We start from the raw sequence: 212,100 nt of genomic DNA, 5'->3' as shown, positions 1-212,100 counted from the left end.
TTCTTTACCATCCGCTCCTACTTGGCAACCATGACCAAGCAGAAAAACAATCTGTTTGACTGTTTGGTCAGCGTGTTTAACCGCCAGATAATTCAGCCCAGCTTTGCTCGTTAAGCTGAGTAGTTACGATATTTTATAAAAATTTAGGCTGTAGCCCTTATAAAACAAGCGTAAACAGCTACATATTACATAGCATTTTGGTTGCGCTTTGAATGAACAGATTCGTCATTTCGAACGCAGTGACGAGTCTGTGTTAAAGGCCGTGTGCGGTAACGCGCCAGATTCAGCGGGCTCGTAACGACGACACGCTTGGCGATGAACCGGCCTTGGAGTTTGCCGCGCACAGCCCACACAACGTCATCGCCAACCGCGCCAAGGCTTGCCAGGGCTCGGTCGGCCAGTCGGGTTGTTTCAATCCTTTGACAATGCCATCAACCAGGTGCGCGCTTTGCAGCAGTTGCGCCAGAGCTGCGTCGCTCAGGCGTGGTACCACGCGCTCAAACAAACGCTCCTTGTTGCCCCACACGCGCTGTTCACGCAGCGCCATCGGCAGCGGGCTGCCACGGTTGATGGCGTCTTTAACGCGTTTGAGAGCACGAATGTCTTCTGCCAGCGTGTAGTGCACCAGCACAGCCGCCTCGCCCTCGGCCTGCAAGCCGTCGAGCATGCGTTGCACGCGTTCATGCTGGCCGGCCAGCACAGATTCGCTCAGCTTGAACACGTCGTAACGGGCCACGTTCAGCACGGCGCTCTCGATCTGCTCAAAGCTCAGCTCGCCGGCGGGGTGCAACAGCGCCAATTTCTGGATTTCCTGGTGTGATGCCAGCAGGTTGCCTTCCACCCGATCGGCAAAGAACTGCAGGGTCCGCTGGCCCTCTACGCCCGCCACCACGCGCTGGCCTTGCACGCTCAGGCGCTGGGCAATCCATTGCGGCAGGGCGGCACGCTCCACGGGGGTGACTTCCAGCGTCATGCCAGTTTCCAGCGCCAGGAACCAAGCGGTTGCCTTGGTGGCGCGGTCCAGCCGGGGCAAGATCACCAGCGTCAGGGTGCTGTCGTTGCCGCGCGATTGGTCCACCAGATGCTGCAACGCTGCGCTGCCTTCTTTGCCGGGTTTGCCACTTGGAATGCGCAGCTCAAGGATTTGTTTGTCGGCAAACAGACTCAAACTGCCGCCAGCGGCCAGCACCTCGCTCCAGTCAAAGTGCGCGCCCGACACGGTGTGCGAGGTGCGCTCGGTAAATCCCTGGGCGCGGGCACTGGCGCGAATGACATCAAGCGCCTCCTGAATCAACAAGGGCTCGTCGCCATGCAGGGTGTAGAGACTTTTTAGGCCTTTGGCCAGGTGGGCGCTGAGCTGGGCGGGGTTAAGTTGCATAGCGCTTAAGTGTAGTCAGACCAGGGTTCAGGCCACCCGGAAGGTTTCCAGATGAATGCTGGTTTCGGTGTTGCTGATGCCCTTGAGCAGGCGAATGCGCTCCAGCACTTTGGCCAGCTCCTGCAGGGTCTCGGCGCGCAGCTCGGCCAGCAAATCCCACCGGCCATTGGTGTCATGCAGGGCCGCCACACCGGGCTCCCCCAGCAGATTGGCAATCACGGCGCGGGTCTGGTTGCCGTCAACCGCAATGCTCATCCAGGCAATGATCTGGTTGTGTTGCACGTCCGGGCGCAGCCGCACGGTGTAGCCCACGATGGTGCCACTGTCTTCCAAACGGCGAATGCGGTTGGTGACGGTGCCGCGCGACACCTTCAGCTTGACAGCCAACGCCGCCACCGTCAGGCGGGCATCTTGCCGCAACAGGGCGAGCAAGTGGTGATCCGTTTCGTCCATTTTGATAGTCAAATGTGTCAAAACGGCAATTATGTGACTAATCTTCTACATCTTTGGCGATTGTGCTTGTTGCACTGGCCGGTCAAACTCAAAGCCAAGCTTTTCAACCGCAGCAACGGCTGCAAGACCACACGCCATGAACCACCTCAAACCCACCCAACTCCGCGCCAGCCCCCGCACCCTGTTTTTAAGCCCACAAGATGTTTCCGCCATCGTGGGCCACCAGGGCATTGCCGCCACGCTGCAAGGTTTGGCCCGCACCATTGAAGAAGATTTCCTGCGCTGGCCGAGCTTTGACAAGTCCGCCCGGCTCGCCAGCCACTCCCAGGACGGCGTGATTGAGCTGATGCCGATTGCCGACGCCAGCCACTACAGCTTCAAATACGTCAACGGCCACCCCAAAAACACGACCAAGGGTTTATCCACCGTGATGGCCTTTGGTGTGCTGGCCGAGGTGGCCACCGGCATCCCTTTGTTGGTGAGCGAGTTGACGCTGTGCACCGCCCTGCGCACCGCCGCCACCTCTGCCGTGGCAGCACGCACCCTGGCCCGACCAGGCAGCCGCGTGATGGCGCTGATTGGCAACGGCGCACAAAGCGAGTTCCAGGCGCTGGCCTTTCACCACTTGGTGGGCATTGAAGAAATTCGCTTGTTTGACCTGGACGCGCAAGCCACCGCCAAGGTCATGCGCAACCTGCAACACAACCCGGACGCGGCCAAGCTGCGCCTGGTGGTTTGCACCAGCATTGCAGAGGCCGTTCGCGGGGCCGACATCGTCACCACCATCACCGCCGACAAGACCAACGCCACCATTTTGAGCGCCGACATGCTGACACCCGGCATGCACATCAACGGTGTTGGTGGCGACTGCCCGGGCAAGACCGAGATTGCCCCGGGCGTGTTGCTGGCCGCAAAAGTGTTTGTGGAATATGAGCCGCAAACCCGCATCGAAGGCGATCTGCAACACATGCCTGCTGACTTCGCGGTGACCGAGCTGTGGCAAGTGCTGGCCGGGCAGCAGGCTGGGCGCGACAACGCCGCGCAAGTCACAATGTTCGACTCGGTGGGCTTTGCCATGGAAGACTTCTCTGCCCTGCGCTACGTCTACGCCCAAGCGCTGGCCGCGGGGCTGGGCGCAGACATTGACCTGATCCCACCGCTGGCCGACCCCAAAGATTTGTACCAGCTGATTCGGCCGCTGCCGGCACAATCTATTCTGAACGCAATAAAAGGAGAGCAAGTCGAAATGGCTTGACGGCCCATGTACCCCACCCTGCAGCGCATTTTTGGCTACAGCCAGTTTCGATCTGGCCAGGAATCAGTGATCTCGGCCGTGCTGGCGGGGCGCTCGGCGGCGGCCATTTTCCCCACTGGGGCTGGCAAGTCGCTGTGTTACCAATTGCCTGCAGTCATGTTGCCGCACTTGACGCTGGTGGTGTCGCCGCTGCTGGCTTTGATTCAAGACCAGCTAACGTTCATGCAACGCCTAGGCATCGCCGCTGCCAGCATCGACTCAACCCAAAGCCGCGAACAAACCCAGGCCGTGATGGCCGAGGCCCGCTCGGGTGCGCTGAAAATTTTGATGATCTCGGTGGAGCGGCTCAACAACGAGCGCTTTCGCAACTTCATTGCCCAAGTGCCAATCTCGCTGCTGGTGGTGGATGAGGCGCATTGCATCTCGGAGTGGGGCCACAACTTTCGTCCCGATTACCTCAAACTGCCCAGCTATCAGCGGCAATTGGCGATCCCGCAAACCCTACTGCTCACCGCCACCGCCACGCCCCCGGTGGTGGCCGACATGCAAGCCAGGTTTGCCATTGCTAGCGCCGATGTCGTGTGCACCGGTTTTTACCGGTCCAATTTGGATTTAACCGTTGAGCCGGTCAGCAGCCAGCACAAACAACGCCACGTGTTCGACTGGCTGACCCAGCGCACCGGGCAGCCAACAATTGTCTATGTCACGTTGCAAAAAACCGCCGAGCAGGTGGCTGAGTACTTGAGCCGCCATGGGGTGGCGGCTCAGGCCTACCACGCCGGCCTGGGGCATGAACAACGCGTGGCGATTCAGCAGCAGTTCATGGCTGGCCAGGTGAACTGCGTGGTGGCCACCATCGCGTTTGGTATGGGCATTGACAAAAGCGACATCCGCAACGTGGTGCATTTTGATTTACCCAAATCGATTGAGGGCTACAGCCAGGAAATTGGCCGGGCCGGGCGCGATGGTTTGCCCTCAGAATGTCTGGTGCTGGCGAACCAGGACAGCTTGCAAGTGCTGGAAAATTTTGTCTACGGCGACACGCCCGAGCCGGCTGGCATCCGCAATGTGCTCAACGAGTTATTGGCCGTGCCACCGGGCCAAGCCTGGGAGCTGACGCTGACCCAGTTGTCGAACCACAGCAACATTCGCCTGCTACCCCTGAAAACCCTGCTGGTGCAACTGGAGCTTCGCGGCATCGTTGCCTCGCGCTACGCCTACTTTGCCGAGTACCGCTTCAAATACCTGGTCGAACCGCAAGCGGTGCTGGCCCACTTCAGCGGTGAGCGGCTGCAGTTTTTACAAGCGGTGTTGCGCTGCGCACCGCAGGCTAGGAGCTGGTGCACGCTGGACTTTGAGGCGCTGTTCAAAAGCTACCCTACCGAGCACAGCCGGGTGGTCAAAGCGCTGAACTATTTGGCAGAAAAAGGCTGGATCGCGCTGGAGTCCAAACAAATGACCGAGGTCTATGCGGTACTTCAGCCAGACTTTGATGCGCCAGCGCTCTGCCGCGAACTCAGCGACTATTTTCAGAGCAAGGAAACCAGCGAAGTGGCGCGCATCCAGGCGGTGCTGGACTTGTTTGCCAGTGAGCACTGCTTGAGCCAACGCTTGGCCAGCTACTTTGGCGACAAAGCGGCGCCACTGCACTGCGGGCATTGCTCGGTGTGCCGGGGTGAGGTGGCGCGTTGGCCCGAGCCTGAAAAGCTGCCCGCCCTGGCTGGCTTGAGTTTTTCAGCATTGTGCGGCGAGCTGATGGCACGCCATCAAGCCCACCAAAGTGCTGGAGCCAGCGCTGAATTGTTGACGCGTTTTTTGTGTGGCATCACGGCGCCCCTGCTGACCCGCCTGAAGGCCCGCAACCTCAGTGGATTTGCCGCCCTGGAAAGTTACCCCTATGCCCAGGTGCGGGCTTGGGTGCAACTCGGCCAGGCTTGACCTGGCGTGATCTGGCTGAAAAGCTGACTACGCCGCCAGCTTCACCGCAGCCAAGCGGCGCAGAATCTGCTGAACAATGTCTGATTGCATGTCGCGGAAAAGCAAGGCCATTTCGGCTTCTTTGGCCAACGCAGCCGTTTCGTTGTAGCTAATGTCGCGCTGCTGCAAAATTTCAGCATCCTCGGTGAGTTCCATGCCTTGCGCCGTAGTCAGGTGCAGACGCACGCGCATGCGTAACTGAAATTCACGCACCTGGCCCGAGCCATTGACACCCACCACCACTTTGTCACGCGACTCGTCGCTTACAGTGAGCACCAATTGCGCACTCGAGACGGGCTCATCGGGTGCCAGCACCTGCACGTCCGGACCAAAAGAGCTGCGCAATTGCCGTACGATGGCACCGCCCGGATTGGGCATGATGGCGATGCGTTTGAATGCAAATACCTGGTTGCCACGCAGCTTGAAGCCACATCCTGCCAGAAAACCGGCAGTCAGCACAACAGAGCCCAAGCGGCGTCGCGACCAGCCTGCGGCGTCAACAGGGCCAGCATCACCTGCAGCGCCAGCAGGTTCATGCAGCAAAAAAGACAACCCCTTTGGGACAGACAAGCCAGGTTTCATGAACACTCCTAAAGCACCAAATTCACCAGGCGACCCGGCACCACGATCACCTTCTTGGGTGCGGCACCATCGCTTAATTTCTGGAACATTTCATGGGCGATGGCGGCTTGCTCAATGGTCGCTTTGTCGGCGCTTGCGCTGACCACAATCGAGCCGCGCAACTTGCCATTGACCTGCAGCATGAGCTCAATTTCGTCTTGCACCAAGGCGCTGGGGTCAACCTGGGGCCAGGGCGCGTCCAGCAAGTCACCCAGCACACCGGCATAACCCAACTCAGACCACAAAGCGTGCGCAATGTGCGGCGTGGCTGGGTACAGGCAGCGCAGCAGAACACCAAAGCCCTCGATCAGCGCGACCTGTGCACCGTCAGAATCAGGCGCCTTGAAGTCCTCCAGCGCATTGATCATCTTCATTGCGCCACTCACCACGGTGTTGTACTGCATGCGTTGGTAGTCGTAATCGACCTGCTTGAGCACCGTGTGCAGCTCCAGCCGCAAGGCTTTCGCCTCTTTTCCAAAATTTACATCTTTTAGGCTTGTAGCCCCCGCAGCACTTGCGTGAGCAGCTACAGAATCCATAGTAGTCAATTTGACACCAAAGTTCCACACCCGGCGCAAGAAGCGGTAGCTGCCTTCTACCGCTGCGTCGTTCCACTCCAGCGTAGCCTCAGGCGGGGCAGTGAACATGGTGTACAGGCGCGCGGTGTCGGCACCGTATTTCTCGATCAAATCCTGCGGGTCAACGCCATTGTTTTTCGACTTGGACATGGTGCCAATGCCTTCGTAGTCGATGGCTGTGCCCACTGGCAGCCCATCCACTTCAACCTTGAGCCTGGCCCCGATCACCTTGCCGGCATCGTCAAACACGTGTTCCACATCAGACGGCCAGAAGTAGTCTTTGCCACCCTTCTCGGTGCGGCGGGAATAAATGTGATTCAGCACCATGCCTTGTGTCAGCAACTTGGTGAAGGGCTCGTCCACCTTCACCAGGCCCAGGTCACGCATCACTTTGGTCCAGAAACGTGCGTACAGCAAGTGCAGGATGGCGTGTTCAATGCCGCCAATGTACTGGTCCATCGGCATCCAGTAGTTGGCACCTTCGGCCACCATCTGGTCTGCATTTTTGGGGTCGCAGTAACGCATGAAGTACCACGAGCTGTCGACAAAGGTGTCCATGGTGTCGGTCTCGCGCCGCGCCGCCTTGCCGCAGATCGGGCAGGTCACACCCGCATGAAAGGCGTCGCACTTGTTCAGCGGATTGCCCGAGCCGTCTGGGACCAGGTCAACCGGAAGCACCACTGGCAGGTCTTTTTCTGGCACGGGCACGGCACCGTGCTCGTCGCAATGGATGATCGGAATCGGTGTGCCCCAGTAGCGCTGGCGGCTCACGCCCCAGTCGCGCAGGCGCCAGGTGATTTTTTTCTCACCCAGGCCAAAGGTTGCCAGGTCAGCCGCTACGGCATCGACACAATCCTTGAATGCCAAACCGTCGTATTTGCCGGAATTAATGGCAATGCCAGCACCTTTTTCAGCGTACCAGTCTTGCCAGGCAGCCGTGTCGAACACTTGCGCGCCCACGCTCACCACGGGTTTGATCGGCAATTGGTACTTCAAGGCAAACGCAAAGTCCCGCTCGTCATGCGCAGGCACACCCATCACCGCACCGTCGCCGTAACTCATCAGCACGTAATTGCCCACCCACACCTCAACCTTGTCGCCGGTCAACGGGTGCGTGACAAACAGGCCGGTGGCCATGCCCTTTTTCTCTTGCGTGGCCAACTCTGCCTCAGTCGTGCCGCCTTGTGCGCATTCCTGAATGAACGCCGCCAGCGCGGGATTGGTCAAAGCGGCATGGGTGGCCAGCGGATGCTCAGCCGCCACGGCGCAAAAGGTCACACCCATGATGGTGTCCACCCGCGTGGTGAACACGTACATGCGGCCCAACTCGCCCGCGAGTGAGTCGGCCGTGGCCCCAATCAATGTGCCATCTGCACCCTTGATGTCATGCGTGAAGGCAAAACGCACACCCTCGCTCTTGCCAATCCAGTTCTCCTGCATCAGCTTGACACGCTCGGGCCAGCCCGGCATCTTGTCGCCAGTGACATTGGCCAGCAACTCTTCGGCGTAATCGGTGATCTTCAGGTAATAGCCCGGAATCTCACGCTTTTCAACCACTGCACCGGTACGCCAGCCCTTGCCGTCAATCACCTGCTCGTTGGCCAGCACGGTCATGTCAATCGGGTCCCAGTTCACAACCTGGGTCTTGCGGTAGGCAATGCCTTTTTCGAGCATTTTCAAAAACAGCCACTGGTTCCACTTGTAATACTCGGGCGTGCAGGTGGCGACCTCGCGGCTCCAGTCGACCGCCAGGCCCATGGCTTGCATCTGCTGCTTCATGTAGGCGATGTTCTCAAACGTCCACTTGGCCGGTGGTACACCGTTTTTCAAAGCGGCGTTTTCTGCGGGCAAGCCAAAGGCGTCCCAGCCCATGGGCATCAGCACATTGAAACCCTGCATGCGCAAATTGCGCGTGAGCATGTCGTTGATGGTGTAGTTGCGCACATGGCCCATGTGCAGCTTGCCGCTGGGGTAGGGCAACATGGAGCAGGCGTAAAACTTCTTCTTGGGCTTACCGTTGACATCAAGGGCGTTTTCGCTCACGCGGTAGGCGTCGAGCGCGGTCCAGTGGGCCTGTGCGGCAGGTTCGACGTCGAGGTGGTTATATTTTTCTTGCATGGCAGTCTGAAGATGCGGCGCAAAGGGCCGCTTTTGGCGTGAAATAAGAGAAGATTTTAAGGTTTCGCGGCAGGTGTAGCGGCGGCGGGCACAGCTTGCGCCTGCCCAGGCACATCGGCCACGAAACCAATGCGGCTCAAGCCCGCTTTTTGTGCCGCACCCATGACCTCAACAATGCGACCATAGGGCACAGCCTTATCAGCCCGCAACAGTACTTCGGTTTGCGGGTAAGCCTGGGCTGACAGGGTGAGCTGGCGCGCCAATTCGTCCAGCGCCACGGCCTGGTCCTTCAGGTAGGTTTGGCCCGCAGCATCCATCACCACCGTGACCGACTTGGGCGCGTCGCCCGCTCGTGCCGCATCGGTCGTGGGCAAATCAAGCTTGATGGAACTGGCCAGCAAGGGCGCAGTGATGATGAAAATCACCACCAACACCAGCATCACGTCAATCAACGGGGTCATGTTGATGTCGCTCATGGGCTGTGAGCCCGCGGCACGATCCAGACGACCAAAAGACATGGCTGGTCTGTGCCTTCAGCGAACGCTAACGCGAGGGTCTGGGCCGGCGCTGCCCAGCTCGCGCAGGTCACGGGCAAAACCTTCCAGCTCAGCCTCGATGCGTGCCACCGCACGACCCAGCACATTGAACGCTAGCACCGCTGGAATGGCCACCATCAGGCCAGCAGCGGTCATGATCAGCGACTCGCCCACCGGGCCAGAAATTTTGTCAATGGTGACCTGGCCGGCGCTGGCGATACCAATCAAGGCGTGGTAGATGCCCCATACGGTTCCCAGCAGCCCGACAAACGGCGCCGTGGCTCCCACGGTTGCCAACAACACCTGGCCGTGTTGCAACTTGGTCAGCGCAGCATGCAAGGTGTTACGCAACACGCGGGTCAGTTGATGGGCCCGGTCACCCGCACTGGCCAAGGTGCCATTTACTTCCAATTTTGTAGCTTCAACCATAGGTAGCACAAGGGCTTCACGATCAAAAGCCTTGATTTTTTGGGTGGCTTCATCGAGGCTGGAGGATTGCCAGAACGCGGCCACACAACGCGCCACATCGCTGCTGGCCCGGTGCAACAGCCATGATTTCCACAAGATCACCACCCAGCTCCCGACCGACATGGCCAGCAGCAACAGCGCGACCGAGCGTGCCAGTGCGTCACCCTGCCAGAAAAACTGTGCCAAATTCATTTCAGGTTCAAGACATCGGCCATGTCATACAGCCCGGCCTTGCGGCCCTTCAAAAAACGCACAGCACGCAGGCTGCCTTCGGCGTATGACACCCGGCTGCCTGATTTGTGGCTGATCTCAATGCGCTCGCCAGTGCCCGCGAACAACACGGTGTGGTCACCCACGATGTCGCCACCGCGAATGGTGGCGAAGCCAATGCTGGACGGGTCGCGCTCGCCGGTGACCCCATGGCGCGCGTAGACAGCGCAGTCTTTCAGGTCACGGCCCAAGGCGTCGGCAATGACTTCGCCCATTTTCAAGGCCGTGCCAGATGGCGCGTCCACCTTATGGCGGTGGTGCGCTTCGATAATTTCGATGTCATAGCCGGTGTTGAGGGCCTTGGCCGCCATCTCCAGCAGCTTCAGGGTGACGTTTACACCCACGCTCATGTTCGGGGCCATGACGATGGCCATATCCTTGGCCAGCTCTGCAATTTGCTGCTTTTGCGCATCGCTGAAACCGGTGGTGCCAATCACCGCATTCACACCCAGCGCACGACAGGCCTCCAAGTGCGCCATGGTGCCTTCGGGGCGGGTGAAATCAATCAGGGCGTGGGCGTGGTTCAGGCCCGTGGGCAAATCGGCACTGATGGCAATGCCGCTGCTACGGCCCAAAAAGGCCGCCGGGTCCATGCCAACGGCTGGGCTGGTGGGAACATCCAGGGCGCCGCTGAGCTGGCAGTCGTCGGCATTGGACACAGCTTCAATCAGCATGCGGCCCATGCGCCCGCTAGCACCAGCTACGCAAATGTGGTGAAGAGTAGACACAGTCATGTTCAATTTCAGCGGGTAGCAGCTTCTAGCGGCGGGTAGCTGGCGGGCAGCGGTGGCAGAGGTTTGGTCTCTATGGGCTTGGCGACAGCGGTGGCCTTCAGGCTGTCTTCAGACATTTCAAGCACCGGCACCTTGCTTGCTTTTCGGCCAGAGTCAAGTGAGGCAACAAACTCAGCCTCGGTCGGCAGCGCGTCAGCCTGTACTTTGGCCAGCACGTCGTCCTTGAAAAACACGGTGACCCGACGCGCCTGGGACTCTAGTCCCTGACGCTTGAACGTGAACACGTAGTCCCAACGGTCAGCATGGAAAATACTGGTGAGCAGAGGCGTACCCAAAATGTCGCGCACCTGGGTGCGGCTCATGCCCTCTTTGAGCGCGGCCGCTTGCTCGCGCGAGACAAAGTTGCCCTGGACAATGTCCATCTTGTACGGCGTGACCACACTCACCAAACGGTTGCTGGCACCATCGACACTGCCACAGGCAGACAAGGTGACGAAAAGCCCGCCAAGCGAACTCAACCAGACACAACGAGCCAGAGAATTAAACATGGGCAAATCAAGTGACAATAAGAGCAGAACATTGTACTGGCAGCCTCATGCGGGGCCTGACCAGACCCACCCCGATCGAAACTCCCTGAGCGCCACATGACCAAGATCGATGAACTCAAAAGCACGGGACTCAAAGCCACCCTGCCCAGGCTGAAAATTCTGGAAATTTTCCAGAAAGGCCAGCAGCGTCACATGACCGCTGAAGACGTGTTTCGGGTGCTGCTGCTGGAGCGCTCAGACGTTGGGCTGGCCACGGTGTACCGCGTGCTGGCGCAGTTCGAGCAGGCTGATATTTTGGTGCGCAGCCATTTCGAGAGCGGCAAAGCGGTTTACGAACTCAACGAAGGCCAGCACCATGACCACTTGGTGTGTCTGGACTGTGGCCGGGTAGAAGAGTTTTTTGATGCCGAGATTGAGCAACGCCAACATGCGGTGGCCAAAGCCAAAGGGTTCACCATTGCGGACCATGCGCTGAGCCTTTACGCGCATTGCACGCGTAAAGCCTGCCCCCACCGCACGGCTGCTGATTAGTTTGACGCGTCCATTGCCTTGCGGTGGCGTTCGACAAACTCTTTGTAGGTGTCAACACCGCGAATCTGCAAAATTGTGTTGCGCACTGCGGCCTCCACCAACACGGCAATGTTGCGCCCGGCCACCACCTGAATGACCACTTTTCTGACCGGCACATCCAACACGTCTTGCGTCAGCGGCTCATAAGGGATGCGCTCGTAGTCGCGCTCCATGGTTTCTCGGCGTACCAGATGCACGATGAGTTGCAGCGCTTTTTTGCGGCGCACTGCGGTCTCGCCAAAAATGCAACGAATGTCGAGCAAACCAATGCCGCGCACTTCGAGCAAATTCAAAAGCAGATCGGGGCAGCGCCCTTCAATCGTGTCCTGGTTGATGCGGTACAAATCCACCGCATCATCAGCCACCAGGCCATTGCCACGCGAAATAAGCTCCAGTCCGAGTTCGCTTTTACCTAGGCCGGATTCACCCGTGATCAGCACGCCCAAACCCAAAATATCCATGAACACGCCGTGCATGGTGCAACGGTCAGCAAAGTGCTTGGACAGGTAGGCGCGCAGCACATCGATCACAAACGCGGACGACCCCTCAGAGGCAAACATCGGAATTTGCGCCCGCTCGCACATCGACAGCAGCGCATCCGGGGCGGTTTGGCCGTCTGCCAGGATCAGCACCGGCGGCTCCAGCGTGACGATGCGGGCAATGCGCCGGGCACAGTCCTCAGGCGTGGCGTTGGTTAGATAAGCCACCTCGCGTTCACCCAATATCTGAACGCGGTAGGGATGGATGTAGTTGAGGTAACCCACCAAATCAGCACCAGAGCGCGCCGCGCGCACCGCCACCTCGTCGAAACGTCGCTCGGAGGCGCCAAGCCCGGCCACCCATTCCCAACGCAGGTTGCCCCGAAAAGCCTCAAACAGCACGTCAGCGCTGATGACATTGGGTTTCAATGAATACGCTCCTGCCGTAAAAAATCAGGAAACTTGAGTTCAGGCCACTTGGGCCGATTGCCAATTGACAATCAACTGGTGCAACTCAGCCGCATCGGTGCTGGCGGCCAGTTTGCTGCGCAGCGTTGCATCGCTCAGCATTTCAGCAATCTCGGAAAGAATTTCAAGATGTTTTTGGGTCGCCGCTTCAGGCACCAACAAAAAGATCATCAGGCCCACGGGCAACTCGTCAGGTGCTTCAAAAGCAATAGGGTGTGCCAATTGAAACACCGCCGCCATGGGAGATTTAAGTCCCTTGATGCGGCCATGCGGAATGGCCACGCCATGGCCCAGACCGGTCGAGCCCAAGCGTTCGCGGGAAAACAGGCTGTCAGTCACCAGGGCACGGCTGAGGCCGTGAAGATTTTCAAACAGCAAGCCAGCTTCTTCAAAAGCTCGTTTTTTGCTGGAGACATCAACCTGCACCTGGACCTGTGCAGCAGAAAGGATGGACGCGAGTCGGTTCATAAGTATTCAGAATTATGCGTCCTGAAAATCCAGGCGCAAAAAAAGCCGCTCGCACCAGCGGGCGGCTACACAGAGTTTAAATTACATCAGGCGCTTGGGGGCCGCATGGGCATGTGATTGCATTCGATCTTTGTGGCGAACCACCTGTCGATCAAGTTTGTCCATCAATTCATCCACCGCGGCATACAAGTCTGAGTGAGCACTTTCAGCGAAGAGTTCAATGCCTTTGATGTGAATATTGCACTCGGCTTTCTGCCGCCGTTCTTTCTCCTTGAGATTTTCCAATGTCAACAACACCCGGACATCCACCACTTGGTCAAAATGCCGCTTGATTCGGTCCAGCTTGGTCGTGACATAGGTACGCAAGGCTGGGGTAACTTCCAAATGGTGACCACTGATCGTCAAGTTCATAAAAGCCTCCTAAAGCTCTCGGGATGAAATGGTTGTCAACGCCTCGTTGACAACCGGGAAAAACATTACAAAACACACTCAAGCCCACTATGCCCCCGGTCAACGTTTAATGCAACGGTTTTTTAATGATGCAATGCAACATCATCCGGATTTTGACCTTGGCGGTTTGGCGAACCACCCTGGCAAATGCCATAATCTAAAAGATTTATTAAAGGACAAACCACCTTGGAAACCTGCCCCAGTCGGTAGCTTTCAACGCCCAAAGTTGCATCCCGGGGTTGAAAGCCAGCACCCCCAACCCCCACCGTCAGATGCCACACAACAATTGGGAGAGCGCCTATGCTCAACATCTTCACCCTCGCCAACGGTCGCTTGTTCCAGGAAGAAATTGAATCACTGGAAGAACTGTCAAGATTCCAACCCATCTGGGTTGACTTGGAGTCGCCAACGCTGGAAGAAAAGCGCTGGATCAAGCAATATTACGGCTTGTCCATTCCGGAAGACGCGATGGACGAGGACATTGAGGAGTCCGCCCGCTTTTACAAAGAAGACAACGGTGAATTGCACATTCGCAGTGACTTTTTGGTCGCTGATGAAGATGAGCCACACACCGTTCGCGTCGCTTTTATCCTGAACCTGGTCAATGACGAACTTAAAAGCAAAGGCGTGCTGTTCTCCATCCACGAAGAAGACGTGCCAGTGTTTCGGCTGCTACGCATGCGTGCGCGCCGTGCGCCGGGCTTGATTGAAGACGCCAAGGAAGTGCTGCTCAAGCTGTTTGACGCAGACGCCGAATACTCGGCCGACACCCTGGAAGAAATTTACGACGAGTTGGAAAAGGTCAGCAAAAAAGTGCTGTCTGGCGATGTCACCGATGCGATGGCCGGCGAGGTGCTGGGCGCGATTGCACGCCATGAAGACATGAGCGGTCGTATCCGGCGCAATGTCATGGACACACGGCGCGCCGTGAGCTTCATGATGCGCACCAAAATGCTCAACAGCGAACAATTTGAGGACGCCCGCCAGATTTTGCGAGACATGGATTCGCTGGACTCGCACACCGCTTTTTTGTTTGACAAGATCAACTTCTTGATGGATGCCACGGTCGGTTTCATCAACATCAACCAGAACAAGATCATCAAGATTTTCTCAGTGGCCAGTGTGGCGCTGCTGCCACCCACCCTGATTGCCAGCATTTACGGCATGAACTTCAAGTTCATGCCGGAACTGGACTGGCAAGCGGGTTACCCGTTTGCACTGGGCCTGATGCTGGCCAGTGCACTGGTGCCCATGTGGTACTTCAGAAAGCGCGGCTGGCTTAAGTAAAATTAGCCTCTAGTCCTTATAAATAAATCACCAGTAGCTATATTATTTATAGCATTTTGACAAATTGACTAACAATGGCCAGCGCGTAGGGGCTGGCCACCTGTTTGACGAATGCTGAAAAATCAACGTGTGCGTCGTCATCGGCCCGGTCCGAGATGGTGCGCACGGCGGCAAACGGCACGCCGTAATCGCGACACACCTGCGCCACCGCAGCCCCTTCCATTTCAACGGCCAAGGCCTCAAACCCTGCTGCTTGCAAGCCCTGACGCACCTGCCCTGCATCTTGCGCACTCGACACGAATCTGTCGCCGCTGGCAATCAGGCCACTGTGCACGTTTGGAGATTTCAGCAGTTTCTCATGATGAAAATGACTTCCAACCCCCGCCAAACCTGTGTTAGAAGCTTCCAATAAAATAGCAGTCAAGTGCGCATCGCAAGCCATTGAAGCACAGCCGTAGAGCGGTATTTCATAACGGGCAAAAAGCGGGCTGGCGTCCATGTCGTGCTGAATGAACGCATTGGCCACCACCACGTCACCCACCCCAACGCCTTCGCCAATACCCCCTGCCACGCCAGTGAACACCACCTGGTCTACGCCAAAAGCATCAATCAGCGCCGCAGTGGTGGTGGCCGCAGCCACTTTGCCCACCTTGGTGAGCACCAGCACCACATCATGCCCAGCCCACTGACCACACCAGAACGTACGGCCTGCGCGCTGCACCTGCTTCGGGTGCTTGAGTTGCTCCAGCAGGCCCCTCTGCTCGTCCAGCAGGGCGCTCATGATGGCCAGTGTCATGCGGGAATACCTGTCATCTTCTGATTCCCATCATTTTTTACTTGCCACGCAATTCACGGCGCAAGATTTTTCCCACCGGGGTCTTGGGCAACTCGTCACGAAATTCCACCACCTTGGGCTGCTTGTAACCCGTCAGGTTTTCCCGGCAGTAGGCGCGCACCTGCGCCTCGGTAACCTCGGGATTTTTGCGAACAATCACCAGCTTAACGGCCTCGCCGGATTTGGCATCAGGCACACCAACGCAGGCGCATTCCATGATGCCGTCCATTTGCGACACCACGTCTTCAAGCTCGGTCGGAAAGACATTGAAGCCGTTGACCAGAATCATGTCTTTCTTGCGGTCGACAATTCGGAAATAGCCGTGCTCATCCACCACCCCGATGTCGCCCGACTTGAAGTAGCCGTCTGGCGTCATGACCTTGGCAGTCTCATCCGGCCGCTGCCAATAACCCGCCATCACCTGCGGGCCCTTGATAGCGATTTCGCCCGATTGACCCGGACCGACTTCATTGCCTTCATCGTCCAGCAGCTTGACCCAGGTGCTGGGAAACGGCACCCCTATGGAGCCCGAGTATTCGGTAATCGTTACCGGGTTGCATGTCGCGATGGGCGACGTTTCGCTCAGGCCATAACCTTCGCAAATCGCACACCCGGTTTTCTCCAACCACAGCTTGGCCACAGCACTCTGTACGGCGGTGCCACCACCGGCCGACACCACCAGGTTACGCCAGTCCACCTTGTTGAAATCAGGGTGATTTGCCAAGCCATTGAACAAGGTATTGACGGCAGGAAACACGTGAATTTTGTGCTTGGCCAATTCACCAAGCACGGCAGGGAAGTCACGCGGGTTCGGGATCAGGATCAGTTTGCCCCCCAGACGCATCGACACCATCATGCTCACAGTAAAGGCAAAGATGTGATAAAGCGGCAAGGCACAAACGAAGGTGATCTGGTCAGCCACTGGCACTTTTTTTAGGGCGGGCTGAAACCAGGCATCGGCCTGGAGCAGGTTGGCCACCAGGTTACGCTGCAACAGCACGGCCCCTTTAGAGACACCTGTGGTGCCACCGGTGTACTGCAAAACAGCCACATCATCTGGCTTGAGTACAACCCTTTTTAACGTGCCGCTGCTGCCTTTGGCAATAGCCGCATTGAACCGCACAGCGGTTGGTAGGTTGAAGTCAGGCACCATTTTCTTGACGTTGCGCACCACATAATTCACCAGCGCACCTTTAAGCAGGCCCAACTGGTCACCCAGGGCGCACAAGACCACGTGTTTGACCGGCGTTGCCGCCAGGCACTTTTCAAGCGTGGCAGCAAAATTTTCCAGGATCACGATGGCTTTGGCGCCCGCGTCTTTGAGTTGATGCTCCAGCTCCCGAGCGGTATAAAGCGGATTGACATTCACCAAGGTGAAACCAGCGCGCATGATGCCGGCCACCACAATCGGGTACTGCATCACGTTGGGCATCATCACGGCGACACGGTCGCCCTTGGATAGCCCCAAACTTTGCAGGTAAACGCCAAACGTCTGACTGAGTTCGTCCACCTGCTTATAGCTCAGCTCCGTACCCATAAAGCTGTATGCGCTGCGATTGGCAAAGGCCTTGAAAGACTCTTCCATCATGTCCACCATGGACGCGTAACGGGTCATGTCAATGTCAGCTGGAACGCCTTCAGGGTAGCTGCTCAGCCAGATGCGATCGGTCATTGTCAACACTCCAAATTTCAAGCCAAAAGAAGCATTTTCACCCGGTTGTCAGGTTCTGTAAGCTGTGTTTTCCCTAATTAGAGCGGCCAGCCAAGTGAGCCCGTGCTGCCCCGACAAATCGGCCAGTAAAAAAGGCTCCAACGGAGCCTTTTTTGTGTTTTTTTGGATCAGGCTCTCAGCGCGGTCAACACCTCGTCCAGCATTTTCTTGGCATCACCAAACAACATGCGGTTGTTTTCTTTGTAAAACAGCGGGTTGTCCACGCCGGCGTAGCCAGAGGCCATGCTGCGCTTCATGACGATGGAGGTTTTCGATTTCCAGACTTCCAGCACCGGCATGCCGGCAATTGGGCTGCCTGGGTCATCCTGGGCACTTGGGTTAACAATGTCATTGGCGCCGATCACCATGGTGACATCGGTGCTGGGGAAATCGTCATTGAGCTCGTCCATCTCGAACACGATGTCATAGGGCACCTTGGCCTCAGCCAACAACACGTTCATATGACCGGGCATGCGCCCTGCCACCGGGTGAATGCCAAAACGCACATTCACGCCTTTTTCACGCAGGTGCTTGGTGATTTCATACACGGTGTGCTGGGCTTGCGCCACCGCCATGCCGTAGCCCGGCACAATGATCACGCTCTTGGCTTCGCGTAGCAACTCCGCGGTTTCCAAAGCGGTCACCGGCGTGACTTCACCCACCGGTTGCGCGCCACCCGCTGCAGCCGTCGGTTTGGCGCTGGTGGTGCCAAAGCCCCCGGCAATCACACTGATGAAACTGCGGTTCATGGCGTTGCACATGATGTACGACAGAATCGCACCGCTGGAGCCCACCAGGGCGCCCACCACAATCAACAAGTCATTAGACAACATGAAGCCCGTTGCCGCTGCCGCCCAACCTGAGTAACTGTTGAGCATCGATACCACCACAGGCATGTCAGCACCACCAATTGCCATCACCATGTGCACGCCGAACAGCAGTGCCACCACCGTCATGATGATCAGCGGGGTCATGCCATCGGCAATGCTGTGGGCATTCATGAATTCGCGCCCGAACCAGATCACCACCAGCAGACCGGCCAAATTCATCCAGTGACGACCTGGCAGCAACATGGGGTTGCCACCAATCCGGCCTGACAGCTTGCCAAACGCCACGACAGACCCCGCAAAAGTCACCGCACCAATAAAGATGCCGACGTAGATTTCCATTTCATGAATCGACTTGGCCGCGCCCTCGAAACCCTTGGACGCCTCAGGGTCGATGAACGTGGCAACGCCAACCAGGATGGCAGCCAGGCCCACCATGCTGTGCATCAAGGCCACAAGCTCAGGCATTTGCGTCATTTGCACGGTGCGTGCGGCATACAGGCCAATCGCGCCACCGATCAGCATGGCCCCAATGATCCAGGGCAGGCCGGCGGCCGTCACTTGCGGACCGAACACGGTGGCCAGCACGGCAATCGTCATGCCGACCATGCCGTACAGGTTGCCGCGCAGCGCGGTGGACTGGTTGGACAAGCCGCCCAAGCTCAAAATAAACAGAATGGTTGCGCCAATGTAAGCAACCGTGGCCAAACTGGAAGACATGTTGGGGTCCTTCTTATTTTTATTTGCGGAACATGGCCAGCATGCGCTGGGTCACGGCGAAACCGCCAAACATATTGATGGCTGTAAGCACAATGCCCGCTGCTGCCACCCAGGTGATCAGGCTGTTAGGCCGCTCAAGTGCGCCTGCCAGCGGCGAAATTTGCACCAGTGCACCAATCGCGATGATGCTACTGATGGCATTGGTCACGCTCATCAGCGGCGTGTGCAAGGCAGGCTTGACGTTCCACACCACCATGTAGCCTACAAAACAGGCCAGCACAAACACCGTGAAGTGCGACAGGAACTCTTTTGGCGCACTGGCACCAATCAGCCAAAACAGGGCGGCCGCTACGCCAAACATGATGGCCAGTTTGTTGCCAGCCATGGGCTCGCTGGCTGCGCCGTGGCCTTTTTTGGCTGCCGGCATGGCTGCAGGTTTTGCCGCAACCACAGCCGGTGTGGCCGCCACTTTGGGGGCCGGTGGTGGCCAGGTGATGTTGCCTTCTTTGGTAACAGTCAAGCCGCGGATGGCCTCGTCATCCATGTTGACAAAAATGCGGCCATCTTTGGTCTTGCACAGTTCCTCGGTCAGGCGAAACAGGTTGCTTGCGTACAGCGTGGACGATTGTTTGGACAAGCGCGAGACCAGGTCGGTGAAACCAACAATGGTCACACCGTGGGTCACCACTGCCTGGCCTGGCACAGTCAGCTCGCAGTTGCCGCCCTGTTCAGCCGCCATGTCGACGATCACGCTGCCGGGCTTCATGCTCTTGACCATCTCAGCGGTGATGAGCTTGGGCGCAGGCCGGCCAGGAATCAGCGCCGTGGTGATGATGATGTCAACGTCTTTGGCTTGTTTGGCGTACATCTCACGCTGGGCTTGTTGAAAGCCCTCGCTCATGACCTTGGCGTAACCGCCGCCGCCTGAGCCTTCTTCGACATAGTCGACCTTGACGAATTCACCGCCGAGCGACACCACTTGGTCGGCCACTTCAGCGCGTGTGTCATTAGCGCGAACTATGGCACCCAGGCTGGCTGCCGTGCCAATGGCCGCCAGCCCGGCCACGCCCGCACCCGCAATAAAGACCTTGGCTGGTGGCACCTTGCCCGCGGCCGTGATCTGGCCACTGAAAAAACGACCAAAAGCGTTGGCAGCCTCAATGACGGCGCGGTAGCCGGCGACACCAGCTTGGGAGGTCAACGCATCCATCTTCTGGGCACGGCTAAGTGTGCGCGGCAACGCGTCGATGGCCAGCACGGTCACTTTTTTGGCGGCGAGCTGCTGCATCAATTCTGGGTTTTGCGCTGGCCAGATGAAGCTGACCAAGGCTTGGCCCTCATGCATCAGCCCAACTTCGTCGGGGGTCGGACCCCGCACCTTGAACACAACATCAGACGCAGCCCAAAGTGCGGATGCCCCAGTAATAACTTCTGCGCCCGCAGCACGGTAGGCGTCGTCGCTGAAATTGGCCAGGTCACCCGCACCTGATTCGACCGCCACCGAAAAGCCCAGTTTGATGAGCTTTTCCACCACTTCAGGCACAGTCGCCACCCGCTTTTCACCGGGAAATACTTCGCGCGGAACGCCTATGCGCTGGGGTGTAGGCGCTACACCGGGTGCACCGGCTGCGGCGGTATTGACGGCTACGTCTTGATTGTTTGCACCAGTTGACATGGGGCACTCCTCGTCTAGGTATAGGTATGGGTCAAAAAAACCTTACGAGCTTACCTCAGTTTTTTTGGATTTGACGCGAAAAGACCGATTGCATTGATCTACGTCAGGCGGCTGCCTGTGGCCAAACTTACCGATAATTCGATCATGACAATCCGATGGAAACCCAGCGCCACCGTGGCGGCAATCATTGAGCAAAACGGCAAATTTCTACTGGTGGAAGAGCACACCCCAGAAGGCTTGCGGCTGAACAATCCGGCGGGTCACCTGGACGAGGGCGAAAGCTTGCTGGACGCCTGCGCCCGTGAAGCCCTTGAAGAAACCATGTACCTATTTACCCCGACGCAATTGCTGGGGGTGTACATGTCTCGCTTTCAGCGCCCGGCAAGCGGGCCTCACGCGGCTGAGGATGTGACCTACCTGCGCTTTGCCTTTTGCGGCAGGCTTGGCACACTGCAAGCCGGGCGCAGCCTGGACACGGGCATTGTGCGCACGCTGTGGCTCAGTCCGGACGAGGTTCGCGCCAGTGCAGAGCGCCACCGCAGCCCGCTGGTTCTCCAGTGCATGGAGGACTACCTGGCCGGCCAACGTTTCCCGTTGTCAGTGCTGCACACCGACCCGACCGTGGTCAACGCGCGCGCACTGGTCACTGGCGGCACCGCATGAGCACGCTCGTCAAACACCAACGTGTCGTGGTCGGTCTGAGTGGCGGGGTCGACTCTGCCGTGACCGCCTGGCTGCTGAAACAACAGGGTCATGAGGTCATTGGCATCTTCATGAAAAACTGGGAAGACGATGACAACAGTGAGTTCTGCTCATCCAACATCGACTTTGTGGATGCCGCCGCCGTGGCGGACGTGATTGGCATTGAAATCGAACACGTCAACTTTGCCGTCGAGTACAAAGACCGGGTATTCGCCGAATTTTTACGCGAGTACAGCAGCGGCCGCACACCCAACCCCGACATCTTGTGCAACGCCGAGATCAAGTTCAAGGCCTTTCTGGACCATGCCATGCGCCTGGGGGCAGAGAAAATCGCCACCGGCCACTATGCACGCGTGCGCTTGAACGCACTGACCCAACGACACGAACTGCTCAAAGGCCAAGACCCGGCCAAAGACCAAAGCTATTTTTTGCACCGGCTGAACCAGGCCCAACTGGCCAACACTTTGTTCCCGGTGGGCGAATTATTGAAGACCGAGGTGCGTCGCATCGCTCTGGAGATTGGCCTGCCCAACGCCAGAAAGAAAGACTCCACCGGCATCTGTTTCATTGGCGAGCGACCGTTTCGCGACTTTTTAAACCGCTTTATTGCCAAAGAGCCCGGCCCCATCAAGAACGACAAAGGTCACACCATTGGTGAACATGTGGGCTTGAGTTTTTACACACTTGGCCAACGCCAGGGCTTGGGCATTGGCGGCCTCAAGGTCAAAGGGGCGCAACGTGGCGGCGGCGACCATGCACCCTGGTTTGTGGCGCGCAAGGACATGGAGCGCAATACCTTGTGGGTAGTTCAAGGCCATGACCATCCGTGGCTGCTGTCAACCGAACTCTCGGCCCAAAATGCGAGTTGGGTCGCTGGCCACGCGCCGGCCCCAGGCCTGCTGGCAGCCAAAACCCGCTACCGCCAGGCAGATGCGCCTTGCGCATTGGCCACGCGTGACGAAGGCAGCTTCAGCTTGAGGTTTCCGCAAGCGCAGTGGGCAGTCACACCCGGACAGTCTGCTGTGCTGTACGACGGCGACGTGTGCTTGGGCGGTGGTGTTATCGCCGGTTGACGCTGGCAAAGCGCAGCGCCACAAACGTAGACGCCCATATTAGCTATATTTTTAATAGCTTCTTACGCCTTATTCATAAGGGCTAGAGGCCGATTTCTTATAAATTGACTATCCCATGCGCGCCAACAGGCCTTCCATGTCTTTGAGCATCACATCCATGTTGGCTTTCTGCGCGCCATCGGGTTGAACACAGTTGGTCAGTTCTTGCTCCATGAAGCACATGGTCATTCGCAGGTAAGTGCTGTCAAGCGCTTTGCGAACAGCCGAGAACTGCTGCCCGATCTTCAGGCAGCTCTCCCCTTCTTCGATCATGCGCTGCACACCGCGAATCTGGCCTTCGGCCCGGCGCAGTCGGTTAAGCACCTCGGTGCGGGCGGCTTCATTGGTCAAAGCGGTCATGCAGATCTCCTAAGCTTGAAATGGCTTGATGTTAACTTTCGCAGGGCGGGACGCATCACTCCGAGCGACGACACGAGTCCGTCCCTGCGGATATGACACCCTTGTAGTTTCAGGTTAAAGAATCGACCTTCAAGTCAGTTGGCACAGCCAATCTTTGACTCCGGCACACCCAGTTTTTTCAAAATGATGCCCAATGGACAAAAATTGGTAAAACCAGACTGAAACAAGTTGAACCCCACAAAAGCGGTGAACGCCAGTGCCCATTTACTGACAAAAAGTGGGCTGCCCTCGACGCCCAGCGCCAGAGAAATCATGATGAAAAGACCAGCGAAAACCAAAATATAGCGTTGTACTGTCACAGTGATGACTCCTTAAAAATTACTTATCCAAACGATTGATGCCCAGCATGCCCATGATGTATTTCTCATAAATGGGCTCTGAGGTTCCCTTCTTTAGCTTGCGCATGAAGTACTTTTCATAGGCAATCTTTGCCAAATGCACCCACTTGCCTTTCTTGAACCAGTTCACATTCCGGGGAGGGATTTGCGGCAAGGCGACAAACGCCGCGCCGGTGTCGCCCATGTCGGCCAGACACACCGCATTCCAAGTGCCCTTGGCTGTGGCAGGCCGGCCCGCCAGATCATCGGCAATGTTGTGGCAAATGGCGGTCATCATGCTTTCAATCATGTAGCCGGTTTTGGGGCAACCTGTGGGCACCGGTGTCACTTCAACTGGCGGAATGGCAACACACACGCCCGCCGAATAAATGTTGCGATACGCCTTGCTGCGCTGAAATTCGTCAATGATCACCATACCGCGCGGATTGCACAGATTGGGGACCGCCGCGACAGCGTCCACACCCTTGAAAGCGGGCAACATCATCGACAACTTGAACGGCACCTCATGGTCTTTGAACGGATTGCCCTGCTCATCAAGTTGGGTGGCGAACAATTTGCCCTGTTCTACCTTGGTTGTTTTGGCATTGGTGATCCACTTGACGTCGCGGTTGCGAAATTCAGACTCCAGCATTGACTTGCTGTCACCCACACCACCTAAGCCCAGGTGGCCGATGTAGGGCTCGCTGGTGACGTAAGTGATGGGCACTTTGTTGCGTAATTTGCGGCGGCGCAAGTCCGTGTCGAGGATCATGGTGAACTCATAAGCCGGGCCGAAACAGCTGGCACCCGGCATGGCACCTACCACGATCGGGCCAGGGTTCTTCAAAAATTCTTCATAGTTGGCAAAAAAGGCCTGCGCGTGGTCCACATGGCAAATTGAATGTGTGAACCCGCCGCCACCCGAACTGACCGGGCCAGCACCAGGCACCTCATCAAAGGCCAGCTTGGGACCCGTGGCTATCAACAGGTAGTCGTAATCCAGTGTCTCCCCATCCAGCAGTGTTAACTTGCTGCCAGCGGCATCAATCTGGGTCACGGATTTGGCGATAAAGCCGATCTTTTTACGCGTCAGGTAGGGTGCGATCGGCAAAGTGACGGCTTCTCGTTCGCGCCAGCCCACCGCCACCCAGGGGTTACTGGGTACAAACTGAAAATAATCCGTGGTGTTAACCACTGTGATGCGGTGCTCCGGGAGCAGCATTTCCCGCAATTCGTACGCGGCCGGCATGCCGCCAATGCCTGCACCCATGATGACGATATGAGCCATGTCTTGTCTCCTCAGTATTAAAAGTTAGTGAGCCTTGTCAAGCGAAACCGGCGCATCTGTGCGCGCCTCCATACGACGCCAATACAGCGCGTAATACAACACCGGTATCACCACCAGCGTGAGCAGGGTGGACACCAGAATACCGAAAATCAAGGAAATCGCGAGCCCATTGAAGATGGGGTCATCCAGAATAAAAAAAGCACCAATCATGGCGGCCAGGCCAGTCAGCGCAATCGGCTGCGCCCGCACTGCGGCAGACTGCACCACGGCCTCTTTGAAAGCCATGCCTTGCGACACCTGGAGCTCAATAAAGTCCACCAGCAGGATCGAATTACGCACAATGATGCCGGCCAGCGCAATCATGCCAATCATGCTTGTGGCCGTGAACTGCGCATTCAGCAGCGCGTGGCCCGGCATCACGCCAATGAGGGTGAGCGGAATTGGCGCCATGATCACCAGCGGCGTCAGGTAACTTCTGAACTGCGCGACCACCAGCAAATAAATCAGGATCAAGCCCACGCCGTAAGCGGCACCCATGTCACGGAAAGTGTCATAGGTGATTTGCCACTCGCCGTCCCACTTGATGGAATACTGGCGGTAAGGGTCGCTGGGTTGGTTGATCCAATACTCGCCCAACTCGCCTGTGCCCGGCAACGCCGCGTCTTGGAGCCCCTTGCGGATGGCAAACAAGCCATATAACGGCGAGTCCAGCTTGCCTGCCATGTCACCAAAGACGTAACTGACACCCTGCAGATCCTTGGTGAAAAAAGGTTTGTCAATGACACCTTTTTCGACCCGCACCAGTTCGGACATCGGCACCATCTGACCGTTGGCGGCGCGCAGTGGCATGGCCAAAATGGCATCTAGCCCGACTTGGTCCTTCAAGGGCAACTGCAAACGCACAGGCACCGGGTATTTGGTGTGGCCATCATGTAAAAACGCGGCGTCTACGCCAGTCAGTGCCATGGCGGCAGTTTGCGCCACGGCGGCCACCGAAATACCCAGCGACTCGGCACGCTGACGCCGCACATGAAGGTAAGCACGTGGTGCATCTTCCTCAAGGGAGGTGTCCACGCCCACGATGTCAGGTGTGGCGGCAAAAGCCAGTGCCACCCGCATGGCCAAGGCTTGCCGGCCGGCCTCATCCGGGCCATAAACCTCGGCCACCAAAGGCGACATCACCGGCGGACCCGGGGGTACTTCCACCACCTTGATACGAGCCTGGTGGCGCTTGCCAATACGTTCCAGTTCAGGGCGCAGCCGCTGGGCAATCGCATGGCTTTTATCGCTGCGTTGGTGTTTATCCACCAAATTGACCTGCAAATCGCCCTGCTCGGCATCGCCGCGCAAGTAATACTGACGCACCAGCCCATTGAAGGTAATGGGTGATGCGGTGCCCGCGTAAGCCTGCAGATTCATCACCTCAGGTTGCTTGGCCAGATAAGCGCCCAACTCATGCAGGGTTGCTGCCGTGTTTTCCAACGGCGTGCCCGCCGGCATCTCGACCACCACCTGAAACTCGCTCTTGTTGTCAAAAGGCAGCATCTTCAGCACCACCCATTGCACCATCGCCATGCCGACGGAAAGCAACAACGCCACCAAAATGCCCAACAGCAGCAGCCAGCGTTTTTTGGCGCTGTTCAAAAATGGGGTCAGCGCCCAGGTAAAGAGTCGCTGCAGTTTTGGGCCCAAGCCAGTGGGTTGTGCCCCACTGACTGCACCGTGCGGGTGCTCACGCATGAGCTTGAGCGCCAGCCAGGGTGTCACGGTAAAAGCAATGGCCAGGGAAATGGCCATGCCCAGACTCGCATTGATCGGGATCGGGCTCATGTAGGGGCCCATCAGGCCGGTCACAAAAGCCATCGGCAACAACGCAGCGATCACCGTCAAGGTGGCCAAAATGGTCGGGCCACCCACCTCATCCACCGCCGCCGGAATGATGTCGCGCAGGCTGCGCTCAGGGTATAGATTCTGGTGCCGGTGAATATTTTCCACCACCACAATGGCATCGTCCACCAAAATACCAATCGAGAAAATCAGTGCAAACAGCGACACCCGGTTCAGCGTGAAGCCCCAGGCCCAAGACGCAAACAAAGTAGCCATCAGCGTCAGGATCACCGCCGCGCCGACAATCACCGCCTCGCGTCGGCCCAGCGCAAACCCAACCAACAGAATCACTGAGCCCGTGGCAAAAGCCAGCTTCTGGATCAGCTTATTGGCTTTGTCAGCTGCCGTTTCGCCATAGTCACGAGTGACCGTGGCTTGAATGTTGGCGGGGATGACCGTGTTGCCAAGCTCCTGAATGCGCGCGCGCACCGCCCTTGACACATCGACCGCATTGGTACCGGGTTTTTTAGTCACAGTCAAGGTCAGCGCGGGGTAAACACCGCCTGCGGCAACGCCATGCCCGGTGGCGTCGGGTGCGGCACCCGGAGTGAACCACACATAGCGCTGTGGCAACTGTGCACCGGACTCTATTCGAGCCACTTCACGCAAGTACACCGGGAGGCCTTTGTTCACACCCACCACCACGTCGCCGACATCTTGTGCAGAACGCAAGAATTCACCGGTTTCTACCGCCAGCATCTGCCCGCCCGGGGCGTCAGCGTCAATCACGGCGCCCGAAGGAATACTGGCATTGGCGCCAGCCAATGTGGCCCTAAGCGCCATCACATCAACACCACGCTCACGCAAGCGGACCGGGTCCAGCCACACCTGTACTGCCCGCTTTGGCCCCCCAATGGTTTGCACCTCGCGGGTGCCGGGCACACGCTTCAACTCGGCCTCAACAGTGGTTGCGACACGCTCAATGTCCACCGCAGCCAGGGCATCTTTGCTCCATAGCGTCACGGCCAATACTGGCACATCGTCAATGCCTTTGGGTTTGACGATGGGCGTCAGCGTGCCCAGTTCGCGCGGCAACCAGTCCTGGTTGGCGTTCAGCACGTCATAAAGGCGCACCAAGGCATCGGTGCGCGGCACACCCACCTCAAACTGCACGGTCAGAATGGCAAGCCCTGGGCGCGCCACCGAATAAGTGTGTTCAATACCGGCAATTTGGCTCAGCACCTGCTCGGCCGGGCGCGCCACCATGTTGTGCACATCCACACTGGACGCCCCGGGAAAGGGGATCAGCACATTGGCCATCGTCACATTGATTTGTGGCTCTTCTTCACGCGGTGTCACCATCACCGCAAACACGCCCAATAACAAGGCCACCAAGGCCAATAAGGGCGTGATGGCGTTTAGCTTGAAAGCCAGCGCCAGGCGGCCAGAAATACCCAGTTTGGAGTTATTTGCCATGCCGGGACTCACTTGGCTGCGCTGGTGGCGGGTTTGGCACCGGCCAGACCGGCACGAACAGGGTCCAGCGCCACTTGATCAGTTTCACTCAAGCCGGCCAACACTTCGATACCTTGCGTGCCATGTTCTGCGCCGAGCCGAATGGCCTTCAGGGAAAAACCAGCGTCAGAGGCCACATAAACAGCCGTCAACTCGCCGCGACGCAACACGGCAGCCACCGGAATGACCAGCCGCTGCGACTGCCCCGCAGCAAACCGCACCCGTACCTGCTGCCCCGGCAGAACGCCTTTAACCGCTGAGTCAGGCAAGTCCAGCCGCCACTCAATGGTTTGCGACACCGCATCAGCCGTTGGCAAATGGCTGACCAGGCTGGGGCGCACCCATTGTGGTGAGCCATCTGCGGCGCGGAGCTGCACCTCAACGGCCGCACTCCCCTGCACCAGCGCCGAGCGCGAAACGGGTATCTGCACCACGGCACGCAACGGCAACGGGGCATACAAGGTCAGCAGGGGCTTGCCCGGAAAAGCCAGGTCACCCGCCTCTGCCAGTGTTTGCAACACGAAAGCATCAAAAGGGGCCGTCACACGGGTGAAGCCTTGCGTCAACCCGGATTGCATTTCACCCGCCGTGGCTTGCTCGCGGGCGGCTTGCGCTGACTTGAGTTGCGCGCGGGCGGTGTCCATGGCGGCAGCACTGACGAAGCCTTTGGCCAACAAGTCCCGGGTGCGCTCGAAGTTGGCTTGGGCGTTGCCAAGCTCCGCCTGTGCCTGCGCTGCCTGCGCCCGGCTGCGCTGCACACCTGTTTGGGTTTCGCGGTCATCAATGGTGGCGAGCAGTTGACCGGCACGCACTTTGTCGCCTGCTTTCACCGCAGAAGAGACGATGCGCCCTGAAGCTTGAGCCGACACGGTAATTTGTTTGACAGGTTGCACCACACCATCCATCTCGAAGCCCTGCCCCACAGATTTGAACTGCACTGCGGCCATCGGGACCTGAACCGTCCCTTGCGCCAGCACAGTTGATGTGAATAAAACAGCCGTCAACGCCACCAAGGCGCTGCCAAATAACGAAAACGAGCGCATGGAATATCCTCAGTTTAATACTGCCGGGAGTATATGAGAACTTCCGGATTGCTTGCAAGTGGTTGCATGATGGCATTAAAAAACCCCGGTAGCTATTGGCTTGCCGGGGTTTTGTTTACTTAATTGTTTTTTTGGTCTAGAACGGAATGTCGTCATCCATGTCGTCAAAACCGCTGGCTGGACGCGCCGCAGCTTGGGGCGCAGGCGCCTGACGTGCTGGAGCGGGGGCTGCACGCGGAGCCGGCGGCTGACGGCTGTAGCCGCCGTCATCGTCACCCTGGCTTGGCTCACCACGGCCTTCCCGGCCACCGAGCAACTGCATTTCACTGGCAACGATGTCGGTAGCATATTTTTCGATGCCATCCTTGTCGGTGTACTTGCGGGTTTTGATGCGGCCTTCGACGTAAACCGGATTGCCTTTTTTCAGGTATTGGCTGGCAATTTCAGCCAAGCGGCCAAAAAACGTCACCCGGTGCCATTCGGTTTCTTCGACCATTTCACCGGTCTTGCCTTTGTAGCGACTGCTGGTGGCAATGGTGATGTTGGCCACCGGGTCACCGCTGGGCAGGTAGCGCACTTCAGGGTCGCGCCCCAGGTTGCCCAGCAAAATCACTTTGTTCACAGATGCCATGGTTTGTCCTTCATATCAATTTAAATAGCGAGTATTGGTTGGCGCGCAAAAAGCGTGTGTGTTGATTTTCAGTTTATCCGGCTTTGACTGCCGCCCCATGCCCGATGGGTGCTTGCATTGGCCAGGCCACTACGAGCCAGGCCAGCATGAGCACAGCACATACCGCAAATAGACCACTGGCTCCGCCATGTTTCATCAGCCAACCGCCGCCCATACCCCCGGCAAAAAAACCCAGCGACTGCAACGTGTTGTAGACCCCGATGGCCGCACCCCGGCTGGCGGGTGGTGCCAGACGTGACACGATGCTGGGCTGGCTGGCCTCCAGCACATTGAAGCCGTAAAAAAACACAAACAGCAGCCCGCCCAACAGCGCAATGCTCGGGGTATTACCCACCTGCCACCATAGCCCGGCCTGCACCACCGCCGTCAACCCAATCGAAGTCAGGAACACGGCCCTCAAATAGCCGCGCTTTTCCAGCTGAAACAAACTGCCGCCCATCACCACAAACGAGCCCAGCACGGCAGGCAGATAGACCTGCCAATGGTGATCCCTCGGCAAACCCGCCTGCACCAACATGGCCGGCAGAGCCAACCACATGGCCAATTGCACCGCATGCAGCACAAACACCCCAAAATTCAGCCGAAGCAGCGCTGGCGAATGCAGCACATCGGCCACACTGCCACGCGGCTGGTTTTTATGTTTCAAAGGTTCAGCCGGCACCCACCAGATGACAGCAGCCACGCCCAGCAACGCCAGCACACCGGTCAGGGTAAAAATGCCCACCAAGCCGATCCAGCCGGCCAAAACTGGAGCGGCCACCAGGGACAGCGCAAACATCAAACCAATGCTGGCACCTACCAGCGCCATCGATTTGGTGCGCACCGCGTCACGCGTCTGGTCGGCCAGCAGCGCCGTCACGGCGGCTGACACGGCACCAGCACCCTGCACGGCCCGGCCAATCGCCAACCAGGTCAGGCTGGGCGCCAAGGCCGCCACCACACTGCCCGCGGCAAACACGAACAAGCCAAACACAATCACACGCTTGCGCCCGATCCGGTCCGACGCCAACCCGTATAAAAACTGCAACATGGCCTGCGTCAGCCCGTAAATACCCATCGTGAGCCCAACCATGGTGGCATCGTCGCCACCCGGATAGCGCGCTGCTTCGATGGCGAACACCGGCAAAATCAGAAACAACCCCAGCATGCGCAGGGCAAAAATAGACGCCAACGAAAAACTGGCACGCTTTTCCAGCGCCGTCATGGCGGTCGCAGCCTTGGCACCCCTTGATGCCAGCGGAACATTCGAATCTGACAAAGGCTTCTCCGAAAAACACAAACTCAACCCAGCCGGGCTGAAGATTGCGGATTGTCCCCGATTCTTTTCCGGACCAGGGAAACAGGCAGCGGCGTCGGAAGCTGGCAGAAACCAGCGTGCATTGACTATCATGGCGGGTTTCCCACGGCTCGTTGACCGTCATTTTTGAGCACCCGCACCTTGAACCCTTCCGACACCCACACCCCAAAACTTGCCGAGGGTCGCTACTTGGGCGCGGCATTGCAGCAACAAAACATCAGCATCCGCGGTGCGCGCACGCACAACCTGAAAAACATCGACCTCGATATTCCGCGCAACCAGTTGGTGGTCATCACCGGCCTCTCAGGCTCGGGCAAGTCCAGCCTGGCGTTTGACACGCTTTACGCCGAAGGCCAGCGCCGCTATGTGGAAAGCCTGAGCACCTACGCCAGGCAGTTTTTGCAGTTGATGGACAAGCCCGACGTGGACATGATCGAGGGCCTGAGCCCGGCCATCTCCATTGAACAAAAAGCCACCAGCCACAACCCGCGCTCCACGGTGGGCACGGTGACCGAGATTCACGACTACTTGCGCCTGCTGTTTGCCCGCGCCGGCACGCCCTATTGCCCCGAGCACCAGCTGCCCCTGCAGATGCAGACCGTGAGCCAGATGGTAGACACCACGCTGACCCTGCCGGAAGACACCAGACTGATGATTCTGGCCCCGGTGGCACGTGAAAAAAAGGGCGAGTTTCTGGAACTGTTTGCGGACATGCAGGCCCAGGGCTACGTGCGCTTTCGCGTCAACGGCCAAACCTGTGAGGTTGACCAACTTCCCGCCCTGAAAAAAACCGAGAAACACGACATTGACGTGGTGATTGACCGCATCAAGGTGCGCCATGCCCCCGCCGACCCACACGCTGACCGCAGCGACTTTGACAACCTCAAACAACGCCTGGCAGAAAGCTTTGAGGCGGCCTTGCGGGTTGCCAATGGCCGCGCCATAGTGGTCGAAATACCTGTCGAAATTGATAGTACCTCACGCAATAAATACGAGGGCTACAAGTCAAAAGAGCATTTATTTAATGCCAAGTTTGCTTGCCCGGTGTGCAGCTACTCGATCTCGGAGCTTGAGCCACGCCTGTTCTCGTTCAACTCGCCGGTGGGGGCTTGCCAAAGTTGTGATGGCTTGGGTGCCACCGAGGTGTTTGATACGGCGCGGGTGGTGGCTTTCCCCACGCTGAGCCTAGCCAGCGGCGCCATCAAGGGCTGGGACCGACGCAACGCCTATTACTTTGCCATGCTGGAAAGCCTGGCTGAGCATTACAAATTTGACATTGACCAACCGTTTGAGTCGCTGCCACCAGCCGTGCAACACGCCGTGCTGCACGGCTCCGGGCTGGAAGACATCAAGTTCAGCTACGTGATGGATTCGGGCGCCTCCAGCGGTAAAAAGGTCAGCAAAAAACACCCGTTCGAGGGCATCCTCCCTAACATGCAGCGGCGTTACCGCGAGACCGAATCCAACGTGGTGCGCGAAGACCTGGCTCGCTTGCGCAGCGTGCAGCCCTGCCCGGCCTGCGCGGGTAGCCGCTTGCGCGCAGAAGCGCGCCATGTGCGCATCGGCGAAGGTGCACAAGCCAAAGCCATATTCGAGCTCAGCCACTACACGTTGGCCGAGTGTTTTGCCTACTTCAACACCCTCACCATGCACGGCGCCAAGGGCGACATTGCCGCCAAGGTAGTACGTGAAATCAGCCTGCGCCTGAAATTTTTGAACGATGTCGGCCTGACTTACCTGAGCCTCGATCGCAGCGCCGAAACTTTGAGCGGTGGCGAGTCACAACGCATTCGCCTAGCCAGCCAGATTGGCAGCGGCCTGACGGGCGTGATGTATGTGCTGGACGAACCCAGCATTGGTCTGCACCAGCGCGACAACGACCGCCTGATTGACACCCTGAAACACCTGCGTGACATTGGCAACAGCGTGTTGGTGGTCGAGCATGACGAAGACATGATGCGCGCGGCCGACCAGATCATCGACATGGGCCCGGGTGCCGGCGTACATGGCGGGCGCGTCATGGCGCAGGGCACGTTTGACGAGGTCAAAGCCACTGCAACTTCGCTCACCGGCCAGTATTTAAGCGGCGCGCGCTGCATTGCTGTGCCCCCCCACCGCACCGCCTGGCTGCCCACCGTGGCGCCAAAACCCTTCAATGGCGGCAAGGCCAGCCGTTTTGCACCCAGCCCGGCCGCGCTCAAACGCGCCGAACGCGAGGCGCAACACAACGCCACGCTGGGCGAGCTGCAAGCGCTCAAAGTCATTGGCGCCAGCGGCCACAACCTGAAAGGCGTGGATGTGGCTTTCCCGGTGGGGCTGTTCACCTGCGTCACCGGGGTGTCGGGCTCGGGCAAGTCCACGCTGGTAAACGACACACTCTACAAGGCGGTGGCGCGCACCATTTACCGCGCACATGACGAAGCCGCCGAACACGTCGCCATCGAAGGCATTGAGTACTTCGACAAGGTCATCAATGTCGACCAGTCGCCGATTGGCCGCACACCGCGCTCCAACCCCGCCACCTACACCGGCTTGTTCACCCCGATTCGTGAACTGATGGCCGAGGTGCCCACCGCGCGCGAACGTGGTTACGGCCCGGGGCGCTTCAGCTTCAATGTGGCCGGTGGCCGCTGCGAAGCCTGCGAGGGCGACGGCATGGTCAAGGTCGAGATGCACTTTTTGCCCGACGTGTATGTTCCGTGCGACGTGTGTTTGGGTAAACGCTACAACCGCGAGACGCTGGAGGTGCTCTATAAAGGCAAAAACATCGCGCAAATTCTGGAACTCACGGTAGAGGCGGCGCACGAGTTCTTCAAAGCCGTGCCGACGATTGAGCGCAAGCTGCACACCCTGCTGGACGTGGGCTTGAGCTATATCCGGCTCGGCCAGGCCGCCACCACGCTGTCCGGTGGCGAGGCGCAACGCGTCAAGCTGGCGCTGGAGCTGAGCAAACGCGACACCGGGCGCACGCTCTACATCCTGGACGAGCCCACCACGGGGCTGCACTTTGCTGACATTGACCTGCTGCTCAAGGTGCTGCACCAGTTGCGCGACGCGGGCAACACCATCGTGGTGATTGAGCACAATCTGGATGTGATCAAAACGGCCGACTGGCTGATAGACATGGGCCCAGAAGGCGGCAGTGGCGGCGGCACCGTGGTGGGGGTCGGCACGCCCGAGCAATTGGCCGCCAACCCGGCCAGCCACACCGGGCGTTACCTGGCGCGACTCTTGTGAAAGTTGGCCAAATGCGCGCTCTCCTGGCGCTAAAGTCTTGCTTTCACCCGGTTTACCCTGTGGCTTAGCTGGGGTGCTTGGTAGTAGACTCGTTTCATGAATTCTTTGCTTGTCGACATAGCCAGCTTGAGCGGCCTGCGTGACCGCCAGTCCATTGACTTCGGACTGGCCAAGCTCATGCTCAACACCAATTTATGGCAACTTTCCACAGTCCGCTTGGTGCGGGCAGTGGGACCGTCTGACAACCAGCACTGGCTGACCTTGGCGAGCATGGCGCGCGGTCATGCCGAGCCCGAGCGTGACCACGTTTGGCTGGACCTGAGCCACTTGCCGGCCTTGAGCGACTTCCCGCTGCGTGAAACCGCCATCATGACCGAATCGGTGGCTTGCCAGGGCAGCGGGCCACTGACCACCGTCTTCCCCATCGACACCCAGGCCAGTGTCTGCAGCTTGCTGGAAGTCACATCAGACCAGCCCATCCCGGCTGACACTCAGGGCCATATCGACAGTGTCCTGCACCTGTACGAAAACCTGCAATCCTTGCTGGACTACGGTGAAAAAGACATGCTCACTGAGCTGCTTAACCGCAAGACATTTGACAGTGCATTCTGGCGCGCCGCCCAAACCCAGGAAGCCGCCGCAAATCCAGCGCAAGCGGAGCGTCGGGCCAGCACATCAGACAGCAACTACTGGCTGGCCGTGATCGACATTGACCACTTCAAGCGCGTCAATGACAACTTTGGCCACCTGATTGGCGACGAGGTCTTGCTGCTGCTGGCACGCCACATGCGCGCCAGTTTTCGCTTCCACGACCAGCTGTACCGCTTTGGTGGCGAAGAGTTTGTGGTGCTGATGCGTTGCGCCAGCCATACCGATGCCACCGTCGCGCTGGAGCGCTTCAGGACGCAGATCGCCGAACACGACTTTCCACAAGTCGGTCACGTCACCATCAGCGTTGGGTTCACCCCGCTGAGCGACAACGACACCCCCAGCGGCGCGTTCGACCGCGCTGACAAAGCCGTGTATTTCGCCAAAGGCAACGGTCGCGACCAGGTCTGCAGCTACACCGCCCTGGTGGCATCTGGCGACCTGGTGGCACCTGCAGACGACGCAGAAGAAGTCGATTTCTTTTAGTACACCCAAAAACACTTATTCAAAATCAAAGGACGCCAGTCATGTCACTGTTACACCGCATGAAACTCAGCCAGAAATTCATGGTCCTCGGGCTGGTTGCCTTGGTCATGGTCGGCATCCCCAGCCTGATGTATTTCCAGCGTGCCATGGTGGAAATAGGCGATGCCCAGCGCGAACTACGCGGTGCCCCGCCGCTGCTGGCCATCAACAAAGTCATTCAATACAGTCAAGTCCACCGCGGCATGTCGGCCAGCATGCTCAATGGCAATGTGGCGCTGGAAGCGCGCCGCCCGGCTCTGCGCGACAAGCTCAACACCGCCATGACCGAGCTGGAAGCCCAACTCAAAGCCAGCGACACACCTGCGGCACTACAAACCCGCTGGGCCGACCTTCGGCGCACCTGGGTCGAATTGGAGCAAGGCGTGGCAAGCAAGACGCTAGACACGCCAAAAAGCACAGGCCAGCACACCGCCATGATCACCAAACAGTTGCAATTAAGCGAAGAGCTGCTCGATGAGTTCAAGCTCAGCCAAGACCCGGGCAATGACACCTATGCCCTGATCCGCGCCACCATGGTCGACATGCCCTGGCTGGCCGAAAACATGGGCATCATGCGTGCCATGGGCAGTGGTTTCCTGACCAAGGCCGAAGCCCCACCGGCAGGTCGCGCCACCATGGCCGCCTTGCTTAAAAGGGCCCGTGAGCTGGAAACCAGCATGTTTCGCCAGTTGGACCGCGCCAACACGGCCAACCCGGCGCTGAAAGCCGTTCTGAGCACCGGTGCTGCGGCCAGCCGCAGCGCAGTGGACAAAACCCTGGCACTGGCGGAGAGCGAGGTCATCACCGCACCAGAGCTGAAGTTTGTGGCGGTCGACTATTTTGACGACTTCACCCGCACCATTGACGGCCTGTTTGAGTTCAACACCCTGGCCATGAAATCACTGGTCAGCACCCTGGAAGCCCGTGTGACCCATGCGCGCAACGTCGAATGGCTGGTGGCAGCGGTGATTTTGGGTGGCTTGGCAGCGGCGCTGTGGCTCTCATTGTTGTTCATTCGAAGCATCACCGGCCCTATCCATGAAGCTTTGACAATAGCCCATGCCGTCGCCGAGGGCGACTTGCGCATCAAAGTCAATGTGCAGGGTGACAACGAACTTGGCCAGCTCCTGCAGGCGCTGGCCGCCATGCGCGACCACCTGGCCCGCGTGGTGCAACAAGTGATGACAGGCGCCGAGAGTGTGGCCACGGCCAGCGCCCAAATCGCCCAAGGTGACAACGACCTGAGCGGACGCACCGAGGAACAAGCCAGCGCGCTGCAAGAAACCTCGGCCTCGATGGAAGAACTCGGCAGCACCGTGCAGCAAAACGCCGACAACGCCCACCAGGCCAACCAGCTGGCGCAAAACGCCAGCACGGTGGCCATCAAGGGCGGTGAGGTGGTGGGCCAGGTGGTTCACACCATGAAGGACATCAACGACTCCTCACGCAAAATCGCCGACATCATCAGCGTGATCGACGGCATTGCCTTTCAAACCAACATTCTGGCGCTGAATGCTGCCGTCGAAGCCGCTCGCGCCGGTGAGCAGGGCCGTGGCTTTGCCGTGGTGGCCAGCGAGGTGCGCTCCCTGGCCGGGCGCAGCGCCGAGGCAGCCAAAGAAATCAAGCAACTGATTGACGCGAGCGTGGAGCGCGTGGCACAAGGCACGGTGCTGGTCGACCAAGCGGGCAGCACCATGACCGAAGTGGTGAGCGCCATCCGTCGCGTGACCGACATCGTGGGCGAAATCAGTTCATCCAGCACCGAACAAGCCTCCGGCGTGTCGCAAGTGGTGGAAGCGGTGGCGCAAATGGACCAAACCACCCAACAAAACGCCGCTCTGGTGGAAGAAATTGCTGCTGCCGCCGACAGCTTGCGCAGCCAGGCACAACAGTTAGTGCAAACCGTTTCCGTCTTTAAATTATGAGATAAATTGGCTTCTAGCCCTTATTAATAAAGCGTGAGTAGCTATTTTTTAAATAGCATATAAGAAGAACACCACCAAGTCGTACCGGAACAACCCCATGCAAACCCCGCGATTTTTCGAGCAACTGGGCCTGCGCGCAAAACTGATTGTCATTTTTGTGGCCATCAAGGTGGTGCCGCTGGTGCTGCTGGCCTGGTACGCCTGGCAAGCCGTGCAAGACCTGGGCCACGGCGTGTCCACCCGTGCCGTGCAAATGGCCGATGCGATGCGCATCACGCAGCAGCAAACTGGCAAAACCGCCAACGACGACGCCGTGCGGGCACTGGACGAGCGCTCGCGCGAGGCCATTGAGTCACTGACCACCGATTTGGCCCGTCAAGTGGCCGACTTTTTATACGACCGCGACAAAGACCTGCTGCAAGCCGCTGATCTGGAACCCGCCGACGCCGGCTACCGGCGTTTCATCACCGGCCACACGCGCGAGCTTGTTGGCCACGGCCGCTACGTACCCAGTGAAGACGGCAAATCTTGGGTGCCAGCCGAGCCTTTCAAGCCAGAAAACCAGGTGCGTGCCCCCCTGCCAGACAACGCCAAAGATTTTCATACCCGATTGCCAGAAAACTATGGGCTGGCCACGCAGCGCCCACTGTTTCTGGAAATGAGCTTCATCGGCCTCAATGGGCTTGAAAAAATCAAGGTCACACAAGGCAGTTTGCTGGCTCCTGGCTTGCGCGATGTCAGCGTGCGCGAAAACACCTTTGTCAAGGCAGAAACCTACTGGCCGGCGTTGACCAAGCTCAAGCCCGGTGAGATTTATGTCTCGGAGGTGATCGGCGCCTACGTGCCGACCCAATGGATTGGCCCCTACACCAAGGCCCGCGCCGAAGAACTTAAAAAACCTTTTACCCCCGAGGCCTCAGGCTACGCCGGCCTGGAAAACCCGGTGGGCAAACGCTTTCAAGGCATTGTGCGTTGGGCCACCCCGGTACAAAAAGGTGGCCGTGTGGTGGGCTACGTCACACTGGCGCTGGACCATGCCCACTTGATGGCCTTCACCAATAAAGTGCGCCCCACGCCAGACCGTTTTGCCCCGATTGCCGACCCCGCATCAGGCAATTACGCCTTCATGTGGGACAGCAAGAGCCGCGCCATTGCACACCCGCGCGACTATTTCATCGTGGGTTATGACCCCCAGACCGGACAGCCCGCCGCCCCCTGGATGGACCAGGAGCTGTGGGCCAGTTGGCAAGCCAGCGGCAAGCCCTGGCATGAGTTCCAGCCCGGCGTGCTGGCCTTTCAAGACCAGTCACTCAAACGCAAGCCGGCCCCCGAGTCCAGCAAATCAGGCAGCGTGGCGCTGGACTGCCGCTACCTGAACTTTTCACCCCAATGCCACGGCTGGGATGCGCTCACCGAGCACGGCGACTCGGGCTCGTTTGCGATCTTTTTCTCTGGCCTGTGGAAGCTCACCACGGCTGCCACCATTCCGTATTACACCGGCCCCTATGCCCAAAGCAAACGCGGATTTGGTTATGTCACCATTGGGGCAAATGTGGACGACTTCCATAAAGCCGCCACCGAGTCGGGCAAACGCATCGACGCCTTGATTGCCAAGGCAGATGTCGCCTCCAAGCAAGAGAGAGAAGGTCTGCAAAACACCATCAGCACGCGCTTGCGCAACACCGCACTGGGTTTGACAGCCTCTACGTTGGTGATGATTGCGCTGGTGATTGCGATTGCCATCTGGATGGCCAGCGCACTGACCCGGCGCATCACCGAGATGAGTGCTGGCATCAGCCGTTTTCAAGGCGGCGATTTGTCGCACCGGCTAGAGGTGCGCGGCAAAGACGAAATGGCCGAACTGGCCAAGTCTTTCAACCACATGGCAAGCGAGGTGCAACACTCGTTTGGTCGCCTGGACGACGCACGCCAGGCAGCAGAGCAAGCCAACCGCCTGAAAAGCGAATTTTTGGCCAACATGTCGCATGAGCTACGCACCCCCTTGAATGGCATTTTGGGCTACGCCGAACTGCTGGAGCTGGAGCTGGAAGACCCCGCGCAGCGCGACTATGCCAAAACCATCCGCGCCAGTGGCGAGCATTTGCTGACCCTGGTGACCGACGTGCTGGATTTGGCCAAAATTGAGGCGGGCCGCATGGACTTCAACCTGGCCCAGGTTGACCTGCCGAGCTTGTTGACCGAGGTGGTTGGGTTGGAGTTGGGGCATGCCAAGTCGAAAGACCTGCGCATTGAATTGCAAGCTGACGCCCTGCCCCCGCTGGTATTTGCAGACCCTGTGCGGCTGCGCCAGGTGTTGCTGAACCTGACCAGCAATGCACTCAAATTCACCACGCAGGGCGGCGTTCTGGTGCGTGCGGCGCAAGTGGGCGATCGCGTTCGCATTGAGGTGCAAGACACCGGCGTGGGCATCAAACCGGACGACCTGCAACTTATTTTTGAGAAATTTCGCCAGACTGAAGCCTTCGTCACGCGCAGCCAACAGGGCACCGGCCTGGGCCTGACGCTGGCCAAAGAACTGGTGCAACGCATGGGCGGACAGATTGGCGTAACCTCCAGCCCCGGCGAAGGCTCCACCTTTTATGTGGATTTGCCCGCCGCCAACGACTCCAACATCGCCTGAAAAATGACAAGCATAGAAACTGTAAACGCCTCACGCCGGGTGCTGGTGGTAGACGACGTGATGCTGAACCGCAAGCTGGCCATCGCCTTTTTGTCGCGCATGGGCTGGCAAACCTTTGAGACGGATGGTGGCCTGGCCGCGCTTGAGTGGCTGGCCAACAACCCGCCGGTGGATGTGCTGCTGCTTGACATCAGCATGCCTGACCTGTGCGGCGAGTCGGTATGCGAGCAACTGCGCGCCAACCCTGCCTTTGGCAGCCTGAAAATTGTCGCTTATACCGCGCACGCGGGCTCTGATGACACCCAGCGTTTTTTGGCCAATGGCTTCAACGCCGTGCTGATCAAGCCAATTTCATCGCAGCGCCTGAAAGACGTGCTGGCCGAGCTGGTCGGTAGTGATGGATGAACGCACCTGCGTCACCCATCCACCGGTCTGCCGATCTTTTGTTCCGGTGAACTTTACGCCGCAGCCTTTGCGGCCTGCAACACATCACGCGTTCTGATCGCCTCTTGCCGGGCAGCCGCTGCAAAGTCAGCGCCATGGGAGGCATACAACACCGCCCGCGATGAATTCACGACAATGGGGCCCGCCTCGCGCCAACCTGCACGCACGGTCGCCAGCGCATCACCACCTTGGGCGCCTACGCCCGGAATCAGCAGCGGCAGCGTTGGTGCCAGCGCACGCACCCGCTCGATCTCAGCCGGATAAGTGGCGCCCACCACCAGCCCAAGCTGACCGTTCAGGTTCCACGGCCCCTGCGCCAACTGCGCAATGTGTTCATACAGGCGCGGCTCACCGGGCACCGTGGCGAGGCGCTGGTTCTGGAAATCATCACCACCGGGGTTGGAGGTGCGGCACAGCAAAAACGCCCCTTTGCCGTGGTATTTCAAATACGGCGCAATGGTGTCAAAGCCCATGAATGGCGACAAAGTGACGGCGTCGGCACCATAACGCTCAAACGCCTCTTTTGCGTATTGCTCTGCGGTGCTGCCAATATCGCCGCGCTTGGCATCCAGAATGATCGGCACGCCGGGCGCAGCACGGCGCATGTGGGCCATCAGGCGCTCCAATTGGTCTTCAGCGCGGTTGGCGGCAAAGTAGGCAATTTGTGGCTTGAAGGCGCTCACCAGGTCGGCCGTAGCGTCCACTATGGCTGCACAAAAGTCGTAAATTTTGCTGGCATCGTCTTTGAAAGCGACGGGGAATTTAGCAGGCTCGGGGTCCAGCCCGACGCACAACATGGAAGAGTTTTGGCGCTCTGCCTGGCGCAATAGGTCTAAAAAATTCATGCGCAGATTGTATGAAGCGCAAACGGCACGCCGCAAATTGACAGATGCGCCGGCCCGAACCGCTCGATGCACCTAAAACTGCAGTAAATTAGCTGTGTGTCTGCGGCCCAAATATGCGTTGGAGTTCCCATGAAAGTTGTGATTGTTGATGACGTGCAAATGAACGTCACCCTGCTCAAGCACCTGGTGCTGAAGCTCGCCGAAGCCGAGGCCGTGTGTTTTACCGACCCGCTGGCGGCGCTGGACTGGTGCCTGGCCAACGACCCCGACCTGGTCGTTGTTGATTACATGATGCCTGGGCTCAGCGGCACCGATCTGGTTAAAAGCTTTCGTGTGAAGTACCCCGACACCCCGGTGCTCATGGTCACCGCCAACCACGAATTGGCGCTGCGCCACCAAGCCCTGGACATCGGTGTGACCGATTTTTTAAACAAACCCATCAACAACACCGAGTTTTTGGCCCGCGCAAAAAACATGCTGGCCCTGAACCGCAGCCACAAGCACCTGGCAGAAGAGGTGCGAAAAGCCACAGCCAAACTGGTGGAACAAGAACGTGAAACCATTTTTTGTCTGGCCAAAGCCGCCGAATACCGCGACCCCGAAACCGGTGCCCACATTTTGCGCATGGCGCATTACTCCAAACACATTGCCCGGGTGCTCGGCCTGCCCGAAGACCAACAAGACCTGCTTCTGCAGGCTGCCCCCATGCACGACATCGGCAAGGTCGGCACACCGGACATGATCTTGCTCAAACCTGGAAAACTCACGCCCGAAGAATTTGACGTGATGAAATTGCACGCCGTGATTGGTTACGAAATCCTTGAGGCCAACAGCTCAGCCCTGATGAAAGTGGCCGCTGAAATTGCCCACACACACCACGAAAAATTTGATGGCAGCGGTTACCCGCGTGGCCTCAAGGGCAATGACATTCCCCTGTTTGGCCGCATCGTAGCCGTGGCAGACGTGTTTGACGCCCTCACCTCCGAGCGACCCTACAAAAAGGCCTGGTCGGTGGAAGATGCCTCTAAACTGCTTAAAGAAAGCGCTGGTGGGCATTTTGACCCTGCCTGTGTCGCCGCCTTCTTCACTGACTTTGACGCCATTTTGGCCATCAAGGCCCGCTTCGCGGACGATGACCAGACAAGCCGCCCCATGAACCAGATGTGAAACACAGCGCCTGCGGCAATTGCCAGGGCAGCCAAACGTCACCACCACACTAGGCTTCACTCCCATGCACACACCTTCAAGTTCTCGTCGTTTATTCATGGTCAGCGCGCTGCTGTTTACCCTCCAGGTACAAGCACAACCAGTGCAACAACAACCGTTTCGGCTGGGGATTGCGCCGCACACCAGCGCCCGCGTTATTTTGGAGATGTACCAGCCCCTGCGTCTGCACCTTGAAAAAGCACTGGGCGTGCCGGTGGAAGTGGTCACAGCGCCTGACTTTACCGAGTTTGCCCAGCGTCTGATGCACCAGGACTACGACCTGGCAGTGACCACCGGCCACCAAGCCAGATTGGCGCAGCTTGATGCCAATTACACCCCGCTGCTGACCTACAGCGCTGAATTTCGAGCCGTGGCACTGGTGGCAGGCAACGGACCGATTCGTCGGCCCGAAGACCTCAAAGACAAGCCTGTGCTGGGCTTGTCGCCCACTTCACTCGTCACATTGTGGGGCCAGCACTGGCTCAAGAAAAACAGTTTGAGTCAGCCACTGCGTTACGTCAGTGCCTCAGACAGTGTGGTGCATCTGGTGCTAGAAGGCCAGGCCGCTGCCGGATTTACGTCAATGGCCAATTACCAAAGCCTGCCACGAGATTTGCAGGCGCAGCTGCGCTTTCTGGTCATCAGCGAGCCCATGGCCGGGCGGGTTTATGTCCTCAACCGCCAGCAACTGGCACGCAAACCGGCGCTTGAGGCTGCACTGCAAAGTTTTGCCCAAAGCGAGGCCGGCAAAACTTACTTTGCCAGGTACAAACTCGATGGCTACCGCGCACTCAAACCCAAAGAACTCGACGCCATGGACCCTTACGCGTCTGAAGTTCGCGCAACCCTGAAGTGATCATGTTTCAGCGCTCTGTGCGTGCCCGGCTGCTGCTGGTGGCGCTGTTGATTGAAGCCGTGATGCTGACGGTGCTGGTGTCCAACAGTTCGCGCCTGATGCACAACTACATGACTGAGCAACTGGCACAACATGCAGCGCAAATCACCCCGGTGCTCACAGCAGCGTTGGTGGCGCCGTTGGCCCAGCGCGACTATGCCACCGTGCAGTCTGTGCTGGACGAGAGCCGCAGCGAAAATGGGGTGGGCTACCTGGCCGTGACCAACCTGCAAGGCCACATCATGGCCAGCAGTGGTTTGGCAAGTGGCCAGGCTTTACCCAAACCTGACGATAGCCTGGCACTGATCGGCCAAAACGGCAAGTCCGACTACGCTGTCAGCAAACCGATCGGCATCCACGGACAGCCCCTGGGCACACTCCATTTTGGTCTGGACCTGTCACACATTCTGTTGGCCCAAAAAAGCCTGCTCACGCAAGGTGTGCTCATCGCCCTTGGCGAACTGCTGTTGTCATTTTTGGTGTTGACGGCGTTGGTGTGGTGGATGACGCGCCACCTGGCAGACCTGACGCGCGCCAGCCAGCAAGTGGCTGCAGGCAACCTGAGCCCGGCACCCGTCAAGGAAGGCGATGACGAGCTTGGCAAACTGGGAGCTGCATTTAACGCCATGTCGCGCGCCACCAACGAGCGCGTGCTGGAACTGATGGCAGCCAAAGAGGCGGCCGAACAAATGGCTCGGGTCAAAAGTGATTTTCTGGCCAATATGAGCCATGAAATCCGCACCCCCATGAACGGCATCATTGGCATGACCAACCTGGCGCTTGACACCGACCTGAACGCCGAACAGCGCGAGTACATTGGCTTGGTCAAGACATCCGCCGACGCCTTGCTGACCATCATCAATGACATTCTGGACTTCTCCAAAATCGAGTCCGGAAAGCTGAACGTGGAAGTGATCGAGTTTTCACTGGAAGTGATGCTGCGCGACACCATGAAATCCCAGGCCTTGCGGGCGCATCAAAAAGGGCTTGAGCTGCTGCTACGTGTGGCCCCTGATGTACCCGACCGCGTCTTGGGCGACCCCGGGCGCATTCGCCAGATCATCATCAACCTGGTGGGTAACGCCATCAAGTTCACCGAGCGCGGTGAAATCGAGGTCTCGGTACAAACCCAGGAAGGGGCCCCGCAAGGCCAGGCCCGCTTGCGCTTTGGCGTGCGTGACACCGGTATTGGTATCGCACCCGAAAAGTTTGAAGCCATCTTTGACTCGTTTTCACAGGCCGACACCAGCACCACTCGCAAATATGGCGGCACTGGCCTGGGGTTGACCATCTCCAGCCAACTGGTGAACTTGATGGGCGGGCAAATCCAATTGCAAAGCGCCGTGGGTGCGGGCAGCACGTTTTACTTCACGCTGGACCTGCCCACGCGTTCCGGCAATGCCTTGGCCAGCTACCAAAAAACAGGCCGAATCAAAGGCCTACCAGTGCTGGTAGTGGACGACAACCACACCAACCGACGCCTGCTGTGTGACATGTTGACCAACTGGAAGATGTGCCCAACCACGGTCGCTGATGGTGCATCTGCTCTAGTCGAGTTGCGCCGCGCAACTGACGCCGGCAAGCCCTATGCGCTGGCACTGCTGGACGTGCAAATGCCCGGCATGGACGGCTTTGAGCTGGCCGAGCAGATGCGTGCACAACTGCCCCCAAAAACCACCACCGTCATGATGCTGACCTCGCAAGGCCAACGCGGCGATGGCGAACGCTGCAAACAACTGGGCGTGGCAAGTTACTTGTATAAACCCGTTTCCCAGTCTGATCTGCTGGACGCCATCATGACCGCGCTGGGTGAGCCTCTGCTGGGGCCTGCCCCCCTGATCACCCAACATTCATTGCAGGAAACCCGCCACAAACTCAATCTTCTGGTGGCAGAAGACAACCTCGTCAACCAAAGACTGGCGACGGTTTTGCTACAAAAGCAAGGCCACAGCGTGACTGTAGCCAATGATGGACTGGAGGCGGTGGCGCATTGGCAAACTGGCGCGTTTGATGCCATTTTGATGGACGTGGACATGCCGCAAATGAACGGCTACGAGGCCACCGAACGCATTCGCGCGCTGGAACAGGTCAGCGGCTCACGCATTCCCGTTGTGGCCATGACCGCCCACGCTCTGCAGGGCGCACGCCAAACCTGCCTGGATCACGGCATGGACGGCTACTTGTCCAAGCCAATCGACATCGACGCCCTGTGGCTTGAGTTGGATGCGCTCATGGCACCGCGCGTTGGTACAGCAAGCCACGCGGCCGCCCAGCCCAGTCCGGACGCCCGGCACGACCTCAGCGCGCTGGTGGTGGCAGACTTTGAGCAGCTTCGTGAAACCATCGACAACGACCAGGAACTGTTCAATGAACTGGTCGCGCTCTACCAAACCGACGCACCAGCGAAACGCGCGCAACTGCACGCCGCCCTGGACCAAGGCGATGCGGATACCGTCAAACGCAGCGCCCACGCGCTCAAGGGCATGGTGGGTATATTTTTCGCGCAGCGCGCCCTGGCCGCGGCGCAAGAGGTGGAAAAGCGCGCAGACCAAGCCGACTGTGCCAGCGCGGTGCGGCAACTTGATCAGGCCTTGGATGAATTGACTGCCAAGCTGCATGCGTATGTCTGGTGACGGCGCAAACAAGTCACTACAAGCGGCCACTTCATGGCAATGAATTAGACTTGCAAGCTGCAATTTTCAACACTTTTGCCACTTACTTTTTACATCGAGATCCAATGAAATCTATTGCCCATGTAATGACCCTGTGTGTTGCCTCGTTGGCCTTGCACCTGCCAGCCTTCGCCTTGCAGCCTGCCACCGGCAAAATCATTTTGTCCATCTCGGGCAAAGTTGCTGAAAAAAATACGGCCAACGCTGCAGCGTTTGACCTCGCCATGCTGGAAAAACTGCCACAGCAAACATTTACCACCATGACACCTTGGGACAAAAAACCCATCAAATTTACCGGCCCCTTGTTGCGCGATGTGCTCGCCGCAGCCAAGGCGACTGGCACCATCATCAAGGCCGCTGCGCTGAACGACTACCAAACCAGCATTCCGCTGGATGACGCCCAAAAATTTGATGTCATCGTGGCCCACAAAATGAATGACGAAGTGATTCCGGTCAAGACCAAAGGCCCGTTGTTCATTGTTTACCCGTTTGACACCAAGGCCGAATTGCGTTCCACGGTTTACTACGAGCGATCAGCCTGGCAACTGAAATCCATGACAATCGAGTAAGCCCGCCATGCAAGGTGCCGTCAAGAGTCGGCGCTATCTTTTTTGGTTGGCGCTAGGCACCGCTGCCATGGCTTTGGTCATGGCGGTTTTGATGGTGTTCGCCGTGTCGCAACGCCGTGCCATTGAACAAACTTTTGAGCAACGATCTGACTCCATCACAGCGCTGACGTTTCAGCTTGAAAGAGAGTTCTTACGGTTTCGCCAGGTGCTTGACAGTGCCGCGAACGGGCGCGCAGCACCCGACGCAGATGAGCTCAGCCTGCGCTCTGACCTGTTGAACAGCCGCATCGTCTTGTTGCGTGACAGCCCCAATATTTCAGTGCTGGCCAACCGCACGGAATTCACCGCGGTCATGCCCCGACTGGAGAGTTTGATCAGCCGCACAGAAGCGGTTATGGCCAAAACACCGCTGCAGCAGGCAGAGCTGGCTGGGCTGCTCGATGACTTCAAGGAAATCGGTACTGCCGTACAGGCGCTCAGCATGGCCGCTAACGCCGAGGTTTCACATCTGCTGGAGCACCAGGTTCAAAGCTCACTGAAAAAAAGCGACCTTATCATTTGGCTGACGCTGACCATGCTCATCATGTTGTTGGGGGCTGCCATGGCGTTGGCCTGGCGGCAAAAACGTCAGGAACTGGAGCGCCTGGCACTTCAAAAGCTTTCCCAAGACCTGCGCGAAACCAGCCTTCGCGCCGAGGCTGCCAGTCAGGCCAAAAGTGATTTTCTGGCCAATATGAGCCACGAAATTCGCACCCCCATGAACGGCATCATTGGCATGAGCGACCTGGCGCTTGACACCAACCTGACCGAAGAACAGCGGGAATATGTGGGCCAGGTCAAAGCGTCCGCCGATGCCTTGCTCACCATCATCAACGACGTTCTGGACTTTTCCAAGATCGAATCCGGCAAGATGGGCATCGAGCCGATCGAATTTTCGTTGGAAGCAATGCTGGGCGACACGCTGAAATCAATGGCACTGCGCACCCAACAAAAAGGCTTGAAATCGCTGCTGCAGCTGGCTGGCGATGTGCCCGGGCGCGTGTTGGGCGACCCTGGGCGCCTCCGCCAGGTGCTCATCAACCTGATTGGCAACGCCATCAAATTCACCGAGCGTGGCGAAATTGAGGTGACGGTGGCTTGCCAGGATGGTGCCCCACCCGGCCAGGTTCTTTTGTACTTCAGCGTGCGCGACACCGGTATTGGCATTGCACTCGATAAATTTGAAGCGATTTTTGAGTCGTTTTCACAAGCCGACACCAGCACCACCCGCAAATATGGTGGCACCGGCCTGGGGTTGACCATTTCCACCCAGCTGGTGGCCCTGATGGGTGGAAAGCTTCAAATTCAGAGCGAAGTGGGCACGGGCAGCACCTTTCATTTCACACTGGCGTTGCCGCTGCCCGAGCGTTCTGACACCAGCTTGGCACAGCCCATGGAAAACGGGCAACTCAAAGGCTTGCCCGTGCGGGCAGACGACACGCCTGCAACCCGACGACTGCTCAATCTGCTGCTGGCCGAAGACAATCTCGTGAACCAAAAAGTGGCCACCATCCTGCTGGAAAAACAGGGCCACCGCGTGACCGTGGCCAACAACGGCCTGAAAGCGCTGGCACACTGGCAAGCCGGGGGCTTTGACGCCATTCTGATGGACGTCGACATGCCCGAAATGAATGGTTATGAAGCCACTGAACGCATTCGCACGCTGGAACAAGGCAGCGGCACCCGCATCCCTATCGTGGCCATCACCGCGCACGCCATGCAAGGTGCACGTGAAGAGTGCCTTAGCCATGGCATGGATGGCTACCTGTCCAAGCCGATCAACGTCGACACCTTATGGCTTGAGCTGGACGCGCATTTGCCCGGCCCGCGGACTGAGGCCGCCCCACAAATTCACTTGGCCCAAGCGCCAGAATCCCCACTGACTGTGGCTGACTTTGCCCAGCTACGCCACACCGTAGACAACAACAAGGCGCTGTTTGACGAACTGGTGGCGCTTTATTTGGCCGATGGCCCGGTGCAACGCCAGGCCCTGCACTTGGGTCTGGCACAGGGTGATGCCGAGGCCGTGAAGCACGCCGCCCACGCACTCAAAGGCATGGTGGGCATTTTTGCTGCTGAACGCGCCGTCGCTGCGGCGCAAGCGGTGGAAAACCATGCCGGACACCCCGATTGCGCTGGCTCAGTGGCGCAATTTGATCAGGCGCTGGATGAATTTGATGCCGTTCTCAGGGCCTACCAGTGGTGATGCGTTGCCACCGACCCAACGTTCGCACGTAAGCAATCGTTAAGCATTGGCTAAGTCGGTCTTAAGGCGCAGGCGCGATGATTCATGCCATCGAATCAACACACACCTAAGAGGCCCGCCATGAATTCACACCTGAAACTCTTCATCACCAAGTACCTGACCGTTGTTTTTGCCACCTTGATGGCCGTGAGCTTTTTTGCTTTTCTGGCCATCCCTTACGGCTTGGGCGGTCACCCTGGCGAAGAGCGCGCCGCCCAAGGCCCCACGCTGGTCACTGTGGCTGAACCACAGGTTTAAGCCAAGCTGCCACTGGCCTAAACTTGGGGTTTTCCCTAGACCGATTGACCTATGCGCTCTGACGAATTTCCTGAACACGAAGAAGACAGCGTCTTCACCCCCGCCGAACGTTCAGCCGCCGCGGCGCGCTCCACTTGGGTCAGTGTCGCGGTCAATCTGGTGCTGAGCGTGGCCCAGATCGTGGTGGGTGTCTGGTCCAAATCCCAGGGCCTGATTGCCGACGGCATCCATACCCTGTCAGACTTGGTGGCTGACTTTGTGGTGCTGTTTGCCAACCACCACAGCCAGAAAGATGCAGACGATGACCACCCTTACGGCCATCAACGTTTTGAGACTGCCGCCTCGCTGGTGCTGGGCCTGTTGCTGCTGGCGGTGGGTCTGGGCATGTTGTGGTCGGCAGCCAGCAAGCTGCAAAACCCCGAGTCGATCGCCACGGTGCACATCACCGCCTTGTGGGTGGCGGGTGGCGCATTGATTGCCAAGGAGCTGCTGTTTCGCTATATGCTGGCGGTGGCAAAAAAAGTCAAAAGCAGCATGCTGGTGGCCAACGCCTGGCACGCCCGCTCAGACGCCGCGTCATCCTTGGTGGTGGGTGTGGGCATCATCGGCAACCTGATGGGTTACCCAATACTTGACCCGATTGCCGCTGCACTGGTGGGTTTCATGGTGACCCGCATGGGCTGGAACTTTGGCTGGGACGCGCTTCATGACCTGATGGACCGCGCCGTCGACGAGGCCGAGGTGGCTGCCATTCGACAGACCCTGCTGGACACCCCCGGCATCAGCAACGTGCACGATGTGCGCACACGCAAGATGGGCGACATGATTGTGGTGGACGCCCACCTGGAGGTGCTTGCCACCCTGAGCGTCGAACAGGGTCACGACATTGCGGTAGAGGCCCGCGCCCGTGTCATGCAGCGCCACCGCGTGCTGAACATGATGACGCACGTTGACCCTTACAAACGCCCGGACTTGGACCACGCTGTCGTTTGACCGCAAGCCGCTTCAAGCCGGGCACCGGATTTTGTAGGGCCCACTTCAGTGGGCCAGGTCGACTGAACTCGACCCCACAAGATGCAAAATGCATGTGTTCATGACATCCTGCTGCCTCACCCGCCGGACTCAAGCGGGCAACTTGCCCTGCGCCACATCCATTGCCAGGCACAGGTCGGCCCAGGCCTTGCCTTTGTCCTGTCCTGAACGCAGCAAATAAGACGGCGGATAAGTCACCACCAACGGCACTCCGGCAAATTGCCAAACCTGGCCACGCAGCTTGCCCAGCGGCAGTTTGGCGCTCTCGGGCGGCGTTTCACTCAACAACAGCTGCATGGCAAAGCGGCCCATCGCCAGAATCACTTTGGGCTGGGTCAGGGCAATTTCGCGGCGCAGGTAGCCGGCACACATGGCCAGCTCGGTGGCAGCAGGCGCGCGCACCAGGGCCGGGCGGCACTTGAGCACGTGGGTCAGGTAGGCGCGTGTGGCGGGGGCGCTGTCTGCCGCAGCATCTGGCGCAAAACGTGTCACACCCACGGCCCGCAGCATGTTGTCGAGCAGCACACCGGCCTCTTCCACAAAGGGCTGACCCAGGCGCTCCTGCACCTCATCGGGCGGGTCAGCCACTACCATCCAGTCGCACGGCGTGAATTCAGGCGGGGCGGCCAGCACCGGCGCGCGCCGGCCCAGACACATGGCGCAGGCCTGGCAATGCGACACGGCTTCTGTCAGTTGGGGCCAGTCTAGGGCGGCGATGCCTTCAACCAAGGCGGTGACCTGGGTTGGCCCGGCGGCGCGCACTGAAACTGCAGCTGGCAAACCCACCGGTGCCAGGGCATGCGGCAGTACGGCCGGCCGGGAGGCAGTCTGTTCTTTTAAGTCATTTTGGCCTGTAGCCCTTGTTTCTATTGCGTAAGAAGCTATATTTTCTATAGCTTCAGAATGATCCACTGGGACACTCGCAGCGTCAGCAACAACCACCGGGGTGGCGGGCAGCCAGACGTGCACGCCCATCTCGCGCAGCATGGCGCGTTGGCGGGGATCCAGGTCAAGGCTCATGGGGTGATTTTCACTTCAAACCACATCGACCAGCTTCAGGCTCATCACCACCGCGTCTTCGCGCTGGCCGTCTGTGGCCGGGTAATACTGGCGGCGTGTGCCCACGGTGCGAAAGCCGTGCGCTTTGTAAACATGAATGGCACGGGTGTTGCCCGAGCGCGCTTCCAGCCAAAGCCATTGCACACCCTGACCACGCGCCCACAGCGCCAGTGCGTCCAGCATCACTTGTGCCCAGCCCTGGCGTTGGTGCGCAGGTGCCACGGTGATGTTGAGCAAATGCACCTCTTCAAAGCCCTTCATGGCGACAAAGTAGCCCAGCAACTGATCACCTGCCAGCAGCATCTGGGCCTGGTAACCACTGGCCAGGCAATCAGTGAAATGCTGGCGCTGCCAGGGGTGCGCGTAGGCGCTGTGTTCTAGCGCCACCACGGCCTCAAGCTGCGCCTCGGTGATGGGCGCAAAGCGGACTTCGATGGGCTTGGGTAACGCGTTCATGGCGTCACTCCGGCGCCTTCAAGCTCGCTGCCAAGGCCAGTTTGATGGCCGCGCGTTCGAGCGTGGTTTGTGCCACTTTGTCGCGAATGTAGGTGGGCAAAGCCTGATCGGCAGGCACGGCGGCACCGGCTGCCAGCAGTTGGGGCGCCAACCGCAACAGGGCAACTGCCGTGGGCAGGGCCGGCACACGCTGCCCACCCGCGCTGCCAATGCGCACACCAAGACGCGCGCCATAAGCGGCAAACACATTGCCCGCCAGAACCGCGCTGCCATCGGCGTCCAAAGCTTCAGGAGAAATGAGGCTGTAGCCTTTGGTAACTGTCCATACACCACTCTCAAAATAATAGCTGGCAGCATACAGCTCGTCCATGCGGGCATCCAGCAAGGCGGTCACATGCAGGCAGGCAGGTGCGCCCAGTTGTTGGCGGGCGTCTTCTGCCACGGCCAGCAGGGTGTCCACCGGCAACACCGGAACAGACGCGCCAAAGGCCAGCCCCTGTGCCACCGAACACGCCGTGCGCAAGCCGGTGAACGAGCCCGGCCCGGCGCCAAACACAATGGCGTCAAGGGCGTCAAAACCCACATTAGCCTGCGCCATCAGGCGCTGAATTTCGGGAATCAGGTGCGCAGAGGTCAACGCGCCACCGGGCGCGTCGTGCTGCCACAGCATGGCGGTGTCGCCCGAGCCGCATTGCAACGCAATCGACATGCGCTCGGTGCTGGTGTCAAAGGCCAGTAGATTCATGACGTTAAGCCTCTCATAGCACGGTGCGCATTGCAATATTTATACATAAAATCAGCCTGTAGCCCTTATTTAACTTGCGTAAGAAGCTTCTTTTTTTATAGCAATTGGCACATTGGCGCGCACGCCAAACAAAATGCCCGCCGTGACCAGCGCCAGCCCGGCGGCCAAGTTCCAGCGCAGCGGCTCCCCCAGCAACCACACCGCACCCAAGGCCGACAAGCCGGGCACCAGCGCGGTGATCATGGTCGAGCGCACCGGGCCAAAGTGGCGAATCATCTGCGTGAAGGTGATACCCGACACCACCACCGAGCCCCAGCCCTGAAAAGTGGCCTGAAACAACAGGTCGCGCCAGGGCGCGGTGAACACATGGCCCGGCACCACACCAGTCAGCACCAACGCGCTGTAACTTGGCACATAGACCACAAACGCGAAGGTGGTGATGGCGATGGTGGCGCGCACGGCGTTCAGCCCATGGTGGCGCGCCAGCACGCTGTAGGTGGCCCAGCACATGGCGGCCACCATGAACAACACGTCACCCAGCCAGACCTGTCCGCCGTCAAAGGCGTGCAGCAAGCTCAAGCCGCCCACCAGCAAATCGCCCAGCACGATCAGCCCCAGGCCAAGCGCCCGCGCCGGGGTGATGCGGTCGCCCAGCAACCACAGCGCCAGCAAGGCGGTCCACAGCGGCAAGCTGCCTGGCATCAACACCGAGGCGTGCAGCGCAGGCGCGTAAACAAAGCCGCTGTAGGCCAACATCGCGTAAAGCAGGCCACCAAAAAAACCCACGCTAACGGTGATCCGCGCGGACAACGGTGACACGCGCAACCAAGACGCGCCGTATCTGCCAGCGGCACGGTCTTGCCGCACCAGGTAGGCACCCCAGGGCAACAAAATCACTGCAGCACCCACGATGCGGCAAAACGCAATATCAAACGGCGTCAACACCCCGCCACGTGCCGGGTCGGCCGAGGCGCGGGCGATCAAAATGAACGATGTCCAGATCAGCACCGTGACCACAGCGGCAGCCAGGCCCACGGTGCGCGGCGAGAAACGGCTGAGAAAAGAGGGCGAAGTAGGCATGGGGTGATTATCCGTGGCAGATCAACTCAAGGCTGCGGGCCACGGGGTCAGCCCATAATTCAAACATGACCATCACTTTTAAACCTTGGCCGGGCAGAACGCTGCTGTTGTGCGCCGCCGTGTGGGCCTGCGCCACCAGCCACGCCACCGCTCAGCCGCAGCTTCCACCCGAGGTGCAGGCCGCCCTGACCCGCGCCCAAGTGCCAGCCGACGCCCTGGCCGTGCTGGTGGTGGCAGCAGAAGGCCAAGCCGCGCCGCGCCTGAGCCACCGCGCCGATGTGCCGGTGAATCCGGCCTCGGTGATGAAGTTGGTGACCACTTACGCCGCGCTCGACCTGCTGGGCCCGGCGTTTGTCTGGCGCACGCCGGTCTGGCTGGACGGCCCGGTGGAAGGCGGCGTGCTCAAGGGCAACCTGGTGATTCAAGGGCAAGGCGACCCCAAGCTTGTGCTGGAACGTCTGTGGCTGCTGCTGCGCCGGGTGCAAGGCCTGGGCGTGCAGCGCATTGCCGGCAACATCGTGCTGGATCGCCGCGCTTTTGCTGTGCCGCCAAGCGACCCGGGTGAGTTTGACGGCGAGCCGCTGCGCCCCTATAACGCCGCGCCAGATGCGTTGCTGCTGAATTTCAAGGCCGTGGTGATGACCTTCACGCCAGAAGCCAATGGTGCGGTGGCACGTGTGCAAATTGACCCGCCGCTGGCCGGGGTGCAGTTGCCAACCCAAGTGCCTTTGGCCAAAAACGTTGCCTGCAACGACTACCGCGCCACCCTGAAGGCTGATTTCTCAGACCCCAAACGCATCCGTTTTGCGGGCAGCTACCCGGCAAGCTGCGGCGAGAAGGTCTGGCCGGTGGCCTACGCCGACCCCGCCAGCTACAACGCCCGGGCGATTGAGGGTTTGTGGCGCAACATGGGCGGGCGGCTCGATGGCAACGTGGTCGATGGCGTGGCGCCCAGCGCAGCGCCCAGCTTTGAGCTGACCTCGCCCACGTTGATGGAAGTCATTCGCGACATCAACAAATTCAGCAACAACGTGATGGCGCAGCAGCTGTTTTTGACGCTGGGCCTGCCCGGCAACGCCGTTGCCACCCCGGACTCGGCCCGCGTCGCGCTGCGCCAATGGTGGCAGCGCCGCATCAGCGCCCAGGATGTGCCAGCGATAGACAACGGCTCGGGCCTGTCGCGCCAGACCCGCATCAGCGCCCAGCAGCTGGGCCAGCTGCTGCAAGTAGCCTACGCCTCGCCCAACATGCCGGAGCTGATGTCGTCCTTGCCGATCGTGGGCGTGGACGGCACCCTCAAGCGCAGCCGGGCCGGTAGCGCCAGCGCCCACCTGAAAACCGGCAGCCTGCGCGAGGTGACCGCGCTGGCGGGCTACGTGCACGCCACCAGCGGCAAACGTTATGTGCTGGTGGCCATCGTCAATCACCCCAACGCAGGCGCGGTTCGGCCGGCGCTGGACGCGCTGGTTGACTGGGCTGTGATGGACAATCAGGGCCATTAGTGCGCTTTGCACCCCTGCCCTCTTCACCTGCACACCATGACCCTGACTGACCTTGTCGGCACCCTTGCCGCCGTGCTGACCACCGTGAGCTTTTTACCCCAGGCCATACACACTTTTCGGACCAAAGATGTGCGGGGCATCTCGCTGGGCATGTACAGCGCCTTCACTTTGGGCGTGGCCCTGTGGCTGGTCTACGGCCTGCTGCTGGACGCCTGGCCGGTGGTAATTGCCAACTGCGTCACGCTGGCGCTGGCGGCGGCGATTTTGGTCATGAAACTGCGCTACCGCTGAGCTAAAACTACCGCACGCACGGGTTTACCCGAGTCACCATATCCTTACTAAAGGTTACGATCTGCCGGTTTAATAGTACGGTCGTTCTTTTTAATCTTTGGGAGACAGTTGATGCGGCAATTCAAAGTTCTTGGTGTGGCTATGGCCACGGCGATGCTGGTGGCGGCATGTGGTGGTGGGGGCGGCGATGGCAATCAAGCGCCGCGCATCGCAATTGCATCCGTGAAAGTGATAGGCGATAGCCTGGCCGACAGTGGTACTTTTTCAGCACTGCCGGCGGGCTCGGGCTATGGGCGGTTGTTTGGTGTGCAGGGCACCGACTCAAAAAATTTTGCTGAACTGACCGCTGCGTCCTATGGCATTTCCAGCTTATGCAACGTCTACGCCTTTACCGGCACTACGTTCATTGCCAACCCAACCGCTGGCTGTACCAACTATGGTGTCGGCGGCGGTCGCATCAACCCGCAGGCTGATAAAGGTGGCTCAGCAACGCCGTTTTCAATCATCAAACAACTGAGCGATGCAGGTGCCACAAACACCTACAAAGCCAGTGACCTCCTGATCATCGACGGTGGCGGCAACGATGCGGCTGATCTGGTTGGCGCCTATTTGAAAGCCAGCACAGATGGTGGCGCGGCGTTTATCGGTGTGCTCAGCTCGTTGCCTGGCACCACCCTGCCAACAAGTGCTGGCGGCTTTCCGGCGGCTGGCATGTCCTACATGACCACATTGGCCAATAGTTTCTTCGATGCCATCAAGGTCAATGCCTTGGACAAAGGCGCAACACACGTGGCCATCATCAATGCACCTGGCATTCTCAAGACACCGCGATTTCAGATGGTGCTTGACGGTATTGCTGCCGCTTATGGTGGAGGAGCCGCTGGCGCCACTGCGCGAGCCCAGTCCGAGGGTTTGTTCACCGGCTGGGTAGAGGCTTTCAATGCGCAGCTGAAAACTCGCGCCACTGGCGAAAGCAGGGTGGTGCTGGTAGACCTGTACAGCAATTTCAATGACTATGTTGCACATCCTGCAGATTACGGTTTGACCAACGCCACAACACCTGCTTGTCCTATGACGGGGTTAGGGACAGACGGACTGCCCGAGTACAACTTTGAAACCTGTACAGAGACCGCGTTGTCAGCCATGACACCACCCACTATCAATGGCGTTGTGGCGCCAGGTGGTGCGAACTGGTGGAAGACTTTTGGCTTCTCTGACGGTTTTCACCCCGCTCCTGCCTTGTATAAATTGGCGAGTCAACTGGTCAATCGAAGCCTGACTCAGGCGGGCTGGCTGTAAACCCACCATCATCACAAGGAATCAACATGAACATCATTAACAATAAATGGGTTGTGGTTGCGTCGCTGCTGGGCTTGTGTGGCTTCGCCAGCGCTCAGTCCGCAGGCACTTGGATGGTTCGCGCAGGCGCAACCAACATCACCCCCTCCAATCCCAGCGGCAACCTGAGTGCACCGGCTTTTTACGTGGTACCCAGGAACGGCATCGGTTCTCAAACGAACACCGGTTCCGACACCCAGCTTGGTGGCGGTTTCACCTACATGTATACCGACCACCTATCGGTTGATGTGCCATTGGCGCTGCCGTTCAAGCACAAACTCTATGGCGCTGGCGCCATAGAAGGGGTGGGACAAATTGGCGAGGTGCAAGCCTTACCCATGACCGTGTTCCTGCAGTACCGTTTCCTGGAGGCCAACGCCAAATTCCGTCCCTACGTTGGGCTAGGTGCAACATATGCCTACTTGTTTAACGAAGAAGGTAGCGGTACCCTAACGGCACTGTCCAATCCGGGGGGCACGCCCACCAAAATTTCAGCTGACTCAAAACTCGCCCTGACGGCACAAATCGGTGCCACCCTGGCATTAAATGACAAGTGGTTTGTTGATGTTTTTTACAGTAAAACAAAACTGACCACCAAGATAACGCTCTCAACGGGTCAAACTGTGGATGCCGCGCTCGACCCGGCGACTTATGGCGTCGCGGTTGGTTATAAGTTCTAAATCATCTGCCGATCTGATCGGTGCAAAGCTACGAAAGCCCCGCTGGTCGGGGCTTTTTTACGCCTGCAAGCACTGCAAAACCAGCCATGCTCTGAATCAATGTGCCGCTCGCTGCAAGCGGTCGCGCACGCCGTCCCAGTCTGGTGCATCGGGTGGCGATTCAACCCAGATTTGGGTCACGCCCTGAAGGTCAAAGGTGCGCAACACCGCAAACAACTGCCGAGCGGCAAGTGCCGGGTCTGCGGGCATGGCTTGCAACACGGCACCGCCCGCATACCCCTCCAGCGGACTGCGGTGCCACACCGCCACGCCTGCGGCAACCGCCTCAGTTCGCAGCCCCAACTGAATTTCAGGGACACTCATCAGCCGCACCCGGGCCCTGGGTGCGTAATGTGACTCAAGCGTGCCAGAGGCCTTAGGACTAGGCTCTGCCGTCGTAGATAGCTCTTCTTTCAATAGCACCTTCAAACCGCAAACCGCCTGCACCTGCGCCGGTGTGATAGCGCCCGGGCGCAGCAACACCGGCGCGCCACGGGTGCAGTCGATGATGGTGGACTCGATGCCGACACCGCAGGCGCCGCCATCCAGAATCAGCAGGTCAGGGCCAAATTCGCCCTGCACATGCGCAGCGGTGGTCGGGCTAACGCGGCCAAACTGGTTGGCGCTGGGCGCGGCCAAACCCCCATTAATTGCTTTCAGCAGCGCCTGCGCCACCGGGTGCGACGGGCAGCGCAGGCCGATGGTGGGGTTGCCACCGGCCGCCGCATTGGCCACACCGAGGCGGCGCGGCAGAATCAGGGTCAGCGGGCCGGGCCAAAAGGCTTGCATCAGTTGCTGGGCAAAATTCGGCACCTCTGAGGCGTAATGCGCCACCGCACTGGCATCGGCCACGTGGACGATCAACGGATGGTCCGCCGGGCGGCCTTTGGCCTTGAAGATTTGCGCCACGGCCGCGTCATTGTCAGCATCTGCCGCGAGCCCGTAAACCGTCTCGGTTGGCAAGCCTAACAAGCCTCCAGCCCTTATGCAATCTGCAGCAACTGCTATCGATTCAGGTTTGTTTCCAGGCAGGATCATGACAGGAGTGCCCGCGCAACGGCCTGTCCTGAGCCAGTCCAAGGGCTCACCAGGAAAGGATGCGCTTTGGTGCAGCGGCTCAAAATGGCGCAATACCCAGAATTTTTGCTGCGTCCAACGCCGTCGTACGGGCCTGCCCAGGTGTGGCCGCGGTCACGGTCAAATGCCCCATCTTGCGGCCCTTGCTGGCTTTGAGCTTGCCGTACAGGTGCAGGTGCATGCCGGGCAAGGCCAGCACCTTGTCCCAGGCCGGCGTAGCCCCATCGACCCACAAATCACCCAGCAAATTGAGCATGACCGACGCGCTGTGCTGGCGCGGTTGCGTCAGCGGCAGGCCTGCCAGAGTGCGCACTTGCAGCTCAAACTGCGACACATCGCAGGCATCCAGCGTGTAGTGGCCGCTGTTGTGCGGGCGTGGCGCCATCTCGTTCACCACCAGGCCACCCAGCTTGGCGCGCTCAGGCGAGCCCTCTTGCAGCACGAAAAACTCCACGCACAACACGCCCACGTAGTTCAATTCTTTTGCTATCTTCTTAGTAGCTGCTACCGCTTTTTCTGCAAGGGCTAGAGGCATATTTTCTTCATAAGCCTCAGTCACCGCCAAAATACCTTCGCGGTGCAGGTTGAGCTGGGGCGCGAAATTGACACAGGCACCGTCCCAGCCACGCGCCACGATCACCGAGCACTCGGCTGCCAAAGGCAACATTTGCTCCAGCACGCAGGGCACACCCTTCAAATCATTCCAGGCGGCAGCCAGCTCAGCACGGTTCGCACAGCGTACCTGACCCTTGCCGTCGTAACCCAGTCGAGCGGTTTTCAGGATCCCGGGCAGCAAGTCATCGGCCACGGCAGCCAGCTGCGCCGCAGACTCGATCACGGCATACGGCGCCACCGGCACGCCGCTGCGCGCCAGGTGGGCTTTTTCCTTGATGCGGTCCTGCGCAATGGCCACGGCATCGGCGCTCGGTGCGGTGGGGCGCGCAGCACCCAAGGTCACCAAAGCACCAGCGGGGACGTTCTCAAACTCGGTGGTCACGGCAGCGCAGCGTTGCAGCAGCTGTGTCAGGCCTTGCTCGTCGAGGTAATCGGTTTTGATGTGGTAGTGGCTCACCAGCCCAGCCGGGCTGATCACGTCAGGGTCGAGCACCACGGTGAAATACCCCATGGCTTGCGCGGCTTGCACAAACATGCGCCCGAGCTGCCCGCCGCCCATCACGCCCAGCGTGGTTTGCTGGCCGCTGCCGTTCAGCCCGGTGGCGCCGGGCAACAACACAGGCGCGCTCATAACTTGGGCGGCAGCGTCATGCCGCGGGCCATTTGGGTTTGCTCAGCCCGAAAATCTTCAAGGCGGGCACGCAGCACAATGTCATGGTTGGCCAGCATGGCCACCGCAAACAGCGCCGCATTGGCCGCGCCTGCTGCACCAATGGCAAAGGTGGCCACTGGAATGCCCTTGGGCATTTGCACAATGCTGTGCAGCGAATCGACCCCGCTCAAATGTTTGCTGGCCACCGGCACGCCCAGAATGGGCACCGTGGTTTTGGCCGCCAGCATGCCCGGCAAATGCGCCGCGCCGCCCGCACCCGCGATGATGGCCTTGAGGCCACGCCCCACGGCGGTTTCGGCATAGGCGAACATGTCATCAGGCATTCTGTGGGCGGACACCACGCGAGCCTCATAGTTGATGCCGAACTGTTGGAGAATGTGGACTGCGTGTTGCATGGTGTCCCAGTCTGAGCTGGAGCCCATGAGCACACCGATTTGTGTAGAGTTCATGTCTGAATTTTACGTTTGACCCAGGCAAACAAACACCATGATTAACGTCACCATCCAAAATTTTGAAACCGATGTCATTGCGGCCTCCATGACCACGCCGATCTTGATCGACTTTTGGGCGCCTTGGTGCGGCCCTTGCAAGTCGCTCGGCCCCATTCTGGAGCAGGCTGAAGAAGAATACGCAGGCCGCTTCACCCTGGTCAAGATCGACTCCGACACCGAGCAGCAATTGGCCCAGGCCTTTGGCATTCGCAGCATTCCCACCTGCATTTTGATGTTTGGCGGCAAACCGGTGGATGGTTTTACCGGCGCCCAAACCGCACCCCAGGTGCGCGCCTTTCTGGAAAAAAACCTGCCCACCGAAGGCGCGCTGATGGCCGAAGCGGAGGCCGACGAAGCCGCAGCGCTGCTGGAATCCGGCGACCCGCAGGCCGCCCTAGAAAAATTGGCCGACGCCCTGGCCAAAGACCCGGGCAACGATGACAGCCGTTATGACTACATCAAACTGCTGATTGAGTTGGGCGGCCTGGAAGAAGCCGAGGCGGCGCTGGCCCCCAAGCTCACCGAGATTCCGCGCCAGCTGCGCTTTGAAGCCCTGTCGCAGTGGATGAATGCTATTAAATTTGCAGCTACTGGCGCTTATTCCACTTGGACTATCGAGCAATTTGATGAAAAAATTGCGCAGAACAAGCGCGACTTTGACACCCGCTTTTCCAAAGCCTGCCTGCTGATGGCGGTGGGCCAATGGGTGCCCGCCATGGACGAGTTGCTGGAAATCATCATGCGTGACAAAAAATGGTCTGATGAAGCGCCACGCAAGACCTTCGTCGCCATCCTGGAGTTGCTGACGCCACCCAAGCCCAAAGCAGCAGCGCAAACGCCTGGCAAAGCCGCAGGCGGCATTGAGGTGCTGGGCAAAGCCGCCGTAGCTGAGGACCCGCAGGCCGCGCTGGTGTCCAACTATCGGCGCAAGTTGAGCATGATGCTCAATTGACACCACAACCCGGCAAGCTGACAATGGCTCAAACGGTTCAGGGAAAGCGCCTTCCCCATGAGTTCATTCACAGACAACAACGCAGTACGTCAGCAAAGCAGCCCTGCTGACGCAGCAACAGACTTGCTGCAAAGTGTGTTGGACGCAGTCTCAGACCGTGTGGTGGTGCTGGACGCGCAAGGCACCATTCAAATGGTCAACGCAGCTTGGCGCCAAGCTGCGCGAGACAACAGCTCGCACCCTGGGCAACTCGCACCCAACACGGACATTGGCACCGACTACCTGGCCATTGCGGCCACACGCGTAAATTCCGCAAACTGCATGGTGGGCGAACTGAATGCGGCCGAAGGCATTGGCGCTGTGCTTTCAGGTCAAAGCGACAGCTTCAACCTGCAGTACCCCTGCCACGCGCCCGACCAGCAACAATGGTTCAACATGCGTGTGACACCCATCCTGTGGGCGGGTCAGCGCGGCGCAGTGGTGGCGCATGCCGATATCACGCCACAAACCCTGGTGGCGGAAGCCTTGCGTCAAGGTGAGTTGCGCTTTCGCACCCTGTTTGACAGCTTGCCGCATGTGTCGATTCAAGGCTACGGGCCAGATGGCACCACGCGTTACTGGAACCCGGCCTCAGAAAAGTTATATGGATTCACCGCGCAGGAAGCCATTGGCCGCAATTTGCTGGACCTGATCGTTCCGCCAGAGATGAAGCCAGATGTGCGGCAGGCCATTGCCCAAATGGCACAAAATGGCCAGCCGATACCCACCGCAGAGCTCACCCTGCAGCACAAAGACGGCTCGCGGGTGCCGGTGCTGTCCAGCCACGCCCTGGTGCAAACCCCGGGGGACGGCACAGAGTTGTTTTGTGTTGACATAGACCTGAGCGCGCGCAAACAGGCAGAAGAAGCGCTACGTGAGAGCGAGCAGCGTTTTCGCAGCATTGCCAACGCCACGCCGGTGATGATCTGGCTGGCCGGCACCGACACCCTGTGTTCCTGGTTTAACGCGGGATGGCTGGCCTTTACCGGCCGCTCGCTGGCGCAGGAACAAGGCAACGGCTGGGTCGAAGGCGTGCACCCAGATGACTTGCAGCGTTGTGTGAGTTTTTACCTGAAGCATTTTGAGCAGCGCCTGCCGTTCCAGATGGAATACCGTCTGATGCACCACAGCGGCCAATACCGCTGGATTCATGACAGCGGCGTGCCACGCTTTGATGCCGAAGGTGTGTTTTTGGGCTACATCGGCTCGTGTGTGGACGCCCACGAAGTACGCACCGTGAAAGACCAGCTGGCCGCTATGGCCGAGGCGGTGCCGGGTGTGGTTTACCAGTTTGTCACCTGGCCCGACGCGCCTGGACATTTCAGGTACCTCAGCAAAGGCATTGAGTGCCTCTACGGCGTGAGCGCTGAAGCGGCTTACCAAAACCACCAGCTCCTGCTGCAGTGCATCGTTGACGAAGAAACCCGTGCTGACCATCAGGCATCCTTTGCGCAGGCAGCGCGAGCCCTGTCACCGTGGCAGCACGAGCACCGCATCAAAACACCCCAAGGCGTGCTGAAATGGCTTCACAACCAGGCCACACCCCAGTTGCAACACGACGGCAGCGTGGTGTGGAGCGGGCTGGTCACGGACATCAGCGCCCACAAGGAACTGGAAGCGCAGTTGCGCCAGGGCGCCAGCGTGTTTGCCAATGTGCAAGAGGCCATCGTGATCACTGATGCCCGGCGCCACATCATTGATGTCAACGCCGCATTCACCCGCACCACGGGCTACAGCCGGGCCGATGTGCTGGGGAAAAATCCGCGTTTTTTAAAGTCCATGCACCAAGACGCGGCGTTTTACCAAGCCATGTGGCAAGACATCAACTCCCAGGGCTTCTGGATTGGTGAGGTCTTCAACAAGACCAAGGCAGGTGAGGTGTATGCGGTGATTCTCAACATCAGCGCTGTCAAGAACGAGCAAGGCCACATCACCCATTACGTGGGCGTGGCCACCGACATCAACCAGCTCAAAACCCAGCAAGAGTTGCTGGAACGCGTAGCGCACTATGACGCACTGACGCAGTTGCCCAACCGGGTGCTGTTGTCAGACCGGCTGCGCCAGGCGATTGCGCAGGCGCGCCGCAACCAGACCAAGCTGGCAGTGTGCTACCTCGACCTTGATGGCTTCAAGCGCATCAACGACACGCAGGGCCACGAAGCTGGCGACAAGGTGCTGAAAACGGTGGCGCAGCGCATGAATGAGGTGCTACGCGCCAGTGACACAGCGGCGCGCATTGGCGGTGATGAGTTTGTTGTGCTGCTGTCCGATCTGGATGCGTCCGACACCGGCGAGACCATGCTGGAACGCCTGCTGCAAGCCATTGGGCAACCTGTGGATGTCAATGGCCAGCCGGCCAGCGTGGGTGCCAGTATTGGTGTGAGCATTTACCCAGACAACGCGCTGGAAGCTGACACCTTGCTGCGCCAGGCCGATATCGCCATGTACGAGGCCAAAGACAGCGGCAAAAACTGCTACCGCTTCTGCCGCTTGCGGGCTGAACCAGTCAACCCGGATTGAGCGATGTCAGGCCACCATTGGCCTGCGAAGCCAGGCACCATTAGCTATATTTTCAATAGCTTTATGCGCTTATTTTAAAAGGGCTACAGGCCAGTTTTCTATAAATTCAGGCCGTCAGGCGGGTCAGCGCCTCCTGGTACTTGGCAGCCGTTTTCTCGATCACATCATGCGGCAGGTGTGGTGCCGGTGGCGTTTTGCTCCAGGGCTTACCGGCCACTTGGGCGGTTTCCAGCCAGTCGCGCAAAAACTGCTTGTCATAGCTGGGCGGATTGACGCCCTCAACGTAGCTCTCGGCCGGCCAGTAGCGTGACGAATCAGGGGTCAGCACCTCGTCCATCAAGATCAAGTTGCCGTCAATGTCGAGGCCAAACTCAAATTTGGTGTCGGCAATGATGATGCCCTTGGTGGCAGCGATCTCGCTGGCGGCTTTGTACAGCGCAATGCTGATGTCGCGGATGCGGGTGGCCAAGTCAACGCCAATCATCTCCACGGTTTGCTCAAAGGTGATGTTTTCGTCGTGGTCGCCCATTTCGGCCTTGGCCGCCGGGGTGTAGATCGGTTCGGGCAATTTGGACGCGTTTTTCAGGCCAGCGGGCAGCTTGACGCCGCACACCGCGCCGTTGTCCTGATATTCCTTCCAGCCGCTGCCGGCCAGGTAACCCCGCACCACAGCTTCCACCAGAATCGGTTTGAGGCGCTTGACCAGCATCGAGCGGCCCGCCACTTGGGGCACTTCAGCCGGGGTGACCACGCTCTCGGGGGCGTCACCAGTGAGGTGAATCGGGCAAATGTTCAGGCCGTTGGGGCCGAGCTTGTCAAACCAGAACAGCGCCATTTGTGTCAGCAGCACACCCTTGCCGGGAATCGGTTGGCCCATGATCACGTCGAATGCGCTGATGCGGTCAGAGGCCACCATCAGGATGCGGTCGTCGCCCACGGCGTAGTTGTCGCGCACCTTACCGCGCGCCAGCAGGGGGAGTGAAGTGATGTTGGAGGTGTGCAGAGCAGTTTGAGGGGTGGTCATGGGGAGTCGGTGCCAATCTAAAAATTAATTATGCCGCAAGACCCAAAGCGTCAAGCCCTGCGGACCCGGCGGCGGGGCTTATCGGCTGCTCATGTACTGCGCATACAGCCAGCCATTGAGGTCGCGCAAGTTTTTACGGCAGTTCACGATGTCGTGATGGCGGCCCTGACGCTCCAGGCCCAGCAAATTCACCAGCAAACGCATGGCCTGCTCAGGCGCACTGTGTTGGCCGGGCTGCGCAAGTGACAAGTGCGCCACGTTTTGGGGCTGTTGCGTCAACACCCAGGCGGGAAACCAGGCCGCATCCTGCGCGGCATCAGCTTGATCTGCGGCTGGCTCAAAGCTGGTGTCAAACTGTGCTTTCAGATGCTGCAACAGCACGTTGTTGGTGGTTTGAATGGTCGTCTCCAGGCGTTTGGGCGACAGCCAGGCCAGCTCTGCCAACAAGGGCCAAGCGGTGGACAAACCTGTTAGGTGCAACTGGGCCTGTGCCATCCAGGCCAATGGCGCAGGAATGCGCCGCCACGAAGCGATGCCTTCAACCGCCTGCACCGCGCCCGACCAGTCCTGCAGGTGCAAACACATGGGTGCCGCGTGCTCGGCTTCCCACTGCGGCTGAAATGGCAAGGAGTCAGCTCGCAGGATCAAATCTTGCCAAAACGGGCGCAGCCACTGTGCTGCGGCAGCGCCCAGCATGCGCTGGGCCGCCGGCATCACCTCTTCAAGCAGCGCCAGCCGCTGAGCCTGCAACGCGGCGTGTTCGGTAAAGCGAGCGACTGGCACAGCCGCTTGCAAACGTGTTGTGAGGGCGGCCTGTGCAGAAATCAGGGTCTGCAGTGGCGCCAGGGCCGCGTCACCTGCGGCATGGCCCTGCATCGCAACCCAAGCCAACTGGGCTTGGTGGGCCTGGTGCAACTGCAACGCTTGCAACACGTCATTGCGCAGCATCACTTCACGGTTGTCATTGAAGATGTCAAGTTGCATGCAGCGGCTCTGTTGAGAAAAATCAAAAATAATAGCTACTTGCGCTTATACCGCAAGGGCTACAGGCCAATTTCTTATAAAAAAACCACCCGAAGGTGGTTTTTAAAAACCAGCCGGTTGGGTCGATCAGTTCACCACTTGCGCCAGCTCGCCACGCGCATATTGCCCAGCCACTTCAAACAAGGTGTGGCCCTTGATCTTTGCCCCTTGGCCTTCGCAGCCGAACTCCAGGTAACGCTGTTTGCACAGGGCCTTGGCGGCTTCGCGGGCTGGTTTGAGCCAGTCGCGGGCGTCGAATTTCTCGGGGTTTTCTGCCATGAACTTGCGCACGGCAGCGGTCATGGCCAGGCGAATGTCGGTGTCGATGTTGATCTTGCGCACGCCGTATTTGATGGCCTTCTGGATTTCTTCCACCGGCACACCATAGGTCTCTTTCATCAGGCCACCGAACTGGTTGATGATGGCCAGCGACTCTTGCGGCACGCTGCTTGAGCCGTGCATCACCAGATGGGTGTTGGGCAAGCGTTTGTGGATTTCCATCACACGGTCAATGGCCAGAATGTCGCCGGTGGGCTTGCGGGTGAACTTGTAGGCGCCGTGGCTGGTACCGATGGCAATCGCCAGCGCGTCGAGTTGGGTGCGTTTGACAAAATCAGCGGCCTGTTCTGGGTCGGTGAGCATTTGCTCGCGCGTCATGGTGGCATCGGTGCCGTGGCCGTCTTCCTTGTCGCCCTTCATGGTCTCCAGACTGCCCAAGCAGCCCAATTCGCCCTCTACCGTGACACCCACGGCGTGCGCCATGTCAACCACCTTGCGGGTCACTTCCACGTTGTATTCATAACTGGCAATGGTTTTGCCGTCGCCTTCCAGGCTACCGTCCATCATCACGGAGCTAAAGCCCAGGTTGATGGCGCCCTGACACACTGCCGGGTTTTGGCCGTGGTCTTGGTGCATCACCAGCGGAATGTGCGGGTAGGCTTCGATGGCGGCCAAAATCAGGTGCTTGATGAACGGCTCGCCGGCATATTTGCGGGCACCGGCACTGGCTTGCAGGATCACGGGCGAGCCCACTTCGTCAGCGGCTGACATCACAGCCTGCACCTGCTCCAGGTTGTTGACGTTAAACGCAGGGATGCCGTAGCCGTTGGCTGCCGCATGGTCAAGCAATTCGCGCATAGAAACAAGTGCCATGGTGATGTCCTCTGAAGTTGGTAACTGGGTGGTAACTCTTGCCCATTTTAGCGACGCACCTTGCAGTACGCTGAATGCCCCCGCACACCCACCTACCCAGCTTCAGATCCTCAAGGCGCTTATTTCACCCGGCAAATCTTCAGCATGTTGGTGCCGCCCGGTGAACCCATGGGCTCGCCGCAAGTGATGGCATAAACATCGCCGCTTTGCACCACACCGCGCAGTTTCAGGTCGGCTTCGGCCTCACCCAGCGCGGTGTCACGGTCGGCGCTGGTGTCAATCAGCAGTGGGCGCACATTGCGGAACAGCGTCATCTTGCGTTGCGTGGCAATTTTGGATGTGAGTGCATAAATCGGCACCTGAATCAGGTGGCGACTCATCCACAGCGCCGTTGAGCCGCTGTCGGTCATGGCCACAATGGCCTTGGCGCCCAGATGGTGGGCCGTGAACAGTGCACCCATGGCAATGGTCTGATCGATGCGAGTGAAGGTTTTGCCGGTGAAATCTGCTTCCAACTTGAACGCTTCGCCACCCTCGGCAGCGTGGCAAATTTTGGCCATTTCAATCACTGTTTCCAGCGGGTATTTGCCAGCGGCGGTTTCTGCCGACAGCATCACGGCATCGGTGCCGTCCAGCACCGCGTTGGCCACATCGCTGACCTCGGCGCGGGTTGGCACCGGGTTGGTGATCATGGATTCCATCATTTGCGTGGCAGTAATCACCACACGGTCATGCTCACGGGCCAGCTTGATCATGCGTTTTTGCAGTGCCGGCACCACTGCATTGCCCACTTCCACGGCCAGATCACCGCGCGCCACCATGATGCCGTCACTCGCCAGCAAGATTTCCAGCAACCGCGGAATCGCCTCGGCACGCTCGATCTTGGCAATCAAACCTGGCTTGTGGCCATCTTCGGCGGCCACGCTGCAGAGCTGGCGTGCCATCTCCATGTCGGTCGCGCTTTTTGGGAAACTCACAGCCACATAGTCGGCCTTGAAACTCATGGCGGTGCGAATGTCGTCCATGTCCTTGCCGGTCAGTGCCGGCGCACTCAGGCCACCGCCCTGTTTGTTAATGCCCTTGTTGTTGGACAATTCACCCCCGAGCTTGACCGTGGTGTGGATCGCCTCACCAATGACAGCGTTAACCGTGATCACGATCAAGCCGTCGTTGAGCAGCAACACATCGCCCACACTGACTTCACGCGGCAGTGCCTTGTAGTCCAGCCCCACGGCATCCACATCACCCAGTTCAGTGCGTGCGGCATCCAGTACAAATTTTTGACCCGGCTCTAAAAACACCTTGCCATCGGCAAACTTGCCCACGCGAATTTTTGGGCCCTGCAGGTCGGCCATGATGCCCACCTCGCGCCCGGCGCGTTTGGCGGCTTCGCGCACCATGCGGGCCCGGTCAATGTGGTCTTGTGCCGTGCCATGGCTGAAGTTCAGCCGCACCACATTCACTCCGGCGCGAATCATGGCCTCAAGGATGGCGGGTTCACTCGATGATGGGCCTAAAGTAGCAACAATCTTGGTAGCACGACGCGGCATGAATCTGTCTCCTTGTAATTTAGTTTCTTGATTTTCACACGAAAGCTGTTACAGAGCAGCAACAGGAAACATGGGGGAAAATGGTGATCAAATCGGTGTCCACTTTGAATGCCTCGCTTGCCACACGCCACCACGCCACAAACTGACAGCACGCTTGCCGGACTGCTCGGTGCGCCTGCCGCCAAGCCGCGGCTGTTGGCAGTGGATGACCAGCCGATCAACATCCAGGTCATGCACCAGATATTTTCCGCAGACCATCAGGTGTTCATGGCCACCAGTGGCGCGCAGGCGTTGGCCTTTTGCCGCACCACCCCACCTGACTTGGTGCTGCTGGACATTGTGATGCCCGAGATGGACGGTTTTGAGGTGTGCGCAGCACTCAAGGCAGATGCCTGCACACGCGATATTCCGGTAATTTTTGTCACTGCCCACACCGATGCGGCGCAAGAAACGCGCGGCTTGGAGCTGGGCGCGGTGGATTTCATCTCGAAACCGGTCAACCCGGCTGTGGTGCGGGCCCGTGTCAAGACGCAGCTGACCCTTAAATTCCAGACCGACCTGATGCGCAAGCTGGTGTTTCTAGATGGTCTGACTGGGGTCTTCAACCGGCGTTATTTTGACCAACAACTGGCCATCGAAATGGCCCGCGCCATGCGTGCCCAGTCACCGTTGGCCCTGATCATGATCGACGTTGATTTTTTCAAGCGCTTCAACGACCGCTATGGCCACCAGGCGGGTGACGACTGCCTGCGCCAGATCGCACTCACCCTGAAAGAAAACCTGCGCCGTCCAGCCGACTTGGTGGCACGTTATGGTGGCGAGGAGTTTGCCTGCATCCTGCCCGACACGGCTTTTGCCGACGCTCTGAGCCTGGCCCGGGAACTGGAACAAAGCGTGCGCCACAAAGCCATTGCGCACGCCGACTCTGACGCGGCAAGCATGGTCACCATCAGCCTGGGGGTGGCTGGCTTCAAAGGGGACGGCGTTGCCGATGCAGCCAGCTTGCTGGCGCTGGCTGACGCCCAGTTGTACTGCGCCAAGAACGCCGGACGGGCGCGCATTTGCAGCGAAGAATTAACATCGGGCTAACTTTTGTCCCGCCCGCCCCCACCTGACATGACAGTGCAAGCCGCCCTCCCCCACTCGACCAAATCGACAAGATTTTTCAAATGGCTACCACGTCGCCTTGAATGGCAGCTGATGCTGCTGATTTCGGTCTGCCTGGTGCTGTCCATCATGGGTTATGGTGCCTACCGCGCAAATGCCGAGGTCAAAGAGGCCCGCCACAACGTGTCGGAGCACATGGTGTCTCTGGCCAAAAACCTGGCGACGATCAGTGCACATTTTTTGCAAACCAACGAGCCAGAAAGTGTTGAGCCGCTGCTGCAGCAACTCTCCACGGTAGATGGCATTTACTCCGTGCTGGTGACCGATTTGGATGGCAGGCCGATCACCGAGGTGGTTAACCAGAACAAGTTCTGGTCACCCCGCTACGGTGCGGCACGCGCCAACGTGCCCGACACATCACAGCCCGACTCGGTGCTGACGACCCAAGCCCACAACGCGGCCCAGCGTGACTTTCTGGCCGGTACTGGCGGCATTTTGACGGCCTGGCAACGCATTGGAGGCGGCATGCCTATGGGCTGGATCCGCATCAATTACCGGCTCGACGCTTTTGATGCCATCACCGCCAACATCTACAAACAGACCGCCCGGGCTGTGGCGATTGCCACACTGGTCACCTTGCTGCTGTTGGCGCTGCTGTTGCGCCCCAGCATGCGGGCCCTGCGTGAAGCCACCGAATTTGCCAGCCAGATGGACACCCGCATGGGCCGGCAACTCCAGGTGTCGCACCTCTCAACCGAGATTGAAGCGCTGGGCAGTGCGCTGAACCTGATGTCCGAGCGACTGATGCTGCAGCATGCCGAGCTGCACAGCCAGAAATTTGCCCTGGACCAACATGCCATTGTCAGCATCACCGACCTGCAGGGCAACATCACCTATGCCAACCAGCGCTTTTGCGACATCAGCGGCTTCACCGAGGCCGAACTGATTGGCCAGAACCACCGCATCATCAAATCGGGTGAACACTCCGCAGCACTGTTTGAGGACCTCTGGCACACCATCACCCAAGGCAAAGTGTGGCATGGTGATGTCAAAAACCGCAAGAAAGACGGCACTTTTTACTGGGTCAGCGCCACCATCGTGCCACTGCTAGGACAGAACGGACTACCGCACCATTACATTGGCATTCGCACCGACATCACGGCCAACAAGCTGCTGGAAGAAAACCTGCAGCTGGCCAAGGAAGACGCCGAAGCCGCCACTCAGGTCAAAGCCCAGTTTCTGGCCAACATGAGCCACGAAATCCGCACCCCCATGAACGCGATTCTGGGCATGCTCAAGTTGCTGCAAAACACCGAGCTCAACAAACGCCAACTTGATTACGCCAACAAGGCCGAAGGCGCCGCCGAGTCGCTGCTGGGGCTGATCAACGACATTCTGGATTTTTCCAAGATAGATGCCGGCAAGATGACACTTGAGGTGCGCGCTTTTCGCCTTGACAAGCTGTTGCGCGACCTGTCGGTGATTGTCTCTGCCAACCTGGGCGCCAAGCCGGTTGAGGTGTTGTTTGACATCGACCCTGCCACGCCCAAAGCCCTGCTGGGTGACGCACTGCGCCTGCAGCAGGTGCTGATCAACCTGGCCAGCAACGCCATCAAGTTCACACCAAAAGGCGAGGTGGTGATCAGCATCAAGCCACTGGCACACACCGACAGCGAGGCCACGCTGCAGTTTGCCGTGCGTGACAGCGGCATTGGCATTGCGCCAGAAAACCAGCAGCACATCTTCACCGGGTTCTCGCAGGCTGAAACCTCCACCACGCGGCGTTTTGGCGGCACTGGCCTGGGCTTGTCCATCAGCCGCAAACTGGTCGCCTTGATGGGCGGCGAATTGCGCCTGCAAAGCGTGCTGGGGCAAGGCAGCACTTTTTCTTTTACCGTGACGCTGCCCCTGGCGCCACAAGCGTCCCCCCCAACAACACCCCAAGAACCTGTTGCAAAAGAATTGCGCGTGCTCGTGGTAGACGACAACCCCACCGCGCGCGAGGTGCTGGGCGCCATGGCCGAGTCGCTAGGCTGGCAAGTAGAGACTGCGGCCGATGGCGCTGCGGCACTGGCGCTGGTGCAGCAGCGTGCCAGTGCAGGCCAGGCACCGTTTCAGGCCATGTTCATCGACTGGCACATGCCCGACCTGGACGGCTGGCAAACCCTTGAGCAACTGCAAGCTGCCGCCCCCCAGACGCGGCCACAGGCACAGCCCCCTCTGATGATCATGGTCACCGCTCACGGACGCGAGACCCTGTCACAGCGCAGCGCCGAAGACCAGGCTCGCCTGCACGGCTTCCTGGTGAAACCCGTCACAGCCTCCATGATGTTTGACGCCGTGGTGGACGCACTGGCAAGCCGCAGCCAACCCGCCCCTGCGCCGGTTCAGCAAGACAGGCCGCAGCCACTGCTTGGCCTGCACCTGCTGGTGGTGGAGGACAACTTCATCAACCAGCAAGTGGCGCAAGAAATGCTCAGCCAGCAAGGCGCACATGTCGCGCTGGCGGACAACGGCCAACTGGGTGTGGAGGCGGTGCGCCAGGCCATGGCCGCCGGCAAGCCTTTTGATGCCGTGTTGATGGACATCCAGATGCCCGTGATGGACGGCTACACCGCCACCCGCATGCTGCGCGAAAACCTTGGGCTGCGCCAATTGCCCATCATTGCCATGACCGCCAACGCCATGGCCTCTGACCGCGATGCCTGCCTGGCTGCTGGTATGAACGAACATGTGGGCAAGCCCTTTAACCTGACACAGTTGGTGAGTCTTTTACAAAAGCTGTGCCCAAACCGCACCACCGCCCTGACCCAAACTGCCACTGACACGCAAGACGTTGCGGCCAGCGCAGCAACTGCAACTGCCACGCAAGCCAAGCCTGCGGCAGCCAGCCCAGACACACTGAAGGCCTCTGGCACCCCAAGCGGCACGGTAGAACCGCCTCTGCCACCCACTGATGCTGTGGATGTCACCGCAGCGCTGGAGCGCCTGGGTAACAACCGGCCCCTGTATGCCCGGGTGCTGCAGTCTTACTTGAGTGACATCGCCACCCAGCCGGACAAGTTGGCGCGTCTCCTGCAAGACGCAGACCTGACCGGTGCCACCCGGCTGCTGCACACGGTCAAGGGTCTGTCGGCCACGGTCGGGGCAAGCTACATGGCGGCCGTTGCACGCAAAGCCGAACTGGCCGTGAAAGTTGCCCAAGCCGATGCCAGCGTTGGCATCACCGCGCTTGATCAAGCCAGCTTATGTGAAGAATTTCGAGGCGCGGTGGTCAACACACAAACCGTGCTTGGTCAGGTCGCTCTGGCGTGCACCACACCCGCAACGCCGCCCGCATCAAGCAGCGCCCAAGGCCAGCTGTCTACAGCTGACCTGCGCTTGCTGAATCTGCTGCAACCCCTGCTCAAGGCCTCGGACATGCAAGCGCTGGCGGTGTTTGAAGAACTGCAACGCTCAGAAGCCGTGACGCGCCGTCCCGACTTTGAACCGCTGGCGGCTGCCATGGCAGGTTTTGACTTTGCCGCGGCCGCCAAGCTGTGCGCCGCCATGACGCAAAAAGACGCAAGTTAGAGCATTTCCAGTGCCACGGCGGTGGCTTCGCCGCCACCAATACACAGCGTTGCCACACCCTTCTTGAGGCCACGCGCCTGCATGGCGTACATCAGCGTGACCATGATGCGTGCACCACTGCAGCCAATCGGGTGGCCCAGGGCGCAAGCGCCGCCATTCACATTAACGATGTCGTGGCTCAGGTTGAGGTCATGCATCAAGGCCATCGGCACCACGGCAAAGGCTTCGTTCACTTCCCACAAGTCCACGTCTTTCACGCTCCAGCCGGCCCGGGCCAGGGTTTTGTTGACCGCGCCCAGCGGGGCCGTGGCAAACCAGTTGGGTTCTTGCGCATGCACGGCGCTGGCCACCACGCGGGCCAAGGGCTTGAGTCCGAGCTTGGCAGCAGTGCTGGCGCGCATCATCACCAACGCGGCTGCACCGTCGTTGATGCTGGAGCTGCTGGCAGCGGTGATGGTGCCGTCTTTTTTGAAGGCCGGTTTAAGCGAGCTGATCTTGTCAAGCTTGACCTTGCCTGGACCTTCGTCGATGCTGATCACCTTGTCGCCAGCCCGGCCCTTGACGGTCACAGGCGTGATTTCAGCGGCAAATGCACCTGAAGTTGTCGCCGCTTGCGCACGTTTGACGCTGGTTGTGGCGAAATTGTCTTGTTGCTCACGGGTAAAGCCATACTTGGCAGCACAGTCTTCGCCAAAGGTGCCCATGGAGCGACCCGGCTCGTAGGCGTCTTCCAGGCCGTCGAGCATCATGTGATCAAAAATGCGGTCGTGGCCAATGCGGTAGCCGCCGCGCGCCTTGGGCAGCAAATACGGGGCATTGGTCATGCTTTCCATGCCACCAGCCACCAACACGTCGGCACTGCCTGCCGCCAACATGTCGTGGGCAAACATGGCCGCGCGCATGGCCGAGCCACACATTTTGCTCATGGTGACTGCGCCCGCGCTAAGCGGCAGCCCGCCTTTGAGTGCCGCTTGGCGGGCTGGCGCCTGGCCTTGGCCGGCCATCAGGCAGTTGCCAAAAATCACCTCATTGACCAGCTCGGGGTCGACGCCCGCACGCTCGACGGCGGCACGTATCGCGGCCCCCCCCAGGTCATGCGCGGCCAAGCTGGAAAAGTCGCCCTGAAAAGCCCCCATGGGGGTGCGGGCGGCACTGACGATCACAATTTGCTCTGACATGAGGGGCTCCTGAGTATGAATAGAAGCCTGGATTGTAAGAGTTGACGTTTACGTCAACGTCAACACACTTCAGCATCGCTGCCTTGTGACTGAGCGAGTAAGAGTTCTATAAGAAAAAAGTGCCTGTAGCCCTTATAAATAAAGCGCAAGCAGCTATCTATTTAATAGCATTCATACCCTGAGGCGCAACCACCAGGCGACTCGTCCAGCGCGGGCGAAGCCAGCGACTCCTGGGCATCACCGGGGTGGCCAGCGACACCAGCACATAAGCCGCAGGCACCACAGGCGCGCCCCCGGGCTGGCGGTCGCTTTGAATCAGCACATGGTTTTCGTGCAGCTCGATCGTACTGCCGGCGACCAAAAAGCGGTCTACGGCGTCGCCGGGGCGCGTCAACCACAGGCAGCCACTGCGCACCTCAAGGCGAAAGCCTTCAGTGGCGTTGATCAGGCGAGACTGTAGGGGCATGAGCGTGAAAGCGGGTGGAATCTGACGCATGGTGTGGCTCCTTGAAAGTTGTGCCCTACTGTCCGCGCTGAAGACACCGTTGCCTAGACACAAAACGCGTCCAAGTGCGGCGCGGCAAGACCTGATTTGCAGGCATCTGTACGGCTTGGCTTGCGCCGCATCTGTACTGCTTGTTTTCGTGACGCAGACACTGCAAAAACCCCGATAGGCTTTAGCATGAAGGCCATGACACCCAACCTTGTGACCCCCACCGACACGCTGTTGTCAGCCACCAACGCGATGCCGCTTTACCTGCAGATTGCCCTGCGCGTGGCGCAAATGGTGGCCAATGGCGCACTTAAGGGCGGCCAGCGGTTGCCGTCAGTGCGGGACTCGGCGGCGCAGGACGGGGTGTCGGTGTCGACCGTGGTGCAGGCATTTGGCTATCTGGAAGAACATGGTTTGGTGCAACCACGGCCCAAGGCTGGCTATTTTGTAGCGGCCGCCAGCAACGCCCGGGCCACCGAGCTGATGCGAAAAATCCGGCAACAGCCCGCTGCAATCAAAATGCGGGGGGACACAGAGGCAACCCTTGCGACGGCCAAAACGCTCGCCAGTTTTGCCGGCTATTCCCCCAAAGACGCGGATTTTTTTGACACCGATCACATCCGCGTGGCCTTGAGCCGGGCCACACGCCTGAAACGCAACACCTTGATTGAATACACCAGCTCGGCTGGCACGTCTGCACTGCGTGATGCCGTGGCCCTGCGCGCACTGCACTTGGGCTGTGCGCTGCGGGGCGAGGACATTGTCATCACAGCGGGATGCATCCAGGCCGTGGCTTTTTGCTTGCAGGCGGTCACCCAGCCCGGTGATCTGGTCGCGGTAGAAAGCCCCACCTTCTTCGGGTTTCTGGATTTGCTGGCTGCCATGAACCTGAAAACCATCGCCATACCCACCGACCCGCGCACCGGCGTGTCCTTGCCAGCGCTGCAGTTGGCCCTGCAAACCCAGCCCATCCGCGCCATTTTGTTGGTACCCACCCTGTCCAACCCCCAGGGTGCCGTGATGCCTTTGACACAAAAACGCGCCTTGGCCCAACTGGTAACGCAACACCAGGTGCCGCTGATTGAAGACGTGGTATTCAACGACCTGCTGGCCAGCGATGCCCGGCGCAAAGCCGTCAAGGCGTTTGACACGCAAGGCTGGGTGATGACCTGCGGCTCGTTTTCAAAAACCGTGTCGCCCGGCATCCGCCTGGGTTGGGTCGAGGCGGGGCGTTGGAGCCAAGTTGTGGCCACGTTAAAGCGGGTGCAGGGTGCATCCACCAACGCGGTGCTGGAGCACGCGCTGGCCGATTTGCTCACCCAAGGCAACTACGAGGCGCATCTGCGTCGGTTGTGCACACAAATGAAGCAACGTCTGGGGCAAGCCCGCAGGCTGATACAGGCCCATTTTCCGAAAGGCACACGGGTTTACGACCCACCAGCGGGTTACACCCTGTGGGTCGAATTGCCCAAGCCCTCGAACACGATGGTCTTGTTCTCGCGCTGCAAGTCCCTGGGAATTCTGGTGGGGCCGGGTCAATTGTTTTGCGCCAGTCAGCAGTACCAGAATTTTCTGCGCCTGAGCTTCGCCGGCGCCTGGGGCGCGGTGGAACAGGATGCGCTGGCTGAAGTGGGCCGGCTCGCCTGCGCACTGGGCACCGACCCGCCAGCACCGTCCGAGTCAGAGCCCAGTCAAATCGGCAGAACAGGCGACATGTACTTTGACAAAGTGTCAGCGCACGACCTGTGGTGAAGCTCATTCAGCAAGCGTCGTCACGGAACGCATGACCTCTAAATCGACTGGCGCAACTCGGCGTCCGGGCGGGCCAGATGAAACCGCTTGTTCTGGTCATACGGAAACACGTCGTACACATAACCGGCCTGAATGCGCTCCTTGTGGGTTTGCCAGTAGGCGGCGTCCAGCAGGTCGGCGTGGTGTTTCATGAACACCTCTTTCACCACCGGGTTGCCCAATAAAAAGGGGCCAAATGTTTCGGGGAACACATCGTGCGGACCCACCGTGTACCAGACCTCGCCCGACATCTCATCTTCTTCACAGCGCGGCGTGGGCACCTTGCGGAACTTGCAGTCGGTGATGTATTCGATCTCGTCGTAGTCATAAAACACCACCTTGCCGTGGCGCGTGATGCCAAAGTTTTTCCACAGCATGTCGCCGGGGAAGATGTTGGCCGCAATCAGGTCTTTCAGCGCGTTGCCGTATTCGATCACACCGCGCTCAAGCTGCTGCCTGGATTGAAGCGCCGCGGATGAGGTGTTGTTCGGGTCGGCACCCCCGGCGTCAAAGGCCTCTTGCAGGAAGATGTTGAGCGGGATCATGCGCCGTTCAATATAGGCGTGCTTGATGATGACTTCAAGCTGGCCATCACCATCGCGGTCGCTGATTTCAAGCTGGCTGGGGGCAAATTTTTCGATTTCGGCAATCAGCTCGTCGGTGAAACGGTTGCGCGGGAAAGCCACCTCGCTGTACTCCAGCGTGTCGGCCATGCGCCCCACCCGGTCATGCTGCTTGACCAGCAAATACTTGTCCTTGATCTGCTCGCGGCTGGTGTCTTTGGGCGGTGGATAAAAGTCTTTGATGACCTTGAACACATAGGGAAAACTGGGCAAGTCAAACACCAGCATGACCATGCCCTTGATGCCCGGTGCAATGCGAAACTTGTCGGTGGAATGGCGCAGGTGAAATAAAAAATCACGGTAAAACAGCGTCTTGCCTTGCTTGGCCAGACCCAGCGCGTTGTAAAACTCGTTGCGTGGCTTGCGTGGCATCATGCTGCGCAAAAACTGCACATAGGCGCTCGGGATGTCCATGTCCACCATGAAATAAGCCCGGGCAAAGCTGAACAGCATGTGCATGTCGTCCTCACCATGCAGCACCGCGTCAATGGCCAACTGCGTTTCACCACGGGTGTACAAAATCGGCAGGGCAAAGGGCACCTCATGGAAGCCGTTGATCATCTTGCCCACCACGTAAGCACCCTTGTTGCGGTAAAACAGGCTGGAGAGCACCTGCAACTGAAAGTTGGCGTGCAGCTTGCTCGTGCCCAGCAAGGGGATGATGGCGGCGGTGACCAAAGCCGCGTCACGCGGCAAATCTTCAAAATCACAGTGCAGGCCAAAATCCTTGACAAGCCGTAGCAACACGGCATGCATGTTGTCGGGCGTTGGGTAATAGGCTCGGTAGGTGGGGCGTGTTTCAGACTCGCTGTTCTCGATGTACTCGGTGCTGACCGCCGGCCGCACAAAAATGAAATCGTTTTGAAAGTAGCTGCGGTGCAGGATTTTGGTGGTGACCGAGTTGAAAAACGTCTCGGCCAGCTCCGGCTGGTGGTGGTCTACCAGCAACCCGATGTAATGCAACTTGACTTGATGCCAGATGTCCATGGGTTGCTCGCCGGCCTTGAACTCACGCTCCAGACGGTTGGAACACTCGCGTACCCGCAGGTCATAAAACTCAATACGCTCACGCTGGGCGCGCTGTTGACCAGCCCAGTCTGCCGTCTCGAACCGGTGTTTGGCGCGTGCTGATTCGGTACGAAACAACCGGTAATGGCGGTTAAACCCGTCAATCAGGGCTTTGGCAATGTCATAGGCGAGGGTGGAGTCAAGGCGAATAGGAAACATATCTGCTCTTTTATTTATAGCTAGCTACGCTTTATTCACAAGGGATAGAAGGCTATTTTTCATATAAAATCTGCGGCCATTGGCGCCCGCTGTGCCACTCAGAGTTGCTGCATGGGACGAGGGTAGCGTTTGAAGGCATTGCGAAACACGTTCACCACTTCATGCGTGCCCCTCATGCTGACGCCCAAGTCGTTCACCAAACCGTCTTTCAGGCCATAACACCAGCCATGCACAGCCACCTTTTGCCCACGCGCCCAGGCGTCCTGCAGCACGTTGGAGAGGGCCACGTTGCCCACCTGCTCAATGACATTCATCTCGCACAAGGTGTCCTCCTGATCGGCCACACTCAAATGGTCCAGACGGCGGCGATGGCGCAGCTTGACATCATGCACATGGCGCAGCCAGTTGTCGGCCAAGCCCACGCGGGTGCCGCGCAGCGCCGCCAACACACCGCCGCAACCGTAATGCCCGACCACCATGATGTGCTCGACCTTGAGGTGATCGACGGCAAACTGGATGACAGAGAGCGCATTCAGGTCAGAGTGCACCACCACGTTGGCGATGTTGCGATGCACAAATATTTCACCCGGGTCCAGCCCGGTGATCTCATTGGCCGGCACGCGGCTGTCAGAGCAGCCAATCCACAGGTATTTAGGTGACTGGATTTGCGCCAACTGGCTGAAGAACCCAGGGCGCTGCAGTTCCATGCGCTCGGCCCAGTTGCGGTTGTTGTCAAGCAGGTGTTTGAGAGAGCTCATGCGGCAGGATTTCTTTCTGGGTTTCTGATGTTGAATGGCCTGCCATTTTGCCTATTTGGTTTTTGGCTGAATTTGTCCCCAAACAACACCCACAACTGAACTCGGTTCAACACGTCTCAGAAAACAACTCCCGCCCAATCAACATCCGCCGAATCTCACTCGTCCCCGCCCCAATCTCATACAACTTGGCATCGCGCCACAGCCGCCCCAGCGGGTACTCATTGATGTAGCCGTTGCCGCCAAAAATCTGCACACCCTCACCCGCCATCCAGGTGGCTTTCTCAGCCGTCCACAAAATGACGGAAGCGCAGTCTTTGCGCACTTGGCGCACGTGTTCGGTGCCCAACAGGTCGAGGTTTTTTGCCACGGTGTAGGCAAAACTTCGCCCAGCCTGGAGCACGGTGTACATGTCTGCAACTTTGCCCTGAATCAGCTGGAATTCGCCGATGCTCTGGCCGAACTGCTTGCGGTCGTGAATGTAGGGAATCACGTTGTCCATCACGCTTTGCATGATGCCCAACGGGCCGCCAGTGAGCACCGCGCGCTCATAGTCCAGGCCGCTCATCAGCACCTTGGCGCCCATGTTCAGGCCACCCAGAATGTTGGCCTCAGGCACTTCCACGTTGTTGAACACCAGCTCGCCAGTTGAACTGCCGCGCATGCCGAGTTTGTCGAGCTTTTGCGCAATGCTGAAACCCGGCATGCCCTTTTCGATCAAAAAGGCCGTGACGCCGCGTGCGCCGAGTTCGGGTTCGCTCTTGGCATAGACCACCAGGGTGTCGGCATCAGGCCCGTTGGTGATCCACATCTTGTTGCCGTTGAGCAGGTAATAACCGCCTTTGTCTTCAGCTTTCAGCTTCATCGACAACACGTCGCTGCCGGCCCCAGGCTCACTCATGGCCAGCGCGCCGACATGTTCACCACTGATCAGTTTGGGCAGGTATTTTTGGCGCTGCTCGGGTGTGCCGTTTCGCCTGATCTGGTTCACGCACAGGTTGCTGTGGGCGCCATAGCTCAGGCCGACCGAGGCGCTGGCCCGGCTAATTTCTTCCATGGCGATCATGTGCGCCAGGTAGCCCATGTTGGCGCCGCCGTATTCCTCACCCACGGTGATCCCCAGCACGCCAAGATCACCCATCTTGCGCCACAGATCCATGGGGAACTGGTCGGATCGGTCGATTTCGGCCGCACGCGGGGCGATCTCGGCTTGGGCAAAGTCGCGCACCGCGTCGCGCAGCGCATCAATGTCTTCACCGAGTTGAAAGTTGAGTCCAGGCAGGTTGTTCATGATATTTGTCTCCTTTTAGTTGATGATTTCAGTAACTCTTGGGCACCGGCATCACGGTTTGCTGCATCACGGCGCACAGCGTGGCGGACCCATCCTCGGCAATGTGGTTGACCTCGGCACTGGTGATGATGATGCGTTTGCCAGCCTTGACGACGCGCCCCGTGGCGCACAACTCGCCACCTTGAAAGGCCGCCAGAAAATTGATTTTGTATTCGACACTGACCACCTCCATGCCTTCGGGGGCCACGGTCAGTGCGGCATAACCACCCGCAATATCGGCCAGTGCGCCCACCGCACCACCGTGAAAGGCGCCTTGTTGCTGGCTGACCTTGTCAGAAAACGGCAGCGTGATGACGCATTCGCCTGACACCACGCGCAGCAGTTCGGCGCCCAGGTGGCGCATCATGCCCTGGCGTTCCAGGCTGCGTTGGACGCGTTGTTGCAGGGTTTCGTGGGGTGTGTGGTGTGTCATGAAAGGGCGTGGTTAAGGTCAGGATGCCTGTGTATCGGCAGGTGTTTTGGACGCAGATTTGCGCAAGGACTTGGCCAACAGGGCCCGGGCTTCGCGCTGGTGTACTTTAAGTTCATCCATGTTGGCCTGCAGGTCGGTCATCTGGGCATCCAGCTGCAGTTGGTGGTCGGCCAGCACCTGCAAAAATTTTTCCAGCTGCGCCGCGGTGTCGCGTGGGCTGTCGTACATGTCAATGATTTCCTTCGCCTCGACCAAGCTCAGGCCCAGCCGTTTGGCGCGCAGGGTGAGTTTGAGGCGCGTGCGGTCGCGGCTGCTGTAGAGCCGGCTGCGTCCGCCCGGCCCGGTGCGCTCAGGGCGCAACAGCCCCATGTCTTCATAAAACCGCATGGCGCGCGTAGTCAAATCAAATTCTTTGGCCAGGTCGCTGATGCTGTAGGTGTGTGACATGGGTTGACTGATGTGGATGGATGCAGCTTGACGTTGACGTAAACGTCAATTATGGCGTAAATTCTGCGGCCCAAATACGTTGACTAACTTGCGCCTGCACTCGCTCTGTACGCAGTGATGTAGCACCCAAAACACACAGGTATAAGATGAAAGGTGTTTTGGATCACGGAGATTTTGCAATGTCAGTCACACATCGGTTCACCAACGACCAGCTTGAAAAGGTGATCGACGAGGGCATGATTTACATGTGTGCTTGCCCGGCGCAGGTGGCACAAAGCATTCGCAGCTTGCGCGATTTACAGAGCTACCAGCTGAGCTGCCTCACCGACCCAGGCAATGACGCCACCGTGCACCAGGAAATTGCCAAAGCCGCGTATGCGGCCGAGTGCATCATGGAGGACTGCATGGACAAAATTCTGGAGATCGAAAAGTGGGACCGCGCGACCCTGACCATGCCAGCCCATCTGCGCCAACGCCAGGCTGATGGGATTTAGCCAGGGGTTGACGGCACCACACCCGTCCCTTCGGTTTTCTGCACATCCTGGTCGTACACGCCTTCCCATCGGTCGCCAGTTTTCCAAATAAGAATGCCTTGTCCGTGCTTTTTGCCATTCCGCCATTGGCCCACGTAGCGGTCACCGGATGGCCAACTGAAGCTACCTTGGCCATCGGGCTCACCCTGGCGAAACTGCCCCTCATAGATTTCCCCGCCTGAAAAAACCATGCGCCCCTGGCCTTGCGGCACGCCGTCCTGCACCTGGCCTTCGAATTGGTTGCCCGTGGCAAACTTGAGCTTGCCTTGCCCGTTGGGGCGGCTGTTTTTCCAGCTGCCCTCAAAACGCTGACCATTGCGCCAAACATAGACACCGCGCACATCGGGCTCACCCTGTTTGAACTGACCGTCAAACTGGTCTCCCGAGGCATAACGCATGCGACCCAGCCCATCCGGGTTGCCGTCCAACACCTGGCCCTCGTAGTCATTGCCGTTGGCAAAATGCACCTTGGCCTGGCCAGTGGGCTTGTCTTGCAACCAGTCACCCGAGTAATGCTGGCCATTGGCCCAGACAAAAGTGCCCTGGCCCTGGCGCAAGCCTTTCACCATGGTGCCTTCAAACACATCCCCGGTGGCCCAAATTACCTTGCCTGTGCCGGACACCGTGGTGGCCTCTGCATCGCGCACGAACTGGCCAACAAAACGGGTGCTGCCCGCCATCAACATGCCGGGCGCGCTGGCGGCAAGTTCAACCGCTTTGGGCGGCTCAGCGACAAAGGCTGGTGCTGCGGCAGCGCCCCTACCCGACAGTGCCAAACTTGACAAAGGCAGTTTTCCGGCTTCTTCCGCAAAAGTCGGGGCGGGTTTTTGCGGCGGCGGCGTTTGCAAGGGACTGGGCTTGGCAGTCTGACTAGGCTGCAGGGTTGATGCCGACCCCACTGGCGCAGCAGGTGGCACGCGGGCCTCCCAGGGTGTGCCACGTTCACGCGCCAGCGCTTTGGCGTTGTTGGAGGCAATGTCCAGCACCGCAGCACCCTGGCACTTGACCAGCGCCTCACGCCACAGGGTCTCGGCCACCATAGAGGCATCTTGCTTGTCTTCACGTGTCAACGTGGCCGCGTTGCTGCGCAGCTTTTGCGTGTGCTCGCGGGCTTTCTCGAACAAGGGCGCACAAAACTGGGCGTTGTGCCCGTCCTGGGTGGACTGCTCCCGGTGTCGGTTGGCCAGGTCTTGCTGGCTGCCCGTGCAGCGCTCTGCGGCCAGATCCCAGGTGTTTTCTGCTTTGCGAAATAGCGACCCAGCCTCAACCCAGCGGCGCTCGGACAAGGCCTGACGCGCCATGTCCTGCAACAGGCTGGCGTTCCTATGGGCGCTGGCGCATTGCGGGCCAGCATCGAGTTTTTCTGTCAACCGGTCCAGCATTTGCTGGTCGTCGTTGCGGTTGCGCACGGCGCGCTCTTGCGCCCGGCCAGTACATTGCGCCGCTGCCTGCACCCACAAGGCGACGGCTTCCTTGAACAACTTCAGTTGCTCACCCAATTCGGCTTTTTTGGACTGTGCCGTGACGGCGGCCAAGTCAGTGGCCATGGCTTGGTCTGACACCGGGGCGCAGCCCACAGGCGCAAGGGCAGCATCTGTGGCCACTGCCGTGGCTGCGGCTGTGGTTGTGGGTGTCGGCATGTCGACCACAGCCTGCTCAGGCCTCACGGCCTCCGCCGGGGGTAACACTGTAATCCCGGACGCAAACCCCCCTGGTGACCCGCCGGCCAGCGTTTGCCCATGCCCCGGCAGGTGACACAAGCCGCCCAAAAGCAAAACGCCGACCCAAACGGGGTGACGACCAAAAAAATCAAGCGATATGTTCATGATCAAGATCTAAAGGGAGGTTGAAGAGGCCACCGGCATGCTCAACATGCCGTCCACCAGGCCCCGGGCAAAGGGCTGGGTATTGACAAGGTCTTGCGTCACGTCTTCGTAAGAAAACCCGACCGGGGCCGATGCCACCGGCATGTCTGCCATGGCGACTTGAAGCTCATCGGGCTTGATGCCTTGCAACACGGCCACCACGTCGGCGCCACGACCACGCGTCTGGGCCAGCTTGCTCAGGGCTACGGCACGGTCGGCGTCAAACACCATTGAATTGCTCACCAAGGTTTTTTCAAGCAACTTTTGATGCAGGGTAAAGCCGGCCAGTGGGTCTGCTTTTAACTGCTCCATGCGCGTGTAAGCCCAGGCATCGGCCTGCTCGAACACGGTGGAGGCGATCCAAGCCACGCCCGAAAGTGCGCCACGGTTGGCCGCTGCCGCCTGCATAGCTCCCATCACTTGTTGCTGGGTCAGCTTGCGCGCTAGCCCAAGCGCCTCGTCGCGCATTCTGGAAGCAGCGGCGGCGGTGGCTTGCTCGATGAGTTGCTTCTTGAGAATTTCGGTGGCCACGCCAGCGGCGGCCGTTTGCGCAGCGACAAGGGCCGCATCGGCCGCCATGGCCGCGCCTTTGATGCCAGAGGCAATGGTGAACAGCTGGTACAGCGTGCCCACCACCTTGCTGCCGTAGTGGTAGGTTTTCATGCGCGCACCGCCCTCCTCTGACACCCCTTGTGACCACAGCACCGTCCACAGCGCCTCGTCATCGGTCAAGCCAGCCTGAACGATTTCAAGCGGATGCACGCTCAGCAGCCAGTGGTAGTCTTGTGTTTGCGGGCTGTTTGGCGGCGCCCAACGTGTGTACCCGCGGCACACCTTGAACGGCTTGATCTTGATCACTTTCCCGCTGACCAGTTTCACATCGAAGGGCTTGCCGGCATCTCGCAGGTCGACCAGCGTCAGCAGCATTTTTTCTGCATTGTCCTTGTGGTAGCCGTCAACTTCCTGCAGTTTGTCGCCCACCTTGAGCGGGCTATCGAGCGCAGTGCCTACCACCGTCAGACGTTCGTCCACACCCAGGCCACGCACCCAGGCCACGCGGTCATCCTCACTCCAGCGGTCACTGCTAGCCACTGAAAAAGGCAGCTCCCACTGGGTGTCGCATTGGGGGTCTTGCAGTGCTGCGGAGCGCACAATGGCCGGGCGTAACACGCGCTCACCCGCACCGTAGGTCTTGATCTGGCCCAGCAGCGCCTCGTCGACCTTGCGGCCATCATCGATGGTGTATTTGGGCGCCGCACAGGCAGCCAGCAAGGAAACAGCAAAGCAAATAGACAACCGACGCATGGACGCACATCCCTGAAAGTTCGCCGGATTTTAAGTGGCAAACATCCTGTGCCCCAAGACGCAAATGGCGTCATAAAAGCCTGGCCGCCCAGCGTGTCAGCGCGGCGAGGCCTCGTCCTTGAGTTGCTTGCGCAGCACCGCGTAATCGGGCACCACTGAGCGCACGGTATCCCAAAAGCGCGGGCTGTGGTCCATGACCCGCAAGTGGCTCAACTCATGCGCCACGACGTAATCAAGGACCGAAAGGCGCATGTGGATCAGCCGCCAGTTCAGGCGAATCGAGCCATCTGCCTTGGCACTGCCCCAGCGCGTGCCAGCGTTGCTCAGACTCATTTTTTTCCACTGCACACCCAGCTGCGGGGCAAAGTGATCAAGGCGCTCCATGAACACCTGCTTGGCCTGGCGCATCAACCAGGCTTGCACTGCGTCCTTGATTTGCTCCGGGCTGGCATGGCTTGGCAAGCTGACCAGCAGCACGGAAAGCGTCCGCATTGGGCTGGCAGCATCAGCCGTCGTAGCATTCGGCAGCGACACCAGCGCCACACCGGCAGCGCCAAAGCGGTGCTCAGGGTCCAGCCGAATCGTCACGGACTGGCCCAAATACGGCAGGCTGGCGCCGTCGCGCCACTCAATCACCTGTGTGGCCAGGCGCGCATGGCGCTCACGGGTTCCCTGCAATTTGCGCAAAATCCAGTCGGTCTTGGTTTTCAGGGCCGCGTCCACCTCCGACAAGGTCACCCACTTGGGCGCACGCACCGCCAGCCCCTCGGCCCCAATGCTGAAGCCAATGCTGCGCCGCTGCCCGCGAGTGAATTCAAAGGCCACCACCGCATGGCCCAGCCGCACTTCACGACTGGCGCGCGGGTGCTGAAAATGAACAGCGCCCGGCACTTGCGGCTGCAGGTCTGAGCTTGCTGTTGGCCGCGCTGACACCGGCTGCAGCATGGGCAATGGCTGCGGCAATACCAACGCAGGCAACGGCACACTAGGCACGGAAAACGGTCGATGTGCCGGGTTGACAGGTGGTTTTTGCGGGGCAATTTTTACTACTTTTTCGATAGTACCTTGCGCTTTATTTACGGGGCTTACAGGCTTATTTTCTTCAAATAAATCAAGCGTAAAGCGAAGCAATGGGTGCATGGCGGGGTGCGGCCTTCAAACCAGTGGGTAAGCCTCGGGGTCGATGCGGCGTAGCTCTGCCTCGATCCAGGCCTCGACCTCGCGCATCAAACCCTTGGGGTCACGGCCCACACTGGAAATGGCCGGGCCAATCGACACTGTGGCCACGCCAGCATGTTTGACAAACCCTTCCTTGGGCCAGCAGCGCGCGGTGGCCACAGCGATCGGGATCACGGGCGCGCCGGACTGCACGGCGAGGCGCGTGCCGGCAGTTTGAAACGTACCCTTTTGGCCGCGTGGCATGCGGGTGCCTTCGGGAAACATGATGACCCAGGTGCCTTGCGAGAGCAGTCGGCAACCTTGCTCAATGACGTGTTTCATGGCCTCGGTGCGCGATTCTCGGTCGATGTGAATCATGTCAAGCCGCGCCATCGACCAGCCAAAAAACGGCACTTTCAGCAGCTCGCGCTTGAACACAAAAGCCAGCGGATGCGGCATCAGGGTCGGCAGCAGCAGGGTTTCCAGGGTCGACTGGTGATTCGACAACAACACCGCGGCGCTGGTTTTGCCTACCGGCAAGTGCTCATAGCCCAGCACCTTGAACCGCACACCCAGAATCACCCGGGTGCCCCACATCACCACCCGAAACCAGTTGACCGCGGTCCACCAGGCGTGCGTGCGCGGCGGCACAAAAGACACCAGCAACACAGCCAGCGTCCACGGCACCACGGTGATCACTATCCATGCTGTGTGAAGAATTGAACGAAACATAAAATTACAGGCTTTTTAGAGCTCTAGCCCTTATAGATATTGCGCTAACAGCTATATTTTAAATAGCAAAATACAGCCAATGCTCTAGAAGCTTCGGGCCAGCGCGCACTCAAGCAGCCTTTTCTTCTCGGTCCAGCAAAAAATCGGCAAAGGCCGACAGGTCAGCGTGAACCATCGTGTTGGGCGGGAACGTGTCTGGCAGGCTGCGCCCCTTGTACGCAGCGCCCTTGCCGGTCAACACCAAATGGGGCTCGCAGCCCACGGCCACCCCCGCCACCACGTCGCGTGCCGAGTCGCCCACCACTGGCACATTTTTAAGGTCTAGGCCATAGCGGTCAGAAATCTGCTCAAACAGACCCGGCTTGGGCTTGCGGCAGTGGCAGCCATCGTCAGCGGCGTGCGGGCAATAAAAGACCGCATCCATACGGCCCCCGGCAGCGGCCAGCATGCTGTGCATCTTGGTGTGAATGTCATTCAGGTCAGACACCTCAAACAGCCCACGCCCCAAACCCGACTGATTGCTGGCCACCACCACGTGCCAGCCCGCATGGTTGAGCCGGGCAATGGCTTCCAGCGCACCGGGCAGCGGCAACCACTCGTCAGCTGATTTGATGAACTCGGCGCTGTCTTCGTTGATGGTGCCGTCGCGGTCCAGAATGACGAGTTTGATCGGGGTCATGCGTGCCTTGCTGAGATTAAGGTGTGCGGGTCAGGCCGCCAAGCGCGACAAGTCAGCCACCTGGTTCATGGCGATGTGCAGGGTCTTGAGCAGACCCAGGCGGTTCAAGCGCAGGTCCATCGCTTCGGCATTGACCATGACACCTTCAAAAAATGCATCCACGGGCGCACGCAGGGCAGCCAGCGTTTGCAGCGCAGCCGTGTAGTCCTGCGCCTCAAACTGGGCTTGCGCCTGGGGCAACACGTCTTGCATGGCAGCGTACAACGCGGCCTCGGCCGGCTCTTGCAGCAGCAAGGTGCTGACATGGGCATCCACGTCGTCGGCTTTTTTCAGGATGTTGCTGATGCGCTTGTTGGCAGCGGCCAGCGCCGGGGCCTCTGCCAAAGCGGTGAAGGCACGCACTGCCGCCAAGCGGCGTGGCACGTCGCCCAGACGCTGCGGGCGCAGGGCCAGCACGGCGTCGACTTCCAATGCGCTGTAACCTTGCTCGCGCAGGGAACCAGCCAGGCGGTCATTGACAAACTCTTCAAGATCAACGACGGCTCGACCCGACTCAAAGCTGGCAATGCTCTTGAACTCATTTGCAGAAGCATTCAACAATGCATTTAAACCAAGCGGCAGGTCTTTTTCAACCAGCATGCGGATCACGCCCAAGGCATGGCGACGCAGCGCAAACGGGTCTTTGTCACCGGTAGGCAGGTTGCCAATGCCAAACATCCCCACCAGGGTTTCCAGCTTGTCGGCTAGCGCCACCACCACGCCAGTGGCGTTGCGCGGCAAGCTGTCACCGGCAAAACGTGGCTTGTAGTGGTCTTCAATGGCGTCGGCAATGTCCGCACCCAGGCCATCGTGGCGCGCGTAGTAGCCGCCCATGATGCCTTGAAGCTCGGGGAACTCGCCCACCATGTCGGTCAGCAAGTCGGTCTTGGCCAGGCGAGCAGCTGTTTCAACAGCAACCAGCATGGCAGGGTTGGCGTTCAGCAAACCAGCAATGCCATGGGAAATGGCGCTCACACGTGTCATGCGTTCGCCCTGTGTGCCCAGCTTGTTGTGGTAGACCACTTTGTCGAGCCCCGCCACACGCGTGGCCAGCGTTTTCTTGCAGTCCTGGTCAAAGAAAAACTTGGCATCAGCCAGGCGCGGGCGCACCACGCGCTCGTTGCCACCAATGACAAAACTGGCGTCAGCCGGGCTGATGTTGCTCACCACCAAAAACTGATTGGTCAGCCGACCCTGGGTGTCGACCAGCGGAAAGTACTTCTGATTGGCCTTCATGGTGAGGATCAGACACTCTTGCGGCACGTCCAAAAACTGCGCCTCAAATGCACAGGTCAGCACATTGGGGCGCTCTACCAGCGCCGTCACTTCGTCCAGCAAGGCCTCATCCATCAGCACCTCAAAGCCCGGGCCCAGGCGCTCGGCGGCCTGCGCCAGCTGCTGCACGATGGCAAAACGCCGGTCACCAAAACTGGCGATCACGGAACCGTCCTGCAACAGGGTTTGGGCGTACACATCGGCATTCTCCAGCACCACCGGTGATTTCAGGGCTTCAAAGCGATGCCCCTGCGTGACCTTGCCGGCAGTGAGCCCCAGCGCCTTGACCGGCACCACGGTGTCGCCATGCAGTGCCACCAAGCCATGCGCCGGGCGCACAAAATTGACACTGCTCCAGCCCGGCAGTTCGCAATCGGTCTCCAGTTGGTAGCTCATCATTTTGGGAATGGGCAACTGGGCCAGTGCGGCCAGCAGGGCTTGCTGCAAACCAACATCAAGCGTGGCACCGGTGGCCAGGCTGTCATAAAACAGTGCCTCGGCTTTGCCATCAGGCGCTTTGCGCAGGCTGGCCACGGCAGCCGTCGGGTCTGACACGTCAGCACCCAGGGCTTGCAGTTTTTTCAGCAGCGCTGGCGTGCCCAGGCCATTGGCGTCCAAGCCCACGCTCACCGGCATGAGTTTTTGTTGCACCGCCTTGTCAGCGGCTTTGGCTGCGACATGCGTGATGTGCGCGGCCAAGCGGCGTGGCGAGGCAAACGGCGTGGCCACCGAATCCGCAGAGGCCAGGCCCAGCGTGCGCAACTGTGCGCAGAGTTGGCTGGCGAAAACTTCACCGAGTTTTTTCAGTGCCTTGGGGGGCAATTCTTCAACGAACAATTCAACGAGCAGATTTCTCACGGTGCCACCTTCTTGTTAGCTTGGGGTTTGTCAGACGACGCGCCTGCCAGCAACGCAGCACTGAGCAACGCTTTGCGGTCCAGATCAGTGACCTCATCGATCCCCTGCTGTTCCAGCACCATGGCGGCAATCTGTGCGCTGGCCATCGGGTAACCCAGGCGGGCGCGGCTGTCGCGAAAGCTTTGGGCCACACCGCGCGCCAGGTTGCGAATGCGGCCTATGTAGGCGGCGCGCTCGGTCACGCTGATGGCGCCGCGCGCGTCCAGCAAATTGAAACTGTGCGCACATTTCAGCACCTGCTCGTAAGCCGGCAGGGCCAGTTGCACACCCATCAAATGCTGGGCCTGCTTTTCATGCGCCGTGAAAGCCGTGAACAGAAAATCGGCGTCGCTGTGCTCGAAGTTGTAGGCGGACTGTTCTTTTTCGTTTTGCAGATAGACATCGCCGTAGCTCAGCTTGGTGCCATCTGCCGCGGTGGTCCAGGTCAGGTTGTAGACGTTGTCCACGCCCTGCAGGTACATGGCCAGGCGCTCCAGCCCGTAGGTGATTTCGCCGGTAATCGGCTTGCAGTCAATGCCGCCGACCTGCTGAAAATAGGTGAACTGGGTCACTTCCATGCCATTGAGCCACACCTCCCAGCCCAGGCCCCAGGCGCCCAGTGTGGGGTTTTCCCAGTCGTCTTCGACAAAACGGATGTCGTTTTTCTTCAAATCGAAACCCAGCGCTTCGAGTGAACCCAGGTACAGCTCAAGGATGTTGCTCGGGGCTGGCTTCAACACCACCTGGTACTGGTAGTAGTGCTGAAGGCGATTCGGGTTTTCGCCATAACGGCCATCTTTTGGACGGCGGCTGGGCTGCACATAAGCCGCTTTCCATGGCTCTGGCCCAAGCGCTCTTAAAAACGTTGCGGTGTGCGACGTGCCTGCGCCCACCTCCATGTCGTAGGGTTGCAACAACGCACAGCCTTGGGCGTCCCAATACGACTGCAGTTTCAAAATGATTTGCTGGAAGGTCAACATAGGTTTTTGGGCAGTGCCACGCACCGCTGAGAGGAAAACATGTTCACGCAGAGACTTGCATGAAAGGTAACGATTTTACGGGCTTGCGCTTTGCGTTCTCTCAATGGCCTGTGTGGGTTTTGAAATACTGGCGTCTTGTTCTCCCGCCAAAGACCAAAACTGAAATCACCACCAAAAAAGCCAGCAAGACCACCGGCCACTGCCCCCAGCGTGCCACCCACCAGGCATAAGGCGTGACGCCCTCACGCCCCTGCACCTTGGCCTGCAACGCCTGCGCCACGTGGTTGGGTAGCGCGTTCGTCACCCGACCCAGATGATCCACCACAGCGGTGCGCCCGGTGTTGGTGGCCAGCAAAAAGGGCCGATCAAATTCCAACGCCCGCAAGCGTGCAATCTGCAGGTGCTGATCCATCGCCAAGTGCTCACCAAACCAGCCCAGGTTGCTGAGGTTCACCAGCATGGTCGGTGCTTTTGCCTCATCGGTAAACTGCGCGGCCAGCTCTTCACTGAACAGGTTTTCGTAACAAATAGAGGTTGCCAGCCGTTGGCCTTGCCAATCAAACGTGGGTTGTGCCAGCCCACCCCGGTTGAAGTCGCCCAGCGGAATGTTCATAAGGTTCGTAAACCAGCGAGCCAGCGGTGGAATGAACTCCCCAAACGGCACCAGGTGGTGTTTGTCGTAGCGCCATGGCTCGGTTTGCCCCGGCTTGAGACCGACCACTGAATTGGTGTAACCGGTGTCATAGTTGCCCAAGGGCATGCCCACCAGCGCGGCCTGCTGGCCCGTTGCAAAACGCTGTTGCAGCGCCTGCCAGTAGCCTGGCGGCAGCTGCTCGGGCAGCAAGGCCAGCGCCGTCTCGGGCGTGATGATGAGCGATGCCTGGCTGGCATTGAGTTGCTCGCCATACCAGCGCAGCGCGTTGGGCACGCCGCTGGTCTGGTCAAATTTTTCGTTTTGGGGAATATTGCCTTGCAGCAGCGTGACGCTCAAAGTACCGGTAAACGTGCCTTTTGCTGCGGGCAAAACTTGCACCAGCAGCAGCACGGCGGCCAGCGCCAGCGCCGGTTGCAACACCGCAGCCCAAGAGCGCGCCTGCAGCATCAAGGCAAATAACACTGCCAGCAACGCAGCCAGCGCGCTCACGCCATACAAGCCCAGCCACGGCAAGGCTGGTGCCAACGGCCCATCCAGGTGCGCGTAGCCAACGGCACCCCAGCCAAAACCAGTCAGCAACATGCCGCGGGCCATTTCAGCCAGCACCCAAAAAGCTATAAAAATTATAGCTACTTGCGCTTTATTTACAAGGGATAGAGCCTTAAAACACCACAAAGCCCCGGCGTAATAAAGTGCCAGTAGCGCAGCCAGTGCCAGCACCGCCAACGCCGCCAACGGCGCCGCCAGGCCGCCATAGGTGTGCATCGATGTAAACAACCAGGCAAACGTGCCCGTCAGCCAGGCGGTGGCAAACAACCAGCCGCACCACGCGGCACGGCGCGGGCTGGGGCTGGCCAGCACCAGATGCAGCAACACCGCCAGCGCCAAGGACTGGCCCCACCACAGGGGTTGACCTTTAGCCAGCCCAATACCTTGTAGAAATGCTGGCGTGGCCACCGGCCAGGCCAGGCTAGCAGCCTGCAGTGCACCAGCCAGCAAGGCCAGCAAGGCAGGCCAAAGCTCCGGGTTTTGGCGCTGGCCAACAAACAAGCTGCGTGCGTGCGCCAACGGCTTAGACCGACTCAGCGGGCACGGGTGCCACCTTGAACCACTTCACCGCGCCACCCTTGGTGTGCATCACGACAAAGTCCAGGCCAGCCAGCACATGGTGCTCACCACGCCGTGGCACATGGCCCATTTCATGCGCAATCAAGCCGCCAATGGTGTCAAAGTCTTCATCCGGGTCGGTGCTGTCAAGGGTGACATTAAAGGCGTTCTCAACGCGTTCAATGGTGGTATCGCCGCTGACACGGTAGCTGCGGTCAGGCAGGCCGAAGATGTCGCCCTCGTCTTCAGCAATGTCAAATTCATCTTCAATTTCGCCCACAATTTCTTCTAACACATCTTCAATCGTGACCAGCCCGGCGACACGGCCAAATTCGTCAATCACAATGGCCAAGTGGTTGTGGTTACTCTGAAAATCACGCAGCAAATCGTTCAGGCCCTTGCTCTCGGGCACAAACACTGCCGGGCGCAACAGAGCACGAATATTGAGTTCTGGCGCCCTCTGCAGCTTCAGCAGGTCTTTCGCCATCAGGATACCGATGATGTTTTCGCGCTCCCCCTCAAACACCGGAAAGCGCGAATGCGCGGTGTCAATCACGCCGTGCATCATGGTGTCATAGGCGTCTTCGATGTTGATCAGCTCCATGCGGGTGCTGGGCACCATGATGTCGCCAGCGCTCATTTCCGCCATGCGAATCACGCCTTCGAGCATCTTGCGCGAATCAGCGCCTATGAGCTGGTTGTGCTCGGCCTCAATCAGGGTGTCGAGCAGCTCGTCAGTAGAGTCAGGGCCGGGGTGGATGAACTCGGCAATTTTTTGAAGAAAAGTACGGTTATCTTCCCGGTCGGGACGCGTAGGGTTGGGGTCAGACACAGCCAATCAAGCAGGACATGCATTTGTTAAACACACCATAAGGATAGCGGATTGCTGCAACGCCCCACTGACACCCCACCTGCTAGCGGACTTTTCGACCTGGCAAAGCGCCAAAATCAATGCAACGAGTCGCCTTGTGCCGCGCCACGCCAACCCGTTTGCATGCGCGCGACCATGTCACGAAACTGCTTGGCCTGCACTTTGATGCGGTAATTGGCCTGCGCCAGCTGCTCTTCCACCATCTCGGTCATGTGGCTATGCATCGTGGCGGGGGGCAACACCAGATGCGCCTCAGAGTCAGAGCCATCGCGCTCTACCGTGGCGCCGGCATGGCGGGCAATTTTGAGCATGACTGCGTTTTCACTCAGCACATGCAAAAACATCATGCGCACACCTTGGTTGCGCGCATGCATCATGGCGCGCTCAAACAACCGCTTGCCAAAGCCACGGCCACGCGCTGATCCCAACACCGACACGCCAAACTCGGCGCACGCGTTCAGCCGCACGTCACTTGAATACGCCAAGTGCGCCATGGCAATCAGTTGCAGCCGCCGGTTGTAAATACCAAAAATCTCATCACGTTCAAAATTCAAGCCCGCCACATAGCGGTCAATCTGCTCATCGTTGGCGGTAAACCCGAAACGAAAATACCGGTCATGGGCATCCAGCGCTTTCAGGTGGTCGGCAATGCGCGCGCGATGGTTTTCACCCAGCGACCGGATCGGCACCACCACATCCTGCCTTTTTGCCACAGGAGCAGCATCGGCCTGACGCGGCGAGTCACCCATCGGCAGGTTCGGCTCGGTCATGGTGTGTTGACGGGAGGTAAGGGTTTCATACATGAAGCCAAATATAAGGGTTTTCCCTAGGCTACCAAGCCTAAACTGCGCAAATTACCCAAAGTTGTGTCGTTTGCCACAGTTTGTGCGCCCACGCACCGATAAACTGCCTGCATTATGAAAGCTTCTGAAGAAATTCGTGAAGCGCTGGCCCGTGTGGCCGCGCTGCGGCAGGCAGCCACCGGGCCCGATGAACTGGTGCAGGCGCTCAAAGCGGTTAAACACCTGCAGGCGCAGCGTTTTATCGGCACCTACCAAGACCTGCTGCGGCACCCTGTTTATGGCCCAAGCGCCCGCTTTTTCCTGGAAGAGCTCTACAGCGCCAAAGATTACAGCGCGCGCGACGCCCAGTTTTCACGCATTGCCGGGGCCCTGGAGCGCACTTTTCCCGCGCACATTCTGGCCACCGTGCTGACCCTGACTAAGCTACATCAACAAACCGAGGAACTCGACATGGCACTGTCGCAGGCCTGGAGCCAGTCAAGTGCGCCCTCTGGTGCAGCGCGCTACGTCGCTGCCTGGCGCACTGTGGGTCAACGCACCGCACGCGAATGGCAATTGGCAACCGTGCTCTCTGTGGGCCAAACACTGAGCGAGCTGACACGCAAACCGGGTCTTAAACTTCTGCTGAGAATGATGCGCAAGCCCGCAGAGCTCGCAGGCTTGGGGTCGTTGCAAGGTTTTTTAGAGGCTGGGTTTGACCATTTTGCCGGGATGGCGCGCCAACACGACGCCGTCACCCACTTCTTAAACACCATTCGCACCCGCGAGTCCGCCTGGATTGAGCAGTTATTTGATGCCGACCCGGCCACTTGTGAAAATGAATTGGCGCTGACCCTGGGGTTTGCCAAATGACCCAGCCCCTTGTACTCCCGAGCGGCATCACCCTGCTGGAGCGTGGCTGGTTGTCATCCAACAACATCCTGATTACAGGCCCAAACCACAGCGCCCTCATTGACAGCGGCTACGCCACGCATGCCGGTCAAACGCTGGCCTTGGTGGCGGCCGCGCTTAACGGGCGCACGCTGGATGTGCTGATCAACACCCATTTGCACAGCGACCACTGCGGTGGTAACGCCGCATTGCAGGCACGTTACCCTGCCCTGCAAATTCTGATCCCACCCGGCCAGGCCGCCCACGTTGCCAACTGGAACCCTACCGCCTTGTCCTACACCCCCACGGGGCAAATCTGCGACCCCTTCGGCTTCAACGCCACGCTGCAACCCAACACCGAGATTGAACTGGGGCACCAAATTTGGCAAATACACGCCGCACCGGGGCACGATCCGAGCTCAGTGATCCTGTTTGAGCCAAAGTCGCGCCTGCTGTTGTCAGCCGATGCCCTTTGGGAAAACGGCTTTGGCGTGGTGTTCCCCGAGCTTGATGGCGACGATGCCTTTGCCGAGGTGGAGCGAACCCTTGAGTTGATCGAATCGCTGCACGCAAAAACCGTCATCCCTGGCCACGGCCCGGCGTTTGCCGATGTGCCAGCCGCCTTGGTGCGAGCCCGAAAACGGCTCGATAGCTTTGTGAATGACCCTGCCAAACACCTGCGTTACGCAGCAAAGGTGCTGATCAAGTTCAAGTTGCTGGAAGTCCAAACCATTGAGTTTGCCGCGCTGCTTGCCTGGGCCCAAGCCACTGAACTGGTGGCGCATGTACATCAATCAGATGCACCAGACACTCGTTTTGACGCCTGGGTGAATCAACTGGTGACAGACCTTGTGCGTAGTGGTGCGGCCCATCGCGACCAACTGATGGTGCGAAACGCTGCCTAATTCAACCAAACCAATTTCCCCTGAAGTCCTTTGGTTTGAGGCCAGCCGACTATGCGAGGTTGGATCGCAACTCAACCGCCCAATCAACACGCCCGAGTCCACGCCTTGGGTGGTTGCCAGGTCACAGACCATTCGGGTATTTGACTTCCCGACATAGGTCGGGCAATGGCATAGCCTTGTGCCAAATCGCACCCTAACTCGATGAGCTTCTTGCCACTTTCAACACTTTCAACACCTTCAGCAATGACATGTTTGTGAAACGCTGAGGCAAGTCCAATGACACCCGTGACGATGGCCAGGTCATCCGGGTCATCCAGCATGTCTCGAACAAAGCTTTGGTCAATTTTTAACGTCTCGACGGGCAAGCGTCTGAGGTAAGTGAGCGATGAGTAACCCGTTCCAAAATCATCGATTGCGAAGAGCACCCCCAACCGGTGGCAATCCGCCATGATTTTTGTCACCGAACCGATGTCTTCAAGGGCGCTGGTTTCCAAAATTTCCAACTCCAGACAATTAGCATCAATTTCGGGGTGGTTAGCCAGTGCTTGGGACAACTGACTCGCAAAACTTTCCTGCTGGAACTGCCTCGCCGAAATATTGACACTAACCGGAAGCGTCAATCCGAGCAGCTTCCATTCAGTCAACTGTTTCAGCGCCGTTTCAATGACCCACGACCCCACTATTTCGTTTAAGGGATGTTTCTCAATGACCGGCAAAAATGCGCCAGGTGCAAGCAAGCCGCGTTCAGGATGCACCCATCGAATCAATGCCTCAACGCCAACCAAAGCGCCTGTGCGCATATTGACCTTGGGCTGGTAGTACAAAACAAACTCTTGCCGCAGCAGCGCCTGAGCAATGCACTCTTGCTGCAAACCTCGGGTCTTGACCTCAGCATCCAAAGCCGAATCAAACATGAAAATTCTGTTTTTACCGTTTTGCTTGGCTTCAAACATCGCTTGATCAGCATGGCGCATCAATTGGTCGGCCTCAGCATCGTCTTGCGGATAAATCGTGACCCCAATACTCGCGGTGACTTTTAACTCTCGTCCCTGGATACGTACCGTTTCAGCACAGGCATCCAGCACCCGTGCAACAAGTTGAATACAGTCTTGCGTGCTGCCAATATTGACCAACACAGCAACAAACTCATCCCCACCAATGCGCGCCAAGGTGTCCACATCTCTCAGAACCAGTTTCATTCGGTTCGATACCGAGATCAACAGCTCATCACCCACATCATGGCCGTAGTGGTCGTTGATGTACTTAAAACCATCGAGGTCCAGGTAAAGAACAGCCAAATTTTGATTTTGACGCTGGCACAGTGCCATGGCCTGGTGCAATCGGTCTGACAAAAGCAACCGATTTGGCAAATCAGTGAGTGGATCGTATTGGGCACTGTGCTCCAGCTTTTCCTGCTGCAACTTGAGCGGCGTGATGTCGGAAAATAATGCCACGTAGTTTTGCACATTGCCGTCAGCACTGCGTACTGCGCTGACGGTCAGTATGACTGAATACGATTGACCGTCTTTTCGACGACTCCACATTTCACCTCGCCATTCCCCAAGGTGCCGTAACGCCGTTCTCATGAACCTGAAAACTTCGGGGCCTTGACTGGACGATCGAAACACGCGTGCATCCTGACCAACAACGTCATCCTTGCTGTATCCGGTGATTCTGGTGAAGGAATCATTGATGTCGACGATGAAGCCTTTTCGGTCGGCAATCAAAATTCCTTCACTGGTGCTGGTGAATACACTGGCGGTCAGTTTTAATTGCCTCTCTGCAATTTTTTGTGCAGTGATGTCTCGGGCAATTTTTGACGCGCCAATAATCTTGCCACTGCGGTCTCGAATGGGCGAAGTCGTGACGGACACATGGATACGTCGCCCATCTTTATGAATGCGCGTGGTTTCAAAATGGTCAACAGTTTCACCTGCCTGAATCCGTTCAAGAATGAAGCTTTCCTCATTGCTTTTCTCAGGCGGAAGCAGGCCCAGCAGAGACCTTCCCAGCATTTCTTCGCAAGAATAGCCAAAGATGACCTGTGCAGCGGGGTTCCAACTGGTGATCACCCCGTCCAAGGTTTTGCTGATGATCGCATCGTCCGACGACTCAACGATGGCCTTGTAATACTCCGCCGCCATCTCAACAGACATTGCACTGCAATTTTTATGCTGGTTAAAGTCAGCTTGCTTCAACAATGATTCCAGACATTGGACTTTTTCATGCATGACGGTCATCTCCGTCACATCTTGTGCCACGGAAACAACTGACCTGACTCGGCCTTCCAATCCAAACTCTGGCGTCAATCGGGATATGAAATGGCGCAAACCGGTCGGACTTGGAAATGCAAAGTGAGTTTCGCTTGAGCTACCCGAGCTGAAAACGCCACTCAACTGGTCATTCCATTGCTTGACAAGATTGGCCGGCATGCCTAGGTCCTGGTTCGTCTTGCCAATAAAGTCACTGGCAGGCCGGCCAGTGGCGTGCTCGACGGCTTTGTTCACATAAGTGTGTCGAAACTGAGGATCAAACCGTGCAACAAGGTCCTTAAGGAATTCAGCGAAAAATGGTGCTTCGACAGAATCCGTGACGGCCTGGTCGCCACTGGTCTTGGTACTACTTGACTTTTTCATGGCGCTATTACCCTTCGTTGATCAAGTAAAGTTCGACACATCCAAACAAAAGAAGCCGAAAGCTACGGTCGACGCACTTATACATTGGGGTGTTCAATGCAGCTTTACCTAGAACAATAGGTATTTCGCTTAAGGGGTTATGCCGCCAAACCTGGAACATTGCTACTAGGCGTTTTATCGCCAGCATTGCAACGGGCGCTAGCATCGCCAATTATTCGCTGACTTGCACCAGCTACTCAGGTTTCACGATTGGTAGCGCTGACGGTGGTGACCCTGCGTATCTTCAAATCACAACCGCTGGAAATGACCCGGTGCCAGCGTCAGTCCCTGAACCAGCCTCATTGCTCCTGGTAGGCGCTGGGCTCATCGCCCTGGTCGGAATCAAAAAGAAAATTTGATTTGACTCATCCGTCAAGGTCGATCAGGCAAAGCTTGGGGTCATTTAGTGACCCCAAGCTTTTTGCGTTGCTGCTTGCGCGCTGCCCACCGTTTGCCTGCGCGAAAATGCCAGAGGCGCCAGTCTTTAAAATCATTGCCACAACACCCCGGCACTCGCCGGGCAACGACCCACCCTTTCACGGATGAGGTCCCCGCAACCCCTTTAGGAAACCTCACATGACATCTCCAATGCCAGAGGCCTTGCCCTCCTTCTTTAAACGCCTGCCGGTCGCTTTTGGCGCATTTTTCAGCGTACTCGGCAATCCGGTGTTTGCCGCCCGCGTGATGGCCCTGCGCCAACCCGTGGCGGCAGCAACTGCACCCGCAGCAGCGCCCACGGCTTCGGTCAAACTCACCCCAGTGGCGCCCCCACCAATGAAAGAAGCCACGCCCGACGCCGCCCTGCAATTGTTGGGCCTGCTGCAACGCGACGCGCGCCTGATCGACTTCACGCAAGAGGACCTGAGCCAATACACCGATGCCGACGTTGGTGGCGTGGCCCGCGTGCTGCATGAAGGCTGCTGCAAGGTGCTGCGCGAACACTTCACACTCATCCCAGTGCGTCCCGAGGCCGAGGGCAACCGCCTCACACTGCCCGCTGGTTTTGACGCGCGCGCCGTGCGCCTGACCGGCAACGTGGTCGGCCAAGCACCGTTCAGCGGCACGTTATGCCACCGCGGCTGGCGCGTGACCGAGACACGTTTGCCGAAACTGGCCGAGAACCATGACGTGCACGTGCTGGCGCAAGCCGAGGTGGAGCTGTGAGCACCCCGCGTTTTGCTATTGGCATCGACCTGGGCACCACCCACTGCGCGCTGGCCTATGTGGACATCAGCGCCAGCGAGGGCGAAAACACCAGTTATGGCGTGCTCGACATTCCCCAGCTGACGGCCCCCGGCAGCGTCGACAACCTGGCCTTGTTGCCCTCTTTTTTGTACCTGCCGCACGCGGATGAGCTGGCCGCGGGCGACCTGACCCTGCCCTGGTCCGACACACAAGACTTTGCCGTGGGTGAGTTCGCCCGTGCACGCGGCGCACAAACGCCCATTCGGCTGGTGTCCAGTGCAAAAAGCTGGCTCTGTCACCCGGGCGTGGACCGGCGCGCCGCCATCCTGCCCTTCGACGCGCCGGCCGAGGTGGCCCGCGTGTCACCACTGGAAGCCTCCACCCGCTACTTGAGCCACCTGCGCCAGGCTTGGGACCAGGCCCACCCAGAGGCCCCGTTTGAGCAGCAGGACGTGACTGTCACTATTCCCGCGTCATTCGACCCGGCAGCGCGTGAACTCACCGCCGAAGCCGCCCGCGCCGCAGGTTACAACAATCTCACCCTGCTGGAAGAACCACAGGCCGCGCTCTATAACTGGATTCAGGGCAGCGCGGGCCGCTGGCGCAAAGACGTCAAGCCCGGCGACATCATTCTGGTGGTGGACGTGGGCGGCGGCACCAGCGACTTCTCCCTGATCGCCGTGCTGGAACGCGAAGGCCAGTTGGAGTTACACCGCGTGGCCGTGGGCGACCACATCCTGCTCGGCGGCGACAACATGGACCTGACCCTGGCCCACGTGGTGGCCCGCAAGCTAACAGCTGAGGGCAAGACGCTTGACCCCTGGCAAATGCGCGCGCTCACCTACGCTTGCCGCGTGGCCAAGGAAGCGCTGCTGAGCGACGCCAACTTGGCGACCCAGGCCATCGTGGTGCCCAGCCGGGGTTCCAAGCTGATCGGTGGCGCCATCCGCACCGAACTGACCCAAGACGAGGTGCGCGCCACCATCCTTGAAGGTTTCTTCCCCCAGGTCGACGCCGCCGCCCGCCCCGCCAGCCGCACCCGCAGCGGCCTGACACAACTCGGCCTGCCTTACGCGCAGGACGCCGGCGTAACACGCCACTTGGCAGCCCTGCTGGGTCGGCAAGCCGGCGCCACCACCGAACTGGCAGGCTTTGCAGGCAAGGTTGACGCCGACGCCAGCTTTTTGCATCCCACCGCAGTGCTGTTCAACGGCGGCGTGTTCAAGTCCGACGCGCTGATTGAGCGCACCCTGGACACGCTCAACGCTTGGCTCGTCAATGAGGCAGCCGAGCCGGCCCGCATGCTGGCCGGGGCCGACATGGACCTGGCAGTGGCACGCGGTGCGGCCTACTACGGCTACGTGCGCCGGGGCCAAGGCGTGCGCATTCGCGGCGGCACGGCACGCGCCTATTACGTGGGTGTGGAATCCTCCATGCCCGCCATTCCCGGCATGGAGCCGCCCATGCAAGCGCTGTGTGTGGCGCCCTTTGGCATGGAAGAAGGCACCGAGGCAGATTTGCAGACGCGCGAATTTGGCCTGTGGGTGGGCGAGCCGGTGGTGCTGCGCTTCTTCGGCTCGTCGGTGCGCCGCCAAGACAGCTTGGGCACCCTGCTCGACTTCTGGCAGCCCGATGAGTTGCAGGCCCTGGGCGACATTCAGGCCACGCTGCCAACCGAAGGTCGCCAAGTGGGCGAGTTGGTGCAGGTCACACTGCGCGCCACCGCCACAGACACTGGCACGCTGGAACTCACTGCGGTGGCCACCCAGGGCGGCGAGCGATGGAAGGTGGAGTTTGACGTGCGCGCCAGCCACTGACTCCAAGCCGGATGCGCCAGTACATCGTTGGCATTGACCTAGGCACCACCCACACGGTGGTCGCTTTTGCCCGGCTGAGTCCGATCAAGGCGCGGGGCAAGACCGCCAAGCAGAATGGCATCGAGCTTTTTCAGATTGAGCAATTGGTCGGCCCCGGCCAGGTGGCTGCACTGCCCCTGCTGCCCTCGGTGCGTTACCACGCGGGGGCGAATGAATTTGCCGCCGGCGCACTGCAATTGCCTTGGGCCGCCGGTGAAGGCAAAGGTGGGGAAACAGATTCTGACACCCCCGCGTCAGTGGTGATCGGGCAATGGGCGCGTACCTTAGGCGCTCAGGTGCCGGGCCGACTGGTGACCAGCGCCAAAAGCTGGTTGTCGCACCCCGCCGTGGACCGCCTGGCGCCTATCTTGCCTTGGGGCGCATCGGCCGAGGTGCCCAAGGTCTCTCCCGTAGAAGCCAGCGCCAGCTACCTGGCGTATGTGCGCGATGCCTGGAACGCACAGCACCCGCAACATCCACTGGCACAGCAAGACCTGGTGCTGACCGTGCCCGCGTCCTTTGACGAGGCAGCGCGCGCCCTCACCCTGAGCGCCGCGCACCAAGCCGGGCTGCCGCAGTTGCGTCTGCTGGAAGAACCGCAGGCCGTGTTTTATGACTGGCTCTGGCGCCACCGCAGCAACCTCAAGGACGAGTTGGCGCCATCCCGCTTGGTGCTGGTGTGTGACGTGGGTGGTGGCACCACTGACCTCAGCCTGTTTGAAGTGGCATGGCAAGACGACTTGCCACAACTGACCCGCATCGGTGTCGGCCAGCACCTGATGCTGGGCGGCGACAACATGGACTTGGCGCTGGCGCACCTAGTGGAATCCCGCCTGACCAGCACACCCGGCGCACCACCCACCCGCCTGTCAGCCAGCCAACTCGCACAACTGGTTGAACGCTGCCGCCACGCCAAAGAACAGTTGCTGGCTGCTAATGCCCCAGCGCAGGTGCAGGTCACCCTACTGGGCGGCGGCGCACGGCTGATTGGTGGCAGCCGCTCGGCCACGCTGACACGGCAAGACGTGGCGCAACAGATCGTGGACGGCTTTTTCCCGCAAGTGGACGCCAGCGCCCAAGCCACCCAATCCCGAAGTGGCTTGGTGGCGTTTGGCCTGCCCTACGCCCGCGACGCTGCCATCACCCGCCACTTGGCCGACTTTTTGCGCCAGCACGCGCACGCCAGGCCCGACACCTTGCTGCTCAATGGCGGCGTGTTTCGCTCCGGACAACTGGCTGAGCGCTTACAGCAGACCCTGGCTGACTGGCGCGGTGAACCCCTGCATTTGCTGCACAACGACAACCCCGATGTGGCCGTGGCGCGTGGTGCCGTGGCTTACGCGCTGGCGCAACAAGGGCTGGCACCGGTGATTGGCGGTGGCTCGGCGCGCAGCTACTTTCTGGTGCTTGAAGAGGCCAGCGGCCCGGGCCGGGCCCCAAGCGGTATCTGCCTGCTGCCGCGCGGCACCGAGCCAGGACAAGAGGTGCGACTGAGTGGCCGCACATTCTCCTTGCGCCTGGGGCAGCCGGTGCGTTTTCATCTGGTCACATCCACGGCGGATCTGGCTGACAAGGCGCAGCCAGAGGCTGGTGATCTGGTCACGCTGGCGCATGGGCAGTTTGAGCCTCTGCCGCCAATTGCTATGGTTATAAAAGCTACTAACGCAACATCCACGGGGGTTATAAGCCAATTTGATCTAAAAAATATTCCGGTGCAACTGGCCGTCGCCCTGACCGAAGTCGGGACGCTGGAGATGCACTGCGTGAGCCTGACCGATGCCAACCAGCGCTGGCGGCTGGAGTTTGACCTGCGCCATGTCGACACCGGAGCCAGCCCAGCTCAGCCTGACCGCTTGGCTGCGGCGCGGCTGGCACAAGCCATCGAGCATATCGACCGCATCTTTGGCCCCGGCGCCAAGCCGGTCGCGGCCAAGGAAGTCAAACAACTGCGCGCCCAACTCGAACACACCCTGGGTGCGCGCGAGCAATGGGCCACGCCCGACCTGCGCCAACTGTTTGACGCCCTGTGGGCGCGCCAGCGCGCCCGGCGCCGCTCGGTGGAACACGAACGCGTGTGGCTGAACCTGGCCGGCTACTGCCTGCGCCCCGGCCTGGGCGACCCGCTGGACGGCTGGCGCGTGGCACAACTGTGGACGCAATACCCGAGCGGCGTGCAGTTTGCAAACGACAAACAGGTGTGCGCCGAATGGTGGACGCTGTGGCGCCGTGTCGCCGGTGGCTTGGCAGCGCCCGAGCAACTTGAACTGCTCAACGGCTTTGCCTACAACCTGCAACGCAACGAACACGGCGTAACCCCCGACACCACACCGCCCGTCAAAGGCAGCGACGACGACATGTTGCGCCTGGGTGCCGCGCTGGAGCGCATCCCGGCAGATTACAAAACCGAGATTGGCGACTGGTTGCTCAAACGACTGCACAAATCACTAGCCAAGTCGCGTGCGACTGTCAGCGGTCATCACAGTACACAGGCCAGCGCCAGCAGCGACGCCCTCCACTTGTGGGCCTTGGGCCGCATCGGCACACGACAGCCGTTTTACGGCAGCCCGCACGACGTGGCGGCCATCGAAGTGGCCACTGCTTGGCTCGGCGCCTTGCTGCTGCTGGACTGGAAAAAGCTGGAGCCTGCCGCCTTTGCAGCCACCCACCTGGCCCGCGTCACCGATGACCGGGCACGCGACCTTGATCCAGTGTTGCGAGAGCAGATTGCGACACGATTGACGGCCATTCACGCGCCTGCCGCGTGGGTCGATATGGTGCGCCAGCGGGTCGAACTCGACGTGGCTACCGAGCGCCGCATGCTGGGTGAATCACTACCGCCAGGCTTGAAACTGATTGGCTGATGCGCTTGCCACGACATCCTGGCGACAGGGTCTATTGCCAGCATCAGACCGCATTGCATCCCGAAGCATCGCAAAATAAGATGAGATTTTTAAGGAACGCAGGACATGTTTTTTTCGACTTCAAAGCGCCTGCTCACGCTTTGCACCCTTTCGGCTTTGACATTTGGCTCACTGGCCCAGGACAGCACGGCTGAAGACTGGGTACGCAACCCCTCCATGGGCAATTACAAGGCCTACGCCGAGTTCAAGATGGCGCATTACAACCAGGCGCGTCATATTTGGGAAACGCTGGCGGGCCTGGGCAATGCCGATGCCCTGTTCAACCTGGCCATCCTGGCCGAGGACGGCTTGGGCGAACCCAAAGACATGAAAAAGGCAGAGGCGCTTTACCTCACTGCCGCTAACGCCGGTGGTTTCAAGGCGCAATACCGATTGGGCATGCTCTACAGCACGGGCGGTGTGCTTGAAAAAGACCTGGTCAAGGCGCGCCAATACCTGAACTTGGCGGCCACCAATGGCGACAAAGATGCTGCCGCCAGACTGGCCACGCTTGCCCAACCCGAGCGCCCACTGAATGAATTTGAAGAAGCCGAAATCTTGACCAGCAGCGGCCAGCATGCGCAGGCCGCTGTGCTTTACCAACGCAGCGCTGACGCCGGCAACCTGGTCGCCGGCACCCGGTTGGCGTGGATGTTCGAAGCCGGTCGCGGCGTGTCGCGTGATCTGGAGCGCGCCGCACAACTCTTTATGACATCAGCCCAGGCCGGCAACGCTGAAGCCCAGTTTGCCATTGCCGTGATGCACCGCACAGGCCGAGGTCAGCCCAAAGACCGCGCGCAATCCATGGTCTGGCTGAACAAGTCCGCGGCGCAACATTACCCCGCTGCGGTGGCAGCCCTTCATGCGGAAGCAGACAACCTGATTGACTGAATCAGCCATCGTGGAACGCTGGTTTTCAGTTTTATGACAGTTTGCTCCAATCTGGCGCAACCCGGCTCCAACGCTCAGTTTTCAACCACATACCCCGGGCACAATCACCGTCCTATCGCGTCTCCCTCGGCAACACACATGTGAGCCCGGCAATCCATCAGGCCGGATTGGCAGGATGAGCCTCAAAAAACATCAGGCACACATCTTGCCAATCAAGGTTTGTCACCAAAACAAAGTGACGTTTAACAAACCTACGATGAGGACACATTCAATGAAGAAAAAACTAATTGGCATCACCGCACTGGCGCTGGTCTCTGGTGCTGCGTTGGCCCAAAGCACGGTCACGGTCTATGGCAATGTTGACCTTGGCTTGCTGGTTCAAAGCAATGCAGGCAACGGCTCTACACAGGTCTACAACGGCGGCATTTCGCCCAGCATCTGGGGCTTTCGCGGCTCGGAAGACCTTGGCGGTGGCTTGAAGGCCAACTTCAACCTGGAATCGCACTTTGCAGCAGACACGGGTGCAGGCGACGCCCGCTTCTTTCGTCGTCAATCCAATGTGGGCTTTTCTTCACCTACCATGGGCACCTTGACCCTGGGCAACATGTATGGCCCCGCCGTGCTGGCCTTTGCTGCCACCGACCCACGTGGCCTGCGTGAGAACTTCTCGGGCTTGTACCCCTGGGCCTACAACTCAGGTGCCTTAACTACAGGCAACAACGGTAACAACGATGTCGGCGTGTTCTTGCAAAACGCCATTTCTTACAGCAACACGTTGGGCCCTGTCGGCATCGCTGGTGCTTACAGTGTGTCCGAAACCAAGGGCGCCGTGGTCTCCCTGGGCCTGACCTACAGTGGCCCGTTGTCCCTGTCGGCTGCTTACCAGGCCACCAACCTGCCCACCACCTCAGAGCAGCAGAGCGTCATGTACTCGATGGGTGCGGGCTACACCATGGGCGCATTCACTGGCAAGCTCAATTTCCTGCACGGCAAGAACAAAAATGCCGCTCTGGTTGAAACCACCAAGGTGGATGTGCTTGGCCTGGGCCTTGACTGGAAAACAGCAAGCAACAACACCATTGGCTTTGCCTACTACACCGGCAAAGACAAAAACACGGCCTCAAGCACCACCAACTCATTCATCCTGAGCGACGAATACGCCTTGTCCAAACGCACCACCCTGTATGTTCAGGCGGCGTTTGTGGACGCCGACGCGAATGCCTCATTGGTGTCAAGCATCGTCGCCGGTGGCACGGATGCCGGCAAAAACGCCAGCCTGCTGAACTTTGGTGTTAAACACGCGTTCTGAACGCTGGTTTGAGTTGTATTGTCTGGCCCACACTTGCGGCGTGCCCGTGACGGGCTGGCAAACATGGCAGTATTCTTATACGAAAAATTAGCCTCTAGCCCTTATATTATAAGCGCTAGTAGCTATTATTAATATAGCAATAAAGCCAGACTGTTCTACAACAGTCTGGCTTTATCACCAGATTTTTACCTCGCAAGGTGCGGGCATAACCACCCGCCAAGCGGGCTTTGCCCAGCGGTTTACGGCGCTGTCAGCGTCATGCCACGCGTCTTGAACATGGCCATCAGTTCACCGTTGTCGCGCAGCTGTTTCATGGCCACTTCCAAGGCCTGGCCCAAATCTTTGTAGCTTGACTTGACTGCCATACCCAGCGACCAACCGTTGTCAGGCAAGCCCGTTAAGCGCATTTGGGTCATCACAAAATCTTCTTGCTTGGCTTTGTCCAAGGCTATGGCGGCTTCGGCTTGCGAGCGCAGCACGTAGGCAGCATCTGCCAGCCCACGCAGCACAGCCGTGGCAGCCTCAATGCCTGAATTGAACAAGGTCACTTGGGAACTCAGCAGACCACTTTGATGGCCTAACAAAGCGCTGGCAGCACCAGTACCGCGTTCTGCAGCCAGCCTGTGCCCCTTCAAGTCTTCAGGGCTATTAACTTGAGGCAACTTGCTGGCGCTGTGAATCAAAATCGGCATCTGCCGCATGTAGGGCGAAAAAATAGTGACTTGGCGGTTTTGCTGCATCAGGTATTTGTCAACGGGCACATTCAGCATGACATCTGCCGGGCCATAACCCAGGTAATGGCCTTTCCAGACCATGTTGCGCAGGTCGTCGTTCATGTTCTCACCCGCATCAAACGGCAACAACGCCAGTTTCAGTTTGAGCTGGCGCGCCAGGCCTTCAGCCAACGCAACGTCCAGGCCATTCATGTCATTGGCCGAGCCGCTGGAAAAAGGCGCGTTGTCTTTGTACACAGCCACTTTCAACGTGCCACGGGCCTGGATTTTTGCCAGGTCATCGAGTTCGCCTTCGGCAAAAACCGGCGATGCACCTAAGCCCAACAGCAAACCTAGACTCTGCCGGCGGCTGATACCGCCAGGTGAGGCCTCTGTGGCTGAGGGTGTCTTGAATGTCGTCATGCGAATAGTCTCCTTCATAGTTATGAAATGACACGCGATTAAACGGCCACTTTTTCAGGGGTCATCCTTCGAGCCCCACATTCGCTGATCAGTCTACTTTTTCACGCCGGGTTTCGATGTAAGTGCGAATCGACCAAATGGCTTCCTGGGTCAGGATGCCCTCAAAGTGCGGCATGTAGACACGGCCGTCACGCACCCGACCACGCCTGACCGTAGCCAGAAAATAATCATCTATTTCCTTGAAACAGGCCATTTTTGCAGACTCATCAGCCATGCCCATGCAGTCGCCATCGACTTTCCGCAAATCAGGTGACATGCCGCCCGAGATGGCCTCTAAGCCGTGGCAGCGGGCGCAGTTTTGGTTGTAGGCGGAGGTGCCAATGCGCAAGGCCTCGGCATGGGCGTCGCCCTTGCTGTAAGGGTTGGCATCAAGCCATTTGGTGCCCAACTGTGGCAGCGACGAGGTGTCGACCGATTGGGGCACAACATCACCGTGTGCGTAAACCAACGCAGTGGCGAGGCTCAACGCAGCAATTGAAATTAGACCGAGGCGCTTGGCCGCCAGAGCGAGTTTGACCTGCATAGAAAACTTTCTAAAAAAGTGAACGAAATAGTCCTACGCAGTCAATATGCAATAAATGCGCCAAAGTTCTGTATGGGTGCTACCTCCCTGCGCGGCCTGGTACGCCTGGATGACGCTGCACAAACCGCGAGGCAAAGTGTGTCAATTTGGGTCAGGGTGTTCCATTTTTTTGACACAAAACCGCCACAAGCCGCCCTTGGCACGTACCAAGGTGCAAAGCCTTTCATTTTTTTCAAGGGTTTTTGCCGATAGCAAAAGAAGTTGGCACGTTTCACAATATCCCAATATTGGCAAATATCATGCAAGTCAACATCGCTACACCAATTCTCCAACGTCACCCCAAAACCACTGGTGCTTGTGCTGAAGCTGAAGACTTCAGCCGCCTGATCGCGCAGTCGCACGCCAGATCCACTGACTACGGTATTTGCAGCCGGGACGAAGCTGATTATTCAACCCATGGGCACTCGTCGCTGATTACGGCGCTGGATGAAAACAGATTTTTGTTCCAGCATGCCGCGCCGGTGATGGAGTCCTTGTACGCGCAAATTGTCAACACACACAGCGTCGTCCTGTTGACTGCGGCCAATGGTTTGGTACTCCATTCGTTGGGTGATCCGGATTTTCTTGATACCGCCTCCAAAGTCGCACTGATGCCTGGCGTTGAGTGGTCAGAAAAGTCCAAGGGCACCAACGCCATCGGCACCGCATTACATGAAAAACGGCCCTTGCTGATTGCTGGCGGCCAGCACTTCATGAACACCAACCAGTCGCTCACCTGTTCTTGCGCACCTATTTTTGACCCGCATGGGCAAGTCATTGGCGCGCTGGATGTCACGGGTGACCACAGGCGCTCACATCTGCACACGCTGGCGCTGGTGCGCATGTCAGGGCAAATGATTGAAAACCACATGTTCACCGAAACCTTCAGTGGTGAACTTTGCATCCGTTTTCACGCCCGGCCAGAATTCTTAGGCACGTTGGTCGAGGGCATTGTGGTGTTTTCGCCAGATGGCCGCTTTTTATCCGCCAACCGCAGTGCGCAGTTTCAGATCGGGCTGACGCTTGAGTCGCTGCGCGCGCATACGTTTTCTTCGCTTTTTGGTATTCCAATTTCACGACTGCACGAGATTTTTGGACGAACGGTGACCCAACCTCACCAACTGAACTTGTTCAGCGGCCTGTCGGTCTGGTGCCAAGTCAAGATGAAACCGGCTGGGCAATGGCTACAGGGGCTTGACATGAGCTCCACAGCAGCGCCTGCCTCGTCAAAAGCGCAGGCCGACACAGCCACCAACCGCAAGCTGCAGTTGTCCAGTTTGCGCTACCTGGACACCGGTGACCCACAAATATCTGCCGTAATTCGCAAGCTGTGCATGGTCAGGAACCATGACATTCCGATCATGATTTTGGGCGAAACCGGCACGGGCAAAGACTTGATGGCGCAGGCCATTCATTCGGATTCAGCCCGCGCGGGTCAACCCTTTGTGTCTGTCAACTGCGCCTCTATTCCCGAGACCCTCATTGAGTCCGAGCTGTTTGGCTATGAAGAAGGGGCGTTTACCGGCGCCCGAAAAAAAGGGGCCATCGGAAAAATTCAGCAAGCCCATGGTGGCACCCTGTTTCTGGACGAAATTGGCGACATGCCCAGGCAGTTGCAGGCCCGATTGCTCAGGGTATTGCAAGACCGCAAGGTCAGCCCGCTGGGGGCTTGCAAAGAAGTTGAAGTGGATGTGTCGATCATCTGCGCCACCAACAAGAATCTCAAGGCCATGATTGCGCAAGGCGCTTTTCGTGAAGACTTGTACTACCGGCTCAACGGACTGGTGGTGCGTTTGCCAGCCTTGCGGGAGCGTTCCGATTTTGAGCTGGTGGCCCAGCGAATTCTCGGCACCTTGTGCAGCAAAAGGCCGACCATTGGCCTCACCGCCGAGGTCATGAGTCTGTTCAAGAACTACAGTTGGCCAGGCAACTTCAGGCAACTGCACAATTTGCTGCGCACGGCGGTGGTGATGGCCGGTTGTGACGGCAGCATTGACACCCTGCACTTGCCGGATGATTTTCTGGAAGAAGTAGCACAAATGCCAATGGCCGAACCAGTCGACAGCCCCACCGCCAACCCGGCCATCGTGGCGACGGACAACGATGCGGGCAACCTTCATGATGTCACCCTGGCAGCCATGGCCCAGACACTGCGTCTGCACAAGGGCAATGTTTCGACAACCGCCAAGGCACTAGGCGTCTCGCGAAACACTATTTACCGCAAGAAAGACCTGCTCCCGCCTGACGTCTGGGGCTAGCCCAGAGCCATTGCGAGGGTGTTGCCTACCTGAGCGACAAAATCCAGAACACCACTTGGCGGGCGTTACTTTCGCTGATGGCCACCGCATTGGGCGGCATGGCAATGCCAGCGGCTTTGTTTTTCCAATGGCTGGCGTAAGGGTTAGAGCCTTCCAGAACAATGCGTGTCAGGAAGTCGGCCGCGCCGGGTTTGTCGCGGTACTGGAGCGATACATCTTGCCAAGCTGGGCCAACCGGCAAACCGGCATCTTTTGACTCTTGGTGCTTGATGCTGTGGCAGGTAAAGCAGCCAGCATTGGCGGCGATTTTTTTGGCGGCATCGTCTGCTGACGTCTGGGCCAATGCAGCAGTGCCGGCAAACATGAGGGCACTGGCCAGAAAACTGATTTGAGTACGGCGTTTCATAGAATTTGAATAAAGAGTGAGCAAAAAAATTTAATCAGCTGTGGCTTTTCGCGACATCACCCAAGTCGCCAGCGTCTTCAGTTCTTCGCTGCTTAAGCTTGCGTGCGCTGGCATTGCCATGCGACCCCATTTGCCGCGCGATCCATTTTTAATGCTTTGAGAGATATTGACAATGGCATCGGGGTCGCTTTTGTATTTGGCAACCACATCCTTGAAGGCCGGGCCCACAATCTTCTCGTCGACCGAATGGCACGACAAGCAGCCACTGGCCTGCACCAGTTCTTTCACGTCCTGACTGTCGTCTGCATAGGCGCTACCAACACTCGCCATGCCCCAAAGAAATGCGAAAAAAAATTGGTATTTCATAGTTGGACTTGTTCAAAAAACATCACAAGGCCCGACGCTGCTGCGCCGAGCCTTGCCTGTCAGTTACTTAATGAGCTTGAACGTCCAGACGGAACCGCCTTGTTCCAGCAAGTTGACCTTCTTGGCAACTTCGCCACCCCACAAAGGCACGGCACCGCCCCAACCCGACACGATGCTGATGTATTGCTCGCCGCCTTCTTTCCAGGTGATGGGAGGCGCCACAATGCCGGACCCAGTTTGGAACTGCCACACCACCTTGCCAGTCTTGGCGTCAGCGGCTTTCAAATAGCCTTCTGGTGTGCCCCAAAAGACCAGATCGGCCGTGGTCATGACACCACCCCACAGAGGCGCGGTGTTCTTGACTTCCCAAGCCACTTTGCCGGTCTTTGGATCAATGGCGCGCAAGGAGCCAATGTGGTCTTCAAACAGTGGTTTGATGGTGAAGCCAGCACCTAGGTAAGCGGCACCCTTTTTGTAGCTGATGGGCTCGTTCCAGATGTCCATGCCCCATTCATTGGTAGGCACGTAAAACAAGCCAGTCTTGGGGCTGTAGGCCATTGGCATCTGGTTTTTTCCACCCAGGAAGCCGGGGGCGGCAAAAGCGGTTTTGCCTTTTTTGCCATCCATGCCGGGGGCAGTCGGGTCGCCCGGACGGTTTTCGTCGATGTAGTTGGGGCGACCTGTCTTCAAGTCGATGCTACTGGCCCAAGTGGTCTTTTTAACAAATGGGAAGGCGTTCACCAGCTTGCCGGTGGTGGCGTCGTTCACATAGAAGAAGCCATTGCGGTCAGCCTTGGCACCCATGCGCTTGCCATCCATGTCAAAGGTGATGAATTCATTGACACCGTCGTAGTCCCAACCGTCGTTGGGGGTGCTTTGGTAGTGCCAGACGATCTTGCCCGTCTTGACATCAATGGCGATGGTGGATGCAGAATAAAGGTTGTCACCCTTGCGCACGTGGCTGTTCCAGGGGCCGGGGTTGCCGGTGCCAAAGTAGGCCAAGCCAGTTTTGGCATCGTAGGTGCCACCCAACCAAGGTGTCGCACCACCGGTTTTCCAGGTTTCACCAGGCCAAGTGGCGTTGGTGGTACCGGTGATGCCATTGTCTTTGCCATTCAAAGTGCCCATGTGGCCTTCAACGGTAGGACGACTCCACACCATTTTGCCGGTCTTGGGGTCACGCGCTTCAACGCGGCCCACCACACCGAATTCACCACCGGACAGCCCGGTAATCAACAGACCTTGCGCAATCAGGGGCGCAGCGGAGTAGCTGTAGCCTGCGCTGTAGTCGTCAATTTTTTCACGCCAGACAACTTTGCCTGTGGTTTGATCCAAGGCCACCAGTTGGGCGTCCAGGGTGCCGAAAATCACCAGGTTGTCATACAAAGCAGCGCCGCGGTTGATCACATCGCAGCAAGGCATGATGCCTTCTGGCAAACGGTGTTCGTACTTCCAGAGTTTTTGGCCGGTCTTGGCATCCAGCGCAAAAATACGCGAATACGATGCGGTCACAAACATCTTGCCGTTGTGCACCAAGGGCTGAGATTCCTGGCCGCGCTGTTTTTCACCACCAAAAGACATGGACCACACGGGCACCAGACGGCCAATGGTTTTGGCATTCACGTCGGACAACGTGGAGTGGCGTTGGCCTTGTGTGCCCATGCCCCAGCTGAGCACGTCTTCTGGCGTATTAGCATCGTTGGCAATCATGGCATCGGTCACTTGTGCGCCGGCCTGGGCACATGCTGCCATGACCAAAATACTGAGTAGTTTTCGTTTCACTTCGTTGTCTCCTGCTGATGGGGTAAGAATAATTACTGATCCGGAGCAGCATGCCCGGGTAACTGTGGACCAAGTCAATCTTGGTATCCGCCAACCCCATGCGCAACTTCTGTGCCAATAAAATTGGGCAGTTTGCGCAGTAGCTCCCCCTGTCGCGGGCCACTTATGCCATCAAGTGTTCATGGATAAGCGGCTCACGATGTGACAGTGTTCAAAATTGAATCACTCCAGCGCAGCCAAATGTCACACCTCACGCCGCCCCGCGTTGCTTGATCCAGCCTCGTTGCGGATCGTAGCCCCACCAGGCCAAACAAAAGAAGACCACGGCACCCACCACCACCACTGACCAGGACAGCAGGTTGGCCTGGCCATACATGGCAAAGCGAATCGTTTCAACCACGTGCGTGAACGGGTTCCACTGCGCCAGAATCAATAACCACCAGGCACCCGACTCGTCCAACTTCCACAACGGGTACAGCGCAGGGCTGATGAAAAACATTGGAAAAATTACAAAATTCATGGTGCCGGCAAAGTTTTCCAGTTGCTTGATGTACACCGACAGCATCAGGCCCAAAGCCGCCAGCAACGTGGCCCCGCACACCATGGCCAGCAACATCAGGGGGAAATGGGCCCAACTGAATTCGACGCCAAATGCCAGCGAGATCAACAAAAATACCAGCATTTGCAACAAAGACAAACTGGTGCCGCCCATCAGCTTGAAGGCCAGCAACCAACCGCGTGGCAACGGTGCCGTCAGCAGCAGCCGCATGACGCCCATCTCACGGTCATAAACCATGGAGAGCGAACTTTGCATGCCATTGAACAAAGCCACCATGCTGAGCAAGCCGGGCACCATGTAAACCGAATATTCCACATAAGTTTCATACGGCGGCACGATTGAGACACCAAAAACATTGTGAAAGCCCGCAGAAAACACCACAAACCACAGCAAAGGCCGCACCAGCGCTGAGGCCAGGCGCGACGGCTGACGCAAAAACTTGTTGATCTCGCGCCCTACCACGGCCCGCATCGCGCGCAGCAGGTGCATGAAGAAAGAAGGTGCTATGAACGTTGTTGACACTTGGATTCCTTCTGGTCCGTACCCAGCGTGTCCATCACCTCGGTGGGGTGCAGGATGCCATCGAGCGGGGCGATGCCCACCACGCCATCACCATGGCCCAGCATGATGGGCTGGCGCAGTTGCCCATCCCAGGCACGAAACGTCAAGCCCGGCCCTTTGTTGCCGTCCACCACCACATCACCCGCGCGCAGTTGTTTGAGCTGTTTGGCCACGTCCGCTTTGGGGTCTGCCGCCACCACTGCCGCAATGGCCTTGACCGCTATCCAGGCCGCCCAGTCCTGGCTTTGCATTGAGCGCTTGGCCAGTTTTTGAAAACGTCTTGATATTTGCGGTCCACCATTGCGATCCCATTGCGGATGCCAGGCCATCGCCATCAGCCCATTGCTGCCCATCACTGGGCGCGGCCATTGGGTCGCATAAGGCAAAGTCCGGGCAAATTCACCCTGGCTGTCCATCACCGCCACGACCTCGTGGTCACGCTCGTTGGTCAGCAATCGGGTGTTGAACAAGTCACGTTCACGCGGATCACCCGAGAGTTTGAACGGTTTGGTTTGCAAAATTTTGAGGCCATAACGCTTGGCCGACAGCACCATCGCCGCCCCCTGCAACTGGTCTTCCAGGATCGGTCCTTGCAGCAGCAGCAACTTGCGCCAGTTGCGGGCCGCCAGGTACTGGGCCAGCGCATCGGTGTACATCTGCCGGCTCGGGTAGGTGTGCAGCAAAGCCACTGAGCACGCCTCGTTGCGCAAGGCATCGCTGTCTGCGCTGACGTTCAAAATCATGGCGCCGCCCAAAGCCGCCGGGGCAGACTTCACCAGCGCAGTCAACAGCTCTGGCGGCAAATCGGCCACGATATGCTGCACACGGGCGGCTTTGAGCTCAGCCAGCACCTTGGGCAGGGCCTGTGCGTCAGCCAAGGGCACGTCTTTGAGCTTAAAAGCCAGGCCAAGCTCCTGCAGCTCCAGCGCAGCGTCATCAACGGCCATGCGCGCGGCATCCCCCACCCGCCCGCCTGGGTGATCGGGGTAGGCACGCTCAAGTTGCTTGGGGGTGTAGCGCGCGTCACTGGCCAGCGACAGCACCGCCACGGTCACGTTTTGCAAAGGTGCAGCACTAGCCAAGCCACAGGCAAGCGCCAGGCTGCAAACCAGGCCAGCCCCTATGGCGCCTTTGAGCGCAGAAAGGCAAGGGCTAACGGTGGCCAGACGTGCTGCGCCACGCATCAGGGTTGCACCAGCACGCTGTGCGGTACACGGCCCACGGCCACCGTGCGAATGGCCTTGCCGGCCACTGCATCCACCAGCGTCATGTCGTCTGACATGCCATTGGCCACATACAAAGTTTTGCCGTCGGGGTGCAGGGTCAGGCCCCAGGCGCGTTTGCCCACCAACACGGTTTTACGCACCTCTCGCGTGGCCAGATCAACTTCAGCCACATGGTTGGCCTTGCCCAAGCCGACCCACACCGACTTGCCGTCAGCGCTCAATGTCATGCCCACTGGCGTGATGTCGTTGGCGCGCATGCCTTTGATCTTGAACTTGAGGGTGTGTTTGACGGTTTGGTCTACGGTGCTGATGATGCTGAGACTGGCACTGAGTTCGTTGCTGACCCACAGCTCTTTACCATCTGCGGCCAGCACAAACCGGCGTGGCCGGGTTCCGGCGCGGATGTTTTTGACAATTTTTTTGGTGGTCAGGTCAATGTAGTGAACCACGTTGGCCTCCTCGGACGTCACATAGGCGTGTTTGCCATCGGGCATGACCAAAATGCCTTCGGGTTCGCCACCCACCTTGACCTCAAACAGCTTCTTTTTGGATGCCAGGTCGTAAGCGCCCATGACGCTGTCGTCTTCAATGGTGACAAAAACCGTTTTGCCATCGGCACTGAAGTCAAACAGCTCAGGGCTTTCACCCAGCGGCACCGTAGCCGTCATCTTGCCGCTGGCTGCATCAATCAGGCCCAGCTCATTGCTGTCGCCACAACACACATAAATCACGCTGTGGTCTTTGTTGAACGTCAACTGGCGGGGGCGCTGGCACACGTCAATGGCTGACAGGCGCTGGCCCTGGGTGTCAAACACGTAAACCTTGTTGTCTTTCTCGCTTGACACATACAGCCGGTTGGCGGGGCCGGCCTGAGCCATGGCGCAACTGGCAGCTGCTGTCAGGGCCAAAACAGCCAAAGTTTTGCGAAGCACGTGGGGCGCCGCCAAAGGCGCTGGTTGCTTGAAAGTGTTCAGGGTGTTAAACATGTTGTCTCTTTGTATGAATGTTGCGTTTTGAATCACGTGCAAGGAATTGCTTAAATAGGTGAGCAAAAATCAAGCCAAATGAAAAGCCACTGCGGTGGGTCGGTGCGTTGACATCGCTACAGAGGCACGCAATTTGCATTCAATGACAACTTTCAGGCCTGATGCCTTTAAAGTGTCTCATAAACTGCCAGTCGGCCAACCCCTTCCACCCTTGTCATTGCCCAACTTGCGCGCTGAGCCAAACCAGATTCACCCATGCCACCTTCCATGTTGATCGTTCAAAACCTGGCCAAGTCCTATGGTGCCAAGCCAGCACTCAAAGGCGTGAGCTTTGCCATCCAGGCTGGTGAAATGGTGGCCTTGCTTGGCCCCAACGGCGCGGGCAAGTCCACGCTGCTGCAATTGCTCACCGGCTTGTTCAGCCCCGACCGAGGCAGCATCCAGATTTTTGGCCAGGACCTCAACGCCCATCCCAGCCAGGCCTTGGCCGGTATTGGGGTGGTGTTTCAGCAAAGCGCGCTTGACCTGGATTTGTCGGTCAACGCCAATTTGCTGTTTCACACCGACCTGCATGGCCTGCCCCGGCATGTGGCCAGGCAGCGCATCGCCGAAGGGCTGGCGGCCATGGGTTTACAAGGTCAAGCCAAGGACGTGGTGCGCAGCTTGTCGGGCGGCACCCGTCGCAAAGTCGAATTGGTACGCGCCCTGCTGCACCAGCCGCGCGTGTTGCTGATGGACGAGGCCACCGTGGGCCTTGACCCCGAGTCACGCGCCATCATGCTGGCCGCCGTGCGACAACTGGCCACGCAACAGCAGGTGGGCGTGTTGTGGGCAACACATTTGATTGAAGAAATCAAGGTCACCGACCGGGTATTGTTTTTAGAGCAAGGCTTGATTCGTTTTGATGGGACACCTGCCGATTACCTGGCGCAGTTCAAAGGCCTGGTCAAAACTGACGAATCGAATACCTGAATCAACGCACCACCTTAATCAAATAATCTCGTTTCAAATAATAGACAAGCACATGTTGAAAATACTGACACATATTATTTTTGTATTCCTTGCCTTTTCCAGCGCGGCCTTTGCCGCAACAGCCACACAAATTCGCGTGGGTGTGTTGGGTTTTGGCACGGTCAACTGGGAGCTTGACGTCATGCTCCGCCATGAGCTGGCCAAAAAACGTGGCGTTGACCTGGTGGTGGTGCCGCTCGCCTCGGGTGATGCCTCCACCATTGCGCTGCAAGGCGGCTCGGTGGACGTGATCGTGTCGGACTGGCTCTGGGTGTCAAGGCAACGTGCCGACGCCAACTTGTTCAGCTTTGTCACCTACTCCAACGCCGTGGGCTCGGTGGTGGTGGACAAAGACAGCCCGATCAAGACCCTGGCCGATTTGAAGGGTAAAAAAATCGGTGTGTCAGGCGGGCCCAGCGACAAAATCTGGCTACTGCTGCGCGCCCACAGCCAGCGCAACCTGGGGGCTGATTTGGCAAATACCGCCCTGCCCACGTTTGGCGCGCCACCTTTGTTGAACGAACTGATGCAGCGCCAGCAGCTTGATGCGGTACTCAACACTTGGGCCTACACCGCACGCCTGGAAGCCAAAGGCATGCAGCGCCTCATTGAATTGCCCGAAATTTTGGCTGGCCTGGGTGTCAGAGGCGCCGTTCCGCTGATTGGCTGGGTGTTTCGTGAAGATTGGGCGGCAAAAAACAAGGACGCTTTGAACGCATTCTTCAGTGCCTCAAACGAGGCCAAGCAGCTCATGCTGACCTCGGACGACGAATGGCTCAAGCTCAAACCCAAAATGAAGGCCGAGAACGACGCCATTTTTACCAGCCTGCGCGACAAGTTCAGGGCAGGTATTCCCCAATGCGCACCGGCCCCCATGGCCGACATCACCCTGACCTACAAGGTGCTGGCCGACATCGGCGGCGAAAAACTGGTGGGTAAAGCCACGCAATTGTCCAAAGACACCTTTTGGCCCGGCTACCAAGCGACATGCAACAGACCATAAAACACCCCCCCGCATGGCTTTCTGGCAGCGGCATCAGGCTGCTGCCTTTGGTGGTGGCGCTGATTTTGTGGCAACTGTTTGGCGGTCACTTGGACAGCAAACTGCTGCCACAGCCAAGCGCCATTCTGCAGCTCTTATGGAAGGAAGCCACTGAGGGCGACTTGCTGTTTCACCTGGGCATGACCTTGAAGCGTGTCGGCATCAGCTTCATGGCCGCCATGGTGTTGGGCACGGTCTTAGGTATCTTGATGGGCATGTTCAAGGCCATTGACCATGCGTTTGACACCTTTTTAATCATCGGCTTGAATATTCCGGCCCTGGTGATCATTGTCATTTGTTACATCTGGTTTGGCTTGACAGAATACGCCGCCATCATTGCCGTCACCATTAACAAAATACCCATGGTGGCGGTGAGCCTGCGGGAAGGGGCACGGGCACTGGATAAAAGCTTGTTCCAAGTGGCTCAGGTGTACCAGTTGTCAAAATATGACATCGCCACCAAAATTGTGTTGCCACAGTTGTTGCCTTATATTTTTGGCGCTACTCGCAATGGTTTGGCCATTATCTGGAAGATTGTGCTGGTGGTTGAGTTACTGGGTTGCAGCAACGGGGTCGGGTTTCAAATTGGTGGGTTTTTTCACTTCTTTGATATTTCAGGGGTGCTGGCCTATACCCTGGCGTTCATGCTGGTGGTGTTCTCCATTGAAGTGCTGGCCTTGCGCCCGCTTGAGAAACATTTGTTGCGGTGGCGGTTATGAGTTTTTTGGCGGTTGATGTTCATCAGAAGATTTATGAGAATGGTTGTCTGGCCATTGAGAATCTCAAGTTCTCATGCGGCAAGGGCGAATTCATCGCCATTGTGGGCCCATCAGGTGCTGGCAAATCCACGCTGCTGAATATGGTGTCGGGTCTGGACAAGGATTATTCAGGGTCTGTGGCATTTGCCGGGCAAGCCTTCAACCCATCGGCGGTACGGCTTGGTTTTTTGTTTCAAGAGTGTCGACTTTTGCCCTGGCTGACGGTGTACCAAAATCTGCAGCTGGTCATTAAAAACGCAGTTGCAGCGGTGCAAGCCAAGCCACTTGATGACTGGTTGCAATGTGTCGGGTTGCAAGGCTGCGGCGACCTATTTCCGGGGCAACTCTCGGGTGGCATGCAGCGGCGTGTGGCCTTGCTGCGGGCCTTCATCGTGGCGCCTGATGTGCTGCTGATGGACGAGCCTTTTCAGTCACTGGACGCCCCCACCGCCGCGCAGCTTCGCCGGCTACTGCATGAGCTGTGGCAACAAAGCGCGCCCACTGTGCTGTTTGTCACCCACAACCTGCGTGAAGCCATCAGCGTGGCCAACCGCATCGTGTTTTTGTCGGCCCGGCCGTCAAGGGTGATTTTGGATTACCCGCTGACGCGATCGGCGGCATGCGCGGCGGCCATCGACATGGAGAGCGACTGGGTGACCCAAACGCACCAGCAAATTCTTGACCGCTACCCCAATCTGCTTTCGGGTTTGCACCTGGATTGAGTTTTATATAAGAAATAGGCCTGTAGCCCATATAAATATTGCGTAAGCAGCTATTTATTACATAGCATCTAAAGACAGTGCATCAGGCCTCAAAACCCGGCGTGGCGCGCCATTTGCCCGCTTTGTCCACCACTAGCACCTCCACAGCCCAGGCCTTGGCCAACACCATGGCCTGGTCCATACCGGCCACAAACATCACCTTGGTCAGGGCATCTGCCAGCGCACAACTGTCCGCCGCCACCGTGACGCTAGCCACATCAAGGGGCGAGTAACCCGTGTGCGGGTTAAAAATGTGGTGATGCTTGAAGTCAGGGCTGAAAAAAGTCTGGCTGTCAGCCGATGTCGCCACACTTCGGCCATGTAGCGCGATTTTTTTCATCAGCTTTTGTTCGTCTCGCGGGTTGGCAATGCCCAGCCGCCAGTCGCCCCCCATCTGCGATTTCCCCAACGCCGCCCATTCGCCAGTGTTGATCAAGGCGTGCTCTATGCCCATGTGCCGCCAGTGCGCTTGCACCAGGTCTGCGGCAAAACCTTGCGCAATGCCATTCAGCGTGATTGCCATGTTGGGCTGGGTGAAACTAATGCGCGCTGGGCTCAGCACAACATGCTGCCAGCCAGTGCGCTGACGGGCCAGCGCCACCGCCTCTGCCGTGGGCAAGCGCCCCAAGGCTTGTGCTTCAGAAAAAACCGCCCACAGCGGCTGCACCGTGACATCAAAAGCCCCGTGGCTTTTCTCTGAAACCGCTTTAGCCAGCTGTAACACCTTGAGAAAATCAGGGTGCGGCTGGGCCAGAAACCCCTGCGCATTGAGCTGGCTTAACGCACTTTGGGGGTTGAACAGGCTCATTTGCGCTTCCACATGGCGAATGTCGGCCACGGCGGTGTCCAAGGCCGATTCAGCCAGCGCCTGATCGGTGTGCGCCACCAGCAAAGACAAGTTGGTGCCAAACCCAAGCACGGGGCGCGTCCGCCATACCGGTGCCCCAAGGGTCTTGGGTCTGTCGATTTGTCCGGTTGCCAAACCAACTTGCGCCGCCACGGCCACGCCCAGCCCCAACGAGGTCTGCAAAAATGTGCGTCTTTTCATCTGTGTCCTTTGAACAACGGGTGCGCTAAAACAGGGAAGCTGGTCTGGCTTAACGCGTTGTCTGCGCATGGATCGGAATCACCCGGCTTTTGCTCTCCAGAATCCGGGGCACACACAGCTCGGGGCTTTGCTCAATGGCCACGCAGTCCAGGCACTGAAAGCACTCCGCGTAGTCAATCTCACCGGTTTTTTTGATGGCTTGGTAGCGGCAGTCGTTGCTGCAGCGTTGGCAAGGCTGGCCGCATTCTGCTCGGCGCGGCAACCAATTTTGCAAGCGAAGTCGCCCCAAAATCGCCATGCCAGCCCCCAGAGGACAAAGGTAGCGGCAAAAGCTCTTGTACACCACCATGTTGAGCAACAGCAGCACCGCTGCCCACGCCACAAAAGGCCAGGAGCGCACAAACATCAGGGTGATGCTGGTTTTGAAAGGCTCCACCTCCACCAGCCGGTCGGTCCACTGCACCGACACCAAAGCGGTGACACAAATCCCGGCCAAAACCAAGTATTTGACAAATTTAAGCTTTTTGTCCAAGACCAGAGAGATTTTGATCTGGGGAATTTTCAAAAACCGGGCCGCATTGCCCAGAAATTCCTGCAAGGCACCAAACGGACATAACCAGCCACAAAATACGCCGCGCCCCCATACAAAGAAAGTAACCGCAATATAGGCCCATAAAATAATTGTCATTGGGTCGTACAAAAAGAAACTCAGGCTTTGTTTTTCAACCAACGCACGAATCACGCCGGTGATATTGACAATCGACAACTGGCCTTGCGCATACCAGCCGATGAAAAATAAGGTGAAAATTAAATATCCAGTTCTGAATATCGTCAGACGTTTAACCGTTCTGGTTAACCAAGACTGTTTGACCAAGGCCCAGGATAAAAGCCCCAGGCTGACCAAAAGAATGATTAACTCAGCCGTTCTGTCCGACCAAATCGAATGCCAGGTTTTATTGTCTGAATTGGCCGCCACAAAATAGTCATCAGGCAATTGCGTGACCACTGACAAATCTTTGCCAACCCGCTCGCCATACATCGCGCCCTTGGTGCGAATCACCCGCAACTTGAACTCAAGCGGCTGTGATGGGTCCAGTCCGGCCGGGCCAATCACCCGGAAAATTTTCCACTCGGCATCTCTCAATGCCTCTGGCACTTTCAGGGGTTCATTCAAGTCAATGTCCAGGTCACGAATCTCCAGCGGCAAATTGCCTTGTTGCACGGTGATTCGGGTCGGCACGGCGCCACGGGTGAACTCGTCGCCCAACATCGAATAACGGCCTTTGGTCATCACCAGCAAAGCACTGTCGCCAGGTTCCAGGCGGCCTTGCAGGTAGTCCCAGTCTTTTGGCGACAACAGGTTGCGCCCAACTGAGGGCACATGCAAATAGGCCACCACCATGTCTTCAAAATCAGCCTCTGGGGCAGCCAACGCCTCAGCGTCTACGCCTTCCACAGCCGTGCCGGCAAAAGCGGCTTCAACCTCTTGGTTGCTGAAGACTTTTCGAGTGACCAGCTCATTTTTCAGCAGCGCTTCCCAGGCCATCGCCTTAAACAACTCGGGTTTGATGCGTGCAATTAAATCGGGGTCACGGCCCTGGGCGTAGCCCATCTTGGCGCGTGCTACTTTCAGGGAAGCCGACAGCAGGCTTTGGTTCAGAATGCGCACCGACGCGGTGGCTTTGGCAACCCCGTGGATGTAGACATTGGCGTTGCCGCCGTTGTTTTTCTCGGCACCAATCTTGATGTTTTGCTTGAGTGACAAGCCTTTGTATTGGTCTACAAAACGCAGCATGGGCTCTTCGCCCAGGCCCTCGACAAACACCGGTTCGTGTTGCGACAGCACCTTGACATCCATGAACTCGCCCTTGGCGTCCAGCGCAATCAGCAAATTGAACGGCGTGCCGGAAAAGCCTGGAATAGGGGCCAGATCAATCGACTCGAACACATAACCAATCAAGGGCGTGGCGGTGGCGTCTTGCTTGAAAATCGGCCAAACGGGGATTTCAGCATCTTTCTCGCCGACGATGATCGGCGACGGAAAGGCCTGGCGCATGCTCTCTTTCGTCATGACCCCGGCCTGCACAGGCGCGGCCAGTGCCCAGCCTAGCGCCATCACAAACAGCGCCAATAACAAACGCTGCATCATCCGCGGCATCAGGCGCTGGCCGCGTTCAAACACACACACCATGGCAATGGTCCCTTCGGTTGCCCATCAAATCACAATGGCAAGACAAAACGCACGCCCAGCGTCCAGTTTCTGCCGGGTGCCGGCTCGTAAAACTGCGAGCCCGCCTGATTGACGATGACTGAGCCGACGTAGCGCTCATCGGCCACGTTGTCGATGCGGGCATAGGTGGTCAGGCGGCCGGCACCCAGCGCCCAGACGTGGCTGGCTTTCAGAGCCAAGGTGGTGTAGCCATCGGCAGAGGCGGTATTGGTGTCATTGGCATACAAACGCCCGGCTTGTGTCAGTTCAATGCCGGCCTGGCTACCGGTCGCCAATGCCTTTTGACCAGACGCTGCAGGCTGCTGCGTCCACAACAACTCAGAGAACAGGAAGCTCTGCGGGATGCCCGGCAGCTTGTTGCCGGCTGCCACCGGCGTGGTGCCACTCAGGAAAGCCTGTGAATACTCGGCATCAATTTGTGAAGCTGCCAGCGTGGCACGCAGGTGCGGGCTGAACTGCGCGCTGCCCGACAGCTCCCAGCCGGTGCGTGTGGTGCCCGGGGCATTGCGAAAGGTGGAGTTACCACCGCTGCTGCTGGCCACCACGATTTCATCTGTGGTGTTGATTTTGAAAGCAGTGAAGTCCACACGCGCCTGCGCGCTGGGTGCCCACTTGGCACCGACCTCAAAATGCTGGCTGTTGGAGGCCTGGATGTTGGTGTTGAAACCCGGTACCCCTGCACCGTTATAGGCCACCTCGTTGAGGGTCGGCGTCTCAAAGCCTTTGCCATAGGTGGCAAACACATTCAAGGCATCGGTGGCGTGGTAGGTAACACCCAGCACCGGGCTGGTGTTTTGGTAAGTGGTGGCGCCTGAGCCATCGCCGTTGCTCAAATAGTGGTCATCACTTTTGAACTTGACCGAGCTGTGGCGCAAACCGGCCACCACGGAAAGCTTCTCAGACACCAGCGCGGTGCCCTGCATAAACACATCGCTGTTGCTGGCGGTGTTGTCCTCGTTGCGGTTGGTGGTGGTTTTTTCGCCCAATGCAGCGGCACCGGCCTGGCGCGTCTCGCCAGATTCGTCGTAGTCATAACCCAGCGCCCACTTGATGGGTGTGCTGCCCAGTTGGCTTTGTGCGTTGTACTGCAGGCCCACGCCGTAATAGGTGCGGTCCAGCCCAACCCAGGCGCCCGTTGGCGGTGGCAATGTGGGGATAAAAATACCCGCCTGGTATTGCAGGTTTTCACGCGTGCCGGTGTAGGCACGCGCGGTGATGGAGCGGTTGTTGCCAAGCTCGGTCAGCATCGACGCACCCAACTGGTTTTGCAACACAATTTTTCGCACACTTCGGGCCACGGTATTGGTGCCAGCTTGCGTTGGGTCGGCATCCATTTGTGCTTTGGTCAGGCCCGCAGGGTCTTGCGCCAGCGGCATGTCAAAGCGGTTGAACACCACATTCACGTGGGTCGCCTCGAACGGCTCGAAACTGAGCTTGCCATTGAACTGCTTGCGCTCGGTTTTGCTGTTGTCACGAAAACCATCGATGTCAAAGGTGCTGTAGTCGGCCACCAAACCATATTGGCCCACTTGTCCTGCATATTGCCAATCGGTACGGCGCAGGCCAAATGACCCGGTGTAGGCAGCGGCGGCAAATTCCGGCGTGGCGGGCGCGTCGCGGGTGAAGGCCTGGATCACGCCACCCGCCGCATTGCCATACATCTGCGCCAGTGGACCGCGCAACACCTCAATACGGTCAGTAGAGGTCAAGCTGATGCTGGAACCCTGGCCCTGCCCATCAGGCGTGGTGGCGGGAATGCCATCCACCAACAAACGCACACCGCGAATACCAAACGCCGAGCGAGCGCCAAAACCACGAATCGACACCTGCAGGTCTTGCGCGTAGTTTTGACGGCTCAAAATCGTCAAGCCTGGCACGCGGTTGAGTGATTCGGACAAATTGACCTGTGGGCCAGCGCCCTCAATGGTGGCGCGGTCAATGGACTGCACGGCGGCAGGCGCATCAAAACTGCGCTGCTCCGTGCGCGAGGCCGACACCACCACCTCGCTCAAGGTCTGCGCAGCTACCGGTGCGTGCAGCGCTGATGCGACGGCCAGTGCCAGGCTTGTTCTGATCAATGACGGGACACTGGCCTTTTGACGTTTAATTTGCTTCATGGTGAATCTTGTCTGCTCGTATTTATGGGGCTCAAAACAATCGCAGATGACATACCTGCGTTTGATAGCCTGCCCAATTTGCAATATTCGTACCACGACCAAAAGCCCATCACAACCGGGTTTTGGGGCGAAAAACGGCCGGCACCCGCTTCAAACTGACAACACCAAGCGTTAACCCGAGTGCCCTTGGTGTTGGGTGTGACGTGTGTGCCTTTCAAACTGTTCACATTTGGCACACCACCCACCGAAGATGTAACAGTCCTGGCGTTTTTACAAGCTCACAAGCCTTGCAACGAGGCGCAACTGGCGCGCACATTAATTGCTTGAAACAAGTGACTTTATTCATCGGGGGACATTATGAAAACCACGCGACCCTTTCCCGTGCGCCCACTGGCGCTGTTGCTGGCCTTGATTGCCGTGACCCCGCTGCCGGTTTTTGCATGGACCCTAAGCGGTGTCCAAACCGTCACCGCACACACGCAAGACAAACAAGCGATCGTCATTGGCACGGTTGACTTCAGGCCGCAGGCAGATGGCTCAAGCACCTTCGCCCTCAGCATGAACCATGCGAACTTCACCGACTATTTTTTGTCGATGAAAGAATTCAAATGCCTGGGTAGCCCGATCGAGGTGACCTGCCATGTGCCCTACCCCTACCAGCACCCCGGAAAAGTCAGCGTGCAAGACCTCACCTGGCTTGAGCACAACCTGCTGTTTTTGTTCAAGCGACCATCAGAGTTTGGCGCCAAACTGTGGAACGGTTTGTATTACCGTTTTAGCGCGACAGACGAGGGGCTCATTGGCCGGCCGATGGCCATTGACCTCAACCGCATCAGTGCGCCGCCAGACAACCTGGCGGTGCCCAGCTTCGGCCCGGACGCCAGGGACGATATTTCAGGGTCGACACATTGGATAGTGTCGATATCAATCAAGTAAGAGAATGACCCAGACTGGCTTGCGCCACACCAACGCTATTCATCCACGAACACCCATTCACCGCGCCCCAAATGTATCCATTCGATTACAATTAATTCATGTACTCCGTCAAACCGCTGCCCGCATTCACCGCTTGGCTTGATGACCTGACAGATCAAACTGTACGAGGCGTCATCGCCGCACGCATCAAACGACTGGCGTTTGGTTTGATGGGTGATGTAGAGCCCGTTGGCGAAGGGGTTTCTGAAATGCGCATCCACTTGGGTGCCGGCTGGCGCGTGTACTTTACGCAGCGAGATAAAGAAGTCATTGTGTTACTGGTTGGTGGCTCCAAACGCTCCCAGAAAACCGACATCAAACGCGCCAAAGCATTAGCTTTGCAACTTGACTGAATAAGGAATAAGTATGAAACGCATCAATGTAGCGGATCTGCCGGAATTTGACGCTGCACCTTATCTTGGGAGTGAAGCAGACATTGCAGCTTATCTCACAGACATTCTTGAAGCCAACGATTCGGCGCTGCTGGCGGCTGCACTGGGTGACATCGCCCGTGCGAGGGGCATGAGCGAAATTGCCAAAGCATCAGGCATCACCCGCGAGGCCTTGTACAAAGCGCTACGACCCGATGCCCAGCCCCGCTTTGACACCATCAACCGGGTTTGTGCTGCTTTGGGAGTGCGACTGGTGGCGCAAGCAGTGCATTCACCGGCATAGCTTTTCATCCGGGTCATCGAGATCGCCAATGAATCGCGTTATGCAACCCATTTCGATGGTTTCACAGCGTGCCCGCACGGCGCTCATTCACGAGCTGGGTGTCGTCGATGCCATGCGGTTTCTCAATCAGTTTCATGTCGGGGATGAGGGCTACTCGGTCCAGCGTGAGCAAATGTTCAAGGACGATACCGTGAAGAGCATCGTCGCAAAAATCAAGGCACGAAGGAACAGCTCGACGTAAATGCATCGGGCTGCCGAGGCAGCCCGATGAAATCGACTTGTTGGGTCCTATTTCAGCCTCAGGCACGCCCACAGCGACGTGCGTGTTTCACATCACCCCGCGTTCAGGTGCAACTCCAGCTCATGCAACACCCGGTAACACGGCAACACGCTGGCCACACTGCTGTTGGGCTGGCGGCCCTCGCGGATGGCGCTGAAAAACTCACGGTCTTGCAGCTCGATGCCGTTCATGCTCACCGCCACGCCTGACACGTCAATTTTTTCCTCTTTGCCGGTAAACAGGTCGTCGTAGCGGGCAATGTAAGTCGCGCTGTCGCCGATGTACCTGAAAAAAGTGCCCAGCGGGCCGTCGTTGTTGAAGCTCAAACTCAGCGTGCAAATGGCACCATTAGCCGCCTTGAGCTGGATGCTCATGTCCATGGCGATGCCCAATGTGGGGTGAATCGGCCCCTGAATGGCGTTGGCTTTCACCACGGGGCTGCCGCACTGGTAGGCAAACAAATCGACAGTGTGCGCGGCGTGGTGCCACAGCAGGTGGTCGGTCCAGCTGCGCGGCTGGCCCAGCGCGTTCATGTTGGAGCGCCGAAAAAAGTAGGTTTGCACATCCATCTGCTGGATGTTGAAGCGCCCTGCCGTGACCTCGTTGTGCACGTACTGATGGCTGGGGTTGAAGCGGCGGGTGTGGCCACACATGGCAACCAGGCCGCTTTGTTCAGCCACTTGTGCCACTTCTTCGCCATCTTTGAGCACGTCACATAGCGGAATTTCCACCTGCACATGTTTGCCCGCACGCAAGCAAGCCAGCGTTTGCGAGGCGTGCATTTGTGTCGGTGTGCACAAAATGACCGCATCCACCTCTTTCAGGGCCAGGCTGTCAGCCAGCTCGGTGGTGACATGGCCAATGCCGTATTTGGCCGCCACCTCTCGCGTTTTCTCCAGGTCGCGGCTGATCAGCGACACCACTTCAACGCCGTCAATGTGTCGGATGCCATCCAGATGCTTGATGCCAAAAGCGCCAGCCCCAGCCAGCGCCACTTTGATAGGTTTCATGCGTTCTCCAAAATGACATGCCCAACAGCCGTGTTCGACGCCGGTACATGGTAAAAACGGTGCTTAACGCTTACAGAACGTGCGCTGTCAGCTACATCTTGCATAGCACCCCGGGCAATCAGCCACATCACCAGCTCAATGCCTTCGCTGCCCGCCTCACGCACATAGTCAATGTGCGGGACCTTGGAACACGCCACCGGGTCGGCAATCATCTGGTCCAGCCAGGCGTTGTCCCACTCGCGGTTGATCAGGCCAGCACGTGGCCCCTGCAACTGATGGCTCATTCCGCCGGTGCCCCAAATGTGCACATTCAGGTCTTCGTCATAACTCTCGACCGCTTTGCGAATCGCCTGCCCCAGCGCAAAACAGCGTGCACCCGACGGCACCGGGTACTGCACCACATTCACCGCGAACGGAATCACCGGGCTCGGCCAATGAAAATCATTGGCGGGTGGCTGGCCACACATCAGGCTCAGTGGCACGGTCAGGCCGTGATCTACCGGCATCTTGTTGACGATGGTCAGGTCAAAGTCTTGCTGGATCACCGACTGCGCAATGTGCGCGGCCAGTTCAGGGTGGCCCACCACGGGCGGCACCGGGCGCGGGCCCCAGCCTTCATCGGCAATCGGGAAACCGGGCGCCGTGCCAATGGCAAAGGTGGGAATCATGTCGAGGCTGAAAGCGGTGGCGTGGTCGTTGTAGACCAGAAAAACCACATCGGGCTTGTTGTCTTTCATCCACTGTTTGGAATATTCGTATCCGTCAAATACGTTTTTCCAATAGGGTTCCTTGTCTTTACCCAAATCCAGCGCAGCGCCAATGGCGGGCACATGTGAGGTGTAAACGGATGCGGTGATGCGTGCCATGGTCAGGCCTTCGCTTTCTGGCCAGCTTGGCCTTGGGGTTGATGCTGGGCTTGGGCGTTGCCGTCCTCGCCAATCACGCGGTTGCCTTCGATGGTGCGGCCACCCTGGATCATCATGTCGCGGTACTCGGCTTCGGTCATACCGGTCATGGAGCCAGCCATTTGCTGAAAGCTCAAACCGTCGGTGGCGCCAATACGTGCCAGAAAATAAATGTTGCCACCTAAGCCCATGCAGCGGTTCAGGTCGCGCGACAGCACCGCCAGCTTCTGGTCTTCGGTCATCGGCCATTCATCCAGGTAAGCGCGCTCGTCACGTTTGAAACGCTCCCGGTTGGCGGCCTGCATCAAGGAGACGCAGAACTGGTTCAGGTGGAAGCCCTTGCGGCTTTGTTCGGCATCAAAAATGATGGTGCCGGGGACATCAAGGTAGGGTTTGTCAAGTGCCATGAAGGCTCCTTTCAGCGTTGGATTCAGATCAGAAAATTTATAATAAATCAGGCTCTAGCGCTTATGGAACGTGCGCAGAGCGCTATGAATTCCAATACAGGCGATTCGGGTTGTCGACCAGCAACTTGTGCTGCAACTCGGGCGTGGGTGCAATGTGGGGAATAAAGTCCACCAGCAGCCCGTCGTCGGGCATGTGGTCTTTCAGGTTCGGGTGCGGCCAGTCGGTGCCCCACAACACGCGGTCAGGAAACTCGTCCACAATGGCGCGGGCAAACGGCACCACGTCGCGGTAGGCGCCACCTGCCAAATCCTTCTCGCCGCTCAGCGCTTTCGGGCCGGTGACACTCAGGCGCTCCGGGCAGCTCACCTTGCTCCACACATTGCTGTGCTCACGCATGAACTTCTGGAACAGCGCAAACTGCGGCCCGTCCACCGGCAGCGACACGTCCGGGCGGCCCATGTGGTCGACCACCACGGTGGTTGGCAGGGTGGTGAAAAAGTCCCACAGCTCGGGCAAGTCCACCGCTTCAAAATAAATCACCACATGCCAGCCCCAGGCCTTGATGCGGGCGGCAATTTCCATCAGTTCGTCCTTGGGCGTGAAATCGACCAGGCGTTTGACAAAGTTGAAGCGAACGCCGCGCACACCGGCCTCGTGCATGGCTTGCAGCTCTTGGTCTGTGACCGAGCGCTTGACGGTGGCCACACCACGCGCCCGGCCCTGGCTGTGGATGAGTGCGTCGACCAGCGCGCGGTTGTCGGCGCCGTGGCAAGTGGCTTGCACGATCACGTTCTTATCAAATCCCAGGTGATCGCGCAGGGCAAACAGCTGGGTCTTGGACGCATCGCATGGCGTGTACTTGCGCTCGGGTGCATAAGGAAATTCAGCGCCTGGGCCGAACACGTGGCAATGGGCGTCGACGGCGCCTGCGGGTAACTTGAAGCTGGGTTTGGATGGGCCAGCGTACCAGTCCAGCCAGCCGGAAGTTTTGGTGAAATCGCCTGTGGTGGGTTGGTTCATGGGTTTATCCGGGGGGTTGCTCATTGTTCAATCTCTCTTATTGACCTGCGCCAGCATGCGGTCGGCCTCCACGCGCCAATCCGCACGGCGGGCGAATTCAGGGGTGCCTTTGTCACCAAACCAACCAGCATCGGCGCCATCGGCCACCCAGGCTTGGCGTTCGGCGGTGCCAGTGGCGGACCAGGGCGTCAGGCCGGCGTCGCGCACGGTCTCAGCCACTTCACGCACTTCTTCGCTGCGGCGACGGCCGTGTTCGATCACGCGCTGGAAAAAATAGGCGGCCTGCTTTTCCCAGTCGATGCCAGGGAAAGTCTCGTACAGACTGGCGACCACCGCGTCTTCCACCCCGTAAAAGCGGGCGGTGGTGAAGCTCTCGATCACCATGGCTTCCAGGCCTTTGATCATCACGCTGCGGCACATCTTGGTGGCGCTGGCCACACCTAGCTGGTCACTGGCCACCTTGGATGCAAAACCCAGCGCATTGATGAGCGGCGCCAACTCGGTAGCAAACGCGCCACCCAGCAGCAGCGGCACCTTGATGCGGTACGGCGGCATGCTGGTCATGACCGCGCCTTCCACGTAGCAGCCCCCTGCCCCGTCGATCAGACTGGCCGCGCGTTGTTTGGCGGCGGGTGAGGCGGAATTGAAGTCCAGAAAAAACGCTCCCGGCTGCACGGACTGCGCGCAGGCTTGCGCCACCGGCACGGTCTGGCTGGCGGTGACGGCACTGACGATGAAGTCTGAGGTGGCTGCCAGCGCTGCGCTGTTTGCTACCAATTGCACGCCATGCTGCGCGGCGTGGGCTTGCAACGGTGCAGCAATGTCTGCGGCTTCCAGCTTGAGGTCATAGGCGCAAACCGCTACGCCCTGGGCGCGCAGGTCTTCGGCCAAAATGCGGCCGACCTCGCCGTAGCCGACCAGGCCAACGCGCCATTGTTTGGGATTTGTATGCATGGTTTTAGCGAAGTGAATTTGCGACACGCTGCCTAAGGGCCATCAATGTCGGGGTATTCATGGTGTTTTGGTGCTCTAGCCCTTATAAATAAAGCGTAGCGTGCTTCAATCTATATAGCGCAGGCCAGCTTTTTCAAGGCCTTCGCGCATCTTGTAATAGTCCAGCCCGAGCACGCCCGAGGCAAAGATGGCGCGTTTGGCGCCTTCGTTGGCTTCGCGTGCTTCGGCGGCATCGGCCACTTGCTGCGCCACGGCAGCGGGCACCACCACCACGCCGTCAATGTCGGCAATGACCACGTCACCGGGGTTGACCTGAGCCCCGGCGCACACGACGGGAATGTTCACCGAACCCAGCGTCGCCTTGATCGTGCCCTTGGCATGGATGGCTTTGGAGAACACTGGGAAGTTCATCTCGGTGAGGTCTTTCACGTCTCGCACACCGCCGTCAATGATCAGGCCAACCGCGCCGCGCGCCTGGAACGACGTTGCCAGCAGGTCGCCAAAAAAACCGTCGGCGTTGTCGGTGGTGCAGGCTGCCACCACCACGTCACCGGGTAGGAGCTGCTCAGCGGCCACGTGCATCATCCAGTTGTCGCCCGGCTGCAGCAGCACGGTGACGGCGGTGCCGCAAATCTTGGCGTCGTTGTAGATGGGCCGTAGGTAGGGTTTCATCAAGCCGACGCGGCCCATGGCTTCGTGAATAGTGGCCACGCCAAAACGCGAAAGTTTTTCTACTGCGGCCTTGTCGGCGCGGGTGATGTTTCTTTTGACAATGCCCAGGTTGTTCATGGTGCGTCTCCAGTTCAGGGGGTCGATTCAGGTCGTGATTCAAACGGTGGCTCAAGTCGGCGAAGCAGCCACCGACACATGCCGAATGTGCAAGCTCAGCCCCAGCGCCGCCATGTGGTTGCTGTTGCGGCTCAGGATGGTTTCGGACAGGGGCAAAAATTCTGCTTCTTCAAAAGCTGCATGCGCTTGGTAGTCATGCACCAGGGCCTCCACAGCGGCGGCATCGATGTCGCAAGGCTGGCCCTTGGCCATTTTTTTCAGTTGTGGCTCCAGCTTGACGAACTGGGCTTCGACTTGCCGGTGCTCTTGCGTGAGCCGGGTCGTGATGGCCTGGACACGCGCGAATTCCTCACCCGGTGTGGCACTGGCCAGCACGGCTTCAAACAGTGCCCGCTCTTCTTCCTGATGGTGCTCAAACACCACCGCACGAAAAAAGCTGCGGGTGCTCTCAGCCCAGGTTCTGGCGCGCTCGGCCGCCTCGGCCAGTGCTGGCAGTTCGCCCATCTTGGTCAACTGCGCCAGGATGCCTTCGTGGCAATGCGAGAAGTTGGTGATGGGGGCGTTGCTGGATTCGCCCTGTGATGAGTTGCTGGTGATGGCCATGGATGGACCTTTATGGGTGTAAAGCGGCGTGGCGGGCAGACCCACCGTCATGGATGCCGGATCGGTTCCGGCATGACAGCCAGTGGAGTGCCATTTGTTTCTTCACGTCAATGGCCCGTCCTGCTGGTCAGCAACGCGTCCAACCGCGGGAACACGCGCCGGGCGTTGCCCTCGTAAATATGCTGGCGGTCGGACTCGCTCAGGATGTTTGAGGCTTCGATGTAGCGCTTGGTGTCGTCAAAATAATGACCGGTTTCGGGGTCGATGCCGCGCACGGCGCCAATCATCTCGCTGGCAAACAACACGTTTTTCACCGGGATCACGGTGTTGAGCAGGTCAATGCCGGGCTGGTGGTAAACGCAGGTGTCAAAGAAGATGTTGTTGAGCAAATGCTCTTGCAGCAGCGGTTTTTTCAGTTCTTGCGCCAGGCCACGGAAGCGCCCCCAGTGGTAAGGCACGGCACCGCCGCCGTGCGGAATCAGGAACTTGAGCGTGGGGAATTCCTTGAACAAGTCGCTGGTCAGGCACTGCATGAAGGCGGTGGTGTCGGCGTTCAGGTAATGCGCGCCGGTGGTGTGAAAGCAGGCGTTGCAACTGGTGCTGACGTGAATCATGGCCGGGATGTCGTACTCGACCATCTTCTCGTAAATCGGGAACCAGGCCTTGTCGCTCAAGGGCGGCGAGGTCCAGTGGCCACCGGACGGGTCGGGGTTGAGGTTGATGCCGACGTTGCCGTATTCCTTCACACACTTTTCCAGCTCGGGAATGCAGGTGGCGGGGTCGACGCCTGGGCTTTGCGGCAACATGGCCACCGGGACAAAGTGGTCGGGAAACAGTTGGCTGACGCGGTAGCAAAGCTCGTTGCAAATGGCCGCCCAGGTGCTGGACACCTGGAAGTCGCCAATGTGATGCGCCATGAAGCTGGCGCGTGGGGAAAACAGCGTCAGGTCCAGGCCGCGGTCGCGCATCAGGCGCAGCTGGTTGGTCTCAATACTTTCCCTCAACTCGTCGTCGCTGATCTTCAGGTCAGACACTTTGGGCATCACCGCAGGGTCTTGGATGCCGGCAATTTGCTGGTTGCGCCAGGTTTCCAGCGCCTTGGGGGCCGTGGTGTAGTGGCCGTGGCAATCGATGATCATGGTTGACTTTCTTTATAAGAAATTAGGCTCTAGCGCTTATTTAATATGCGTTAGTAGCTATTTAATAGATAGCAACTAGGTGTTGCCTAGACGCTCACGGCGCGGGTTCGGCAAAGTCCAGCGGCAGGCCCACATAGTTCTCTGCAATCGACAGGGAGCCTGCGTGGGAATTCAGCAGGTAGTCCAACTCGGCCTCCTGAAAACGGCTGGTGATGGGGCTGTCGTCCGGAAAACGGTGCATCAGCGACGTCATCCACCAGCTGAAGCGCTCGGCCTTCCAGATGCGGCGCAGGCAGCGCTCGGAATAGGTGTCAATGCCCTGCTCGGAGTGGTTTTGGTAAAAGTCCACCAGCGCGTTGCACAGGTACTTGACATCGGTGGCGGCAAGGTTCAGCCCCTTGGCGCCGGTGGGTGGCACGATGTGCGCGGCGTCGCCCGCCAGAAACATGCGGCCAAAACGCATGGGCTCGGTGACAAAACTGCGCAGTGGCGCGATGCTTTTTTCAATGGACGGGCCGGTGATGAGTTTGGCGTTGGCTTCTTCGTCCAGCCGCAGGCGCAGCTCTTGCCAAAAGGCGTCGTCGGTCCAGTCTTCAATGCGGTCGGTGAGCGGCACTTGCAGGTAATAGCGGCTGCGGGTTTTGCTGCGCTGGCTGCACAGGGCAAAACCGCGCGGGCTGTTGACGTAAATCAGCTCGTCGTGCACCGGCGGCGTGTCTGACAGCAGGCCAAGCCAGCCAAAGGGGTAAACCTTCTCGAACTCCTGGATCGACTTGCGCGGCACGCTGGCCCGGCACACGCCGTGAAAGCCGTCGCAACCGGCAATGAAGTCGCATTGCAATTCATAAGACTTGCCGCCGTGGGTGAAGGTGACGCGGGGCTGTTTGGTGTCAAAGTCCAGCACCTGCACGTCGCTGGCTTCGTAGTAAGTGGGCAAGCCTGCCGACGTGCGCGCGTCCATCAGGTCGTGGGTGACGTCGGTCTGGCCGTAAACCATCACGTTTTTGCCGCCGGTCAGGCCGTTCATGTCAACCCGGTGGCGTTTGCCGCAGTACAGCATGTCAAAGCCACCATGCACCAGCCCTTCACGGTGCATGCGTGCGCCCACGCCAGCTTCGTCCAGCAAATCAACGCAGACCTGCTCCAGCACACCGGCACGGATGCGGCTCAGCACATACTCGCCAGAAACGCGCTCGACGATCACCGCGTCAATGCCGGCCTTGTGCAACAACTGGCCCAGCAGCAAGCCGCTGGGTCCGGAACCAATGATGGCCACTTGGGTACGAAGGGAAGTTGTCATGAGGATCACCCGTGAAAGGTATGCACCAGAAACAGCGCGATGGAGGGGAAAAACAGCAGGAAACCAATGCGAATAAAGTCCGAAGCCAGGAAAGGCATCACGCCCTTGAAGGTTTCCACCAGCGGCACATCACGCGCTAATCTGTTGATGATGAACACGTTCATGCCCACCGGCGGATGCACCAGGCCAATCTCAACCACCATCAGGGCCAGAATGCCGAACCAGATGCTCTTGTCGCTGTCGGTCATGCCAAAAAAGTCCAGCCCCATGATCACCGGGTAGAAGATTGGAATGGTCAGCAGAATCATGGCCAGGCTGTCCATGACACAGCCCAAAAAGATGTAGATCAGCAAAATAGCCACCATCACCACCATCGGGCTTAGGTTGCTGGCCTGCACCCAAGCGGCCAGTTCCACCGGCATTTGTGACAGCGCCAGTGCGGTGTTAAGCATGTCGGCCCCCAGCAGCACCAAAAAGATCATGGCCGTGGCCTGCGCCGTGCCCAAGGCGCTGTCAATCAAGCCCCGTGTACGCATGCCGCCCGACACCACCGCCAGCACACCGCAGGCGGCGGCGCCAATGGCTGCCGCCTCAGTCGGGTTGGCCCAGCCGCCATAAATACCCACAATCACCACCACAAACACCAGCAGCACCGGTGCCACTTGCAACAGGGCTTTCAGACGCTTGGCCCAGCTAGAACGCGGGCCGGCCGGACCAGCCTTGGGGTCGAGGGTGACGATGATCTTGATGACCAGCATGTAGCCCAGCATGGCAATGATGCCCGGCAACACGGCAGCCATGAAGAGCTTGCCAATGGATTCCTGCGTCAGGATGGCATAAATCACCAGTGGGACGGAAGGCGGAATCATGATGCCCAACGTGCCGCCCGCCGCCAGCGCACCGGTGGCCAGCGAGCCCGAGTAACCAAATCGCTTGAGTTCGGGCAAAGCCACCTGGCCCATGGTGGCGGCCGTGGCCAAGGACGAGCCGCAAATGGCGCCAAAACCGGCGCAGGCCCCGATGGACGCCATGGCGACGCCGCCTTTCATGTGACCCATGAAGGCTTCCACAAACTTGAACAGTGCCGAACTCAAACCGCCGTGGGTGGCAAACTGCCCCATCAGCAGAAACAGCGGAATCACCACAATGTCGTAGTTCGACAAGCGGGCGTAGGCCAGGTTTTTCAGGAAATTCAGAATGGGCAACGCTTCCCCGCCCGTCAGGTAGTAATAACCCGCTGCGCCCATGGTGAACATGGCGATGCCAATCGGCACCCGCAGCACCAGCAACACCATCAGGCAGGCAAATATGATCCCGCCAATGGCAATGCCGCTCATGCTTGCACCCCGCTGTGGGTTTGGCTCAGGCGCCAGTGCAGGCCCACCATGTAGAAACCGGCCAGTGCCATCAGCAAAAAGCCGGGCACCATGAGCATCTGGGCGATCCACACCGGCCAACCCAAAATCATGCTGGTTTCACCGGCCTCTTTGATGGCAAACGCACCCACGGCGGCGCGCCAGGTGATCAGCGCGCCAAACAGGCCCACCAGCAGGGAACCAAAGGCATCCAGCCGATGCACTGTGGCCGGGCTGGCCTTGGCGGTAAAGAAGTCCACCTTGACATCCCCGCCATTGAGGTGGCAATAGGCAAAAAAACTGGCTGAGGCAAAGGCCGCCGCCATTTGCAGCATTTCCACATCACCCGGTACCGGCGCTGAAATGAGCTTGCGCCCCACGATGCTGACGATGCTCATGAGCACAATAGCGACAAAGGTTAAGCCACCCATGATGGCCGACACCTTGGAGGCACGAAACAACAGCTGTCCCATGGGACCAAAATTGAGCGTTGCGGCACCTGGCGGGGCACCGGGAATGGGCTCTTGCATCAACACTTCTCCTCTGACGCAGACCGCAAGGGGCGCATCACATCATTGAATTTTCCAAGGGGGGTGACCTGTGTGACGCGTGCCACACAGGTCGAGCGACATCGCTGCTTACTTGGCGGCGTACTTGGCGATCAGGGCGCGGGCGTTTTCCAGCAACAACTTGCCGTTGGCGCCCTTGGCGGTGACGTCTGCCACCCAGTCGGTGGTGATTTGCTCGCTGGCTTTTTTCCAGCTTTGCAGCTCGGCCGAAGGAATCACGTTGTGGGTGTTTTTCTCGGTCAGCTTTTTGCCAATGCCATCCGCTGCCAAAAAGGTCTTGCCAACCTGGCCCGACAAGGCCTGGCCGCTGTTGTTGTCAATGACCTTTTTCAGGTCAGGCGGCAGGCTTTCGTACTTGGCCTTGTTCATGGCAAACACGAAGGTCGAGGTGTAAATGGCGGGCTCGGCCGGGTCGGTTTCAGAGTGGAACTTGACCAGCTCCTGAATCTTCACCGAGGGCACCACTTCATACGGCACCAGGGCACCGTCAATCACCGACTTGGCCAGGGCCTCGCTCACGGCAGGCACCGGCATGGCCACGGGGGTCGCGCCCAGGGCGGCCAGCATCTTGTTGGACTGGCGCGTAGGCGCACGCACTTTCAGGCCCTTCAGGTCGGCCATGGTCTTGATGGGCTTGTTGGTCATGTGAAAGACACCATCTCCATGTACATGCAGGGCCAGCAACTTGACATCTTTGAACTCGGCGGCCACGTTCGGATTGGTTTGAACAAAATCCCACAGCGCCTTGCTGGTGCCTTCGGGGCTTTGCATCATGAAGGGCAGCTCAAACACTTCAGACAAAGGGAAACGCCCCGCCATGTAACCGGGCAGCACCCAGGTCACGTCCACCACGCCATCCTTCACTTGGTCAAACAACTGGGGCGGCGTGCCACCGAGTTGCATCGACGGGTAAATTTGGCATTTCATCTTGTCGCCGGATTCCAGTGCGATCTTGTCGCACCAGGGCTGGATGAACATCTTTTGCGCGGCCGAACCTGCGGGCAAAAAGTGATGCACCTTGAGGGTGACGGTTTGGGCGGATGCAGCCAGCGCAGCACCGGCCAGCACCGAGAGGGCGGCGATTGATTTCAGGGAAGTTTTCATGGTGTCTCCTGTTGTAAAAATAAAGTTCGTGTCGTCCAAACGGGATGGTAGCGACTTGTTTCAGGCCACGTGGGTCGGCCCAGGCCAAATGGCGGCAGGCACCATCACCTCGCCACGCATGATCAACCGGGCTGTGCGCAGCAAGGCGGCTTTGGTGACTTTTTGTGCATCCTGTGCGTCCAGGCCGAGGGCCACGCTGAATTCCCCAGTGGGGTGCTCGACCGACACCGTGGGCTCATGCCCTTGCGGCATCACGGCCACACCGTCGCAGACCGAGCCTTTCAGCACACACGCCGTGCCGACTGTGACCGCAGCCAGCACACCGATGGCATCGTGGCAGACATGCGGAATAAAGCTGCGTGTGCACAAGCTGCCACCCGCACGCGGTGGCGCAATCAGGGTCATCTTGGGGTAGTTCTTCTGGCTGACATCGCCCAGTCCCATCTTCAGGGAAATCTGCAGGCGCAGCGCTTCAAGACGGCGCTTGCACTCGTCGTCCGCATTCAACTCTGCCACGCTTTCATAACCCGTGCAGCCCACGTCAGAGGCCTTGAACATCACCAGCGGCATGCCGTTGTCAATACACGTGACATCCAGGGTGAAGGTCTCAAAACCCTCGCCAGTCACGGTGATGCGGTCTCGCACCTGGCCCGTGGGCAACAAGCCTGCACAGACCGAGCCCGCCGTGTCCAGAAAATTGATGGTCACCGGTGCGGCCGTGCCAGGCACGCCGTCAATGCGTGCGTTGCCGGTGTAATGGACATGCCCGCCACGCGTGTCCACAGTGATGTCGCACTGCATGTCGGTGTTGAGGGTGAGCACGCGCGCCGTGGTGCTGTCGCCCTGCACCGCCACCAGGCCACGCTCAATGGCAAAAGGCAGCACAGCGGCCAACATGTTGCCGCAGTTGGGCGTGGTATCCACGGTGTCTTTTTCAGGCTGGAGCTGGGCAAACAAAAAGTCAACGTCCACGCCAGGCATCTGGCTGGCGCTGACGATGCCGACCTTGCTGGTCAGCGGGTGCGCCCCACCCAGGCCGTCAATCTGCCGCTTGTCGGGCGAGCCCATCACCGCCAGCAACACACGGTCACGGGTGGGCACATCGGCAGGCAGGTCTGACGCCAAAAAGAACGGGCCGCGAGAGGTGCCGCCGCGCATGAAATAACAGGGAATGGCTGTTTGCATGGCGGTATTTTGTGCTGGCGTGGGTACCTTGATAAGGCAGCTAACACACTAGCAGATATAACAACTTGGCATAATCCGGCATGGGTTATGGTAAACCCTAAGCATTCCCCGTTCGGCTTTGCCATGCACCCGAACGCCTGAATGAATCACACACTGGATAAGCCGCTGATGGACCTGAAACAACTGGAATACTTTGTGCGTGTGGCCGAACTCGGCAGCTTCACCCGGGCGGCATTGGCGCTGGACATTGCCCAACCGGCCTTGAGCCGGCAGGTGCGCCTGCTGGAAGTCGAACTGCGGCAAACCCTGCTGACGCGTAACGGCCGTGGCGCACTGCCCACCGAAGCCGGCAAGCTGCTGCTGGCGCATGGACGCGGCATCTTGCACCAGGTGGCGCGCGCGCGCGAAGAACTGGGCCGGGTGCGTGGTTCGCTGGCGGGGCGCGTGGCGGTGGGCCTGCCCACCAGCCTGGCACGGGTGTTGACCGTGCCTTTGATCCGTGCCTTTCGCTCTGAGTTGCCCGATGCCACGCTGTCCATCACGGAAGGCCTGTCGGTGCCAATGCAGGAGTCGCTGATGGCTGGGCGCCTTGACATTGCTGTGGTTTACAACGCCCAACCCAGCACCGAGATCGAGATCACACCGCTGCTGGAAGAAGACCTGTTGCTGGTGCAGCGCCGCCCGCTTGGTTTGGCTGAAGACGCGCCGCCCGGGCCCATCACGCTGCGTGAACTGGCGCAACTGCCGCTGGTGATTCCCACCCGGCCGAACGCGATCCGCATGCATGTCGAATCCGAACTGGCCAACATCGGCTGTCGGCTCAACATTGCGCTGGAAATTGACGGTGTGTCAGCGATACTGGATTTGGTGGCCGACGGCGCGGGCAGTGCGGTGCTGTCACGCAACGCGGTGGCAAGTTCGATCCGCCCTTCGGCGTTTTCAGTGCGCACCATCACCGAACCGGTGCTGCGCACCAAGGTCAGTCTGGCCACGAGTTCCCTGCGCCCAGCCACGCTGACCCAGCAAACCACCATGGCCTTGCTACATAAAATTACCCAAAAGACCCTTTATGCGGCTTAAGCCGCTGCGGCAAGCACCGCAAGATCCATAATCAAAACCATGTCGAATTCAGACCCCAAGCAGGCCCCCAGCGGTGCGTTGATGTCAGGCAGCCTGTTGCGCCAAATTGGGCCCATTTGGCTGCTTGCCGTGGTGTTGTCCGCAGCACTCTGGCTGCAATACCTCGGCGAAACCAAAGAACACCACGCCAAAACGGTCGCTGCCGCCGAAAGCGAGTTGGTCAACCTCGCACGGCTGAGCCAGGAACACGCCGAGCGCACGCTCTTTAGCGTCGATCAAACCCTGCAATGGCTGCGCCACCAATACCTGGAAAAAGGCGACCAACTCAACCTGCAAGACCTCGCAGCACAAGGCATCCTTGATGACCGGGTGGTGCTGCAAATTGCGGTCATTGACAGCCAGGGCTTCCTGAAACTAAGCAGTTTGCCATTCAAGGCGCCGCTTGACCTGTCAGACCGCGAACATTTCAAGGTGCACCTGGCCTCAGACCGCGACACCTTGTTTGTCTCACAATCCGTGCTGGGGCGTGCCTCGGGCAAGTGGTCCATTCAGCTAACGCGCCGCATCACCACGGCTACGGGTCAATTTGACGGCGTGGTGGTGGCCTCGATCGACGCGGGCTACTTCAGCCGGTTTTACAGCGAACTCAAGCTGGGTCAACAGGGCGTGGCCACGCTTTTTGGCTTGGATGGTGCGCTGCGTGTGCGCCACACCCCTGACAAAGATGAATTTGGAGGCGACGTATCAAGCAGCCCGTTCCTCGGCATCATTGCCAAAGGCCAAACCAACAGCACACTCACGCTCAATGCCGTCAGGGACGGCATTGAGCGCATATACCACGTCCGCAAACTCCCTTCATTCCCCTTGGTGGTGGGCATTGGGCTGAGCACCGCTGATCTATTTTTGGCTGAGCAAGCGGCAAACGAGCAGCGCCAAATCAAAACCCTTGCCATCATCGCGCTGCTGCTGGCGCTGGCGGCGTTGGCGTCCTGGTTGTTGCTGCTCAAAATGCGCCAGGAGCGCATCCATGCCCATGACCTGGAGCAACTGAAAAACCTCGCCAGCCGGGTGCCAGGCTGCGTTTACCAATTCCTGCTGCGACCCGACGGCAGCTCATGCCTGCCCTATGCCAGCGACGCTTTGCGCGATATTTTTCGACTTGACCCGAGTGAGGTCAAAACCAGCGCTGAGGCCATTTTTGCCGCGATTCACCCAGACGACAGTGCCGCATTTGCAAGCAGCATCCAAACCTCTGCGCAAACCCTGACGGCCTGGACCCATGAGTTCAGAATTTGTTTTGATGACCAGACGGTGCGCTGGCTATCCAGCAGCGCCATGCCGCAAGCACAAGCTGATGGCGCCGTGTTATGGCATGGCTTTGTTGGCAACATCACCGATCAAAAAACCGCTGAATTAGCACGGCAGGCGGCGCAAGCCCAAGCCGGTGCTACGCTGGCCGCATCGCGCAAGCTGCTGCAATCTATCATTGACACGGCGCCCATGCGGGTGTTCTGGAAAGACCTGAACCTGCGCTACCTCGGCTGTAACCCGGCGTTTGCCCAGGATGCCGGCCTGAGTCATCCTGACGAGCTGATTGGCAAAAGTGATGCTGAACTGAGCTGGCGCGAGCAAGCTGATCTTTACGGCGCAGACGACCACCGCGTGATGGATTCCGGCATTCCCCGGCTGATGTATGACGAGCCCCAAACCACGCCCGACGGGCACATCATCTGGCTGCGCACCTCCAAAGTGCCGCTGCGCAACGAGCACAACGACATCATTGGCATTTTGGGCATCTACGAAGACGTCACCCAGCAAAAAGTGGCCGAAGCAGCCCTGCAACGCAACAACACCGTAATGCAAAGCATTCTGGACAACATTCCGGTGGGCTTGAGCGCCTTTGACAGCGACCTGCGGCTGCTGGCCTACAACCGCCTGTTTCAGCAAGCCATGGACTTCCCCGAGGCCATGTGCGCCAACCCCAACGCCACGTTTGATCAGTTCATCCGCTTCAACGCCGAGCGCGGCGAGTATGGGCCGGGTGACCACGAGGACATGGTGCAAACCATCGTTGAGGTCGCCCGCCACCCAGTGGCGCACCAGCTGGAGCGTGTGCGCCCCAACGGGGTCGCGCTTGAGGTGCGTGGCTCGCCAATGCCTGGGGGTGGCTTTGTCACCACCTATTCGGACATTTCCGAGCGCAAGACACACCAACTGGCCCTGGAACAAGCCACCGCTGATGCGCAGGCCGCCAACCTGGCCAAGAGCCGCTTTCTGGCCAAGAGCCGCTTTCTGGCCACCATGAGCCATGAAATCCGCACCCCCATGAACGGTATTTTGGGCATGGCGCAACTGCTGTTGATGCCCGGGCTCAGCGCTCCCAAGCAGCATGACTATGCCCGCACCATTCTTTCGAGCGGCCAAACGCTTCTGACCTTACTCAACGACATCCTTGATTTATCAAAAATTGAAGCCGGCAAATTTCAGCTGGAGTCCATCGTGTTTGCGCCCGAGTCGCTGCTGACAGAGACCGGCAACCTGTTTGCCGGCGCAGCCCAAGCCAAAAAGCTGGCCCTTAATTACCAGTGGTTGGGCGTCGCCGCACAACGCTACCAGGCCGATGCGCACCGTGTGCGCCAAATGCTCTCCAACCTGGTGGGCAATGCCATCAAGTTCACGCGCAGCGGCCAGGTGCACATTGAAGCCACAGAAATTGACTGCCAGGACGGGCTGGCGTTGCTGGAGTTTTCGGTCAGCGATTCCGGCATCGGCATCGCCGCAGACAAGCTCGATTTGTTGTTCAAGCCCTTCTCGCAAACCGACAGTTCCACCACCCGCGAATTTGGTGGCAGTGGGCTGGGCTTGTCGATTGTGCGCAACCTGGCGCGCGCCATGGGTGGCGATGTCGGGGTTGAAAGCACGCCGGGCAAGGGTTCCCGCTTTTGGTTCAGGGTGAAGGCCAAGCAACTCTCTGGTGTGGCCATTAGCCGGCAAGCCGAGCGCACTGATGTGCCGCCATCCGGCGCCGCCAAGCCCCTGCTGCAAGGCCACGTGCTGGTGGCGGAGGACAACGCGGTGAACCGCATGGTGATTGAGTCGCTGCTGGGCAAGCTTGGGCTCACGGTGTCGATGGTGGAAGACGGCCAACAAGCCTTGGATGCCATCACTCAAGGCTTGCCGGATCTGCCGGGTCAGGCGCCTGACGTGATCCTGATGGATTTGCACATGCCGGTGATGGACGGTTACGCCGCCACCCAACACATCAGGCAGTGGCAAGCCGCGCAACAGCGCGCGCATTTGCCCATCATTGCGCTGACCGCTGACGCGTTTGAAGAAGACCGCCAGCGCTGTCTGGCTGCCGGCATGGACGACTTTTTAACCAAGCCGATTTCACTCGATGCCTTGAAAACGGCACTGGCCCAGTGGCTGCCTGCCGCACCCCAATCACCCGACAACACCCTTGCTGCGGTCTTGAAACCGGTTGACACAGAGGCATTTGCGGCGCTGGTGCTTGAGCTCACCCCTTTGCTGGCGCAAAACAAGTATGCTGCCATCGCCCGTTTCGAGAAGCTGCAAGCTCTGGCGGCAAACACCAGACTGGAAGATGATGTGCAGGCGTTGACAGTGCTGTTGCAAAATATGCGTTTTGACGAAGTGCTGCTGGGCTTGCACCATATCGCTGCAGGTCAGACTAATGGCGCCTAGCCATAGAATCAGGCAACTTTGTACCAAGCTGACATGACCGCCCCGCAAGCCAGAATTCTCGCCATCGACGACACGCCCGCTAACCTGCTGACGCTGGGCGCGGCACTGGAAGGTGAGTTTGAGTTGCAATTTGCCACATCCGGCCCCGCCGGACTTGCCCTGGCGCTGGCGAACCCACCCGACCTGATCTTGCTTGATGTGATGATGCCCGAGGTGGATGGTTATGAAACCTTCAGGCGGCTCGCCGCTCAGCCTGCGCTACAACACATCCCAGTGATCTTTGTCACTGCCTTGAATGACCTTGACTCTGAAGTCACTGGCCTGTCGCTGGGGGCAGCCGACTACATCACCAAGCCCATCAATGTGACCATTGCCCGCCAACGCATTCGCAACCTGGTTGAGCGTGAACAGCTGCGCAAACAAGTCGAGCTGCAGCGCGACCATCTGGCAGAAGAGGTACACCAGCGCCAGCATGCAGCAGAGCAGCTGATGCTGGCAGCGAGCGTCTTCACCCATTCGCGTGAGGGCATCACCATTGCCGACGCGCAGGGCTTGATCGTTGATGTCAACGCGGCCTTCAGCCGCATCACAGGTTACAGCCGTGATGAAGCGATGGGGCACAACCCGCGCTTACTCAAGTCAAGCCGCCAAAAGGATGATTTTTATGCCGCCATGTGGCGCACGCTGCATGACACCGACAGCTGGTCTGGCGAAATCTGGAACCGGCGCAAGAGCGGTGAGGAATACCCGGAAATGCTCACCATCAGTGTGGTGCGTGATACGGATGGTGCGATTCAAAACTACGTGGCGCTGTTTTCTGACATCACCGAACGCAAGGCGATGGAACACAAGGTGCAGCAATTGGCGTTTTTTGATGCCCTGACCGGCCTGCCCAACCGTCGCCTGCTGGACGACCGGCTGGGCCTGGCGATGGCCGCCAGCAAGCGCAGTGGCCTTTACAGCGCGTTGATGTTTCTGGACCTGGACAACTTCAAACCCCTCAACGACACCCATGGTCATGGCGTGGGCGATTTGTTGTTGATAGAGGTGGCCAAGCGCCTGACGGCTTGTGTGCGCGAAATCGACACGGTGGCCCGTTTTGGCGGCGATGAGTTTGTGGTGACGCTCGGGGAGTTGTCTGAGGACACGGCGACCTCGATAACCCAAGCCGGCCAGGTGGCTGAAAAAATCCGCGCGACCCTGAATGCCCCGTACCAATTAACCGTGACGCACACTGGCCAAAGCAACAGCACGGTGCAGCACCATTGCAGCGTCAGCATCGGTGTGGTGGTGTTCAACAACGCTGAAGCCAACCCGACCGACATCATGAAATGGGCCGATGCCGCCATGTACCAGGCCAAAGACGCCGGGCGCAATGCCATTCGGTTCCACGAACCTGAGCAGGCCCTGAATGAGCCGCAACGCTCGCTCGCAGGGTCAAGCGTTTCTTAGGGGCTTGAGCAGGTCTGACAGTCCGTTGTGGTCGATTTCATGCATCAGCGCCAGCAGGCGGCCAATTTCACCTTTGGGCACGCCCTCACGCGCAAACCAGCACAGGTAGTCTCCTGGCAGATCGGCAATCAGGCGGCCTTTGTATTTGCCAAACGGCATGGTGCGCGTGACCAGAAGGTTCAGGTCTTCAGGTTTCATGTCAGCCCCCGGCACGTTTAACGGCAAAACCCTGCGCCTTGAGTAGCGCCATGACGCGCTCGCAGTGGTCGCCCTGCACCTCAATCACGCCGTCTTTCACCGTGCCGCCTGAGCCGCAGGTGGTTTTGAGCTGTTTGCCCAACGCGGCCAGCGCGGCATCGTCCAGCGCCACACCGGTGACCAGCGTGACACCTTTGCCGGCGCGGCCCTTGGTTTGGCGTGAGACGCGCACAATGCCATCGGTGGCGGGCCTGGCTTTGGCGGCACGGCATTGGCAGGTCGCCACGGGTTGGCGACAATCCGGGCACATGCGGCCGCTGTCGGTGCTGTAGACCAGGCCGGCGCTGAGGAGTTTGGCTTTCATGGCTGAAAAAGCGTTAAGGTAGGGAGGCTGATTGTCACAGCAGCCTTACCCGCACCAGCAAAGCCTGACAAGAGGGCAATGATAGCTATATTTCTTATAGCTGCTTGCGCTTATTTAATAAGGGCTACAGGCTAAAATAGCTTATAAATTACTCAGAGGAAACATCACATGTCACGTCAAAGCGTTTGGGCACCCAAGGTGCTGAGCCTGATCAAGGGCGGCAACAGCACGGCGGCCATTGCCCAGATCAAGGTCGCGCCCACGGTGAAAGACTTGCAGGAACTGCGCAAACTGCTAACCGCAGCCAAGCTGCTCAAACTCCACCCGAATGTGGACGCCGCCAGCAACGACATGATTGCTGAACTGTCTGCACCCCGGCTGCACCGGGCGCCGTGACCATTGGGCCGTGAGCCGCAGGTGGGCGACAACGCGGGCCCTCCCCTCTCGGCCAGCGCCGGTTTACGGCAACAAATCCAGCGATTGCATGTAAGTGGGCTGCACCATCAACTCGTCCCAGTTTGTGGCACGACTGGAGGGCAACAAGGCCTGGCGGCGCGCTTCACTAGCTTCTGAAGGCTGCCACTGGCCCTTGAGTTGGGCCTCGGTCAGGCCATCGATCAAGGCATCTACTTCAGCACCATCACCCAGCGACTGGTTGCACAGCAGCACCAGGTCACAGCCCGCGTTCAGCGCCGCCACCGCCGCTTGTGTGCTGCTGACGGGCTGGCCGTCAATGACACGCGCCCCAGCCATCGACAGGTCGTCACTGAACACCGCGCCGGTGAACCTGAGCTGGCCACGCAGGATGTCGCCCAGCCATTTGCTTGAAAAACCCGCCGGGCGTTTGTCCACCTTGGGGTAGACCACGTGCGCCGGCATAACGCTGGCCAGCGCCGTGCCCAGCCACTCGTAGGGCTTGGCGTCATCCGCCAAAATGGCTTTCAGGCTGCGCTTGTCCACCGGAATGTCCGTGTGTGAGTCAGCTGCAACAAAGCCGTGGCCGGGAAAGTGTTTGCCGCAGTTGGCCATGCCACTCAACTGCAGGCCGTGCATCAGGCTCTTGGCCAGCAGGCTGACCACGCGCGGGTCACGGCCAAAGGCGCGGTCACCAATGACGCTGCTCTCGCCAAAGTCCAAGTCCAGCACCGGGGTAAAGCTCAAATCGACGCCGCAGGCGCGCAGCTCGGCACCCAGCACATAACCACAGGCGGTGGCGGCGCGGTTGGCACGCATGGCGCCGCTGCCTTCACCTGCCTTGCCGTCTTGCAGCCACAGCTCACCCAAGGCGCGCATGGGCGCAATGTGCGTGAAGCCATCGGTTTTAAAGCGCTGCACACGACCGCCTTCGTGGTCCACGCAAATCAACAGGTCTTGGCGGACTTTTTTGATTTGGCGGCACAGGTCGGTGAGCTGCTCGCGACTTTGCCAGTTGCGGGCAAACAAAATCAAGCCCCCAACCAGCGAGTGCTTGAGGCGGCGTTTGTCAATTTTGGCCAGCGTGGTGCCAGCAATATCGATGATCAAGGGGGCATGAAAGCTCATAATTTACTCTTTATTTAGTAGCTGCTTGCGCTTATTTAATAAGGGCAAGAGGCCATTTTTGTCTAAAATTTCTACCACACAGAAGCTGGCGGCGTAGTCGGTCTCGTCGGTCACGCTCACATGGGCGCTCAAGCCTTTGGCTTCGAACCAGGTTTTCAGCTCGCCATGCAGCTCAATCGTGGGCTGGCCGCTGGGCAGTTTGCCAATTTCGCACAGCCGCCAAGTCATGGGCATGGTCATGCCCAACCCAATGGCTTTGCTGAAGGCCTCTTTGGCGCTAAAGCGGGTCGCCAGGTAACGCACACCACGCTCCGGCCAGCGCTCGCTGCGGGCAACCCAGGTGGCGAATTCCGCATCGCTGAGGATTTTTTTGGCAAAGCGCTCGCCATGGCGCGCCAGGCTGGCTTTGATGCGACGCACGTCGCAAATGTCTGTGCCAATGCCGTAGATCATGGTTGGTCGTTGCCCAAGCGGCTGACATCACACGCGGCCTTGGCCATCATGGCAAAACTCTATGAATGCAACGCAGATAGTCTTTCACCGTGGCGCTGTAACCGAGTTCCAACGCATCGGCAATCAGCGCGTGGCCAATCGACACCTCACTGACCCCCGGCACCTGGGCGATGAAGGCGGCCAGGTTGTCGCGGTTCAGGTCATGGCCTGCGTTCACGCCCAGGCCGACGTCCAGCGCGGCTTGGGCAGCGGCGGCAAAACGGGCCAGTTGCGCCGCTTGGTCTGGCGTGCCCCAGGCGGCCGCATAGGGCTCGGTATACAGCTCGACCCGGTCGGCGCCCACGGCTTTGGCCGCCACCATGGCAGGCGCATCGGCATCCATGAACAGGCTCACGCGCAGGCCCCAAGCATGGGCTTGCTCAATCAAAGGCTTCAGGCGGGCGGCGTCATCCGGAAAACACCAGCCGTGGTCACTGGTGAACTGGCCCTGCGTGTCGGGCACGAAGGTCACCTGGTGCACCGGCAGCTTCTGCGCCACCAGTTCACCCACCACGTCCATCAGGTTGTGGAACGGGTTGCCCTCAATGTTGAATTCGCGGTCGGGCCAGTCTTTGAGCAAGGCGGCAAGTTCTGGCACGTCACTGGCGCGAATGTGACGCTCATCCGGGCGCGGATGCACCGTGATGCCATTGGCCCCGGCCTGCAGACACAACGTGGCGGCACGGGTGACACTGGGAATGCCCAAGCGGCGTGTGTTGCGCACCAAGGCGACTTTGTTGAGGTTGACGGATAGCGCGGTGGTGATGGATGTCGATGTCATGGGGTTACCTGATCCTGTTCAGTGGGGTGCGCCTTGCAGCTTGCCGAAACCCGCTCACAAACTTTGCAGGTCAATCATCATTTGCCGGGTGCGCAGGGCGGGCACCCCGCAATGGTAATTGAGCAAGGTGCGCAGTTGTGGCTTGAGGGCGCTGGCGACTTCGGCACAGGCACGCAGCACCGCCGTGAACGGCACCCGCTCGCCCAGCACCCGTTGCAGGCCGACCCATTGCGTACCGCTCAGGCTGGTGCGATCCCCTGCATGGGTCTGGCGCAGGCCGCCTTCAGGCACCAGGCTGTAGCGCTCACCGGAGTGCAGCGCCAGCAGCGTCATGGTTTGTGCATCCAGCAGCGGCAGAAGGCCAATTTCGCGCAGCAGCAGCAGCTCGAAGGCTCTTAGCGCCGCTTCCAGCACCTCGCCATGGTCGCTGGCAATGATCTGCACCACGCTGGCATACACGTCAAACAGCAACGGGTGTGGGTCTTCACGCGCCAGCAGCAACATCAGCAATTCATTGAGGTACAGGCCTGACATCAGTGCGTCGCCGGTGGGCATGACGTGGCCGCCTTGCCATTCGGCCGCCTTGAGGGTCTTGATTTCGGCGTCGCCGCCAAACGCCAGGTGCAGCGGCTGCAGCGGCAACAAAATCGGGCGAAAGCTCGAACTGGGCCGCTTCACGCCTTTGGCCACCAGCACGATCCGGCCATGGTGGCGGGTGAAGACCTCAAGGATCAGACTGGTCTCGCTCCAGTCGTAGCGGTGCAGCACATAGGCGGGTTCGTCGGAGATACGTTTAGTTACCATTTATCCGCTGAATTGTTCACCCAAACAACGCGTCTCGCGAGTGTCACCTGAAAATAACCACACCTCGTTCCAGATCGCACCAAGGCGGCGAGGGCCCTGCGAGTATAAAGTCAGCGATTTTGGTGCCAGATTTGGGTACAAGTAACAAGCGCAAAGCGCGCCCGGCGACACGATCGCCACCTGTTCAGGCGTAAGGTGCGTAAGGCAGAGCCAAGCAGCCTTGAATCTTGTTCAATAAGTTCCTGCATTCATGTTTCAGGTTGTCCAGCAACGAGTTGCTGCTGATGAAGTAAGGCACCCGCGTACCGCGATGCTCCACGGCATCACCCGCTTGCTCGCAATGAATCCCGAAATGGCTTAACTGCCTGGCAAGCCGGGGCTCCATCATGGCAAAAACGCCTTCAAGCCCCTTGCTCAAACCCATGGCGGCAACGGCCAAATAGAGGCCAACGGCAATCGACGGGAAAAGCCGCCTGGCCTCTTCATCCCGCGCATCAGGCAACACACGCCCACCTGTCGGCGCAATGAAATTTCTAGGGCGACGAAAGTTGGCGGTAATGGCCAGGCGAGAAATCTCGCCATATTTTTTTCGGCTGCTACCACCTGACGTGTCAAGCGCCCAACGAGCCAACTTGCCGCAGACTTGTTCAAATGGAAAACCCGTCTCTGGCGCATGATGGTCAGCAAGCACCAACCGAACACAGCCTACAAAGGTTTGGCTGGGCTTGTGCAGCAACAGACAATGGATGGCATTTTTATCAAACTCATCTTGCTCCAACTGGTCGGCATGGTGGGGTTCAAACCCGAGCTCTTCACAATAAACCTGATGGCGAATGCGATAAACCTTCTCAAGCAGATGCGGCTGTTCAGCAGGAACAACCTCAAAGTGCGTTTGAAAAAGGTCAGCAAGACTCAAGTCGGACATGTCGGAATGGGATGGTTAAGAACTGGCGATGATGGTGCAACGGGAAGGACTCACCGTTGCGAATCATCATCTTGCGTAGACTGCTCGGAGAGTTTCCCCAGTTTAATGAGGAAATCCGCACCATCATTACTTGAGTTGTAAGCGTCTGTTACCCAACGCACCGACACAACCATTCCCGTGACGCTGGATTTGAAACCTCAATGGCAAAAGACTTCTCTTGATCCCCAGACCGGAAACCATGAGGCACCGGCCCGAGTCAACGACTCACTCGTAGCCAAACGAGCGCACACGCGCTTCGTCATCAGCCCAGCCCGAGCGCACCTTGACCCACATCTCGATGAACACCTTGCAATCGAGCAGTTTCTCAAGCTCCACCCGAGTTTCCATGCCGATGCGCTTGATGCGTTCGCCCTTGTCACCAATCACCATGGCCTTGTGGCCATCACGCTCCACCACGATGGTGGCGGCAATACGCAGCAGGCGCTTCTGACCTTTTCTTTGTGGCGGCTCCTCCTCAAATTTATCGATGATGACGGTCGAGGTGTAGGGCAGCTCATCGCCCGTCAGTCGAAACAACTTCTCGCGCACCATCTCGGATGCCATGAAGCGCTCGCTACGGTCTGTGAGCTCGTCGGCGGCGTACCACCACGCTTGCTCGGGCAAAAACTTGGCACAGATGTCGAGCAGGCGTTCAATGTCTTTGGCGCTCTTGGCCGACATCGGCACAAACTCAGCAAATGCATGTTTCTCCTGCATGGTTTGCAGCCAAGGCGCAATGTCGCCTCGGCGGTGAATGTTGTCGAGCTTGTTGGCGATCAACAGCGTGGGAATGCCCTTGCTGAGCAACGCCAACACGCGCGCATCGGCCGGGGTGAAGCTGCCCGCCTCCACCACAAACAAAATCAGGTCAACATCAGCCACCGCACCTACCACGGTTTTGTTGAGTGACTTGTTCAGCGCGTTACCGTGCAGGGTCTGGAAACCCGGCGTGTCGACAAACACAAACTGGCTGGCGCCAACCGTGTGCATACCGGTGATGCGGTGCCGCGTGGTTTGCGCCTTGCGCGAGGTGATGCTGATTTTTTGCCCCACCAATGCGTTGAGCAGGGTGGACTTGCCCACATTGGGCTTGCCCACAATGGCAATCAGACCGCACCGCTGGCCGGCCACTGGTGCCTCGGCGGCGCCGGCCGGACGCATGTCGCGACGCATGCCCGCCAACAAATCTTCAAGGTTATTTTGGGTTGTAGGCCCCGCATCGTCTGCGTTAGCAGCTATATTTTCTGTAGTATTCATCAATTCACTCTGGATTTAAGGGTGTGGAGCATGGCGGTGGCTGCGGCCTGCTCGCCGGCGCGGCGCGAACCACCAATGCCGCGTTCGAACAGCTGAAGTTCAGGGATTTCACATTCGACATCGAAAGTCTGCTTGTGAGCAGCCCCCAGCGTTGCCACCACCCGGTAGGCGGGTACTTTGAGCTTGCGGCCCTGCAACCACTCTTGCAGCTCGGTCTTGGGGTCTTTACCGATGGCGTCCATGGCGGGGTTGAACTCAACGGCTTGGTACAGGCGCTGCACCAAGGCTTGCGCTGCGGCAAAACCTGCGTCCAGGTACACCGCGCCAATCACGGCTTCAAGTACATCGGCCAAGATTGAGGGACGTTTTTGACCGCCGGAACGCATTTCACCCTCGCCCAGGCGAATCACCTCCGGCAAGCCCAGCGACACAGACAACTGGTGCAAGGTATCTTGCTTGACCAGGTTGGCGCGCACCCGCGAGAGGTCACCTTCGGGCAAATTCTGCAGTCGCTGGTAAAGCATGTCGGCCACCACCGCGCCCAGCACGGCATCGCCTAAAAACTCCAGCCGTTCGTTGTGGTCAGTAGAAAAACTGCGGTGCGTGACGGCACGCATCAACAAATTGACATCGCCAAATTGGTGTTTCAAGCGCTGTTGCAGCGCTGCCAGACCTGCATTCAAACCATCACCTGTACTTTCAACGAGATTTGCCTGCGTATTTGAGCGTTAAATACGCCGGGCCTGCCAAATGGATTTCACGCTGATAGGCAAAGCTGACCACCACTTTGTCGCCTTCTTTGGTGACATCCAGTTCTTTGGCCGAAATTGAAGTGATGTTGTCAATGCTGGCGGCTTTGTCAAAAATGCTGCGCACCTCAGGCACGGTGTTGCCGTCCTTGGCCTTGTTGACAGCTTTGAGCACGGCCTGGTACTCGATCACGGTGGGAACCGCCTGCGCCACAACCACGCCTGCGACCGCCAGCAAGCCACCAACGATCAGCAAGCCAATAAAGGACATGCCACGCTGCCGATGCTTTTGAGAACTTGCCATCACTTATCTCCGATCAATTGAACGAACCAATGCGCTTGAGACTACCAAAATTCATCCAGACAAAAAACGCTTTGCCGACAATGTTTTTGTCCGGCACAAAACCCCAGTAACGGGAATCTAAAGAGTTGTCACGGTTGTCGCCCATCATGAAGTAATGACCTTGCGGCACCTTGCACACCACACCTTCAACACTGTAGCGGCAATTGGCCTTGAATTCAAACTCGTCAGCGCCAGGCACAAACGCCGGGCGGCTGTCGTCATTGAGCAAGCGGTGCGGCTTGTCTCCCAGGCTTTCTTCAAACTGCTTGAAGTAGCGCATGGTGTCTTCGTCAAAAAATTCTGGCAAGGCGTTGGTCGGCAGAGGCTTGCCATTGATGGTCAGGCGCTTGTTCAGGTAGGCCACTTCGTCACCGGGTACACCGACCACACGCTTGATGTAGTCTAGGCTTGGTTTGGGCGGGTAACGAAACACCATCACGTCGCCACGCTGTGGAGCGGTGCCCTCGGTGATCTTGGTGTTGAGCACCGGCAGACGCAAGCCATAGTGAAACTTGTTGACCAAAATCAAGTCGCCCACCAGCAGGGTCGGAATCATCGAGCCAGACGGGATTTTGAAGGGCTCAAACAAAAACGAGCGCAGGATAAATACGCCAATGATCACCGGGAACAAACCCGCCGTCCAGTCCAGCCACCAAGGCTGTGCCAGGATGTGGCGCTTGGCCTCGGACACGTCACTGTCGACCTTGCTGATGCCCTGCTTGTGCAGCTCTTCAGTACGTTTCTGGGCATTCGCTTCCAGTTCGGCAGCGGCCTTGTTGCGTTGCGGTAAAAAATAAAACCGCTCAGCCAGCCAGTACAAGCCAGTGATCACCGTGGCCATGAACAACAGCAGCGCAAAGTTGCCATCCACACGGCCAAAGTACCAGGCACCCACATAGCCGGCAAACGCGGCCAGGATCAGGGAGGTCAAGACTTGCATCACGCGTCCACCTTCAAAATAGCCAGGAAAGCCTCTTGTGGCACTTCTACGGAACCGATTTGTTTCATGCGTTTTTTGCCTTCTTTTTGTTTCTCAAGCAGCTTGCGCTTGCGTGAAATGTCACCGCCATAACACTTGGCAATCACGTTTTTCCGCAGCGCCTTGATCGATTCACGGGCGATCACGTTGGACCCAATGGCCGCCTGAATTGCCACGTCGTACATCTGGCGAGAAATCACTTCGCGCATTTTGGCGACCACGGCACGGCCGCGGTACACCGACTGCGAGCGGTGCACGATGATGGACAGCGCGTCGACCTTTTCACCGTTGAGCAAAATATCCACCTTGACCACATCGGCGGTACGGTATTCCTTGAACTCATAGTCCATGGAGGCATAACCGCGCGAGACACTTTTGAGCTTGTCAAAAAAGTCCATCACGATCTCCCCCAGCGGGATCTCATAGGTCAACACCACCTGGCGGCCCTTGTAGGCCATGTTCAGCTGAACACCACGTTTCTGGTTAGCCAGGGTCATCACAACGCCCACGTATTCCTGGGGCATGTACAGGTGAACCGTCACGATGGGTTCGCGAATTTCTTCCAAACGGCCTTGGTCAGGCATTTTGGAGGGGTTTTCCACCATCTTGATAGTGCCATCGGCCTGCACCACTTGGTAGACAACGCTCGGTGCGGTGGTGATCAGGTCTTGGTCAAACTCGCGCTCCAAGCGCTCTTGCACAATTTCCATGTGCAGCAAACCCAAAAAACCGCAGCGAAAACCAAACCCAAGGGCTTGCGACACCTCGGGCTCGTAATGCAATGACGCATCATTCAATTTAAGTTTTTCGAGGCTGTCGCGCAAGCCTTCGTACTGGTTTGCCTCAGTTGGGTAAAGCCCGGCAAACACCTGCGGCTGAATTTCCTTGAAGCCCGGCAAGGCCTCTTTAGCAGTAGCCGCTGCGCCACCCGTACCTAACACTATTTTTGTGATGGTGTCACCCACCTTGGCGGCCTGCAGTTCGCGAATGCCAGCAATGATGTAACCCACCTCGCCCGCTTCCAGCGATTGACGCGGCTCATTGGCGGGGGTGAACACACCCAGGCTGTCTGCGTTGTATGTGGTCTCTGTGGCCATCATCTTGATGCGCTCACCTTTGACCAGGTGGCCATCCACCACGCGCACCAGCATCACCACGCCCACATAAGCGTCAAACCAACTGTCGATGATCATGGCGCGCAGCGGCCCGGCAGGGTTGCCCCGGGGTGGTGGAATGCGTGCCACCACAGCTTCCAGAATTTCGTCAATACCCATACCGGTCTTGGCTGAGCAAGCGATGGCATCAGAGGCATCAATGCCAATCACGTCTTCTACTTCAGACCTGGCGTTGTCAGGGTCAGCGTTGGGCAGGTCCATTTTGTTGAGTACAGGCACCACTTCCACACCCAAGTCGAGCGCGGTGTAGCAGTTGGCTACGGTCTGTGCCTCGACACCTTGACTGGCATCCACCACCAGCAGCGCGCCCTCGCAGGCTGAAAGCGAGCGACTCACCTCATAGGAAAAGTCGACGTGGCCGGGGGTATCGATCAGGTTCAGGTTGTACACCTGACCATCTTTGGCCTTGTAATGCAATGCCGCCGTTTGCGCCTTGATGGTGATGCCACGCTCTTTTTCGATGTCCATCGAATCAAGCACCTGGGCTTGCATTTCGCGCTCTTGCAAGCCGCCGCAACGCTGGATCAGGCGGTCTGCCAAGGTCGATTTACCGTGGTCAATATGAGCAATGATCGAAAAATTTCTGATGTGATTCATCAAAGGAAACCGAATTAGTGAATTAAAAAGACGCAAGCAGAAAAAAGGGCGCGGTCAAAAGAGACGCGCCCTGAACCAACTTGATTGGCAACTGCAGAAGTTGGAGGTGTATTGTAGGCAAATCAGCCTTGAATTGCACCCCAAATGGCATGCTTGACGCTGCGGGACATCAACACCTCCATTTTATACACAGGTTATTAACATCTCTGCAAAACCGGCCAGCCGGGCAGTCAATTTGGTCGAATGACGGTGTACTGCGCCCATTCGCCGCGCCTGAACAACACATTGACAGGCTTGGATTTGTCCAGCTTGGTCAGCACGGCTTCAAGTTCCTTGACATTGGCCACCGTCACATTGGCCACAGCCATGATCACATCACCTTCGCGCAAACCCGCACGCGCTGCAGCGTCCTCTGTAGCGTCAACTTGCACGCCGCCTTTGATATCCAACTCTTTTTTAGCGGAGTCCGTCAGGTTACTCACCGTCAAACCAAGCAACTGGGCGGCAGGTGCGTCTTTAGGCTTGACCGGCTTTACGGAAGCTTTCAGGACGGGTTTGTCGGCTTCAATTTCAATGATGGTGACACTCAGATCCTTGCTTGCACCACGGCGAAACACCGTCAACGTGCTCTTGGTGCCAGGCTTGGTGCTGCCCACCATGCGCGGCAAGTCGCTTGATTTGTCCACCGGTTTGCCATCAAACTTGATGATGATGTCACCCGCTTCTACCCCGGCCTTGTCGGCAGGCGCACCAGCTTCCACGGCACGCACCAAGGCGCCACGCGGTTTACCCAGCCCAATGGATTCGGCCACCTCCTTGGTCACTTGGTCAATTTGCACACCAATGCGGCCACGGGTGACGCGACCGGTGGCGCGCAGTTGCTCACTGACACGTACCGCTTCATCCATAGGGATTGAGAACGAAATGCCCATGGAGCCACCCGAGCGGGAATAAATTTGGCTGTTGATGCCCACCACCTCGCCACGCATGTTGATCAGCGGGCCGCCGGAGTTGCCCGGATTGATGGCCACATCGGTCTGGATAAATGGCAAATAGTCGCCCGTGTCACGTTGCTTGGCGCTGACAATGCCAGCGGTGACACTGTTTTCCAAGCCAAACGGCGAGCCAATGGCCATCACCCATTCACCCACTTTGAGGCGCCCTACATCGCCCACCTTGACTGCGGGCAGGCCGGCGGCGTCAATTTTGACCACAGCCACGTCGCTGCGTTTGTCGGCACCAATGATTTTGGCCTTGAATTCACGCTTGTCAGTGAGGGTGACCAACACTTCATCGGCACCCTCAACCACATGCGCATTGGTCATGATCATGCCGTCAGAAGTCAAAATGAACCCGGACCCAACGCCTCGCGGTTGCCCTTCATCAGGCGACTGCCCATGGTTGGGTGGCGGGGTCTGACGCGGCCCATTGGGGAGGTTGGGTATTGGCAAACCAAAACGTTTGAAAAATTCCAGCATGTTGGGATCCATGCCACCGCCCTCACCTTGACGCGAGCTGGCTTTTTCAAGCGTGCGAATATTAACCACTGAGGGCCCGACCTGCTCCACCAAGTCCGTAAAGTCAGGCAACGCCCGCACTTGTGCTGTGGCCGTACTCACAGGCAAAACTGCCGTCGATGCGGTTACCACCAACACACCACTGAGGGCATAGGAGCTCAAGGTCTTCCAATTGAATCGCATCATTTTTTCGCCTTTTCAAAACAAAACTGACAAATACACCATGACTTACTTTTTTCGCTCAAGACTCTGGGCAAACATCTGCAAAGTTTGCTGAGGCACTTCACCAACCACCGTCAGCCACCAATCACCAACGCGACGTGTCTGCATGTGCGTGGCCCCCATGACAAACTGGTCATGGCCTTGCAGCTTGCTGTGGCGCATAGCATCAAAGGCCTCAATAAAAAGCGACACGGAGGCCAAGCCATCTGAAAACACCCACTGCAGTGGCCCATGTCCCACGACAGAGCCGCTGTCTTGTCGCGTATGGCAACTCATCGACTTGAACCCCGGCACCTGCGCCTTGAGTTGCCAGCCCTGTTGATCAGCGGTGGTGGTGATTAGTTCCGGCTTTTTAACCGAATAGCCATCGGTGTTGTCCATCATGGCGCCAATTTCGGCCCCGCTGATGGGTCGGGTCAACTGCAGTTCAGAGAACGCCGCCTGTTCCAGTACCCGCTGCAAGGGGTCAAGTGTTTGCAGTTTGACCACCAGGCCGGTCGCCTGCTCGGTCCAAATTCTGTAGCCGAAACGCCAGCTGTCTCGCGGCACGAGTTGAACCACGTCAGCCCAAAGGCCAGCAACATGGTCGCGTCCAATGGCCTTCAACTGGTAAAACTGTGCCATCGAGGCGTCTGCACGGCTCAACACATCAGAAAAAATTCCCAACGAATCGCGTTTTTCAGAGATAACCAACCGGTTGGCCGGCAAGAACGTGACCACCTGATCACCTCGCCGGTAGGTCGATCGGGGCACGCCCGTCAAGGCTTCAACCCGCTCAAGCTGTTGACCGCCTTCACTCACATGCCAAATGCGGGCGGAAGACATGTAGTTGCCCGTGGTGACGACAAATGTGCCGACATAAGAGCGCTGACGGGACGCCGCATGCAGACGCAACAACCATTGCTCAACGCTTGACTGACTGGCGTTGCCACCAGGGGCTGGTGTAAGCACCTGAGCCTGCGGTGCGCCCATTAGCGCCAACACCATCAAGCCAACAACTCGACCCTTCAACGCCGGCCCTCTTCAAAATTGGCATTGCGCAAAAAACCCGCAGGTGTCTGCAGTGCAGACGCACCGCCAAACTGCCGATGCGCCGCTAAAAGCGCATCAAGCTGCGGGTCACGGATCATCACCAGCGGCTCGGATGACATGACCAACACAGACGACCCATCACTGCGAATCAGCGCCCGTCCGGTTGATAGGGAACTCGCGTCAGCCAAGGCGAAAGAAGACGCAGCAGAAATCACCGGGATCGCCTGTTGTTGCGCCTGTTGCGGCATGCCAACAGGATCTGCAGAACCTGGCCATTGCATGCCTTGCCAGGCCAATACGCCCACCAGCGCCACTGATGCGAATCCGGCGACACGCCGCCACAGACCATCATTAGCACTCGTTAATTTCGATCCATTTTTGGCTGTAGACCTTATTTCTGTTGCGGGTACAGCTATTATTTCAATAACATCCTGCTGCATGCGCTGACGCAGACGACGAACAAATTCAGGGTCATGTGCACGCAACACCTGCGTTTCACCTGATCGCATCACATCGCCCAGCCAATGGCAAGTGTCCCAATTGGCACGGGCTTCCTCGTTGGCCTCCAGTTCAGCCACGGTCTGGGTGAACTCAGCCCCTCGCAATTGCCCGTCGACCAGCGCTGAAATCCGCTCAGCGCTTTCAATAGATAAATCAGCCATGCCTTACCTTTATTGCAAACAGCCGTTTCTTGCGGCTAAAAATTTGTCCAACGCACACCAACTGCCTACCCCTTGGCTACCAGCGCTTGCCAGTCTGCTTTTCAAGCATTGGCTTCACCTTGGCCGACACCGCCTCGCGCGCCCGGAAAATCCTTGAGCGCACGGTGCCCATCGGGCACTTCATCAGCTCAGCGATGTCTTCATAACTCATGCCATCAATCTCACGAAAAGTAAGCGCCTGCCTCAGATCCTCAGGCAGAGCCGCCATGGCCGCATTTACAGCCTCAGCAATTTCTTTGGCTGCGAGCACGGATTCAGGCGTCTCGTAGGTTATTGATTCATGTCTGGGTGAATAAGTTTCATCGTCATCGTCATTGGACTGCAGGGCAGCTTGTGTGATGGTGGGATCTCGTTTGAGTTCCAGTAGAAATTTCTTGGCCGTGTTGACCGCAATGCGGTAAAGCCAGGTGTAAAACTGGGCGTCACCGCGAAACTGGTGCAGCGCCCGGTAGGCGCGGATGAAAGTTTCCTGGGCAATGTCTTCCACCAGGTCCACATCACGCACCATGCGCCCAATCAGGCGTTCAACACGCCGCTGGTACTTGATGACCAACAACTCAAACGCGGCCTGATCACCCGCCACGGTGCGCGCCACCAGCAGCGCATCGCTGTTATCAACGGCGGGCGTCGGTGCTGAAGGAACTTCGGGGGCACTCATCGCACCCACCTGGCTGAGGCTTCAGACGAGCTCGCAAGATCTGAAAGAGCGTCGTCAGCAAGTTTGACCCGGCTGTAGATCGCGCGGCGCAAGGCCATCCAGCGAGCGGCATTTGACACCCGGTCGAGCCAAACCCAGGCCGCAGCGCTACGGTCCTCTGCCCCGCGCAACCGCAGTAACACCGCAGACTGAAAATCAAGCACAAGCTCCGGCAGAATCACGACCGATCGGCCATCCACAGCCCAGTGCCAGACAAAGCCATCCCAGGACAAACTACCGGTAGTCGTCTGAGACCATGACCACCCAACGAGCATTGATGTTGCGAGCCACACGCCAGTTGCAAGCGCCTGTCGCCACCCCAAGGCATCAGCCTGCAAGCTCCAAACTGACACCGCCAAAGCGCCACATGCCATCAACAGGCCAACAAACGCACCTTGAAAATGTGAACGCCCCACCGGAAAACTGACGGCTGGGGCGTTATGCATGGCAAATACCAGTGACCGAAGCAGTCGACCGGCACCCGGCGGTGCTCAAGGTGCGCGTTTGAACACCAGCGACCCGTTGGTGCCACCAAAACCAAAATTGTTCTTGATAGCCACGTCGATTTTTATATCCCGGGCCGTGTTGGCGCAGTAGTCCAAATCACACTCCGGGTCTTGATTGAAGATATTGATGGTGGGCGGGCTCTTTTGATGGTGCAGCGCCAACACGGTCACCACCGACTCCAAACCACCCGCACCACCCAACAAGTGACCAGTCATGGACTTGATGGAGTTCACCACAGTCTTTTTGGCATGGTCGCCCAAAGCAGCCTTGATGGCATTGGTTTCGTTCAAGTCACCCAAAGGCGTTGACGTGCCATGTGCGCTGACGTAATCCACTTGGTCGGCATTGACACCAGCGTTATGCATGGCGCTCACAATGGCCCGGCGCGGACCATCCATGTTGGGTGCCGTCATGTGGCCGGCATCTGCGCTCATGCCAAAACCAGCCAGTTCGGCGTAAATCTTGGCGCCACGTGCCTTGGCGTGTTCGTATTCTTCAAGCACCATCACACCGGCGCCTTCACCCAGGACAAAACCGTCGCGGTCTTTGTCCCAAGGACGCGACGCTGTCGTTGGGTCATCGTTGCGGGTACTGAGGGCACGCATGGCGGCAAAGCCTCCCACACCCAGCACAGACACAGACGCTTCAGAGCCACCGGCCACCACGACATCAGCATCACCGTATTCGATCATGCGCCCAGCTTGGCCAATGCAATGCAGGCCAGTGGTGCATGCCGTCACGATGGCCAAGTTGGGGCCTTTGAAGCCAAACTGGATTGAGACATGGCCCGCAATCATGTTGATGATGGTCGATGGCACAAAAAACGGCGAAATACGACGCGCACCGCGAGCGACAAACTCGCCTTGCATGTGCTCGATCATGGGCAAGCCACCAATGCCGGAGCCAATCACACAACCAATCCGCGTGGCCAGCTCATCGCTTAAGGCCGCACCCGTAGGAAGACCAGAATCAGCCACAGCCTGCGCGGCTGCCGCCACGCCATAGTGAATGAATGTGTCCATGGTGCGCGCCTCTTTGGCGCTGATATAAGACTCAATGTCAAAGCCCTTGACCTCTCCTGCAATTTTGCAATTGAAAGTAGAGGCATCAAACTTGGTGATCAGGCCAATGCCCGACTGACCAGCCAGGAGATTGGCCCAAGTGGTGTCGACCGTGTTTCCCACGGGACTGACACAACCCAAACCAGTAACAACGACGCGACGACGGGACATAGGGATTAATAGTCAGTGGTTTGTCTGAACAGACCACGCCAACGTACTGGGCGTGGTCAAAAATTTGTGGTGTGTCAGCAAACCAGGGCTGCTATCTTGCAACTTGGCCCGGCTGACACGGCGGCTTTCATAAGAAAGGCCGCTTTAAAAAGACTTAAGCCTTCTTATGCGTATTGGCGTAATCGATGGCGTTTTGCACCGTGGTGATCTTTTCTGCATCTTCGTCCGGGATTTCAATGCCAAATTCGTCTTCCAGTGCCATCACCAGTTCAACGGTATCCAACGAATCTGCACCCAGATCAGCCACAAAGGCTTTTTCGTTGGTCACTTGTGACTCTTCAACGCCGAGTTGTTCGGCAATGATTTTCTTAACGCGTACTTCGATATCGCTCATGGATTCCCTCTGAGGGTTGTAAAAAGATTGGTGATTTTAGCCGGGCTTGAAAACTTAACTTCAAGCCGACCGCGAACTTGAAAACTAACGCTGTTTATAGTCGATGACGCTTACATGTACATGCCGCCATTGACATGCAACTCTTGCCCGGTCACGTAGGCGGCCTGAGGCGATGCCAGATACGCCACGGCATGGGCAATGTCAGACGGCTTGCCCAAAGCCCCTAGCGGAATTTGCGCCAGCAACGCCTTATGTTGTTCGTCGGCCAATTGCGCCGTCATGTCGGTTTCAATGAAGCCGGGGGCGACACAGTTCACCGTGATGTTGCGCGAGCCCAATTCACGAGCCAGCGCTCGAGTCATACCCGCCACACCAGCCTTGGCAGCCGCATAGTTGGCCTGGCCCGCGTTGCCCGACGCCCCCACCACCGAGGTGATGCTGATGATGCGCCCATAGCGCTGCTTCATCATGGTGCGCATCACGGCACGGCTCATGCGGAAGACGGCTTTCAGATTGGTATCAAGCACGGCATCCCACTCGTCGTCTTTCATCCGCATGGTCAGGTTGTCGCGTGTGATGCCAGCGTTGTTCACCAGGATCTGTAACCCACCATGTTCCTTGACCACGCTGACAATCAGCGCATCCACACCAGCGGCGTCGTTGACATTGAGCGCCCTGCCGCTGCAGCCTGGGTAGGCCGACAGCGTTTGCGACAACTTGGCGGCGCCTTCTTCCGTCGTGGCGGTGCCAATCACTTTCAAGCCGCGCTTGGCCAGCTCCAGCGCAATGGCCGCGCCAATGCCACGTGAGGCGCCCGTGACAAGCGCCACCTGGCCTTCAAAATTGATCTCACTCATCTGTTGGTACTTCCATTACAAAGGTCTTGGCATCAGCCAGGCTAGCCGAATCAAACAGTGCCAGGCCCTGCATGTCGGGATTGATGCGCTTGGTCATGCCTGCAAGTACCTTGCCAGGGCCACATTCCACCAGGGTCGAGAAACCACGCGCAGCGATGGCTTGAACACACTCTACCCAACGCACCGGGCCAAAGGCCTGGCGATACAAGGCATCGCGGATGTCGTCAGCATCTTGCGCTACCGCCACATCAACGTTGTTGATAACAGCAATCCGCGGCGCAGCAAACACGGTCTCATCCAGCCGGACCTTCAGCTTGAGGGCCGCAGGCTTCATCAAACTGGAATGAAACGGTGCCGACACCGGCAAGGACAAGGCCCGCTTGGCACCCAAGGCCTTAAGCGCCACACAGGCTTGCTCAACCGCCGCTTTGGAGCCAGCAATCACCGTTTGCCCAGGGTCATTGAAATTCACAGCCTCAACCACTTCGGTCGAGTTTTCACCAAACGTGCGGGTCACTTCGGCACAGCCAGCAATGACCTTTGCCGCATCCAAGCCCAGGATCGCGGCCATGGCACCAAGGCCCACAGGCACAGCTTCCTGCATGGCTTGGGCCCGAAAGCGCACCAAAGGGGCAGCTTGCGCCAAAGTCAGCACACCAGACGCCACCAGGGCTGAATACTCGCCCAGCGAGTGCCCAGCCACCACTTGCGGGGCCACGCCAACCTCAGCCATCCAGACCCGGTATGCAGCCACGCCAGCCACCAGCATGACGGGCTGGGTGTTGGTGGTTAAGGCAAGCGTTTCTTTGGAGCTATCTTTGATCAGACGGCCCACATCTTCGCCCAAGGCATCAGACGCTTCAGCCAGCGCCTCACGCACTTGCACATGGTCACCCCAGCCATCAAGCATGCCGACCGACTGCGACCCTTGGCCTGGAAATACAAAAGCGAACGGTTTCATGGTTTAAATAAATATATAAGAAATCAGGCTATAGCCCTTTTTAAAAGGGCGCAGCTCACTATAAATTAAGTAGCACAGCACCCCAGGTAAAGCCGCCACCTACGGCCTCCAGCAACAGTGTTTGACCTGGCTTGACCTGACCACTGCGCACCGCCGTATCAAGCGCCAGCGGAATGGATGCGGCCGAGGTGTTGCCGTGCTGATCCACCGTAACTACCACTTTTTCCATGGGTAATTTGAGTTTGCGCGCCGTGCTTTGCATGATGCGAATGTTGGCTTGGTGCGGGATCAGCCAATCAACGTCAGCCTCTGTTTTGCCAGCCTTTGCCAACACCGCCCGAGCCGCTTCATCGAGCACGCCCACCGCCAGCTTGAACACAGCCTGACCATCCATGCGCAGCAAAGGATCGCCTAGCACCTGGCCGCCGCACACATGGCCGGGCACACACAAAATATCAGAGTAACTGCCATCTGCGTGGATGTCAGTGGACAAAATGCCTGGCGTACTGGAAGCCTCCAGCACCACTGCACCCGCACCATCACCGAACAGCACGCAGGTGGTGCGGTCCTTGAAGTCCAGGATGCGCGAAAACACTTCAGCGCCGACCACCAACGCTTTTTTGGCAGAGCCCGAGCGAATCAGCGAATCAGCCAGCGTCAGGGCGTAGATGAAGCCACTGCATACCGCCTGCACGTCAAACGCCGGGCCGCCTTTGGCGCCCAGCTTGCTTTGCAAGATACAAGCGGTCGACGGAAACACCATGTCAGGCGTGGAGGTACCGACAATGATCAGATCAATGTCCTTGGCGTCCACGCCAGCGGCTTCCAGCGCCTGACGCGAGGCCATGAGTGCCAAGTCGCTGCTATTGACGCCAGCATCCACAAAATGCCGGGCGCGAATCCCGGTGCGCTCAACAATCCATTCGTCACTCGACTCTACGCCCTGCTCGGCGAGTTCAGCCACCAGGTCAGCGTTGGTCAAGCGGCGCGGTGGCAGGTAGCTGCCGGTGCCAGTAATGCGTGAGTAGATTTTCATAACTTAAACGGTGACAGCCGATTCCGGTTTGGTGGGCACTGCAACATCACCAAAAAGCGGTGCTGCATGTGCAATCCTGACCCTAACCCGGTCCAGCAGATTATTTCGGGCTGCATCATACGCCCGGCCCAAAGCGTAGCCAAAGGCCAGCTCATCAGCTGAGCCATGGCTCTTGAACACTAACCCACGCAGACCCAACAAGGCGCCACCGTTGTAGCGACGGTGATCCATCCGCTTTTTAAGCGCAGATATCACCGGATAGGCTGTTAAAGCAGCCATTTTGGTAAAAATGTTGCGCGAAAATTCTTTTCTCAGAAAATCAACAATCATTCCAGCCAAACCTTCACTGGCCTTGAGCGCAACATTGCCAACAAATCCGTCACACACCACCAAATCGGCCGTACCCTTGAAAATGTCATTGCCTTCAACATTGCCGTAGAAATTCAGATCACCCGCTTTAGACGCAGCTCGCAACAACTCACCGGCTTTTTTAATGACTTCGTTGCCTTTAATGGCCTCTTCACCAATATTGAGCAGGCCAACCGTGGGATTCTCCTCACCACTAAGCACCGACACCAGCGCCGAGCCCATGACCGCAAACTGCAACAGATGTTCGGCCGAACAGTCCACATTTGCCCCCATGTCGAGCACAGTGGTGGCCGCGCCCTTGGCGTTGGGAATTTGGCCCGCAATGGCAGGGCGGTCAATGCCATCGAGTGTTTTTAGAAGATAACGGGAAATTGCCATCAAAGCCGCAGTGTTGCCAGCAGATACCGCCGCTTGGGCTACACCGTCTTTGACTTGAGAAATAGCGACCCGCATGGATGAGTCTTTTTTGCGGCGTAGCGCGACTTCAAGCGGATCATCCATGGCAACCACTTCGCTCGCCAGCACCACCGTGGCGCGCGCATGGGCGAAGCCCGCCATACTCTCTGGCAACCCCACCAGAATCAACTGCACATCGGCATGGTGATCCAAAAAACGTGTGCAAGCGGGCAATGTGACACGGGGGCCGTGGTCTCCGCCCATGCAGTCAACAGCAATAGTGATCATGAATTACAGGTCGTCCAACAAACAACAATGACAAGGCCAACACACGTCCGGCATTAACGCCGGATCCACAAATGCAAAGGCCCGGGGCTACACGCTTGGTAGCCCCGGGCCTTGGGTGTCTAGTTGAATTTAGGCTTCAGACTTGCTCTTGAGTACTTGACGACCACGGTAAAAGCCGTTCGGGCTGATGTGGTGACGCAAATGTATTTCGCCAGTGGTGGGTTCGACAGCAATACCAGGAACAACCAAGGCATTGTGTGAGCGGTGCATACCGCGCTTTGAAGGTGATTTTTTGTTTTGTTGGACGGCCATGTTCCGCTCCTTAAGGCTATGGGCTGCCAGAGAAACAGCAACCGGGGATTGTTAAAAAGCGCACATCAACCATGCGCAAAGACTGCAGAGTATAGCCGATGACAGCCAGATTTCAAAAGGTCAGGTTTGATCAGTATCTTTCAAGCCTGCCAGCACCGCAAACGGGTTGGGTTTGGCAGGAGCATCTTCAAAGTCAACATCCGCCGCCGCCAGCTTGATGGCAACCGGGCAGGTGTCGTGACGCGGCACAACGGGCAAGTCCATCAGCACTTCGTCCTCAATCAGGGCCTGGAGATCAAAGTCACGACTCGACACCAACACATCTTCCGGCGACTCATCATCCTCAAGTTCTGCCTGAGCTTCAGTGTCAACAAACTTGAACAAGCGATCAATCTGCACAGCCACATCCACCGGACCCAAACAGCGCTGACAGGTCAAGGGCAAGACCACACCAACGGCCAATTGCAACGCCACCTGCGGCTCGCCCGTCGCGTCAGGCTGAAGTTCAAAACGCGCTGACCAAGTCAGTATATTTTGAGCACCTAGCCCATTTGTTTCGACCATCAGACGCTCATAATTCAATAGCAAATCTTGCCCTGCGAGTTGCATGGAAGACTTGCCAGCTTGTTTGGTATCAAGTATTGGGGGGGGGACATGTTCACTCATGGGTGCAGTGTAAGAGAATCAGACCATGACTGAATTTACTCCGCGCCAACTGATTCTGGCCTCCACCTCCGTATACCGCCGCCACTTGCTGGAGCGACTGCGCCTGCCATTCACCGTGATCGCGTCAGATGTCGATGAAGCCGCGCTACCTCATGAATCACCCGAGCAACTTGCCTGTAGGCTGGCGCTGGCGAAAGCACGTGCAGTTTCGCAGCAACACCCCGACAGTGTGGTGATCGGATCAGATCAGGTGGCAGACTTGAATGGCGAAGCCATGGGCAAACCTCAAACCCATGCGCGCGCCGTGGTGCAACTGCAGCGCATGCGAGGCCAAACCGTGATTTTCCAGACAGCCGTGGCCGTCGTCTGCCAGGCCACAGGATTTGCACAAACTGAGCTGGCGCAGGTCAAGGTTCTGTTCAAGCACCTGACCGACGCACAGATCGAGCACTACCTGCTCACTGAGCAACCTTACGACTGCGCAGGCAGCGCCAAAAGCGAAGGGCTGGGCATTGCATTGCTGGAACGCATCGACAATGACGACCCCACCGCGCTGATCGGCTTGCCCTTGATTCGCACCTGCCAATTGCTGGAAGCGGCTGGACTCAAGGTGCTGTGAACATGCAAATATCCACCGCTTCCCCAACTAAAGGCCAGCTTTATCTGGTGCCAGCCCCTCTCGACTTTGGCTGCGCACAAACCCCCGATTTGCGCGCCAGCATGCCCATGGGCACGATCACGGTAGCCGCCAGCCTGTCGCACTGGATTTGCGAAAACGCCAAGTCAGCCCGCGCCTACCTCAAACGCGTGAACGAGATCACCCCTCTGTGCCAACCGATTCAGGCCATGTCGCTGATTGAACTTCCACGCGAAGTCCATAAAAAAGGGGACCACCATGGCAACTTTGACGCACGACCCCTGTTACAGCCAGCACTGGACGGCCACTGCGTCGGACTGGTCAGTGAAGCAGGCATGCCAGCCGTGGCTGACCCAGGCTCGTCGGTGGTGCGCGCTGCCCATGATCTGGGCATCACCGTTGTGCCGCTGGTCGGCCCGGTGTCGTTGCTGCTTGCCCTGGCCGCGAGTGGGCTCAATGGGCAGAACTTTGCATTTGTCGGCTACTTGCCGCAAGACCCACAAGAACGCATGGGACGCATTCGCGAGTTAGAGGCTCTGGCCCTTAAAACCGGGCAAACCCAGTTGTTCATTGAAACACCTTACCGAAACCTGGCCATGTTGCAAGCCTTGTTGCAAACCCTGCAACCCAACACCAGACTGGCCATCAGCAGCGGACTGACGCTGGACAACGCCCGCATCAACAGTGACATCACCAAGCAGTGGAAACAAAAACCAGCCGCTTTGGACAATGCCACACCGGCGGTGTTTGCCATCGGGCGTTAAGCCGGCCATGGGCTGGCTGGCCCTCGCAGATCAAAAGGGGAGCGGCCTGTGCCAAGGCCGTCAATGCAGTGCCGGGGATGACTTGAACGCCTGAAAGGCACCCGCGCCAAGCGCCACGCCAAACCGTTTGACAAGTCGCTCAGCGACGTTGTCGCGGCGGGTGTAGTCGATGATTTCTTCGGCCTTGACCACCTCACGGGCCACAAAATCAAGGCTGCCCAGTTGGTCGGCCAGGCCCAGTTCAATGGCCTGCTGACCGCTCCAAAACAAGCCACTGAAAGTTTCTGGGGTTTCCTTCAGGCGCGGGCCGCGTCCTGCCTTGACCACCGCAATGAACTGCTGATGAATCTGGTTGAGCATGGCCTGCGCGTATTGCCGTTGTATGTCGGTTTGCGGGCTGAACGGATCCAGAAAGCCTTTGTTGGCACCAGCCGTCATCAAACGGCGCTCCACGCCAAGCTTATCCATCAGTCCAGTAAAGCCAAAACCATCCATCAGCACCCCAATGCTGCCCACGATGCTGGCTTTGTCGACAAAAATTTGATCTGCCGATACGGCAATGTAATAAGCCGCTGAAGCCGCCGACTCTTCCACCACGGCATACACCGGCTTCTTATGCAAGGCCTTGAGACGCAAGATTTCATCGTTGATGATGCCGGCCTGTACCGGACTGCCGCCTGGGGAATTGATCAGCAACACCACCGCTTGGGCACCCGAGTCTTCAAACGCCGTGCGCAGCGACGACACAATCAACTCCGCACTGGCTTCGGCACCCGAGGCGATTTCACCCTTGATTTCAATCAGCGCGGTGTGAGGCGTAGACACATCTTTGCCAACACCACCTTGACTGATGGCCAGCCAGACAATTGTCACAAAAAATCCCAGCCAGGCCAGCCGAAAAAATGTTCGCCAACGCCGGGCAGCGCGCTGCTCATTCAAGGTGGCGAAAGCGAGTTTTTCCAGCGTGGCACGCTCCCAGCCCCCAGAGGCGTTCAAGCCACTAAATGCTTCTTTTTTTATAGCATCTTGCGCTTTTACATCATGGCCTAGAACCTTATTTTCATCAAATCCACGGGCCGCGGATGATGCCTCGGTGCCAGGTGTTACGGGGTCGTTCATATTAGATTGCAGGTTGAAATTTGTCTGAAGTATGCCAGTGCACCAGGCTGTCAGCCTCTGACACCTCGATTTTGACCAGACCACCACGGCACGGGCCCATGCGGCATTGACCGTTCTGCGGGGCGTACATGGCGCCGTGAGTAGCGCACATCAGCCAATGGCCGGTGCTGTCAAAAAACTCGTTGGGCTGGTAGTCCATTTCCATCGGCACGTGGCTGCAGCGATTCAAGTAGGCGTACACCTGCCCCTGATAACGCACCGCAAAGGCGGATTGACTCTGACCAAAATACAACACATCAAACGGCACAGCCTTGCTGCTGTCGACCAAATCCTGCGACGCGCAAAGTGCAATGGCTTGCGTCATGCCTTGCGCTCAGGCATTGACCCGGAGCCAGTCTCGCAATTGCGCCACATCGTGCGCCACGTGCAAAGGCTGCAACACATCAAATGCCGAAGGCTCATGTGCGCCGTAGCTCACCCCCACGCTGGCACAACCGGCGTTCAGCGCCATTTGCAGGTCATGCGTGGTGTCGCCAATCATCAGGGTGCGCTCAGGTGGCACATCAAATTCGGCCATCAATTCATGCAACATTAGCGGGTCGGGCTTGCCCGCAGTCTGGTCGGCAGTACGCGATGCATCGAATAAACCTGCCAGCGCAACCGTGCCCAAAGCTTCATCCAGACCACGCCGACTCTTGCCGGTGGCCACACTCAGCAAATGCCCCCGGGATTTCAAATCAGCCAACATCGGCAAAACGCCTTCAAACAGGCTGATTTCGTGCTGAATTGCAAAATAGTGGTGCCGGTAACGGTCGCCCAGCAAGGGATAGCGCTCTTTTGGGACGTCCGGGGCCGCATGGGCCAGCGCCTGCATCAAGCCCATGCCAATGACAAAAGAGGCTGCCTCAACCGTTGGCTTTTTGCCACCCACATCAACAACAGCCGCCTGAATGCAGCGGGCAATGATGGCAGTGGAATCAAAAAGCGTGCCATCCCAATCAAAAGCGATCAAATCAAAACGTCGTGTGGTCATGTATCAGGGCGCTCGCGCGCTCCATATGAAGAAAATTGAACCAGTTCAGGCGGCAACTCTGCCAGCAATTCCAAGCGCTCACCGCTGGCAGGGTGATTGAACTGCAAGCGCCAGGCATGCAAGAACATGCGTTTGAGCCCTGGCGAGGCGTTGGCACGTGCCAGGGCCTTGTTGAGTTCAAAGTCACCATATTTGTCGTCGCCCAAGATAGGGAAACCTTCGCTGGCCAAGTGCACCCGAATCTGGTGCGTGCGGCCGGTCTTGATGGTCACCTCAAGCAAGGTACCGGTGTGCAGCGTCTCGCGCACCCGCACCAAAGTCACCGATGGCATGCCGTCTGGGTCGTCGCGCGACACCACTTTGACACGGCGCTCCCCGGCCTGCGGCTCCCCGCCATCCAGCAGGTACTTGTGCAAGGGCTTGTCCAGCACCTTGAGTTTGGCAGGCCACTGACCACGCACCATGGCCAGGTACGTCTTGCCAGTTTGACGTTCGCGAAACTGGTCTTGCAAGTTTCTCAGCGCACTGCGTTTTTTGGCCACCAGCAAAATACCACTGGTTTCACGGTCAAGTCGGTGCACCAGCTCCAAAAAACTGGCTTGAGGACGCGCCATGCGCAGCTGCTCGATCACCCCAAAGCTCACGCCCGAGCCACCATGCACCGCCACACCCGCCGGCTTGTTGATCACCAATAAATGCTCGTCTTCCAGCAGCACCGCAAAGTCTCGTGCTGGCACACCGCGCACCGCACCATCTGCCATGGCCTGCGCTTTTTCTGCCACCCGCTCTGAGATCCGCACAGGCGGCAAACGAACGAGGTCACCCTCATTCAAACGGGTGTCGGCCCCAACCCGCCCCTTGTTGACACGCACCTCACCGCTGCGAATCAAGCGGTAAATGTGCGACTTGGGGACACCTTTGAGGTGACGCATCAGAAAATTGTCAACCCGCTGGTCGGCGCTGTCTTCATCAACGCTCACGGTCTTGACTTCTGGCTTTGGCGACGAGGGTTTGACCTCTATAATGTGTTTCACTAGCGGTCTGCTGTAAGTGGTTGATTTAACTGATAGTTAATTCGTTATGTCAGTGAAGTTTAGTTCACACGCCATTTACACCGCCAGTAAAGTCGATACCGCCTGACGCGCCAGCCGCAAATGCCCAACCCAATGTTGTGCATGGCGGCCCGAGTGGCAGGTCAAAACGGCGCCTTGAAACCCAGAATCGGAATACCCAAAATTCACAGCCCCTGGCTGTGAATGGAATGAAGCGAAATGTTTGTTTTGATGTCCCTGATGTGTAAATGCCTGCAGCGCGCAAACGTGCTGTGCTTTGGCATACGTCAGCCATCTGCGCCCACTCAATGGTCGCACAATGCTATTAGATCAATAGCAAATCCTTATCCAAACCCCATCGCTCCCCTCCACGCGCCCATATCCAGACTCATTGTGTGAGTTTGGGTTCTCCGGCTTTTCCTCCTTGTTTCAAAGCGTCAGTTTGTGTGTCATAGAAGCCCTATAGGGCTTTCGTTTGATATTTAATTGAAGGAACGCTACCCATGAAACGGATGCTGATTAACGCGACGCAGGCTGAAGAACGCCGCCTCGCCATCGTCGACGGACAAAAACTGCTCGACTACGAAATCGAAATTGAAGGACGCGAACAGCGCAAGGGCAACATTTACAAAGCCGTGGTGACCCGCGTCGAGCCATCCTTAGAGGCCTGCTTTGTGGACTACGGCGAAGAGCGCCACGGCTTTTTGCCGTTCAAGGAAATCTCACGCCAATACTTCCAACCGGGTGTGGCTGTCAGCCAGGCCCGCATCCAGGATGCCATCAGGGAAGGCCAGGAACTGCTGGTTCAGGTTGAAAAAGAAGAACGTGGCAACAAGGGCGCAGCCCTGACCACCTTTGTGTCGCTGGCTGGCCGCTATGTCGTCCTGATGCCCAACAACCCGCGCGGCGGTGGTGTGTCACGTCGTATTGAAGGCGAAGACCGGGCTGAACTCAAGGAAGCACTGGACCAACTCGAATACCCCAATGGCATGAGCATCATTGCGCGCACTGCGGGCATAGGCCGTGCGGCACCTGAACTGCAATGGGACCTGAATTACCTGCTGAAACTGTGGGGCGCGATTGACGGTGCGGCCAAGGGCGGCAAGGGCGCGTTCCTGATTTACCAGGAGTCTTCGCTGGTGATTCGCGCCATTCGTGATTACTTCAACCATGACATTGGTGACATCCTGATCGACACCGATGACGTGTACGAGCAAGCGCAGCAGTTCATGGCCCATGTGATGCCTGAACACGCAGCCCGCGTCAAACGCTACCGTGACGATGCACCGCTGTTTTCGCGCTTCCAGATCGAACACCAAATTGAATCGGCCTACGCCCGCACGGTGCAGTTGCCCAGCGGCGGCGCGATTGTGATTGACCACACCGAAGCGCTGGTCAGCGTGGACGTGAACTCGGCCCGCGCCATCAAAGGCGGTGACATCGAAGAAACCGCCACCCGCACCAACCTGGAAGCCGCTGATGAAGTGGCACGCCAGGCTCGCCTGCGCGATTTGGGTGGCTTGATCGTCATTGACTTCATCGACATGGAAGAAAGCCGCAACCGCCGCGACGTCGAAAATCGCCTGCGCGACGCCTTGCGCCAAGACCGCGCCCGCGTGCAGTTTGGCACCATCAGCAAATTTGGCCTGATGGAAATGAGCCGCCAGCGCCTGCGCCCAGCGCTCTCTGAAGGTGCGTCCATTCCCTGCCCGCGCTGCGGTGGTTCCGGCCACATCCGTGACACGGAATCCAGCGCGCTGCAAATTTTGCGCATCATCCAGGAAGAGTCCCTCAAGGACAGCACAGCCTCTGTGCTGTGCCAGGTGCCGGTTGAAGTGGCGTCGTTCCTGCTCAATGAGAAGCGCACTGAAATCGCCAAGATCGAGCTCAAGCAGCGCATCAACGTGATCATGGTGCCCAACAAATCGCTGGAAACCCCCAACTACCGCTTGGAGCGCCTGAAACACGATGACCCGCGTCTGGACAACATCGAAGCCAGCTACAAGATGGCCGATGAGATCGAGGAAGCGACTTCGGTGACACGCCGCTCGCAAGAGCCCACCAACCGACAAACCCCGGTGATCAAAGGCGTGCTGCCTGATGCCCCAGCGCCCGTCATACCACCCAAGCCAGAGGTCGCGCCTGCGCCTAAAGCGGTACAACCACAAGCCATTCCAGCACCGGCACCTGTCGTGGCTGAAAAAGGATTCTTTGGCTGGCTCAAGAACCTGTTTGCAGCAGAACCGGCCCCGGCAACAACACCGGCACCGGCACCGGCTGCGGAACCCACCCGGGAAGACAAACGCCCATCGCGCGATGGCCGTCCCCCTCGGGACAATGCCCGCCGCGGCGAACCGCGTGGTGATGGCCGTGCGGAGCGAGGCCCGCGTCCTGAAGGGCGCCCACCGCGTGGTGAAGCCACAGGCGAAAGCCGTGGTGAGGGTCGTGGTGGTGGCCGTGGCGGTGCCCGTGGCGGCAACCGAGGTGAGCGCGGCGACCGACCAGAGCGTGGCAATGGCCCGCGTGAGCGAGTCGACGTTCAAGCCAACGGTCTCGCGGCCGAAGGTAACAACAGCGTAAACATTGAAGCCCAACCAGGCGCGCTGCCTGATGCCGGTCGCGCAGACCAGCGCCCGGAGCGCAGCAACCGCAACGGTGAGCGTGGTGGCCGACCTGAACGCGGTGAACGTCGTCCCCGCGGGACACGCCCGGAAGAAGACGCTGCAACCAGCCCGGACCAAGCCAACGCTAACCCAAGCTTGGGTGACGCGACCCAAGCCACCACCCAAGGTGCTGAGTCAAGCGCGCCCAGCGATGCCAGCAACGAAGGTGCGCCACGGGAAAAGCGCCCTCGTGACCGTTATGGCCGCGAACGCAAGCCACGCGGCGAACGCACCGAGCGCAATGACGACAGCAACACACAGTCAGCCTTGCCATTGGAAGACGCCTCGCAAGAAGATGCTGCGCCACGCAAGTCGTACTTTACGCAAGAGGCTAACGACACGCAGGCTGCTCAAGTGCGCCCCGAGGTGCAGACTCAAAGCTCCACACGGGTCGCTGAACCGACCGAGCTCGTCAAACCAGCGGCAGCGCCTGCAGTGACTGAGGAGCCGCGTTTTGCTACGCCAACCCCTGAAGTCACCCGCACCGCCAGCGCGATGGATGTGCCTGCCAGCAACAGCCAGGCAAGCACACCAGTCAGCATGACTGCAAGCACACCAGCGCCAGCGGTGACCAAGCCCCCCGTGACAAAGGCTCCTGCAGCACCTGTGCTTGTGGGCATGCCTAAAGTGCCCGCTTTTGACTTGCCACTTGGCGAACTGGCTGAGGTGGCTCAACAATCTGGGTTGAACTGGGTGAACACGGATGCAGCCAAGGTCGCTGCCGTACAAGCAGCCATTGCGGCAGAGCCCAAGGCCGTGCACACACCTCGCGAACGCCCGCCAGTGGTTCAGACGGATGCAGGTCCACTGGTGCTGGTGGAAACCCGCCGTGACCTGAGCAACATGACGCTGCCATTTGAAAAGACTGAGCAGGTCTAAACCTGCAGGTGGCTTCGTCCACTTTGCAAAAAGGGCACCTCAGGTGCCCTTTTTTTGTCTCCGCAACGCCTACTCAGACCACGGAAACCTCTTCGTCAAGCGCTGGTGCACCAAAAAATCCACGGCGCGCCAAGCCGAGGTAACTGCATGCTTTGTTGCCGCCGCTGCGACGGGCAAAGTCCACGGCTTTTTCTGTTTTTTCGATCCCGCTGGCAGGAGAATCATCTTCCAGAACCGTGGTGAAGCCGCAACTCACTGTGACCCGCCCAACCCTGGGAAAATTGTATTTTTCGACATTGGTCCGAAACCGCTCGAACGCCCCCAACACCAGCGCCTCGTCCGGGCAATGCAACAACACTCCAAAATGGTCACCACTGAACCGATAAAGCCGGTCATAGGTGCGAAAGGTGTTGGTCAAAATACGTGCCACGCGCGACAAGACTTCCTCGGCGGCAGCATGCCCATGGTGCTCGGTGATCAAGCCAAAATTGTCAATCCTGGCGGAACCCAGCCAGTAGTTCACCGGCACCCGGTGACGGCGCTCCTGACCAAGCAACGCGTCTGCGGCAGGCACGCTGACGGCATTTTCAAGGTCTTCCAGCACCGCGCTGTAAAACGCATCATCGAGTGACTTGCGGTTCAGCAAACCGGTCATGGCATCGCGGTCGCTGTATTCCAGCAGGCTGTACATGTTGCGGTAAATACGCCGCAAGCTATCAACCATTTGCAGATGCTCATCACTCAATGGGCCTTCGGAATGCAACTCCAGAACCCCTTGATCTTCTTCACGCAATTGCGAAAACAAAGGCAACAGGGTGATACGCGGCCCCTCTGGTCCAGCCCAAGCGATCTCGACACGGTCACGCAGTTTCAGGCATTTCAAACGGTCTGCAGCGTCTTCAAGTTTGACCAGTGACGAGAAATCCACGCGAAGCGGGTCGATGACACGGCCACCACCCTTGGCATCCAGTCGGGCCACTTCGAGCCAGCGGCTTTCGCCCTCTTCACGCATCACCCGGGCAATGACCAGACGGCTCACTGGCAACAAGTCCAGCAAGGCCTTGGAAAGCGTCAATTCAAGCAGGTCGCGGTCGCGATGATCGGTCAGCCTGACGATGTGTTCAATGTATGTACTCATGGCCAAATCATAGACGCGAAATGGCGCCCCGTCACGTCAATCAGCGGCCTGCGGCCTACCCACCAGAGCCCAACGCCGTCAGGATTTACGCCGTAGCCTGACCTGAGCCGCACTGCGCCACGCGGCGGCGGCTTCGGCTTCGTTGCCCTGGCGCTGCGCCAGTTCTGCCAACATCTGCCAAGCCCGTGTTTGCAGCCCGGCGTCCTCCAGCCTGGCCACCGCCAACTGCAGCAGCTGATGCGCCTTGCCCCACAGTTGCAGGTGTACACAGGCCACGCCCGCCAGGTATTGCAGAACGGCATCACCCGGATCAGCCCGTTGGGCCTGCTCAATACGGGACAGCCATTGGGCATCGATGGCATCTTCTGTGGCTGAGAAGCCGTTTTCCATGACACGCACCAGCATGATCTTCTGGTCTTGCGACAGACTCTCTGGCGCGCTAACCAAACGCTGCCACACCGGCAGCAGCCACTCGAACGCGGTTCGTGCAGCCCCCCCCAGCCTCAGCCAACGCCCGGATGCCGCACAGGCAACCTCAGGCAAACTCTGCTCATTGGGTTCGAGCTGGCGCCACACCACCTGCAACTGGTCCGTGTCATGCGCGCTGCCAATCCAGTCTTGCGCCAGCGAACGCAGCAAACCTTTTGCGGACAACTCCGAAAATGCGCGGTGTTTGGCCAACAGACGCGCCGTCTCCATGGCCAGGCCGGTCTTGCCTGCCATCTGGGCCACCTTGAGACGCAAACGCAGGGCCACGGTGCGCCTGGCCACGCCAGAGGGCAGCTGATCCAGCCAAGCCAATGCCGCAGCCGAATCCATGTCTTCCAGTGCCCAATGCACAGCACGCAACAACAAGCCATCGCGCGTGCCACTGGCATCGTTGCCGGTCGCCTGCGACAAGGCCTGCTGAAAATGCAGCTCACGTGCCTGCCTGTCTTGCAGCGATTGGGAGCTCTCTGCGGCCAACAGATTGGCCAGCACCCGCAGGCGGGTCGCATCCGGCCAGACTTCACCGCTTTGGGTCAACGCGGCCTCGCGGGCCAGTACGGTGTGCGCCGCTTTTCTGGCCCGTAAAAACCGCCCAGCTACCAAATGCGACAGGGCTTCAAGCAAAGCGGCATGCATGGCCCGCTCTTGATGGCGCATGCGCCACGAGCGCGCCTGCCCAGGCAACGCGAACAACGCGGACAAGGCCTTCAGCGCCACATGGATCAGGATAAACAGCAAACCTAGCAGCAACACAACCATGTTGAGCGACAAGTCCACCCGGTGCGGTGGCCAGAACACCGTGATGGTGCCGGTGTTGCTGCTGGCAAACAGCGCCAGGGCAACCGCAACACCAAACAAGCCAAGAAACCACAGGGCAACACGCATGGTCAGCGTCCTGCAGCGGCTGTCGCTAGTACGGCCAAACTATCGTCCAATTGCGGGATTTGCAGCGTCCGCATTTGCGTTTGCACCTGTTGCAGCAAGGCGGCGGTGGTCTGGGTCTTGCGGGCACTGGCGTCAAAATATTTTGTCAGCATCCGTTCGGCATCTGACAGGTCAGAGCGCGCTGACTCAATTTGCCGTGCCAGCAAGCCCAGGCGGGCGTTGAGCAACTTCAATTTGAGATTTTCACGCAGGAAAAAACCCTGCTCGGGTGACAGCAGTGCCGCCTCTGGGGTTTCAATGCGGCTCACCCTGACCAGATTGCGCGCTTCGTTCAGCGCCAACTGCAAGCCGTTTTGCCACCAGGACACAGCGGGTGCCACGGCGGACTGGGAGGCTTTTGGCGCCGGGCGAACAGCTGTCACCGCGTTGGCCAGCACCAGTTCATCAGCCAAATGCACCAGTTCATCGAGTTTGATGAGCAAGGTCGGGGTATCGCTCACGGCAGAAGACTTGACGCGGTCAATATCCCGGGCAATCGCACGCTGTAGCAGCGCCAGGCGGGGCTGGGCTGCGCGAACTATGCGTTGATCTGCGCTTTTTAGCGCCGCCAGCAACGGCTCCACGCTTCCCGTGAGTTGCGCTTGCTGTTGTGCCAGACGCAACGCCGCGTCAATGTCCACCACCAGGTTCTCATCCCGGGAACGCGACAGGCTTTGCATCAATTCGTCGAGCTGGCTGCGCTGCAGGGCAACTTCGCTCAGGCGCGAATCCATGACCGCCGCGCGTGTAGCGGTTTCTTGCGCCAAGGACGCGGCTTGTTTGGCCAATGCCAGCGCCTCCAGCGATTGCGAATTCGCATCACCACTCTGGCGCGCCAATTGCTCTTGCATGCCTGAAACCTTTTGCCACAGCAACCCGGTGGTCAACAAGGCAGCCACGGCCAACAAGCCCACCCCAAGCACCGCTTTGTGCGGCACCGCGGCAAGGCCTGTCACCGAGGCAGCAGTGGCGGCGGGCGCCTCTGTGGCGACCACAGGGGGAGTGTCGGGGGTTTGCTCAGCGTTCATGCCAAGGATTCTATCGATGCCAATACGTCCGCAAATATGGGGCGCGCCAGCAGCACCACACCAAACCCTGTGGCACGGGCTGCCGCAGCGATTCTTGGGTGAGTGGCCACGGCACGGGCAGCAGACCAATCTTGACTCGGTAACAAGCTCTGCAAATAACCCAGCGCTTCAGCGCTGCTGAACAGCCAGACCGAACCATCGGTGGCACCCGCCTCAGCCACATCACGTTGCGCCGCGGTCCAAATGGGTGCGCCACGCTGGTAAGCCACCACAAAATCAACCTGTGCTCCAGCGTCCAGCAGGTGCTGGGCCAGCCAGTCTCGACCGACACCGGTGTCATTGTCGGCAGACAGGGCACCATCTGCGCTCAGGCTGTTGCCCCGAACGATCAACACTTTGTCACCCGGGTGTACTTGGCCGTGCACCTGTTGCCAGAGTGCCTCAGAGTCAAACTGGCCGGCCTGCTCGGGCGGCGTGTCGATTTGCTGCGCAGCCACACCGTGTTCAAGCAAGGCATTAGCGGTTCCGGGGCCAGTGGTCCATGCTCTTGATTTAATAGCTGCTTGCGCATACAAATCAAGGCCTATAGGCTTATTTTCTTTATAAAAAAAATCTACTGCATGGCGGCTGACAAACATCACGGCAAGATAACCCGGCAACTGCTGCCAGGCCGCTTGCACGCCAGACGCCTCCACCAGACTGCGCACCTCGATCAGCGGCAGCGCCAGCGCGTCATGACCTTGCGCGTCGAGCAACTCAACCCAGGCCTGCGCCTGCGGTTGAACCCGGGTCACGATGACATGCATATTCAACCTGGCTGATCCACACTTGGCGTCAGGTGCGCCAGCGTGCCACCTTGCGCCAGCACCTGGCGTTGTAGCTCTTGCGCCACGCGCTGACCGAGGGCGGCGGCACTGGCCAAGTCGCTCACCAGACCACTCAAACTCACACGCACCAGCGGCAAACGGCCCTCGGTATCGCCCCAGGCGGCATCGATCATCAAGCGGTCTTGCGCCAAAGTGGCATAGGCAGCCAATGGCATGGAGCAGCTGCCACCCATGGCTCGGCTCACGGCACGCTCTGCCGCTACCGCCAGCCAGCTGGTGTGGTGCACCAAAGGGGCCAGCGCATCGATCACGTCCGTGCGATCGGTGCGCACTTCAATACCCAGCGCGCCCTGGCCTGCGGCGGGCAACATCTGTGACGGCTCAAACACCGCACGGATGCGCGCCGCCAGGCCCAGGCGCTTCAGGCCAGCAGCGGCCAGCACAATGGCGTCATACAGGCCATCATCAAGCTTGCGCAAGCGGGTATCTAGGTTGCCGCGCAGGGGCTCAATTTTCAGGTCAGGCCGCAGTGCGCGCAGCAAGGCCATGCGGCGCAAGCTGGACGTGCCGACCACCGCACCTTGAGGCAGGGCATCCAGGTTGGCATGATGGTTTGACACAAAGGCATCGCGCGGGTCTTCGCGTTCCATCACGCAGGCCAGGCAAAAACCGGCGGGCAATTCCATGGGCACGTCTTTCAGCGAATGCACGGCCAGGTCAGCACGGTTTTGCTCCAGTGCCACTTCAAGTTCTTTAACAAACAAACCCTTGCCACCCACTTGGCTGAGGGACCGGTCCAGGATCTGGTCGCCCAACGTGGTCATGCCCAACAACTTGACCTCGTGACCCATATTGCCCAGCAGGGCTTGAACATGTTCGGCTTGCCACATGGCCAAGCGGCTCTCGCGGGTTGCAATGGTGAAATGGCCTTGAATTTGACTCATATTGATCGGCGCAAAGCCGTAACCTCGTTGTAATCTTGACTTAATCGAGAATGCTAGCATGGCTTTTGCTTAAGCTTGACCGCCCTTTGACTTTGAGAACCGCCATGACCCAGCCTACCCCCGCACCACAAAAAAGCACGCTGCTCATTACTGAGCGTCCCTTGGTCGAAGACATCCGTTTGCTCGGGCGAATTCTGGGCGATGTGATTCGTGAGCAGGAAGGTGACTCGGCATTCGACTTGATCGAACAAATCCGCCAGCTTTCAGTGACGTTTCGCCGCCATGCCGACCCGGTGGCAGACCGTGCCCTCAACAAGTTGCTGAAATCGCTCAGCAGCGACCAGACGGTGAGTGTGGTACGCGCCTTCACCTATTTCAGCCACTTGGCCAACTTGGCCGAAGACCGCCACCACATTCGCCGCCGTGCGGTGCATGAGCGCGCCGGCAGCACACGGCCCGGCAGCATTGAAGCCACTCTGCAACGGTTGCACGGCCAGGGCGTCACGCCACAAGCCATCAGCGACATGCTGGCGCACAGTTTTGTCTCACCCGTGCTGACGGCTCACCCCACGGAGGTGCAGCGCAAGAGCATTCTGGATGCCGAACGCGCCATCGCCCAACTTCTCACTGCGCGCGACGACATTTTGGCCCAGGCAGCGGCCAACAAAGTGGCACACGATGCCCTGACCCCGCGTGAACTCGCAGCCAACGAAGCACAGCTGCGCGCCCGCGTGCTGCAGCTGTGGCACACCCGCTTGCTGCGTTTTTCCAAGCTCACCGTGGCCGATGAGGTGGAAAACGCCCTGAGTTATTACGAGTCGACCTTTTTGCGCGAAATTCCCAAGCTTTACGCCAACCTGGAGCACGCCCTGGGCACCGTCCCGGTGCACAGCTTCTTGCGCATGGGCCAATGGATTGGCGGCGACCGCGATGGCAACCCCAACGTCAACGCCCAAACCCTCACCCACGCGCTGGGTCGCCAGGCTGACATGGCCTTGCGGCACTACCTGACCGAAGTGCATTACCTGGGCGGTGAGCTCTCGTTGTCCGCCATGCTGGTGGACTTTTCTGCCGATATGCAAGCGCTGGCGGCGCGCTCCCCTGACACCAACGACCACCGCAAGGACGAACCCTACCGGCGTGCCCTGATTGGGGTCTATGCCCGCTTGGCCGCCACCCTGAAAGCGCTCACCGGTGGCGAGGCAGCGCGCCACGCCGTGCCACCGCAAAACCCTTACCTGACCCCGGATGAACTGCTGCGCGACCTGCGTGTGATCGAAGCGTCACTGCTGGCGCAACACGCCCAGGCGCTGATTGAGCAACGTTTGCAGCCGCTGATTCGGGCCGTTGAAGTGTTTGGTTTTCACTTGGCCACGGTCGACCTGCGTCAAAGCTCAGACCAGCATGAGGCAGTGCTGGCCGAGTTGCTGGCCACTGCCCGTGTCACACCGCATTACGCCAAGCTGGATGAAGCGGCCAAACGCGAGCTGCTGCTGCGCCTGCTCAATGACGCACGCCCACTGCGTGTGATGGGTGCCACTTACAGCGCGCACGCGTCAAGCGAGATCAGCATTTTTGAAGCTGCCAAAGTGTCACGCGCACAGTTTGGCACACAAGCCATTCGCCACTACATCATCAGCCACACCGAAACCGTGAGCGACTTGCTGGAAGTGATGTTGATGCAAAAAGAGGTTGGCCTGATGCGTGGCACGCTCGACACACAAGCCACCTGCGACCTGATCGTGGTGCCGCTGTTTGAGACCATTGAAGATTTGCGCAACGCAAGCGTCATCATGCGCGAGTTTTACGCCCTGCCCGGCATATTGCCCATGGTGCAACGCGGCGCAAATGACCAGTACGGCGAGCAAGACATCATGCTGGGCTACTCTGATAGCAACAAAGACGGCGGCATATTCACCAGCAACTGGGAGCTGTACCAGGCCGAAATCGCCTTGGTCGACATGTTTGACGGCATCAACCAAACGACTGGCTCGCACCCAATCCAAATTCGCATGTTCCACGGCCGGGGCGGCACCGTGGGACGCGGCGGCGGCCCCAGCTTTGAGGCCATTCTGGCGCAACCCCCCGGCACGGTGCGCGGCCAGATTCGCCTGACCGAACAAGGCGAGGTGATTGGCTCCAAATACGCCAACCCCGAAATTGGCCGGCGCAACCTGGAAACCCTGGTGGCCGCCACGCTGGAAGCCACCCTGTTGCACCCCACCCAGTCTGCTGAACCGGCGTTTCTGGACACCGCGGCCGAACTGTCGCTGGCCAGCATGGCGGCCTACCGCAAGCTGGTGTACGAAACCCCTGGGTTCACCGAGTATTTCTTTGATGCCACGCCGATCCGCGAAATTGCCGAGCTCAACATTGGCTCACGCCCGGCCTCACGCAAAGCCACGCAAAAAATTGAAGACCTGCGGGCTATTCCCTGGGGCTTCAGCTGGGGGCAATGCCGCTTGACCTTGCCAGGCTGGTTTGGTTTTGGTGCTGCGGTGGATGCGTTTTTGAACCCGCCTGACGCCACAGCCAAGCTCACCAAACAGCGCCTGGCACTGCTGCGGCAAATGCAAAAACAATGGCCGTTTTTCAGCTCGCTACTTTCCAACATGGACATGGTGATGGCCAAGAGCGACCTGGCGCTGGCCTCGCGCTACGCCGAACTGGTGGAAGACAAACGCCTGCGCAAAAAGATTTTCAGCGCCATCGAACTCGAATGGCATCTGACTGCCAAGGCGCTGGAGTTTATCACCGGCGACAAAGAGCGGTTGACTCACAACGCCGCGCTGCAGCGCTCGATTCGCCATCGCTTTCCCTACATTGACCCGCTGCACCACCTGCAAGTGGAGCTGGTGCGCCGCTACCGCGCCGGGCAAACCGATGAGCGCCTGAAACGCGGTATTCACATCTCGATCAACGGCATTGCAGCGGGGCTCAGGAACACCGGCTAAAAAACAGCTCAGTCTCACCAGCCTGGGGCCATGGCGGGCAATGCCCTCAGGCTTTTTTTACCAACCCGCGCACTGCGGCAAGCTGCCGCCGTGACACGAACAACACTTCATCCACGCCATCAAGCCGCACCGCCCAACCCTCACCCTCTTCCGGGTCGTGGTGCTTTTCCAGCGCGCGCACGGCACGTCGTGCCACCAGCGCATTGCGGTGAATGCGCAAGAAACGACTTGCATGGCGGCTTTCAAGTTCCGACAGCGAGCCCTCAAGGATGTAGCTTCGGCTGGCTGTGCGCACCGTGATGTATTTCAGCTCGGCCTTCAGGTACAGCACTTGCGCCAATGGCACGCGCTCGGTGCGGCCGCGCTCATGAATCACCAAAGAATCTTGAGACAAATCAGCCTCCAGCCCTTTATTTGTATGCGTAAGGCGCTCTATTTTTTGTAGTGCTGATTGCAGGCGCTCAAACCGAACGGGTTTGGTCAGGTAGTCCAGTGCTGCCAAATCAAAGGCTTCAAGCGCATGTTCGGCATAGGCCGTAACGAACACCACCGCCACCGGGTGCGGCAAAGTCTGCAAAGTTTTGGCCAGCGCCAGCCCATCCATGCCGGGCATGTGAATATCCAGCAACACCGTGTCAACCTCATGGTGCTGCAAAACCGCCATGGCCTGCACGGCGTTGGCCGCTTCACCCACCACCGTGGCTGCGGGCTCGGTGCAGTCAGCCAGCAAGCTGCAAAGCCGCTGGCGCGCCAGGCTTTCATCGTCTACCACCAGAACTTTGATGCGCATCACGCCACCTCTTCTTGTGTCATGCCGGCAGCTCGATGCGTACCTGGAACACGCCGTCTTTCAGGCCACTTTGAAACTGCGCCTGCACATCGTGCAACAGGCTCAAGCGCTCCCGCACATTGTCCAGCGCCAAACCGCTGCCGGGGTCGCTGTGCGCCACCGGTGTGGTGTTGCTGACCTTGATCACCACCCGGGAACCCCGGCGCTGGGTGCTGACTTTGATATCGGCGCCAATGGTGCTGGGCTCCACACCGTGCTTGACGGCGTTTTCCACCAGGGGTTGCAGCAGCAGCGGGGGCAAACGGGCAGCGTTAGCGCGCTCGTCCAGTGACCATTCGACCCGAATGCGCTCACCAAAGCGCACCTGCTCAATCGCCAGATAAGCCTTGGCCAGCGCAATTTCATCGGCCAACGTGACGGACTCGCCATGCGCCATCAAGGCGGCACGAAACAGGTCACTCAGGTCTTCCAGCAAGCGTTCCGCCTTGCGTGGTTCGGCACGCACCAGTGATATCGCGCTGTTCAAGGTGTTGAACAAAAAATGCGGCCGGATGCGCGCCTGCAGTTCTGCCAAGCGCGCTGCGGTGGCAGCAGGTGCCCGCCCCTTGGCACGCAACACAAGGGCCGCCACCAAGGCCGCAGACAACAGGGCACCACCAAACGCACTGGCCCACCAGGGTGCGGGCTCCAGCAAGCCCACCAAGGCCAGCACGCCGCACCCATACAAGCCGGCCAACGCACCCATTGCGATCCCAGCAGTTTGCTGCATTGCGGGGCTCAGGCGTGCCAGGCCTTTTTTCAGGCTGCACGCCACAATCAGCCAGAGCAGCGTGGCCGGCAAGGCGCCACCGGTTATCAATGAGAGCCGCGTCAACCACTCCAGCGGCGAGGCTGTGCCAAACATGGCGGCCACCGCCACCACCACTTGCACAAACAGCACAGCGCGCAGCACCACACCCACGTGGCAGGCATCAAACACCAGCACCGCCGGCCGCGGCACAGCCTCTTCAGTCAGTGGCGAAGCTGTTTCATGGAAGACCGATAAAATTTGGGTATCTTTCATTCATCTGCCTGGTTCGTGGTCTGTTGGGCCATGATGGTCATTATTGATGATTCCCGGGCGCAAAGTCCCCCCACTCTTACCTTGAGCTGTGATGAGCAAAAACCAATTCGACAAAAAATCCCAAGCCTGGTCGGCGCTGTTTTCCGAGCCCATGAGTGACCTGGTCAAGCGCTACACCTCCAGCGTGTTTTTTGACAAACGCCTGTGGCAGGCCGACATAGCTGGCTCGCTGGCGCACGCCAGCATGTTGTCGGCACAAGGCATCATCAGCGCACAAGACCTGGCCGACATCGAGCGCGGCATGGCGCAAATCACCGCCGAGATCGACGCCGGCGCGTTTGAGTGGAAACTGGACCTCGAAGACGTGCACCTGAACATCGAGGCGCGCCTGACCCACCTCATTGGCGATGCCGGCAAGCGCCTGCACACCGGCCGCTCACGCAACGATCAGGTCGCCACCGATGTGAGGCTATGGCTGCGCAGTGAAATTGACCTGATCAGCGCGTTGCTGATTGACCTGCAGACCTCTTTGCTTGAAGTGGCCGAGCAGCATGTGGACGTGATCCTGCCCGGCTTCACCCATCTGCAAGTGGCCCAACCCGTGAGCTTTGGCCACCACATGCTGGCTTATGTAGAAATGTTCAGCCGCGATGCCGAGCGCATGGCCGAGGTGCGTTGTCGGGTCAACCGTTTGCCGTTGGGTGCGGCGGCGCTGGCCGGCACCAGCTACCCACTGGACCGTGAACGTGTCGCCAACGCACTAGGCATGGTCAACGCACTGGGCCAGCCGCAGGTTTGCCAGAACTCACTGGATGCCGTGAGCGACCGCGACTTTGCCATTGAATTCACCGCAGCAGCCAGCCTGTGCATGGTGCATATCAGCCGCTTGAGCGAAGAGCTGGTGTTGTGGATGAGCCAAAATTTCAGTTTCATCAAAATTGCCGACCGTTTCACCACCGGCAGCTCCATCATGCCGCAGAAGAAAAACCCCGACGTGCCCGAACTGGCGCGTGGCAAGACCGGCCGCGTGGTGGGCCACCTGATGGGCCTGATCACCCTCATGAAAGGCCAGCCGCTGGCCTACAACAAAGACAACCAGGAAGACAAAGAGCCGCTGTTTGACACCGTAGACACGCTGAAAGACACCCTGCGCATCTTCAGCGAGATGATCGGCGGCCAGCTCAATCCGGCCACCGGTCAGAAAGAAGGCGGCATCACGGTCAATGCGCAGGCGATGGAGCAGGCGGCGCTGAGAGGCTACGCCACCGCCACCGACCTGGCCGACTACCTAGTCAAGAAAGGCCTGCCGTTTCGTGATGCCCATGAAACCGTGGCCCACGCGGTCAAGGCAGCCATCACGCACCAGGTGGATTTGTCCGAATTGCCGCTGGCGGTGTTGCAAGGCTTCAACGCCTCTATTGAAAAAGACGTGTTTGATTGTTTGAGTCTGCGCGGTTCGCTCAATGCCCGAGATATTTTGGGCGGTACCGCACCCAAGCAAGTGCGCGCACAAATCACGCGCCACCGCGCCCGGCTGGCGTAATTGACCACCTACACTGCCATGATCACAACCACTTTTTCATCCTGGATGCTTGCTGCGGTGCTGGCGCTTTCGGCATCGGCCGGCTCAGCGCAACCCGCCCAAGCGCGCGCCAGCGCCAATACCGATTTATCAGCCCGGCTTGCCCAGGCACAAACCAGCCCGCAATTGACGACCGAGCTATTGGTGAAAGGTCGGCGAGCCGCTGCCGTGTGCGCCAATTGCCATGGTGAGGGTGGCAACAGTGTCAAGCCAGAGTTCCCCAATCTGGCCGGACAAAACCCAAGCTATTTGCTGGACCAAATGCGCCAGTTTGCCGATGGCCGACGCCGCTTTGAGTTCATGGAGGGCATGATCAAGGCCATGACCAGCGATGAGAAAGTGGGCGTCGCGCTGTTTTACGCGTCACAAGTGGTCATCGCGTCCGCGCCGGTGAACTCGGCACTGGCCGCCAAAGGCAAAGAACACTTTGACAAAATTTGCTTTCGCTGTCACGGCCAGGATGGACATGGCAACAACACCTATGCCCGCATTGCGGGCCAACAGAGCGCTTACCTGACCCTCACCCTGAAGCGCTACCGCGGTGGCCAGGGTCCGCGCAACAACCCACTCATGACCGACAACACCCGCCACATGACAGACGCTGACATTGACGCCGTGGTGGCCTACGTGACCTCGCTGAAATAACTTTTTAAAAAACCAATTCCCATGACCGAACCCACCCAAGACTCCCCCGAAATCATTCCGCCGTACACCACCGGCTGGCGCCTCACCGCCATCATCCTCATGGTCATTCTGGCCGTGGCTGCTGCCAGCGGCGTGGGCATGTATGAAATGTTCAATGCGCAACTGACGCACCTGCAAGCCAAGCTAAAAAGCGTGCCACAGACCAAATACATTGCCGTTTTGTTGGACAGCAAACAAGCCGCTGGCATGCTCATCACTTATGACCCGCAAGACAACTTTTTGATGTTGCAACGCCTCACCGACATCAAAGAAGGCCAGAACGACAGCATGCAGCTGTGGGACAACAGCGACAGTGCCAAGCCAGTGTCTTTGGGTGTGCTCACACCCAAAATCAAAACAGCTCAACTGCCCATGACGGAGAAAATGCTCTCGAAAATCACCCAGCTGGCCATCAGCGTAGAGAACCGTGGCGGCACTGAAGCGGGCAGAATGCCTCTGCTTCCCTATCTGTACACGGGTGCGCTGATTCAAAGAGCACTTTAATCACTGAAGAGGTTGCCGCAACCAGGCTTGGGTAGCGTGCAACAGACTGGCCAGACTTGACGCTGTGCGCACGGTTGGGGCGATGAAATCGGTGGCTTGGTCGGCCATCCCAGCTGCGGCAACAGCCCTTGACCGGGTTGCTCAGTGAAGCCATACTCGCGGCCACTTTGCACAAAAATGACATGACTGACCAGCCCACACCAGACGCCGCACCGGTAGCCCCCCCTTTGCCAGCCCCTAGCTACCTGAGGGCCCCATTGCCGCACATGGGCGCCTGGACGCAGTACCTCCTCCAGGCTGAAATTCCGGTGCTGGCCGCAACGGCCCGGGCATTGGAAGAATTGCGCGCCAAAGAAGACGATGTGGATGCCAACATGCTCACTGCCGTCATTCAAATTGACCCATTGATGACGCTCAAACTGTTGTCACGTATGGCCAGCATGCGCCGCCCGGGCGGCACCACCGAGACCGAATCCATCACCACCGCACTGGTGTTGATGGGTATTGGGCCCTTTTTCAGGTTTTTTGGACCGCAGCGCACGGTTGAAGACTGGCTGGCCGACCAACCACAAGCGCAGCAAGGCTTGCACGAGTTGCTGATTCGGGCTGAGCGCGGCGGCCAGTTTGCCTTAGGCTTTGCCATTCACCGGGCCGATACCGATGCCACCATCATTCATCAGGCGGCGTTTTTGCATGACTTTGCCGAAATGCTGGTGTGGATCCATGCGCCAACGCTGATGATCAAGATACGCGACGCACAAGCCGTCGACACCACCCTGCGCTCAAGCATTATTCAGCGCGAGGTGCTGGGCATAGAGATCAGCGACTTGCGCCAATCGCTCATGAAACTATGGCGCCTGCCCGAGTTGCTGGTGAGCATCAGCGATGAGCGGCACACCGAGCGTGCCAACGTGCAATGCGTGGTGTTGGCCGTGCGCTTGGCGCGTCACACCGCCAACGGCTGGGACAACGCCGCCCTGCCAGACGACTACACCGACATTGCCCAATTGCTAAATGCCTCGCCCCGGGTCATTCCGTCTTTTTTGCACAAAATTGATCACCCGATTCTGGAGGCCGCCACTTTGGGTGGTCGTGGCGCATCTGGCTAAACACCGGATTTGAGGCAAGTTTTCTCATTGGCATTTAATTTATGCCGTAACGCTGACGCGCACAGGATCGAGCATGGCATCCATGGCTTTTGCTCGAAACTCCCTCGGACTCAAGCCCGTGTGTTTGCGAAAAAATCGGCAGAAATAGGTCTCATCGGCAAATCCCAGAGCGTAGGCGATTTGCTTGATGCTGTTGCCGGTATAGACCAACACACGTTGGGCTTCGTGGACCAGGCGTGCATTGACGATGTCAAGGCCTGACACCCCCAGCACCTCACGACACAAACGCGAAAGTTGCCCGGGCGTGATGCCCAATGCACCAGCATAGTCGCCCATCGGCAGGTGTTTTTTGAAATTATCATCCACCATGCTGCGAAATTTTTCAATTTGGGCAGCTTTGCGCGACGAGGCATTTGACGGGGCGATGTCATGGCTACGCGCCAGCCTGCCCATTTGGATGGCAATGGCCACCAGCAGCGCCATGGCGGCCGTCGGCTGCCCGACCGCCTGAACACGCGCCTCTCGCTCAATCGCCAAAAACAGTGGCATCAGGGTTGCCAGGTGATCACTGGCACCCTCCAGGGAAATCACAGCGGGCTTGCGCAGATGCGGCAAAAGCGCCGGACTGGCCGCGTCCAGCAAGGACTCCAGGGGTCGTTGCGCAGCAGTGATGACGGGGCCATCCACATCCTGCGAGAAATTGAACCCATGCACGGTTTGTGCAGGAATCCACACCAAGCAAGGCGCTTGAAAGAACGTCCTGGAATGGTCAATCAACACCTCTCCTGACCCCTGCGTCAAATACAAAATCTGGATCAGGGCATCGTGTTTATGAGGCGTTATTTTCCAGTTATAGGGGCGAGAGCGCTGTGGAATCCACTCAAAATCAAACCAGCTTTGCCAGCCGGGATGAGCTCGAACGCCGTATAGCGAGTAGTTAGGGATAACCCTTGTGGTCACATTTATTCCTTTGAAAGATGCACGAATTGTGCTGTAGCTTGCCTGAATCGTCAAACTGCGCATCGCCGCCTACGCCAACAATGCCCTATCAAATTTTGAGGAAACCACATGACGATGCGCGTTTTAGTCACGGGAGCCAGTCGCGGCATTGGCCGTGCCATTTGCTTGCGCCTGGCCAGCCAGGGCACCCAGATTGCCGCCTGCGGCTCAGCCCACGCAGATGAGTTGGACGCGGTCATTGCCGAGGCGGCCCAACACGGCGGCCGAGTGCTGCCACTGCTGGGCGACCTGGCCGACCCCGCCACCCCCGCTAGCCTGGTTGATCAAGCCGTGGCGGCTTTCGGCGGTCTGGATGCCGTCGTGTCCAACGCCGGGGTCTCGCGCCCATCGACTCTGGCCAAATTGGAGGTCGAGGACTGGGACTATTTGTTCGCCGTCAATGCGCGTGCGCCCTGGTTGCTGGCCAAAGCCGCGTATCCGGCGCTGCGCGAGAGCCGGGGCAGTTTGGTGGCTGTGGCTTCCATGTCGGGGGTGCAACCCTACCCTGGCATGGGAGCCTACAGCCCGAGCAAAGCTGCGCTGCTGATGCTGGTGCGCACGCTGGCGCAGGAATGGGCGGCGGATGGCATTCGGGTCAACGCGGTGTCACCCGGCCTGATCCACACCTCGCTGACCGCCAAGGTGTATGCCGATGCACCGACCAAAGCCGCCCGCGAAGCCCTGGTGCCGCTGCATCACATTGGCGACCCGGATGCTGACATTGCGGGCATCATTTCGTTTTTGATCGCACCTGACGCAGGCTACATCACCGGCCAGAACATTTTGGCCGACGGTGGCTTGATGGACACCGTGCATGGTCTGATTCCCGGCCGCCCGGCCACTGAAAGACAAGCACCATGATTGACTTGAAACCGTCCCCAGCTGCACGCGCCTGTTATTACCAGGCGGGTTACTGGCAAGACCAGTCTCTGGCGCAGCGTATTGCCGCCAGCGTGGCCGCTTATCCCGACAAAACGGCCGTTGCCGATGCCAGTGGCCGCAGCCTCAGTTACCACGAACTGGACGACAAAGCCTCGCGGCTGGCCGCCTTCTGGCAAACGCGCGGCGTCGGTGTGGGCGACGTGGTGACCATGCATCTGCCCAACTGGCGGCAAACCGCTGTGGTGACTTTTGCCGCATTCAAACTGGGTGCGGTAATTAACCCGCTGCCACCCACCTACGGCTGGAAAGACCTGGCCTTCATCATGAACAAGAGTGGCTCCAAAGCGGTGGTGGTGCCGGGGCGGTTTCGCAGCGTGGACTACACCGAGCATTTGCTGCGTATTACGCCAGAGCTGCGGGTGCAGCCCAGCATTGTGGTCATCGGCGGAGGCAATGTGGCCATTGGCAACACGTTTGACGAGGCCTTGAGCGGCCCGCTGCTGGCGCAAGCCCATGATGCGGCGGCGGACGACCCCGTCTTGTTGTTGTTCACCTCGGGCTCCGAGTCCAAACCCAAAGGGGTGGTGCACACCCACAACACCGCCATGTATGGCGAACGCGCCTTGTCGGGCACTTTGGAACTCAATCAAGATGACGTGTGTTTCATGGCCTCACCGGTCACGCACACCAGCGGTTTCATGCACGGCATTTTGCTGACGCTGATGACCGGGGCCACGGTGTCTTTGCTGGACATTTTCAAGGGCGACACGGCGGTGGAGCAGATGCTTGCCAGCCGCGCCAGCTGGACCATGGGGGCCACCCCGTTTCTGAGTGACGTGGTGGACAGCCTGGAAAAATCGGGCAAACGTCTGCCCGATCTGCGTTACTTTTTGTGTGGTGGTGCGCCCATTCCTGAAGTGCTGGTGCGCCGTGCCCGGCAACTCGGGGTGCGGGTGATGAGCATTTATGGCTCCACCGAGAGCCCGCCCCACACCGTGACCTGGCCCGCCGACCCGATTGAAGCCGCCTGGCAGTTTGATGGCCGCGCCCTGCCCGGTGTGGAAGTCTGCGCGGTGGATGAAGATGGTAAACCCCTGCCACCCGGCCAGCAGGGTGAGCAATGGTCACGCGGGCCACACGCCTTTTTGGGCTATCTGGGTGAGCCAGAACTCACGGCCAAGGCACTGGATGCAGATGGCTGGTACCACTCGGGTGATCTGGCCACCGTGTCCGCCGAGGGTGGCGTGCGCATCGTTGGGCGCATCAAGGACATGATCATTCGCGGCGGCCAGAACATCTCGGCGCGTGAGGTGGAAGACATTCTGCTGGAGCACCCGGCCTGCCAGTCGGTGGCGGTGGTTGGTTTGCCGGATGAGCGCCTGGGCGAACTGGGCTGTGCGGTGGTGGTGTGCCAGCCTGGCAAAACACTGGGGTTTGAAGAAATGAAGCAGTTCCTGATTGAGCGTGGTGTGGCGCGTTTCAAACTGCCGGAATACCTGGTGCTGCGAGAAACCCTGCCCGCCACGCCCAGCGGAAAAGTCCAAAAATTCAAATTACGTGAAGAACTCAAATCATTGAACGGAGCAACAAGCCATGTTTAAAGTTGAAGACCTCGGCGCGGTGGTGCGCATCACCATGCAGCGCGCGCCGGTGAACGCCATCAGCACCGAATTTGTGGCAGGTTTCACGCAGGTACTGGACTGCCTTGCCGACAAAACAGACCTGACCGTGCTGCACCTGCGCAGCGACCGAAAAGCCTTTTGTGCCGGGGCTGACCTGGCCCAGGTGCAAAGCTGTTTTGCCATGAAGGACGGGGCTGATGTGATGCGGCAAAACATCACCCATTTCCATGCCCTGTTTGACCGTCTTGAAGCCTTGCCGTGTGTCACCCTGGCCGAAATTGGCGGCAGTGCACTGGGTGGCGGCTTTGAGTTGGCGCTGGCCTGTGACCTGCGCATGGCCTCCACCAGCGCCAAACTCGGCCTGCCCGAAGCCAAGCTCGGCCTGATCCCAGGAGCCGGTGGCACCCAACGCCTGACCCGCCTGTGCGGCCCCGGCATTGCAGCCCGCATCATTTTGGGCTGTGACGTGGTAGACGGTGCCACCGCCTGCCAGCTTGGCATGGTGCAGTGGGCCGTGGCCCCCGATACTTTGGCGCAGGAAGCCGAAGCTTTGGCACAGCGTATTGCCAGCCAATCTGCACCGGCCCTGCAAGTCGCCAAGCGCTGCATCGCCCAGGTGGGCACACTGGCAGCGACAGGCTTTGAAGCCGAACTCAATGGCATCCACAGCCTGGTGACCACGGTAGAAGCGCAAACCCGTATCCAGGCTTTTCTGGCCCCGCGCGGGTAAATGACCGCCACCGAGCACACGATTTCAGGAAACCCCATGACTATCCTCACCCGCAACATCTTCAGCCCAGACCACGAGGCCTTTCGTGACTCTGCCCGCAAGTTTTTTGAACAAGAAGTGGCGCCCTTCCACAGCGCCTGGGAAGACGCTGGTGTGGCCCCGCGCGAGGTCTGGCTAAAGGCTGGCAAGGAAGGCTTTCTCTGCACCACCTTGCCCGAGTCATGTGGTGGCAGCGGGGCTGACCGGCTGTTTGCCGCCATCCTGATCGAGGAACAAGCCCGGCTCGGTTTGTCCGGCCCGGGCTTTTCCACCCACTCAGACATCGTGGCCCCCTACATCGTCAACTACGGCACGCCAGAACAACAGCAGAGGTGGCTGCCCGCCATGGTGCGTGGCGAGCTGATTGGCGCCATCGTAATGACCGAACCCAGCGCCGGCAGCGACCTGCGGGCGATGCGCACCACCGCCATCCGCCAGGGGGACGAGTGGGTTCTGAACGGCCAGAAAACCTTCATCACCAACGGGCTGTGCGCCGACATTTTGGTGGTAGCCGCCAAATCCAGCAAAGACCCCGATTGCAAAGACCTGACCCTGTGGGTGGTGGAAGCCTCCATGCCTGGTGTGACCCGTGGTCAGAATTTCAAAAAAATCGGCATGAAGGCCCAAGACACCTGCGAGTTGTACTTTGACAACGTGGTGCTGACCCAGCACAACATGCTGGGTGAAGAAAACAAAGGTTTTGGTCTTTTGGCAAAAGAGTTGGCCTGGGAGCGGTTACAAATCGCCGTGGGTGCGGTGGCTACCAGCGCCGCCGCCCTGCAATGGACGGTGGACTACACCCGCCAGCGCAAGGCCTTTGGCACGCTGATTGCCGACTATCAGAACACCCGTTTTCGCCTGGCCGAAATCAAGACCGAGATCGAAATCGCCCAAACCTTTGTGGACCGATGTTTAAGCGAGGTGTGTAACGGCGAGCTGGACAAAGCCGTGGCCGCCATGGCCAAGTACTGGTGCACCGAGCTGATGGGCCGCGTGCTGGACCAATGCCTGCAATTGCACGGAGGCTACGGCTACATGTGGGAATACCCGATTGCCCGCGCCTTTGCCGATGCACGGGTGCACCGCATCTATGGCGGCTCAAACGAGATCATGCGTGAGCTGATCGCCCGCACGCTGTAACGCCTTCGCAGATCGGAGGTCTCTTGAGAATTATTCATCAAATAGACCTCTAGCCCTTTTTTATATTGTGCTAATAGCTATCTATTAAATAGCTGCTTAACGTCTTTCATCGACCAATTCATTGGAAAGTCTCACCATGACCCAAACCCAGTTAACCGCCAGCCAGTCAAGCCACCTGCCTGACCCCATCGCTTTTGACAACCCATGGCGCTGTATCCATGTGGCGCGCGAGGGCGATGTTGAATGGCTGAGCTTGTCCCGGCCCGACAACTTCAACGCACTCAATCTGGACTTGACCCAGGAGCTGTACGACTACTTTGGCAGCCTGCCCGACCGACAGGATGTGCGGGTGGTTGTACTGCGCGGTGCAGGACGGCATTTCTGCGCGGGTTATGACCTGGAAGATGTCAACCAGCTGACGGTGTCGCTGGACCAGGGGCTTCGCCTGCAGCGCCAGCTCTCCAGCGTGGTCCTTCGCATGCGGCGCTGCCCACAGCCGATCATCGGCTTGTTGCAGGGTGCGGCCTGCGGTGGGGGTTTTGCATTGGCACTGGGCTGTGATGTGCGTTTTGCCGCGCCCAACGCCCGCATGAACGTGGCCATGGCCAAAATCGGGTTGACCGGGTGTGACATGGGCATCAGCTACTTTTTGCCCCGTGCGGTGGGGCCAGCCATTGCCGCCGAGCTGATGTACACCGGGCGCTTCGTCAATGCCGAGCGCGCCCTGCGCATCGGCCTGGTGAATAACGTGATGCCCGAAGACAAGCTGGCGGAAACCGCCCAAGAACTGGTGCAGGAGATGCTCGCCATGTCCCCAGTCGGCTTGCGCCTGACCAAGGACGGACTGGCCATGGCGCAGGAAACCAGCAACCTGGCCACCGTGATGGCGCTGGAAGACCGGGGCCAGGCCATGTGTTTTGATGCGTTCATGAAAGAAGGTGTGGCCGCCTTCCGCGAAAAACGCGCCCCAAATTACGAAAGCAGCCAATGACGCAAGAACTTGGCAGCGCAGCCACCCCACCCTATCCCCACCTGCTGTCGCCGCTGGTGGTGCGCAACCTGCATTTGCGCAACCGCATGGTCATGGGTGCCATGCACACCCGGCTGGAGAGCATGGACCAGCCCATGGCGCGCATCAAGGCTTTTTACCGCGCCCGTGCCGAGGGCGAAATTGCCCTGATCATCACCGGCGGCATCTCACCCAACCTGGCCGGCCGCATGGAAGACGATGCCCCCGCCATGACGGCAGATGCCGACCTGGACTGGCACCGCGCCATTGTGGACGCGGTGCGCGGCACCGACACCCAGGTGTGTATGCAGCTGTTACACGCAGGCCGGTATGCCAAGTTTGACGGCTGCGTCGGCCCCAGCAGCCAGCGTGCGCGCATCAACAAGTTCGCGCCGCACGTGCTCACCACCCAAGAGGTCTATGAAACCATAGCGGACTACGCAAGCGCAGCAAAGGCTGCAATTGATATTGGCTACCATGCGGTGGAGATCATGGGCTCTGAGGGTTATCTGATCAACGAGTTCACTGCGCCTTGCACAAACGACCGGTCCGACGAGTTCGGCGGTGATTTTGAGGGCCGCATCCGTTTCCCCCTCGACATCATCAAGGCCGTGCGGCAGGCCGTAGGGCCGGACTTTGCCATCATCTACCGCATCTCGGCGCTGGACCTGGTTGAAGGCGGCATGACGGGTGATGAAACGCTGGAACTGGCCCGCCGCGCCGAGGCGGCCGGCGCCGACATTCTGAACACCGGCATCGGCTGGCATGAATCCGACGTGCCCACCGTGTCGCACAACGTGCCGCGTGCGGGCTGGGCCTATGCGGTGCAGCGCATCAAAGAGGTGGTGACAATCCCCGTCATGGCCTCCAACCGCATCAACGCACCCGGGGTGGCCGAAGACATTCTGGCCAGCAGCCAAGCCGACCTGGTGTCGATGGCGCGCCCGTTGCTGGCCGACCCCGACTTTGCCCGCAAGGCGCGCCTTGGCCAGGCAAATCGCATCAACACCTGCATTGCCTGCAACCAGGCTTGTCTGGACAACATCTTCAAACACAAAACCGCCACTTGCCTGGTCAACCCGCGTGCCGGTCGTGAGCTGGATTGGCTCACGCAGCCAACACCCCACCCCAAACGCATCGCGGTGGTCGGCGCCGGTGCGGCGGGCATGAACTTCGCCTTCAGCGCGGCCGAGCGCGGCCACCACGTGACCTTGTTCGAAGCCGCTGCCGAGACCGGTGGCCAACTGTGTCTGGCACGCAACGTGCCCGGCAAGACCGAATTCGACGAGATGCTGCGCTACTTCCGTGGCCGGCTGGCCGAGGAACAGGTAGAACTCAAATTGAACTGCGCGGTCACCGCCGAGCAACTCGCCAGGGGTGGCTTCGACGAAGTCGTGCTGGCCTCAGGTGTGCGGCCACGCCTGCCCGAGTTCCTTGGCAGCCATCGTCCGGATGTGTTGCGGTATGACCAGGTGCTGTCGGGCGCGGCCACCGTGGGTGAGCGTGTGCTGATCCTTGGTGCCGGTGCCATTGCCTATGACATGGTGGAGTTTTTGCTGGGCGATGCACCGCACAGTCCACCGGCGCTGGACAACTTTGCAGCCGAATACGGACTGGACTTGAGCGCCCAGTCGGCTGGCGGACGCAGCCCCCGGCCAGCGCAGATGCCTGCGCGGCGGCAAGTGACCATGCTGCAGCGCAGCGACAAACGCCCCGGTGCCTCATTGGCCATGACCACCGGCTGGATCCGGCGCGACAAGGTGCAGCGTTTTGGTGTGCCGATCCTGACCGGTGCGAACATCCAGCACATCGACGACGTGGGCCTGCACTACACCGCTGCAGACGGCAGCGTGACCACCCTGCCGTTTGACACCGTCATCATCTGCGCCGGGCAGGAGCCGGTACGCGAACTTGAAGCCCAATTAAAAACCATTGCGCCCAACTTGCCGGTGCATGTGGTGGGTGGTGCGGACAAGGCCGCCGAGCTGGACGCACGGCGCGCCATCGAGCAGGCCAGCCGCCTGGCGCTGGAGATTTAAACCACCAGGGCACGGGCATTGCCCTGATCTTGCTGGCGGCAATGAAAGGTCAAAAGTGACCTTTCACCACCCACCCGCTTCAACAAAGTTATTCCGTGAAAATTTATAATGATTTTGACCTATAGCCCTTTTATATTAAGCGTAAGAAGCTCTCTTTTTGAGAGTAAATACGCCTCAGGAATGCAGCCCCGCGGTCACCAACTCGCACCTGTTACTTAGGGGTTTGGCAGCGGTTTTTGTCCCTGGCTGCCAGCCCACAAACTGCGGATAAAGCCGTGCCACCACCGGGCCGTTGAAATCCCAGGTGCTGCAGGTGCCAAAAAACGGTGGTGGGTGCTGTGAATTGTCGTCGGCCAGTTCGTTCGCCAGCGTCTGAAAGGCGACGGTGGCCATGTTGAACAGCAGCTCACGCAGGTGGGTGCAGCCACAGATGCCGCCCAGGTTGTGTTCGATCGCCTGGCGCCATCCGCGGCCCATGGTGCAACCCACCATGGATTGCATGCTGGCTTGGGCCTGCGGACATTCACGGTGCGGCGTGGCGTCCATCGTGACATTGATGGCGTGGATGACGAATTGGTCGTCAATCGTGACCCGGATCGCCATGCCGTGCAGCGGCTCACCGGGGGAGATAGCGTCTTCGCCTGGAATCGGCAGCACTTTGGCCTTGATGTCGAGCAATTCGCCTTCAATGTCCCACAACTGGTCGTGCCGCCGAAAGCCCCGAAACACCGTGGTGCGGGTGTGCAGCGGGGTTCTGGCCTCTGGCGCAGGCAGTGGCAACTTACTGCCCGCCTTCGCGCAGCAGGTTACGGGCAATCACCAATTGCTGGATCTGGGTGGTGCCTTCGTAAATGCGGAACAGGCGCACGTCGCGGTAAAAACGCTCAATGCCGTATTCGACCAAGTAACCGGCACCGCCAAAAATCTGCACGGCGCGGTCAGCCACGCGGCCACACATTTCAGAGGCAAACATCTTGGCGCAAGCAGCCTCGGTGCCCACATCGCGGCCTTCGTCGCGCTTGCGGGCGGCATCAATCACCATACAACGGGCCGCATAAATGTCGGCGTGGCTGTCGGCCAGCATGGCCTGGATCAGCTGAAATTCGCCAATCGGTTTGCCAAACTGCTTGCGTTCACGGGCATAACGCAGGGCATCAGTCAGCATGCGCTCGGCTGCACCCGTGCTGGCGGCGGCAATGTTCAGGCGGCCTTTGTCCAGCACCTTCATGGCGGTTTTGAAGCCCACGCCTTCTGTGCCGCCAATCAAATTGGCGGCGGGAATACGAACGTTCTCAAAAATCACGTCGCAGGTGTGGGCGCCTTTTTGGCCCATTTTTTTGTCGATGTTGCCCAGTGACAAACCGGGTGTGCCTTTCTCAACAATGAAGGCCGAGATGCCGCTGGAGCCTTTGCGCTCCTTGTCGGTCCGCGCCATCACCGTGAAAATGCCGGCTTCGGGCGCGTTGGTGATGTAACGCTTCGTTCCATTGATGACATAAAAGTCGCCGTCTTTGACCGCCATGGTGCGCAGGCTGGCGGCATCCGAGCCGCTGTCAGGCTCGGTCAGGGCAAACGAACCAATGATTTCGCCGGTGGCAATCTTCGGTAGGTAATGCTGCTTTTGTGCCTCGGTGCCATCCAGCACGATGCCTTGCGCGCCAATGCCATTGTTGGTGGCAAACATGGAGCGAAAGGCGGGTGAGGTTTTGGCCACTTCAAAACCGGCCAAAACTTCTTCTTCCATGGTCAGGCCCATGCCACCGTAGATTTCCGGGATCGACATGCCAAAGAGACCCATGTCCTTCATGTCTTGCACGATATCGTCAGGAATCTGGTCCGTCTCAGCCACATGGGCTTCCATCGGCACCAGTTTCTCACGCACAAAACGGCTGATGGTGTCGAGCAAGAGGGTGAGGGTTTCTGGGTCTCTGATCATGGTGGTCTCCGGTGGCCTGGTGTTTTACTTGACGTGTTTACGGAACTCGGGCTTGCGCTTTTCGCGGAAGGCGTTGCCACCTTCAGCCGACTCCGGGCTTTCGTAGTACAGCTTGAGCGCGTGCATGGCCAAGCCGCCCATGCCACGGATCATTTCGGTATCGACATTGAAGGATTTTTTGGCCAGAGCAATGGCGGTCGGGCTCTTTTCCACGATTTCGTCGCACCACTTCTTCACTTCGGCATCCAGTTGATCCATTGGCACCACGCAGTTAACTAGGCCCATGGCCAGCGCTTCGTGTGCTGTATAGCGGCGGCACAGGTACCAGATTTCGCGGGCTTTTTTCTCACCCACCACACGGGCCAGCAAGGCAGTGCCAAAACCTGGGTCGACTGAGCCAACACGTGGGCCAGCCTGGCCGAGTTGCGCGTTTTCTGACGCAATGGCCAGGTCGCAAATCGTCACTAACACATTGCCGCCGCCAATGGCAAAACCGTTGACACGGGCGATTACAGGTTTGTTGCAGTCACGAATGGCGCTTTGCAGCTCTTCAATCGGCAAACCGATCACACCACGGCCGCCGTAGCCGCCGTCTTGTGTGCCCTGGTCGCCGCCGGTGCAAAAGGCTTTTTCGCCCGCGCCGGTCAGCACCACCACGCCAATGCTGCGGTCATAGTCCGCGTCCTTGAACGCATGGATCATTTCCTCGCAGGTGTTGGCGGTGAAGGCGTTGTAGGCCTTGGGCCGGTTGATGGTGATGGTGGCAATGCCGTCAAGCTTGGTGTAGAGAATGTCGGTGTAGACCGCTGCTTGGAGTTCCATGTGAGTTCCTTAAATGATGAATCGAAATACAGTGAGCAACAATTTTTATATGAAATTAGCCTCTATCGCCCGTTATAAAAGCGCAAGTAGCTATCATTTTTAATAATTAGCCAACCATGGTCAAGCCGCCCGACACGCTGATGACTTGGCCGGTGATGAAGGCGGCGTCATCGCTGCCAAAGAAGGCAATGGCGCTGGCCAGATCGTCGCCCTGGCCCAGACGGCCCAGCGGGATGGCGCTGCGGAAAGCTTCGATCAGCTTGGCGGGGTCGCGCGCGCCTTCGGCCACACCGGCCAGCAAGGCGGTGTCGGTCGGGCCGGGGCAGACCACGTTCACCGTGATGCTTTGGCGCGCATGTTCACGCGCCAGCGTCTTGCTTAATGCCACCAGGCCGCCCTTGCAGGCGGAATAAACGGCTTCGCCGGAGGAACCGCCGCGTGCCGCGTCCGAGGCCACGTTGACGATGCGACCATATTTGCGCTCGGCCATGCCGGGCAGCACCGCATGCAGCATGTGCAGCGCACCGGTCAGGTTAATGGCGATTAGTCGTTCCCACTCAGTGGGCACGGTTTTGACAAAGGGCTTGAACACATCCCAGCCGGCGTTGTTCACCAGCACGGCAATGGGGCCGAATTGTGCTTCGGTGGCGGCCACTGCAGCATCAACTTGGGCGCGGTCGGTGATGTCGCACTTGAAAGCGGCAGCGCTGCCACCTGCGGCCGTGATGGTGTCCACCACCTTTTGGGCGGCCTCCAGGTTCATGTCGAACACGGCCACTTTGGCACCTTCGGCTGCAAACCGGTTGCAGGTTGCGCCGCCAATGCCGCCACCGCCGCCGGTGACTACAACCACTTTGTCTTTCAATCCACGCATTACTTTTCTCCTGTTAAAAATTCAAAAAATTGCTGCCTGCAACAAGTCATCGCTTACGATGACCGTCTTCTTTGTTTGCCAAACCATCCCATGCCTGATCTGCGCACCGAGAAAAATCACGCGATTCACGAAATCAACAACCGGCTGTTTTTTCGCCTGTTTCAAGTGGCAAACACCCTGCACACCAAGGGCACACAGGCCGTTGAAGAATTCGGGGTCACCACACAACAGTGGTCGGTACTTGGGGCGCTGTCGCGTCCGCAGGTGCAAGACGGCATGTCGATTGGCGACTTGTCGCGGTTTTTGCTGGTGAGTCGGCAAAACCTCACCGGCCTCTTGTCCCGGTTGGAGCGTGATGGCCTGATTGAGCGCGGCACCAGCGAGGACGACCGCCGCTCGCGCAAAGTCAAACTCAGTGCGCAGGGCCAAACGCTGTGGACCAAGCTGCAGGACCCCATTCACAGCTTTTACGACGCGGCCCTGAAAGACCTGTCGTTTGATGACCGGCTGGCGTTCATTCACTACTTCACCAAGCTCCAAACCAACATGTCCAAGCTTTAAGTCAGGCGCATGCCAGACTTTTCGCGGGCGATGATCATCTTCATGATGTTGGCAGTGCCATCGCCAATCTGCAGGCCCATCACGTCCCGGTAACGCTGCGCAAAGGCGTAGTCACTGGCATAACCGCCGTGGCCGTGCGTCAGCAGGCACTGGTGAATGATTTCGCAGGCCAGTTTGGGGCCCCACCATTTGCACATGGCGGCCTCGGCCGTGTGCGGTTTGTGGTTGTCCTTGAGCCACAGCGTGCGCAAACAGTGCCAGCGCAGTGATTCAATGTAGGTTTCGCCTTCAGCCAGCGGAAAGCTCACCCCCTGGCGCTCAATGATCGGCAGGCCAAAGGTTTCACGGGTCTTGGCGTATTCCCAGCTTTCATCCAGCGAGGCGCGCGCCACACCCAGACACTGCAAACCAATCAGCGCGCGGCTGTAGTCAAAACCCTGCATCACCTGGATGAAGCCCTTGCCTTCGTCGCCCAACATGTGGTCAGCGGGCACACGCACGTTGTCAAAAAAGATCGAGCCACGGCCGACTGCGCGCGTGCCCACGTCGTCAAACGCGGTGCGCGTCAGGCCGGGCAGATCCATCGGCACCAAGAAGGCGCTAATGCCTTTGGCGCCGTCTTTGTCGGTGCCGGTGCGGGCAAACACCACCGCCACGTCGGACTGGTCGGCCAATGAAATTGAGGTCTTTTCACCGTTGATGACAAAGTGGTCGCCATCTCGCACTGCCTTGAGTTTCAGACGGGCGGCATCCGAGCCGGCACTGGGCTCGGTCAAGGCAATGGCCACCATCTTGTCGCCGGCCAAAATCGGTTTTAGCCAGCGCTCTTTCAAATACTCTTGGGCATGGGTGGCAATGATCTGCCCACACAGTGAGGTCAGCAGGTTGATGTATGACATGTTGAAGTCGCCGTAAGCGATTTGCTCCAGTAGCAGGCCGCTTGTGACGCAGTCCACACCCAAGCCACCGTAGGCCTCGGGCAACTCGGGGCCAAGAAAGCCCATGTCGCCCATGGCCTTCACCATGGCACGGTCGACACGACCGGTCTTGTCACCCACCTTGTAGCCGGGGGCCAGCTTTTGCACGGCAAATCGGCGGGCGCTATCGACCAGCGCTTGCTGGTCGTCACTGAGGTTGAAGTCCACTGCAATCTCCTTGTTAATTGAGTGCGTGCAGTTTAAGAAGAAAATTTAAATCATGTCAATATGTTTACTTAAAATATTTCTTGGTGCATCAGATTTCATCGCTATATAAGCGCCTACTTGTTGATTTACCAAGGGAAAACACCTAGAAACGCCTTCATAATTTATTCGAAAACCACTTGTAAAAAATTTAGTATGGAAATACATTGTCGTACATCGTGGTTAGCAGCGAGAAAAAAACTGCGCCAGCCCTAATGACCCAAGGAGACTCTCAATGGAATTCAACCCCGTTTTAATCCAGCCCCGACAAGCCGCCATGACGGCCGCGGGCTTTTGGCGTAACCAGACCATCAACCACTTCATGGCCCAGGCCTTGAAAAACTTCCCCGAACATGAAGCTGTGGTGGCTTACCGCAGTGACTTGACCCAGCCGATCCGCCTCACCTACCAGGCCCTCGATGTGCAGGTGGACCGCATTGCGCGCGGCCTGAAGGCACTTGGCGTGGGTCACGGCGACGTGGTGAGCTGGCAACTGCCCAACTGGTGGGAGTTCATCGCGTTGGCCTTGGCCTGCGCACGCATTGGTGCCGTGGCCAATCCAATCATGCCGATCTTCCGCCAGCGGGAGCTCAAGTTCATGCTCGATTTTGGTGAGGCCAAGGTCATGATCGTACCCAAGACCTACAAGGGGTTTGACTATGAAGCCATGTTGAATGGCATGCGAGCTGACCTGCCCTTTCTCCAGCATCTGGTCGTGTTGGGTGGTGAAAGCGCCAACAGTTTCGAGTCCCTGCTGCAGCGCGACCACGCACCCGCACTCAACGACCCAGGCCTGGCACCTGATGACGTGTTGCTATTGATGTACACCTCCGGCACCACGGGTGAACCCAAGGGGGTGATGCACACCTCCAACACCTTGTTTGCCAACCTGCATGGTTTCATTGATGCCTACTGCTTGAGTCAAAAAGACGTGGTCCTGGGTGCCTCGCCCATGGCGCACCTGACCGGTTTTGGCTACCTGGCGATGATCCCTCTGATCCTGAACGCCACCACGGTGCTGCAAGATATCTGGGAGCCCAAGCAGGCCCTCGACCTGATCCGCGCTGAGGGCATCACCTTCAGCATGGCATCAAGCCCCTTTGTCGCAGACTTGTGCAGCGCGGCCGAAGCCGGTGGTCCGGTGTCGCCCCGATTTGCCAATTTCTGCTGCGCGGGAGCACCGATTCCGCCTGTGCTGATTGAACGCGCTCGCAGGGTCTTGGGCTTGGCCGTGAGTTCGGCCTGGGGCATGACCGAATGCGGAGCCGTGACCATCACCGAGCCCACGCGTACCAACGAAAAATCAGGCAGTACCGATGGGCGTGCGTTGCCTGGCATTGAACTGAAAGTGGTGGATATTGACGGCAAACCACTGCCAACCGGCCATACCGGCAGCCTGTGGGTGCGCGGCAACTCGCTATTTGGTGGGTACCTGAAGCGCCCGCATCTGAACGCCACCGATGCAGATGGCTGGTTTGACACCGGCGACATGGCTTTTCTGGACGCCGACGGATATGTGCGCATCAATGGCCGCAGCAAGGACATCATCATTCGGGGCGGTGAAAACATACCTGTGATGGAGGTTGAAAACCTGCTTTACAAACATCCTGCCGTGGCCATGGTCGCCATTGTGGGTTTCCCCGATGCACGCCTGGGTGAGAAAGCCTGCGCCTTTGTCACGGTCAAGCCCGGCCACAGCTTCTCACTGGAGGAAATGAGCCGCTACCTGTCCGAGAACCAGGTTACCCGCCAATACCACCCCGAGCGCCTTGAACTCATGGAAGACTTGCCCAAAACACCCAGTGGCAAGCTGCAAAAGTTCAAGTTGCGTGAATCGGCCAAAACGTTTGCGGCCTGAGCACCAGGAGACAAGCACGATGGACACTCGAATGAACAAGGTGGCTGTAGTTACCGGTGCCGCCAATGGCATCGGTTGGGCCACCGCGCAAAGGTGGGCGCAAGAGGGCTACCGCGTGGCGCTGCTTGACCTAAGCCTGGAAGCCGTTCAGGCCCGCGCCACCGAGCTGGGTCAAGCGCACGTCGGCTTGATGTGTGATGTGACCAGCGAATCCAGTGTCACTGCGGCGATCGCAACCGTGGTGTCCGCCTTTGGCCGCATCGACGCCTTGGTAAACAACGCAGGCATCGGTGACCAAACCGGCGCCACCGTTGTGCAAAACGTCGAAGCCTTTGACCGGGTGCTGGCAGTTCACCTGCGTGGCACCTTTCTGACGAGCCAGGCGGTTGCCCGGGTCATGCTTGGGGCGGCGCCCTGCGCCACTGGCGAGCGCGGCAGCATTGTCAATCTGGGCTCCATTGCCAGCAGCACCGGCCTGCCTGCGCGCAATGCCTACAGCGCCGCCAAGGCCGGCATTGTTGGCATGACACGTGCCATGGCAAGTGAATGGGCGCGCGACGGCATTCGTGTCAACGCGGTGGCACCGGGTTATGTGCGTACCGACCTGGTCAACGCGCTGGAACGCCAAGGTGCGCTGGATGCCAAGGCCATCGCCCACCGGACCCCGTTGGGGCGCATGGCAGCCCCGGCAGAAATTGCCGAAGCGATTGTTTTCCTCGGGTCGTCCAGAGCCAGCTACATCACGGGTGCCGTGCTGCCAGTCGATGGCGGCTGGACAGCGTTTGGTGCCCCTGAATCCACGCTGCGGCCAGTGGCAGAGTCGGCTTGCGCCTGAGCCATTTCATTCAAAAACAAGGAGACACGCTGTGTTGACCATCAATATATTTAACGGCCTAGTCTATGGCGCATTGCTGATCGTGATGTGCTCGGGCCTGGCCTTGATCTACGGCTTGCGCCGCGTGGTGAATTTTGCGCACGGCTCGCTATACATGCTGGGGGCCTATTTGGGCTACACCATCGCGGGTTACAGCAACTTTTGGGTGGCACTGGTGGCCGCGCCAGCCATCATGGCGGTGCTGGGCGTGCTGCTGGACCGCTACGGTTTTCGGCTGCTGCAAGACCGTGACCCCTTGAGTGTGGTGCTGGTCACGTTTGGCCTGTTGCTGGTGATTGAAGACTTTGTCCTGACGGTCTGGGGCAAAAACAACTTCTCGATGTCTGCGCCAGAGGCGCTCAACGTCACGGTGGACTTGTTCGGCACACCGGTGCCGGCCTATCGCATTGCGGTGATTGGTGTCGGTGCGTTCGTCGCCCTGGGCCTGAGTCTGTGGCTGCGTTACTCCAAGATCGGACTGTTTGTGCGGGCTGCCAGCACCGACCCCACCACCACCGCCATGCAGGGCGTGAATACCGACCTGCTCAGCGCCGGTGTCGTGGGTTTGGGTACCGCGCTGGCTGGCTTGGCCGGTGTGGTTGCCGCGCCCTTCTTGTCCTTGTCGCCGTCCATGAGCAGCGACGTGATCATCGATTCGTTCGTGGTGGTGGTGATTGGTGGTCTGGGCTCGCTGGCCGGTGCTTTTGTGGCGGCGATGGTGCTGGGGATGATCCAGGCGGTGGGTGCCGTGTATTTGCCTGACTTGGCCGCCATGCTGCCTTTTGCGCTGATGGTTGCCATCCTGATCTGGAAGCCCGCCGGGCTTGCCGGCAGCCGTACATAAGAAAGTAGCCAACCATGTCTATTCAACGAATCGGTGTAAGCACCGTCGTGGCCCTGGCGCTGGGTGTCGGCATGACACTTGGAGGCTCCGCCAACCTGTTGTCCCTGTTGACACAGGCCATCATCTACGCGGTGTTTGCCATTGGTGTTGGGCTGCTGCTGCGGCAAAACGGTATGGTCAGTTTTGGCCACGCCTTGTTTTTTGGCTCGGCGGGCTACGTCGTTGGCATCTTGCTGCAACTGAAAGCCATGCCCGCCGAAGCCGCCATTCTGGTCACCCTGCTGGTGCTGACTGCGGTGGCGTTTGTCATGGGCTTGGTGATTGTGCGGGTGCCGGGTATTGCCTTTGGCATGTTGACGCTGGCCATCGGGCAGATGTTTTACCTGACCGCCTCCCGCTCACGCGGACTCACTGGCGGCGCCGATGGCATGGGCATTGAATGGCCGTCCGCGCTGTTTGGTATGGAGATGTCAAGACTGGTCAAGCCGGACATGATGTTTCTGATCTGCTGGGTGACCCTGGTGGTGGTGTTGCTGTTGCTCTCACTGCTGCTGCGCACACGTTTTGGCAGCATCACCGAAGCCGTGCGTGACAACGAGGAGCGTGCCCGCTTCATTGGCATCCGCACCTTGCTGCCACGGGCTGCAGTGTATGCACTGTCCGCTACCGTGACCGGTGTGGCAGGCTTGCTGTCGGCCTTGAACACCGGTTTTGTCTCGCCGGAAAACCTGCATTGGAGCCTATCCGGGGTGGCGCTGATGATGGTGGTGGTGGGTGGGCACAAGGTGTTGTGGGGGCCTGCCTTGGGTGCCGTGGTGTACTTTTTGGCCAAAGACATTCTGGGCCACTATGCCAGCCACTGGATGGCCATCTTCGGCATCACCTTGATTGTGGTCATCGTTTTTTCACCGACCGGCATTGCCGGGGCGCTGGCGAAATTGGTCCAGGGGAAATCCCAACCCGGCGCGCTGGCCAGGACACTGGGGCATTGAATGAACACGTCAAATAACGAACTGGTGCTTGATGCACAGGATGTGGCCATCCACTACGGTGGGGTCAAAGCGGTCGATGGGGTGGCATTGAGCCTCAAGCGCGGCGAGATCCACGGCTTGATTGGTCCTAATGGTGCTGGCAAGTCCACCGTCATTGATGCCATCACCGGCCGTGTGCGGCTGACCCGTGGCAAGGTGTTGCTGGCGGGTGTGGATGTCACCGACCTGGGGCCGACCGAGCGCCGGCAACGGGGCTTGTCGCGCAGCTTTCAGCGCACCAGTATTTTTGAGCAAATGATGGTGCGCCAGCAGGTCGAGCTGGCTTCTTACAAGATGGGCGTGGCTGATTCCGGGGCGGACGCCGATGCCATCCTGGAGGAACTTGACCTGATGCACCTGAGCCACTCCGTGGCCGCCGACCTGGGTTATGGCGAGCAGCGCCGCCTGGATTTGGCGCTGGCGCTGGTGGGCCGCCCGGCCGTCTTGCTGCTGGACGAGCCCATGGCCGGTCTGTCGGTCAAAGAATCACACGATCTGGCCAAACACTTGCAGGCGTTGACCGCGCGCTGGGACGTGTCGGTGCTGTTGGTGGAGCACGACATGGATGTGGTGTTTGGTATTTCGGATGTGGTGACGGTGTTTGAACTTGGTCGCGTGATTGCCACGGGCGAACCCGCCGCTGTGCGGGCGGACCCCAGGGTGCGCACCGCTTATCTCGGGAGCGCAGCATGACAGTGTTATTAAAGCTTGAGCAGGTCAACGCCTTTTATGGCTCGGCGCACATTCTGTATGACCTGGATTTAACGGTGAATGCCGGTGAACGCGTCGCCTTGATTGGCCGCAATGGTGTCGGCAAAAGCACGGTGGTCAACACTATTTTGGGGCTGGCCACACTGCGCAGCGGACAAATCCATCTGGGTTCCTACGCACTGAAAAAGCCGCGCCCCTACGTGGCGGCTCAGCACGGCGTGGTGGTGGTGCCGCAAGGTCGGCGCATTGTGGCTAATTTGTCGGTAGAAGAAAACCTGCTGCTAGGCGCTGCCGTTGGCCGCAAAGGCCCCTGGAATGTGCCGGAAATCTACAAGCTGTTTCCCATTCTGCAAGAGCGCGCCCACACCCCCGGCACGGCGCTATCAGGTGGGCAGCAGCAGATGCTAGCCGTGGGGCGAGCCCTGATGGCCAACCCCAGTCTGATCTTGCTCGACGAGCCCACCGAGGGCCTGGCACCGGTCATCGTGGACCAGCTGGCGGACATCTTCAACCTGGTGGCAAGTCAGGGCACCGCCTTGTTGCTGATCGAGCAAAACATGAGCCTGGTGGTGCGTGTAGCCGAGCGTTATTGCGCCATGGCCAAAGGTGCCGTGGTGGCGCAAGGACGGGTGGTGAACACCCGCGAGAGCCTGCTCAACCTTGAGAGCCACATCATGGTTTGAGCTGATTTTTTTCGTGAAAGTAGCGGTTGTCGGACCGATTCCGGCGAATTTAAATCAATCTGGAGACAACAACATGTTCAAACTAAAACCCCTGCAACGCACGCTCGCCGCCCTGACCCTGGCCGCAGCCTTGCCCATGGCGGCACAGGCCCAAGCCAAAGACCCAGTCAAAGTCGGCTTGGTGTCGTCCAAGTCCGGCGTCTTCGCCGAGCAGGGTGGCGAAGTCATCAGCGCCATCAAATTTGCCGTCGAAGAAGCCAACGCCAAGGGCGGTGTCGATGGCCGCAAGGTCGAGTTGTCCGAGGCTGACGACGAGAGCACGCCCGATGCCGGGCGCCGCGTGGCCGAGAAACTGTCCCGCGACGGCTACAACCTGCTGATTGGCGCGGTGCCCTCGTCCATCTCCCTGGCCATCATGCAAAACCTGGACCGCTGGGATGCCGCCTACTTTGTGCAGGCTTCCAAATCCGACAAGATCACCACCGACAGTTGCAAGGCGCGCGCCATTCGCACCAACCACTCCGATGCCATGGACATCGCCATGATCAAGGAGTGGGCCAAGACCATCAAGGGCAACAGCTTTGCCACCCTTGGCGCCGACTACGTCTGGGGCCGTGACTCGGCCGAGTCGTTCAAGAAAGCCATGGAAGCCCAAGGCAAAAAAGTGCCGCTGAGCTTGTACGTGCCGCTGGGCACCAAAGACTTCTCACCCTACCTGGCGCAACTCAAGGCCGCCAACGTGGACGCGATATGGGTGGCTGAGGTGGGCCGTGACGCCATTGCGTTCATGAAGCAGGCCGCCGAGTTCAACCTCAAAACCCCGCTGCTGACCCACGCCATGCTGTCCAACTTCATGATCAACGCGGTTGGCAAGTTTTACGAAGGTGTGCCGGGCAACCTGGGCTACTCGCCGGATCTGGACAACCCACGCAACAAAGATTTTGTGAAGTCGTTTAAGGCCAAATTCAACCGTCTGCCCACCGACGTGGAAGGCCAGGCCTACAACGGCGTCCAGGTCATTTTTGAGGGTGTGAAGCTGGCCAAAAGTGTCAAGCCCGCTGACGTGACCAACGCCCTGCGTCAGAACGTCACCCTGGACACTATTTACGGCAAGGTGGCTTTGCGTGCGGCTGATAACCAGTTGGTGCTGCCCAACTATGTGGGTCGTGTCAAAACGGTGGACGGTGCGTTGCGCCAGGTGGTCGAGCAAACCTTTGATGCCAGCCTGACCCCGCCCGCATCACCTTTGTGCAAGATGTAATTTGACTTTTGGTTCTCCCGCCAGGGAGAACCTTTCCTGCTTTTCTATTTTCAATCGGAGACCTTTCATGGCGCACGCGACATTCAACTGGCAAGACACCTTTCTTCTGGACCAGCAACTCAGTGACGACGAACGCATGGTGCGCGATGCTGCCTTTGCTTACAGCCAGGACAAGCTGCTGCCGCGCGTGACGCAGGCGTTTCGGGAGGGCAGCACCGACCCCGCCATCTTTCGCGAAATGGGTGAACTGGGCCTGCTCGGCCCCACCATTCCAGAGCAATATGGTGGCCCCGGCCTGAACTACGTGGCCTACGGTTTGATTGCCCGCGAAGTTGAGCGTGTCGACAGCGGTTACCGCTCTATGATGAGTGTGCAAAGCTCGTTGGTGATGGTGCCAATTTTTGAATTCGGCACCGAGGCTCAGCGCCAAAAATACCTGCCCAAGTTGGCCACCGGCGAGTGGATTGGCTGCTTCGGCCTGACCGAGCCGGATCACGGTTCCGACCCTGGCTCCATGGCAACACGCGCCCACAAGGTGGCCGGCGGCTACAAGCTGTCAGGCAGCAAGATGTGGATTTCCAACAGCCCGATTGCCGACGTGTTTGTGGTCTGGGCCAAAGAAGTGAGTGAGACCGGCACGGTTGGCCCGATTCGCGGTTTTGTGCTGGACAAAGGCATGAAGGGTTTGAGTGCCCCTGCCATTCACGGCAAGGTCGGTCTGCGCGCCAGCATCACCGGTGAAATCGTCATGGACGGTGTGTTCTGCCCTGAAGAAAACGCGTTTCCTCAAGTACAAGGCCTCAAAGGCCCGTTCACTTGTTTGAACTCGGCCCGCTACGGCATCGCCTGGGGCGCGCTGGGTGCGGCAGAAGACTGTTTCATGCGCGCCCGTCAGTATGTGATGGACCGCAAGCAGTTTGGCAAACCACTGGCGGCCAACCAATTGATTCAAAAGAAACTGGCCGACATGTTGACCGATATTTCGCTCGGCCTGCAAGGTTGCCTGCGCCTGGGTCGCATGAAAGACGAAGGTACGGCCTCGGTCGAAATCACCTCGGTCCTGAAGCGCAACAGTTGCGGCAAGGCGCTGGACATTGCCCGCCTAGCCCGCGACATGATGGGCGGCAATGGCATCAGTGACGAGTTTGGTGTCGCCCGCCATTTGGTGAACCTGGAAGTAGTCAACACCTACGAGGGCACCCACGACATTCACGCGCTGATTCTGGGCCGCGCCATCACTGGCATTGCCGCATTCTGAATTTGAAGGAGCTTTTGAAATGAAAATTCTCGTCGCAGTCAAACGCGTGGTGGACTACAACGTGAAGGTCCGCGTCAAGTCGGACAACACGGCTGTAGACACCGCCAACGTCAAAATGAGCATGAACCCATTTGACGAAATCGCCATCGAAGAAGCCGTAC

The 212,100-nt window shown here is 58.7% G+C and carries 189 protein-coding genes and 2 pseudogenes; 73 read left to right on the top strand and 118 right to left on the bottom strand.

What is annotated here, in order from left to right:
• Positions 1-283 precede the first annotated feature (283 nt).
• A complete protein-coding gene (gene holA / locus PHQ58_RS06130) occupies positions 284-1,378 on the bottom strand; it encodes a DNA polymerase III subunit delta (RefSeq protein WP_300108445.1) in 1,095 nt (364 codons plus the stop codon).
• A 27-nt stretch (positions 1,379-1,405) separates the two neighbouring features.
• Positions 1,406-1,831, bottom strand: a complete 426-nt coding sequence (locus tag PHQ58_RS06125) for an Lrp/AsnC family transcriptional regulator (RefSeq protein WP_300108442.1) — start codon at positions 1,829-1,831, stop codon at positions 1,406-1,408.
• A gap of 136 nt (positions 1,832-1,967) precedes the next feature.
• On the opposite strand from PHQ58_RS06125, the gene PHQ58_RS06120 reads away from it, so the two are divergent.
• Both PHQ58_RS06120 and PHQ58_RS06115 read left to right on the top strand, forming a co-directional pair.
• The gene (locus tag PHQ58_RS06120) at positions 1,968-3,086 is read left to right on the top strand and encodes an ornithine cyclodeaminase (protein WP_300108439.1); all 1,119 of its coding nucleotides are present in this window, start codon (positions 1,968-1,970) and stop codon (positions 3,084-3,086) included.
• 6 nt (positions 3,087-3,092) lie between these two features.
• Entirely contained in the window at positions 3,093-5,024 is a 1,932-nt protein-coding gene (locus tag PHQ58_RS06115; protein WP_300108437.1) for an ATP-dependent DNA helicase RecQ, read from the top strand.
• A 27-nt stretch (positions 5,025-5,051) separates the two neighbouring features.
• Here PHQ58_RS06115 and lptE read toward each other — a convergent pair whose 3' ends face one another.
• Genes lptE through PHQ58_RS06085 form a run of 6 tightly spaced genes read right to left on the bottom strand, consistent with a single transcriptional unit; the run spans position 5,052 to position 10,936 of the window.
• Entirely contained in the window at positions 5,052-5,645 is a 594-nt protein-coding gene (gene lptE / locus PHQ58_RS06110; protein ID WP_300108435.1) for an LPS assembly lipoprotein LptE, read from the bottom strand.
• An 8-nt stretch (positions 5,646-5,653) separates the two neighbouring features.
• Entirely contained in the window at positions 5,654-8,380 is a 2,727-nt protein-coding gene (gene leuS, locus PHQ58_RS06105) for a leucine--tRNA ligase (protein WP_300108432.1), read from the bottom strand.
• A 56-nt stretch (positions 8,381-8,436) separates the two neighbouring features.
• On the bottom strand, positions 8,437-8,898 hold the full coding sequence (locus PHQ58_RS06100) for a biopolymer transporter ExbD (RefSeq protein ID WP_300108430.1): 462 nt from the start codon (positions 8,896-8,898) through the stop codon (positions 8,437-8,439).
• A gap of 15 nt (positions 8,899-8,913) precedes the next feature.
• Positions 8,914-9,576, bottom strand: coding sequence for a MotA/TolQ/ExbB proton channel family protein (locus PHQ58_RS06095; protein ID WP_300108427.1), 663 nt, complete (start codon positions 9,574-9,576; stop codon positions 8,914-8,916).
• Positions 9,573-10,388 (bottom strand): 4-hydroxy-tetrahydrodipicolinate reductase, encoded by an 816-nt coding sequence (gene dapB / locus PHQ58_RS06090; RefSeq protein WP_300108424.1) that lies wholly within the window; start codon positions 10,386-10,388, stop codon positions 9,573-9,575. Before dapB ends, PHQ58_RS06095 begins: the two co-directional genes overlap by 4 nt.
• Before the next feature lie 8 nt (positions 10,389-10,396).
• The gene (locus tag PHQ58_RS06085) at positions 10,397-10,936 is read right to left on the bottom strand and encodes an outer membrane protein assembly factor BamE (protein WP_300108421.1); all 540 of its coding nucleotides are present in this window, start codon (positions 10,934-10,936) and stop codon (positions 10,397-10,399) included.
• Positions 10,937-11,032: 96 nt separating this feature from the next.
• On the opposite strand from PHQ58_RS06085, the gene fur reads away from it, so the two are divergent.
• Positions 11,033-11,467 (top strand): ferric iron uptake transcriptional regulator, encoded by a 435-nt coding sequence (fur, locus tag PHQ58_RS06080; RefSeq protein WP_300108418.1) that lies wholly within the window; start codon positions 11,033-11,035, stop codon positions 11,465-11,467.
• Here the strand turns inward: fur and hprK are convergent.
• From hprK to raiA, 3 genes are all read right to left on the bottom strand, one after another.
• Positions 11,464-12,414 carry an HPr(Ser) kinase/phosphatase gene (hprK, locus tag PHQ58_RS06075; protein ID WP_300108416.1) on the bottom strand — a complete coding sequence of 317 codons (951 nt, stop codon included), beginning with the start codon at positions 12,412-12,414 and terminating at the stop codon, positions 11,464-11,466. The two genes, fur and hprK, sit on opposite strands and share 4 nt — an antisense overlap.
• A 39-nt stretch (positions 12,415-12,453) precedes the next feature.
• Entirely contained in the window at positions 12,454-12,921 is a 468-nt protein-coding gene (locus PHQ58_RS06070) for a PTS sugar transporter subunit IIA (RefSeq protein WP_300108413.1), read from the bottom strand.
• Between the two features lie 81 nt (positions 12,922-13,002).
• Positions 13,003-13,332 (bottom strand): ribosome-associated translation inhibitor RaiA, encoded by a 330-nt coding sequence (gene raiA, locus PHQ58_RS06065; RefSeq protein ID WP_300108410.1) that lies wholly within the window; start codon positions 13,330-13,332, stop codon positions 13,003-13,005.
• 339 nt (positions 13,333-13,671) lie between these two features.
• On the opposite strand from raiA, the gene corA reads away from it, so the two are divergent.
• Positions 13,672-14,658 carry a magnesium/cobalt transporter CorA gene (corA, locus tag PHQ58_RS06060; protein ID WP_300108408.1) on the top strand — a complete coding sequence of 329 codons (987 nt, stop codon included), beginning with the start codon at positions 13,672-13,674 and terminating at the stop codon, positions 14,656-14,658.
• A gap of 46 nt (positions 14,659-14,704) precedes the next feature.
• Here corA and PHQ58_RS06055 read toward each other — a convergent pair whose 3' ends face one another.
• The 4 genes from PHQ58_RS06055 to PHQ58_RS06040 all read right to left on the bottom strand — a co-directional run bounded on the left by PHQ58_RS06055 (position 14,705) and on the right by PHQ58_RS06040 (position 20,426).
• Positions 14,705-15,454, bottom strand: a complete 750-nt coding sequence (locus PHQ58_RS06055) for a 5'-methylthioadenosine/adenosylhomocysteine nucleosidase (RefSeq protein WP_300108405.1) — start codon at positions 15,452-15,454, stop codon at positions 14,705-14,707.
• Positions 15,455-15,491: 37 nt separating this feature from the next.
• A complete protein-coding gene (locus PHQ58_RS06050) occupies positions 15,492-17,165 on the bottom strand; it encodes a long-chain-fatty-acid--CoA ligase (protein WP_300108402.1) in 1,674 nt (557 codons plus the stop codon).
• A gap of 167 nt (positions 17,166-17,332) precedes the next feature.
• Positions 17,333-18,751: a Re/Si-specific NAD(P)(+) transhydrogenase subunit beta gene (gene pntB / locus PHQ58_RS06045; RefSeq protein WP_300108399.1), complete on the bottom strand. Its 1,419-nt coding sequence runs from the start codon at positions 18,749-18,751 to the stop codon at positions 17,333-17,335.
• Between the two features lie 19 nt (positions 18,752-18,770).
• Positions 18,771-20,426 (bottom strand): Re/Si-specific NAD(P)(+) transhydrogenase subunit alpha, encoded by a 1,656-nt coding sequence (locus tag PHQ58_RS06040; protein ID WP_300108396.1) that lies wholly within the window; start codon positions 20,424-20,426, stop codon positions 18,771-18,773.
• A 144-nt stretch (positions 20,427-20,570) separates the two neighbouring features.
• Between PHQ58_RS06040 and PHQ58_RS06035 the strand changes: the two genes are divergently transcribed.
• On the top strand, positions 20,571-21,089 hold the full coding sequence (locus PHQ58_RS06035) for an NUDIX hydrolase (RefSeq protein ID WP_300108394.1): 519 nt from the start codon (positions 20,571-20,573) through the stop codon (positions 21,087-21,089).
• The gene (gene mnmA, locus PHQ58_RS06030) at positions 21,086-22,201 is read left to right on the top strand and encodes a tRNA 2-thiouridine(34) synthase MnmA (RefSeq protein ID WP_300108391.1); all 1,116 of its coding nucleotides are present in this window, start codon (positions 21,086-21,088) and stop codon (positions 22,199-22,201) included. The genes PHQ58_RS06035 and mnmA overlap by 4 nt, the downstream gene beginning before the upstream one ends.
• Before the next feature lie 108 nt (positions 22,202-22,309).
• On the opposite strand, the gene PHQ58_RS06025 is transcribed toward mnmA, so the two are convergent.
• The 7 genes from PHQ58_RS06025 to PHQ58_RS05995 form a co-directional block, all read right to left on the bottom strand.
• Entirely contained in the window at positions 22,310-22,600 is a 291-nt protein-coding gene (locus PHQ58_RS06025; RefSeq protein WP_300108388.1) for a metal-sensing transcriptional repressor, read from the bottom strand.
• Between the two features lie 134 nt (positions 22,601-22,734).
• Positions 22,735-22,959 carry a DUF2892 domain-containing protein gene (locus PHQ58_RS06020; protein ID WP_114972217.1) on the bottom strand — a complete coding sequence of 75 codons (225 nt, stop codon included), beginning with the start codon at positions 22,957-22,959 and terminating at the stop codon, positions 22,735-22,737.
• A 19-nt stretch (positions 22,960-22,978) separates the two neighbouring features.
• Positions 22,979-24,265, bottom strand: coding sequence for an FAD/NAD(P)-binding oxidoreductase (locus tag PHQ58_RS06015; protein WP_300108381.1), 1,287 nt, complete (start codon positions 24,263-24,265; stop codon positions 22,979-22,981).
• A gap of 24 nt (positions 24,266-24,289) precedes the next feature.
• Complete coding sequence (locus PHQ58_RS06010; protein ID WP_300108378.1) at positions 24,290-27,568, bottom strand: efflux RND transporter permease subunit; 3,279 nt, start codon at positions 27,566-27,568, stop codon at positions 24,290-24,292.
• 8 nt (positions 27,569-27,576) lie between these two features.
• A complete protein-coding gene (locus PHQ58_RS06005) occupies positions 27,577-28,650 on the bottom strand; it encodes an efflux RND transporter periplasmic adaptor subunit (protein ID WP_300108375.1) in 1,074 nt (357 codons plus the stop codon).
• 136 nt (positions 28,651-28,786) lie between these two features.
• Positions 28,787-29,281, bottom strand: a complete 495-nt coding sequence (gene ssb / locus PHQ58_RS06000) for a single-stranded DNA-binding protein (protein ID WP_300108373.1) — start codon at positions 29,279-29,281, stop codon at positions 28,787-28,789.
• A gap of 73 nt (positions 29,282-29,354) precedes the next feature.
• Positions 29,355-30,545, bottom strand: coding sequence for an MFS transporter (locus PHQ58_RS05995; RefSeq protein ID WP_300108464.1), 1,191 nt, complete (start codon positions 30,543-30,545; stop codon positions 29,355-29,357).
• Between the two features lie 234 nt (positions 30,546-30,779).
• On the opposite strand from PHQ58_RS05995, the gene uvrA reads away from it, so the two are divergent.
• The 5 genes from uvrA to PHQ58_RS05970 all read left to right on the top strand — a co-directional run bounded on the left by uvrA (position 30,780) and on the right by PHQ58_RS05970 (position 40,019).
• On the top strand, positions 30,780-33,875 hold the full coding sequence (gene uvrA / locus PHQ58_RS05990; protein ID WP_300108370.1) for an excinuclease ABC subunit UvrA: 3,096 nt from the start codon (positions 30,780-30,782) through the stop codon (positions 33,873-33,875).
• A 96-nt stretch (positions 33,876-33,971) separates the two neighbouring features.
• On the top strand, positions 33,972-35,009 hold the full coding sequence (locus PHQ58_RS05985) for a GGDEF domain-containing protein (protein WP_300108367.1): 1,038 nt from the start codon (positions 33,972-33,974) through the stop codon (positions 35,007-35,009).
• A gap of 41 nt (positions 35,010-35,050) precedes the next feature.
• Positions 35,051-36,973, top strand: a complete 1,923-nt coding sequence (locus tag PHQ58_RS05980; RefSeq protein WP_300108364.1) for a methyl-accepting chemotaxis protein — start codon at positions 35,051-35,053, stop codon at positions 36,971-36,973.
• Positions 36,974-37,070: 97 nt separating this feature from the next.
• On the top strand, positions 37,071-39,614 hold the full coding sequence (locus PHQ58_RS05975; RefSeq protein ID WP_300108361.1) for a HAMP domain-containing sensor histidine kinase: 2,544 nt from the start codon (positions 37,071-37,073) through the stop codon (positions 39,612-39,614).
• A 3-nt stretch (positions 39,615-39,617) separates the two neighbouring features.
• On the top strand, positions 39,618-40,019 hold the full coding sequence (locus PHQ58_RS05970) for a response regulator (RefSeq protein WP_300108359.1): 402 nt from the start codon (positions 39,618-39,620) through the stop codon (positions 40,017-40,019).
• A gap of 53 nt (positions 40,020-40,072) precedes the next feature.
• Here PHQ58_RS05970 and pyrF read toward each other — a convergent pair whose 3' ends face one another.
• The gene (gene pyrF / locus PHQ58_RS05965) at positions 40,073-40,903 is read right to left on the bottom strand and encodes an orotidine-5'-phosphate decarboxylase (RefSeq protein ID WP_300108356.1); all 831 of its coding nucleotides are present in this window, start codon (positions 40,901-40,903) and stop codon (positions 40,073-40,075) included.
• 129 nt (positions 40,904-41,032) lie between these two features.
• On the opposite strand from pyrF, the gene PHQ58_RS05960 reads away from it, so the two are divergent.
• The 7 genes from PHQ58_RS05960 (at position 41,033) to PHQ58_RS05930 (ending at position 49,780) form a co-directional block, all read left to right on the top strand.
• Positions 41,033-42,070 (top strand): HD domain-containing phosphohydrolase, encoded by a 1,038-nt coding sequence (locus tag PHQ58_RS05960; RefSeq protein ID WP_300108352.1) that lies wholly within the window; start codon positions 41,033-41,035, stop codon positions 42,068-42,070.
• Positions 42,071-42,134: 64 nt separating this feature from the next.
• Positions 42,135-42,965 carry a phosphate/phosphite/phosphonate ABC transporter substrate-binding protein gene (locus PHQ58_RS05955; protein ID WP_300108349.1) on the top strand — a complete coding sequence of 277 codons (831 nt, stop codon included), beginning with the start codon at positions 42,135-42,137 and terminating at the stop codon, positions 42,963-42,965.
• Between the two features lie 2 nt (positions 42,966-42,967).
• On the top strand, positions 42,968-45,637 hold the full coding sequence (locus PHQ58_RS05950) for a response regulator (protein WP_300108346.1): 2,670 nt from the start codon (positions 42,968-42,970) through the stop codon (positions 45,635-45,637).
• A gap of 104 nt (positions 45,638-45,741) precedes the next feature.
• On the top strand, positions 45,742-46,245 hold the full coding sequence (locus PHQ58_RS05945; protein WP_300108343.1) for a molybdopterin-dependent oxidoreductase: 504 nt from the start codon (positions 45,742-45,744) through the stop codon (positions 46,243-46,245).
• Positions 46,246-46,252: 7 nt separating this feature from the next.
• Positions 46,253-48,490: a hybrid sensor histidine kinase/response regulator gene (locus PHQ58_RS05940; protein ID WP_300108340.1), complete on the top strand. Its 2,238-nt coding sequence runs from the start codon at positions 46,253-46,255 to the stop codon at positions 48,488-48,490.
• 120 nt (positions 48,491-48,610) lie between these two features.
• Complete coding sequence (locus PHQ58_RS05935; RefSeq protein WP_300108338.1) at positions 48,611-48,787, top strand: hypothetical protein; 177 nt, start codon at positions 48,611-48,613, stop codon at positions 48,785-48,787.
• Positions 48,788-48,838: 51 nt separating this feature from the next.
• Positions 48,839-49,780, top strand: a complete 942-nt coding sequence (locus PHQ58_RS05930) for a cation diffusion facilitator family transporter (RefSeq protein ID WP_300108335.1) — start codon at positions 48,839-48,841, stop codon at positions 49,778-49,780.
• Between the two features lie 129 nt (positions 49,781-49,909).
• Here the strand turns inward: PHQ58_RS05930 and PHQ58_RS05925 are convergent, their stop codons facing one another.
• The 4 genes from PHQ58_RS05925 to PHQ58_RS05910 all read right to left on the bottom strand — a co-directional run bounded on the left by PHQ58_RS05925 (position 49,910) and on the right by PHQ58_RS05910 (position 53,159).
• Positions 49,910-50,839: a uracil-DNA glycosylase family protein gene (locus tag PHQ58_RS05925; RefSeq protein WP_300108333.1), complete on the bottom strand. Its 930-nt coding sequence runs from the start codon at positions 50,837-50,839 to the stop codon at positions 49,910-49,912.
• A 15-nt stretch (positions 50,840-50,854) separates the two neighbouring features.
• Positions 50,855-51,334 carry a ribosomal protein S18-alanine N-acetyltransferase gene (rimI, locus tag PHQ58_RS05920; RefSeq protein WP_300108330.1) on the bottom strand — a complete coding sequence of 160 codons (480 nt, stop codon included), beginning with the start codon at positions 51,332-51,334 and terminating at the stop codon, positions 50,855-50,857.
• A 4-nt stretch (positions 51,335-51,338) separates the two neighbouring features.
• Positions 51,339-52,079: a tRNA (adenosine(37)-N6)-threonylcarbamoyltransferase complex dimerization subunit type 1 TsaB gene (gene tsaB / locus PHQ58_RS05915; protein WP_300108327.1), complete on the bottom strand. Its 741-nt coding sequence runs from the start codon at positions 52,077-52,079 to the stop codon at positions 51,339-51,341.
• Positions 52,080-52,148: 69 nt separating this feature from the next.
• The gene (locus PHQ58_RS05910) at positions 52,149-53,159 is read right to left on the bottom strand and encodes a DMT family transporter (RefSeq protein WP_300108324.1); all 1,011 of its coding nucleotides are present in this window, start codon (positions 53,157-53,159) and stop codon (positions 52,149-52,151) included.
• A gap of 65 nt (positions 53,160-53,224) precedes the next feature.
• On the opposite strand from PHQ58_RS05910, the gene dacB reads away from it, so the two are divergent.
• The 4 genes from dacB to PHQ58_RS05890 all read left to right on the top strand — a co-directional run bounded on the left by dacB (position 53,225) and on the right by PHQ58_RS05890 (position 56,970).
• Positions 53,225-54,661, top strand: a complete 1,437-nt coding sequence (dacB, locus tag PHQ58_RS05905) for a D-alanyl-D-alanine carboxypeptidase/D-alanyl-D-alanine-endopeptidase (protein ID WP_300108321.1) — start codon at positions 53,225-53,227, stop codon at positions 54,659-54,661.
• Between the two features lie 36 nt (positions 54,662-54,697).
• Positions 54,698-54,952 (top strand): SemiSWEET transporter, encoded by a 255-nt coding sequence (locus PHQ58_RS05900; RefSeq protein WP_300108318.1) that lies wholly within the window; start codon positions 54,698-54,700, stop codon positions 54,950-54,952.
• Between the two features lie 111 nt (positions 54,953-55,063).
• The gene (locus PHQ58_RS05895) at positions 55,064-56,251 is read left to right on the top strand and encodes an SGNH/GDSL hydrolase family protein (protein ID WP_367187282.1); all 1,188 of its coding nucleotides are present in this window, start codon (positions 55,064-55,066) and stop codon (positions 56,249-56,251) included.
• Positions 56,252-56,277: 26 nt separating this feature from the next.
• Positions 56,278-56,970, top strand: a complete 693-nt coding sequence (locus PHQ58_RS05890) for an OmpW family outer membrane protein (RefSeq protein ID WP_300108311.1) — start codon at positions 56,278-56,280, stop codon at positions 56,968-56,970.
• Between the two features lie 96 nt (positions 56,971-57,066).
• Here PHQ58_RS05890 and PHQ58_RS05885 read toward each other — a convergent pair whose 3' ends face one another.
• From PHQ58_RS05885 to purE, 3 genes are all read right to left on the bottom strand, one after another.
• On the bottom strand, positions 57,067-58,047 hold the full coding sequence (locus tag PHQ58_RS05885) for an L-threonylcarbamoyladenylate synthase (protein ID WP_300108308.1): 981 nt from the start codon (positions 58,045-58,047) through the stop codon (positions 57,067-57,069).
• A 79-nt stretch (positions 58,048-58,126) separates the two neighbouring features.
• Positions 58,127-59,332 carry a 5-(carboxyamino)imidazole ribonucleotide synthase gene (locus PHQ58_RS05880; RefSeq protein WP_300108305.1) on the bottom strand — a complete coding sequence of 402 codons (1,206 nt, stop codon included), beginning with the start codon at positions 59,330-59,332 and terminating at the stop codon, positions 58,127-58,129.
• Positions 59,329-59,823, bottom strand: coding sequence for a 5-(carboxyamino)imidazole ribonucleotide mutase (gene purE, locus PHQ58_RS05875; RefSeq protein WP_300108302.1), 495 nt, complete (start codon positions 59,821-59,823; stop codon positions 59,329-59,331). The genes PHQ58_RS05880 and purE overlap by 4 nt, the downstream gene beginning before the upstream one ends.
• A gap of 37 nt (positions 59,824-59,860) precedes the next feature.
• Here purE and PHQ58_RS05870 point away from each other — a divergent pair, with 37 nt between their 5' ends.
• Both PHQ58_RS05870 and PHQ58_RS05865 read left to right on the top strand, forming a co-directional pair.
• Positions 59,861-60,817: a tetratricopeptide repeat protein gene (locus tag PHQ58_RS05870; protein ID WP_300108299.1), complete on the top strand. Its 957-nt coding sequence runs from the start codon at positions 59,861-59,863 to the stop codon at positions 60,815-60,817.
• Between the two features lie 57 nt (positions 60,818-60,874).
• A complete protein-coding gene (locus PHQ58_RS05865; protein ID WP_300108295.1) occupies positions 60,875-63,376 on the top strand; it encodes a PAS domain S-box protein in 2,502 nt (833 codons plus the stop codon).
• 106 nt (positions 63,377-63,482) lie between these two features.
• On the opposite strand, the gene PHQ58_RS05860 is transcribed toward PHQ58_RS05865, so the two are convergent.
• From PHQ58_RS05860 to pyk, 4 genes are all read right to left on the bottom strand, one after another.
• Positions 63,483-64,400: a phosphoribosylaminoimidazolesuccinocarboxamide synthase gene (locus tag PHQ58_RS05860; RefSeq protein ID WP_300108292.1), complete on the bottom strand. Its 918-nt coding sequence runs from the start codon at positions 64,398-64,400 to the stop codon at positions 63,483-63,485.
• Positions 64,401-64,478: 78 nt separating this feature from the next.
• Complete coding sequence (locus PHQ58_RS05855; protein ID WP_300108289.1) at positions 64,479-65,384, bottom strand: hypothetical protein; 906 nt, start codon at positions 65,382-65,384, stop codon at positions 64,479-64,481.
• Between the two features lie 126 nt (positions 65,385-65,510).
• Entirely contained in the window at positions 65,511-66,575 is a 1,065-nt protein-coding gene (gene fba, locus PHQ58_RS05850) for a class II fructose-bisphosphate aldolase (protein ID WP_300108286.1), read from the bottom strand.
• A gap of 119 nt (positions 66,576-66,694) precedes the next feature.
• Positions 66,695-68,125, bottom strand: coding sequence for a pyruvate kinase (pyk, locus tag PHQ58_RS05845; RefSeq protein ID WP_300108284.1), 1,431 nt, complete (start codon positions 68,123-68,125; stop codon positions 66,695-66,697).
• 108 nt (positions 68,126-68,233) lie between these two features.
• On the opposite strand from pyk, the gene PHQ58_RS05840 reads away from it, so the two are divergent.
• Together PHQ58_RS05840 and PHQ58_RS05835 are read left to right on the top strand one after the other, a co-directional pair.
• Positions 68,234-69,214 carry a diguanylate cyclase gene (locus PHQ58_RS05840; protein WP_300108281.1) on the top strand — a complete coding sequence of 327 codons (981 nt, stop codon included), beginning with the start codon at positions 68,234-68,236 and terminating at the stop codon, positions 69,212-69,214.
• A 27-nt stretch (positions 69,215-69,241) separates the two neighbouring features.
• A complete protein-coding gene (locus PHQ58_RS05835; protein WP_300108278.1) occupies positions 69,242-72,805 on the top strand; it encodes a response regulator in 3,564 nt (1,187 codons plus the stop codon).
• Here PHQ58_RS05835 and PHQ58_RS05830 read toward each other — a convergent pair.
• Together PHQ58_RS05830 and PHQ58_RS05825 are read right to left on the bottom strand one after the other, a co-directional pair.
• The gene (locus PHQ58_RS05830) at positions 72,802-73,983 is read right to left on the bottom strand and encodes an acetyl-CoA C-acyltransferase (protein WP_300108275.1); all 1,182 of its coding nucleotides are present in this window, start codon (positions 73,981-73,983) and stop codon (positions 72,802-72,804) included. The two genes, PHQ58_RS05835 and PHQ58_RS05830, sit on opposite strands and share 4 nt — an antisense overlap.
• A 157-nt stretch (positions 73,984-74,140) precedes the next feature.
• The gene (locus tag PHQ58_RS05825) at positions 74,141-74,479 is read right to left on the bottom strand and encodes a DUF2917 domain-containing protein (RefSeq protein ID WP_300108272.1); all 339 of its coding nucleotides are present in this window, start codon (positions 74,477-74,479) and stop codon (positions 74,141-74,143) included.
• 195 nt (positions 74,480-74,674) lie between these two features.
• Between PHQ58_RS05825 and PHQ58_RS05820 the strand changes: the two genes are divergently transcribed.
• Positions 74,675-76,228, top strand: coding sequence for a PLP-dependent aminotransferase family protein (locus PHQ58_RS05820; RefSeq protein ID WP_300108269.1), 1,554 nt, complete (start codon positions 74,675-74,677; stop codon positions 76,226-76,228).
• Positions 76,229-76,266: 38 nt separating this feature from the next.
• Here the strand turns inward: PHQ58_RS05820 and aceK are convergent, their stop codons facing one another.
• The 5 genes from aceK to PHQ58_RS05795 form a co-directional block, all read right to left on the bottom strand.
• Entirely contained in the window at positions 76,267-78,117 is a 1,851-nt protein-coding gene (gene aceK, locus PHQ58_RS05815) for a bifunctional isocitrate dehydrogenase kinase/phosphatase (RefSeq protein WP_300108266.1), read from the bottom strand.
• A 98-nt stretch (positions 78,118-78,215) separates the two neighbouring features.
• The gene (can, locus tag PHQ58_RS05810) at positions 78,216-78,875 is read right to left on the bottom strand and encodes a carbonate dehydratase (RefSeq protein WP_300108263.1); all 660 of its coding nucleotides are present in this window, start codon (positions 78,873-78,875) and stop codon (positions 78,216-78,218) included.
• 106 nt (positions 78,876-78,981) lie between these two features.
• On the bottom strand, positions 78,982-80,163 hold the full coding sequence (locus PHQ58_RS05805; protein ID WP_300108260.1) for an isovaleryl-CoA dehydrogenase: 1,182 nt from the start codon (positions 80,161-80,163) through the stop codon (positions 78,982-78,984).
• Between the two features lie 28 nt (positions 80,164-80,191).
• On the bottom strand, positions 80,192-80,635 hold the full coding sequence (locus PHQ58_RS05800) for a PaaI family thioesterase (RefSeq protein WP_300108257.1): 444 nt from the start codon (positions 80,633-80,635) through the stop codon (positions 80,192-80,194).
• Positions 80,636-80,653: 18 nt separating this feature from the next.
• Positions 80,654-81,082 carry a MerR family DNA-binding transcriptional regulator gene (locus PHQ58_RS05795; protein ID WP_300108254.1) on the bottom strand — a complete coding sequence of 143 codons (429 nt, stop codon included), beginning with the start codon at positions 81,080-81,082 and terminating at the stop codon, positions 80,654-80,656.
• Positions 81,083-81,261: 179 nt separating this feature from the next.
• Here PHQ58_RS05795 and PHQ58_RS05790 point away from each other — a divergent pair, with 179 nt between their 5' ends.
• Entirely contained in the window at positions 81,262-81,576 is a 315-nt protein-coding gene (locus tag PHQ58_RS05790; RefSeq protein ID WP_300108251.1) for a hypothetical protein, read from the top strand.
• Here PHQ58_RS05790 and PHQ58_RS05785 read toward each other — a convergent pair.
• From PHQ58_RS05785 to PHQ58_RS05740, 10 genes and pseudogenes are all read right to left on the bottom strand, one after another.
• Complete coding sequence (locus PHQ58_RS05785) at positions 81,573-83,441, bottom strand: hypothetical protein (RefSeq protein ID WP_300108248.1); 1,869 nt, start codon at positions 83,439-83,441, stop codon at positions 81,573-81,575. The two genes, PHQ58_RS05790 and PHQ58_RS05785, sit on opposite strands and share 4 nt — an antisense overlap.
• 9 nt (positions 83,442-83,450) lie before the next feature.
• Positions 83,451-84,785, bottom strand: a complete 1,335-nt coding sequence (locus PHQ58_RS05780) for a hypothetical protein (RefSeq protein WP_300108245.1) — start codon at positions 84,783-84,785, stop codon at positions 83,451-83,453.
• 96 nt (positions 84,786-84,881) lie between these two features.
• The gene (locus PHQ58_RS05775) at positions 84,882-85,925 is read right to left on the bottom strand and encodes a YgjP-like metallopeptidase domain-containing protein (RefSeq protein ID WP_300108242.1); all 1,044 of its coding nucleotides are present in this window, start codon (positions 85,923-85,925) and stop codon (positions 84,882-84,884) included.
• Positions 85,926-85,940: 15 nt separating this feature from the next.
• Positions 85,941-86,675: a 1-acyl-sn-glycerol-3-phosphate acyltransferase gene (locus PHQ58_RS05770; RefSeq protein WP_300108240.1), complete on the bottom strand. Its 735-nt coding sequence runs from the start codon at positions 86,673-86,675 to the stop codon at positions 85,941-85,943.
• A 109-nt stretch (positions 86,676-86,784) separates the two neighbouring features.
• Entirely contained in the window at positions 86,785-87,354 is a 570-nt protein-coding gene (gene gmhB, locus PHQ58_RS05765; protein ID WP_300108237.1) for a D-glycero-beta-D-manno-heptose 1,7-bisphosphate 7-phosphatase, read from the bottom strand.
• A 30-nt stretch (positions 87,355-87,384) separates the two neighbouring features.
• Positions 87,385-89,526, bottom strand: coding sequence for a glycine--tRNA ligase subunit beta (gene glyS / locus PHQ58_RS05760; protein WP_300108235.1), 2,142 nt, complete (start codon positions 89,524-89,526; stop codon positions 87,385-87,387).
• A 140-nt stretch (positions 89,527-89,666) separates the two neighbouring features.
• Positions 89,667-90,545 (bottom strand): annotated as a pseudogene (glyQ, locus tag PHQ58_RS05755) (glycine--tRNA ligase subunit alpha); the annotation flags it as partial.
• 100 nt (positions 90,546-90,645) lie between these two features.
• Positions 90,646-92,268, bottom strand: coding sequence for an apolipoprotein N-acyltransferase (gene lnt / locus PHQ58_RS05750; protein ID WP_300108232.1), 1,623 nt, complete (start codon positions 92,266-92,268; stop codon positions 90,646-90,648).
• Positions 92,269-92,272: 4 nt separating this feature from the next.
• Entirely contained in the window at positions 92,273-93,139 is an 867-nt protein-coding gene (locus tag PHQ58_RS05745; RefSeq protein ID WP_300108229.1) for an HlyC/CorC family transporter, read from the bottom strand.
• Positions 93,140-93,255: 116 nt separating this feature from the next.
• On the bottom strand, positions 93,256-93,927 hold the full coding sequence (locus PHQ58_RS05740; RefSeq protein ID WP_300108462.1) for a GNAT family N-acetyltransferase: 672 nt from the start codon (positions 93,925-93,927) through the stop codon (positions 93,256-93,258).
• A gap of 168 nt (positions 93,928-94,095) precedes the next feature.
• On the opposite strand from PHQ58_RS05740, the gene PHQ58_RS05735 reads away from it, so the two are divergent.
• Complete coding sequence (locus PHQ58_RS05735) at positions 94,096-94,833, top strand: hypothetical protein (RefSeq protein ID WP_300108227.1); 738 nt, start codon at positions 94,096-94,098, stop codon at positions 94,831-94,833.
• Positions 94,830-95,756: an MBL fold metallo-hydrolase gene (locus tag PHQ58_RS05730; RefSeq protein ID WP_300108224.1), complete on the top strand. Its 927-nt coding sequence runs from the start codon at positions 94,830-94,832 to the stop codon at positions 95,754-95,756. Before PHQ58_RS05735 ends, PHQ58_RS05730 begins: the two co-directional genes overlap by 4 nt.
• A gap of 83 nt (positions 95,757-95,839) precedes the next feature.
• Here PHQ58_RS05730 and PHQ58_RS05725 read toward each other — a convergent pair whose 3' ends face one another.
• Positions 95,840-98,392, bottom strand: a complete 2,553-nt coding sequence (locus PHQ58_RS05725; RefSeq protein ID WP_300108221.1) for an EAL domain-containing protein — start codon at positions 98,390-98,392, stop codon at positions 95,840-95,842.
• Between the two features lie 89 nt (positions 98,393-98,481).
• Between PHQ58_RS05725 and PHQ58_RS23630 the strand changes: the two genes are divergently transcribed.
• The 6 genes from PHQ58_RS23630 to PHQ58_RS05700 all read left to right on the top strand — a co-directional run bounded on the left by PHQ58_RS23630 (position 98,482) and on the right by PHQ58_RS05700 (position 106,572).
• Positions 98,482-98,790 carry a PEP-CTERM sorting domain-containing protein gene (locus tag PHQ58_RS23630; protein WP_367187281.1) on the top strand — a complete coding sequence of 103 codons (309 nt, stop codon included), beginning with the start codon at positions 98,482-98,484 and terminating at the stop codon, positions 98,788-98,790.
• A gap of 229 nt (positions 98,791-99,019) precedes the next feature.
• Complete coding sequence (locus PHQ58_RS05720) at positions 99,020-99,595, top strand: DUF2760 domain-containing protein (RefSeq protein ID WP_300108459.1); 576 nt, start codon at positions 99,020-99,022, stop codon at positions 99,593-99,595.
• Positions 99,592-101,433, top strand: coding sequence for an Hsp70 family protein (locus tag PHQ58_RS05715; RefSeq protein WP_300108218.1), 1,842 nt, complete (start codon positions 99,592-99,594; stop codon positions 101,431-101,433). Before PHQ58_RS05720 ends, PHQ58_RS05715 begins: the two co-directional genes overlap by 4 nt.
• Before the next feature lie 11 nt (positions 101,434-101,444).
• Entirely contained in the window at positions 101,445-104,333 is a 2,889-nt protein-coding gene (locus PHQ58_RS05710) for an Hsp70 family protein (protein ID WP_300108215.1), read from the top strand.
• A 105-nt stretch (positions 104,334-104,438) separates the two neighbouring features.
• Entirely contained in the window at positions 104,439-105,263 is an 825-nt protein-coding gene (locus tag PHQ58_RS05705) for a tetratricopeptide repeat protein (RefSeq protein WP_300108212.1), read from the top strand.
• Positions 105,264-105,534: 271 nt separating this feature from the next.
• A complete protein-coding gene (locus tag PHQ58_RS05700; protein ID WP_300108210.1) occupies positions 105,535-106,572 on the top strand; it encodes a porin in 1,038 nt (345 codons plus the stop codon).
• Between the two features lie 239 nt (positions 106,573-106,811).
• Here PHQ58_RS05700 and PHQ58_RS05695 read toward each other — a convergent pair whose 3' ends face one another.
• A complete protein-coding gene (locus tag PHQ58_RS05695) occupies positions 106,812-107,708 on the bottom strand; it encodes an ABC transporter substrate-binding protein (protein ID WP_300108208.1) in 897 nt (298 codons plus the stop codon).
• 88 nt (positions 107,709-107,796) lie between these two features.
• Complete coding sequence (gene pedF, locus PHQ58_RS05690; RefSeq protein WP_300108205.1) at positions 107,797-108,291, bottom strand: cytochrome c-550 PedF; 495 nt, start codon at positions 108,289-108,291, stop codon at positions 107,797-107,799.
• Between the two features lie 299 nt (positions 108,292-108,590).
• Here pedF and PHQ58_RS05685 point away from each other — a divergent pair, with 299 nt between their 5' ends.
• Entirely contained in the window at positions 108,591-110,588 is a 1,998-nt protein-coding gene (locus PHQ58_RS05685) for a sigma-54-dependent Fis family transcriptional regulator (RefSeq protein ID WP_300108203.1), read from the top strand.
• 25 nt (positions 110,589-110,613) lie between these two features.
• On the opposite strand, the gene PHQ58_RS05680 is transcribed toward PHQ58_RS05685, so the two are convergent.
• From PHQ58_RS05680 to PHQ58_RS05655, 6 genes are all read right to left on the bottom strand, one after another.
• Complete coding sequence (locus PHQ58_RS05680) at positions 110,614-110,994, bottom strand: c-type cytochrome (protein ID WP_300108201.1); 381 nt, start codon at positions 110,992-110,994, stop codon at positions 110,614-110,616.
• A gap of 30 nt (positions 110,995-111,024) precedes the next feature.
• Complete coding sequence (locus tag PHQ58_RS05675) at positions 111,025-111,360, bottom strand: c-type cytochrome (RefSeq protein WP_300108199.1); 336 nt, start codon at positions 111,358-111,360, stop codon at positions 111,025-111,027.
• A gap of 63 nt (positions 111,361-111,423) precedes the next feature.
• A complete protein-coding gene (locus PHQ58_RS05670; protein ID WP_300108456.1) occupies positions 111,424-113,112 on the bottom strand; it encodes a PQQ-dependent methanol/ethanol family dehydrogenase in 1,689 nt (562 codons plus the stop codon).
• A gap of 280 nt (positions 113,113-113,392) precedes the next feature.
• On the bottom strand, positions 113,393-114,190 hold the full coding sequence (locus PHQ58_RS05665) for an ABC transporter permease (protein ID WP_300108197.1): 798 nt from the start codon (positions 114,188-114,190) through the stop codon (positions 113,393-113,395).
• A 14-nt stretch (positions 114,191-114,204) separates the two neighbouring features.
• The gene (locus PHQ58_RS05660) at positions 114,205-115,446 is read right to left on the bottom strand and encodes a branched-chain amino acid ABC transporter substrate-binding protein (RefSeq protein ID WP_300108195.1); all 1,242 of its coding nucleotides are present in this window, start codon (positions 115,444-115,446) and stop codon (positions 114,205-114,207) included.
• Complete coding sequence (locus PHQ58_RS05655) at positions 115,446-116,474, bottom strand: PQQ-dependent catabolism-associated beta-propeller protein (protein ID WP_300108193.1); 1,029 nt, start codon at positions 116,472-116,474, stop codon at positions 115,446-115,448. Before PHQ58_RS05655 ends, PHQ58_RS05660 begins: the two co-directional genes overlap by 1 nt.
• A 267-nt stretch (positions 116,475-116,741) precedes the next feature.
• Between PHQ58_RS05655 and PHQ58_RS05650 the strand changes: the two genes are divergently transcribed.
• The 4 genes from PHQ58_RS05650 to PHQ58_RS05635 are packed head-to-tail and all read left to right on the top strand — an operon-like array spanning position 116,742 to position 120,007.
• Positions 116,742-117,446 carry an ATP-binding cassette domain-containing protein gene (locus tag PHQ58_RS05650; RefSeq protein ID WP_300108190.1) on the top strand — a complete coding sequence of 235 codons (705 nt, stop codon included), beginning with the start codon at positions 116,742-116,744 and terminating at the stop codon, positions 117,444-117,446.
• A 52-nt stretch (positions 117,447-117,498) separates the two neighbouring features.
• On the top strand, positions 117,499-118,488 hold the full coding sequence (locus PHQ58_RS05645; RefSeq protein WP_300108187.1) for an ABC transporter substrate-binding protein: 990 nt from the start codon (positions 117,499-117,501) through the stop codon (positions 118,486-118,488).
• Entirely contained in the window at positions 118,473-119,246 is a 774-nt protein-coding gene (locus PHQ58_RS05640; RefSeq protein ID WP_300108184.1) for an ABC transporter permease, read from the top strand. Before PHQ58_RS05645 ends, PHQ58_RS05640 begins: the two co-directional genes overlap by 16 nt.
• Positions 119,243-120,007: an ABC transporter ATP-binding protein gene (locus PHQ58_RS05635; protein ID WP_300108181.1), complete on the top strand. Its 765-nt coding sequence runs from the start codon at positions 119,243-119,245 to the stop codon at positions 120,005-120,007. The genes PHQ58_RS05640 and PHQ58_RS05635 overlap by 4 nt, the downstream gene beginning before the upstream one ends.
• Before the next feature lie 82 nt (positions 120,008-120,089).
• Here the strand turns inward: PHQ58_RS05635 and PHQ58_RS05630 are convergent, their stop codons facing one another.
• From PHQ58_RS05630 to PHQ58_RS05620, 3 genes are read right to left on the bottom strand one after another with little or no spacing between them, the layout of a single operon-like run.
• The gene (locus PHQ58_RS05630) at positions 120,090-121,094 is read right to left on the bottom strand and encodes an FAD:protein FMN transferase (RefSeq protein ID WP_300108178.1); all 1,005 of its coding nucleotides are present in this window, start codon (positions 121,092-121,094) and stop codon (positions 120,090-120,092) included.
• Between the two features lie 49 nt (positions 121,095-121,143).
• Entirely contained in the window at positions 121,144-123,285 is a 2,142-nt protein-coding gene (locus PHQ58_RS05625; RefSeq protein WP_300108175.1) for a 4Fe-4S binding protein, read from the bottom strand.
• Between the two features lie 29 nt (positions 123,286-123,314).
• The gene (locus PHQ58_RS05620) at positions 123,315-125,441 is read right to left on the bottom strand and encodes a TonB-dependent receptor (protein ID WP_300108172.1); all 2,127 of its coding nucleotides are present in this window, start codon (positions 125,439-125,441) and stop codon (positions 123,315-123,317) included.
• Between the two features lie 357 nt (positions 125,442-125,798).
• On the opposite strand from PHQ58_RS05620, the gene PHQ58_RS05615 reads away from it, so the two are divergent.
• The 4 genes from PHQ58_RS05615 (at position 125,799) to PHQ58_RS05600 (ending at position 127,332) form a co-directional block, all read left to right on the top strand.
• Positions 125,799-126,377, top strand: a complete 579-nt coding sequence (locus PHQ58_RS05615; protein WP_300108169.1) for a hypothetical protein — start codon at positions 125,799-125,801, stop codon at positions 126,375-126,377.
• Positions 126,378-126,475: 98 nt separating this feature from the next.
• Entirely contained in the window at positions 126,476-126,769 is a 294-nt protein-coding gene (locus PHQ58_RS05610; protein ID WP_300108166.1) for a type II toxin-antitoxin system RelE/ParE family toxin, read from the top strand.
• A gap of 13 nt (positions 126,770-126,782) precedes the next feature.
• The gene (locus PHQ58_RS05605; RefSeq protein WP_300108163.1) at positions 126,783-127,091 is read left to right on the top strand and encodes an addiction module antidote protein; all 309 of its coding nucleotides are present in this window, start codon (positions 126,783-126,785) and stop codon (positions 127,089-127,091) included.
• Positions 127,092-127,131: 40 nt separating this feature from the next.
• Positions 127,132-127,332 carry a hypothetical protein gene (locus PHQ58_RS05600; protein WP_300108160.1) on the top strand — a complete coding sequence of 67 codons (201 nt, stop codon included), beginning with the start codon at positions 127,132-127,134 and terminating at the stop codon, positions 127,330-127,332.
• A 92-nt stretch (positions 127,333-127,424) separates the two neighbouring features.
• Here the strand turns inward: PHQ58_RS05600 and PHQ58_RS05595 are convergent, their stop codons facing one another.
• The 13 genes from PHQ58_RS05595 to PHQ58_RS05535 all read right to left on the bottom strand — a co-directional run bounded on the left by PHQ58_RS05595 (position 127,425) and on the right by PHQ58_RS05535 (position 139,712).
• The gene (locus PHQ58_RS05595; protein ID WP_300108157.1) at positions 127,425-128,381 is read right to left on the bottom strand and encodes a Gfo/Idh/MocA family oxidoreductase; all 957 of its coding nucleotides are present in this window, start codon (positions 128,379-128,381) and stop codon (positions 127,425-127,427) included.
• On the bottom strand, positions 128,378-129,247 hold the full coding sequence (locus PHQ58_RS05590) for a class III extradiol dioxygenase subunit beta (RefSeq protein ID WP_300108154.1): 870 nt from the start codon (positions 129,245-129,247) through the stop codon (positions 128,378-128,380). Before PHQ58_RS05590 ends, PHQ58_RS05595 begins: the two co-directional genes overlap by 4 nt.
• A gap of 2 nt (positions 129,248-129,249) precedes the next feature.
• Positions 129,250-129,693, bottom strand: coding sequence for a protocatechuate 4,5-dioxygenase subunit alpha (ligA, locus tag PHQ58_RS05585; protein ID WP_300108151.1), 444 nt, complete (start codon positions 129,691-129,693; stop codon positions 129,250-129,252).
• An 82-nt stretch (positions 129,694-129,775) separates the two neighbouring features.
• Positions 129,776-130,714: an amidohydrolase family protein gene (locus PHQ58_RS05580; protein WP_300108148.1), complete on the bottom strand. Its 939-nt coding sequence runs from the start codon at positions 130,712-130,714 to the stop codon at positions 129,776-129,778.
• A 27-nt stretch (positions 130,715-130,741) separates the two neighbouring features.
• Positions 130,742-131,668, bottom strand: coding sequence for an NAD(P)-dependent oxidoreductase (locus tag PHQ58_RS05575; RefSeq protein ID WP_300108145.1), 927 nt, complete (start codon positions 131,666-131,668; stop codon positions 130,742-130,744).
• 105 nt (positions 131,669-131,773) lie between these two features.
• On the bottom strand, positions 131,774-132,457 hold the full coding sequence (gene ligK, locus PHQ58_RS05570) for a 4-carboxy-4-hydroxy-2-oxoadipate aldolase/oxaloacetate decarboxylase (RefSeq protein WP_300108141.1): 684 nt from the start codon (positions 132,455-132,457) through the stop codon (positions 131,774-131,776).
• 51 nt (positions 132,458-132,508) lie between these two features.
• Positions 132,509-133,111, bottom strand: coding sequence for a hemerythrin domain-containing protein (locus PHQ58_RS05565; protein ID WP_300108138.1), 603 nt, complete (start codon positions 133,109-133,111; stop codon positions 132,509-132,511).
• 56 nt (positions 133,112-133,167) lie between these two features.
• The gene (locus tag PHQ58_RS05560; protein ID WP_300108135.1) at positions 133,168-134,199 is read right to left on the bottom strand and encodes an amidohydrolase family protein; all 1,032 of its coding nucleotides are present in this window, start codon (positions 134,197-134,199) and stop codon (positions 133,168-133,170) included.
• A 94-nt stretch (positions 134,200-134,293) separates the two neighbouring features.
• Positions 134,294-135,499: a 4-hydroxybenzoate 3-monooxygenase gene (pobA, locus tag PHQ58_RS05555; protein ID WP_300108132.1), complete on the bottom strand. Its 1,206-nt coding sequence runs from the start codon at positions 135,497-135,499 to the stop codon at positions 134,294-134,296.
• Between the two features lie 5 nt (positions 135,500-135,504).
• The gene (locus PHQ58_RS05550) at positions 135,505-136,836 is read right to left on the bottom strand and encodes a TRAP transporter large permease (protein WP_300108129.1); all 1,332 of its coding nucleotides are present in this window, start codon (positions 136,834-136,836) and stop codon (positions 135,505-135,507) included.
• The gene (locus PHQ58_RS05545; protein ID WP_300108126.1) at positions 136,833-137,384 is read right to left on the bottom strand and encodes a TRAP transporter small permease; all 552 of its coding nucleotides are present in this window, start codon (positions 137,382-137,384) and stop codon (positions 136,833-136,835) included. Before PHQ58_RS05545 ends, PHQ58_RS05550 begins: the two co-directional genes overlap by 4 nt.
• Positions 137,385-137,492: 108 nt before the next feature.
• Positions 137,493-138,527 (bottom strand): TRAP transporter substrate-binding protein, encoded by a 1,035-nt coding sequence (locus PHQ58_RS05540; protein ID WP_300108122.1) that lies wholly within the window; start codon positions 138,525-138,527, stop codon positions 137,493-137,495.
• Positions 138,528-138,587: 60 nt separating this feature from the next.
• Positions 138,588-139,712 (bottom strand): 4-oxalomesaconate tautomerase, encoded by a 1,125-nt coding sequence (locus tag PHQ58_RS05535; RefSeq protein WP_300108119.1) that lies wholly within the window; start codon positions 139,710-139,712, stop codon positions 138,588-138,590.
• Positions 139,713-139,880: 168 nt separating this feature from the next.
• Between PHQ58_RS05535 and PHQ58_RS05530 the strand changes: the two genes are divergently transcribed.
• Genes PHQ58_RS05530 through PHQ58_RS05520 form a run of 3 tightly spaced genes read left to right on the top strand, consistent with a single transcriptional unit; the run spans position 139,881 to position 145,949 of the window.
• Entirely contained in the window at positions 139,881-140,792 is a 912-nt protein-coding gene (locus PHQ58_RS05530; RefSeq protein WP_300108453.1) for a LysR substrate-binding domain-containing protein, read from the top strand.
• A 39-nt stretch (positions 140,793-140,831) separates the two neighbouring features.
• Complete coding sequence (locus tag PHQ58_RS05525; RefSeq protein WP_300108116.1) at positions 140,832-144,497, top strand: PAS-domain containing protein; 3,666 nt, start codon at positions 140,832-140,834, stop codon at positions 144,495-144,497.
• Positions 144,498-144,530: 33 nt separating this feature from the next.
• Positions 144,531-145,949 carry a diguanylate cyclase gene (locus PHQ58_RS05520; RefSeq protein ID WP_300108113.1) on the top strand — a complete coding sequence of 473 codons (1,419 nt, stop codon included), beginning with the start codon at positions 144,531-144,533 and terminating at the stop codon, positions 145,947-145,949.
• Here PHQ58_RS05520 and PHQ58_RS05515 read toward each other — a convergent pair.
• A complete protein-coding gene (locus PHQ58_RS05515) occupies positions 145,935-146,147 on the bottom strand; it encodes a DUF3820 family protein (RefSeq protein WP_300108110.1) in 213 nt (70 codons plus the stop codon). The two genes, PHQ58_RS05520 and PHQ58_RS05515, sit on opposite strands and share 15 nt — an antisense overlap.
• A gap of 1 nt (position 146,148) precedes the next feature.
• Complete coding sequence (locus PHQ58_RS05510; RefSeq protein WP_300108108.1) at positions 146,149-146,511, bottom strand: translation initiation factor Sui1; 363 nt, start codon at positions 146,509-146,511, stop codon at positions 146,149-146,151.
• A 168-nt stretch (positions 146,512-146,679) separates the two neighbouring features.
• Between PHQ58_RS05510 and PHQ58_RS05505 the strand changes: the two genes are divergently transcribed.
• On the top strand, positions 146,680-146,907 hold the full coding sequence (locus PHQ58_RS05505; protein ID WP_300108105.1) for a hypothetical protein: 228 nt from the start codon (positions 146,680-146,682) through the stop codon (positions 146,905-146,907).
• Between the two features lie 63 nt (positions 146,908-146,970).
• On the opposite strand, the gene nagZ is transcribed toward PHQ58_RS05505, so the two are convergent.
• The 23 genes from nagZ to PHQ58_RS05390 all read right to left on the bottom strand — a co-directional run bounded on the left by nagZ (position 146,971) and on the right by PHQ58_RS05390 (position 167,300).
• Positions 146,971-148,053 carry a beta-N-acetylhexosaminidase gene (nagZ, locus tag PHQ58_RS05500; RefSeq protein WP_300108102.1) on the bottom strand — a complete coding sequence of 361 codons (1,083 nt, stop codon included), beginning with the start codon at positions 148,051-148,053 and terminating at the stop codon, positions 146,971-146,973.
• Positions 148,054-148,056: 3 nt separating this feature from the next.
• Entirely contained in the window at positions 148,057-148,506 is a 450-nt protein-coding gene (gene acpS / locus PHQ58_RS05495; RefSeq protein ID WP_300108099.1) for a holo-ACP synthase, read from the bottom strand.
• A 46-nt stretch (positions 148,507-148,552) separates the two neighbouring features.
• Entirely contained in the window at positions 148,553-149,326 is a 774-nt protein-coding gene (locus PHQ58_RS05490; RefSeq protein WP_300108097.1) for a pyridoxine 5'-phosphate synthase, read from the bottom strand.
• A 54-nt stretch (positions 149,327-149,380) separates the two neighbouring features.
• Positions 149,381-150,130 (bottom strand): DNA repair protein RecO, encoded by a 750-nt coding sequence (gene recO, locus PHQ58_RS05485; protein WP_300108094.1) that lies wholly within the window; start codon positions 150,128-150,130, stop codon positions 149,381-149,383.
• A 184-nt stretch (positions 150,131-150,314) separates the two neighbouring features.
• Entirely contained in the window at positions 150,315-151,055 is a 741-nt protein-coding gene (locus PHQ58_RS05480) for a PEP-CTERM/exosortase system-associated acyltransferase (protein ID WP_300108092.1), read from the bottom strand.
• A 264-nt stretch (positions 151,056-151,319) separates the two neighbouring features.
• On the bottom strand, positions 151,320-152,267 hold the full coding sequence (era, locus tag PHQ58_RS05475) for a GTPase Era (protein WP_300108450.1): 948 nt from the start codon (positions 152,265-152,267) through the stop codon (positions 151,320-151,322).
• A gap of 83 nt (positions 152,268-152,350) precedes the next feature.
• Positions 152,351-153,034, bottom strand: a complete 684-nt coding sequence (gene rnc, locus PHQ58_RS05470) for a ribonuclease III (RefSeq protein WP_300108089.1) — start codon at positions 153,032-153,034, stop codon at positions 152,351-152,353.
• A gap of 16 nt (positions 153,035-153,050) precedes the next feature.
• A complete protein-coding gene (locus tag PHQ58_RS05465) occupies positions 153,051-153,404 on the bottom strand; it encodes a DUF4845 domain-containing protein (RefSeq protein ID WP_300108087.1) in 354 nt (117 codons plus the stop codon).
• A 13-nt stretch (positions 153,405-153,417) separates the two neighbouring features.
• Positions 153,418-154,383: a signal peptidase I gene (gene lepB / locus PHQ58_RS05460; protein ID WP_300108084.1), complete on the bottom strand. Its 966-nt coding sequence runs from the start codon at positions 154,381-154,383 to the stop codon at positions 153,418-153,420.
• Positions 154,383-156,194: a translation elongation factor 4 gene (gene lepA, locus PHQ58_RS05455; RefSeq protein WP_300108081.1), complete on the bottom strand. Its 1,812-nt coding sequence runs from the start codon at positions 156,192-156,194 to the stop codon at positions 154,383-154,385. Before lepA ends, lepB begins: the two co-directional genes overlap by 1 nt.
• A 230-nt stretch (positions 156,195-156,424) precedes the next feature.
• Entirely contained in the window at positions 156,425-157,897 is a 1,473-nt protein-coding gene (locus PHQ58_RS05450; RefSeq protein ID WP_300108078.1) for a DegQ family serine endoprotease, read from the bottom strand.
• 42 nt (positions 157,898-157,939) lie between these two features.
• Positions 157,940-158,944 (bottom strand): MucB/RseB C-terminal domain-containing protein, encoded by a 1,005-nt coding sequence (locus PHQ58_RS05445; protein WP_300108075.1) that lies wholly within the window; start codon positions 158,942-158,944, stop codon positions 157,940-157,942.
• Positions 158,941-159,627, bottom strand: a complete 687-nt coding sequence (locus tag PHQ58_RS05440) for a sigma-E factor negative regulatory protein (protein WP_300108073.1) — start codon at positions 159,625-159,627, stop codon at positions 158,941-158,943. Before PHQ58_RS05440 ends, PHQ58_RS05445 begins: the two co-directional genes overlap by 4 nt.
• A gap of 76 nt (positions 159,628-159,703) precedes the next feature.
• The gene (rpoE, locus tag PHQ58_RS05435; protein ID WP_300108071.1) at positions 159,704-160,345 is read right to left on the bottom strand and encodes an RNA polymerase sigma factor RpoE; all 642 of its coding nucleotides are present in this window, start codon (positions 160,343-160,345) and stop codon (positions 159,704-159,706) included.
• The gene (locus PHQ58_RS05430) at positions 160,342-160,830 is read right to left on the bottom strand and encodes a hypothetical protein (RefSeq protein ID WP_300108068.1); all 489 of its coding nucleotides are present in this window, start codon (positions 160,828-160,830) and stop codon (positions 160,342-160,344) included. The genes rpoE and PHQ58_RS05430 overlap by 4 nt, the downstream gene beginning before the upstream one ends.
• 45 nt (positions 160,831-160,875) lie before the next feature.
• Positions 160,876-162,123, bottom strand: a complete 1,248-nt coding sequence (fabF, locus tag PHQ58_RS05425; protein ID WP_300108065.1) for a beta-ketoacyl-ACP synthase II — start codon at positions 162,121-162,123, stop codon at positions 160,876-160,878.
• A 154-nt stretch (positions 162,124-162,277) separates the two neighbouring features.
• A complete protein-coding gene (gene acpP / locus PHQ58_RS05420; protein ID WP_087496857.1) occupies positions 162,278-162,517 on the bottom strand; it encodes an acyl carrier protein in 240 nt (79 codons plus the stop codon).
• Positions 162,518-162,627: 110 nt separating this feature from the next.
• Positions 162,628-163,374 (bottom strand): 3-oxoacyl-ACP reductase FabG, encoded by a 747-nt coding sequence (gene fabG / locus PHQ58_RS05415; RefSeq protein ID WP_300108060.1) that lies wholly within the window; start codon positions 163,372-163,374, stop codon positions 162,628-162,630.
• Complete coding sequence (gene fabD / locus PHQ58_RS05410) at positions 163,367-164,335, bottom strand: ACP S-malonyltransferase (RefSeq protein WP_300108058.1); 969 nt, start codon at positions 164,333-164,335, stop codon at positions 163,367-163,369. Before fabD ends, fabG begins: the two co-directional genes overlap by 8 nt.
• Positions 164,336-164,393: 58 nt before the next feature.
• The gene (locus tag PHQ58_RS05405) at positions 164,394-165,371 is read right to left on the bottom strand and encodes a beta-ketoacyl-ACP synthase III (RefSeq protein ID WP_300108056.1); all 978 of its coding nucleotides are present in this window, start codon (positions 165,369-165,371) and stop codon (positions 164,394-164,396) included.
• A gap of 3 nt (positions 165,372-165,374) precedes the next feature.
• Positions 165,375-166,424, bottom strand: coding sequence for a phosphate acyltransferase PlsX (gene plsX / locus PHQ58_RS05400; RefSeq protein ID WP_300108053.1), 1,050 nt, complete (start codon positions 166,422-166,424; stop codon positions 165,375-165,377).
• Between the two features lie 129 nt (positions 166,425-166,553).
• Positions 166,554-166,736, bottom strand: a complete 183-nt coding sequence (rpmF, locus tag PHQ58_RS05395; RefSeq protein ID WP_300108051.1) for a 50S ribosomal protein L32 — start codon at positions 166,734-166,736, stop codon at positions 166,554-166,556.
• 120 nt (positions 166,737-166,856) lie between these two features.
• On the bottom strand, positions 166,857-167,300 hold the full coding sequence (locus PHQ58_RS05390; RefSeq protein WP_300108048.1) for a YceD family protein: 444 nt from the start codon (positions 167,298-167,300) through the stop codon (positions 166,857-166,859).
• A 127-nt stretch (positions 167,301-167,427) separates the two neighbouring features.
• Here PHQ58_RS05390 and PHQ58_RS05385 point away from each other — a divergent pair, with 127 nt between their 5' ends.
• Positions 167,428-168,021, top strand: a complete 594-nt coding sequence (locus tag PHQ58_RS05385) for a Maf family nucleotide pyrophosphatase (protein WP_300108045.1) — start codon at positions 167,428-167,430, stop codon at positions 168,019-168,021.
• Positions 168,022-168,023: 2 nt separating this feature from the next.
• Entirely contained in the window at positions 168,024-168,803 is a 780-nt protein-coding gene (locus PHQ58_RS05380) for an SAM-dependent methyltransferase (RefSeq protein WP_300108042.1), read from the top strand.
• A gap of 60 nt (positions 168,804-168,863) precedes the next feature.
• On the opposite strand, the gene PHQ58_RS05375 is transcribed toward PHQ58_RS05380, so the two are convergent.
• From PHQ58_RS05375 to PHQ58_RS05360, 4 genes are read right to left on the bottom strand one after another with little or no spacing between them, the layout of a single operon-like run.
• Positions 168,864-169,922, bottom strand: coding sequence for a S49 family peptidase (locus tag PHQ58_RS05375; RefSeq protein ID WP_300108039.1), 1,059 nt, complete (start codon positions 169,920-169,922; stop codon positions 168,864-168,866).
• Between the two features lies 1 nt (position 169,923).
• A complete protein-coding gene (locus tag PHQ58_RS05370; RefSeq protein WP_300108037.1) occupies positions 169,924-170,286 on the bottom strand; it encodes a Rieske 2Fe-2S domain-containing protein in 363 nt (120 codons plus the stop codon).
• 9 nt (positions 170,287-170,295) lie between these two features.
• Complete coding sequence (locus PHQ58_RS05365) at positions 170,296-170,955, bottom strand: HAD family hydrolase (protein WP_300108034.1); 660 nt, start codon at positions 170,953-170,955, stop codon at positions 170,296-170,298.
• Positions 170,952-171,989, bottom strand: a complete 1,038-nt coding sequence (locus PHQ58_RS05360) for an RluA family pseudouridine synthase (protein ID WP_300108032.1) — start codon at positions 171,987-171,989, stop codon at positions 170,952-170,954. The genes PHQ58_RS05365 and PHQ58_RS05360 overlap by 4 nt, the downstream gene beginning before the upstream one ends.
• Positions 171,990-172,510: 521 nt before the next feature.
• Between PHQ58_RS05360 and PHQ58_RS05355 the strand changes: the two genes are divergently transcribed.
• A complete protein-coding gene (locus PHQ58_RS05355) occupies positions 172,511-175,549 on the top strand; it encodes an Rne/Rng family ribonuclease (RefSeq protein ID WP_300108029.1) in 3,039 nt (1,012 codons plus the stop codon).
• A gap of 73 nt (positions 175,550-175,622) precedes the next feature.
• Here the strand turns inward: PHQ58_RS05355 and PHQ58_RS05350 are convergent, their stop codons facing one another.
• From PHQ58_RS05350 to hemC, 5 genes are all read right to left on the bottom strand, one after another.
• The gene (locus tag PHQ58_RS05350; protein ID WP_300108026.1) at positions 175,623-176,687 is read right to left on the bottom strand and encodes a GGDEF domain-containing protein; all 1,065 of its coding nucleotides are present in this window, start codon (positions 176,685-176,687) and stop codon (positions 175,623-175,625) included.
• A 78-nt stretch (positions 176,688-176,765) separates the two neighbouring features.
• On the bottom strand, positions 176,766-178,061 hold the full coding sequence (locus tag PHQ58_RS05345) for a heme biosynthesis HemY N-terminal domain-containing protein (RefSeq protein WP_300108023.1): 1,296 nt from the start codon (positions 178,059-178,061) through the stop codon (positions 176,766-176,768).
• Positions 178,062-178,063: 2 nt separating this feature from the next.
• Positions 178,064-179,128 carry a uroporphyrinogen-III C-methyltransferase gene (locus tag PHQ58_RS05340; protein WP_300108019.1) on the bottom strand — a complete coding sequence of 355 codons (1,065 nt, stop codon included), beginning with the start codon at positions 179,126-179,128 and terminating at the stop codon, positions 178,064-178,066.
• A complete protein-coding gene (locus tag PHQ58_RS05335; RefSeq protein ID WP_300108017.1) occupies positions 179,125-179,934 on the bottom strand; it encodes a uroporphyrinogen-III synthase in 810 nt (269 codons plus the stop codon). Before PHQ58_RS05335 ends, PHQ58_RS05340 begins: the two co-directional genes overlap by 4 nt.
• A 2-nt stretch (positions 179,935-179,936) precedes the next feature.
• A complete protein-coding gene (gene hemC, locus PHQ58_RS05330) occupies positions 179,937-180,899 on the bottom strand; it encodes a hydroxymethylbilane synthase (protein WP_300108014.1) in 963 nt (320 codons plus the stop codon).
• Positions 180,900-181,003: 104 nt separating this feature from the next.
• Here hemC and ppc point away from each other — a divergent pair, with 104 nt between their 5' ends.
• Entirely contained in the window at positions 181,004-183,853 is a 2,850-nt protein-coding gene (gene ppc / locus PHQ58_RS05325) for a phosphoenolpyruvate carboxylase (RefSeq protein WP_300108012.1), read from the top strand.
• A 46-nt stretch (positions 183,854-183,899) separates the two neighbouring features.
• Here the strand turns inward: ppc and PHQ58_RS05320 are convergent, their stop codons facing one another.
• Both PHQ58_RS05320 and PHQ58_RS05315 read right to left on the bottom strand, forming a co-directional pair.
• A complete protein-coding gene (locus tag PHQ58_RS05320; protein ID WP_300108008.1) occupies positions 183,900-184,643 on the bottom strand; it encodes a LytTR family DNA-binding domain-containing protein in 744 nt (247 codons plus the stop codon).
• A gap of 19 nt (positions 184,644-184,662) precedes the next feature.
• Positions 184,663-185,706 (bottom strand): sensor histidine kinase, encoded by a 1,044-nt coding sequence (locus tag PHQ58_RS05315; RefSeq protein ID WP_300108005.1) that lies wholly within the window; start codon positions 185,704-185,706, stop codon positions 184,663-184,665.
• Between the two features lie 91 nt (positions 185,707-185,797).
• On the opposite strand from PHQ58_RS05315, the gene argH reads away from it, so the two are divergent.
• The 4 genes from argH (at position 185,798) to PHQ58_RS05295 (ending at position 189,585) form a co-directional block, all read left to right on the top strand.
• Positions 185,798-187,249, top strand: a complete 1,452-nt coding sequence (argH, locus tag PHQ58_RS05310; protein ID WP_300108003.1) for an argininosuccinate lyase — start codon at positions 185,798-185,800, stop codon at positions 187,247-187,249.
• 18 nt (positions 187,250-187,267) lie between these two features.
• On the top strand, positions 187,268-187,933 hold the full coding sequence (locus PHQ58_RS05305) for a c-type cytochrome (RefSeq protein WP_300108000.1): 666 nt from the start codon (positions 187,268-187,270) through the stop codon (positions 187,931-187,933).
• A 21-nt stretch (positions 187,934-187,954) separates the two neighbouring features.
• Entirely contained in the window at positions 187,955-188,476 is a 522-nt protein-coding gene (locus tag PHQ58_RS05300) for an anti-sigma factor (protein WP_300107998.1), read from the top strand.
• 182 nt (positions 188,477-188,658) lie between these two features.
• Positions 188,659-189,585 (top strand): HDOD domain-containing protein, encoded by a 927-nt coding sequence (locus PHQ58_RS05295; RefSeq protein ID WP_300107996.1) that lies wholly within the window; start codon positions 188,659-188,661, stop codon positions 189,583-189,585.
• A 39-nt stretch (positions 189,586-189,624) separates the two neighbouring features.
• Here the strand turns inward: PHQ58_RS05295 and PHQ58_RS05290 are convergent, their stop codons facing one another.
• A complete protein-coding gene (locus PHQ58_RS05290; protein ID WP_300107993.1) occupies positions 189,625-190,545 on the bottom strand; it encodes a helix-turn-helix domain-containing protein in 921 nt (306 codons plus the stop codon).
• A 108-nt stretch (positions 190,546-190,653) separates the two neighbouring features.
• On the opposite strand from PHQ58_RS05290, the gene PHQ58_RS05285 reads away from it, so the two are divergent.
• From PHQ58_RS05285 to PHQ58_RS05260, 6 genes are all read left to right on the top strand, one after another.
• A complete protein-coding gene (locus tag PHQ58_RS05285; protein ID WP_300107990.1) occupies positions 190,654-191,445 on the top strand; it encodes an SDR family oxidoreductase in 792 nt (263 codons plus the stop codon).
• Complete coding sequence (locus tag PHQ58_RS05280) at positions 191,442-193,067, top strand: AMP-binding protein (protein ID WP_300107987.1); 1,626 nt, start codon at positions 191,442-191,444, stop codon at positions 193,065-193,067. The genes PHQ58_RS05285 and PHQ58_RS05280 overlap by 4 nt, the downstream gene beginning before the upstream one ends.
• Entirely contained in the window at positions 193,060-193,818 is a 759-nt protein-coding gene (locus PHQ58_RS05275; RefSeq protein ID WP_300107984.1) for an enoyl-CoA hydratase/isomerase family protein, read from the top strand. Before PHQ58_RS05280 ends, PHQ58_RS05275 begins: the two co-directional genes overlap by 8 nt.
• Before the next feature lie 42 nt (positions 193,819-193,860).
• The gene (locus PHQ58_RS05270; protein WP_300108447.1) at positions 193,861-194,997 is read left to right on the top strand and encodes an acyl-CoA dehydrogenase family protein; all 1,137 of its coding nucleotides are present in this window, start codon (positions 193,861-193,863) and stop codon (positions 194,995-194,997) included.
• 136 nt (positions 194,998-195,133) lie between these two features.
• Complete coding sequence (locus tag PHQ58_RS05265; RefSeq protein WP_300107981.1) at positions 195,134-195,988, top strand: enoyl-CoA hydratase/isomerase family protein; 855 nt, start codon at positions 195,134-195,136, stop codon at positions 195,986-195,988.
• Entirely contained in the window at positions 195,985-198,045 is a 2,061-nt protein-coding gene (locus PHQ58_RS05260) for an FAD-dependent oxidoreductase (protein WP_300107978.1), read from the top strand. Before PHQ58_RS05265 ends, PHQ58_RS05260 begins: the two co-directional genes overlap by 4 nt.
• 174 nt (positions 198,046-198,219) lie before the next feature.
• On the opposite strand, the gene PHQ58_RS05255 is transcribed toward PHQ58_RS05260, so the two are convergent.
• The 4 genes from PHQ58_RS05255 to badH all read right to left on the bottom strand — a co-directional run bounded on the left by PHQ58_RS05255 (position 198,220) and on the right by badH (position 201,677).
• Entirely contained in the window at positions 198,220-198,825 is a 606-nt protein-coding gene (locus tag PHQ58_RS05255; protein WP_300107976.1) for a DUF2889 domain-containing protein, read from the bottom strand.
• A 1-nt stretch (position 198,826) separates the two neighbouring features.
• Positions 198,827-199,981 (bottom strand): acyl-CoA dehydrogenase family protein, encoded by a 1,155-nt coding sequence (locus PHQ58_RS05250; protein ID WP_300107973.1) that lies wholly within the window; start codon positions 199,979-199,981, stop codon positions 198,827-198,829.
• Between the two features lie 24 nt (positions 199,982-200,005).
• Positions 200,006-200,803 (bottom strand): 2-ketocyclohexanecarboxyl-CoA hydrolase, encoded by a 798-nt coding sequence (badI, locus tag PHQ58_RS05245; protein ID WP_300107970.1) that lies wholly within the window; start codon positions 200,801-200,803, stop codon positions 200,006-200,008.
• A 106-nt stretch (positions 200,804-200,909) separates the two neighbouring features.
• Positions 200,910-201,677: a 2-hydroxycyclohexanecarboxyl-CoA dehydrogenase gene (gene badH, locus PHQ58_RS05240; RefSeq protein ID WP_300107967.1), complete on the bottom strand. Its 768-nt coding sequence runs from the start codon at positions 201,675-201,677 to the stop codon at positions 200,910-200,912.
• A gap of 90 nt (positions 201,678-201,767) precedes the next feature.
• On the opposite strand from badH, the gene PHQ58_RS05235 reads away from it, so the two are divergent.
• The gene (locus PHQ58_RS05235) at positions 201,768-202,238 is read left to right on the top strand and encodes a MarR family winged helix-turn-helix transcriptional regulator (protein ID WP_300107965.1); all 471 of its coding nucleotides are present in this window, start codon (positions 201,768-201,770) and stop codon (positions 202,236-202,238) included.
• On the opposite strand, the gene aliB is transcribed toward PHQ58_RS05235, so the two are convergent.
• The gene (gene aliB, locus PHQ58_RS05230; protein WP_300107962.1) at positions 202,235-203,383 is read right to left on the bottom strand and encodes a cyclohexanecarboxyl-CoA dehydrogenase; all 1,149 of its coding nucleotides are present in this window, start codon (positions 203,381-203,383) and stop codon (positions 202,235-202,237) included. The two genes, PHQ58_RS05235 and aliB, sit on opposite strands and share 4 nt — an antisense overlap.
• 271 nt (positions 203,384-203,654) lie before the next feature.
• Here aliB and aliA point away from each other — a divergent pair, with 271 nt between their 5' ends.
• The 9 genes and pseudogenes from aliA to PHQ58_RS05185 all read left to right on the top strand — a co-directional run.
• Positions 203,655-205,277: a cyclohexanecarboxylate-CoA ligase gene (gene aliA / locus PHQ58_RS05225; protein WP_300107960.1), complete on the top strand. Its 1,623-nt coding sequence runs from the start codon at positions 203,655-203,657 to the stop codon at positions 205,275-205,277.
• A gap of 19 nt (positions 205,278-205,296) precedes the next feature.
• Positions 205,297-206,112 carry an SDR family oxidoreductase gene (locus PHQ58_RS05220; protein ID WP_300107957.1) on the top strand — a complete coding sequence of 272 codons (816 nt, stop codon included), beginning with the start codon at positions 205,297-205,299 and terminating at the stop codon, positions 206,110-206,112.
• A gap of 31 nt (positions 206,113-206,143) precedes the next feature.
• Complete coding sequence (locus PHQ58_RS05215; RefSeq protein ID WP_300107952.1) at positions 206,144-206,995, top strand: branched-chain amino acid ABC transporter permease; 852 nt, start codon at positions 206,144-206,146, stop codon at positions 206,993-206,995.
• A gap of 14 nt (positions 206,996-207,009) precedes the next feature.
• Positions 207,010-207,987 carry a branched-chain amino acid ABC transporter permease gene (locus tag PHQ58_RS05210; protein ID WP_300107949.1) on the top strand — a complete coding sequence of 326 codons (978 nt, stop codon included), beginning with the start codon at positions 207,010-207,012 and terminating at the stop codon, positions 207,985-207,987.
• Positions 207,988-208,719 (top strand): ABC transporter ATP-binding protein, encoded by a 732-nt coding sequence (locus PHQ58_RS05205; protein WP_300107946.1) that lies wholly within the window; start codon positions 207,988-207,990, stop codon positions 208,717-208,719.
• On the top strand, positions 208,716-209,420 hold the full coding sequence (locus tag PHQ58_RS05200) for an ABC transporter ATP-binding protein (RefSeq protein WP_300107943.1): 705 nt from the start codon (positions 208,716-208,718) through the stop codon (positions 209,418-209,420). Before PHQ58_RS05205 ends, PHQ58_RS05200 begins: the two co-directional genes overlap by 4 nt.
• Positions 209,421-209,493: 73 nt before the next feature.
• Entirely contained in the window at positions 209,494-210,681 is a 1,188-nt protein-coding gene (locus tag PHQ58_RS05195) for an ABC transporter substrate-binding protein (protein WP_300107941.1), read from the top strand.
• A 67-nt stretch (positions 210,682-210,748) separates the two neighbouring features.
• Complete coding sequence (locus PHQ58_RS05190; protein ID WP_300107938.1) at positions 210,749-211,939, top strand: acyl-CoA dehydrogenase; 1,191 nt, start codon at positions 210,749-210,751, stop codon at positions 211,937-211,939.
• A gap of 19 nt (positions 211,940-211,958) precedes the next feature.
• Positions 211,959-212,100: pseudogene (locus PHQ58_RS05185) on the top strand (electron transfer flavoprotein subunit beta/FixA family protein); the annotation flags it as partial.

This window comes from Rhodoferax sp. (assembly GCF_028688795.1).
GTDB lineage: Bacteria > Pseudomonadota > Gammaproteobacteria > Burkholderiales > Burkholderiaceae_C > Rhodoferax.
Note: the sequence above shows the minus strand (reverse complement) of the source record. Positions and strands in the feature narration are given on the sequence as shown.

What these genes read in the sequence shown, in the direction of transcription:
- holA (WP_300108445.1), bottom strand. Translation starts at nt 1,378, where the DNA reads ATGCAACTTAACCCCGCCCAGCTCAGCGCCCACCTGGCCAAAGGCCTA.
- PHQ58_RS06125 (WP_300108442.1), bottom strand. Translation starts at nt 1,831, where the DNA reads ATGGACGAAACGGATCACCACTTGCTCGCCCTGTTGCGGCAAGATGCC.
- PHQ58_RS06120 (WP_300108439.1), top strand. Translation starts at nt 1,968, where the DNA reads ATGAACCACCTCAAACCCACCCAACTCCGCGCCAGCCCCCGCACCCTG.
- PHQ58_RS06115 (WP_300108437.1), top strand. Translation starts at nt 3,093, where the DNA reads ATGTACCCCACCCTGCAGCGCATTTTTGGCTACAGCCAGTTTCGATCT.
- lptE (WP_300108435.1), bottom strand. Translation starts at nt 5,645, where the DNA reads ATGAAACCTGGCTTGTCTGTCCCAAAGGGGTTGTCTTTTTTGCTGCAT.
- leuS (WP_300108432.1), bottom strand. Translation starts at nt 8,380, where the DNA reads ATGCAAGAAAAATATAACCACCTCGACGTCGAACCTGCCGCACAGGCC.
- PHQ58_RS06100 (WP_300108430.1), bottom strand. Translation starts at nt 8,898, where the DNA reads ATGTCTTTTGGTCGTCTGGATCGTGCCGCGGGCTCACAGCCCATGAGC.
- PHQ58_RS06095 (WP_300108427.1), bottom strand. Translation starts at nt 9,576, where the DNA reads ATGAATTTGGCACAGTTTTTCTGGCAGGGTGACGCACTGGCACGCTCG.
- dapB (WP_300108424.1), bottom strand. Translation starts at nt 10,388, where the DNA reads ATGACTGTGTCTACTCTTCACCACATTTGCGTAGCTGGTGCTAGCGGG.
- PHQ58_RS06085 (WP_300108421.1), bottom strand. Translation starts at nt 10,936, where the DNA reads ATGTTTAATTCTCTGGCTCGTTGTGTCTGGTTGAGTTCGCTTGGCGGG.
- fur (WP_300108418.1), top strand. Translation starts at nt 11,033, where the DNA reads ATGACCAAGATCGATGAACTCAAAAGCACGGGACTCAAAGCCACCCTG.
- PHQ58_RS06070 (WP_300108413.1), bottom strand. Translation starts at nt 12,921, where the DNA reads ATGAACCGACTCGCGTCCATCCTTTCTGCTGCACAGGTCCAGGTGCAG.
- raiA (WP_300108410.1), bottom strand. Translation starts at nt 13,332, where the DNA reads ATGAACTTGACGATCAGTGGTCACCATTTGGAAGTTACCCCAGCCTTG.
- corA (WP_300108408.1), top strand. Translation starts at nt 13,672, where the DNA reads ATGCTCAACATCTTCACCCTCGCCAACGGTCGCTTGTTCCAGGAAGAA.
- PHQ58_RS06055 (WP_300108405.1), bottom strand. Translation starts at nt 15,454, where the DNA reads ATGACACTGGCCATCATGAGCGCCCTGCTGGACGAGCAGAGGGGCCTG.
- PHQ58_RS06050 (WP_300108402.1), bottom strand. Translation starts at nt 17,165, where the DNA reads ATGACCGATCGCATCTGGCTGAGCAGCTACCCTGAAGGCGTTCCAGCT.
- pntB (WP_300108399.1), bottom strand. Translation starts at nt 18,751, where the DNA reads ATGTCTTCCAGTTTGGCCACGGTTGCTTACATTGGCGCAACCATTCTG.
- PHQ58_RS06040 (WP_300108396.1), bottom strand. Translation starts at nt 20,426, where the DNA reads ATGTCAACTGGTGCAAACAATCAAGACGTAGCCGTCAATACCGCCGCA.
- PHQ58_RS06035 (WP_300108394.1), top strand. Translation starts at nt 20,571, where the DNA reads ATGACAATCCGATGGAAACCCAGCGCCACCGTGGCGGCAATCATTGAG.
- mnmA (WP_300108391.1), top strand. Translation starts at nt 21,086, where the DNA reads ATGAGCACGCTCGTCAAACACCAACGTGTCGTGGTCGGTCTGAGTGGC.
- PHQ58_RS06025 (WP_300108388.1), bottom strand. Translation starts at nt 22,600, where the DNA reads ATGACCGCTTTGACCAATGAAGCCGCCCGCACCGAGGTGCTTAACCGA.
- PHQ58_RS06015 (WP_300108381.1), bottom strand. Translation starts at nt 24,265, where the DNA reads ATGGCTCATATCGTCATCATGGGTGCAGGCATTGGCGGCATGCCGGCC.
- PHQ58_RS06010 (WP_300108378.1), bottom strand. Translation starts at nt 27,568, where the DNA reads ATGGCAAATAACTCCAAACTGGGTATTTCTGGCCGCCTGGCGCTGGCT.
- PHQ58_RS06005 (WP_300108375.1), bottom strand. Translation starts at nt 28,650, where the DNA reads ATGCGCTCGTTTTCGTTATTTGGCAGCGCCTTGGTGGCGTTGACGGCT.
- ssb (WP_300108373.1), bottom strand. Translation starts at nt 29,281, where the DNA reads ATGGCATCTGTGAACAAAGTGATTTTGCTGGGCAACCTGGGGCGCGAC.
- PHQ58_RS05995 (WP_300108464.1), bottom strand. Translation starts at nt 30,545, where the DNA reads ATGACGGCGCTGGAAAAGCGTGCCAGTTTTTCGTTGGCGTCTATTTTT.
- PHQ58_RS05985 (WP_300108367.1), top strand. Translation starts at nt 33,972, where the DNA reads ATGAATTCTTTGCTTGTCGACATAGCCAGCTTGAGCGGCCTGCGTGAC.
- PHQ58_RS05980 (WP_300108364.1), top strand. Translation starts at nt 35,051, where the DNA reads ATGTCACTGTTACACCGCATGAAACTCAGCCAGAAATTCATGGTCCTC.
- PHQ58_RS05975 (WP_300108361.1), top strand. Translation starts at nt 37,071, where the DNA reads ATGCAAACCCCGCGATTTTTCGAGCAACTGGGCCTGCGCGCAAAACTG.
- PHQ58_RS05970 (WP_300108359.1), top strand. Translation starts at nt 39,618, where the DNA reads ATGACAAGCATAGAAACTGTAAACGCCTCACGCCGGGTGCTGGTGGTA.
- pyrF (WP_300108356.1), bottom strand. Translation starts at nt 40,903, where the DNA reads ATGAATTTTTTAGACCTATTGCGCCAGGCAGAGCGCCAAAACTCTTCC.
- PHQ58_RS05960 (WP_300108352.1), top strand. Translation starts at nt 41,033, where the DNA reads ATGAAAGTTGTGATTGTTGATGACGTGCAAATGAACGTCACCCTGCTC.
- PHQ58_RS05955 (WP_300108349.1), top strand. Translation starts at nt 42,135, where the DNA reads ATGCACACACCTTCAAGTTCTCGTCGTTTATTCATGGTCAGCGCGCTG.
- PHQ58_RS05950 (WP_300108346.1), top strand. Translation starts at nt 42,968, where the DNA reads ATGTTTCAGCGCTCTGTGCGTGCCCGGCTGCTGCTGGTGGCGCTGTTG.
- PHQ58_RS05945 (WP_300108343.1), top strand. Translation starts at nt 45,742, where the DNA reads ATGAAATCTATTGCCCATGTAATGACCCTGTGTGTTGCCTCGTTGGCC.
- PHQ58_RS05940 (WP_300108340.1), top strand. Translation starts at nt 46,253, where the DNA reads ATGCAAGGTGCCGTCAAGAGTCGGCGCTATCTTTTTTGGTTGGCGCTA.
- PHQ58_RS05935 (WP_300108338.1), top strand. Translation starts at nt 48,611, where the DNA reads ATGAATTCACACCTGAAACTCTTCATCACCAAGTACCTGACCGTTGTT.
- PHQ58_RS05930 (WP_300108335.1), top strand. Translation starts at nt 48,839, where the DNA reads ATGCGCTCTGACGAATTTCCTGAACACGAAGAAGACAGCGTCTTCACC.
- PHQ58_RS05925 (WP_300108333.1), bottom strand. Translation starts at nt 50,839, where the DNA reads ATGAGCCTTGACCTGGATCCCCGCCAACGCGCCATGCTGCGCGAGATG.
- rimI (WP_300108330.1), bottom strand. Translation starts at nt 51,334, where the DNA reads ATGAACGCGTTACCCAAGCCCATCGAAGTCCGCTTTGCGCCCATCACC.
- tsaB (WP_300108327.1), bottom strand. Translation starts at nt 52,079, where the DNA reads ATGAATCTACTGGCCTTTGACACCAGCACCGAGCGCATGTCGATTGCG.
- PHQ58_RS05910 (WP_300108324.1), bottom strand. Translation starts at nt 53,159, where the DNA reads ATGCCTACTTCGCCCTCTTTTCTCAGCCGTTTCTCGCCGCGCACCGTG.
- dacB (WP_300108321.1), top strand. Translation starts at nt 53,225, where the DNA reads ATGACCATCACTTTTAAACCTTGGCCGGGCAGAACGCTGCTGTTGTGC.
- PHQ58_RS05900 (WP_300108318.1), top strand. Translation starts at nt 54,698, where the DNA reads ATGACCCTGACTGACCTTGTCGGCACCCTTGCCGCCGTGCTGACCACC.
- PHQ58_RS05895 (WP_367187282.1), top strand. Translation starts at nt 55,064, where the DNA reads ATGCGGCAATTCAAAGTTCTTGGTGTGGCTATGGCCACGGCGATGCTG.
- PHQ58_RS05890 (WP_300108311.1), top strand. Translation starts at nt 56,278, where the DNA reads ATGAACATCATTAACAATAAATGGGTTGTGGTTGCGTCGCTGCTGGGC.
- PHQ58_RS05885 (WP_300108308.1), bottom strand. Translation starts at nt 58,047, where the DNA reads ATGATCCTGCCTGGAAACAAACCTGAATCGATAGCAGTTGCTGCAGAT.
- PHQ58_RS05880 (WP_300108305.1), bottom strand. Translation starts at nt 59,332, where the DNA reads ATGAGCGCGCCTGTGTTGTTGCCCGGCGCCACCGGGCTGAACGGCAGC.
- purE (WP_300108302.1), bottom strand. Translation starts at nt 59,823, where the DNA reads ATGAACTCTACACAAATCGGTGTGCTCATGGGCTCCAGCTCAGACTGG.
- PHQ58_RS05870 (WP_300108299.1), top strand. Translation starts at nt 59,861, where the DNA reads ATGATTAACGTCACCATCCAAAATTTTGAAACCGATGTCATTGCGGCC.
- PHQ58_RS05865 (WP_300108295.1), top strand. Translation starts at nt 60,875, where the DNA reads ATGAGTTCATTCACAGACAACAACGCAGTACGTCAGCAAAGCAGCCCT.
- PHQ58_RS05860 (WP_300108292.1), bottom strand. Translation starts at nt 64,400, where the DNA reads ATGACCACCCCTCAAACTGCTCTGCACACCTCCAACATCACTTCACTC.
- PHQ58_RS05855 (WP_300108289.1), bottom strand. Translation starts at nt 65,384, where the DNA reads ATGCAACTTGACATCTTCAATGACAACCGTGAAGTGATGCTGCGCAAT.
- fba (WP_300108286.1), bottom strand. Translation starts at nt 66,575, where the DNA reads ATGGCACTTGTTTCTATGCGCGAATTGCTTGACCATGCGGCAGCCAAC.
- pyk (WP_300108284.1), bottom strand. Translation starts at nt 68,125, where the DNA reads ATGCCGCGTCGTGCTACCAAGATTGTTGCTACTTTAGGCCCATCATCG.
- PHQ58_RS05840 (WP_300108281.1), top strand. Translation starts at nt 68,234, where the DNA reads ATGCCTCGCTTGCCACACGCCACCACGCCACAAACTGACAGCACGCTT.
- PHQ58_RS05835 (WP_300108278.1), top strand. Translation starts at nt 69,242, where the DNA reads ATGACAGTGCAAGCCGCCCTCCCCCACTCGACCAAATCGACAAGATTT.
- PHQ58_RS05830 (WP_300108275.1), bottom strand. Translation starts at nt 73,983, where the DNA reads ATGTCAGAGCAAATTGTGATCGTCAGTGCCGCCCGCACCCCCATGGGG.
- PHQ58_RS05825 (WP_300108272.1), bottom strand. Translation starts at nt 74,479, where the DNA reads ATGCGTCAGATTCCACCCGCTTTCACGCTCATGCCCCTACAGTCTCGC.
- PHQ58_RS05820 (WP_300108269.1), top strand. Translation starts at nt 74,675, where the DNA reads ATGACACCCAACCTTGTGACCCCCACCGACACGCTGTTGTCAGCCACC.
- aceK (WP_300108266.1), bottom strand. Translation starts at nt 78,117, where the DNA reads ATGTTTCCTATTCGCCTTGACTCCACCCTCGCCTATGACATTGCCAAA.
- can (WP_300108263.1), bottom strand. Translation starts at nt 78,875, where the DNA reads ATGAGCTCTCTCAAACACCTGCTTGACAACAACCGCAACTGGGCCGAG.
- PHQ58_RS05805 (WP_300108260.1), bottom strand. Translation starts at nt 80,163, where the DNA reads ATGAACAACCTGCCTGGACTCAACTTTCAACTCGGTGAAGACATTGAT.
- PHQ58_RS05800 (WP_300108257.1), bottom strand. Translation starts at nt 80,635, where the DNA reads ATGACACACCACACACCCCACGAAACCCTGCAACAACGCGTCCAACGC.
- PHQ58_RS05795 (WP_300108254.1), bottom strand. Translation starts at nt 81,082, where the DNA reads ATGTCACACACCTACAGCATCAGCGACCTGGCCAAAGAATTTGATTTG.
- PHQ58_RS05790 (WP_300108251.1), top strand. Translation starts at nt 81,262, where the DNA reads ATGTCAGTCACACATCGGTTCACCAACGACCAGCTTGAAAAGGTGATC.
- PHQ58_RS05785 (WP_300108248.1), bottom strand. Translation starts at nt 83,441, where the DNA reads ATGAACATATCGCTTGATTTTTTTGGTCGTCACCCCGTTTGGGTCGGC.
- PHQ58_RS05780 (WP_300108245.1), bottom strand. Translation starts at nt 84,785, where the DNA reads ATGCGTCGGTTGTCTATTTGCTTTGCTGTTTCCTTGCTGGCTGCCTGT.
- PHQ58_RS05775 (WP_300108242.1), bottom strand. Translation starts at nt 85,925, where the DNA reads ATGCACCCATTGCTTCGCTTTACGCTTGATTTATTTGAAGAAAATAAG.
- PHQ58_RS05770 (WP_300108240.1), bottom strand. Translation starts at nt 86,675, where the DNA reads ATGTTTCGTTCAATTCTTCACACAGCATGGATAGTGATCACCGTGGTG.
- gmhB (WP_300108237.1), bottom strand. Translation starts at nt 87,354, where the DNA reads ATGACCCCGATCAAACTCGTCATTCTGGACCGCGACGGCACCATCAAC.
- PHQ58_RS05740 (WP_300108462.1), bottom strand. Translation starts at nt 93,927, where the DNA reads ATGGGTGACTCGCCGCGTCAGGCCGATGCTGCTCCTGTGGCAAAAAGG.
- PHQ58_RS05735 (WP_300108227.1), top strand. Translation starts at nt 94,096, where the DNA reads ATGAAAGCTTCTGAAGAAATTCGTGAAGCGCTGGCCCGTGTGGCCGCG.
- PHQ58_RS05730 (WP_300108224.1), top strand. Translation starts at nt 94,830, where the DNA reads ATGACCCAGCCCCTTGTACTCCCGAGCGGCATCACCCTGCTGGAGCGT.
- PHQ58_RS05725 (WP_300108221.1), bottom strand. Translation starts at nt 98,392, where the DNA reads ATGAAAAAGTCAAGTAGTACCAAGACCAGTGGCGACCAGGCCGTCACG.
- PHQ58_RS05720 (WP_300108459.1), top strand. Translation starts at nt 99,020, where the DNA reads ATGCCAGAGGCCTTGCCCTCCTTCTTTAAACGCCTGCCGGTCGCTTTT.
- PHQ58_RS05710 (WP_300108215.1), top strand. Translation starts at nt 101,445, where the DNA reads ATGCGCCAGTACATCGTTGGCATTGACCTAGGCACCACCCACACGGTG.
- PHQ58_RS05705 (WP_300108212.1), top strand. Translation starts at nt 104,439, where the DNA reads ATGTTTTTTTCGACTTCAAAGCGCCTGCTCACGCTTTGCACCCTTTCG.
- PHQ58_RS05700 (WP_300108210.1), top strand. Translation starts at nt 105,535, where the DNA reads ATGAAGAAAAAACTAATTGGCATCACCGCACTGGCGCTGGTCTCTGGT.
- PHQ58_RS05695 (WP_300108208.1), bottom strand. Translation starts at nt 107,708, where the DNA reads ATGACGACATTCAAGACACCCTCAGCCACAGAGGCCTCACCTGGCGGT.
- pedF (WP_300108205.1), bottom strand. Translation starts at nt 108,291, where the DNA reads ATGCAGGTCAAACTCGCTCTGGCGGCCAAGCGCCTCGGTCTAATTTCA.
- PHQ58_RS05685 (WP_300108203.1), top strand. Translation starts at nt 108,591, where the DNA reads ATGCAAGTCAACATCGCTACACCAATTCTCCAACGTCACCCCAAAACC.
- PHQ58_RS05680 (WP_300108201.1), bottom strand. Translation starts at nt 110,994, where the DNA reads ATGAAACGCCGTACTCAAATCAGTTTTCTGGCCAGTGCCCTCATGTTT.
- PHQ58_RS05675 (WP_300108199.1), bottom strand. Translation starts at nt 111,360, where the DNA reads ATGAAATACCAATTTTTTTTCGCATTTCTTTGGGGCATGGCGAGTGTT.
- PHQ58_RS05670 (WP_300108456.1), bottom strand. Translation starts at nt 113,112, where the DNA reads ATGGCAGCATGTGCCCAGGCCGGCGCACAAGTGACCGATGCCATGATT.
- PHQ58_RS05665 (WP_300108197.1), bottom strand. Translation starts at nt 114,190, where the DNA reads ATGCACCTGCTGCGCGCGATGCGGGCCGTGGTAGGGCGCGAGATCAAC.
- PHQ58_RS05660 (WP_300108195.1), bottom strand. Translation starts at nt 115,446, where the DNA reads ATGCGTGGCGCAGCACGTCTGGCCACCGTTAGCCCTTGCCTTTCTGCG.
- PHQ58_RS05655 (WP_300108193.1), bottom strand. Translation starts at nt 116,474, where the DNA reads ATGTTTAACACCCTGAACACTTTCAAGCAACCAGCGCCTTTGGCGGCG.
- PHQ58_RS05650 (WP_300108190.1), top strand. Translation starts at nt 116,742, where the DNA reads ATGTTGATCGTTCAAAACCTGGCCAAGTCCTATGGTGCCAAGCCAGCA.
- PHQ58_RS05645 (WP_300108187.1), top strand. Translation starts at nt 117,499, where the DNA reads ATGTTGAAAATACTGACACATATTATTTTTGTATTCCTTGCCTTTTCC.
- PHQ58_RS05640 (WP_300108184.1), top strand. Translation starts at nt 118,473, where the DNA reads ATGCAACAGACCATAAAACACCCCCCCGCATGGCTTTCTGGCAGCGGC.
- PHQ58_RS05635 (WP_300108181.1), top strand. Translation starts at nt 119,243, where the DNA reads ATGAGTTTTTTGGCGGTTGATGTTCATCAGAAGATTTATGAGAATGGT.
- PHQ58_RS05630 (WP_300108178.1), bottom strand. Translation starts at nt 121,094, where the DNA reads ATGAAAAGACGCACATTTTTGCAGACCTCGTTGGGGCTGGGCGTGGCC.
- PHQ58_RS05625 (WP_300108175.1), bottom strand. Translation starts at nt 123,285, where the DNA reads ATGGTGTGTGTGTTTGAACGCGGCCAGCGCCTGATGCCGCGGATGATG.
- PHQ58_RS05620 (WP_300108172.1), bottom strand. Translation starts at nt 125,441, where the DNA reads ATGAAGCAAATTAAACGTCAAAAGGCCAGTGTCCCGTCATTGATCAGA.
- PHQ58_RS05615 (WP_300108169.1), top strand. Translation starts at nt 125,799, where the DNA reads ATGAAAACCACGCGACCCTTTCCCGTGCGCCCACTGGCGCTGTTGCTG.
- PHQ58_RS05610 (WP_300108166.1), top strand. Translation starts at nt 126,476, where the DNA reads ATGTACTCCGTCAAACCGCTGCCCGCATTCACCGCTTGGCTTGATGAC.
- PHQ58_RS05605 (WP_300108163.1), top strand. Translation starts at nt 126,783, where the DNA reads ATGAAACGCATCAATGTAGCGGATCTGCCGGAATTTGACGCTGCACCT.
- PHQ58_RS05600 (WP_300108160.1), top strand. Translation starts at nt 127,132, where the DNA reads ATGCAACCCATTTCGATGGTTTCACAGCGTGCCCGCACGGCGCTCATT.
- PHQ58_RS05595 (WP_300108157.1), bottom strand. Translation starts at nt 128,381, where the DNA reads ATGAAACCTATCAAAGTGGCGCTGGCTGGGGCTGGCGCTTTTGGCATC.
- PHQ58_RS05590 (WP_300108154.1), bottom strand. Translation starts at nt 129,247, where the DNA reads ATGGCACGCATCACCGCATCCGTTTACACCTCACATGTGCCCGCCATT.
- ligA (WP_300108151.1), bottom strand. Translation starts at nt 129,693, where the DNA reads ATGGCACTTGACAAACCCTACCTTGATGTCCCCGGCACCATCATTTTT.
- PHQ58_RS05580 (WP_300108148.1), bottom strand. Translation starts at nt 130,714, where the DNA reads ATGAACCAACCCACCACAGGCGATTTCACCAAAACTTCCGGCTGGCTG.
- PHQ58_RS05575 (WP_300108145.1), bottom strand. Translation starts at nt 131,668, where the DNA reads ATGCATACAAATCCCAAACAATGGCGCGTTGGCCTGGTCGGCTACGGC.
- ligK (WP_300108141.1), bottom strand. Translation starts at nt 132,457, where the DNA reads ATGAACAACCTGGGCATTGTCAAAAGAAACATCACCCGCGCCGACAAG.
- PHQ58_RS05565 (WP_300108138.1), bottom strand. Translation starts at nt 133,111, where the DNA reads ATGACGGTGGGTCTGCCCGCCACGCCGCTTTACACCCATAAAGGTCCA.
- PHQ58_RS05560 (WP_300108135.1), bottom strand. Translation starts at nt 134,199, where the DNA reads ATGATCATCGATTGCCACGGCCACTACACCACGGCCCCCAAGGCGCTG.
- pobA (WP_300108132.1), bottom strand. Translation starts at nt 135,499, where the DNA reads ATGACAACTTCCCTTCGTACCCAAGTGGCCATCATTGGTTCCGGACCC.
- PHQ58_RS05550 (WP_300108129.1), bottom strand. Translation starts at nt 136,836, where the DNA reads ATGAGCGGCATTGCCATTGGCGGGATCATATTTGCCTGCCTGATGGTG.
- PHQ58_RS05545 (WP_300108126.1), bottom strand. Translation starts at nt 137,384, where the DNA reads ATGCAAGAGCCCATTCCCGGTGCCCCGCCAGGTGCCGCAACGCTCAAT.
- PHQ58_RS05540 (WP_300108122.1), bottom strand. Translation starts at nt 138,527, where the DNA reads ATGAAAACTTCCCTGAAATCAATCGCCGCCCTCTCGGTGCTGGCCGGT.
- PHQ58_RS05535 (WP_300108119.1), bottom strand. Translation starts at nt 139,712, where the DNA reads ATGCAAACAGCCATTCCCTGTTATTTCATGCGCGGCGGCACCTCTCGC.
- PHQ58_RS05530 (WP_300108453.1), top strand. Translation starts at nt 139,881, where the DNA reads ATGGACCTGAAACAACTGGAATACTTTGTGCGTGTGGCCGAACTCGGC.
- PHQ58_RS05525 (WP_300108116.1), top strand. Translation starts at nt 140,832, where the DNA reads ATGTCGAATTCAGACCCCAAGCAGGCCCCCAGCGGTGCGTTGATGTCA.
- PHQ58_RS05520 (WP_300108113.1), top strand. Translation starts at nt 144,531, where the DNA reads ATGACCGCCCCGCAAGCCAGAATTCTCGCCATCGACGACACGCCCGCT.
- PHQ58_RS05515 (WP_300108110.1), bottom strand. Translation starts at nt 146,147, where the DNA reads ATGAAACCTGAAGACCTGAACCTTCTGGTCACGCGCACCATGCCGTTT.
- PHQ58_RS05510 (WP_300108108.1), bottom strand. Translation starts at nt 146,511, where the DNA reads ATGAAAGCCAAACTCCTCAGCGCCGGCCTGGTCTACAGCACCGACAGC.
- PHQ58_RS05505 (WP_300108105.1), top strand. Translation starts at nt 146,680, where the DNA reads ATGTCACGTCAAAGCGTTTGGGCACCCAAGGTGCTGAGCCTGATCAAG.
- nagZ (WP_300108102.1), bottom strand. Translation starts at nt 148,053, where the DNA reads ATGAGCTTTCATGCCCCCTTGATCATCGATATTGCTGGCACCACGCTG.
- acpS (WP_300108099.1), bottom strand. Translation starts at nt 148,506, where the DNA reads ATGATCTACGGCATTGGCACAGACATTTGCGACGTGCGTCGCATCAAA.
- PHQ58_RS05490 (WP_300108097.1), bottom strand. Translation starts at nt 149,326, where the DNA reads ATGACATCGACATCCATCACCACCGCGCTATCCGTCAACCTCAACAAA.
- recO (WP_300108094.1), bottom strand. Translation starts at nt 150,130, where the DNA reads ATGGTAACTAAACGTATCTCCGACGAACCCGCCTATGTGCTGCACCGC.
- PHQ58_RS05480 (WP_300108092.1), bottom strand. Translation starts at nt 151,055, where the DNA reads ATGTCCGACTTGAGTCTTGCTGACCTTTTTCAAACGCACTTTGAGGTT.
- era (WP_300108450.1), bottom strand. Translation starts at nt 152,267, where the DNA reads ATGCGTCGCGACATGCGTCCGGCCGGCGCCGCCGAGGCACCAGTGGCC.
- PHQ58_RS05465 (WP_300108087.1), bottom strand. Translation starts at nt 153,404, where the DNA reads ATGGCAAGTTCTCAAAAGCATCGGCAGCGTGGCATGTCCTTTATTGGC.
- lepB (WP_300108084.1), bottom strand. Translation starts at nt 154,383, where the DNA reads ATGCAAGTCTTGACCTCCCTGATCCTGGCCGCGTTTGCCGGCTATGTG.
- lepA (WP_300108081.1), bottom strand. Translation starts at nt 156,194, where the DNA reads ATGAATCACATCAGAAATTTTTCGATCATTGCTCATATTGACCACGGT.
- PHQ58_RS05450 (WP_300108078.1), bottom strand. Translation starts at nt 157,897, where the DNA reads ATGATGCGATTCAATTGGAAGACCTTGAGCTCCTATGCCCTCAGTGGT.
- PHQ58_RS05440 (WP_300108073.1), bottom strand. Translation starts at nt 159,627, where the DNA reads ATGGCTGATTTATCTATTGAAAGCGCTGAGCGGATTTCAGCGCTGGTC.
- rpoE (WP_300108071.1), bottom strand. Translation starts at nt 160,345, where the DNA reads ATGAGTGCCCCCGAAGTTCCTTCAGCACCGACGCCCGCCGTTGATAAC.
- PHQ58_RS05430 (WP_300108068.1), bottom strand. Translation starts at nt 160,830, where the DNA reads ATGCATAACGCCCCAGCCGTCAGTTTTCCGGTGGGGCGTTCACATTTT.
- fabF (WP_300108065.1), bottom strand. Translation starts at nt 162,123, where the DNA reads ATGTCCCGTCGTCGCGTCGTTGTTACTGGTTTGGGTTGTGTCAGTCCC.
- acpP (WP_087496857.1), bottom strand. Translation starts at nt 162,517, where the DNA reads ATGAGCGATATCGAAGTACGCGTTAAGAAAATCATTGCCGAACAACTC.
- fabG (WP_300108060.1), bottom strand. Translation starts at nt 163,374, where the DNA reads ATGAGTGAGATCAATTTTGAAGGCCAGGTGGCGCTTGTCACGGGCGCC.
- fabD (WP_300108058.1), bottom strand. Translation starts at nt 164,335, where the DNA reads ATGAAACCGTTCGCTTTTGTATTTCCAGGCCAAGGGTCGCAGTCGGTC.
- PHQ58_RS05405 (WP_300108056.1), bottom strand. Translation starts at nt 165,371, where the DNA reads ATGAAAATCTACTCACGCATTACTGGCACCGGCAGCTACCTGCCACCG.
- plsX (WP_300108053.1), bottom strand. Translation starts at nt 166,424, where the DNA reads ATGATCACTATTGCTGTTGACTGCATGGGCGGAGACCACGGCCCCCGT.
- rpmF (WP_300108051.1), bottom strand. Translation starts at nt 166,736, where the DNA reads ATGGCCGTCCAACAAAACAAAAAATCACCTTCAAAGCGCGGTATGCAC.
- PHQ58_RS05390 (WP_300108048.1), bottom strand. Translation starts at nt 167,300, where the DNA reads ATGGTCGAAACAAATGGGCTAGGTGCTCAAAATATACTGACTTGGTCA.
- PHQ58_RS05385 (WP_300108045.1), top strand. Translation starts at nt 167,428, where the DNA reads ATGACTGAATTTACTCCGCGCCAACTGATTCTGGCCTCCACCTCCGTA.
- PHQ58_RS05380 (WP_300108042.1), top strand. Translation starts at nt 168,024, where the DNA reads ATGCAAATATCCACCGCTTCCCCAACTAAAGGCCAGCTTTATCTGGTG.
- PHQ58_RS05375 (WP_300108039.1), bottom strand. Translation starts at nt 169,922, where the DNA reads ATGAACGACCCCGTAACACCTGGCACCGAGGCATCATCCGCGGCCCGT.
- PHQ58_RS05370 (WP_300108037.1), bottom strand. Translation starts at nt 170,286, where the DNA reads ATGACGCAAGCCATTGCACTTTGCGCGTCGCAGGATTTGGTCGACAGC.
- PHQ58_RS05365 (WP_300108034.1), bottom strand. Translation starts at nt 170,955, where the DNA reads ATGACCACACGACGTTTTGATTTGATCGCTTTTGATTGGGATGGCACG.
- PHQ58_RS05355 (WP_300108029.1), top strand. Translation starts at nt 172,511, where the DNA reads ATGAAACGGATGCTGATTAACGCGACGCAGGCTGAAGAACGCCGCCTC.
- PHQ58_RS05350 (WP_300108026.1), bottom strand. Translation starts at nt 176,687, where the DNA reads ATGAGTACATACATTGAACACATCGTCAGGCTGACCGATCATCGCGAC.
- PHQ58_RS05345 (WP_300108023.1), bottom strand. Translation starts at nt 178,061, where the DNA reads ATGCGTGTTGCCCTGTGGTTTCTTGGCTTGTTTGGTGTTGCGGTTGCC.
- PHQ58_RS05340 (WP_300108019.1), bottom strand. Translation starts at nt 179,128, where the DNA reads ATGAACGCTGAGCAAACCCCCGACACTCCCCCTGTGGTCGCCACAGAG.
- PHQ58_RS05335 (WP_300108017.1), bottom strand. Translation starts at nt 179,934, where the DNA reads ATGCATGTCATCGTGACCCGGGTTCAACCGCAGGCGCAGGCCTGGGTT.
- hemC (WP_300108014.1), bottom strand. Translation starts at nt 180,899, where the DNA reads ATGAGTCAAATTCAAGGCCATTTCACCATTGCAACCCGCGAGAGCCGC.
- ppc (WP_300108012.1), top strand. Translation starts at nt 181,004, where the DNA reads ATGACCCAGCCTACCCCCGCACCACAAAAAAGCACGCTGCTCATTACT.
- PHQ58_RS05320 (WP_300108008.1), bottom strand. Translation starts at nt 184,643, where the DNA reads ATGCGCATCAAAGTTCTGGTGGTAGACGATGAAAGCCTGGCGCGCCAG.
- PHQ58_RS05315 (WP_300108005.1), bottom strand. Translation starts at nt 185,706, where the DNA reads ATGAAAGATACCCAAATTTTATCGGTCTTCCATGAAACAGCTTCGCCA.
- argH (WP_300108003.1), top strand. Translation starts at nt 185,798, where the DNA reads ATGAGCAAAAACCAATTCGACAAAAAATCCCAAGCCTGGTCGGCGCTG.
- PHQ58_RS05305 (WP_300108000.1), top strand. Translation starts at nt 187,268, where the DNA reads ATGATCACAACCACTTTTTCATCCTGGATGCTTGCTGCGGTGCTGGCG.
- PHQ58_RS05300 (WP_300107998.1), top strand. Translation starts at nt 187,955, where the DNA reads ATGACCGAACCCACCCAAGACTCCCCCGAAATCATTCCGCCGTACACC.
- PHQ58_RS05295 (WP_300107996.1), top strand. Translation starts at nt 188,659, where the DNA reads ATGACTGACCAGCCCACACCAGACGCCGCACCGGTAGCCCCCCCTTTG.
- PHQ58_RS05285 (WP_300107990.1), top strand. Translation starts at nt 190,654, where the DNA reads ATGACGATGCGCGTTTTAGTCACGGGAGCCAGTCGCGGCATTGGCCGT.
- PHQ58_RS05280 (WP_300107987.1), top strand. Translation starts at nt 191,442, where the DNA reads ATGATTGACTTGAAACCGTCCCCAGCTGCACGCGCCTGTTATTACCAG.
- PHQ58_RS05275 (WP_300107984.1), top strand. Translation starts at nt 193,060, where the DNA reads ATGTTTAAAGTTGAAGACCTCGGCGCGGTGGTGCGCATCACCATGCAG.
- PHQ58_RS05265 (WP_300107981.1), top strand. Translation starts at nt 195,134, where the DNA reads ATGACCCAAACCCAGTTAACCGCCAGCCAGTCAAGCCACCTGCCTGAC.
- PHQ58_RS05260 (WP_300107978.1), top strand. Translation starts at nt 195,985, where the DNA reads ATGACGCAAGAACTTGGCAGCGCAGCCACCCCACCCTATCCCCACCTG.
- PHQ58_RS05250 (WP_300107973.1), bottom strand. Translation starts at nt 199,981, where the DNA reads ATGATCAGAGACCCAGAAACCCTCACCCTCTTGCTCGACACCATCAGC.
- badI (WP_300107970.1), bottom strand. Translation starts at nt 200,803, where the DNA reads ATGGAACTCCAAGCAGCGGTCTACACCGACATTCTCTACACCAAGCTT.
- badH (WP_300107967.1), bottom strand. Translation starts at nt 201,677, where the DNA reads ATGCGTGGATTGAAAGACAAAGTGGTTGTAGTCACCGGCGGCGGTGGC.
- PHQ58_RS05235 (WP_300107965.1), top strand. Translation starts at nt 201,768, where the DNA reads ATGCCTGATCTGCGCACCGAGAAAAATCACGCGATTCACGAAATCAAC.
- aliA (WP_300107960.1), top strand. Translation starts at nt 203,655, where the DNA reads ATGGAATTCAACCCCGTTTTAATCCAGCCCCGACAAGCCGCCATGACG.
- PHQ58_RS05220 (WP_300107957.1), top strand. Translation starts at nt 205,297, where the DNA reads ATGGACACTCGAATGAACAAGGTGGCTGTAGTTACCGGTGCCGCCAAT.
- PHQ58_RS05210 (WP_300107949.1), top strand. Translation starts at nt 207,010, where the DNA reads ATGTCTATTCAACGAATCGGTGTAAGCACCGTCGTGGCCCTGGCGCTG.
- PHQ58_RS05205 (WP_300107946.1), top strand. Translation starts at nt 207,988, where the DNA reads ATGAACACGTCAAATAACGAACTGGTGCTTGATGCACAGGATGTGGCC.
- PHQ58_RS05200 (WP_300107943.1), top strand. Translation starts at nt 208,716, where the DNA reads ATGACAGTGTTATTAAAGCTTGAGCAGGTCAACGCCTTTTATGGCTCG.
- PHQ58_RS05195 (WP_300107941.1), top strand. Translation starts at nt 209,494, where the DNA reads ATGTTCAAACTAAAACCCCTGCAACGCACGCTCGCCGCCCTGACCCTG.
- PHQ58_RS05190 (WP_300107938.1), top strand. Translation starts at nt 210,749, where the DNA reads ATGGCGCACGCGACATTCAACTGGCAAGACACCTTTCTTCTGGACCAG.